The following is a 223,818-nucleotide window of genomic DNA, read 5'->3' on the forward strand; positions in this document are numbered from 1 at the left end:
CAGGAGGCGTCGGGTCCATCGCGGTCGACGCGGTGCATCGCCGGCCCGACCTCGACCTTGTCGGTGTGTGGGTGCATACGCCGGACAAGGTCGGGCGCGACGCGGGTGAACTCGCCGGTGGAGAACCGATCGGGATCACGGCCACCGACGATGCCGAGGCGTTGATCGGCCTGCGGCCGGACTGCGTGGTGTATGCGGCCAGCGGACCCGAGCGTGACGCCGGCGCGGTCCCGGATTATCTGCGGCTGCTCGAGGCGGGCATCAACGTGGTGACGACGAGCACGACGCGGCTGGTCAATCCGCACGCCTACGAACCGGCCGAGTGGCGCGAGCAACTGGTCGGGGCGGCCACGCAAGGCGGGGTGTCGCTGTACGCGTCGGGCATCGAGCCGGGGTTCGCCGCCGACTATCTGCCGCTGGTCCTGGCCACCCAGTCGTCACAGATCGAGAAGATCCACGCCTACGAGATCGGGCTGTACGACGACTACGGTGTGCCCGACATCATGAGCGACGCAATGGGTTTCGGACGTCCGCTCGACTATCAGCCGTGGATCGGGTTCCCCGGTGCGATTGCCGGCGAGTGGCAGGGCCAGATCCGGATGGTCGCCGAGGCGCTCGGCGTCGAGGTGACCGAGATCCGCGAGACGTTCGACCGAGCGGTCACCGAGCGGACGCTGGAGGTGGCGATGGGCACCGTGGAGGCCGGCACCTGCGGTGCCCTGCGGATGCAGGCGATCGGTGTGGTGGACGGTCGCGAGGCAATCGTCATCGAACATGTCACCCGGCTGGCGCCCGATGTCGGGCCGCACTGGCCGACACTGCCGAACGCCCTCGGCTACCGCGTGGTGATCACCGGTCAGCCCGATATTGATTGCGCTTTCGACGTCACCCTTCGCGATCGCCGCAAGGCCGGCATCGAAGGTATGACGTCCGGCGCGGGTGCGATGGTCGCGACGGCGATGCGCGTCGTGAATGCGGTGCCGTATGTCGTTGCGGCCGAGCCGGGTCTGCTGAGCTCGGTCGACCTGCCGCTGACGATCCCACGTGGAGCGTTCAACCCGGCCTAGCCGCAATGATTCGAGATCAACGGGCGATTCGCACCGGCAACCGCGCCCAGCCCCGCACACTCGACGTCCGCGCCCGGCTGGCATTGTCGTAGTCGACCTCCCAGTCGGTCCAACGCTTGAGCACCTCTTCCAACGCCACCCGCCCCTCGAGTCGCGCCAAGGCCGAGCCGAGACAGAAGTGCAGGCCCTGCCCGAAGCTCAGATGGCCGCCCGTGCGGTGAATGTCGTAATGGTCGGGGTCGTCGAATTTCGCCTCGTCGCGATTGGCCGAACCGTTCAGCAACAACATGTAGGAGCCCTCGGTCACCGTCTGCCCGTACAGCTCGACATCGGCGGCCACATAGCGCGCCTGCACCGGTGAGGGCGGCTCGTAACGCAGCGTCTCCTCGACCGCCGAGGGTATCAACGACGGATCCGCCGCGAGTTCGCGGCGCTGATCGGGATGGTCGCCGAGCAGCTGGCCCATGAAACCGACCAGCCGGGCCGTGGTCTCGTTGCCGGCCCCGGCGATCATTGCGGTGTAGGCGAGCACTTCGGTGCGTTCGAGCCGACGGCGAGTACCGCCGGGTTCTTCGATCTCGGCGTTGATCAGCTCCGTCATCAGGTCATCGGACGGATGCGTGGCCCGCCAATCGATGTAGTCGGCGAACAGCGCGATCGAATCCGCAATGATGGTCTCGCTGAGGTCTCCCTGCTCCGGATCCACCGTGATGCTCTGATCGTTGCGATCGCGGATCTGCTGTTGGCCTTCCTCGGGGATGCCCAACAGGTAACCGATCGTCCGCATCGGCATGAAGGCGCCGAGATCGGTGACGAAGTCGAAGCCGTCGGCGTCGCGAAGCGGATCCAGTGCGCTGACACAGAATTCGCGCACCAGGCCTTCCACCGCGAGCATGCGTCGCGGCGTGAACACACGCGACAGCAGCCGCCGGTGCAGATCGTGTAACGGCGGGTCTTCCCACAGCAGAATGCCCGGCGGCACCTCGACGCCGCTGAACAGAATGTCTGCGGTGGTTCCCTTCCCCGAACGGTAGGTCTGCCAATCGGGAAGCGCACGAGCGACATCGTCGTATCGGCTCAGCGCGTAGAAGTTGTACCTCTCGTTGAAATACAACGGCGCTTCGGCCCGCATCCGCTTCCACACCGGATACGGATCGTCATCGATTGCATGGTCGAAGGGGTCATAGTAGAGCTTGACCGTCACAGGTCCTCCCTTATCGAGGCTGGTTCGGCACGCCGGGGAACAGCTGCTCCCCCGTACCCGAGGTCACGTAGCCCAGTTGTTTGGTGACGAGGTGGGGCGCGAAAACCGCGGCGTAGAGCGCGTTCCCGATGACGATCACCGCGACGATGGACAGCACCGTCGACTGCACGCGCGTCCTGGACACCTTGTCGGCCCACATCTCGATGACGTTGCGCCCTTGCGCATCGGTGCGGCCGAGCAGGTAGGTGAAGACCATCATCTGCACGCCCATCGCGATCGCGTCGTAGATCGGGTACTGATGCAACGTTCCCTCGAACAGCCCCAGTCCCGGGATCACGTAGGCGTAGTAGAAGACACCCAAATGTGCTCCGAGGCCGGCGTTGAACAACAGCGCCCAGCAGAACCCGACCACGAGTCCTACCACGAGAAGCGTGATCGGCCTGCGCCATCCGAAGCGCGCGCTCAGCCGCCGGCCCAGCGTCGCGCCGATCACGGCGGGCAGGCAGAAGTAACCGATGTAGCCAAGTGGAACAGACGACGGCAACCCGCCCCACGTCATGTTCAACGGCCACCACGACGGCATGCGTGGGAGCGCGGGTGGGAACTGTGCGTACATCGCCCAGTCATACGGCGCCTCGATCCAGGAGAACGAAATCGCCGAAATGCAGAGCAACAGCAGCGGATGCACGCGGCGGCGACGGATACTCAGGTAGACACCGGCAGCGGTGAACAGGATGCCGCTGGCCCATCCGAAGATCACCGCGCCAGTTAGCAACGGGGTCAGCTCCGTATTCATCGGTCGCGCTCGCCGGTGGTCGTGCCGCGCGCTTCTGGGTCGAAGTACACAACCAGCACGAAGATCACGACGATCAGGCCGAACAACGTGCCCAGCATGATGAGTTGGCCCACGTCCCGCCCCCTTCCACTCTGGTAATAGTGGACACTATTAGAATCGCCTGGTCAAGGCCGACTATCGTGAGTGACCGTGTCGCAACGGCAGTCGCCAAGGACGCGGAAGGTCACCAAGAGTTCCGCGGCGCCGGTACGTAGGCCGCGCGGAGAACCGCGCAGGCTTCTACTGGACGCCGCCCGCGAATTGTTCGCGCGCAAGGACTATCGCAGCACCACGACCCGCGAGATCGCCGAGAGCGCCGGTGTCACCGAATACCTTCTCTTCCGGCACTTCGGCTCCAAAGCCGGATTGTTCCGCGAGGCGCTGGTGCTGCCCTTCACCAACATCGTCGACGACTTTGCGCGGACATGGCAGACGCTCGTACCCGAGGAGACCGACGAGGACGAGCTGGCCCGCCACTTCGTCGAGCAGGTCTATGACGTCGTGGTCGAGCATCGCGGTCTGCTCCTGACCCTGGTCGCGTCGGAGGCATTCAGTGACGAGGAGATGGGCGAGGCGGGCATCGCGGATATCCGGCGGGCGCTCGGTGTGCTCGGTCAGATCAGCGGGGAGGGCATGCAGTTGCGTGGCATGCACTCCAGCCAGCCGGACCTGCCTGCGCACTCGACGATGGCGATGATCGTCGGCATGGTGGCGTTGCGGTCGACTTTCTTCGGCACCAGGCCGCCGTCGCGCGACGCGATCGTCGACGAACTCGTGCAGGCGACGCTGCACGGCTTCCTGCACCGCGGCGACTAGACGACGCCGACCGACGTCCGCGCCCGAGCCATCGCCAACCGGACTCTGAATTCGGTGTGGCCCGGCCGCGACTCGACGCCAACAACCCCGCCGTGGGCCTCCACGATGGATTTCACGATGGCCAAGCCGAGCCCGGTGCTGTTCATGTCCCGGGAGCGCGACTTGTCCGCGCGAACGAATCGGCCGAATAGGTCTGGCAGCAGTCGTGATTCGATGCCCGGGCCGTCGTCGACGACCACGAGCTCGGCGGTGTCGGCGAGTGCGTCGGGAACTCTGCGCAACGTGGTGGTGACCGTCACGCCGGGCGGGGTGTGATTACGCGCATTGACGAGCAGGTTCGTCACCACCTGATGCAGGTGTGATCTGTCGCCGTCCAACCACATCGGCTCATCCGGCAATTCGGTCACGTATCGGTGATTCGGCGCGGTCACCGCCACGTCGTTGACAGCATCGGCGACCACCTCGACGAAGTCCATCCGCTCGATCTCCAACGCTCGTCCCTCATCCAGGTGCGCCAGCAGCAGCATGTCGTCGACGAGCGCCGCCATGCGGCGTGATTCGGATTCGATGCGCGCCAGAGCGTATTCGGTCGTCGCTGGCAGAGACGCGCTGTCTTGGCGGGTGAGTTCCGCATAGCCGTGAATCGCCGCCAACGGCGTTCGCAGTTCATGGCTGGCGTCGGTCAGGAAGCGCCGCATCCGGCGATCGGATTCCGCTCGGGCCGCCAATGCCGAATCAACATTTGCGAGAAGACGATTCAACGTCTCGCCAACGATACCCACCTCGTGGTCGGGATTCGAATCGGATCTCCTGACCCATGACGTGATCCGGTGGTCGTCGCCGGCCAACGGAATGTCGGCCGCGCTCGCCGCAGTGGCGGCAACCCGGCGCAGCGGCCGCAGTGCCTGACGCACCAGCAGTACCGTCCCGGCGGCCGCCAGGACCGCGGCGATTATGGTGATGGCCGCGACCAGCTTCACCTTCGTCGCGATTACTTCGTGCGCACTGCGTAGCGAGACCGCCGAGATGAGCCGCTCGCCGTTCCCACCGTCGACGCCGGCAATTCGGTATGCACCCATGTCGCCGAGAACGACGGTGGTGGGCTGAGTTCCGATCTGATGCAACGATTCGAGCGCGGTCACCGCTTCCTCAGGCGCCCGATGTGGTCCGTCGTCGTCGAACATCGCGGACTGCACGACACGGTCGCCGATCTTGACCGCGATGAGATTCCCTGCTGCCTGGCCCGTGTAGGCGGTCAGGCGCTCGTTGCCGTCTTTAGTCGCGACATGCTCGACGCCATAGGTGTGCTTGAAGGCGGCCAACGAGTGCATCACCTGGGAGTCGCTCATGGCGGTGACGTAGTCGCGCAACGTGGAGATGGCGAGCCCGCCGACGATCAGCACGACGATGCTCACGAGCGCCGACACCCCGAACATCAGCTGCCTGCTGAGCGTGCGCGGCCGCCACCACGGCGTGGTGCGCGCTCTCACGTGGTGGAGCGCAGGAGATAGCCCACGCCGCGGACGGTTTTGATCATGGGTTCCCGGCCCGCGTCGATCTTCTTGCGCAGATAGGAGATGTAGAGGTCGACGATGCTGGTCTTACCGCCGAAGCTGTAGTTCCATACCCGCTGGAGGATTTCTTCGCGACTGATGGCCCGGCGCGGGTTGCGCATGAGATACCGAAGCAGCTCGAACTCCGTCGCTGTGAGCTGGATGGCCTCGCCCGCCCGGCTGACCTGGCGGCTGGCACCCTCGAGGACCAGGTCGCCGACGCGCAGCGTCTCCTCGTCGACGGGTGTGGTTTCACCAACTCGCCGGAGCAGACCGCGCAGGCGGGCAACCAACTCCTCGAGACTGAATGGCTTCGTCAGATAGTCGTCGGCACCGGCCGTCAACCCGCTGACACGATCGCTGACCGAGTCACGAGCGGTCAAAAAGAGCACCGGTGTGTAGGAGTCGGCGGCGCGGATGCGCTGCAGGATCTGCAATCCGTCGAGGTCGGGCAGCATGATGTCGAGTACGACGACGTCGGGCTCGCACGATTCGAACTTGGCCAGCGCTTCGGCGCCGTCGTGCGCCACGTCGACAGCCCAGCTCTCGTAATGCAGCGCCATCTTGACCAGATTGGTCAACGCTCGTTCGTCGTCGACCAGCAGAACCCGGATCGGTGACCCGTCGACCCTGCGGATGGGCGGAAGTTGCCCGAGGACGGCGGTTCGTGGTTGGTGGGAGCGAGGGGCAACCGACAACGGCGTCATAACTCAATTTTGCGAACCCTTCAGAAAGTTGTCACGGAATTCATAGCCGATTCTCAGAAATGTCTCCCACATCCAAACCCGGCCCAGAGCGCGGTAAGCGGCGAGCATCGCTGATCTTGTTGTGGCGCAACGATATTTGCGGCCAGCATCGCTGTGCCAGACATCGTGGGCCGCACCGCCGCTGTGATCGGCACGACATTCATATGAGCCCGATATGGATTCGTTGACCAGCCCAACCGGTCACAAATACTCTGGCGCTTGACCATTGATCTTGACGGCACCGTAAGTAGCTGCCGTGCAATTGTTTTCGTCAGACCCAGTGTCAGGAGTCCGAGCTTGCTTGAATCGACCCACGCCGGCGAGGCCACCCGCCAACCCGCGTTCCAGACTCGCCTGAGGCCACTCCTCCGGTATGACGTGCCCGCTTCGCTGGTGGTCTTCCTCGTCGCTCTGCCACTGTCGCTGGGCATCGCGATCGCCTCCGACGCACCACCGCTTGCCGGCCTCATTGCAGCGGTCGTCGGCGGCATCGTCGCCGGCGCGCTCGGCGGCTCCGCACTGCAGGTCAGCGGACCTGCCGCCGGCCTGACCGTGATCGTCGCGGGCTTGGTCGCCGAGTTCGGGTGGAAGGTGACGTGCGCCATCACCGTCGCCGCCGGCGTGCTTCAGGTGCTGTTCGGTTTGTCGCGGGTCGCCAGGGCGGCCCTGGCCATCTCACCTGTCGTCGTCCACGCGATGCTGGCGGGCATCGGCCTCACCATCGCGTTGCAGCAGGTCCACGTGCTGCTCGGCGGCGAGTCGCACAGTTCGGCGTGGCAGAACCTGACACAACTGCCCGGCCAGATCATGGCCGCACACGGCCCCGACATGGCGCTCGGGTTGCTGGTGATCGCCATCCTCATCACCTGGCGCCGGGTGCCAGGACCGGTGGGCAAGGTGCCCGGCCCCCTCGTCGCGGTCCTCGCCGCAACGCTGATCGCGGCGGTCTTGGCGCTGAACGTGGACCGGGTTCAACTGGACGGCTCGCTGCTGGATGCGGTCGCGCTGCCCAGCCTGCCTGACGGCAAATGGGGAGCGTTCGCGGTCGGCGTCCTCACGGTCGCGTTGATCGCCAGCGTCGAGAGCCTGCTGTCGGCCGTCTCGGTCGACAAGATGCGGCCAGGACACCGCACCAACTTCGACCGAGAGCTCGTCGGGCAGGGAACCGCCAATATGGTGTCCGGGACGCTGGGCGGCCTGCCGGTGACCGGGGTGATCGTGCGGAGTTCGACGAACGTCAACGCCGGGGCGAAGACCCGTGCATCGGCGATCCTGCACGGGGTCTGGGTCTTGGCCTTCGCCCTGCCGTTCGCCGGCATGGCCGAGATGATTCCGATGGCCGCGCTGGCCGGCCTGCTTGTCATGATCGGTGTCCAGCTGGTCAAGCGCGCGCACATCGAGACAGCGCTGAAGACAGGAGACATCACGGTCTATGCCGTCACGGTGGCCGGCGTCGTGTTCCTCAACCTGCTCGAGGGTGTGCTGATCGGTTTGGTTCTTTCCGTCGCGCTGACGGTGTGGCGGGTCGTGCGTACGCAGATCCGCGCCGAAACAGATGACGACGGCACATGGCGTGTCGTCATCGAGGGGTCCTGCAGCTTTTTGTCGCTGCCTCAGCTCACCGGGGTTCTCGATTCGGTTCCCGCCGGAACGAATGCCACCGTGGAACTGTCGGTTGACTTCATCGACCACGCGACGCGTGAGGCCATCGACAACTGGCGTCAACAGCACTGCGCGTCCGGCGGCACCGTGCACATCCGCGAGCTCGGCGCGGTCGACATGGACAGCGCGTTGCATGGGCCGCCGGTGCGGGAGATCAAAGGCACCGACGTGCGGCCCGGCCTGATGCCGTGGAGTTCTTGGCAGAACGGACACTTGATCGGCAAGCGGCGCAATGGAACCGGGCATTCATCCGTGGTGAGCGGACTCGAGGTCTATCAGCGCCGGACGGCACCGGTGCTGCGCCCGCATATGGAAGGCCTCGCCCATGCGCAGCGCCCCGAAACGCTGTTCATCACGTGCACCGACTCGCGGATCGTGCCGAATGTGATCACCAGTTCCGGCCCGGGTGACCTGTTCACGGTGCGCAACGTCGGCAACCTGGTGCCCGCAGACCAGCAGGACGCATCGATCGAGGCGGCGATCGCGTTCGCCGTCGAAAAGCTACACGTCTCCTCGATCGTCGTCTGCGGCCACTCGAGCTGCGGCGCCATGCACACCCTGCTGTCGGGCGGCATCCCGCGCACGGCGGGTGAACAGCAACTGCACGCCTGGCTGGAACATGGTCTCAGGGCTGTGGCTGTCTACGACAACGGGCGCCATCCGTTGGCGCAGGATGCCGCCCGGGCAGGGTTCAGCGTCGTCGATCAGCTCAGCATGGTCAACGTTCTGACGCAGACCGAGGCCCTGGTGCGCCACCCTCTGGTCGCCGATGCTCATCGCTCGGGCGAGCTGGACGTGATCGGGGTGTTCTACGACATTGCCAGTGCCGCACCGTTGCGCATCCAGCCTACGTGCATCGACAGCTTCGACGCCTCGCCCAGTAATGCGGTGATGCACTGAATTCCTATGCGTGGCACATGAATTCGTGGCGATCTCCGGATCGGCGACGCTAATGTCGGAAGTGCAATGAACAGTCGCCATCCGATAAGGAGACGAAATCTTATGACAATCAAGACAATTGCGGGGGCTGCGCTCATCAGCGCAGTTGCAATCCCGCTCGGTTCCGGCGTCGCAACCGCTGCACCGAGTGGACCGTCGAACGCAAACGAAACCATTGCGCGGCTACATGCCAACGGCAACCGCGTCCTGGTCAACAAGGTCGGCACGGGGCCCCTGGAGCAGTGCACGGTGACGTCGGTGCGCACGATGCAGACCAGCCCGCCGCCGACCGGTAATCCGTTGACCGAAGTGCCCAACCTTGCCCGGCCAACCACCGTGCACCTCGGCCTCAAGTGTTGACTGGACTTTAAACCCCCCCGCGCCAAACCCGTGACAGAATCCGATGCGGTGTGTGACCTACTCGCATGGCGCAGGAGTTGAGGCCGCTAGAACCTTCCCGACCCGCACGCGTAGTCGTCGTGGGCGGAGGGTTCAGCGGCACGATGACCGCGGTGAACCTCGCACGTCTCGCCGAGGAACGCGTCGACATCACGATCGTCAACGAGCGGACGCCGCCGGGCCGAGGAGTCGCCTACCGAAGGCGCCGTCCCGAATACCTGCTGAATGTCGCCGTCCGCAATATGTCAGCTTTTCCCGACGAACCCGATCACTTCTTGGGTTGGGTACGCGAACGGCCGGAGTTCGAGGCGGTGCCGCTGATCGATCTGCGGGAGCGGTTCGTGCCCCGACAGACCTACGGTGACTACCTGAGCTGGACCGCGCAGAAGTATCTCGGTAAGAGCGCGAGCCCGTCGCCCGTCAGGTCGCGGTTCGTCGTCGGCGAGGCGGTTGACGTCGAGCCGCAGGAATTCGGCTGCGTCGTTCGCCTGGCTGACGGGACAGCGCTCGACGCCGACCGCCTCGTCCTCGCGACTGGCAACGAGACACCGGCGGCTCTTTCCGGTGCCGAAACGTTCGCCGACCATCCGGCGTGGGTCGGCGATCCCTGGCAGGCGTGGGAAGAGCTCTTGCCGCCAAGGGATTCCAGCGTCGTCATCCTCGGCACTGGTCTGACGGCAGTCGACGTGGTGATCACACTGCGGGCGATCGGGTGGCAGGGCCGCATCCACGCGGTGTCGCGGCACGGCTGGCTTCCGCATGCGCACTTCAAGGGCATCGAATACCCCGAATTTCCTCCGCAGGGAATCGATCTCGCCACGCTCGGGCTCGACGCGCTGGTGGCGCTGGTGAAGCGCCACTGCGCAACCCTGCATGAGCGCAACGCGAATCCGGCGATCATCGTGGACAAACTGCGGGCACACACCCAGCGGATCTGGGCCGGCTTCACGCCTGAGGAGCGGCTGGCTTTCGCCAAGCATCACGCGGCGCGGTGGAATGTGTTCCGCCACCGGATTTCTCCCGATATCCACGCTCAACTGACCCATCTGCAGCTCACCGGGCAGCTTCAGGTGCGGGCGGGAAACATCGAGAAGCTGGTGGAGGCAGCTGACCAGATCGCGGTGCATCTGGACGACGGCGAGACACTGACCGGCGATGTGGTGATCAACGCGACGGGCCCGTCAACCCGGTTCACAGCCACGCAGTCGGTGCTGCTGCAGAACTTGCTGCGGCGAGGCCTTGTCGCCCCCGACGTAACCGACCTCGGCATCAGCGTCGATCGGGACCACACGGTGCTGACCGGCGACGGAGACCGGTCGGCATGGCTGCTAGCACTGGGTCCGCTGTTGCGAGGCACCTACTGGGAGACAATCGCGGTGCCCGAACTGCGCGTGCAGGCGCGGCGGGTTGCCGAGACGGTGCTCGACCGCGCGTTCAGCGACGAGGAGGAAGGGCCGGCGCAGCTCGAGTACATGCTGTGAACTAGCGCCCTCCGAAAAGTGGAGCTAAGGGGAATCGAAAACCGTTTCCCTCGGTTTTCATATACCCCCTGAGCTGCGCAGATATAGGTCAAAACGTAATACGAGCCACGTGAAACGACGTCAACTTACCTGCGGAAACACTCGGGCGTGTTGACGATGTCAACAACAGGGTTGCTGCTCCCCCAGCTCCCTGATGTGCTTCAGGTCCGCCAGCAGACGGCGCAGGCCGTCAAGGTTCGTGGTGTCGAGCGACGCCCTGAACCGGACCATTTGGCCGGACGGTCGTGAGGCGTCGGCGGGCAATGTAGAGGCACCACCGTTATCGACTGTGTCGATGGCCTGGCGAAACCGAGCCAACACTCCCGGAGCGCGCCCTGTTCCACACTGCGCTCTTCGGATGGCACCATCTTGTGAACTGCGATAGCGAGTTTTGGAGCGCAACTAGTGTCACTAGTCATGACTCACTCTGACGACCCGATGGTCGCTGTACGGGCGTACGTCGATGCCTTCAACAACGGTGACGCGAAGGCGATGGCCACCGCGTGCGCCGACCCGATGCAGATTCTCGACGGGATGTCGCCGCACGTATGGCAGGGACCGACAGCCGCCGAAGACTGGTACGCAGACGCACTGGCGGAAGGCGAACACCTCGGCGTGACCGATTACCACATCGGCCTGGGCGAGCCGAAGCATGTTGATGTCAACGGCGACTACGCCTACGTGTTCGTTCCCGCGACCTTCGACTACAACCGCCAAGGCAAAGCGGTTAACCAAACCAACGCAGGCTTTACGGTGGCGCTCCGGAAAGTCGACGGAAACTGGCGACTCACTGCCTGGGCGTGGTCGAAGGGCGACATGTAAGGGCGAGGCCGCGCCAACGGAATGTTCAAGCCAATCGCTACCTCGGCGTCAGGGCCGTCAGGCTGCAGGGGATTCGTCCATGGCGAGATACCGGTACACGGTGGCGCGGGAGACGCCGAGCATCTTCGCGATATCGCTTGCGTTGATGCCCTTTTCGCGCATATTGCGCGCCTTCTTGGCGGCAGCATCATCGACCTTGCGGGGGCGACCACCCTTGCGTCCGTTGGCGGCTGCCGCAGCAAGACCGGCGCGGGTGCGCTCGATCATGGTGTCGCGTTCCAGTTGAGCGAAGGCCGCCATGATCGTGAGGATGGCTTTAATGCTTTCTGTGCGCACCGGGTCGGGCACGCCGATAACTGCGGCGAGGCGCACCGCAGGATGCCTCAGCAGCGCCTCCTCGATCTCGCCTGGACCGATGCGGTAACCAGCCGAGGTGATGACATCGTCAGCGCGGCCCCGATACCAGAAGTAGCCGTCCTCATCTAGCTGGCCCAGGTCGCCGGTCAGCAGCCAGTAACCAACGAACTTGTCTCGTGTCGCCTGCGGGTTGTTCCAGTACTCCAGCAGCATGACTGGATCGGGCCGTCGGAACGCGATATGGCCCACCTCGCCCGCAGGCAAAGGGTGGCCCTCGTCATCTACCACCGCACCGATATGACCGGGAATCGGCTGGCCGAGCGAGCCGGGCTTGGGCAGCATCAGGCTCGCGTTGTGACCGAGTACAAGATTGCACTCGGTCTGACCGAACGCCTCATTGATGCGAACGTGCAGCGTCTGTTGCGTCCACTCGATGATCTCCGCACCCACTGCCTCGCCGCCCGAAATCAGCGAGCGCAGATTGAGATTGAAGCGCCACAGATTTGGCACCTGCTTCATCAACCGGAGCATCGTCGGCACTAACAGCGCATTCGTCACTTGGTGTTTAGCCATCATGTGCAAGGCCTGCTCGGGGTCAAACCCGACGGAGCGGAACGCCAGCACCGGCACGCCGTGAAACCACGACGGCATCAACACGTCCATCAACCCCGCGATCCAGGCCCAGTCCGCTGCCGACCACACCAGGTCACCAGCTTGCGGGAAAAAGTCATGCTGCATCTCCACACAGGGCAGGTGGCCGAGGAGGGCGCGGTGAGCGTGCAGCGCTCCCTTCGCCGGGCCGGTCGTGCCTGAAGTGAAGCAGATGAAAGCTGGGTCCTCGGCGGCGGTATCGACGGTGGTAAAGGTGTCTGCGCCCTTGTGCAGCAACGTCCAGAAATCTTCGGAGTCAGGACCTGCACCGTCCACGCACAGCACTTGCGCTTCGCCAGCCGCTTGGATCGCCTTGGCCAAGTTTGGCTCATCGGTGACGATGAGCTTCGCGCCTGAAGTTTGCATCCGGTATTGGACCGCATCGGCTGCGAACAGCACCGAGCACAGCACGCTGATCATGCCCGCACGCCAGGCAGCCAAATGCAGGACCGCCGCTTCGGGTCGCTGCCCCAGGAGCAGCATGATTCGGTCGCCGCGCCCAAGACCCAGGCCGATAAGCATGTTGGCGCAGCGGTTAGATAGCCCTTGCAGCTCAGCGAAGGTGTAGCGGCGCACGTTCCCGTCAGGCTGCTCATGGATCAACGCGACGCGATCCCGGTCGGCGGCCCAGCGGTCGCAACACGCCACCGTCATGTTGAAGTGCGCCGGTATCTGCCAGCGGAAGGTGTCGTAGATCTCGCGGTAGGTGGAGGCCCGCCCGATGATCATCTATCTCCTCTGTTCCTACCGGGAAAATAGCGCAGATTTCTGTTTGAGTTTGCTCAACCGCCGGGAGAGCTTTTTGACGAAGAGCACGCCCTTCGCCGGACCCAACGATGTATTGGTGTCCAGCACGTTGCGGGACTTGGTGATCGGGTCGGGGCTGGAGTTCGAAGACCGGGGTGCTCACCAACTCAAGGGCGTGCCCGGTGCCTGGCGTCTCTTTGCCGTCGCGTCTGCGTAGCAGGCCGCTGCACCGGTGCGCATCGAGGGCGATTCGGCATCCGGAGGCAGGCAAGCATAAAACTGGTTCGCTTGACCCCTTTCTCGGTGTTGGCTTACTAGGCTTCCAAGATGTGGCACCGATGAGGCGGAAGCCGTGACGAGCGAACCACCACCCGCAACGCCTAGGGGGGATGATGGGGCGGGTGCGGCCACCGGACCACTCCCGCCGCCTGGCTGGTATCCCGATCCGGCTGGCTCCGGTGGCCGGGCTTACTGGAACGGGCAGGAGTGGGGCGAGCCGCCGGAGAAGTCGCACTCATTGAGGAAGGGCTTGCTCATCGCCCTTGGCGTGTTCGTCGTCCTGTTTGTGCTCTTGGGCATCATCGGCAGTCTGATGCCCAAGAAAGGTAAGGACGAGTCAACGGCCAACAGCGGGTCGACCACCACAGCGGTCACCACGACGACGTTAGCGACACCGCCCCCGGTTGCAGCACCAGCGCCGACGTCGGATCGCCCAGCGGGTTACGTCAGCCGTGAGACCTGGACGGACGGCCCGTGGCCCCTAACCGTTGATGAAGCTGTCCTGGAATGTCAGGGCGACAATCTTGTGACAATCACAGCGGGGGAATCGAAGTACGCGCTGAACGCTGCCGCGAATGCGCAGACGGACCTACCGGACTATGCCGACGCAATCGGGGTTCCCGACCCCGCCAAGCCGGACTTCCATCTTGATGCCAAGCCCTTGATTCAGCGGGGGCTTGCGCTCTGCGGCACCTCTGCCCCTTCCCCCGCACCCACCGGCGGCTCGAATCGGCCTGCGGGACTTGTGGAACGCGAGACGTGGACTGACGGGCGCTGGCCGTTCACCGTCGATTCCGCGACCCTCTTCTGCACCAAGGGGGCCGACGGTGAACGAGTGACTGTCGTCGCTAACCGGGAGATGTACGCCCTGAACGGGACGGCGAAATCGGCAAAGCTCTGGCCACCCTTCGACCCGATTTGGGCCGATGACCCCAAAGCTCCCGGTTTGAAAATCAATGTTGGCCCGATGATTGAGCGCGGATTAGCTTTATGCAAGGGCTGACGCCGCCGAGATTACCGAGAACCCGCACGGGTTCATGCCGCAAGGCCGGACGGGGCGGCGAGCTTTCCCTGACTCCGAAACCTTGACCCGCTCCTCGGCTTAGACTTCCGCCGTGTTCTCCGAGACGCGGTATGCACTGAACGGGGACTTGCGGGTTGCCTACCGCGCGTCGGCTGAGGGTGAGCGCGACATCGTGTTCGTCCCGCAGTGGTTCACCTGTTGCGAACTTTTCGTCGAGATGCCATTCATTCAGGGTTGGGTCGAGGCTATGACCTCGCTAGGCCGACTGATTTTCCTCGACCATCCAGGCACGGGCGCGTCCGACCCTGTCAGTTCGAGCGGGCTTCCGACCGTGGAGGATTGGGCCGACAGCATCACCGCGGTACTCGACGATCTAGGCAGCCGCGAGGCGGATCTCGTCACGTCCGGTGGCGCGCTGCCGATTGCGGCTCTGTTCGCCGCCACGCACCCCTCACGTACCTTAACGCTGGTCGTGTTAGAGGGTTACGCGCCTCCCGGAACCGTGCGCACCGACGAAATCGACTCCAAACAAGTCGTGGCTCACATGGCCGCTATATGGGGCACCGGGGAGATGCACCACATCATGAATCCGGACCAGCCGTGGAACGACGAAATTCGGGCCTCGTGGGCCCGACTAGAACGCCTAGCGGCTAGTCCAGCAACCGTCGCGCGCATGCTGCCTGTGGTGGCCGCGTTGGACGTGCGGGCGATTCTTCCGACGATTCGCGTACCGACCGTGGTCGTCCAGCAAGCCGACGACGTCTTGCTCCCGGCGGAGTGGGGTAAGGACGTCGCGGACCAGATCCCAGGTGCGAAATATGTCGAGATCCCTGGACGCAACATGGATCATTTCGTGGAGCCACACTGGCGCACGTCCTTCCAAGAGATCGCCAAGTTCCTCACTGGCGAGCAGCCCGATGTAGTTGACGACCGGGTTCTCGCCACGGTGTTGTTCACCGACATCGTGGACTCGACGCGGCGGGCCGCTGACATGGGCGACCGTGACTGGCATGCGATGCTTGACGCACACGACGCCATCGTCCGGTCGCAGCTCGCCCGGTTTCGTGGTCGGGAGGTGAACACCTCCGGCGACGGTTTCCTCGCTACGTTCGACGGTCCTCAGCGGGCGATCCGCTGCGCCATGGCGATTCGTGATGCGGTGCAGGCGCTCGGTATCGAGGTGCGTGCGGGCCTGCACACCGGTGAGTGCGAGGTTCGCGGCGACGACATCGGCGGGATCGCCGTACACATCGGTGCCCGCGTGAGCGCCCTCGCGGGGGCCAACGAGGTGTTGGTGTCCAGCACACTGCGCGACCTCGTGATCGGGTCGGGGCTTGAATTTGAGGAACGCGGCGCTCACGCGCTCAAGGGTGTGCCCGGCGAGTGGCGACTCTTCGCCGTCGAATCGTAGTGCGTGATTACCGCCGCTCAGGGATGTCTACGGATGGCCGCGTGGACCGCGAAATAGCAGTTTTCGGCGATCAGACTTGTGCGAGAACCTCGACCAACTCGTCGGGATGCGAAAGCTGCAACATGTGGTCGGCTGGCAATCGAATGACCAAATCGGCGTTCGCCGCCCACGCTTCCTGAGCAGCCACCGAGGCGTCGGATTCCCGGGTAGCAATCACGTAGGTGGTCGGGTGGGTGCGATCGGGCGCGGTGCTCATCGCCGCGAAGGACGAATCGGACTGCAGCACAAAGCGTGCGAGCACTTCGCGAGCGCGGCCCCGGTCCAAGTCTGGGCAGAACGACTGCCACGCGAACTCGAAATCATCGGTGATTTCAAATGCCCCATCATTCCGCTGGGCGAACACCGGCGGCAGCACATCCCCCAAATTCAACGCCGACTGACCGCGCTGCGGCCACATCGCTGTGAGGTAAACGGTGTGCCGCACCTGCGGGTGATCGGCAAACTCGGTGATAACCATTCCGCTGTAGGAGTGGCCCACCAGCACGACGGGCTTGTCGATCGCGTCGAGCGTCTGCCGCACGTAGCCTGCATCGGCGGTGAGGTCGCCGAGCGACGCTGGATCGGTCCCAACGCTCGGTAGGCGATCCACAACGTGCGCTTCGTGTCCGGCGGATTCCAACCGCATCACCACGTCATCCCACACCCAGCCGACGCCGAACCCGCCATGGACTAGCAAGTACTCGCTCATGGCGAAATTCTGCATTCACATGGGCTCCGCAATCCCGACTTTCACCAAAGCCACGCGACGCGGTGGACCCTCGTCGAAATGCATGAGCGAGATGGCCTGCGACTGACTTTCGAGATGTGCATATGCTGTCTATTTCGCGACACGTTTGTTCATCTCGACCCCGAAGACCTGCACCCCGGCTGACTTCCCTTTCAGCGCATGCGATCCCCGGTCGAGGAGTCCAGGTGGTCGTGCAGTCAGGGCGTCGACGCACTGCTGGGTGAGAAGGATCGTGTCTCCGGTGGTCTTGGTGAGCTGCTCGACGCGGGCGGCGACATTCACGGCGTCCCCGATCAAAGTGAACTCCAGCTTGGAGCCGCCGCCGATGGTGCCCGCGATCACCACGCCCGTGTTGATCCCGATACCAATGCGAAGGTCGCCGTTGAATCGCTCGGCGACCAGACGCTGAATCAGCACAGCTGCGTTCAGCGCCGCATCAGCGTGACCCGCAAGGTCGTTGGGTGCGCCGAAGACTGCCAGCGCGCCGTCACCGAGAAACTTGTTCACATGTCCACCGGCGTCAACGACGGCAGGCACCACTATCTCGAACAAGGCGTTGAGGCGAGCGACGGTGTCCTCAGCGGTGTTGGTCTCCGCGAACGGGGTGAAGTCGCGGATATCCACGAACATTACGGTCACCTCACGCCGTTCACCGGTGAACACGTCGTCACCCTGCTCAAGCAGCCTGGTTGCAAGTGTGGAGTCAACGTAGGAACCGAACGCTGCTTGAAGTCGTTGCCGCTCAGCCAAACCGTCTTGCATGCGGTTAAACGACGCCGCCAGCGCACCCAGGTCGTCGTCTTGAACTACCGGTAAGCGTTGCGAATAGTTGCCCGCAGCAACACGTTCGGTACCGGCGGCGAGGTCGCGGATAGGTTGCATGGAGGGTGAGAAAAGCGCACCTATCGTGAGCGGCACCGCTACGAGAAGTGTCATCCCGGAGCCGACGGCAAAGGCGACCAAGGGAGTTTCACTAATCCAGCTGAAAGCGCCTCCAAGCATCACGCCCGTAGCGGCGAAGCCGAACCCGACGGTGATCACGGTCACGTTTGCCCAAGCGGCAAATGTTGGACGAGAGCGCGGCATGTAATCACCAACGCCAGAGTCGCCGACGATAGCGCGTCTGGCTGGGCGCAGCGCAGCTTCTACCAAGCTGTGCGCACCGGTGAGGACGACGGCTATCCCGATACTGCCGCCGACAATCCCCCATTCCACGAGCCGCTGCACGCTCGCCCCGGCAACTGCCCCCGCAGCGACCAATACCAGGGCGGACGCAAAAGCGCCGATAGCCACCCATCGGGCAGCGAGCCGCCGACCCCACCTGTAGGTCGCAGTGAGCGCGGTTTGTTGACAAATGTCATTACCAGCTGCCCACTGCTCGACGATACGAATCGGGCCAACACCGGGGAGGATAAGCACGTACACCATCACCACAACCCCGACTGCGGTGACGACCGCCGCCTCGACGTAGTTATCGGACTTCTCAACCCCGACAACGGCAAACGACAAAATAAGCCAGACCCACAGCTGCAAAGGAAGCCCTACTGCAAACACCGCCCAGGAATACCTCGGCCCGTACCGATCCCACGCCCACTGCCAGATGCGATCCATGTCGGGAGAGTAGGCGTCCCGCCCGTTCAACCGATGGGAAAAGGACGCAGCATGTCGTGGGCTGAGACGAACCGCGACCTGTCGGCTTCATCAGCCCATCGATGCTGGACGACTACACGTATCGCCGACAGCGGTCAACGAGTATCTGTGCCAGCCGTTCCGGTTCGCTGACCATGACCATGTGGCAGGTGTCGATCTCGATGATTTTCTGCACCCCGCCGAGGGCAGCGATGCACTGGTGTTGAATCTTCATCGAGACGGCGCGATCGCGACGAGTGAGTATCCACATGCGTGGCACATCGTCGGGCATCCCGCTGCGGTCTACCGTTTCGATCATGATGGAGGGTGATTCCTGACAAGACCGAGCCAGCGTGAACCGGCGCTGTGCGGGGGTCATGCCGTTGCAAAATACGAACCTCGCCAAAGCAGTAGGCAAACCTCCCGGACGGACCGAACGGCCTTTCTGCACTTTACGTTTCGCGGCGCGACGTGCGTACCAGCTCTGTGCCCCGGGAAACGTATCCACGATGGCGCTGCCGTTGGCTGGTACCTGCGCCGTGGCCAGGATCATCTCCCGCACCTGCGCCGAGCCGAGCTTGGTGACAACAGCCGGTACGGTCAGCCCCGCCAGCGAATGGCCGACGATTACGAGGTCGTCCAGCGCAGCATTCTCGATGTCCGACACCACCGAGTCGACCCACTCGTCGATACAAGCCGTGATCAGGTCACCGGCCTTGTTTCGCCGACCTGGCAAATCAACGGCCAGCACTTTTAGCTTCGGCTCTCTCCGTTGGATCGCGTCTACGGTTGGCTCCCAACAATCGGCGGCAAAACCGCCTCCGTGTACCAGAACCAATGAAGGGAGTGTCAAGGCGACCTCCTTCGGCACCGTGGAGTGACCGCAGGACGATCCTGCAGACACTCAGAAAGGATGTCACACGAAGCCGCAGGTCAGGCGGCATCAGCGAGCCGGGTCCGGGTCTTTCAGCTCTCAACTACTTCAAGGCTCACTCTCCAGGTCTCCGATCGCAGGATTGGATCAAGACGCCTCATCGTCGCCGGGGATCGTTCATCATCTGCGGATGGCTCCCCGCGGTTACTGCAGCTGTCCAGGGCTTCATGAATATCTGCGTCGGTCATGAACCAGCTTCTGCCGATTTTCCTGCCGGGCAACTGGCCTGAACGAAGTTTCTCGATCAGCCAGCGTTCGGAGGGTGCGCCCATCCTCGCGGCGGATGTGGCGGTGTCAAACGTGAGAGATGACAAAGCGATCCCCTGTCCTTGTGGTGGACCCTGGGGATCGCTTCTTTCGGTGTTCGCGCCGGAGGCCGACGCGATGTTCGAACCTACCGTAGCACCAGTTTTAACAACGTCAAAGGGCTTGGTATTCCCAAAAACCGATGGGACACAGCGCTGAATGTTCCCGAAAACCAAAGGGCCACAACCGGACTAATAGCGGACTTAAACTAACTACTTACTCAGAGCTGCGCCAATGGCGTCGGCTGCGGCTTCCATCGACCGACGGTCCAGATGGCCGTACACACCGACGGTGGTCTGGATCGACTCATGGCCGAGGTGCTGCTGGATCACCGGGAGTGGAACACCGGCCTGGATCATCCAGCTCGCACACGTGTGTCTCAGGTCATGAACGCGCGGCTGAAGCTCGCGTGAGATCGGATCGCCGTTCTCGTCGACCGAGGGCCAGGCCTTCTCGACAGCTCGGGACCAGACGCGGTTGTAGAATCCCTGAGCACGCACGGGACCCCCAGCTCGATTCACAAAGAGCCAGGCGTTGGAGTAGTCGAGCTTGTCGAGCGTGGCCTTCGGTACGTTGATCGTCCGCAAACTCTTCCTGGTCTTGGTGGCACCCAGCCGATAACCACCGGTCCCCTGCTTCCAGGATCGCGAGATTCGGACCGTCCCTGCCTCGCGGTCGACATCCGCAGGACGCAGTGCCGTAGCTTCTCCCCATCGAGTGCCGGAGGCCACGAGGAATTCGACAAGTGGCTGCCAGTACTCGGTGACGTTCGAGTGGAGATGACGGAACTGATGCCGCGTGAGGAAAACAATCTCGGTGGGATCGTCGTCGCGAGGCATTCCCATTCCGGTGCATGGGTTGGCCGGGATGAACCCACCGCCGACGGCGGCATTGAGCGCTCCGGCAAGGAAGCCGTGCTTGTTCGTCACCGTCTTCGCGCTCGGCACCCATCCCTTTTCGTTCGGCAGGAGCATCTGCTTGAGCCAGAGGGCGACGTGCTCTCGGTTCAGGGCTGACAACGGAATTGAACCGATGTGCTCGGAGATGTCGTTGCGGATGTAGGCCCGGTACTTCTCGACGGTGTTGTCGTCGACGCCGGTGAGGTGATCGACGTGCCGGTTGAGCCACTGCCGACGGTCATGCCCGACTTCGGCGAGATGTCGGCACGGAGGGATTCCAGCGCGTTCTTTGGGCCGAATTTCGTTGCGAGATCGCAGAATCGGGAAGCCGACTTGAAGTCCGTGAAGGACGTCGAAGTCTGCTTCCCGTTGAAGCGGTAGACGACGGCGAAGGTTTCGGTACCGTCTTTACAGCGGCGCTTGCGGAGAGATGCCATGGCATGAAGGTAAACCCACGGCGTTGACGCGGGGTGTTGACACACAAAAGTGTGTTCCCATGTCGAAAACTCTGACCTGCGGTTATTGAGTGGAGCTAAGGGGAATCGAACCCCTGACCTACTCGATGCGAACGAGTCGCGCTACCAACTGCGCCATAGCCCCTGGTCGGTAGCACAGGCTACCAGTGAATCCGCCGGCGCAGAAACCGGCTGACGGGACGCCGGATTACTGCCCCGCCGCCCGCGGCAGGTGGTACTCGCGCGCCGCGGGAGCGTAATCCAGGTGCTCGAAGATCGGGTCTTCGTCGTCGATCTCCAACACCACCGAACCGGGTCGACGCAGGCGCGACGGGACGAGGTCGAGGTCGCGGTCCTCGGTGTTCTCCACCCCGAGCCGCGAGCGGGCCATCCGCTGCAGGCGACGCCGCCGCAACCGCTCCTCGATGCGCGTCTGCCTGCGCAGATAGCCCAGGTACAGCAGCGTCACCGCGGCCACGCTGCCGCAGACGTACCACACCCACGGCGCCGAGAAGTACGCCGCAACGGCCGACGCGACCGTCGCCAGCGTCAGCACCGCGAGCATCCGCTTGCGGAACTTGTACTTGCGGGCGCTGATCGCTGCGGCCTTCGACGGGTCGTACCGCCGTCGCCGGGCGGCCACCATCGAGTCGGCGATCCGCAGATCAGTTTCCTCCGGCGCCTCCAAACCTGAGGAGTCGTCGACGTACTCGTACTTGTCGTCGGCGTGGTCGGTGTCGTGGGTGTTGTTGGCGTCTTCCTCGAGTTCGTATTCGTCGGTCGCAACCTCGTAGATCGCGGTGTCGACGTCTTCCTCTTCGGCTTCGGATTCGTTGGGCTCGTCGAAATCCAGTGTCAGCTCTTGGGATTCGCCGACAGGCAATGCGGCGACGGGCTCCTCGACCACGTCGACGTCGAGGTAGTCGGGCTCGGTGTCTTCGACTGCGGACGCCGCCAGCACCACCGACTTCTGTGGCGCTTCCTCCTCGTCGTCCTCGTCGTCGTCGTCGTAGTCGTCATCGAGCTCGTCGAGCTCGTCCTCGGCCGGCTGCCAGTCCGGATCGCTGCGGTGGCCCGACGCCGGTCCGCCTCGCTTGAGCAGTCGCGAACTGCTCGTGCTGTTGAGGACCCGCGTCGACAGGGCCACGTCGCTCGTGCGCCGCACGGCCTCGCGCTTGCTGATCAACATCGGAACCAGCACGAAGAGCCACAGCACTACGAGCGAGATCCAGAGGAGTGATTGGGGGATGCTTGGCATGGCGCCTGCTCCTTTCCCCATCAGGCTAGGTCCGTGACCAGCGCATCCGTCGGTGGCGCGCCGAGACAATTACACACCTGTAATTCATCACAGACAAGCACCAACAGTCACACATGTCACATTTGCCACAGCACTCTTAGGTTTGGGCCCTCTACGCTCACGCCCAGCTGGCGAGGCCTTCGCGCACCAGCAACGAGCTCACCGAGCCGTGCACCTCCTCGACCGTGATGCCGACCAGCAGGTGGTCGCGCCATGCACCGTCGACCTCGAGATAGCGGCGCAGCAAGCCTTCCTCGCGGAAGCCGGCCTTCGCCAGCACCGCGCGGCTCGCGGCGTTCTCCGGGCGCACAGTCGCCTCAAGGCGATGCAGCCGCACCGGGCCGAAGGCGTGATCCATGCCGAGCGCCAGCGCCGCCGTCGCCACGCCGCCGCCGGTATGCGAACGGGCCACCCAATAGCCGATCCACGCCGACCGCAGCGCGCCGTGCGTCACGTTGCCGATGGTCAGCTGACCGCTGAACTGCCCGTCGACCTCGATCACATACGGCAGAATGCGACCCTTTCGCGCCTCCGACCGCAGACCCGAACAGACCGAGGGCCACTGCGAAACGGCATGTCGCGCTTGCCAATCCATGTCGGTCGTGGGCTCCCACGGCTCCAAATGCGCGCGGTCGGCCAGCCTGATGCGGCTCCACATCGCACCATCACGCAACCGCACCGGCCGCAACCCGACGATTCCCCCGGGCACCCGAAGCGGGCCCACCCGCATTGGCCAGCCCGGGTGGGCGGACGTCGCACGCCAAAGGTTCACGACTGATTGTCGCTCAGCCGCGCTGGGCCAGGAAGGCCACGTCGACGATCTCACCGGTGCGGATCTGTTCGGCCTCGCTGGGCACTACCACCAGACAGTTCGCCTCGGCGAGCGTCGCCAGCAGATGCGACGCGCCTGGCGCTCCGCCAAGCGCCTGCACCAGGTACTCACTGGTGTCCTGATCGCGCATCAACTGCCCACGCAGGAAACCCTTGCGGCCGGCCACCGACTCGATCGGCGACAGGGCGCGCGCCTGCACAACGCGGCGCATCGGCTGCCGCTTGCCCAACGACAGCCGGATCAATGGCCGCACCATCACTTCGAACACCACCAGCGCGCTGACCGGGTTGGCCGGCAGCAGGAACACCGGCACGCCGTCGACACCGAGCTGGCCGAAACCCTGCACCGAACCCGGGTGCATCGCGATCCGGGTGACCTCCATGTCGCCGAGCTCGGCGAGCACCGAACGCACGCGCTCGGCCGCTGCTCCGCCAACCGCGCCGGCGATCACGACGACCTCGGCGCGGTTCAGCTGACCCTCGACGACATCGCGCAGTTGCTTGGGATCGGTGTCGACGATGCCGACACGGTTCACCTCGGCGCCCGCGTCTCGGCCGGCCGCGGCAAGGGCATACGAATTGACGTCGTACACCTGGCCGTTGCCCGGTGTGCGGGAGATGTCGACGAGCTCACCGCCCACGGACATCACTGACAGCCGTGGGCGTGGATGCACCAGCACCCGTTCTCGGCCGACGGCCGCCAGCAGACCCACCTGCGCGGCGCCGATGATCGTGCCCGCCCGCACCGCCACGTCGCCGGGCTGCACGTCGTCGCCCGTGCGCCGGACATATGCGCCGGACCGCACCGGCCGCAGCACCCGCACCCGCGACTGTCCGCCGTCGGTCCACCGCAGCGGCAGCACCGCGTCGGCGAGCGTCGGCATCGGCGCACCGGTCTGCACGCGGGCCGCCTGCCTTGGCTGCAGTCGGCTCGGCGTCCGTGCGCCCGCCTCGATAGTGCCCATCACGGGCAGGCTGATCTGCTCATCATCGGCGTCGTCGGCCGCGTCACCGTCGATGGAGCCGTCGCGGCCGCCGGTGATCGGGCGCACCCCCAACACGTCGACGCTGCGCACGGCGTACCCGTCGATGGCGGCCTGGTCGAAGCCGGGCAGCGGCCGTTCCGTGACCACTTCCTCGGCGCACATGAGTCCCTGCGCCTCTGCGATCGCGACCCGCACGGGCCGAGGGGCTACCGCAGCGGCCGTGACCCGTGCCTGTTGCTCCTCCACCGAACGCACAAGACGCCTTTCTCCGTCAGGGGGCCGTCGCGATGCGTCAGCAGTCGATCAGCCCGAGCCGTTCCACCAACCACCGCCGTAGATCGGGGCCGTAGTCGTCGCGCTTCAACGCAAAGTCAACCGCAGCCTTCAGGTAGCCCCCGGGATTTCCCAAGTCGTGTCGATCCCCGCGATGCACCACGACGTGCACCGGATGACCCTCGTTGATCAGCAGCGCGACCGCGTCGGTCAGCTGGATCTCGCCGCCCGCTCCCCGCGGCACCCGCCGCAGCGCGTCGAAGATCGCCCGGTCGAGCACGTAGCGGCCCGCAGCCGCGAACAGCGACGGCGCCTTGTCGGGCTCCGGCTTCTCGAACATTCCCTTGACCCTCAACACGTTGGGGTTGTTGGTGTCGGGAACGGGGTCGACATCGAAGACGCCGTACGCGCTGATCTCGTCCTTGGGCACCTCGATCGCGCACAGCACCGAACCGCCGCGCTTGGCGCGCACCTTCGACATCGTCTCCAATACGCCGGTCGGCAGCACGAGGTCGTCGGGCAGGAGCACCGCTATCGCGTCCTCGTCGGCCGCCAGCGACGGCTCGACGCAGCTGACCGCGTGGCCGAGGCCCAGAGGTTCGGCCTGAACCACCGACTCCACCTTGATGAGCGCGGGCGCGCGCCGCACTTTCTCCAGCATCGACTGCTTGCCGCGCGCCTCCAGCGTGCCTTCGAGGACGAGGTCCTCGACGAAGTGGGCGACGACGCCGTCCTTGCCTTCGGAGGTGATGATGATGAGCCGTTCGGCTCCACCTTCTGCGGCTTCGGCGGCCACCAGCTCGATGCCCGGCGTGTCCACGACGGGCAGCAACTCCTTGGGCACCGTCTTGGTGGCGGGCAGGAAGCGGGTCCCCAGTCCAGCGGCTGGGACGACCGCCGTGCGGGGAATCGAGACCTGAGGGGGTGTCATCGTTCACACATTATCGCCATCGTCTTCGGCGTTCGCCGTGTCATCGTGGACGCGTGGTGTCTGCGAGCAAGTCCGAGCTGCGGGCGGCGATCTTGGCGGCCCGCCGCGCGCTGACCGCCGAGATGCACGAAGCCGAAGCCGCCGCTCTGTGCCATCATCTCGCCGAAGCGGTCGACGCAGCGCACACGGTCTGCGCCTACGTGCCCATCCGCTTCGAGCCCGCGTCGATCACGTTGCTGGACAAGCTGTTACAGCTCGGCAAAGAGGTGCTGGTGCCCGTTGCGCGCAGCAACGATGACGGTGTGCCGCAGCCGATGCAGTGGGGCCGGTACCGCCCCGGCGGCCTCGTGCCGGCCCGACTGGGACTGCAGGAACCGCGCGAGCCGTGGCTGCCGCCCGAGGCCATACGCGAAGCGGCGGTGGTGTTGGTGCCGGCGCTGGCCGTCGACCGGGCCGGGGTGCGGCTCGGTCGCGGAGCGGGGTTCTACGACCGCACCCTGCCGCTAGCGCGGCCGTCGACGCGGTTCGTCGCAGTGGTCCGCGACGAGGAGCTCCTCAACGCGCTGCCGGCTGAACCCCATGACGTCGTGATGACCCACGCGCTGACGCCGGCGCGCGGCCTCATCGCCCTGGATGGCGCCCTGAATCAGCCGGGAATGTCGAATCCCACATAGCGGTTCTAGCACTTGAGCCGGTAGAGTGCTAAGTAGTTAGACCACCACGGAGGATTTTCGTGCCTACCTATTCGTATGCGTGCACCGAGTGCGACAACAAGTTCGATGTGGCGCAGTCCTTCAGCGACGCTGCGCTGACCCAGTGCCCCAAGTGCGACGGTCGGCTGCGCAAGCTGTTCGGCAAGGTGGGCGTGGTCTTCAAAGGCAGCGGCTTCTACCGCACCGACAGCCGCGAAGCCGCGAAGTCCAACGGCTCATCGACCAGCTCCGAGCCGACAAGCTCCTCGAGCTCGTCGGATAAGAAGTCCGACAGCTCGGGTTCCAGTTCGTCGAGCAGCTCGAGCTCGGCGCCCGCGGCGGCCGCAGCCTCCAGCTGATCCGCGGCGCTCAGTCGCGAAGTTATCCACAACCAGCCTGACGGCCCCCTCGCCGCGGTTCCGTGCACCTAGCGTGGCTGCAATGGCGCCTCGCAGGGATTCCGCACTCAACCCGTCGGTGCTGAGCCGGCTCATCCACGAGTGGCGGCCGGACTGGACACGCACCGCGGCGGCCCGCCGGGTAGCGGCGGCAGCGCTGGTCCTGCTCGCCGCCGTTGCGGCGTTTCGGTCCGATCCGCAAGGCGAGAGGAGCGATATCGTCGTCGCCGCCCGTGACCTCGCCCCCGGTGTCGAACTGACGGCCGCCGATGTGCGGATCGAACAGCGCTTGGCCGCAACGATTCCCGATGGATCGAGAACCGCCGTCGCAGACGTCGTCGGCTCCACGTTGGCCGGTCCGGCCCGTCGCGGCGAGGTCCTCACCGACGTGCGACTGCTCGGCTCCCGGCTTGCTCAGTCGGCCGCGGGTCGCGACGCTCGCATCGTGCCCCTGCATCTCGCCGACACGGCGCTGTTGGACCTGGTGCGGCCGGGCGATGTGGTCGATGTGTTGGCCGCGGCCGACCAAGCTGGACCCGGCGACGCCGATCCGCGCGTGGTGGCGACAGACGCGGTCGTCGTGCTGGTGTCGGAGAAGCAGAAGGGTCCTGGCGCAGGTGACCGCGTCGTGCTGATCGCGCTGCCCGCTCAAGCGGCCAACGACGTGGCCGGTGCGACGTTGATGCAAGCGGTGACGTTGACGTTTCACTGAACTGGTTGCTCGCCGCGACTAACGTGGCAATTCTCTTGGCCAACAACGCACGTCGACCGCAGGGAGGATCCCACGCATGTTGAAGGGCTTCAAAGAATTTCTTTCACGCGGCAATGTCATCGACCTTGCCGTCGCCGTCGTCATCGGCGCGGCGTTCACCGGGCTCGTCACCGCGTTCACCACGAAGGTGATCCAGCCTCTGGTGGACCGCATCGGCGCCGGCGGGAAAAGAGACTACGGAATCCTGAAGATCTCGCTCGGCGGAAATCCCGAACAGTTCGTCGACTTCAACGCCGTGCTGGCCGCATTGATCAACTTTCTGATCGTGGCGGCGGTCATCTACTTCATCATCGTCCTGCCGTACAGGAAGCTGCGCGAGCGCGGCGAAGTCGAGCAGGCACAGGACACCGAGCTGAGCTTGCTCACCGAGATCCGCGATCTGCTCGCCGACCAGGCGGGCGCGCCGAAGCAGACGACCGGCCCGGGCACCGGCCCAACCCCCGACACCACCAAGACCACCAGCGCCGACTAGAAAAAGCGCACACATAGAAGTAGCCCCCGGCTGCCGGGCCGGGGGCTACTTCTATAGCTAGAGAGTTACTGCATATCCCAGGGCTCGCCGTAGGTGGTGACGCTGTCACCGGTCTTGGCGATCAGCCGGGCGAACGGACGCAGCAGCACCCCGCCCGCCGCGCCGGTCACGGTGCCGTGCGCGTTGGAGACCGCAACGCCGCCCTGCGGGCCGGCCACGTCGACCGAGAAGGTCGCGACCTCTTGAATGCCGGGGCCGTTACCGAGGTCAGCGCTGATGGACACGCCGGGGAACAGGTTCGGCGTAATGACCGAGCCCAGCGGGTTGAACACGGGGAACAGCGAGGCGTCGTCGAGCAGGATGTTCGGGGTGGTGTAGCTGAAGTTGATACCCACACCCAGCGACCACGGGAAACCGATCTGGTAGCCCAGTTCCAGCGTGCCCTCGAACTGGTCGGCGCCGGGGCCCGAGACGTGGTACTTGGCACGACCGGAATGGAACCACTCACGGGTCAGGCGGTTGCGGTCCAGCGGGAAAACGCCGTTGAGGAAGGTGTCCCACTGCTGAATCGTCAACGTGCGATCCTGGCCGTCAACCAGGCTCAGCTCGTTGTCCAGCCCTGCGTGAGAGGTACCGGTGCTCACGAAAAGAGCCGCGATGGCGGCGACCATCGCGATCAGCACCCGACTGATTGCCTTCATGTTCTCCCTAGCTCTGTCTGCGGTGGCCGTGGGGCGGCACCGATCCGTTATGTGCTTGGTGAGTACGCCTTCACCACACACAACGCAAGAGTCACATGCACGACAAATGAGAAGGTCCACACGTTCTTCTTACGTTTTGCTCATCGTTGACAGGAGGAACATAACGGCAGGCCATCGGAGCGGCAACGCGTAGGAGACCACGTCACAGCGCCGACACATACGGATCAAAAGTTTGCTAGAACTGTCGTCCCGTGATTAAAAGCGGCTGTGTCGGGGTTGGGTGGACCCCTGCGGCCATGACCCTTGTCCGTCGCACTCGCAGCGCTGTGACCGGCCCCGATAAACAACCCGGCACCAGCGGTTATCAGGAATCAGCGTCTACTGAATAGTCATTCGTGGTGCGGTGGAATATTGTTCCGCAACCAGTCGTCGTGCTCGTCGTCCGCGGCAGGAGAATTGATTTCACGCTCGTCGGGCGAAGCCTGCGGAATTTCCTCGCCAAAGATCTTGTTAACTGCACCCTTTGATGGTTTAGACGAAGCCGTCACAACGCGCCCCCGCTGTGACGAACATCACACTTTGTCGCACTTTGTAGTTCACACACACGTAACTTAGGGCGCAGTTCGTAGCGGCTTGCGGCGCGTATAAGCACGCGCGCAGTTACACCGTGAACCGGATTAATTAGATCTCCAAGCTGGATAGCTGACCGATGATCTGAGTGGCCAGCGGGCTCAACGTCGCCATCCCGTCACGGACGGCTGCTCGCGAACCGGCGAGGTTGACGACCAGCGTGCTGCCGGAGATGCCGGCAAGGCCCCGCGACAGTCCGGCTTCGACGATTCCCGCCGAAAGTCCGGACGCCCGCAACGCCTCGGCGATGCCGAGAACTTCGCGGTCCAGAATGTCGCGAGTCGCCTCTGGCGTCACGTCCCGCGGCGTCACCCCGGTGCCGCCCACCGAGACCACGAGGTCGACGCCGCCGATGACCGCGGTGTTAAGCGCGTTGCGGATCTCCACCTCGTCGGCTGACACCACGACAACACCGTCGACGACGAAGCCGGCTTCATGCAGCAGCTCTGTGACTACGGGACCGCTGTGGTCCTCCTCGCCATGGGCTGTGCGGTCGTCGACGACGACGATGAGGGCCCGACCAACCAATTCGCCTGGCTGTTCCATGAGTGCCACCGTATATCTGGTCGCGGACACCGGCGCAGCCACTCTCAACCTTGGCGTGCCGGGTGCGGTGGTCACTGCTGCGCCTTACCGAGAGTCACCTGCACGGTCCGCGGCTTGCCCGACGGGTCCAGGTACGTCAGCGTGACCTTCTCCCCGGGAGCCTTCGAGCGGACGGCTGCCACAAGCGCATCAGCGCTACCGATCACCCGGTCATCGACCTTGGTGACGGTCACGCCGCTGGGCAGGCCTGCCGCCGCGGCCGGGCCGCCGCCGGTGACCTCGACGATCTTGGCGCCGTGCGTCGCCGCGTCATTGCCGACCTGGACGCCCAGCGAGGCGTGTGACGCGCTTCCGTTTTGAATCAGTTCGTCGGCGATCCGCTTGGCCTGATCGATCGGGATGGCGAAGCCCAGGCCGATCGAGCCGCTCTGCGCATCGGCGGACTCGCCGCCGAGCGTGGCGATGGCCGAGTTGACGCCCACCAGTTCGCCGTTCATGTTGACCAGCGCGCCGCCCGAGTTGCCGGGGTTGATCGCGGCGTCGGTCTGGATCGCGTCGAGCACTGTGTTCTGGTTGCGGACATCTCCGCCCGCGGCCACCGGCCGGTTCAGCGCGCTGATGATGCCGGTGGTGACCGTGCCTTCCAGGCCGAGGGGCGACCCGATCGCGACCACGTCCTGGCCGACCTTGAGGTTGGCAGACGAGCCGATGGTGATCGGGGTGAGGTCGGAGACGCCGTCGGCCTTCACGACCGCGATGTCGCTGCTGGGGTCGGCGCCGATGAGGGTGAACTTTGTGGTCCGCCCGTCGGCGAACGTGACGGTGGTCTCGGCGCCCTTCGCGGTCGCCACCACGTGGTTGTTGGTGAGGATCAGACCGTCGGTTGACAAGATGATCCCGGAGCCCTCCTCGGAAGCCCGGCCCACGTCGGTCTCGAGCTTCACGACGCTGGGCACTACCTTCGCGGCGACCTGTTCGACGGAGCCGGCGGGCAGGCTTGCCGCGGGAACGCTCGGAGCCGCGGTGATCTGGGTGCCGCCGGGGTGGCTCCCGGGCTTGGCCATCAGCGCGACTCCGCCGCCGATACCCGCCGAGACCACGGCGATGGTCAGCGCACCGACAGTCAAAAGTCCTGCGCGGGAACGCTTTTGCGGTGGCACCTGATGCTGCGGATACCGCCCGCCTGCATGCTGCGGCTGGGGAGAGCCGCGATACGGGTCGTAGGGCTGACGGTAGGTGTGCTGCGGCTGTTGGGTGGCGTACCGCCAGTCGTAGGGCTGCTGCGGATAGCCGGTGTGCCCCAGTGGACCGGTGTATACCGCCGTGCGGTCATCGCCGGGCCGGCGGCCGTGGTGTGGCGGCGGCGGTGAGTACCTCGGGTGGTTCGTCATGTCGCTACGGGCTCTTTCTACGAGTTCGAGTTCTTCGAGGTAGGACGTTCCGACAGTTCTACAACGAATTTCCGCGCCTCCACGGTGCCCGGACGGGCTGAGAATCCACTTAGAGAATGTTCGGCGCATTCCCAGCTTTCCGGTCAGTCGCGTTCGACCGGTTACCCATTGTCGGCGCCTGCCACCGCTTCCGCTTCGACCTCTGGGGGCCGTGTTGCGGAGATGGGCCGACCGGGCAGCAACGCAAATATCGAGGTGCCCGGCGGTTGTCCGCCCGGCACGGTGTCCTCCACCCGCAGCGCACCCCCGTGTCTGAGCACGACCTGTTTGACGATGGCCAGACCCAGCCCCGAGCCGGGCATCGCGCGTGCGGCAGTGGAGCGGAAGAACCGCTCGAAGACCAGCTGACGTTCATGCGGCGGGATGCCGGGTCCATGGTCGGAGACGACGAGCTCGGCATGCCCGGGGTCGACCTGGGTGAGCCGGACGCCGACGCGCCCGTTGGGCGGGCTCCACTTCGCCGCGTTGTCGAGCAGGTTGAGCACAGCGCGCGACAATCCCGCCGGGTCGCCGTACACCTGCCAGGGGACAACGTCGACATCGAATTCAATGTCGTTGCGGCGCCGCCGGACTCGCTCCAGCGATCGGTCGACGACCTCGGTCATGTCGACGGGCTCATGGACCACACCGCCCGCGTCGTCGCGGGTGAGGTCCACCAGATCGCCGACGAGCGTGGACATTTCCTCGATCTGGGCGATCACGTCTGCCCGCAGACCGGCCATCTCATCCTCGGGCAGCCGCGGTGCGCCCGGTTCCTGAGCCGCCATCAGGAGTTCGACGTTGGTGCGCAACGACGTCAACGGGGTGCGCAATTCGTGGCCCGCGTCGGTGACCAGGCGGGCCTGGCGTTCACGGGACTCCGCCAGACCCCTCAGCATCATGTTGAAAGCCTGTGTGAGACGGGCCAGTTCGTCGCTGCCGACGACGGGTATTGGTCGCAGGTCGTCGGTGCGGGCCACCCGTTCTGCGGCTTCGGTGAGCCGGGCAACTGGTCTCAGCCCGGCACGGGCGACCATGCCGCCGGCGAATGCGGCAATCGCCACGCCAACCCCGCCCACGATGAGCAGCACCGTGCCCAGCCGTTTGAGCACCTTGCCGGTGGGCGCCAAGCTCTTTGAGATCAACAGCGAGCTGCCGTTGTTCAGGTGCACTGCCAGCACGCGCTGATGATCGGCGGTGCGCAGCGACAGCAGCAGCTGCCCGGACATGACGTCCTTCTCCTGCTTGCCGATCGGCAGCGTCTGGCCCTGTTGGTTGGCGGTGTAGATGAAGCGGCCCGGATTGACCAGCATCGCGTTGACGTCGGAATAGGCGGTTCCCTCGATGGCCTTGCCGGGATCGGCTGCCAGCGAACCGCTTTCGATGAGCAGACGCGCACGGCTGTGCAACTGGTTGTCGATGTCGTCGTAGAGCGCACGCGATACGACGACGTAGACGGCGAGCGCCATCAGCACGACCACCATCGCGACCATCGACATCGCAAGCAGCATCACCCGCCAGCGGAGGGACAGCGAGCTGGGTTCGGGTAGCGCACTGGGGCGCAACGGAGGTCGAAAAATAGCCATCAGCTTTGTCGGTTCTTCGGGCAAGCCCTCATCACGGAGGTGTCTCGCGCAGCACGTAACCCACCCCGCGCACGGTGTGGATCAGCCGCGGCTCGCCCTCTGCTTCGGTCTTGCGGCGCAGATAGCCGACATACACCTCGAGGGCGTTGCCCGAGGTCGGGAAGTCGAAACCCCACACCTCCTCGAGGATGCGGCTGCGGGTGAGCACGCGCCGCGGGTTGGCGATCAGCATCTCCAGAAGCGCGAATTCGGTACGCGTCAGGCTGATCTGGCGGTCCCCGCGGGTGACCTCGCGGGTCACGGGATCCAGGCTGAGATCGGCGAACGTCATCGCCGGCGACTCAGCGCCGTCGTCGGGCGTGGTGCGACGCAGCAGCGCGCGCATGCGCGCGAGCAGTTCTTCGAGGGCGAACGGCTTGGGCAGATAGTCGTCGGCGCCGGCGTCCAGGCCCGCGACGCGTTCGGATACCGAATCGCGCGCGGTGAGCACCAGGATGGGGAGATCGTCACCGGTGCTGCGGAGTTGGCGGCAGACCTCGAGGCCGTCGAGCTTCGGCATCATCACATCGAGCACCAGCGCGTCTGGCCGATCGCTGGCAATCACGTCGAGAGCTTCCAGACCGTCCTGGGCCAACGCGACCGAATAACCATTGAAGGAAAGGGAGCGACGAAGAGATTCGCGGACGGCGCGGTCGTCGTCAACGACAAGAATTCGCACGGCTACCAGTGTTAACCCATCGCCTGAGAGTGGGCTGAGAGGCTCGCCGGAGCCGGACAGCCGGCGACATCAAACCCAAAGCGCCGGGTCGGGACTAACGGCGGTCGAGATCGATCAGACCGAGGCGGGCGGCCTTGAGCAGACGGCGCGGCACCTTGTGCTGCTGGCCTGCGACAGTGACACCGACGAGCTCGGTGCGCTTGGCCTTCCACTGCGAGCGGCGGCTACGGGTGTTCGCGCGCGACATTCGGCGCTTGGGGACAGCCATCGGTTGAAGCTCCTCTTGGGGGGTGCTGCCGCGCGAAGTACGGCGTCGGCAATTGCCCATCAGGATACCGGTGACCTGCGTGGTCGCCAAAACCGGCGATTACCGGCGGCGGCGCAGACCGGCGAGCCGCCGCACCGGCGACGGGGGCTCGGGCTCGCGTCGCGGATTTTCCCGGTCGAAATCGCGGATCATGTCGTCGATCCGGCGGTTCTCTTTGCGGAACCGGCACACGAGCCACACGGCCGTCGCCAGCACCAGCGCGGCCAGGACGATCAATGCCAGCCAGTTCATCTACCCCGAGCGTAGCCTCCGAACTGTGGTTTTAAGCGCTGATCATCCGCGCTGAGCGCGCCGTATAAGGCCGTCGCTGACGCGGGCACGGCACCTTGACGGCGGACCGGTGGTACCGGCTAACCTACCGGTTGGTTGACGCGTTGATCGACGAGGAGGACGCGTGGTATCTACGGACAGGTCGTCGGTGGTCCGCGTCGGCAACTGCTCGGGTTTCTACGGTGACCGGCATTCGGCGATGCGTGAAATGCTGCTCGGCGGTGAACTGGATTACCTGACCGGCGACTATCTGGCCGAGTTGACCATGCTGATCCTGGCCCGCGACCGGGCCAAGTCCCCCGACCGTGGCTACGCGAAGACATTTTTGTCCCAGCTCGAGGAGTGTCTGGGCATCGCGCTGGACAGCGGCGTGCGCATTGTCGCCAACGCCGGCGGGCTGAATCCGGCGGGCTTGGCCGACGCCGTGCGGGCCCTCGCGACGCGACTCAGCCTCGACGCCAAGGTCGCCCACGTCGAGGGCGACGATCTGGTGGCCCGTGCCGACGAACTGGGATTCGCCGGCCCGCTGGCGGCCAACGCCTACCTGGGTGCATGGGGCATCGTCGACTGCCTGAACGGCGGCGCCGACGTCGTCGTCACCGGCCGGGTGACTGACGCGTCGGTCATCGTCGGTCCCGCTGCCGCGCACTTCGGTTGGGCCCGCGACGACTATGACCGCCTGGCCGGCGCGGTGGTGGCGGGTCACGTCATCGAATGCGGGGCGCAGGCCACGGGCGGCAACTACGCTTTCTTCACCGAAGTCCCCGACCTCACACACGCGGGTTTCCCGTTGGCCGAGATCTACGACAGCGGCGCGTCGGTGATCACCAAACACGCGGGCACCGGCGGCGTGGTCAGCGTCGACACCGTCACCGCACAACTGCTCTACGAGATCACCGGCGCCCGGTACGCCAACCCCGACGTGACGGCGCGGATGGACAGCATCGAGCTTTCCCCCGATGGCGCCGACCGGGTGCGCATCGACGGTGTCACCGGCGAACCGCCCCCGCCGACGTTGAAGGTGTCGCTGAACAGCATCGGCGGCTTTCGCAACTCGATGACATTCGTGCTCACCGGCCTCGAGATCGACGCAAAAGCCGAGTTGGCGCGTCGACAGCTCGAATCGGGCCTCGCGGTCAAACCCGCCGAGATGGAGTGGACGCTGGCCCGCACCGATCACCAGGACGCCGACACTGAAGAGGCGGCGAGCGCCCTGTTGCACTGCGTGGTGCGCGACCCGGACCCGGACAACGTCGGCCGTCAATTCTCTTCTGCCGCAGTCGAGTTGGCGCTCGCCAGCTATCCGGGCTTCACCACCACCGCTCCGCCGGGCGCCGGGCAGGTGTATGGCGTATTCACCGCAGGCTACGTCGATGCGACGGAAGTGCCACATGTCGCCGTGCATGCCGGCGGCACCCGCACAAGCATTCCCGCCGCTACCGAAACCAAGGCGCTCGAGCCCGTCGCATCATTCGACCTACCCGATCCCCTGCCGACCGGACCGACGCAACGCGTGCCGTTGGGACGCATCGCCGGCGCACGCAGCGGCGACAAGGGTGGCAGTGCCAACGTCGGCGTGTGGGTACGCACCACCGACCAATGGCGGTGGCTGTCACACGCTCTCACAGTCGACAAGCTGCGCGAATTGCTCCCGGAAACAGCCGATCTCGACATCGAACGGCATCTCCTACCCAACCTGCGTGCCGTGAACTTCGTCATCGAAGGCATCCTCGGTCAGGGTGTGGCCTATCAGGCCCGCTTCGATCCGCAGGCCAAAGGCCTCGGCGAATGGCTGCGCAGCCGCTATATCGATATTCCCGAAAGGCTTCTGGCATGAGCAGCATCTGGCACACCCCCGAACGCGACGAGCTGCGAAAGACGGTGCGCGCGTTCGCCGAACGCGAGGTCCTGCCTCACGTCGACGAATGGGAGCACTCGGGCATGCTGCCGCGTGAACTCCACCGCAAGGCTGCCGAGGCCGGCCTGCTGGGGGCGGGATTCCCCGAAGCAGTGGGCGGCGGCGGAGGTGACGGCGCCGACGCCGCGATCATCTGCGAAGAGATGCACTACGCCGGAGCGCCTGGCGGAGTGTTCGCGTCGCTGTTCACCTGCGGCATCGCCGTACCGCACATGATCGCGTCGGGTGATCAGCGGTTGATCGACACCTACGTGCGGCCGACGTTGAGCGGCCACAAGATCGGGTCGCTGGCGATCACCGAACCCGGCGGCGGCTCGGACGTCGGACATCTCACCACCAAGGCCACCCGGGACGGCGACCACTACATCCTCAACGGTGCCAAGACCTACATCACCTCCGGCGTTCGCGCCGACTATGTCGTCACCGCCGCGCGCACCGGCGGCCCGGGCGCGGCGGGAGTGTCGTTGATCGTCGTCGACAAGGACACACCGGGCTTCGAGGTCTCCCGCAAGCTCGACAAGATGGGTTGGCGCTCGTCCGATACCGCCGAGCTGTCCTATACCGACGTCCGCGTGCCGGTCGCCAACCTGGTCGGCGCCGAAAACACCGGCTTCCTTCAGATCGCCGGCGCATTCGTGTCCGAACGAATCGGCCTCGCCGCGCAGGCGTATTCGAGTGCCCAGCGGTGCCTTGACCTGACCGTCGAGTGGTGCCGTAACCGCGAGACGTTCGGCAAGCCGCTGATCGCCCGGCAGTCCGTGCAGAACACGTTGGCGGAAATGGCGCGGCGCATCGACGTCGCCCGCGTTTACACCCACAGCCTCGTCGAACGGCAACTCGCCGGTGAGTCAAACCTGATCACTGAGGTGTGCTTCGCCAAGAACACCGCCGTCGAGGCAGGCGAATGGGTCGCCAACCAGGCGGTGCAACTGTTCGGCGGCATGGGGTACATGGCCGAATCCGAGGTCGAACGGCAGTATCGCGATATGCGCATTCTCGGAATCGGCGGCGGCACAACCGAAATTCTCACCGCGCTGGCGGCAAAGTCGCTGGGATACCAGTCATGACGACACTGGCGTCGACCTTGGATTCGCGTTCCTCCGCCTACGCCGAAGCGGCCGAGGCAATGGCGGTCAAGCTCGCCGAGCTCGACGCCGAGCACGCCAAGGCCCTGGCCGGTGGCGGCGAGAAGTACGTCAAGCGTCATCACGACCGCGGCAAGATGACCCCGCGCGAACGCATCGAAATGCTGGTCGATCCGGATTCGCCGTTCCTCGAGCTGAGTCCGCTGGCCGCATGGGGCAGTCAGTACACCCTCGGGGCGAGCGTGGTGACCGGTATCGGCGTCGTCGAGGGCGTCGAGTGCGTTCTGGTGGCCAACGACCCGACGGTCAAGGGCGGCACCAGTAATCCGTGGACGCTCAAGAAGACGTTGCGAGCCAACCAGATCGCGTTCGAGAACCGGTTGCCGGTGATCTCGCTGGTGGAGTCCGGGGGTGCCGACCTGCCCACGCAGAAGGAGATCTTCATCCCCGGCGGCCAGTTGTTCCGCGACCTCACGCGGCTCTCGGCTGCCGGCATCCCGACCATCTCGCTGGTGTTCGGCAACTCCACCGCGGGCGGCGCCTACATCCCGGGCATGTCCGATCACGTCGTGATGATCAAGGAGCGCTCGAAGGTCTTCCTGGCCGGGCCTCCGCTGGTGAAGATGGCGACCGGCGAGGAGTCCGACGACGAATCGCTGGGCGGCGCCGAAATGCACGCCCGCACATCGGGTCTCGCCGACTACTACGCCGTCGACGAGCTCGACGCCATCCGGATCGGCCGTCGCGTCGTCGCCCGGCTCAACTGGCACAAGCAGGGTCCTGCCCCGACGGCGGTCAGCGAGCCCCGCTACGACGCCGAGGAACTCCTCGGCATTGTGCCGTCGGATCTGCGCATCCCCTTCGACCCACGCGACGTGATAGCACGCATCGTCGACGGCTCGGACTTCGACGAGTTCAAACCGCTCTACGGGTCTTCGCTGGTGACCGGGTGGGCGAACCTGTACGGCTATCCCATCGGCATCCTGGCTAACCACCGCGGCGTGCTGTTCAGCGAGGAGTCACAAAAGGCCACCCAGTTCATCCAGCTCGCCAACCGCGCCGACACACCGTTGCTGTTCCTGCACAACACAACCGGATACATGGTCGGCAAGAAGTACGAGGAAGGCGGGATGATCAAGCACGGCTCGATGATGATCAACGCCGTATCGAACTCGACCGTTCCGCATATTTCGCTGCTGATCGGCGCCTCTTACGGCGCCGGGCATTACGGCATGTGCGGACGCGCCTACAACCCGCGCTTCCTGTTCGCTTGGCCCAGCGCCAAATCCGCGGTGATGGGCGGCGCGCAGCTGGCCGGCGTTTTGTCGATTGTCAGCAGGGCAGCCGCCGAGGCCCGCGGGCAGCAGGTGGACGAGGAGGCCGACGCCGCCATGCGCGCCGCGGTGGAAGGCCAGATCGAGGCGGAGTCGCTGCCCATGGTGTTGTCGGGAATGCTCTACGACGACGGCGTCATCGATCCGCGGGACACCCGGACAGTGCTCGGAATGTGTTTGTCCGCCATCGCCACTGGCCCGATCAAGGGGACGTCGAATTTCGGCGTCTTCAGGATGTGACTCGCATGATCACTCGAGTTCTGGTCGCAAACCGGGGAGAGATCGCCCGCCGGGTGTTCGCCACCTGCCGTCGTCTCGGAATCGGCACGGTGGCCGTCTACACCGACCCCGACGCCGGCGCACCGCACGTCGCAGAGGCCGACGCAAGGGTGCGCCTCGACGGCCGCAACGGCTACTTGGACGCCCAGCAGCTGATCGCGGCGGCTCAGGCGGCAGGCGCCGACGCGATCCATCCCGGTTACGGATTCCTCTCCGAGAACGCTGATTTCACGTCTTCGGTGTTGGACGCGGGCTTGACGTGGATTGGGCCGCCGGTCGCGGCGGTGGCGGCCATGGGGTCCAAGATCGAGGCCAAGAAGATGATGGCTGCCGCGGGTGTTCCCGTGCTGGACGAGCTCGATCCGGACGCCGTCACGGCCGACCAGCTGCCCGTACTGATCAAGGCGTCAGCGGGTGGCGGCGGCCGGGGCATGCGCGTCGTACGCGAACTGTCGGAATTGCCTGCGCAAGTGGAGGCTGCTCGGCGCGAGGCGCAGTCGGCGTTCGGTGATCCGACGGTGTTCTGCGAGCGCTATCTGGCCAGCGGCCACCACGTGGAGGTTCAGGTGCTCGCCGATGAGCACGGCACCGTATGGGCGGTCGGCGAACGCGAATGCTCGATCCAGCGCCGCCACCAGAAGATCATCGAAGAGGCGCCGTCGCCGCTCGTCGAACGCGTTACCGGCATGCGGGACAAGTTGTTCGACGCGGCACGGTTGGCGGCGAACGCTATCGGCTACACCGGCGCAGGCACGGTCGAGTTCATGGCCTCCGGCTCGGACGACGGGGCTGGTGACTTCTTCTTCCTCGAAATGAACACCCGCCTTCAGGTCGAGCACCCCGTCACCGAGCTCACCACCGGGCTGGACCTCGTCGCGCTGCAGATACTCGTCGCCGACGGCGGCAGGCTGGAACCGGAGTCGCCGTTGTCACGCGGCTACTCAATCGAGGCGCGACTGTATGCCGAGGATCCCGCCAGGGGCTGGCAACCGCAGGCCGGACCGGTGCATCGTTTCGATGTACGTGATGCCACAACGTCTTTCGGGCTGATCGACGGCCTGGGCGTGCGGGTGGATACCGGCGTCGAGGACGGTTCTGAGGTGTCGGTGTTCTATGACCCGATGCTGGCCAAGATCATCTCTTACGCGCCCGGTCGACGACAGGCGGCTGCCCTATTGGCTGATTCGCTCGCGCGCACCGCTATTCACGGTGTGCGCACCAATCGCGACCTTTTGGTCAACGTGCTGCGCCATCCCGCCTTCCTCGACGGCGCCACCGATACGGGGTTCTTCGATACCCACGGCTTGGCTGAGTTGGCCATGCCGCTGGCCGGTGCGCGCGCGTTCGAGTTGTCGGCGCTGGCCGCGGCGCTGGCGGATGCCGCTGAGAACCGACGTACGGCGAAGGTTTCCGCGGCGGCGCCCAGCGGTTGGCGCAACGTGGCGTCGACATTTCAGACGAAGTCGTTCGGCACCATCGGTGGCGAGACCCATGAGGTCCGGTATCGCTTCACGCGCAACGGCATCGAGGTGCCAGGACTCGACGGGGTGCGGCTGGTGTCGTCGTCGCCCGGACACGTGGTGATTACCGTTGACGGCGTCGACCGGCCGTTTGCCGTCTCTCGCTACGGCCCAGATTCTCAGGATGTCTTCGTCGACTCCCCTTTGGGCCCAGTGCAACTCACGGCGCTGCCGCGGTTCCCCGACCCGGCCGCTGCGCTCGCGCATGGCTCACTGTTGGCCCCGATGCCGGGTTCGGTGTTGCGCGTCGGCGGCGCGGTGGGTGACACCGTCACCGCCGGCCAGCCATTGATCTGGATGGAAGCAATGAAGATGGAGCACACCGTGGCCGCGCCGGGCGATGGCGTGCTCGTCGAACTCAACGTTGAGCCCGGCCAACAAGTAGACGTCGGCATGCAACTAGCACGAGTACTCGACCGTGTAGACGATCCTCAAGGAGATTGACAGTGCAAGGGTTCATCGAGGGCGAGGAGCGCCAGGCGCTCCGAAAGGCCGTGGCCGCTATGGCCGCGGAGTACGGCCAGGACTATTACCTGGAGAAGGCGCGGTCCGGCCAGCATACCGACGAATTGTGGGAAGCCGCAGGCAAGCTCGGCTTCATCGGAGTGAACCTGCCGGAGGAGTACGGCGGTGGCGGAGCAGGCATGTACGAGCTGTCCATCGTCATGGAGGAGATGTCGGCTGCTGGCTGCCCCCTGCTGCTGATGGTGGTCTCCCCCGCGATCAACGGCACGATCATCAGCAAGTTCGGCACCGAGGAGCAGAAGCGTCGGTGGTTGCCCGGTATCGCAGACGGGTCGATCACGATGGCGTTCGCGATCACCGAGCCCGATGCGGGCTCGAACTCGCATCGCATCACAACGACCGCCCGCCGCGACGGCAGCGACTGGATCCTCAACGGCCAGAAGGTTTTCATCTCCGGGGTTGATCAGGCGCAGGCGGTGCTGGTGGTTGGCCGCACAGAAGACCATAAAACGGGCAATCTCAAACCGGCGCTGTTCATCGTGCCCGCCGACACCCCGGGCTTCACGTGGACGAAGATCGACATGGAGATCGTCAGCCCGGAAAGCCAGTTTCACGTATTCCTCGATGACGTCAGGCTGCCGTCGGACGCACTTGTCGGCTCGGAGGACGCCGCCATTGCCCAACTGTTCGCCGGGCTGAACCCCGAGCGAATCATGGGTGCGGCCAGTGCGGTCGGCATGGGCAGGTTCGCGATCAACAAGGCGGTCGATTACGTCAAGACGCGTCAGGTGTGGAAGACGCCGATCGGAGCACACCAAGGGTTGTCGCATCCGTTGGCGCAGAACCACATCGAGATCGAGCTCGCTAAGCTGATGATGCAAAAGGCCGCGACGCTGTACGACAGCGGCGACGACGTGGGCGCGGCCGAGGCTGCGAACATGGCCAAGTATGCGGCGGGCGAGGCGTCGGTGCGCGCGGTCGACCAGGCGGTGCAGTCGCTCGGTGGTAACGGGTTGACCAAGGAGTACGGCATCGCTGCCGCGGTGACCGCCTCGAAGCTGGCCCGCATCGCGCCGGTCAGCCGTGAAATGGTGCTCAACTTCGTAGCGCAGACCTCGTTGGGTCTGCCACGCTCGTATTGATGAGCACGCTGGTCCATTACGCCGTCGACGGTGCCGTCGCGCGGCTCACGCTGGATTCACCGCACAATCGCAACGCATTGAGTTCGACTCTGGTCGACCAGTTACGCCAGGGACTGTGCGACGCGTCGGACGATTCGTCGGTGCGGGCGGTAGTGCTGGGCCATACAGGGGGGACGTTCTGCGCGGGCGCCGACCTGTCAGAGTCTTCGGCGGCAAGCGGTGGCGACCCGGCCGAGACCCTCGCCGCCAATGCGCGACAGCTGGTGTCGGTACTCCGCGCGATCCTCGAGATGCCGCAACCCGTGATCGGCGCGATTGACGGGCATGTCCGAGCCGGCGGCCTGGGGCTCGTCGGGGCGTGCGACATCGTGGTGGCCGGACGCAACAGCACGTTCGCGCTCACCGAGGCCCGCATCGGGGTGGCGCCGTCGATCATCTCGCTGACGCTGCTGCCGAAGATGTCGGCGCGAGCCGCTGGGCGCTACTTCGTCACCGGGGAGAAATTCGGCGCCGAGGAAGCCGCTGAGATCGGCCTGGTGACGATTGCGGCCGACGACATCGACGTCGCGGTCTCGGAGTTGACGGAGCAGATCGCGAAGGGCTCGCCGCAGGGTCTCGCGGCATCGAAGGCATTGACAACGGCTTCGGTATTGAATGCATTTAATGACCGCGCCGAGGCCCTGACCAGGCAATCTGCTGAACTTTTTGTCTCCGACGAGGCCCGCGAGGGGATGCTCGCCTTTCTGCAGAAGCGGCCGCCGAGCTGGCTTTCTAGCAACTGACGAGCGGCCTTCTACGGCAAAGCAAGTTTGCCAGCGGTATCGCTAGGGGTCGTCGGCACGGGTGGCGCAGCGGCCTTCGCATGCCATCGACATCCGTTTAAGTACCAACACAACGGCCGGTATTGGACGGTTGTCGATTATTCAGCCCAGACCGTCGGCGATGCTCAATTTGAATGGGCGTTCACCTGCATGTTTTACGGGTTCGCGCGGATTTCAGGGGCCAGCAAACCAAGTTTGCTGGATCGTTTCAGACAGCTTCTGGGCGAGCGGAACGCGCTGACGTCGGAGATAATAAGGCAGCACTTGCGCAATGTCGTTGATCATGGGCTATATTGTGTTAACTGAGCGGCGAGCAACGGCAGACCGATCAAGACTTCAAACAGGGAGAAAGAATGAAGATCAAGTCCATCGCGGCCGTTGGCGCCATGGGACTCGGCTTGGGCGTCGCCAGCTTCATCGCCGGCACTGGCACCGCATCGGCCGACCAGTGCGGCACGCCACCCTTCGGGCTGCATCCGGCCAATATCGCGTGCGTGACCAACGCGGAAGTCGGGGACTTCTTGCGGACCACCAGCCCGCAGTACAACATCGATGTCTTCCTGCACGGTCAGAACGAAACAGCGGGCGACCCCTCGACGAACAACGGACTTGGCATCCTCGACCAGCCGAAGACGTTCGTAGATAGCGTCGGAGAATTCTTGGGCGGACCGAAGGCTCCGGACCCAGCACCTGAGTCCGGAAGCGGCTTCTAAGCTTCGTCAAGTCAACGGGCACTTGCGCACAGCGCAGGTGCCCGTTTGCTTTTGCGCGTAGGCTCGCTTTTCGATGGTTCGAGAAGTTCTCGTCACAGGCGCCACCGGCACGCTCGGCCACCGAGTGGTTTGCGAGGCAACGGAAGCCGGCCACAAGGTTCGTGCATTGAGCCGCAAGCCCCACGTCGGCTACACCGGCATCAACTGGGCGCAGGGCGATCTGCTCAGCGGCGACGGCATCGACACCGCGCTCGAGGGCATCGACACCGTCATTCACTGCGCCACCCAGCCCACCGGCGGCAAGGACGTCGTCGCCGCCACTCAGCTCATCTCGGCCGCGCGCCGTGCCGGAACCACGAACATCCTCTACGTGTCGATCGTCGGGATCGACCGCATTCCCCTCCCCTACTACAAGACCAAGCTCCGCGTCGAGGAAGCATTGGCCGGATCTGGGCTGGGGCACACGATCATTCGCGTCACCCAGTTTCACGACCTCATCGCGACGATGTTCTCGGCCCAACGGTTCTCGCCGGCGTTGCTCGCGTTCAAGGGCGCGCGCTTCCAACCCATCGACACTCGCGACGTCGCGACCCACCTCGTCTCTCTCATCGACAACGGGCCGGCGGGACGCGCCGATGACATCGGCGGCCCCTCGGTGTTCGCCCACACCGAGCTCGGGCGCATGTACTTGAAGGCACGCGGCAGCCGCCGGCCTGTCCTGCCGTTACCCGTGCCGGGAGGCATCGGCGCCGGGCTACGATCCGGCGCCAACCTCGTTCCCGCAAACCCGGTAGGGAGTATCGGTTTCGCCGAGTACCTCGCGCCAACTACATGATCTTCCTGTGCATACCTATTCCCGCGTCGTAGGCTCACTACCGATGAGCACACCAGCGTCGCGAAACCGATCGGAGCCCGCCGCGGACACCGATCGGATCCAGGCAGCCCACCTCCTCGCCGACGCCGCAGCCCAAGGCCGCCTCCCGATGACCGAATACGAGAACCGGCTGACCAAGGCGTACGCCGCGAAAACCTACGACGAGCTGGAACGTCTGAGCGCAGACCTGCCGGGCGCGGCCTCCACCACCCGCCGAGGGGCACCGCCTCACCCGGCTCCCTCGACCCTGCTGCTGGCGATCATGAGCGGATTCGAGCGCCGCGGCCGCTGGAACGTGCCCCGAAAACTCACGACCTTCACCCTCTGGGGCGGCGGGGTCATCGATCTGCGCTACGCCGACTTCACCTCTCCCGAGGTCGAGATTCACACCTACTCGATCATGGGCGGCCAGACGATACTGGTGCCGCCCGAAGTGAACGTCGAGCTCAGCGGCCGCGGGATCATGGGCTCATTCGACCAACTCCAGTTCGGCAAGGGTGTGGCCGGCGCCCCGCGCGTGAGGGTTCGCGGCTTCTCGCTCTGGGGCAAGGTGGCCGTCAAACGCAAGAAGCGCAAGACGAGCTAAAGACCGGATACTTCCGGCGGCGGTTTAGGTGCACTGCCGGAAACCGAACACCGGCGCTCCACTGCTCGGGTCACCTTTCAAGTTGCATTCGCGGACGGGAAGAACGTTGCCCAGTCGGTCGGCGGGCGACGTGTTCACAACACCCTTGAACGAACCGTTCGAGCCGGTGCCGACGGTGTATTCGTACTTGCCGGTCTTGTCGTTGTACTCGAGATCACCCCTCGTGCCGAATGTCTGGTGATATCCGGTGCCCAGCGGAGAGTCATCGAGAGTCTTGTTGATCTGCGTCGATTGGTTGAAGACCGAGTCACCGAACTGCTGAGCCGCGCGAAGACCCGGCGCAGGGTTCTTCAAATCGGGACGCCCTACTGAGTTGCCCGGCGTTTCGGGGTTGATCTGTGTGTCGGCCTTGTCCAGATTGACGTCAGTCAACGCTGCCGCCATACCGGCCGGCGCGAAAGCGGCAAATGTCCCGCCCGCGGCTAAGCCGCCGATAAGGGTCCTCGCACGGACGGATCGTTCAGACATGCGCCGATGCTTTGCCAACTGCCGAGTGCCCTTCATGAAAGCAGCCACCCCTCAGGCGGCTTGATCAGATGAACGTAACGCACCCGCCTTCAGTTGTCCTGCGCAAATGCGTGCCATCCGAACGCGATACTCGGCCGCGCCCAAACTCTTATCCACAGTTGCGCTTCTATCCACAACCTTCCCACGCACAGTGTTGTTGGAACACATGTTCGAATACCGTGGTGGTGTGAAGAGCACGCAGCAACACGAGATCCGCGCCGCACTCGATGCAGTCGACGCGGCTTACGCACGGCTGCGCGCCGCCACCAGCGACTCCGTCGGCAACGCGTTCCGGGTGGAAGTCGCCGAACGGCTGGAAACCCAGCACCGGGTCAACCGCGGGCAGATGTACCGGTTCTTCGGTGAGCTCATCGACCCGCCCGACGGAGCCGACGACCCCGACCTGCCTGCGGGCACCGTGATGTGCAAGCTGCTCTGGCAGCGGCTGCGCATCACTTCGGGCGACGTCAAACACCGGCTCGCGATCGCCGCCCGTATCCGGCCCCGCCGGTCGCTGACCGGTCCATCGCTGTCTCCTGAGCTGCCCCGGCTGGCCGAAGCCGTCGAGAGCGGGGGCATCGAGGAGAAACACATCGACGCGGTCTGCAGAGGCATAGACGAACTACCAGCGGCCCTACATCACAAGAAAGACATCACCGAGCGCATCCTGGTGGCGCACTCGCAAAAGCAAGACGCCAACTACGTCGCGAAACTGGCCCGCGACATCGCCGAGCACCTCAACCCCGACACGGAGTTCGACGAACAAGATCGCAGGCGCCGCAGCGGAATCAGGATGGGCCGCCAACGCGCGGACGGCATGAGTTACCTCAGCGGCTGGGTCGACCCCGAAACCCGCTCCTACATCGAAGCCGCAGATGCCGCTGTCCGCCCCGGCCGCCACCAAGCCGAGGCCGACGGGCATGTCGAGGTTCAGCCCGACGCCCGCAGCGCCCCACAACGCCTGCACGACGCGATCAAGCTCGGCCTGCGCGCTGCGATCTCCGCCGGTGCCTACGGCCAACATCGCGGGCTACCCCTCACCGTCATCGCCACCACCACCCTCGCGGAGTTGAACCGAGCCGCCCACGCCGTCAACAACCCATCGATCCCGATGCCGCCGGCGGCACGCACCGGCGGCGGGTCCACGATTCCGATGCGCGATCTGATCCGCATGGCCGCCAACGCGATCCACTACCTCGCAGTGTTCGACGACCATTCCAACCGGCCCCTGTATCTGGGCCGCACCAAACGCATCGCCACCGCCGACCAACGCATCATCTGCTACGCCTACTACTGTGCGACTGACATACTGGTTGTATGGGTACAGCACGCAGCACAAAGTCGCAGCTCAGAGCGGCGATCTATACGCGCATCTCCGCAGATCAGACGGGCGAACGCCTCGGCGTCACCCGTCAGCTAGAGGACTGTCTGGCGCTGGCCGACCAGCTCGGCTGGGAGGTTGTCGCCCGATTCGATGACAACGACATCAGCGCGTTCAACGGCAAAACCCGCCCAGGGTTCGAGTCACTGCTCGATGCCATGAAACGCGGCGAGATCAATGCGCTGATCTGCTGGCACACCGACAGGCTGTACCGGTCGATGAAAGATTTGGAACGGCTCATCGACATCGCCGATACCGCGCAGGTGGCGATCCGCACCGTCAACGGCGGTGACCTCGACCTGTCCAACAGTTCGGGCCGCATGATGGCCCGTATCCTCGGGTCGGTGAGTCGCGCCGAATCTGAGCACAAAGGCGAACGGCAGCGACGGGCCAACATCCAGCGGGCAGAGGCGGGAACGTGGCGCACCGTCAACCGCCCGTTCGGCTACACCACGACCGGTGAACCCTTGGAGCCGGAAGCGACAGCGTTTCGCGCCGCCGTGCACGACGTCCTGGCGGGCAAGAGCCTCCGCAAAGTGTCGATGGAATGGAACGCGGCCGGGCTGAAAACCACGCTGGCGGGTAAGCAACGAACCGAAAAAGGTCTAACGAAAATCAACAGCGGCCAGTGGAACTCTCAACGCGTCCGGCGGCTGTTGATGAATCCGCGCTATGCCGGTCTGATGGTGCACCGCGACAAAGAAATCGGGGCAGGCGATTGGACGCCGCTGATCGATGTTGACACCCATCGCGGGTTGGTCGCCTATCTGAGCGAACCGACACGCAGAAAATGCACATCGTTTGAGCGCAAATACATGGGTGCCGGTGTGTATGTCTGCGGGCGCTGCGGCGGGCCGATGAAGTCAGCGATGCCGGGTGGTCGCAAAAGCTCCGCGTACGTGTGCCGAGACCATGCACACGTGCTGAGAGGTGGCCAAGTGTTGGACGACTTTGTGAGCGAAATCGTGGTGCGCCGACTGTCGCAACCCGACGCACATTTGTTGCTGGACAGCACCGAGATTGATGTCGACGGCTTGCAGACCGAACGGGCTGGGTTGCAAGCCCGACTCGATGAGCTAGCCGACGCGTTCGCCGAAGGTGACATCAACGCCAGTCAGTTGCGCACCGGCACCGCCAAACTCCGCTCCAAACTTGCGGTCATCGACTCCCAGCTGTCCGACGCTGCCCGTCACGACCCGGTGGCTGGTTTGATCGCCGACCGCAAGCGTGTGCAGCAGCACTGGGATGACGCCTCTGCGTCGATTCGCGGGCAGGTGATTGATGCGTTGATGACGGTCACAATCCTGCCGCTGCCGAAAGGTCGGCGCACTGATCAGCTGACACCCGCCCGTATCGCCGAGCTTGAACGCGACGGGCAGTATGTGCGCATCGACTGGAAGCGTTGATTTCCGAGCCCCCAGCGCGCGCCAGCCGCCCGTCCGCCGCTCGCGAACGGGTTTGATCTTGCATGCTGCTGGCAACGTCGTTCAGTAGACGGTGGGTGGGCAGAGCTTTGTACGTTGTGAATCTGTCATGGTTGGGGGCCGCAACCTCTACCCGCCGTTCAAGGTGACCGCGCAGACCGGCCCACGGGTGTTGAGACAACAGCACCAACCTGGCGGTCGCCGTCCCCCTCAAACTGACCCACCCTGGCTCGCGGCACCCAGCGCGTCTGTAGCTAGCCAGCACAGACTGTGCACGTCACCGTCATTGGTGACACACCTAGCGCGCAGCCTTCATACGGCGCATCGAGTGGATTAGCGTTCGCCGTTATGGACGAACCGTCAGGTCCCGGCGCCCCGCGGAACACCCCGCCGGAGGGATTCGCAGTCCCCCCGTCGTTCCGCTTCGAAGCGTCGGTCACCGTACGCAACTACCTCACCAATCAACAGCTGTGGACGGCGAGGCGTGAAGCATGGCTGTGCGGCAAGCGTGAGGACACGCTAGTTGCCGCTGGCAACAACAACGTCGACAGGTTGCACCGGTCCCACGCGATCATGGCCATCTTCTCGGCCGTCGCTTTCTTGGAAGCGTTTGTTAATGCGATCTGGCAGGACGCCTCCGAAAAAGCACCGGGTCAGCACAGCTCGTACACCGAGGGTATCCCTGACGCCGGGATGGCGACGATGCGCGAGTTGTGGAATGGCAAAGACGGGGCCGAACGCATGATGAGCGTGCTTAGCAAGTTTCAACTGGCGCTGGTGTGCGCGGGTCATGATCGCATGGAGGACAACGCGGAGCCGTTTCAGAGTGTCGACATACTTGTCGACCTGCGAAATACCTTAGTGCACTTCAAACCACACACACAGGGCGATCCTGAGGAAGTTGGACGCCGTCTACGGAAACTGGTGGCTGGCCTCGAATCGAAGATCACGCCCGAGCGCCAGAATCGGCAGAACGTATCTGGCTGGTATCCGAACAAGGTACTCGGTGCGGGGTGCGCCGCTTGGGCGTGCGACTCGGCTATAGCGTTCGCGAGGGATTGGCATGCTCGCATGGGGTTGAACCACGACTTTGAGGAGCGTTACCTGTTGCCATCGGAACCATTCCAGGTAGACGACTGAGACTTCGGGGTCTATAGAACCCGAAGTTAAGTCATGCCGTCGTCCCGCGATCTTCTCGCGAAACACGCCCTCCATCCCGCTGAGCGGGACAGCATGGCGGACGGCGGCAAGGCGTATCGAATATAAATTTCGCTCTGTACGAACGAGTTTCGTTGGAGCTACCCTGCCAGCCATGACCACCTGGTATGACATCGCCGACCAGCTCACGCCCGCGCAGGTTGCCGAACTGCGAGACATCGAGCGGCAAGGGCGTTCGCCGGACAGAATGCTGATGTACGCGCGCTACTACGCCGCATTAAACCTTGAGTACATCACCGGCTGGCCAGAGCCGACCCCGCCGCCGCCGGGCTGGTGATGTTGAGCGCGGTTAGGTCCGTTTCGCGATGGCCAGCAGCGACGCCGCGATGGATTCCAGCAGCGAAGGAACGCAGTCGCGGGTGGCGTTGGTGCGGGCGTCATCCAACGAGTGCTGCGCGCGCTGGATCAATTCCCATGCGGTATCAATGTGGTCGAGGTTGTCGATGTCTATGTGTGTGCACATGATTCGTCGTTTTCCGGTGTGAACCCTGTGCGGGGCCGGGGTCAATAGGAGGGAAGCCCCCGACCCCGCAGAGGTGGCTCACTTATGCCTGCAACAACCTGAAGGCGTTATCGACAACGCTGTCCGAACCTGTTCTCGCCCATAAGAACATGCCACGCTGGCCGGTCGGCCTGCGGTTGGCACCAAACAGATTTGGGATCAACTCCAAGGTGCTCGGGAAGCGGTCGACAATTACGAAGTGCTCAAACGAGCCGTACACCAAGACGTAATTGGTTTGCCCAGCGTCGATCACCGAATCCATGTTGGACAGCTCGTTTGCTGTGCGGCCCAGCAGTGTTGCCGGGTTGTCGTGCAAACCGGGGAACCGTAACGCACCGTTGGCGGTCTCCATCTGACGCAACATGTTGTGAATCGGCAGTGCCGCACACCATTGCGCATTCGTGGAAAACCTTGGCGGCAAAGCATTTTGGAGTGCGTACACGTCGCCCGCCACCAGCGTATCGGGGGTTGCGGTGTTGACGACCACCGTTGGTGACGACGCCGCCAACGCTGTGATGATGCCGGTTGGTTGGCCAGTGCCGCTGCCCGTGGTGTACGCGGTCGCTGACAATTGGTCGAGTCCGTCGACCAGCAGCTTGCCTATCTCTTGTGTGAAATTGGTGGCGTCCTGCGCGATCTCGTAGGAGAACGGGATAAACGCCGACTGCTTGAAAACGGGAATGCTCGGCTGTGCAAAAGTCGGGCTAGCGTCGGACGCTTCCGCTGCCTCAGCCAGCCATTCGGCGGTGACACCAGCGCTAGTGACGCCGTTCCACGTGTCGCTGACCGTCTGCACCACCCTTGAGATTTGACGTAGCGGGTTCACGTTGCCCGCGCTGGTGATCAGCACAGCCGGATCAAGCTGTAACGGACTGAGATAGCCACCCGCACTATCGACGGTGGATAGGGCGCGGGTTTCGGCTCGCAGCTGTTCGACCCGCCGGAACGCCTCCTGCTCCTGCGGTGTCCACAACAGGTGACCACGGTTCGGGTCGGCGACCAACCTGGAAAACGCCTTCAGGTAGTCGCGGCTGCCCGTGGCCTGCACCACGCGCGCTGTCCAGTCCTGCTCGATTGGGCTGCCGGTGCGGGTAAGCGCCTCAACAGCTTCGGCGCTACGCGCGGGCAGCTGGTTGCCGTCGACCAGGCCATCCAACACACGCATCGCGGCGGTGCGCTGACCGCGCATGTGTGGACGTGGGCCGTCGTCGTCGTCGTTGCCCGTCGTTGAATCCCGCTCGGTGCCGGGGATCACCCGGTAGCCGCCGCTGTCACCGTTGCGCCCAACACTGGCGAGCTGGTGCCGTCGCTCCAAAGTCTCGCGGCGCCGATTGGTGGCGTCGAACTCGTCTCGGAGGCTTATAAATTCCTGCTCGTCCCGCTTGCTCAAGCGGTGCTTACCGCTCAGCTGTTCCAGCCGCTCGGCGATTGAATGAAGTCGGTCAACCGCCTCCGAGTGGGTGAGTCGGCGAATTTCGTCGGTGTCCATAAGTCATATCTCCTAAGAATCAAAACGCATTTCGGGGAAAGGCCGATTCCCCCGCCCGCGCGGCCAGAAAGGATTAAGACACCGCGCAGGCGGGGGTAGACCGGCCAATAAGGCCGTGAAAACGCTGGTCGCTGGCTCTTGAATCCCTTGGAGGGAACGCGGTCTCAGGAGACCGGGCGGCGCTACCTGCGTGTGGCGCGGCACCCCTCTCGGGCCACCGGGCCGGGGACGGGTGTGCGTCTCTAGAACACACACGCATCCTTAACTCTGAAGATTACCACCGTCTTCGGGGTAAAACTCATCCCACAGCTCGCCGTGCTCGTCGTAGTGCTCGGCTTCGCTCAGCGGCGTATTCTCAGTCATTTGCCCAACCACCTTCGCAGTGTTCGCGACCGCGCGATGCCCAGCTGCGCGGCTATCTGGACCTCTGACTGACCGGCAGCGGCGGCGTCGCGAGCGGCTGCCATCGCGTTCTGGGTCGCCACTGCTAGTGCTTGACGGGCAAGTGTTAGCTCCGCGCTCACAGCGCAAAGCCGCAGGTCAGTGTCGCTGACCGGATGTATCTCCCGCATCTTGGCCATGTTGCTCATGCTACACCCGATTCTAGTGGTCATTAAGGCATGGAATTCGTTGGCACACAACGTAACCCCCTCTTCCAGCGCCCATTGGCCCGTCAAGGGGGTTTTGCAATTTTGAGACGGCATATGCCGAGACGACGGGTCGTTCACTCCTGAGCTGCCTCCCTCGATTGACTCCTCCCCCCCTTCTCGGGTGGCTTTGGGCCGCAATGGATTCCGGGGCGGTCATCGTAGCCTCGTCTTGCCGCGCTGCGCCTCTGCGCGCGTCTTCCGGTCATGACATGGGTGGCAGAGCGACTGCAGATTTTCCCATGCCCACTCGTCGCCGCCTTCGGCGAGCGGCACGATGTGGTCGACGGTGACCGCTGGTCGCCTGCATCCCGGCCATTGACATCGTGGGTTGGCGTTGAGTTTGGCGGCGCGCAACCGCTGACCGCGTGCACCGCGCGATGCTCTGGGCTTGGTGCCTTCCCACGCCGGTCGGCACGGGCACCGCCTGCCGGTGAAAGCTTTTCGGCAACGGGCACAGATTCGGGGTGCTGCGCTGGGCATCAGCGCCTCCGCAACCGAAGCTCAAGCCGAACCATCGGGTCGATCACGGTTCGCACATACAGCTTGAACAGCCACGAGTGGCGATGCCCGTCGATGAGGCTGTTGCCGCACAGTTGGCAGGTCATTCGTTGTCACCTCCATTCGTGTTGTCTTCGTCCAGTAGCCGCTCAATGTCGGCGTCGATGTCGTCAGCCACGAACTCGGCGTCGGCGTCAAGTGGGCCGTCGCCGCACAGCAGGTCGCGGTGCACCAGGGCCAATGTCCGACCCCCGCGCACGAACTCGATGGCCTCACCCTGCGGATGCATGGTTACGCCTGGCACCCCGTGCTCGATGTCGTGTGCGAACCGCTCGGCCCGGTCTGCCGGGTCGAGGGCCGACCATGCGTTGGCGATGAGCTGGCGCACCTTCTCGGGGTTGAGGTCGTTTACATCGGTCATTGATCTTGTTTCCTTCCGTTGTTTCTGCGTTGGCCGCTGTCGCTTATCGCGACAGTGTGTGATCTTGAGTCCTGAGCGATCTGGGGGACAGCGCGGGCACTTCCGGCGGTGGGCGGCGGCGAGTTGCGCTCCGCATTGGGCAGCCCGCCATTGGTGGCAGGTCGCGCTCGTTGCTTGACGAGCTGAACCCGGTTTTGGCTGACGGGGTCACGAGCTGGTGTTCTGCCCGACCCCGTTAACCCGTCCAACGAGCTGTGACGAGCTGACGAGCTGGACGTGTCAGCGGCAGGATTTCATGGCGCGCTCCTCGACTGGTGACGGTCTCCTCGCGCCCGGCACAGGATCATCCTGTGCCAATGTTTCTATGTTAGAGCGACAATGGGGTTTACCCTGTGCCGCCTGTGCCACCACCGTTGATCTGCGACTTTGCAAGACCGGTGGCACAGGATGATCCTGTGCCACTACCGACCATCGCCATATGGCACAGGTGGCACAGGCAAAAGTCCAATGCCTGCGTAGAGGCGAAGTCGACCGCCGTCAACCCTCGGCTGAATCACCTTTACTTCGGGCACAACCGCGTGCAAGTCGCGACCGAACGTCGACTTAGCTCCGGTGGCGTGACCGTTGTCCCACGCCCATTTCTGATAAGCGCTGTACAGATCATCACGACTGACGCTCTCGTGCGGGCCACGAACGCAGCAGTCGCGAACGAACGCCGACATGGGCGAGGCGAGGTCCATCATCAGATTCGCGGCGTCCTGCGACGATTGCGGGACAGTAAATTTGCCGTTCCGGTAGAGCCGATCCAACCCCTCCAACGCCCACGCCAAGATGCCGGGCAGCTCGACGGCCAGGCGATCATCGAGCGTGCGGTCCTCGCGGCCCAGAAACGATTCGGTCGTTTGCAAGATCAGCATGCGGTTGGCGATGGCACCGGACATGTCGCGGAACTTGGGCAACTCGTTGGAAAGGATCACAAACCGCGTCGGCAGCCTCCCCGACCAGGGGTCGCGGAACTTTCGGTCGACAGTCAGCATGTCTTCGCCAGTGATCGACAGCAGGCGTTCCACCACCGTGTTCGCCGGTATATTGCCAAGGCGCGCATCGGATATGATGCCCAGCGGCTTACCCAGCAGCGGCGATAGACCGAAGTTGGTGCCGAGGCTCGCCAAAGTGGGACCAGCGACATGTCCGCGACCCAGTAGGGCGGTCAGCAGGCGGGCGATAGTGCCTTTACCTGATCTTGTTGGGCCGATAACGACAAGCATTTTTTGCATGTCAGTTCGACCCGATAGCACGTAACCGAAAAACTCTTGAAGCAAAGCAACAGATTCTGCGTCATCAGCCCACAACGACTTCAAGAACGCCAGCCACGTCGCTGGCTCGGGCGCGTCTCGGTGGTAATCGAACGGCACAGCAACAAGGTTGAAGAACGCCGGTGTGTGGTCGTAAAGCTGTCGATTCGACAGACTGAGTAAGCCGTTGTCGCATGAAATGATCTGGCCAGTTACGTCTTCCGCGCCCGCGCTATGTGCGACCCACGACGGAGGATCAATGTCGCGGCTCAGGTGACCGATTGCTTCCATCGCTTCGACAACGTCAGCGACTTTACGCCGAGACGGATTCCACGGAAGGCGTTCAACGGAAGTCTTTTTCGCGACCAGGTAATCAGCATTGTCAAGTACTTCGTAGATTGTGCTGCGAATCTCGGCAACGTCGACCTCCATCCAATGCGTGATGTCCCAACGCATCCAACCTCCGCGCCAAGCCAATAGGGTGCGCACACCGTCGCTGGTGAGGCTCTCGTAAAGCTGACTCGCCACTTCGTACGGAGCATCGGGCGGTGGAAACAGCACACGTGCATTGGTTCCCGTCGACGGCGGCTCATTATCACTGGCATACCTGCCGCTCTCGACGATGACCTTGCCACGCGCAGCGTCATCGCTCACGGTCATGACGCCCGCCTCGGAATGTAGTACCTCGCCCTGTTGTAGACAGATTGGATGACCGGCGTCCAATCCTGCGATGCGCGAATCTCTCTGGCGGCATCGACATACGCCTCCTGACAGGTTTCCATCCGCAAAGCCCAGTGCTGGGCGGCGTCGAGAATCGCGGCCAGCTTGCGCGGATCGTTCTCGGCGAGGCCGCACCATGCCGGGGTGCCGACCATTGGCCAGTCGTCGGTGAGTCGTGCGGCCACGTACTCGTGCACGCTCCACCACGAGACCTGTTGGTTTTCTGGTATTGTCATCGTTGCCTTTCAGATGGCTGTGCCCCGCTGGTGTTGGTGTTGCGCCAGCGGGGCAATTTTTTGAATCATGTTGCGCGGCAGTCAGATGCGTCATTTGTCGCACCTGTCCGCAGCAGTGCGGAGATGCGGCTTCGCTGCTCGTCAGTCAGCGGCGGCGCTGCTCCGACAATGCGGTCTATCCCGTCGCCGGTGGCTTGGTGCTGGTGGGACATACGTTCTCCCAGTTGTTTCGGGTATGAAAAAACCCCGCGCCGATTGCGGCCGGGGTTGTATCTAGGTGAACTGCTTATCTATTCATGCGTCACAGGCCTGAGAATCTGATCTCGAACTTCGCTGAGATCAAAACGCAGAAACCGACCACCAAGCCGGTAGCCGGTGATCTTCCCTTCGCGCAACCAGCGCTGCACCGTGCCGGGCGCGACACCTAAAGCGGCGGCAGTCTCGTTGAGGGTCGCCAGTGGGTCGCCGGTCTTCATCGTGTTTTCCTCTCGGCCAAATTGTGGGCATGAAAAAGCCCCCAGGAGCGAAAAGGCTCCGTGAGGGCAGCGTCAACTGAATTCTGTAGTTCCAACCCGTCAAGGCATTTCGGCCTGGTTTAGAACGACGGGCGCGTCTGATCACCAAGACTAGTTCCAACCCGGTAAGGGCATCTCGGCCTGTCGTCTATCCACCGGGCGCTGGTGATCGGCTATGTTGCGTTACGTCACGCATTCAACGCTACCCACGCGTTTCGCGTAGTCAAGCACCAGTATCTAGTCTGCACAGTTGCGCCCGCGACCGCGGCTGCACCCGACCGGGCTGCACCGAACCCGGCTATCACTGCGAGGTCAACCACGACCCAGCCTGGGCCACCGGCGGGCGCACCGACGCCGACTGCCTGTTCTTCGACTGCGGCCCCGACCACACCCTCGTCACCAAGGGACTGCTCCAGACCAAAGTCACCGACACCGGCCGACTCGCCTACACCGACGGCACCGGCCCACCCGAAATCAATTACGCACACCACCCCGAAGAACGATTGCGCGAGCTCTTCGACGACGACGATCCCTAGCGGACGCCACCGCGTCTCAACACGCAATGACGATTACCTGTTAATCCAGTGCGTAAACGGACCTGTTAGCGGCGACGTCGGGACCGCAGATAATCGCCGACGACCGCGGCGCCCAGACCGTCCAGATCGGGCACGACCACGCGGCCTTCGACACGCCGCGCCACTTGATCAATGAACCTCGCCAAACCCGGATCGTTACCCAGCCGGAAGATCGTGATCTGCGCGCCCAGCCGCGCCATCTCATCGAATCCCTTGACGGTGTGCGCGATCGTCCGCGGATGCGGCGGGTAATCAAAAAAAACCGCCGTACCCTCGCGGTCGCCGAAGTTCTCCAGATGAGCCGTCGGCTCACCGTCGGTCACGACCAGCACGACCGGCTGCGCGTTGGGATGACGGCGCAAGTGCCGACCCGCCAACGCCAACGCATGGTGCAGATTGGTGCCCTGCTCGTACACGCCTTCCAGTCCGGTCAGCTCGGCAGCGGATACCGTTCGCGCGTATCGGCCAAACGCGATGATCTGCAACGCATCCGACCGGAACCGCGTACTCACCAAGTGGTTGAGCGCCAGCGCCGTGCGCTTCATCGGCAACCACCGGTTCTCCATCACCATCGAGAACGAGGTATCCACCAGCAGCGCCACCACGGCCTGCTGACGCGTCTCGGTCTCCGACACCTCGACGTCCTCGACCGTGATGCGGATCGGCATCTCCGCTACGCCGGTACCGGCCTGCCGCAGCACGGCATTCGTCAACGTCCGCGTGACGTTCCATGGCTCGGTATCTCCGAACTGCCACGCCCGCGTCGCACCCGTCATCTCGCCGGCCGCACCGGCCCGCCTGGTCTCCCGTTCACCATGCCGGCCCGAAAGCTGTTGCGCCACATCACGCAAGGCAGTCTGGCCGAGCTGACGCATCGCCTTAGGCGACAACCGCCACTGCCCGTCGGAGCCACGGTCCAGGAAGCCCTGATCCATCAGCGCCTTCTCCAACTCCGCCAGCGTCCGCGCGTCGACAGCCGCCTCCTCGCCGAGTTGGCGGGTCAACGCCTCGAGGTCGACGTCCTCCATCGTCGCGCCCGCATAACTCTGCGACAGCGTTTCGGCGAGCTGCTCCAGCTCGGCGATGTCGGCCATCGCCTGCGCGCCCTCGCCCATGCCCAGCGGATTGTCTCCAGAGAACCGCGACGACCCCGTCCAATCCTCACCCGGTCGCGCCGCCTGCAGATGCGCGTCCAAACGGTTCAACGCGTTCATCAACGACGGCGACCCGAATGCCTGCTGCGCCAACGCATCCAGCTCGGCACGCTGATCAGCCGACAGGCTATTGCGGAACCTCTGAGCCGCCGCCGCCCGCTGCGCCAGCGAGTCCAGCAGCTCGTCGACGTTGCTCGGGTTCTCCGGGAAGAACTCGCCGTGCTTGCGCATGAAATCGTCGAAATCGGCTTGCGTGTCCTCGCCGCGAGCATGCTTGTCCAACAAATCATTCAGGTCGTCAAGCATCTCGTTGACGCGCTGACGGTCCTCATCGGTGGCGTTCTCGAGGGCCTGCTTCATGCCGGCGAACCGCTGGTCGAGCATCTCGCGGCCCAGCAGATCCTTGATCTGCTCGTACTTCTCGCGCGCCTCCTGGCTGCGCCACTCGTAGTCGGACAGCTCCTGCACGGCCTTGGCCGGCGACGGCGGCAGCGACTCGATGCGCATCTCCTGGAACCGGGCGTCGTCGTCGAGGGCGCGCGCCAACTCCTTGCGTTCGGCCAGCACCGCCTCGTCGAGCAGCTTCTTGATCTCCTGCAGCGTCCCGTCGAGGTTGTTGCGCTGCAGCAGTTCCCGACGACGACGGTTCGCCTCGGCGGCCAGCTTGTCGGCACCACGCATGTTTTGCGTACCGCGCCGCAGCAGCTCCTGCAACGCGCGTCGCGGCGACGAGCCCTCCATCACGTCCTGCCCGATCGCCTCCAGCGCCTCGCGCAGATCGACCGGCGGCGCCAGCGGATCCGGTCCGCCGGTGTAGCCGGAATAACGGGACGAGCGCCCGTGCCCGCGTCTAGCCATAGACCGTTTCGCCCTCGCCGGACACCTTGTCGATGCGCTTCGCCAAATACAGTGCCTCCAAAGCCAATTCGACGGCGGCGGCGCGCTGACCGTCCGACTTGGCCCCCAGCCGCTCCTGTATCTGGGCAATCGCGGGCACTTCCGGCACCACGGCCAGCACGTCACGCGCCGAGACCCGCTCTCCCGTCGTCACCGCCGTGCCGCCCTCGATGGCGACCACCAGCGGACCGACGTCGATACCGCCCAGCAGCCGCTGCGCGGTGTCAGCCGTCGCGCGCCGCAGCAGATGCTCGAGCACCGCCTGCTCGCGGCCCTCCTCACCAGACTCGAATTCCAGCTTTCCGCGCAGCACGTCGATCACCGTGCCGAGATCGACCACCCGGGCCACCGGGTCCGTCTCGCCCAGGATCGCCGAGCGGTGCCGCGCCGCCGCGGCCACCGTCTCCGCCGCCGCGATCGCGAACCGCGCCGACACACCTGACCTCTGGTCGACCGAGCTTGACTCGCGTAGCAGTCGCGCGAAGCGCGCAAGGATCTGCAGCAGATACTCCGGCACCTCCGCAGCCAGGTGCGCCTCCTGGCTGATGACGCCGACCTCGGCGGCCAGTTCGCGCGGATAATGCGTGCGGATCTCGGCGCCGAAGCGGTCCTTCAGCGGGGTGATGATGCGGCCGCGGTTGGTGTAGTCCTCGGGGTTGGCGCTGGCGACGACCACCACGTCCAGCGGCAGCCGCAGCGTATAGCCGCGTACCTGGATGTCCCGCTCCTCCATGACGTTGAGCATCGACACCTGGATACGCTCGGCGAGGTCGGGCAGCTCGTTGACTGCGACGATGCCGCGGTGCGCCCGAGGGATCAGGCCGTAGGCGATGGTCTCCGGGTCGCCGAGGCTGCGGCCCTCGGCCACCTTGATCGGGTCGATGTCGCCGACCAGATCCGCCACGCTGGTGTCCGGCGTGGCCAGCTTCTCGAAGTACCGCTCGCTGCGATGCCGCCACTCGATGGGCAGGTCTTCACCGGACTCTGCGGCCCGCCTGATGGACTCGGGGGTAATCGGCGTGAACGGGTGCTCTCCGAGCTCCGAGCCCGCGATCACCGGCGTCCACTCGTCGAGCAGACCGGACAGCGCGCGCAGCAGCCGCGTCTTGCCCTGACCGCGTTCACCCAGCAGCACCACGTCGTGGCCTGCGATCAGCGCCCGCTCCAGCTGCGGCAACACGGTGTCCTCGAAGCCCAGGATCCCCGGCCACACATCGCGACCCTCGGCGAGGGCGGCCAGCAGGTTCTCGCGGATCTCCTCCTTGACGCCCCGCTCGCGATGGCCGGAGGCGCGCAGCTCACCGAGGGTGCGGGGCCGGTCATTAGATGATGTCACCACTCCACGCTACGACGAGTGGCGACAACGGGCAGCGGTTGCCCTCTGCGCGAACGTTGGAATGCAGCTAGGCGTCCGACGGCGGCAGCATCTGGAAGCCGGTCATGATCGTCTCAGCGTCGCGCTTGTACGTGGGGTTGTCGGGGTCGGCGCTCTGCACCGTCATCGTCATCGCGAACGTCATGTCCTCGGTCTGCATCACCGCGGTCAGCACCCGCGCCGGGTGCGGCCGCAACATGCCCAGCTGCGGCGTGGTGTAGTCGATGGTCTCGGCGGGCAACTCGCACAGCGTGCCCTCCGAGACGCGGATATCCGTTGCCCCGATCGCGGACTTCAACGCTTTGTGCTGCGCGTCGAACACCTCTTCCGGCTCCGTGTGACCACGGTGGCTTTCGAGCGTGACGACGGCCGTGGGCGCAAACCCGTCCTTGGCCAGGCCTTCGTTGCGCATGGAGAACCGGATCAGCTCCGAATCCATCATCGTCACCCGGTCCCAGCCGTCGGGCTGCGGGATCTTCATGACGGGCTCTTGATCGTTGTGGTCGGGGATCGGCGTCATCGGCGCGTCGACCGCTGTGCAATCCGATGCTGTCGCACCCGCCTTGCCCATGTCGGGCGCCGCGACCACGCGGGCGTCGCTCACCACTCGCGTGCACGAGGCGCACAACACAACGGCGGTGGCCCCCAGGACCACTGCCGCCACCCGCCTCACCGTCACCATGGCCCGCAACCTATCAGTGCGCGAAGTGCCGCGCCCCGGTCACGTACAAGGTGACGCCCGCCTTTGCGGCCGCCTCGGTGACGAGTTCGTCGCGCACCGAACCGCCGGGATGCACGATCGCCTTCACCCCGGCGTTGGTCAAGGTCTCGAGGCCGTCCGGAAACGGGAAAAAGGCGTCGGAGGCGGCGACCGCGCCGCGCACACGGTCACCGCCGCGCTCCACCGCGAGGCGGGCCGCGTCGACCCGGTTCACCTGGCCCATGCCGACGCCGACGGTGGCGCCGTTGGCCGCGACGACGATCGCATTGGATTTCACCGCCCGGCACGCCCGCCACGCGAACCCCAGGTCGGCCAGCGTCGCCGGGTCGGCGGGCTCTCCGGTGGCCAGTGTCCAGTTGATCGGGTCGTCGCCGGGCGCGTCGAGGGCGTCGCGCTGCTGCAGCAGCAGACCGCCGCTGATCGGCCGCACGTCGATTCCTCCGACCAACGGCTCAGACGCGACGAGAACCCGGATATTCTTCTTGCGCGCAAGCACTTCCACCGCACCGTCTTCGTAAGCCGGCGCGATGATCACCTCGGTGAAGATGTCGGCGACGGTTTCGGCCATCTCCACGCTGACGGTGGTATTGGCCGCGATGACGCCGCCGAATGCGCTCAGCGGATCGCACTCGTGGGCTTTGCGATGCGCGTCGGCCACCGACTCCGAGGAGATCGCGATGCCGCAGGGGTTCGCGTGCTTGATGATCGCCACGCACGTCTGCTCGTGGTCGAACGCGGCGCGCCAAGCCGCGTCGGCGTCGGTGAAGTTGTTGTACGACATCTCTTTTCCGTGCAGCTGCTCGGCCTGCGCCAGACCGGGCCACGCGGTGTCATCGCTGTAGAGCGCCGCCTGCTGATGCGGGTTCTCCCCATAGCGCAGCACACCGGTACGCCGCCAGGTGCCGCCGAACCAGGCCGGCAGTTTCTGCGCGGGCTCCTCCGGAGCCAGCGTCTCCCCCATCCAGCTCGCGACGGCCACGTCGTACTCGGCGGTGTGACGAAAAGCCAATGACGCCAATATCTTTCGTTCAGCCAGCGTGAACCCGCCTGCCCGCACCGCCGCCAGCACTCCGTCGTAACCCAGCGGGTCGACGACAACGGCAACGCTGGGATGGTTCTTGGCCGCCGCCCGCACCATCGACGGACCACCGATGTCGATCTGCTCTACGCACTCGTCGACGTCGGCACCGGATGCCACCGTCTCGCTGAACGGGTACAGGTTCACCACGACCAGGTCGAACGCCTCAACACCGAGTTCTTCCAGAGCGGCGGCGTGCTCGGGCTTGCGTAGATCGGCGAGCAGGCCGGCGTGCACCCGCGGATGCAGCGTCTTGACGCGGCCGTCGAGCACCTCAGGGAAACCGGTCAGCTCCTCCACCGGGGTCACCGGAACACCGGCTGCGGCAATGGTTTTCGCTGTCGAACCGGTTGAGACGATCGCGACGCCCGCCTCATGCAGGCCGGTAGCGAGTTCAGGCAGGCCGGTCTTGTCGTAGACACTGACCAACGCCCGTCGAATCGGTTTGCGTCCGTCCGTCATCCTAGAAATGCCTTTCGTCCAGTCCATGTCACTCCGCGCGTTGCCACCGCGGCCAGGACATCCACCAACAGTCTGCGTTCGACGACCTTGATCCGCTCATGCAGGGTGGCTTCGTCGTCGTCGTCGAGCACCGGTATGGGCTGCTGGGCCAAGATCGGCCCGGTATCGGTGCCCGCGTCCACCAAATGCACGCTGCAACCGGTCACTTTGACCCCGTACGCGAGCGCGTCGGGCACGGCGTGCGCACCCGGAAACGACGGCAGCAGCGCCGGATGGGTGTTCAGGATGCGGCCGAGGAAGCGCGAAAGAAACTTGGTGCCAAGGATTTTCATGAAACCCGCCGACACGATAAGGTCCGGCTCGTGCGCGGCCGTGGCATCGGTGATGGCCACATCCCACGCGTCGCGGTCCGGGTAGTCACCCAGCCGCACCTGGTAGCTGGGCAGCGACGCCGCCTCGGCGACCTCGACGGCCCGACAGTCCCGGTCGACGCCGACGGCGACGATGCGGGCGGGATAGTCGCCGACGGCGGACTCGAGCAGGGACTCCAGCAGCGAACCGGTGCCGGAAGCCAACACCACCACCCGGGCCGGTGCGCTCGGGGGCACACGGAGGGGTTGCTGCACGCGTGCAGCCTAGTCGTCGGACGGACGCGGCCGGTCGCCAAGGGGGCCCGGCGTGGCAGCGTCGTCGTCGTCGATGAACTCGAGGTCTTCTGGATCGGGCAGGTCGTCGTCGACGTGGGGGCGGCCCACCTGCGCCGTCGACACCGGCCCTTCGTCAGGGGGCGTCGCGAAGGGCGGCTGGAATTCGGTGGGCCCGGCGTCGGGTTCCGGTGCGAACACCGGCTCGAGCTCCGGTTCGGGCTCGAAGGCGGGCTCGAACTCGTCGTCCTCCTCCCGGACACCGGCTTGGTCGACATCGACGTTGTGGCGCGATCTACTTTCACCTTTTCGCCCGAACTCACGTTTGGGCGCACCAGCCGCGGCGGGCGCGCGGCGGGCGATGCCGCCGGCCATCGCCACGGTCAGCCCCCCGATCGCCACGAACCACAGGAACACCGCCGGGCCGAAGGTGCCCTGGTCGACGCCGACATGTCCGAAGTTGCCGAGCTCGCCGCCGCCGGCACAGCCGAGCAGCGCCATCGCCGCCGCCGCGATCACCGACGCGAGGACCAGCTTGCCCAGCGCGGGCAACAGCGGCAGAGGCCGTCGTCCACACTGCTGGCCGACCACCACAGCCGAGGCCGCGCCGACGATCAGCAACGCAACCCACACCGGGCCCAGCGGTGGCGTCGGGAGCGCCGCGAGCACCGGCAGCGCAGGGATGTCGCCGCCGAACACGGTGAACGAGCTGAACGTCGCGATCCCGACGTGCGCGCTGGAGCCCACGGCGACGGCCGAGGTCCCGACGATGACGTTGGGCGCATACAGCGCCGACAGCAGCGTCAGGCTGAGCTGGCCGAAGAACGAGTCGGTGATGGCATACGCCTCGTGCATCGTCGACCAGTGCACGACCAGCGACAGCGACGTCACCGCACCCGACAGCCCGAACAGTGCGAGCACGCCCGCGACCGCGGGCCTGCCCGCGTCGGCCACCCACGGCGGCAGCCCGGCGGCGCTCACCAAGCGTCGGCCTGCGCGTGACCCCACGCCGATGGCCGCGCCGATCGCATGCACGGCCAGCACGCCGGCGAAAGCGCGCAGCGCGTTGGGTGTCTGCAGCTGGGTCAGCACCGACGAGGCGTCGTGGATAACCGCCAGCGAAATGGCCGCGATCAGCAGCGGGCCGCCCACGGCCGACGCCACGATCCAGCGGATGATGAACCAGGACCCGTTCGGCGAGGTGGCCCCCGCTGTGGTGCGCGCGGTCCCCCAGACCATCGCCAGCACCGGAAGAAGCGGCATCACGCCCAGCTCGCGGCCACCGATGGAGATCGGCACCTGGTGTACACCCAGCCACATGCTGGCGATCGCGCCGGCCGCGCCGGTCATGTCGCTGTTCGCGATGAGCAGCTGCAGCAGCACTACCGCGGCGATGATCACCAGCGCAACCGCCGAAGGGCCGAACGCGACCCGGAACAGATCGCGAGCCTGGCGACTGCCGACCGACCTGTTCTCCACCACTAGCGGTATAGCAGTTCTTTGCTCGCGTGCGCGGTATTCACGCACGCGAGGCTAAAGACTACGACGGCGTATTGCCGGACTGATTCGGCGAAGACGACGACTGCTGCCCCTGGCCAGGCCCCTGTCCCGACGGACCCGAGGAGGCCGGCGGCTGGCTGTAGGTGGGGAAACCGGTCGGCGGGGTTGCGGGGCCGCCGTGCTGGCCGATCGCCGCGAAGCCTCCGGTGGAGGGCTGGCCGCCGGAATAGCCGCCGCCGTACTGGCCGGGGTAGGGCGGACGCTGCTGCTGTTGCGGGCCGCCCTGTTGCGGTGCGTGCTGACCGTAGTACTGGTTCGGCTGGCCGTAGGGCCCGTAGTTGGGCTGCTGCTCGTACTTCGGCTTGGGCGTCGGCGCGGTGATGATGCCCGAGTCGAGCAGCAGCGCGCCGATGGCGACCGCGGCCTGCAGGAAACTCAGCAGGATCACGACGTAGAGGGCCCAGCCGATGCTGACGCCTTCGGGCTTGAGGATGAGCTCGGCGAGCACGAGGAGGAAGCCGAGCACCGCGATCGCCGCGATGATGCCGACGGGCGCCTTCTGCCGTGGCAGCAGGGCGGCCGCGGCGATCAGGCCCGATACCAGCGCGGCGACAACTGCCAGGTCGAGGCCGCCGGTGGAGGCGCTGGCGCTGCCGCCCTGCGGGAAGTCGCTGTTCTCGACCGTGAACTGGTCACCGAAGTGGAACAGGTACACGAGCAGACCGAGTACGGCGACGGCCGCGAGCAGGATGAACGGCAGCTTGCTCGGACCGGCGGCCGTGGAATCGGCAGCCGACGTCGACGGCTGCTGTTCGATCTTGCCGAATTGATGGGTGGGGGCGCTGAACTGAGTCGTCGGCTGCTGGCTGGGCGGGTAACCGGAGCTACTGGGCGGGTAGGTCATGACCTCTCCTGCTTTTGGTTGGACGTCGCTGCGCGCGACGCTGCGTCGGAACGCCGTTCACGGAACTCGCGAGTTGGAGATCGCAAAAAGCGATTCGACACCACGCTAGCGCACGCTGCGTCAAGCAGATACGAGCACCGGAGCCCCGGCGCCCTCCTCCTCGGCGTTCTCGATCTCGCGCACCAACGGAAGCACCCGCGAACCGAAGTAGGAGATCTCCTCCTGGAAGTGCAGGAAGCCGCCGAGGATCAAATCGACGCCCCTCTTGCGATAGGCCGCAATGCGTTCCGCGATCTGTTCGGGCGTTCCGATCAACTGTGTGCGGAAGCCGTCGTTGTATTGCACCAAGTCTTCGAAGGTCGAATCGGCCCACATGCCGCGCTTGTCGGCGGTCGAATTGCCAGCTTGTTGTACGGCGGCTTTGAAACCTTCCACAGCCGGACGGTTGGCCTTGGCCACGATTTCGCGCAGAGTCTCCTTCGCCTCGGCCTCGGTGTCGCGGGCGATGATGAACCCGTTGAGCCCGAACTTGACCTCGCGGCCTGCGTCGCGCGCATGGTCGCGGACGTCGACGACCTGTTCGGTCACGCCGTCGAAGTCCTTGCCGTTGGAGAAGTACCAATCGGCGTGGTAGCCGCCGTTGCGCCGTGCGGCGGTCGAGTTGCCGCCCTGAAAGAGCTCCGGGTTGGGCCGGTCGGGGGTGTTCGCCGGTTTGGGTTTGAGGGTGAAGTCGTGGATGCGGTAGAAGTCGCCGCGAAGATCGACGTTGTCTTCGGTCCAGATTTTGCGCAGCACCTGCAGGAACTCCGCGCTGCGGCGATAGCGCTCGTCGTGTTCGAGCCACGGCTCCCCGAGGTGGGTGAATTCGTCCTTGAACCAGCCGGAGACGACGTTGACGGCGAAGCGGCCGTTGCTGAGTTGGTCGGCGGTGGCGCCCAGCTTGGCCAGCACGGCTGGGTGCCACAGTCCCGGGTGGACGGCGGCGATCACCTTGAGGCGTTGGGTGGCCAGCAGCAGCGCCAGGCTGAAGCTGGTGGACTCGTGCTGGTACTCGGCGCCGTAGCTGGCCTCGTAGCGGACCTGCGACAGGGCGTAGTCGAAGCCGTTGTTCTCTGCGGTCTGCGCGAGCTTGACGTTGTAGTCGTACCCCCAGTCGGTGCGCTGCTCGATGTCGCTGGTGACCAGTCCCCCGCTGACATTGGGCACCCAGTACGCGAATTGGACATGATCTGCGATCCGTTCGGTCGTCATGGTGTGCCATGACAACAACTTCGCCACGGATCGTCGCGGGTAAGGCTCTCGTTGAAGGAAAGTCACACTTCGACGATCGGCGTGGCCGGGATGCCGTTGAAGCGTGATGACGTGACCGACGTATAGGCGCCCATCATCGGGCTGACGACAATGTCGCCGACGTCGAGGGCCGGCATCGGGTAGTCGCGGGCGATGACGTCGGCGCTGTCGCATGTCGGCCCGGCCAGAGTCACCGCTTCGCAGCCGCCGACACCGTCGACCAGCTCGCGCAGCGCCAGAATCGGCGGATGCACGTCCTCGGTCATGACGTTGGAGTAGCTGCCGTATATGCCGTCGTCGAGGTAATGCCATTGACGCCCGTCACGCACGGCGCTGCCGACAACGCCGGTCAGCAGCGTCATGGCATCGGCGGCGAGGAAGCGGCCGGGTTCGGCCAGCAGGGTGAACTGGTCACGGCGGCCGCCGAGGACCTCGTCGACGACGGCGGAGATGTCGTCGATTGCCGGCACCGGTTGACGGTAGCCGACCGGAAACCCACCGCCGATGTCGATGGTTCGCGTTGTCACTCCGAGGGTTTCGTCGATGTGGCCGATGAGCTCGAGCGTCCCGCGCAGGGCTTGCCGATACGCCTCGACGGACGTTCCCTGGCTGCCGACGTGAAAGCTGAAGCCGCCGAAACGAACTCCCGTCGCCAGCACCTGTTTGACCACCAGTTCCGCCTCGGCAGGCGCGACGCCGAACTTCGTCGAGAGGTCCGATTTCGCTGTCGGGTTGGGGAACGCGAGCCGCACGAGCACCTCGATGTCGCCGGGCAGACCCGTGAACTTCTGCGCCTCGAGGGGATTGTCGACGACGAAGGTACGCACGCCGGCGATGTAGGAATGGTCGATGTCGGTCAGCTTCTTGATCGGGTTGGTGTTGATGCAACGGTCGATGGGAAGGCCGAGCTCACCGATGGTGTCGACCTCGGCCTTCGTTGCGACGTCGAAGCCGCAACCGTTGGCGGCGACCGCGCGCAGCACGGCGGGGTGCGGCAACGTCTTCACCGCGTAGTGCAGCCGGAAGCCGGGTAGGCGCGAAGCCAGCAGCCGGCATTGCTCGACGACGCGGTAGCGGTCGAGCACCAGCAGCGGAGTGCCGTGCTGTGCGACGAGGGCACGCCAACCCTCGGTGTCGCAACGGGTTTGCAGCGTGTCACGCAGCTGCGACCGCAGTGACGGTTCCATCGTTGACCCCCCTTCGAGGCTGCGAGCGCGTTGCCAGCAGCGACTTGAACTGCTCGTAGCTGAAGATGGCCAGTACGTAGAACCCGATGTCGGAGAACAGCTTTCCGAAGATCCAGCCGGCGACCACGCTGTCGAACATGATCGGACCGAGGTAGTAAGCCAACGGCCGGATCGCGATGCCGTCGATCAGCTCGGCCGGGCCGAATTCGATTGCGACGCTGCGAAACGCGAACAGGTTCGCCAGCACCAGACGCGCCGGTATGGGCCGGCTCTGGTACTCGCGGTAGGCCCAACGGATCGCATTGGTGTAGGCGACAGCGTAATAACCGGCCGATGCGCCGACCGTCGCGGTGATCGCTGCGGCGGCCATCGATCCGGTCAGCAGATAGGCGACGGCTGCGCCGCCAAGCTCGCCGATGGTGCCTGCGATTTCACACGGCAGATAGCGACGGACCCACTCCCCCAATTTTCGACGACTGTTGCCCCCGACCTTCATGACTTCGAAGTGTCGGGGCGCGCGTCCCGCACGTCGCGAGTAAGGCACTACCCCAGTCATCCTGTGACGAGCGCCACAACGGGTGCGACCGCAATCTTCACGTGCGGTTCATCTGCGGCTGTGCACGTCAAACGCCACCCGGCCTTGCCGCCGTGACTGGAACACGTTCTAATTCTGGGTATGGACTATGGGCTCGTACTCTTCACCAGCGACCGCGGGATCACCCCGGCTGCGGCCGCCAAGCTGGCCGACGACCACGGCTTCACCACCTTCTACGTGCCCGAACACACCCACATCCCGATCAAGCGCGAGGCCGCTCACCCGACCACCGGCGACGAGTCGCTGCCCGACGACCGCTACATGCGCACCCTTGACCCGTGGGTGTCGCTGGGCACCGCCTGTGCGGTGACCTCCCGCGTGCGGCTGTCGACGGCCGTCGCGCTGCCCGTCGAACACGACCCCATCACGCTGGCCAAGTCCATCGCCACGCTGGACCACTTGTCGGGTGGCCGCGTCAGCCTCGGTGTCGGGTTCGGTTGGAACACAGACGAACTCGCCGACCACAATGTGCCGCCAGCCCGTCGACGCACCATGCTGCGCGAATACATCGAGGCCATGCGCGCGCTGTGGACCCAGGAAGAAGCCGAATTCGACGGCGAGTTCGTGAAGTTCGGACCGTCGTGGGCCTGGCCCAAGCCCATTCAGTCGCACATTCCGGTGCTGGTCGGCGCGGCGGGCACCGAGAAGAACTTCAAGTGGATCGCCCGGTCTGCCGACGGCTGGATCACCACCCCGCGCGACTTCAACATCGACGAGCCGGTCAAGCTGCTTCAGGACACCTGGGCCGCCACCGGCCGCGACGGCGCACCCCAGATCGTCGCGCTGGACTACAAGCCAGACCCCGAAAAGCTGAACCACTGGCGCGAACTCGGTGTGACCGAGGTCCTGTTCGGCCTGCCGGACAAGCCCGAAGAAGAGGTTGCCGACTACGTCGAGCGCCTGGCGGGCAAGCTCGCGGCGCTGGTCTGAGCCGACCGCAGCAGGACGACGAACGCCTGCGCCGCCGCGTCAACGCCTGGGTCGTCATCGGTGGCGACGAGGTCGAGCAGGAGCCCGCGGGTGACGGCCAGCCCCAGCCTCACCAATGCCGGGTCGGCTGCACCGCCGGTCTTCGCGTCCACTTCGGCGAGCCAGGAGTGGACGGCACCGGGCAGCATGCGCGCGAACGGCTTTTCGCCCTGCGCGCCGCGCGCGTAGCACTCGAAGAACAGCCGCTCGAACGGTCGCAGTTCGGGCCGCCGCAGATCGGCCCACATGGCGGCCATCGCGTCGGCAGGCTCGCTGTCCCCCTCTGGTAGGTCCGCCATCTGCCTGGCTTCGACCTCATCGACGATCGCGAGCATCAGTTCGTCACGGGAACCGAAGTGGTGCAACAGCATTCGGTGGCTGGTGCCGACCGCTTCAGCGATCTCACGCAGTGAGCGGTCACCGATGCCGCCCTCGGCGAAAGCGTCGATGAGGTCGTCGAGCAACTGTCGACGCCGCTCGATGTCAGGAGGTCGAGCCATTCAATTGCTCGCTGCGCGCCTTGAGGCCCTCCGCTTCGAGTTCGAGGTAACGCTTGGTGGTGCGCCGCATAAATCGGGCGACCAACGCGCCGATCGGGCCCTGCTGGTCGAGCCGTTGCCGCACCCGCGTGCGGTCACCATCAGGGCTGACCTCGTGCACGGCGACGGTGCGACCGCCGGGTGAGCGCAGCTCCCACGTCCACGAGACGCCTCCGTCGACCGCGGTCACGACCCAGACCAGCTTCGGCAGCCGGGGCTGCTTGATCTCGAACCGCTTCCCGACCGCGAGGCCGGGCCCGTCGAGCGCCTTCAGGCTGGTCACCGACGTCGTCCACTCCGGCCAGCGCTCGACGTCGGAGAACACGTCCCAAACCAGCTGCGCGGGAGCGTCGATGCCGATGGCGCTGTCGGTAATCATGTACCAGATGGTACAAGAACTGTCGACGGGTGGGAAGGCACTAGGCCAAGTGCGCGCGGTTGCCCTGTTCGGTGGTCGTCACGATGATGCGGGCGCCGAGCGGATCGCCATCGGACAGCAGACCGAGAAGGTCGTCGTCCTCGGTGAGCGCCATGAACCGGGAGTTGTCGGCCACGAGCCTGCCGACGATGACCCCGGTACGCACCGGCCAGTCGTAGCGCACCGAGTAGGTCTCGACCGTCGCCGGGCCGTCAGCCTTCTCCGTCACGGTCACGGTCGGCAGCGCGGCCACCTCATCGTTGAGCACCGCGCTGCGGTCGGCGCGCCAGTCGATCGGCAGCGTCGAATAGATGCCGACGGAGTACTTGCTCATCGTGCCGCCGTTGGCCCCGACCAGGCCGAATTGTCCTGGCCTGTCACGCATTTCGGCGACAGTCTCGGCGATGGCATGAAGCGAGTAGCTGTTGCCAGGGCCGCCGAAATACGGCAGGCCGCCGGTGAGTGTCAGCCCGCGAGGGTCGTCGCCGTCGATGCCGAGCGCTTCGCACATGACGAACACCGGAAACGGGAAGCAGCTGTACAGGTCGAAGGTGGCGATGTCGTCGACGCCGATTCCGGCAACCCGCAACGCTTCTCGGGCCGCGTGCACGGTCGCGGGACTGGCGCCGAGGTCGGCGCGTTCCAGCAGGCCCTGTTCGACCATGTCGGAATGGCCGTGCAGATACACCCACTTCTCTTCGGGCACACCGAGTCGACGCGCCGCCTCCACAGACATCATCACCGCGGCGGCACCCTGGTTGACCTGATCGCGGGCGACGAGCAACCGCGGATACGGGTCGCAGATCATCCGGTTGTCGTCGGTGACCGTGACGATCTCGTCGACCGAGCGTTCTACGGGTGACGACGAATACGCGTTCTTGGCAGCGACTTTCGACAACGGTGCGAACAGCTCGGCCATCGCGCGCCGGTAGTCGGCGACGCTGAGTCCGAGCCGGCCGCGGCGCGCGTTGTCCAGCAGGCCGTACTGCACGGGCGCACCCGTCAGTCCGTGTGTGATGGTGTATTCGCTGACATATTGGAAGATCTGGTGGCCGCGATCCTCGAGCTGGCCGTCGATGTGCTCGGTGAAATCGGGCTTGTCGTCGCGTTTGGCGTAGTAACGCAGCGTCGAGCCGTTCTCCGAGCCGATGATCATCACGACGTCGCGCTCGCCGTTGGCGATCGCCGTGCCGAATTCGGTGACCAGCTTCTGCGGCCCCTGGCCGCCGACGGGTTCGATGACCGACCGGGCGGGCTGCGCGCCGAGCCGCTGCATCACCGAGCGCGGGTAGTTGTTGGACTTGCCCAGCGGCGCGGGCATGCCCGCGGAGATCTCGAACTGCCGCAGCCCAACGACGGCATCGACCGCCTTGGCGACCTCGTCAGGGTTCGCCCCGGTGTCGGCCAGCGCCGATTTGGCCGCCTCGGTCGCCAGCTCCACCGCGGACATTCCGCGGTAGCCGGGGTCGTCGATGCTCTCGGTGAACTGACCGACGCCGACGATCACCGGTGTGCGCGGGTCGACACCCATGACAAACCTCCTGACGACTGTTAATTCGTCAGGCTAACCGAAATCTGGAACGTGTTCCTAATCCAGCGGCGTCTGTCACACCCCGGCGACGGGGCTACAGGCTCTGCAGGATTTCGCGGGCCAGCTTGGCGGTTTCCGAGGGCGTCTTGCCGACCTTGACGCCCGCGGCTTCCAGGGCTTCCTTCTTGGCGGCCGCGGTGCCCGACGAGCCGGACACGATAGCGCCGGCGTGGCCCATCGTCTTGCCCTCCGGCGCAGTGAATCCCGCGACGTAGCCGACGACGGGCTTGGAGACGTTGGCCTTGATGTAGTCGGCCGCGCGCTCCTCGGCGTCGCCGCCGATCTCGCCGATCATCACGATGATCTTGGTGTCGGGGTCCTTCTCGAACGCCTCGATGGCGTCGATGTGGGTAGTACCGATGACCGGATCACCGCCGATGCCGATCGCGGTCGAGAAGCCGAAATCGCGCAGCTCGTACATCATCTGGTAGGTCAGCGTGCCGGACTTCGACACCAGCCCGACGGGGCCGCTGCCGGTGATGTTGGCCGGCGTGATGCCCGCCAGCGCCTCACCCGGCGTGATGATGCCCGGGCAGTTGGGCCCGATGATTCGGGTCTTCTGACCTGCCTCGCCGTTTTTGGAAATGTTGTAGGCCCACGCAAAAGCGCTGTCCTGCACCGGAATTCCCTCGGTGATGACGACCAGCAGCGGGATCTCGGCGTCGATGGCCTCGATGATCGCGTCCTTTGCGAACTTCGGCGGCACGAAAACGACCGACACGTCGGCGCCGGTCTCCTTGATGGCCTCGGCGACGCTGCCGAACACCGGCAGCTCGACGTCCTTACCGACCTGATCGACATGCGACACGCTAGTGCCGGCCTTGCGCGCGTTGACGCCACCGACGACCTGAGTGCCGGCCTTGAGCATCAGCGCAGTGTGCTTGGTGCCCTCACCGCCGGTGATGCCCTGGACGATGACCTTGGAGTCCTTATTCAGAAAAATCGACATAGGTTGCGTCCCTTACTTGTTCGCCAGCTCGGCGGCTTTGTCCGCACCGGCGTCCATGGTGTCGGCCTGGATCACCAGCGGGTGGTTGGCATCGGCGAGGATCTTGCGGCCTTCGTCGACGTTGTTGCCGTCGAGCCGGACCACCAGTGGCTTGTTGGCCTCGTCGCCGAGCATTTTCAGCGCGGTCACGATGCCGTTGGCCACCGCGTCGCAAGACGTGATGCCGCCGAACACGTTGACGAACACGCTCTTGACCTGAGAGTCGCCCAGGATCACGTCGAGGCCTGCGGCCATCACCTCGGCCGAGGCGCCACCGCCGATGTCGAGGAAGTTCGCCGGCGTCACGCCGCCGTGCTTCTCACCGGCGTACGCGACGACGTCGAGCGTCGACATCACCAGACCCGCGCCGTTGCCGATGATGCCCACGGACCCGTCGAGCTTGACGTAGTTGAGGTCGTTTTCCTTGGCCTTGAGCTCCAGGGGATCGGTCGCGTCGCGGTCCTCGAACTCCGCGTGCTCGGGGTGGCGGAAGTCGGCGTTGGCGTCCAGGGTGACCTTGCCGTCCAGCGCGAGGATCTGATCGTCGGGCGTGCGCACCAGCGGGTTGACCTCCACCAGCGTCGCGTCCTCGGCGATGAACACCTCCCACAGCTTGGCGATGGTCACCGCGGCGGCGTCCAGCACCTCGGCGGGCAGGTGGCCCTTCTCGGCGATCTCGCGGGCGAAGGTCTCGTCGACGCCCTTGGTCGCGTCGACGGGCACCTTGGCCAGACGGTCGGGCTTGGTCGCGGCGACCTCTTCGATCTCCATGCCGCCCTCGACCGAGCACATCGCGAGATAGGTGCGGTTGGCGCGGTCGAGCAGGAAGGAGATGTAGTACTCCTCGGCGATGTCGCTGGCCTCGGACACGAGCAGCTTCTTCACGATGTGGCCCTTGATGTCCAGGCCGAGGATGTTCTGCGCGTGGGTGAACGCGTCGTCGGCGGTGGCCGCGTACTTCACGCCGCCGGCCTTACCGCGGCCGCCGGTCTTGACCTGCGCCTTGACCATGACCGGCTTGCCGATCTCCTCGGCGATGGTCTTGGCCTCTTCGGCGGTTGTCGTCACGCGGCCGGGTGTGGTGGGCACGTTGTGCTTGGCGAACAGCTCTTTCGCCTGGTACTCGAAAAGATCCATCAGCTCGCTGTCTGTTAGAGGTATTGATGACCGAGTCGGGCTCGGGGGAACTTTATCGACCCGAATCGTGAACCTCGGCACCGCCTACCGGTCATGTGGCAGAACTCACCCGTACGTCTCGGGTGATACAAGTCACAATCCCCGATGGAATAGCCTCTGCGGTTGCGACCAACATTGGCGTTTGGTTAACGTCTACCGGTCGAGATAACGTTCTGATCACGACTAGAAGGATATTTTAGGTTGGCGGCGCATCGTTCGTTCCATTCTCCAGCAGGAGGGGCGACGAACGCACACCGCAGAGGGACAGACCTCGCGCCCGCCGAGATCACCGACATCATTCCGTTCAACGAGTTCGGCAAGCTCGATGACCTGGACTTTCAGAGCAATTCGGCGTTCGACCGCGAGTGCCAAGTCATCAAGGCGCCGGAGCTGGACGACCTCCTCGACACCGACGATCTGATCCCGCTGCGGCTGGCCGTGCCGTCGGAGTTCCGACCCGAGCCGCCCGACGAGTCGACGCCGACGCGCACCGCGCGGACAGCGCGGACAGCGACACGCGCCTACCGCGACAGCAGGACCGACGTCAGCGACGGCGTCGCGGCCACCGACATCCTCGACCTGAGCGCCCGTCGCGCGGCCCAGCACCGCAAGGAGACCGCGAGCGCGGTCAAGGGCCGGCTGATGATCGCCGCGATGGCCGCAGGCGCCACCGCGGCCGCCGCACACTCGGTGATCAACAAGTCCGACACCTCCACCGCCGACACCGTGCTGGCCGCCGACCAGTCCGCCATTGCGGGCGCTGGGATCTCCGGGTCCAGCGGCGGGATGCAGGTGATCACCGTCGCCTCGGCCGCCAACTCCGCGGTGCACGCCGAGGAGATCACCAAGGCCGCGGCGTTCGCCCAGGAGCGGGCCGAGCGCGAGGCCCGATTGCAGCGCCCGTTGTTCGTGATGCCGACGAAGGGCGTCTTCACGTCCGGGTTCGGGTACCGGTGGGGCGTGCTGCACGGCGGCATCGACATCGCGAACTCGATCGGCACGCCGATCGTCGCCGCCGCCGACGGCGTGGTGATCGACGTGGGTCCGACCGCCGGCTACGGAGCGTGGGTCAAGCTGCGGCATGCCGACGGCACCGTCACGCTGTACGGCCACGTCAACACCTGGACGGTCAGCATCGGTCAGCGCGTCTGGGCCGGCGATCAAATCGCCACGATCGGCAACCGCGGCAACTCGACTGGCCCGCACTGCCATTTCGAGGTGCTGTTGAACGGCACCAACCGCATTGACCCGGTCGGCTGGCTCGCGCAACGCGGGCTGTCGCCGGGGACGTACTCTCCGTAAGTGTGAGTGATCCGGACCTTCCTGCTGAGTCCGATGTAGATCCGTCTCCTCCGTCCGATGGGGTGTCCGCGCCCAAGACCGGCATCATCCGGCGTGCGCCGACGGGATCCTTGCCCGCTCTCGACGATCCGAGCACCACGCACATCGGGCACATCGGCACCGGCGACCACCCCGAGCATCAGACCACCTACATTCCGCGGGCCAGGCCGCTGTCGATCCGCGGCCGCCACGCGGCCCGGCCGAAGACCGCCGCCGCCACCGCGGTGTTCGCGATCTTCAGCGGCTGGGCCACCGGTGTCATCGCCACCGATCTGATCACCGGGTGGTGGGCGTCGGACCGGCTGTTCTGCGTCGCGGTCGGATTCCTCACCTTGGTATCGGCGGCGGCGCTGATCAGCGGATTGATCGCGCTGCTGCTGCGGCGCCGGATGGCCCGGCTGCTGGTCGTGGTGGGCTCGGTGATCGGGCTGATGATCTTCGCGAGCCTGTTCATCGCGGGCGCGAAGCTGGCGCCCGTGGTCTACGCGATTCCCGCGCTGCCCGCGGTGACGATTGTGCTGACGCTGCTGCCCGCGACCGCCCGCTGGGCCCGCCCCTGAGCCCTACAGCTTGCTGATCGGCGCGTGGTTGTGCATCAGCTTGACGCGGCCCGCGCTGCCGAAGTCGATCAGCGACATCGCCGATTCGCCCATGCCGGATACCTCTTCGACGCGGCCCAGGCCGTACTTGTCGTGGGTGACCCGGTCGCCGGGCTCGAGCACGATCAGCGGACGCTTGCCCGCGGCGGTGCGGGTCGGCGACGGCCTTCTCATATGGTCGGGCGTCCCGTAACGGCCCGCGTTGCCAACGGGCGCCGAGAGGGATGACGGCGCGGTGTCGGTGCGCCGCCAGTCGATGAGCTCTTGGGGGATCTCGCGCAGAAACCGCGACTCGGGGTTGAGCATCGGCTGCCCCCACGACGAGCGGACCTTGGCCCGGCTGAGGTAAAGCCGTTGGCGCGCACGGGTTATGCCGACGTAGGCCAACCGCCGCTCCTCGGACAGTTCGCTTGGGTCACCCAGCGCCCGCATGTGCGGGAACATGCCGTCCTCCCAGCCGGTGACGAACACGACGGGGAACTCGAGGCCCTTTGCGGTGTGCAGCGTCATCATCGTCACCACGCCGGCGCCATGCTCGGGCAGCTCATCGGCGTCGGCGACCAGCGACACCCGCTCCAGGAACGCCGCCAGCACACCGGTGTCGGGAATGTCTTCGTCGTCCAGATCGGTGCCGAGCGCCTGCGCATTGGCTAGGTCGGTGCTGAATTCGTGTGCGACACTGACCAATTCGTTCAGGTTGTCCAATCGGGCCAGATCCTGCGGGTCACTGGAGGCCTCCAGCTCGGCGCGGTATCCGGTGCGGTCGAGCACCGCATCAACGACGCTGCCGAGCTCATCATCGAGCTTCCCGCGCAGGTCGTCGAGCAGCTCGACGAAGCCAGCGATGCACTTCTCCGCGCGGGTGTTGAGCATCGGCACCTTACCTTCGGCGGCGGCCTGCAGCGCGTCGTTGAAGCTCAACCCGGTGTTCTCGGCGTAGACGGCAACGCACGCCTCGGCTCGGTCGCCGATGCCGCGCCGCGGCGTGTTGAGGATGCGCCGCATGCTCACCGCGTCGCCGGGGTTGTCGAGCACCCGCAGGTAGGCGACGATGTCGCGGATCTCTCTGCGCTCGTAAAAGCGAACGCCGCCAACGACTTTGTACGGAATGCCCGCACGGATGAAAACCTCTTCCAGCGCGCGCGACGAGTTGTTGGTGCGGTAGAACACCGCGACGTCGTTGTAACTGAAGCCGTTATCGGCCAGCGCGTCGATCTCTTCTGCGACGAAGCGGGCCTCGTCGTGCTCGTTGTCGGCGACGTAGCCGACGATCAGCTCGCCTTCCCCCGCATCGGTCCACAGCCGCTTCTCGCGACGGCCGCTGTTGCGGGCGATCACGGAGTTCGCGGCGTTCAGAATGTTCTGCGTCGAGCGGTAGTTCTGTTCGAGCAAAATCGTTGTGGCATTGGGGAAGTCGCGCTCGAAGTCCTCGATGTTGCGTATGGTCGCGCCGCGGAACGCATAGATCGACTGGTCGGCGTCGCCCACCACGCAGAGCTCGGCGGGCGCGACGCCATCGACGGTTTCAGTCCCGACGAGCTCGCGCACCAGCACGTACTGCGCGTGGTTGGTGTCCTGATACTCGTCGACGAGGATGTGCCGGAAGCGCCGCCGGTAGTACTGCGCGATCTGCGGGAAGGCCTGCAGCACTGCGACCGTCTCGCCGATCAGGTCGTCGAAGTCCAGGGCGTTGGCTGCCCGCAGCCGTCGCTGGTATTCGGCGTACACCTCGGCGATGATGCGGGCCAGGTCTTCCTCGGCCTCGTGCGCCTCGGCGGCGGCCTGCTCGGGCCCGATGAGCTCGTTCTTCAAGTTCGAGATGCCGTTGGCCAGCAGCCGCGGCGAATACCGCTTGGTGTCCAGGCCCATGTCCTTGCCGATCATGAGCAGCAGGCGGCGGGAGTCGTCAGCGTCGTAGATGGAGAAGTTGGAGTTCAGGCCCGGCAGCAGCGAGGCCTGATTGCGCAGGATCCGCACGCAGGTGGAGTGGAACGTCGACACCCACATGGACCGAGCCCGCGGGCCCACCAACCCCACGACCCGCTCGCGCATCTCGGCGGCCGCCTTGTTGGTGAACGTGATGGCCAGCACCTGCCCGACCCCGACCTCACGGGCGGCCAGCAAATAGGCGATCCGGCGTGTAAGGACCGCCGTCTTGCCCGATCCGGCGCCTGCGACGATGAGCAGCGGCGACCCTTCATGCAGCACCGCCTGGCGCTGCTGCGGGTTCAGCCCTTCGAGAAGCTGGTCAGCGGTGTCGTTCGGCGAGGGATGGCTCAAGTGCACAGTCATGTCTGCCCCATAACTTACCGCTGCGTTGAGACATTCTTTGCCGTGACTGCGGCAAAGATGTCACACTTGTCCAAGTGCTCAGTCCACTCGAGTCCGGCGAACTCGCCTCTTGTGTCAGGCCCGCAACGGCATGAGACCACAACCCCCACACAATGAGGAACCAGAAATGTCTATCGAAACGGAAGCCGTGCCTGACATCGACGATCTGCGTCTGGAAATCGACCGCCTGGACGCCGAGATACTGGCCGCAGTGAAGCGTCGCACCGAGGTGTCGAAGCTGATCGGCAGGGCCAGGATGGCCTCCGGTGGGACCCGGCTGGTGCACAGCCGCGAGATGAAGGTCATCGAGCGCTACAGCGAGCTCGGCCCCGAGGGCAAAGACCTTGCGATGCTGCTGCTCCGCCTCGGCCGCGGCCGGCTCGGGCACTGACCTCTCCGCTCCCCGCGATTTCGGCGTGAAAACCCGCGGTGAGCGCGGGAAATCACGCCCGGATCGCTAGCGCAGCGCGTCCTCCAGCCACGGCGTCAACCATTTCACGGCTTCCGGGGTGGGATGAAGACCGTCCATCCGCATCCTGATCCCGTCGACCCTGTTCGTGTAAGTGCCGTTGGGGCACAGCTTCTCGTTGAGATCGAGCACGGTCGCGTTGCGGTACCCGCCGACGATGCGGCGCAACAACGTGTTCCACGCGTCGACGCGACCGGGCTTGTCCTCGGGGTACAGCGACCCGTCAAGACGCTCCCCGCGGCGGCTGTACGGGGCGGTCGTGACGACGATGCGGGCACCGGTCGAGCCGAGGATGTCCATGGCGCGGCGCAGTTCGCCGCTGAGGTATCCGTCGAAGGCGGAGTCGCCGACGTGTGTCCAGATGCCTTCGTTGACGCGATCGACGGTCTCCCAGCGGCCGATGGTCAGCAGCACGACGTCGGGTTTGGCGTGGCTGATCCGCTGGGCCCACCGTGCAGGCCACGTCTCGCATTCGGGCTTCTGCGTTAGGGTCTCGCCGGTCGACCGGTACGGCCCGCCGCGGGCAATGCCGCAGCCGATCGTGGTGAAGTCCAGGAACTTGAACCCCGGCGTCGGCGGCAGATACCGCATCATCGTCCACGCCATCGAGTCGCCGAACACTGCGACCGTGCGGGTGCCGGGAGCCATCCGCGCCGTGCCCCCGACTTCGACGGGCACCTCCGGTTGCACGGCGGCGGCCAGCACGTCGGGGCCTTGCGGGCCCGCGTCGCCCTGCCGGATGCCGACCGGTACGACGACCATGGTGGCGACGGCCGCGGTGGCCAGCGTCGCGGCGGCCAGCCGCAGTTGCGGCACATGCAGCGGCCGCCACCGCTTTACCGGCTGCTCGATCAGCCACCACGACATCGCGGCGACCGCCACGGTCGCGACGGCGCGAATGGCGAACAGCGGCAGGCCCGTCAGGCCCGTGCGTTCCCCGTTGAGCACACCGAACACCGGCCAGTGCCAGAGGTAGACGCCGTAGGAGATCATGCCCAGCCACACCAGCGGCGGCAGGGCGAGCGCGCGCGCGACGAGGCCGCGCTGTTCCAGCGCCACCGGCGCGACGACGAAGACGGCCGCGACGGCCACCACGACCAGCAGCCCGCGACGGAACTCGCCCGCGCTGCCCGTCGCGAAGTGCGCGACGACGCCGAGCATCATCAACCCGATCACCGGCAGGATCTGCGCGACCCGGCGTGCCGAGCGCGGCCTTATCTGCCTGCCGTAGCGCGCTAGCGCCGGCCAGTCCGTCACCAGCAGCGCCGCCGCGCCCGCCCCGACGAGCAGCGCCTGCACGCGGGTGTCGGTGCCGAAGTAGACGCGGTTCAGCGAGGCGTCGTCGGCCAGCAGGCACGCCTCGAGCGCCGACGCCACCGCGCCTGCGACGGCCAGCCCGCCGATGACCAACCGCACGGCGCGCAGCGTCGGAAGGGCGTCGCGGCGCCTGGCGAGCAGCGCGAGCCCGACAGCGACGGCCACCAGCACCAGCGGCCAGACCAGGTAATACTGCTCCTCCACCGCCAGCGACCAGGTGTGCTGCAGCGGTGACGGGGTGTCACCCTGGGTGAAGTAGTCGGTGTGGCGAAAAACGAAGAACCAGTTGGCAACCCAGAAAAACGCGGCGACGGCGTCGTCGCGCACGGCGGCGACCGCATCGGACGGGAACAGCTCGCGCAGCACGACGACGGCGAGCACCATGACGATCAACGCGGGCAGCAGCCGTCGCGCGCGTCGCACCCAGAACCCGCGCAGGTCGATGCCGCCGGTGCGGCCGAGCTCGTCGAGCAGCAGCGAGGTGATCAGGAAACCGCTGAGCACGAAGAACACGTCGACACCGATGAATCCCCCGGCGACGCCGGGGATTCCGCCGTGGTCGGCCAGCACCAGCGCGACGGCCAGCGCGCGAACGCCGTCCAGCGCGGGGATTCCGGCCGCGCCGCCACTGCCGCGGCGAGGCCGGTCAGATGCCCTCGGGGCACCCCGATCGATGGCGCGCTCGGGCGCCGCGACCCACCGCTGGCCACTCACTGGTGGAATCTTTCCTGCGCAAGCAGACGCAAAAGCGTCCGACACGCCGTGTGTGGCCGGTTACTTCGTGAGCGCGATGTACTTCGTCTCGAGGTACTCCTCGATGCCCTCGAATCCGCCTTCCCTGCCGAAGCCCGATTCCTTGACGCCGCCGAACGGCGCGGCGGGGTCGGAGATCACCCCGCGGTTCACCCCGACCATTCCGGACTCGATGGACTCTGCGACGCGCAGCGCACGGTCGAGGTCGCGGGTGTAGATGTAGGCGGCCAGGCCGTACTCGGTGTCGTTGGCGGCCGCGATGCCCTCTTCCTCGGTGTCGAAGCCGGCGATCGGCGCGACGGGGCCGAACACCTCCTCCTTGAGGATGCGGGCGTCGGCGGGCACGTCGGCCAGCACGGTCGCGGGATAGAAGTTGCCTGGACCGTCTGGTGCCACGCCGCCGACGGCGACGGTGGCGCCGCGCGACACCGCGTCGGACACCAGTTCAGACACCGTGGACACCTGCTTGGCGTTGATCAGCGGGCCGAGCGTCGCGGATTCGTCGATGCCCTTGCCCAGCTGGAACTCGCTCATCCGCTTGACCAGCTTTTCGGTGAACTCCTCACGAACCGCGTTGGCGACGTGGAAGCGGTTGGCGGCCGTGCATGCCTCGCCGCCGTTGCGCATCTTGGCCAGGATCGCGCCCTCAACCGCGGCATCGACGTCGGCATCGTCGAACACGATGAACGGCGCGTTGCCGCCGAGCTCCATCGACGTGCGCAGCAGCGCGTCCGAGGATTGCTTGACCAACATCTTGCCGACGCCGGTGGACCCGGTGAACGTCAGCTTGCGCAGCCGGCCGTCGTCGATCAGCGCCTTGGTCACGCCGCCGGAGTCCGTGGTCGGCAGCACCGACAGCACGCCCTTAGGCAGGCCGGCCTCATCCATCAGCTTGGCCAGCAGCAGCATCGTCAGCGGAGTCTCCTGCGCGGGCTTGACGATCATCGTGCAGCCCGCAGCCACTGCGGGCCCGATCTTGCGGGTGCCCATCGCCAGCGGGAAGTTCCACGGCGTGATCGCGTAGCAGGGGCCGACGGGCTCCTTGGTGACGATGATGCGGCCGCTGCCTGCGGGGCTGGGGCTGTAGCGGCCGTGGATGCGCACGGCTTCCTCGGCGAACCAGCGGAAGAACTCTGCGCCGTAGGTGACCTCACCCATGCTTTCGCGGAGCACCTTGCCCATTTCGAGGGTCATCAGCGTCGCGAGGTCCTCGGCGCGTTCGGTGATCTTCTCGAACACCGATCGCAGCACCTCGCCCCGTTCGCGCGGCGGGGTGGCCGCCCAGTCGGCCTGCGCCGCTGCGGCCGCATCGAGCGCGGCGATCGCGTCCTCGGCCGTGGCGTTGGCGACAGAGACCAGCACCGAGTCGTCGGACGGGTCGAGCACGTCGAACGTCGACGAGCTGTCCTTGATGGGCTGACGCTCCTCACCGCCGATCCAGATGCCGGTGGGAACAGACTTCAGCAGGGCTTCAACTTCCCGGGTATCCATAAGTCTCTCTTACACCTTTGTTCACACGCCCGCACTAACCTCTTGAGGCATGGGCGCCCAGACGCAGCAGATACCCGACATCACCGCCACTCAAGCGTGGCAAGCGCTTGCGCGTCATCATGATCAGATCCGTGACGCGCATCTGCGCGAGCTGTTCGACGAGGATCCGGATCGCGGCTCGGAGCTGACGTTGACGGTCGGAGATCTCTACATCGACTACAGCAAGCACCGAATCACGCGTGACACCGTGAAGCTGCTCATCGAGCTCGCCCGGGCCGCCGGCCTCGAACAGCACCGCGACGCGATGTTCGCCGGCGTGCACATCAACACCTCCGAGGACCGAGCGGTACTGCACACTGCACTGCGGCAGCCGCGAGGCGCCGAGCTGACCGTCGACGGCCAGGACGTTGTAAGCGACGTGCACGAGGTGCTGGACCGGATGGGCGAGTTCACCGATCGGCTGCGCAGCGGCGAGTGGACCGGCGCCACGGGCCAGCGGATCACGACCGTCATCAACATCGGCATCGGCGGCTCGGACCTCGGCCCGGTGATGGTCTACAACGCGCTGCGCCACTACGCCGACGCCGGCATCTCGTGCCGGTTCGTGTCGAACGTCGATCCCGCCGATCTGGTGGCCAAACTGGCCGGACTCGACCCCGCCACAACGCTTTTCGTCGTCGCGTCCAAGACGTTTTCGACACTGGAGACGCTCACCAACGCGACGGCCGCGCGACGCTGGCTCACCGACGCGCTGGGCGACGCGGCGGTCGCCAAGCACTTCGTCGCGGTGTCGACCAACAAGAAGCTGGTCGACGATTTCGGCATCAACACCGACAACATGTTCGGGTTCTGGGACTGGGTCGGCGGGCGCTACTCGGTGGACTCGGCGATCGGGTTGTCGGTGATGGCGGCCATTGGCAAGGAGCGATTCGCGGAGTTTCTGGCCGGATTCCACATCGTCGACGAACACTTCCGCACAGCACCGCTGGAGGCGAATGCGCCTGCGCTGCTTGGCCTCATCGGCCTGTGGTACAACAACTTCTTCGGCGCACAATCGCGCGCGGTGCTGCCGTACTCCAACGACATGGCGCGGTTTGCCGCCTATCTGCAGCAGCTGACCATGGAGTCGAACGGGAAATCCGTGCACGCCGACGGCACACCCGTCACCACCGACACCGGTGAAATCTTCTGGGGTGAGCCGGGAACCAACGGCCAGCATGCGTTCTATCAATTGCTGCACCAGGGCACGCGGCTGATCCCCGCCGACTTCATCGGGTTCAGCCAACCGACCGACGACCTGCCCACCGCTGACGGCAGCGGCAGCATGCACGACTTGCTGATGAGCAACTTCTTCGCCCAGACCCAGGTGCTGGCGTTCGGTAAGACCGCCGACGAGATCGCCGCCGAAGGCACGCCGCCAGAAGTGGTGCCGCACAAGGTGATGCCGGGCAATCGGCCCTCGACGTCGATCCTCGGCACGCAGCTGACCCCGTCGACCATCGGCCAGCTGATCGCGCTCTACGAGCACCAGGTGTTCACCGAAGGTGTCATCTGGGGCATCGACTCGTTCGACCAGTGGGGAGTCGAGTTGGGCAAGACGCAGGCCAAGGCGCTGCTGCCGGTGATCACGGCCGACGCGTCGCCGCCGAAGCAGTCGGACAGCTCAACCGATGCGTTGGTGCGGCGCTACCGCACCGAGCGCGGCCGCAGCGCCTGAGCCTGCTTTTCGTCGAAACGATATTCCAGCACGCAAAGTTCGAGAGAGGGCGTGCTGGAATTCCGTTTCGCGGAAAAGACGCCGCGCGAGCGTGTCTAGGCGAACGGCTTGGTGAGCCGCGGCGGCAGCAGCTTCATCACCTGCACCAACGGCGCCCACGGCCAGAACGGCACCGCGGCACGGCCGGATTCCCGCTCGATCGCGTTGACCATGGCCTTGGTGCCGGTTTCGTTGTCGACCATCAACATCGTCGACGCCGACTTGGCTGTCATCTCGGATTCGATGTAGCCGGGCTCGAGGACCGTTATCTTGATCGGCCCGTTCGGGTACTCGGCGCGCAGCGACTCGCCCAACGAGGACACCCCCGCCTTGCTGGCGGCGTAGGCGGCCTTGACGCCGGGGACACCCTTATTGCCCAGCACCGACGAGATCAGCACGAGGTGGCCGCCGCCGGCGTTGGTGAACATCTCGATGGCCGTCTCGATCTGCACCAGGGCGGCGATCAGGTTGGTCTCGATGGTCGCCTTGTTGGCCCACAGCTTGCCCGAGCCCAGCCGGGCGCCCTTGCCGATACCCGCGTTGACGATGATCCGGTCGATGCCGCCCAGCTGATCCTCCAGCTCGGCGAACACCTTGGGTACCTGGTCGTGGTCGTTGACGTCGAGCGCGGCGACCGCGACGTTGATGCCGGGGTGCCGCTGGGTGAGCTCAGCCTTGAGCTCCTCGAGGCGATCGACGCGACGGGCGCATAGCGCGACGTCGCGGCCCTTGGCGGCGAACGCCCTGGCCATGCCCGCACCCAGACCGCTGCTGGCACCGGTGATCAAGATCTTCTGCCGTGTCACCCGGATAGCCTAAGCATGATGGGCGCATGACCCGTAATCGAAGAGCTGTTCTGCTGCTGACCGGACTGCTGATCGGCCCGCTGCCCGGGGTCGCGTCTGCCGAGCCCGCCGGTCCGCTGTACCGGCTCGTCGACACGGCCGCACAGCGGCTGGCGACGGCCGACCCGGTAGCGGCCTCCAAGTGGATCGACGGCGGCCCGATCACCGATGCGCAACGCGCCGATCAGGTCCTCAACGCCGCCGCCGACGACGCCACCGCCCACGGCGTCGACCCCGGCTATGTGCGGGCCGTGTTCACCGACCAGATCCACGCGACCGAAGGCGTGGAGTACATCCGGTTCGCACAGTGGAAGTTCGATCCTGCCGCCGCACCGACGTCGGCCCCCGACTTGGCCCAATCCCGCGCCGCGATCGACGGCTTCAACACGGTGATGGTGGATGAGATTGCCTTGCAATGGAATTCGCTGCACAGCCCGTCTTGTCCCACCGACCTGCAACGAGCAGTAGAAGCGGTCGGCGCCAGCAGGCAACTGGACGCCCTCTACCGACAGGCCTTGTCGTCTGCTACACGCTCGTATTGCGGGCTCAGCTAAGCGAACGGGCAGCCTCAGCCCTACTTCACACCGGGAATGCGACGAAGCGCCTTCAGCCCCACGGTCATAACACGGGCATACCGGTCGGCGCGAATCCATGACGGCGCACCGACGGGCAGCACCCGCTCGGTCGCGATCGTCTGGGACTCGGTGTACTTCAGGATCCCATGCTCGCCATGGCGGCGCCCCACCCCGGAGTCCTTCATGCCGCCCATCGGCGCGTCGACCGATGCCCACGCCGCGGCATAGGCCTCGTTGACGTTGACGGTGCCCGCTTGCAGGCGCGCAGCGACCCGCCTACCGCGGTCCGGATCTGAGGTCCACACGCTGAAATTCAGTCCGAATCGGCTGTCATTCGCCTTCGCGATCGCCTCCTCCTCTGATTCCACCGGGTAGAGCGAGACCACCGGGCCGAAGGTCTCATCTTGATACGCGTCCATCCCGTCGCGCACACCGGCCAGGATCGTCGGCTCGTAGAAATACGGGCCGATGTCTGGCCTGGCCTGCCCGCCGGCGAGCACCGTCGCGCCTTTGGCAACCGCGTCGTCGACATGCTGCGTGACCGTCTCCAATTGTTTTTCGTTGATCAGCGACCCCATGTCAGCTGAATAGTCAAGGTTTGCAGTGAGTTTCATGGCCTTCGTAGCGGCGACGAAGCGATCGACGAAGTCGTTCCACATGGTTGTCGGCACGTAGATGCGTTCGATAGAGATGCACAGCTGGCCGGAGTTCGAGAACGCTGCCCGCACCGCACCACGCGCAGCCTTACCGACATCGGCGTCGTCGAGCACGAGGAGGGCGTTCTTTCCGCCCAGCTCCATCGAATAGTCGATCAACCGCTCGGCGGCTTGCTTGGCAACCGTCCGGCCGGTGCTCGTCGAGCCGGTGAACATCAAATAGTCGGCCTCCTCGATGATCGGGCTGCCAAGTTCCGAGCCTGGTCCGGTGACCGTTTGCACCAGGCCGGGCGGCATGCCTGCCCGCTCGAGCATCGCGACGGCCCATAGATGCGAGAACGGGGTTCTGTCATCCGGTTTGGCCAGTACCGCGTTGCCGGCGACAAGCGCTGGCAGTGCGTCGCTGATTCCGAGGGTGAGTGGATAGTTCCACGGTGAAATGACGCCGACCAGCCCCTTCGGATGATGGTGTTCCCACACCTCCGTGAGCATCAACTGCACACCTTGTCGACGCTTGGGCCGTAGGTAATCCTCGGCGGTGTTGGCGTAGTAGCGCGACGTGAGCGCGACATCGATGACCTCTTCGAAAGCGTGCCTGCGGGCCTTTCCGTTCTCCAGCTGGATCAGATCGAGCACCTCGTCCTGATGAGCCAGCACCAAGTCGTGCAGTCGCACCAGCACTTCGGCGCGTTCGGATATCGGTCTGGCGGCCCACCGCGCCTGCACTTCACGAGCGCGGCGTGCGGCCGCGGCGACGTCGGCGGCGGTGCAGTGTGGCACCTTGCCGAGCATCCTGCCCGTCATCGCGTCGGTGATCTCCCGGTGACGGGAGGCGTCGGCAGCGGATACCCGTTGCGCCAGGTCTTTCAGCAGCGGAGCGATGCGAGTGGCGCTGCCGGGAGTCTGCAGTGTCGTCATGGCGTTGCTCTCCAAACAGGGTCGGTTCGGCTTCGTCGCGGCGTCTGTGTGCCATGGACCGATTCGAATGGCGCGCCGATGATCGTGACGCCGACGCGGGTTTTCTGTGCTATGGCTGCGGGTTGCCCAATCGAGTCCGCGTTAAGCGCCTTTCTCAGAATTACACAAGCCACTACTTGAGCAGCCGCGACATCCGCCGGTCCGCGAGCACCTTGCCGCCGGTCTGGCAGGTCGGGCAGTACTGAAAGGACTTGTCGGCGAACGAGACTTCGCGCACCGTGTCGCCGCACACCGGGCACGGCAGCCCGGTGCGGGCATGCACGCGCAGCCCGGATCGCTTCTCCCCCTTCAGCGTCGCGGCCTGCTGGCCGACCGACCGCGACACCGCGTCGGTGAGCACCGAGATCATCGCGTCGTGCAGCGACGCGAGCTGTGCCTCGGTCAGCTTGCCCGCGGTCGCGAAGGGCGACAGCTTGGCGACGTGCAAAATCTCGTCGCTGTAGGCGTTGCCGATACCGGCGATCACCTTCTGGTCGGTGATGACGGTTTTGATGCGGCCGTTCTGCCCTGCCAGCGCGTCGGCCAGCCCTTCGAGGCTGAGCGACAGCGCGTCGGGGCCCAACGAGGCGATCTGCGGAATCGACATCGGATCGCGGACCAGCCACACCGCGAGGCGTTTCTGGGTGCCGGCCTCGGTGAGGTCGAACCCCGGAGCCGCAGCGGCGGCGACATCAGACCCCGGAGCCGCAGCGGCGGCGACATCAGACCCCGCGCCCTCCCCTGCCGTGCCCAGATGAACCCGCATCGCGATCGGCCCTTTGCCGGGCTTCAGCGGCGCCGCGGCGAGCTTGTCCGACCAGCGCAACCAGCCCGCCCGCGACAGATGGGTGATCAGATGCAGGCCGCCGGCCTCCAACCCCAGGTACTTGCCCCACCGGTTGGCGCCCTCCACTTGCTGACCATGCAGTGCCGTCGTCGGCGGATCGAACGTCTTGAGCACCGACAGCGCCGCGACGTCGACGCGGCCGACGGTCAGTCCGACGGCGTGCCGGCGCAGATGATCGGCGAGCGCTTCGACCTCGGGAAGTTCGGGCATGGTATTCAGTCTGCCCGCACGACGAGTGACAGCAGCCAGCTGACGACCGACAGGACGATCGCCGCCCAGATCGCCGTCCACCAGAAGTCCGCGATGTAGAGGCCCCAGTGCGTGGTGTGCTCGGTGATCCGCGAGGTGATCCACAGCATCAGCGCGTTGACCACGATGTGGAACAAGCCGAGCGTCAGGATGTAGAGCGGAATCGAGATGACCGCCACGATCGGCTTGATGATCGCGTTGACCAACCCGAAGATGACCGCGACGACAAGGATGATTCCCACCCGTTGCAGGGTGGTGTCGCCGCCGACGAACTCGACCCCCGACACGACGAGCGTGACGATCCACAACGCCAGCCCCGTCAGCGCCGCCCGCAGCAGAAAAGCCACCATGGCGCTCAGTCTGCCGCGCGCAGCAGATAGGTGTCCATGATCCAGCCGTGCCGAGCGCGCGCCTCGGCGCGCATCGTCTCGATTCGATCCCCGACATCGCCGACGGTGCCCGACGCCAGCATCTCGTCGGGAGTGCCGAGGTAGGCGCCCCACCAGATGCGAGTCTGCGGTGGGCAGTTCTGGAAAGCGCAGTCGCCGTCGAGCATGATCACCGCGCTGCCCGCCAAGCCGTCTGCCGTCAGCCGCCGACCGGTCGTGATCAGCACGGGTTCGCCAATGTCGTTGAGCGGTATGCGATGTCGGGCCGTCAATGCCTGGATCGCGGTGATCCCCGGGATGACGTCGTAGACGATCTCCACTCGCGATGCCACCGCATCGAGGATTCGCAACGTGCTGTCGTACAGCGACGGGTCGCCCCACGCCAGGAAGGCGCCGACGCCATCGGGCGGCAGTTCTCGTTCGATCGCATCGGCCCACACCGCTGCGCGCGCTGCATGCCAATCGGCGACGGCCTGTCGATATTCGGTGTCGGTGGCCCGCGGCGGGTCGGTCAGTTCGACGAACCGGTATCCGGGATCGGTGATGAACCGCTCGCAGATCAGCCGTCGCAGTGCGACCAGGTCGCTTTTGTGCGGCCCCTTGTCCATCGCGAAGAACACCTGGGTGTCGTTGAGCGCGCGGACGGCCTGCGCGGTCACGTAATCGGGATCGCCTGCACCGATACCGATGACGTGGATCCGACGAGTCACGCCCGTGAGTATGCGCTACTCGTCAGCCCCCCTGCTGAGGCGGAGTTCCTCGGCGCGCTTGATGTCCTTCTCCTCTGCTTCTTCGCTCTTGTCGAGGCCGCGGGTGTCACGCGGCGGCAGCTGAAGGTCCCGCTCGGCACGCAAACCGGCCTGCAGTTCGCGACCGCGTTCCAATTCTGCGTCCAACTCGGCGCCGAACAGCAACGCCAGGTTGGTCAGCCACAGCCAGAGCAGGAACACGATCACCCCGCCCAGAGCGCCGTAGGTCCTGTTGTAGCTGCTGAAGTTCGCGACGTAGAGGCCGAACAGCACCGACGCCACCAGCCAGACGACGATCGCGAAGCCGGCGCCGACACTGATCCATCGGAACCTCGGCTGCTGCACATTCGGCGTCGCGTAGTAGAGCACGGCCACGGCCAACACGACGAAACCCAGCATCACCGGCCACTTCACGATGCTCCACGTCGTCACGGCCATCGGCCCCGCGCCGATCGCGTCGCCGACCGCCTTGGCGACCGGACCGCTGACCGCCAACATCACCGCCGTCGCGGCGGCCAGCACGAGACCGCCCAATGTGAGCACCAGCTGCAACGGCCGCAGCTTCCACACCGGGCGGCCTTCCTCGATCTCGTAAATGCGGTTCATCGCGCGCCCGAACGCACCGATGTAGCCCGACGCCGACCAGAGCGCACCCAACAGGCCGGTCACCAAGGCGACACCGGCCGTCGGTGATTGCACCAACTGCTCGACGGGTTGCCGCAGAAGATCCATTGCGTCGCTGGGAACGATGCTGGATGCGGTATCGAGCACCGTGTCGATCGTTTGTCGTCCATTGCCGAAAACGCCGAGCAGCGAGACTAATACGAGCAGAGCGGGAAACAGGGACAGCACCGCGTAATAGGTGAGCGCTGCAGCCAGATCCGTGCACTGATCGTTTTGAAACTCGCGGAAGGTTTTCCGAAGCACGAAGCGCAGCGACGGCTTGGTGAGATCGGTCGGCGACTCGGGCTTGCGGGGGTCGTCGGGGTCGGGTGGCTGGCTCTGTTCGGTTTGGTCTCGGGTCTTGTCGAGGGCCATGCCGTCCGTTACCCGGCGACGACGAGGTCAAACCCGCCCACGAAGTATCCGGTACCGCGGGTATTGACATCTTTCCGCCGCCATCCTTACCGTTGAGGCACAGCACCTATAGAGGGAGACGCGGATGACCGCCTCGATGAGGCAGCAGCCAGCACGTCAGCAGTTCGCCGGCCGTCTACTCAACGGCTCGGTGAAGAAGTCCTATGCGCCCGTCGTCGACATCGACTGGGATACTCCGCTGGACCCGGACAAGTTCTTCCTGCCGCCGCGATGCGTCTCGTTGTACGGCACCCCGATGTGGGACGAGATGACCCGCGAACAGCAGATCGAGCTGTCGCGACAGGAACTCGTCAACACGCTGTCGGCGGGCATCTGGTTCGAGAACATTCTCAACCAGGCGCTGCTGCGCAAGATCATGCATCAAGACCCGACATCACGTGCGGTCCATTACGAACTGACCGAGATGGGCGACGAGACCCGTCACATGGTGATGTTCGGCAAGGCGATCGAGCGCGTCGGCGCCAAACCGGTATGGCCACGCTGGTGGCACCGGGTCATCATCAACGCGTTGCCGTTGGGGTTCAAGGGCTCGGTGCTCTGGGGTGCCGCGCTGATCGGTGAGGAGATCTTCGATTCGCTTCAACGCCAGATGATGGACGACGACGAGCTGCAGCCGATGGTGCAGCGGCTCATGCGGATTCACGTGACCGAAGAAGCGCGCCACATTCAGTTCGCCCGCGACGGCCTGCGCAAGCGGACGCCGACCATGGGTCGGTTCACCCGGCTATGGGTGTCCAACCTCAGCGGGATCGGCGGCTACTTGTTTCGGTATCTGTTCACCAGCAAGATTCCGTATCGTCGGGTCGGACTCGACGCCGACCGCGCGCAACACCTCGCGCGCACCAGCCCGCATCGCCATGAGGTCCACGTGAGCGGCTTCGCCCCGCTGGCCGCGTTCCTTGAAGAGGTTGGGCTGATGGGGCCGATCTCTCGCCGGATGTGGCGGCGTAGCGGCTTTCTGCCGCAATGACCGACGACATTGTCGACGTTGCAGTCGTCGGGCTCGACCGCGCCCGAACCCGGCTGCGCGAGGCGGGCATCGTCGGCATCGCGGACGTGGGCGGTTGCGACCTCAGCGCCTCGTCGTTCGATGAGGCGACGCACGCCTGGACACTGTCGTCCGGCCGCGCCCGAATCATCGTCACCGACCAAATACGTTCTGGCCGTGAGCAGCTCGCGCCCTACCTCGGCGTGGCGACCCACGGTGTGCCCAACTACTTCATGGTCACCGGTACCGGCGACCTCGCCGACGCACAGATCGATTACATCGCCGAGTGCCTTGAGGTGATGCAACGCACGGGCAGCACCCGCATCGAGGTGCTGTTCAGCACCCAACGCATGTTTGTACGCCGCGGAGCCGCCGAAGCCGACAGAGCCGACGCCGCGTACTGGCGCCGGATGGCAGAACTGGCGCCGAGCTCGTTCGACCTCAGCGCACACATCGGTGTGGTCGACGACATCTATGACGGCGCAGCCACGCTTCATGCCGGGGGCGCCGCACTGCAGGCACGGGTGCGACTGTCGGGACACGTCGACCCTATCGACGGCCGATACCACTGGCAGGGAACGGTTTTCGCCGAACTACCCGAAGCGGTGCAGTCCCCGGCGGGAACACTGACGGTCGAGGACCGAAGCGCCGAATGCCGAATCACCGAACGCACCCAGCAGGGCTGGATCTCGGTGGCCGGTGTCGGCACGCCGCCCTATGAGCTGGATGGCGTCGAGGCCGTCGTACCGCTTCGGTAGCGCAGCGCAGCACCCAGCAGCACGAAGGCGAAGGCCGCGCCGACAACCCCGGACACCAGCAACGGCAGTCGGCCGTCCACACCCCACAGCAGGCCGGCCCACAATCCCGCGATCAACACGGCGAAGCCGCTACCGCCCTGAAACACGCCCTGTGCGCTGCCCTGCAGGTCGGAGCCGACCAGCGACGAAATCCACGCCTTGCCAACACCATCCGTGCACCCTGTGAAGAGCCCGTAAACCCCGATCAATAGCCAGGCGGTCACGGTGTCGGTGGTCAGCCCCAAGCCGACATAGCCGACGGCGAAGAACACCAGCCCGATGCCGAAGACCGCCGGTCGCGGCAACCGGTCAGCCAGCAGTCCGGCCGGATAACTCGACACCGCATACACCAGGTTGTAGCCGACGTAAGCCAGGATCACCTCGACGATCGAGAAGCCAATCTCGTTGAGCCGCAACAGCAGCAGCGCATCCGGAAAGTTGACGACGCCGAAGGCGATCAGCAGCGCCGTCACCCGCCAGTAGCGCTGAGGCAGGTCTCGGATGTGGGCAAAGATCGCCTTCCGCTGCGCGGGCAGCACACGCCGCGTCTCGCGCGCCAGAAAGACCAAAGCCACGCTGAGCACCCCAGGGACGACGGCGACCCACAACAGCGGCGCGATCTGATGATCGAGCAGTTCATAACCCGCCAGGCCGAGCAGTGGACCGACCACGGCACCGAAAGTGTCCATGGCACGGTGGAATCCGAACACCTGCCCACGAGCGCCGGCGTCGATGCCGTCGACCAACAGCGCGTCGCGCGGCGCGCCGCGCAGCCCCTTGCCCAGACGGTCGACCACTCGCCCGGCCAGCACCCCCGGCCATGCGGTGGCCGCCGCGACGATCACCTTGCCCAGCGCGGCCATGCCGTAACCGGTGGCGATCAGCGGGCGCCGCGCATACCGGTCACCGCACGGGCCGGCCGCAAGCTTGGTCAGCGACGCGGCCCCTTCCGCGGCACCCTCGATGGCCCCGACGACCGCAGCAGGCGCGCCCAGCACCGAGGTCAGATAAATCGGCAGCAGCGGATAGAGCAGCTCGCTGGCGGTGTCCTGCAGGAACGAAACAGCCGACAACACCCGCACATTGCGGGTCAGCCAGGTGCGCACCTGCTACATCGTCCCCGACGCGCTAGCTGAGGTCTTCGTCGGTCAGTGCCGCAAAACCCTTCGCTTGGCCACGGGCTAACGCAGCCCGCACCAGCCCGACAATGACGCCCTGCACTGCGGCGGCGATGAACACCTCCCGCGTCGAGCGACTCAGGTCTTTCGGATCCGGTTCCTCGTCCTCCGGGTTCACTCGCTGCCAGATCTCGGTGAAGATCTTGCCCGCGACCAGGCCGCCCAGCACGCTCATGACGACCGAGAGGGGCTGGTACAACGATTTCGACGCGCTCATGGCCACCGTCGTTCCCGCCTGGCTCGCGGCCGAAACACGCTGGCGTCAATTAGAACACGTTCTAGTATTCACACCGTGCGGTTCACCTACGCCGAAGCGATGACCGATCCTTCGTTCTACGTGCCCCTGGCCAAGGCGGCCGAGGCCGCCGGGTACCACGCGATGGCGATCGCCGACAGCATCGCCTACCCCTTCGAGTCGGATTCGAAGTATCCCTACACGCCTGACGGCAACAGGGAATTCCTCGACGGCAAGGCGTTTGTCGAGGCGTTCGTGCTTGCCGGGGCGCTGTGCGCGGTGACCACCACGATGAGGTTCAACTTCTTCGTGCTGAAGCTACCGATCCGTCCGCCCGCGCTGGTGGCCAAACAGGCCGGGTCGCTGGCGGCGGTCTTCGGCAATCGCCTCGGCCTCGGTGTTGGCACCAGCCCATGGCCGGAGGACTACGAGCTGCTGGGCGTCCCGTTCTCCAAGCGCGGCAAGCGGATGGACGAATGCATCGAGATCATCAGAGGCCTGACCTCGGGTGACTATTTCGAGTTCCACGGCGAGTTCTACGATATCCCCAAAACCAGGATGACGCCCGCCCCGAACGAGCCGATCCCGATCCTCATCGGCGGGCACGCCGAAGCCGCGCTGCGCCGCGCGGCCCGCTGCGACGGCTGGATGCACGGCGGCAGCGGCCGCAAGGAACTCGACCGTCTGATCAACCGGCTCAACGAGATTCGCCAAGAAGAAGGCCGGACCGGACCGTTCGAAATCCACGTCATGTCCGCCGATGCCTACACGCCCGACGGCATCAAGCGGCTCGAAGACAAGGGCGTCACCGATGCCATTGTCGGCTTGCGCAACCCCTACATCATGGGCACCGACACCGAGCCGCTCGAGACCAAGATCCGCCATCTCGAGACCTTCGCGGAGAAGGTGATCGCGAGAGTGTGAAAGCCAGGGTGTGAAAGCCAGAGTGTGAAAACCGGGCGCAGTGAAGGTTGCGCTAGCGTGGCCTGGGTATTCACCTCGCAATGGCGACTACCGATGAAGACATCGACGGCGGCGCACTCAAGGGGGTAGTGGCGGTCGGCGCATCCGCAGGCGGCGTGGAGGCGTTGACGAACCTCGTCGGAAATCTACCGACGGATCTTCCATACGCCGCGCTCGTCGCCCTCCACATGCCTCCGGGGGCGCCGAGTGTGCTGGCCAAGATCATCGACCGCGCCGGCCCGCTCCCCGCAGTCGCAGCAGAAGACGGAATGACGCTGGAAGCCGGACACATCTACGTAGCCGTGCCCGATCGTCACCTCCTCGTTCACGACGACCGGGTGGCGCTGTCCGAGGGTCCGACAGAAAACGGCCACCGCCCCGCGATCAACGCGTTGTTTCGGTCGGTTGCGCTGAACTTTGGGCCACGCGGGCTCGGGGTCCTGTTATCGGGCGTGCTCGACGACGGGGTGCGGGGCGCCGCGGATATCAAGGCAAGGGGCGGCACCACGGTCGTGCAAACCCCCGACGACGCCCTGTTCCCCGCGATGCCCATCAACGCGTTGCGGGCGGGTGTTGTGGACCACCAGGCCCCTGCGGTCGACATCGGGCCGCTGCTCAAGGACTTATCCCAACGAGTTATCGAGGACCGGGATATGGAGCCCGACACCACAATGGAATTGGAGAACCGTATCGCTATGGCGCGCCGGTTCTCCCCGCAATTCACAGCCGATGAGCTGGGTCCGCCGTCGGGTTATACCTGCCCGGACTGCAACGGATCACTGACGATAATCAGCGATCAGAACTACCGCTGCCGGGTGGGGCATGCCTGGACGGCTGATGCGCTGTTGAGCGCCAGAGACGACGAGATCGACACTGCGCTGTGGACAGCGGTTCGCAGCCTGCGGGAAAAAGCCGATCTGTCCAGGAGGCTGGCTCACGACGTCGGCCCCGGTGAACTGGCCAGCCGCTACGTTGCCCTGGCAGAGGAAGCGGAGAACGCGGTAGCCCTGTTGGGTGAGCGGTTGGCGGAAAACTCGCCTGCTGAGGGAGAACGTGGTGCCAGCTGAGCAGGCCTGCTCGCTGATGGTCAGCACTCATTCATATCGGGGTGCGTCCGTCCTCGCGGCGTGCGGCACCCTGGACAGCGCCACCTATCGCACACTGCGTGACACGATCATCAAGGCAGCACTCGACGAACCGATGGCCGTCATTGTCGACGTCGACGATCTGGCTGTTCCTGCGGGATCCGCGTGGGCCGTTTTCACCAGCGCGCGCTGGCATGTCGACCGCTGGCCGGAAATCCCGATCATTGTCGTCTGTAGCCATGCCATGGGCCGCGCGGCGATCGCAAGGAACGGCATCACTCGGTACGTACCGGTCTACGCCTCGGTCGATGACGCGATGGCGGCCCTCGGCAGTTACTCGCGGCGGCATCGGCGGCGCGCCCGAGCCGCCCTGCCCCAGGGCCCCGAAAGCCTGCGCCGATCGCGGGAATTGGTGGAGTGCTGGCTGACGGCATGGTCCAAGGCTGAGCTCGTGGCCGTGTCGAAGATCATCGTGACCACGCTCGTCGAAAACGTGCTGCAGCATACGGACGGCCCCCCGAGCCTCCGGCTGGAATCAAAGGATGACACCGTGGTGATCGCGGTCGAAGACGGCTGTCGGACGCCGCCGGCGCTGCGAGAGACGCGGTTGGCGGCCGACATGCCGACGGGCCTGAGAATCGTCGGCTTACTGACCCGGCTCTGGGGAACCTTGCCCACCCCGTCCGGCAAAACGATATGGGCGGTCATAGGTCCGGAGAATCGGCTGTAAGCACGAGTATGTTTCGGTTGGGGCGCCTCACAGGAAGCGCCGGGACGGACCTAGATTGGACGGGCAAACGGACGAGGCGTTCGAGGCGTTACTGCGGTATATGCGCGACTCTCGTGGCTTCGACTTCACCGGATACAAGCGCACGTCGCTGATGCGCCGGGTTCGACACCGGATGGACGGCGCCGGCTATGACTCCTACGAGCGATACCTCGACGTGTTGCAGGTAAGTTCCGACGAGTTCTCGGCCTTGTTCAACACGATCCTGATCAACGTCACCGCCTTCTTCCGCGATCCGCCAGCCTGGGATTACGTCCGTGACGAAGTCGTTCCAGCGATGCTTGCCGAGCGCGGACCAGGCGACCCGATTCGAGTGTGGAGCGCCGGCTGCGCATCGGGTCAGGAGGCGTACACGCTGGCGATGATCCTGGCGGAGGCGATGGGAGTCGACGACTTCCGCCAGCGGGTGAAAATCTATGCCACCGATGTCGACGAAGACGCTCTGACCGAGGCGCGGGCGGCCGCATACGACGCCAAGGCCGTCGACTCCGTACCGCCGGGATTGCTCGAGCGCTATTTCGAACACGTCAACGGGCGCTACGTTTTTCGGAAGGATCTGCGCCGGGTGGTGATCTTCGGGCGCAACGACTTGGTGAAGGACGCGCCGATCTCGAGGGTGGACCTCGTGGTCTGCCGCAACACGTTGATGTACCTCAACGCCGAGACCCAGCGAAACGTCCTCGGGCGCTTACATTTTGCTCTTGCGCCCCAAGGGACGCTTTTCCTGGGGCATGCCGAGATGCTGCTGAGCCACGCCGACCGCTTCGCGCCGTTGAACCTCAAGCACAGGATCTTCCGCAAAGCAGCGGGTTCACACCGCGGCATCGATCGGTACGAAAACGGGACCGTCATGTACGAAAGACACGGGGATCTCCCGGGACTGTCCCCGATTCGCGAGCTCGCCTTCAGGGCGAGCCCGGTCGCGCAGATCGTCGTGACCGGCGAGGACACCGTCGCGATGATCAACCAGCAGGCCGAGGCGACCTTCGGGCTGTCGGCGCGCGACATCGGCCGGCTGCTGCGGGACCTGGAGCTGTCGTACCGACCGGTCGAGCTGCGCGCCTACCTGGAACAAGCGAAGGTCGAACGACGATCGGCAAGAATCCCGGATGTCCAATGGCAGCGACCCGGCTCCGAGACGGTCTGGTTCGAGATTCACATCAATCCGCTCATCGACGCCGAGAATGGCCTGCTGGGCACCTCGATCGTCTTTTTCGACGTGACAGCGACCAGGGCACTGCTGGACAAGGTTGTCCAGACGAACCGTCAGCTGGAGGCCGCTTACGAAGAACTGCAGTCGACCAACGAAGAGCTCGAAACGACCAACGAAGAACTGCAGTCGACGGTGGAGGAGCTGGAAACCACCAACGAAGAACTGCAGTCCACCAACGAAGAGCTCGAAACGATGAACGAGGAACTCCAGTCCACCAATGACGAGCTGCACACGATCAACGACACGCTTCGTGAGCGCAGCGGGGAGCTCGAGCACGCCAGATCGTTCGTCGATTCGCTGGTGAATTCGATTCGGCTGGGCATGACGGTGGTGGACCGCGAAATGCGCATCGTGGCGTGGAACCGCGGATGTGAGGAGCTCTGGGGCTTACGCAGTGACGAGATCACCGGCGCACCGCTGCAATCGCTGGACATCGGATTGCCGATCGAGGCCATCAAGCCGCTGATCGGCAAGGCATTCGTCGACCCCTACGGCACCGAGGAGGCGACGGTCGATGCCGTCAACAGGCGGGGAAAAGCCATCCGGGTATGTGTCACGTGCAGTGCGTTTCGTTCTCCGGAAGAATCCATCGACGGCGCGCTGCTGCTGATGGAGGTAGACGGCTAGGTTTTGCTCAGCCGTGCTCACGGTCCCAGTCCTGTTGGTGTTGCCGGTCTAGGTCCTCGGCTGCGTAATCGATTTGGGCTGCGTTCTCGTGCCGAAACGCCTCGTCCCTGTGATGTTCGGCGGCATCTTGATGGGCTTCCCCCGCGCCGTCTCCGGCGAGGATGGCCGCCTGCTCGTGTGCCGCCGCCGCTCGAAGGTGAGCGCGGCCGGCCGCCACGTGCTGCTGCGCGGCGGCGTGATGGGCGCGCCTGGCGCGTTGCAGCGACTCGCGAGCGCGTCTCTGCGCACGGGCGACAGCGTCGGTACTCGTAGGAACACCACGTTCCAGTTCTTCACGCCGCACCCGCAGCTCGTCGGCGCGTGCACGCGCCGCCTCGGCACGCGAAGCCGCGGAGTCGTCCTGCGAACTCGGTGGGGTGCTCATATCACCTCGCTCGTCGTCAGCTCCGCAGCGTTTCGTGGGGACTGCACCCGTAGGTTTCGCGGTACAACACGGCGAATCGACCTGTGTGCATGAACCCCCACCGCGCGGCGATGGCGGTGACAGTGGTGTGCAGCCTGTCGGACCGGATCAGGTCTTGGTGGGCGCGGTGCAGCCGCACGCCTCGCAGGTATTGCAACGGCGTGTTGGCTAGGTGTTTGCGGAACATGTACTGCACGGCCCGCGGAGTGAGGTGAACGGCGTCGGCGATATCCGCCAACCCAATGTCGTTCTCGACATTGGACTCCATGTACTCGATTGCGCGCCCCAGCAGCACCGGTCTGCTGTCCGAGTGGTTGTAGGGTGATTCCTCGGTCGCACGGGCCGGAAATGCCGCCAGAGTCACCGCTGCGAGCAACCGGCTGGCGTGGCCGATGACCAACGGCGTAGCCAGAGCGTCGTCTGCCAGCACATTGTTCTTCACGTAGTTGACTGTCGATATCCACAATTGAGCCGCAGCCGCGTTGACGGGCCGGAAGTCGTCGAACCGTACCGACGGCATGCCATGGCACGGCGGAACGCCGGTCATGGCGCTGGTGACCACCGCCGGATCCATCACAAGCGCGGTGGCGGACAGGTCCTCGGCATGCGCGTAGTGCGGCAGATCCGGTTGCGACACCATGGTGAGCTCGCCGCTCGACGCCTCGCCCTTGATGCCGTCGCAGTTCCCTTCGAGCCGACCGTCGTTGACCCACGTGGCAACGACGCTGCCCAGCGGATCCGGAGAGAACTCGGCATCTCCGGGCAAGCGGATGTCGTCGATCGCGAAGGTGCCGACGTCGACCCGTTCGTGGATCATCCGTTCCTCAGGCTCGCGCGCACGGTTCTCCTGCAGACGCAGAAGTGCGCCGTAGGTGCGTTCCAGAACCGCGCGGATCTCAGCCGCATCCGATTCTTCTGTCCGTGTTCGCTCTGGCGGGTGCATCGCGGTGCGTGCCGTCATTATGCGTAACTCACCTGCTTAAGGCGGTTATCGACGAGGCTTCCTGGTTGAGCCCCCCGGCACCTCTCAGAGTACCCAGCAGCGAGCACATTTATCAGATTGTCGGCGGACGGCGCGGCCGGCCCAAAGAGTAGCGTCCCCAATCGTGGGTTTCAGCGATGCGGTGCTTCTCCTCGCGTCGGACCCGCCAGCCCTGCTGCCGGCTCGGCAACAAATGGCGCTGTCGCTGGGCTTCCACATCGTCCTGGCCTGTTTCGGCGTGGCGTTCCCCGCGATGATCTACGTGGTGCACCGGCGTGGCATCGTCCGCGACGACCCGGCCGCGTTGGGGTTGGCGAAGCGTTGGGCCAAGGTGTCAGCGGTCCTGTTCGCCATCGGCGCGGTGTCCGGCACCGTGCTCAGCTTCGAGATGGGACTGTTGTGGCCGGGGCTGATGGGCAGGTTCGGCGACGTCCTCGGCCTGCCCTTTGCGTTTGAGGGGCTGTCGTTCTTCGTCGAGGCGATTTTTTTGGGCATCTACCTCTACGGCTGGGGCCGCATGCCGCCGCGGCGCCATCTCGCGATGCTGATTCCCATGGCGGTGTCCGGTGTGGTCGGCACCTTCTGCGTGGTGGCGGTGAATGCCTGGATGAACAATCCGGCGGGCTTTGCGATCCGCAGTGGCGAGGTCACCGACATCAACCCGTGGCGGGCGATGTTCAACGACGGCGTGTGGATGCAATTCCTGCACATGTGGCTGGCGGCGTTCATGATCGTCGGCTTCACGGTGTCGGGCGTGTATGCCGCCGGCCTGTTGCGCGGACGCGACGACGCCCATCACCGTCTCGGCTTCACCGCGCCGTTCGCCTTCGCTTCTGTCGCGGCGATCGTGCAGCCGATCGCCGGCCACATCCTCGGCATGCGCATCAACGACACCCAGCCGGCCAAGCTCGCCGCCTTCGAATTGGCCGAGACCACAGAAAGCCCGGCCCCTTTCCGGCTCGGAGGGGTGCTGGTCGACGGAGAGGTCCACGGTGCGCTGGAGATCCCGCGACTGGGCTCCGTCATCGCGCGCAACTCCCTGGATGCTCCCGTCCCCGGTCTGGACACCGTGCCGAGGCAAGACTGGCCGCCGGTGAACGTCACGCATCTGGCCTTCCAGTCGATGGTCGTGCTCGGCACTGTGTTGGCGGCGGCCGTTTTGTTGTACTGGCTGTTGCGGTGGCGCGGCCGTGATCTGATGAAGAACCGCTGGTTTCTCCGATTCGCAGTGATCGCCGGTCCGTTGGCGATGTTGGCGGTCGAATTTGGCTGGGTTGCAACGGAAGTAGGCCGGCAACCGTGGACGGTGTGGCAGATATTGCACACCGTCGACGCGGCGAGTCAGTCCGCCGGCCTGTGGTGGAGCTACACCGCGGTGCTGGTGATCTATGCGGGCATGGCCGTCGGCGCCTGGGTGGTGTTGCGATCCATGGCGCGACGCTGGCGCGCCGGCGAAACCGACCTACCCAGTCCTTACGGTCCGCCGAAGGAAGAGCCGGTGCGATGACCCTGGCGTCGGTCGTGGCGATGGCGATGTTCCTCGGTGTCGTGGTGTACGCCTTGTTCGCCGGGGCCGACTTCGGTTCGGGCTTCTACGATCTCACCGCGGGCTTCGATGAGCGGGGCAGCCAGTTACGCACACTCGTCGACACCAGCATCGGGCCGGTCTGGGAGGCCAACCACGTGTGGCTGATCTACATCCTGGTGATGTGGTGGACCGGTTTCCCCGCCACCTTCGCCGCCGCCACCACCACGTTGTTCATCCCGTTGAGCCTGGCGTTGACCGGAATCGTGTTGCGGGGCGCCAGCTTTGCGTTCCGCAAGTACTCCGAGACATTCGCCCAGGCCCGGCTGTTCGGGGCGATTTTCGCGTCGTCGTCGGTGATCACACCGTTCTTCTTCGGTACCGTCGCGGGCGCTGTCGCTTCAGGTCGGGTGCCCGCGGCCGGTTACGGCGACCGGATCGGTTCGTGGCTCAACCCGACGTCGCTCGTCGGCGGATGCCTGGCCGCGGTGACGTGCATCTTCCTGGCCGGGGTTTTCCTCACGGCCGACGCCGACCGCGCCGGTGACGACGAGCTCGCCGGTCGCTTGCGCATCCGTACTCTCGCAGTGGGGATCGCGACGGGCATCGTCGTGTTCGCCGGGCTCTATCCAGTCACCCACGACGCGCCGACGTTGAGTCACGGTCTGCGGACCGCGGCGTCGCCGTTGTTGGCGGTGGCTGCAGTGGCGGGGATCGCGACACTGGCTCTGCTGTACCGCAGACGCTTCTCGCTGGCGCGCATCCCGGCCGTCGCGGCCGTCGGTTCGGTTGTCATTGGATGGGGTGTGGCCCAATACCCGTGGCTGCTGGTCGATCAGGTCACCATCTACGACGGCGCGGGCGCGGACGCGACGCTGGTTGGCCTGTTGGTCGTCGTCGCGTTGGCCGGCGTGGTCGTGCTGCCGGCCCTGACCTACCTGCTTCGGCTGACGCAGCAATGGACCCGCGCCTGAGTCGGGCTCCCTTTCTTCGCGAGCGTGCGTGTCTGCTGCGCGACACGCCGCAATATACCTGCAGTCATGCACGCTCGACGCACGCCACGGTGCGCTAACCGCTCGCAGCGGCCGCCCTGGCGCGTTCGGTCATCGACGCGACGACGCCGCCGTCGTTGAGGATGTCGGTGCCGGTGAGGTAGCCGGCCTTATCGCTGGCGCAGAAAGCGAGAAGGTCGGCCATCTCCTCGGGCTTGCCCCACCGCGGCACCGCGGCGTCGGCGACCATCGCGCCGGCCCCGGCGTTCGCTTCAAGCTGGCCCATCTCGGTGTCGATGGACCCCGGCGAAACCGACAGGACGCGGAGGCCCTTGGCGTTGAACCGTTCACATTGCGCGACGCTGTACCACCGCACGAAGCCCTTGCTGATGGCGTAGGCGATGCCGGAGCGGGCTTGGGGGTCGTCTCCGGCGATGGCGCATGCCTCGAGCATGGCTTTCATGAAGGCGTCCCGATCCTGCAGGGCTAGCGGGAATTTCGTTGCGGGAATGAGGCTTTCGGGCAGCAGGTGAGCGGCCATCGACGCCACGTTGACGATTGCGGCGCCCTCGCCCGCTATTGCGTAGAAGCTCTCGTTGACGTTGAGCGTGCCGATGGCGTTGGTCCGCATGACGTATTCGGCGTTTCCCATGCTGGGACTCACACCCGCGGTGTGGATGACGGAGGCGACAGTGCCGAGGCCGGATGCGGTATCGAAGAGCTTGTCGACGGCCGCGCGGTCCGTGACGTCGCAGTTGACGGCCGTGGCGCTGATCCCCAGATCGTCCAACGCGGCGACCGCGCCGTCGAGCCGGTCCTGCCGCACGTCGGCGAGGACCACAGCGTGGTCGCGGCCCACGACCTTCGCCGTTGCGACGCCCATGCCGCCCGCGCCACCGGTGATCACCGACACTCTGCTCATGGCGGTCATGCTATGCGACCGCACAGCGCGTACTCTGCGCGCGTGGCCGTCACTGTCGAAGAGCTCGTCGTGGCCGATCCAGGCGATGCCTGGGTCCGGGCGGGCTTCAGCGTCGACTCCGAGGCCGTGTGCCGGGTCGGCGGTGTTCGGATCCGGCTGGCGGCGACATCAGGCACAGGCATCCTCGGGTGGTCGTTGGGCGGGCTGCCGCCGGACTTCTCGTTGGGTGACCTCGACGGGATACCGACGACTCGAGCCGGGACGGTTGCGGGTGCGCCGCATGAGCACGCCAACGGCGTGGTCGCGATCGACCACGTCGTGCTGATGTCTCCAGATCTGAATCGGACGGTCGAATCGCTGGCCGCGGTGGGCGTGGAACCTCGTCGGGAGCGCGACGGCGAACTCGGCGGCCAACCCATCCGCCAGATCTTCTTCCGATTGGGAGAGGTGATCATCGAGGTCGTCGGTTCGCCGGAGACGGCGGCCGAAGGTCCATCGACGCTGTGGGGAATCACCTACGTCGTTGCGGACATCGACGCAGCCGCCGCGTTCTTCGGTGAATCGACAACGCCGGTCAAGGACGCCGTGCAGCCGGGGCGACGCATCAGCACGCTTCGGCATCAGCAGTTCGGGATCTCGGTGCCGACGGCGTTGATCTCGGCGCGTCGCTGAGCCGGGCCAGCCGGCCCCGTGCCTATCCTCAGCGCATGATCGACCCCGCCGACATCGTCGTGATCCATACCGATGGCGGCTGCCGACCCAATCCCGGGCCCGGCGGGTGGGGCGCGGTGCTGCGCCAGCGTGAGCATGTCCGCGAGATGAGCGGCGGCGAGTTCGGCCCGACAAGCAACAACCGCATGGAACTGACGGCGCCGATCATGGCGCTCGAAGCCCTCACCAGACCCGTCGTGGTGCATCTCTATACCGACAGCACCTACGTTCGCAACGGCATCACCAAGTGGGTTCACGGCTGGGTGCGCAACGGATGGCTGACCGCCGCAAAGCAACCGGTGAAGAACGTCGATCTGTGGCAGCGACTTCAGGTCGCCTGCGCGCGGCACCAGGTCGAGTGGTTCTGGGTGAAGGGGCACTCGGGCGTCACCGACAACGAGTTGGCCGACGTGCTGGCGACGCGGGGTCTGCAAGAAGCGGTCAAGGCCTATCCGAGCCTCTAGTGCTCGGGCGGTAGAAGCTCGCGACCGACCGACGCGGTGGCGTTGACGTCGACCTGTTGAACGGGGAGCAGCCCGATCTCGGCTATTGCTCCGGTCAACTCGACTGTCACCTGATAGTTGAACCGGTGAAGCTTGCCGCCCTGCACTGCAACAACGACTTTCATCACCAGGACCGGAACCCGCGGACTATTCCTGAAATCCTGATCGACTACCTGGACGCTGGCTCGGTCGACGGCAACGGCATCGGTGCGATCTAGGTGTAGTTCCTTCACTCCCACACCACTTCGTCGGGCGTCTTGTCCGGGCGGAGGCCGCGCCAGCTCGGCTGACGCAGCCGATCGTCGCCGGTGCGCTCGCTATAGCGCACCTCGCCCACCAGCTCCGGCCGCACGAACGTCACCCCCTTCGCGTCTTGCGTGGAAAGCCGTGCGTTGAACGGTGACCCGTCGGTGTGCAGTGGTTTCAAGGCCTTCTTCAAATTGGCGAGGTCCTTCTCCGTGAAGCCGGTGCCCACCCGTCCGACGAACTGCAACCCACCGGCCGGATCAGCTGGGTCGGGAATGCCGAGCATGAGCGCGCCGATGCCGCTCGACCGGCCGCCTTCCCCCTGTCGCCAACCGCCGATGACGACTTCCTGAGTGTTCCAGATCTTGTCCTTGATCCACGAGGACGAGCGCCGGCCCGGTTGGTACGTCGAGTCCCGTTTCTTGGCAATCACTCCCTCCCAACGGTTTTCGCGGGCATACTTCAGCGCTTCGGGGCCGTCGCCAGGCAGCGGGGGCGGCACGATCAGGCCGTCGCCGTCGGCCAGCGCCTCCAGCAGCCGCCTACGGTCGGAGTACTTGGCCCGCAGAAGTGACCGCCCGTCGAGCTGCAGAATGTCGAAGGCCCAGAATTCGACGCGGGTGGAGCGCTTCCGGTTCTGCATCTCGTTGAAGCTGGGCACGCCGGACTCGTCAAGCGCCACCGCCTCACCGTCGAGGATCACGTGATGGTCGGCGAGATCGGCTGCCAGCGCCTCGAATTGGCGAAACTCGGCGGTGACATCGCGACCGCGGCGTGACCGGACGCACAGCTTGCCGTGGTCGGCGTCCACCAGGACGCGATAGCCGTCCCACTTGCCCTCGAACGCCCACTGAGTCTTCTTGAGCCGCTGCACGGAGCCCTCGGTGGCCAGCATCGGCGCGAGATCGCCTGCGGTGGGATGCTTCTGCTCCTTCATGCGGTGCGCCAGCCAGTTCTTGCCGTCGGTCTGGATGAGCGCGTATCGACCGTCGATCTTCTCGCCGTGCAAGGTGACGATCACCTCGCCGCCCTTCGCGGGGCCGTCAGGCGGATTGTCGTTGAACTTCTCGGCTTCGTACGTGCCGGTGTCCCAAACGAACATCTTGCCCGCGCCGTATTCACCCTTGGGGATCGTCGCCTCGAACGTCAGGTATTCCATCGGATGGTCTTCGGTGTGCACCGCGAGGTGGTTGACCGACGGCGTATCGGGCAGGTTCTTCGGCACCGCCCACGACACCAGCACGCCGTCGCGCTCGAGGCGCAGGTCGTAGTGCAGTCGCCGGGCGTGGTGCTCCTGGATGACGAAGCGGTCGTTGGCGCCGGATTTCGGCTTCGACTTCGGTACCGGCTCAGGGGTTTTCGACGGGTCGCGCATGCTGCGGTACTTCGTCAACCGGTCGGGTATCGGGACCGCCTCGTCGAGCCCGGCCAGCAGGTCGCCGTCTTTGGCGACGCGCTCGAGCACCTCGTCGAAGCGCAGGTGCCGCAGGTCGGGATCGGAGATCTCGTCCCATGTCCGCGGAGCGGCGACGGTCGGCTGCTCGCGACCGCGTAGCGAATAAGGCGCGATCGTCGTTTTCGACGCGTTGTTCTGGCTCCAGTCGACGAAGACCTTTCCGGTGCGCAGGCTCTTGGTCATCGTCGACGTCACCAGCTTGGGCATGGCCTTCTCCAGCTGTTGCGCAACGCGTTTGGCGAGCACGACCGCGCCCTGCGAGCTGACCGGCTTCTCCAGCGGGGCGTACAGGTGCAGGCCCTTGCTGCCGCTGGTGAGCGGATACGCCGTCAGCCCGATGTCGCTCATCAGGTCGCGTACTTCGGAAGCCACCATGCAGAGCTGCTTCATCGTCACGCCCTCGCCGGGGTCGAGGTCGAACACCAAGCGGGTGGCAGGGCCGGGTTTGCCCTCAACGAACTGCCACTGCGGCACGTGCACCTCCAGCGAGGCCTGCTGACCGATCCAGGCGAGCCCCTCGACGGTGTCGATGATCGGATACGTCGTCGTCCCCGATCGATGGGTGACGCTCTCGCGCGTCAGCCAATCCGGCGCGGAGCTGGCGAGTTGCTTCTCGAAGAACGACGGCTCGTCGACGCCGTTGGGCCAGCGCTTTCGGGTGACCGCGCGGCCTGCGATATGCGGGATCATCACCTCGGCGATGTTGACGTAGTAGTCGAACACGTCTCCTTTTGTGACGGCCCTACGCCGTCCGCCCGTCGCCGGATACAGCACCTTATCCGGGTTGGTCAGCTTCACCCGGCCGAATCGATCCACCACGCCAACGTAATACCCGTTGTACCGTGGAGTGATGAGGCGAATCATCGCTGCCTGCCTGCTGGTGGCCTCCAGCGCGGTGTTCGGGGCCGCGACCGCGGCCGCGGACCCCGAGGATCTCGTGCCGTTCTGTTCGGGCGATCAGACCCCGATGGACAACAACTGCAAGCCGGCTCCCTCGCAGGTGTTCACCCATGACGCCGGCGGTGCCAATCCGCAGGTCGGCTACGGCACCAACCCGGGCGTGGAACCCGTCGTCTAACCCCTTTTCGCCGACTTCTGCGCCAGGGTCGTAGATCGTCCGCTCAGTTCAAGCGGTCGCCGGTCTTCGGGTCGAACAGGTGCACGGCACCCTCCGGCGACTTGCGTAGCTTGATCGACTCCGCCAACTTCGGCGCCGTCCGCGGATTGCACCGCGCCACCAATTCGATGCCGGAGCCCGAGCCCACGTGGGTGTAGACGTAGGCTTCGCTGCCGAGGTCCTCGACCAGGTCGACGACGACGTCCACGCCGCCGTCGGAGGAGATCTCCAGCGATTCGGGCCTAATCCCGACGGTGACCTCCGATAGGCCGGCATCGGTCACCTTCGCCAGATCCGCCCGCTCCAATTCCATTGTGTTGTCGCCGATCTTGACGCCGTCCGCAGCGACGGGCAGCGTCACCAGGTTCATCGCCGGCGAGCCGATGAAGCCCGCGACGAACGCATTCGCCGGCCTGTCGTAGAGCTCGTTCGGCGCCGCGAATTGCTGCAGCTTGCCAAACCGCAGCACCGCGACGCGGTCGCCCATCGTCATCGCCTCGACTTGGTCGTGGGTGACGTAGACGGTGGTGGTGCCGAGACGCCGCTGCAGGGCGGCGATCTGGGTGCGGGTCTGCACGCGCAGCTTCGCGTCCAGGTTCGACAGTGGTTCGTCCATGCAGAACACCTGCGGCTCGCGCACGATCGCACGACCCATCGCCACGCGCTGACGCTGACCACCGGACAGCTTGGCCGGTTTGCGATCCAGGAACTCGATGAGGTCGAGGATCTTCGCGGCCTCCTCGACCTTCTTGCGACGCTCACTGGCGGGCACGCCGCGCAGCTTGAGCGCGAAGCCCATGTTCTCCGCGACCGTCTTGTTCGGGTAGAGCGCGTAATTCTGAAACACCATCGCGATGTCCCGGTCCTTCGACGGCACACCGGTCATGTCCCTGCCGCCGATCTCGATGCTGCCCTCGTCGATGTCCTCGAGCCCGGCGAGCATGCGTAGCGCTGTACTCTTACCCGAGCCCGACGGGCCGACCAGCACGATGAACTCGCCGTCGTCGATGTCGAGGTTCAGCGAATCGACGGCGAGCTTGTCAGAGCCCTCGTAGATACAGGTGGCGTTCTTGTAAGTGATTGCAGCCATTCGTCTTTCTCCTCTACTTGATCGCGCCGAACGACAGGCCGCGCACCAGCTTGTTCTGCGCGAACCAGCCGCACAGGATCACCGGGAGCGCGGACATGGTCGCCGCAGCCGACAGCACGGCCCAGTACTGGCCTTCGCCCGCGATGAATCCGACGAGGTACACCGGCATGGTCGCGGCGTTCACAGCGGTCAGATTCACCGCGAAGAAGAACTCGTTCCACGCGAAGATCACACAGATCAGCGCGGTCGCGGCGATACCGGGTGACACCAACGGCAGGATGACCTCGCGCACCGAACGAGAAAGGCTCGCGCCGTCCAGGCTGGCCGCTTCGAGCAGCTCACCGGGCACCTCCAAGAAGAACGACCGCATCATCCACACGGCGATCGGCAGGTTCATCGACGTGTAGAGGATGACCAGCGCCCAGATATTGTCCAGCAGACCGATATTGGACACGATCACATACAGCGGCAGGATGGCCGCAACGATCGGCAACATCTTGGTGCTCATGAAGAAGAACAGTGCATCCTGCGTCTTGCGCACCGGCCGCAATGACAGCGCGAACGCCGCAGGCACACCCAGCAGCAACACGATCAGCGTCGAAAGTCCAGTGGCGAAGACCGAATTCAGAAACGCCGGGCCGATGCCCTGATCGAACACCGCCGTGAACTGATCGAGGGTCGGGGTGAAGAACAGCTTCGGTGGGCTCGTCGCCGCGTCGGCCTCCTGCTTGAACGCCGTGAGCACCATCCAGAACACCGGGAAGAAGAATGCGAGGCCGGCGAGCCACGCCACCACTGTCCACGGGCTGAACTTGCGGCTCTTCTTCTTCGGCGCTGTCGCCGTCGTTGTGGTCATGTCAGACCGCCTCTTCCTTGCCGCTGAACGACTTGAATATCAAGCGCAGAGCGAAGCTCGCGATGATCATCGTGAAGATCACCACCACGACGCCCATGGCCGCCGCCTGCCCCATGTCGAAGCCGAGGAATGCCCGCTGATAGATGTAGAACGGCAGGTTCGCGCTGGCGATACCCGGTCCGCCCTGCGTCATCATGTAGATGGCGTCGAACGTGTTCACCAGATAGATGGCACCCAGCACGACACCCAATTCGATGAACCGCCGAAGGTGCGGCAGCGTCAGCTCGCGGAAGAGTTGGAACGCACCCGCACCGTCGACGCGCCCGGCCTCCAAGATGTCACGTGGCATGGACTGCAGACCGGCCAGGATCAGCAGCATCATGAAGGGGGTCCACTGCCAGATCAGCACGACCATCACCATCGTCAGCGGGAACTGACCGATCCAGTCGGCCTTGTCGATCCCCACCAGCGACAGCAACCAATTGAGAATGCCGTTCGTCGGGTCGAGGATGGTGGTCTTCCAAATCAGCGCCGCGGCAACGGGTGTGACGAGAAACGGGGTGATCAGCAGCGTGCGCACGACGCCGCGGCCGAGGAACGCCCGGTCGAGCAACAGGGCGAGCAACAACCCGAGCACCGCCGAGGCCACCACGACCACGACGATCAACACCACGGTGTTGATCGCGACCGTCCAGAACTGGCTGTCCTTGACCACCGCGATGTAGTTCTGCAGCCCGACGAACCTGCGCGACCCGGGTCGCACCAGGTTCCACGACAGCGTCGAGTAGTACAGCGTGAACAAGAACGGGATCTGGGTGACGACGATCATGAAAATCAACGCCGGAAGCAGCGGGCCGCGCCGTCGCCAGCCCTCGGCGCGACTCACTCCCGCGCCTTGGCGTTCTCGGATCTTGCGAACCCGTTCGGCCGCGGCCTGTTCGTTGGCGGTGGCCTCGGTATCAGCGGTAACGGTCATCACTTCTCCTGATAGCTTCGGCCGACGACCTCGGCGTATTCCTGTGCCTGAGATACCGCTTCGTCAACCGACTTCTGTCCGGCGATCGCGGCGCTGACCTGCTGGCTCACCCGCGTGCCCAAATCCTGGAACTCGGGTATGCCGACGAACTGCACGCCGGTGTAGGGAACGGGTTGCACCGTGGGCTTGTTCGGGGTCGCACTCTCGATCGACCGTAATGTCAGCGGTCCGTAGGACTTCGAGATCGCCTGGTATTCGGGCAGTTCGGTGTAGGTCGACGTTCGGCTGCCCGGCGGCACCCGCGCCCAGCCCAGCTTCTCGCCGACCAGCTTCATGTAGTTTTTGTCGGTCATCCAGGAGACGAATTTCCATGCGCCGTCGGGGTTTTTGGCGCTCTTCGGGATGCCGAGGGCCCAGGTGTAGAGCCATCCCGAGTTCTGCTTTTCGGCGATCGGCGCGGGCAGGTAGCCGATCTTGCCGACCAGGTCCGGGTACGTCTTGGGATCCTCGAGAACCGAAACCGCCGACGTGGCGTCGTACCACATCGCCGTCTGGCCCTGGCCGAACAGGTTGGCGCATTCCTGGAAACCCGTTGACGAGGCGCCCAGTTCGCCGGCCTGCTTGATCAGGTCGACGTAGAAGTTGACGGCCTTGCGCACCTCGGGGCTGTTGAGTTGGGCGTTCCAGCTATCGTCGAACCATCGGCCGCCGAACGTGTTGATCACAGTGTCCAGCGGCGCCAGCACCTCGCCCCAACCGGGCTTTCCGCGCAGGCAGATACCGGCCCGGTCGTCGGTCTTCACCGTGTTCGCCCACTGGGCGACCTCCTGCCATGAAGGCTGGTACTCGGGGTTCTGCGGCACCTTGATGCCGGCCTGCTCGAAGAGGTCCTTGCGATACATCAGAAATGACGACTCGCCGTAGAACGGGACGGCGTACATGTTGCCCTCGTACGACAACGATTCGCGCAGCGACAAGATGAAGTCGTTCTCGTCGTAGCCGGGCGTCTTGCGGGCGTAGTCGGACAGGTTGCGCAGCCAACCGTCGCGCGCCCACTGCGGTGTCTCGAAGTTGCTGATCATCACGACGTCGAACTCGCTGCCGCCCATGGCCGTTGACATGGTGATCTTGGCGCGCGCCTGGTTCTCCGAAAGCGTGATGAACTTCAGCTTGGTGCCGGGGTTCTTGGCCTCGAAATCCGTCGACAACTTCTGCGCATCCGTCATCTGCGAGTTCGACACCAAAGCGATGGTCACTTCGTCGGACGATGCGCCCAGGCTGCCCGCCCCTGCGCAGCCGGCGGTGAGCAGCAGAACGCACGCCGATGCACACGCCGTCACTCGTCGTATCCCTATCATCTTTCGGACCTCCCTCAGCGCTGTGCCAGCAGCCAACGGGCACAGTCGATGTCGCACACCAGGAGCCTCGCCAGCCGTCCGCGCAGCGCGGCGAGCGTGGCCTGATGCTTGGCCGCGCCGCTGGAGATCAAAATCGTCTTCTGGCATGCCTTGACGTCTTCGAGCGGAGCCGACACCGCACGCTGGGCGAGCTCGGAGTCGACGGGCTCGCCGTCGGCGTCGAAGAAGCGGCCCCCGATCTCGCCGACCGCGCCACGCGACACCAGTTCGTCGAGCATTCGGGTGTCGAGGTAGCTGCCTTCGAACAGCGTGCCCGCCGTCGATGGGGTGCCGACGCCGAAGATCATGACGTCGGCGTGCCTTCCGGCCTCCAGTGTCCGCGAAATGACGGAGTCGCTGCGCATCGATGCCACTGTCGAGGGGTCGGCGTACAGCGGCGCCGGAAGCCGAATCGTCTGCGCGCGAAGCACATCCGCGCATCGGCCGAGGATGAACTCGGTGCCGGTTTGATACGCGGCGGTCGACATGGCGCCGTCCAGCTGAACCACCGCGCGACAACTGGCCACCCCCGGCGTCAATGCCGTCGCTACCGCCACCGTCTCGGGACCCCAGGTGAAGCCCATGACGTCGGTCGGGGTCAGCCGTCGCATGAGCAGCGCCGCGGCCGCACGGCCGACGCTCGCATATGCCGCAGGCCGTCCCGGTGTACCGACATCGATGCCGCTTCCGGCGACGACGGCTTCGGTCAGGCCATACCGCAATTCGAGTTCGCGTTCCTCGTCGGCGTGCAGGTTGTCGCGCATATCGGGCGGGACGACGATCTCGATGCGGACCAGCCCCTTGGCCTTGGCCCGCCCGATCAACCGTCCCGCAGTCGGCCGGGACACACCGAGGCGGCTCGCGATCTCGGCCTGCGTGAGCCCGTCGAGGTAATAGAGCGTCGCCGCGCGCAGCGCCAACCGGAGGTCCTCGGGCGCAGGAGGGCTGCCTGCGGTAGCAGCCATGCGCTCGGTCGTCGTCGACACGGATTACCCGCCGTTCTTCTGCGGACTGTGAGCATATGCTCAGGGGCGCGAGTAGATGCTCATCACGTTAGCATGGTGATTGTGACGCACACAACACTCAACCGATCCGCGATGAGCCAGATCCCCATCGCGAAACCCGCGTACGACCGTGGAGACGTTGGCGTGGGCATCGTGCATTTCGGGGTGGGCGGCTTCCATCGCGCTCATCAGGCGATGTACATCGACCGGCTCCTGGAGAACGGCCCCGACTCCGTGCAGCAGTGGGGCATCTGCGGGGTGGGCGTCATGCCGGCCGATCGCAAGATGAAGGAGGTGCTCGACGCCCAGGACGACCTCTACACGCTTGTGCTGGAAAACCCGGACGGCACCCGTGACGCGCGGGTGATCGGCTCGATCGTCGACTACCGCTACGCCCCCGACGACCCGGTGGCGGTGGTCGAACTGCTGGCGGCGCCGTCGACGCGGATCATCTCTCTGACCATCACCGAGGGCGGCTACAACGTCGACACCATCAGCCCGGACGACGTCAGCGTGTTCGGTCTGGTCGCCGACGCGCTCGCCCGGCGCCGCGACCGCGGGATCGCCTCGCCGACGATCGTGTCGTGCGACAACATCGAGGGCAACGGCGACGTCGCGCGCGAGGCGTTCACCGCTTACGCAGAACGCGTCCACCCCGGGCTGGCGCAGTGGATCTTCACGCATACGCGCTTCCCCAATTCGATGGTCGACCGCATCACGCCGGTCACTACGCCCGAGGTGATCGACAACCTGAAAAGCGAGTTCGGGGTGGACGACCGATGGCCCGTGGTGGCCGAGCCGTTTACCTCGTGGGTGCTCGAGGACGACTTCTCCGACGGCAGACCGCCTTTGGAGGACGTCGGCGTCCTCATGGTCGACGAGGTGCGGCCGTATGAGTTGATGAAGCTGCGGCTTCTCAACGCCAGCCACCAAAGCCTGTGCTATTTCGCCTATCTCAGCGGATACCGATTCGTTCACGATGCCGCCGCCGACCCGCTGTTCGCGGAGTTCCTGATGCGCTACATGGATACCGAGGCGACGCCGACCCTGCTTCCGGTGCCCGGCATCGACCTGCCCGATTACAAGAAGACGCTGATCGAACGGTTCGCCAACCCCGGCGTGCGCGACACCATCGCACGGTTGTGTTTCGCATCGTCGGATCGCATCCCAAAGTGGCTGCTTCCCGTCATCCGCGCGAACCTGGCCTCCGATGGACCGATCCGGTTGTCGGCGGCGACGGTGGCCAGCTGGGCGCGCTACGCCGAAGGCGTCGACGAGCAGGGCGAGCCCATCGATGTTGAGGACCAGCTCGCCGACACCCTGGTGCCGCTGGCCCGCTCGCAGCGCGACAATCCCACCGCATTCATCGAAAACACGGATGTCTTCGGCGATCTCGCAACCTCCGGTCGATTCGTGGAGGCCTACACCTGGGCGCTGGAGTCCCTCCATCGCGACGGCGCGCGGGCCACGCTAGAAGCCTTGATGAAGGACGCCCCATGACCGACCGGGCGCTGGTCATCGGCGAAGCCCTGATCGACATCGTCGAGCGCGATGGCACCATCACCGGCGAACACGTCGGTGGCAGCCCGCTCAATGTCGCCGTCGGCTTGGCCCGGCTGGGCCGTGGCGTCGACTTCCTGACCCACATCGCCGACGACCACCGCGGGCGCCGCATTATCGCCTACCTTGAAGCCGCTGGCGCCCAACTGGTTTCGGGAAGCACAACGGCGGCGCGGACTCCGACCGCGGTAGCCACACTCGACGACGACGGCAAGGCGCAGTACGCCTTCGACATCGACTGGCAGCTCGCGGGCACACCAGAGGTGGCGCCGCCGCTGGTGGTGCACACCGGGTCGATCGCGACGGTGCTCGAGCCCGGCTGCCGGGCGACGGCTGCACTGCTCGACGCCTACCACGTCTCGGCCACGGTCAGCTTCGACCCGAACGTACGGCCGGCGCTGATCGCCGACGACGACCAGGCACGCGGCCGGATCGACCGCATCCTCGAACGGTGCGATGTGGTGAAAGCCAGCGACGAGGACCTGCACTGGATCGACCCGAACCGCGCGCCCGAGCAGGTGGCGCGGACATGGCTTGGGCTGGGTCCGGCGATCGTCGTGGTGACGATGGGCGAGCGGGGTGCTTTCGCGGCGTGTCAGGCCGGCGTCGCGCGGGTGCAGGCCTACCCGGTCGAGGTGGTCGACACGGTCGGTGCGGGCGATGCGTTCATGACGGGGCTGATCGACGCCCTGTGGTCACTGCAGCTGCTCGGTGCGCAGCGGCGGGCGGACCTGCGCCGGATCGGCGTCGACACGCTGACGGCCGTGCTGCAGACCGCCACGATCTCCTCGGCGCTGACGGTCGCACGCGCGGGGGCTGACCTGCCGGATCGAGCCACCCGGGACGCGGCATACGCTTCGCAGCTGACTGATTAGGGAATACTGGAGAAATGCGGTCCATTTGGAAGGGCTCGATCTCCTTCGGACTGGTGAATGTTCCCGTCAAGGTCTACAGCGCGACCGAAGACCACGATCTGAAGTTTCACCAGGTCCACGCCAAGGACAACGGTCGGATCCGCTACAAGCGGGTGTGCGAGGTGTGCGGCGAAGTCGTCGAGTACCGCGACATCGCGCGCGCGTTCGAATCCGACGACGGACACATGGTGGTGATCACCGACGAGGACATCTCGACATTGCCGGAGGAGCGCAGCCGCGAGATCGAGGTCGTCGAGTTCGTGCCGGCCAGCGACATCGACCCGCTGATGTACGACAAGAGTTACTACCTTGAGCCCGACGGCAAGTCGTCGAAGTCCTATGTGTTGCTTGCCAAGACCCTTGCCGAGACCGATCGCGTCGCGATCGTGCACTTCGCCTTGCGCAACAAAACCCGGCTTGCGGCGTTGCGCGTCAAGGACTTCAGCAAGCGCGACGTGATGGTCATCCATACATTGCTCTGGCCCGACGAGATCCGCGACCCGGATTTCCCGGTACTGGACAAGGAAGTCGACATCAAGCCGGCGGAGCTGAAGATGGCCGGACAGGTCGTCGAGTCGATGACCGACGACTTCCACCCCGAGCGCTTCGAGGACACCTACCAGGAGCAGCTCCGCGAGCTGGTAGAGGCGAAACTCGAAGGCGGAGAAGCATTTACCGCCGAAGAGGCTGAGCCCAAGGAACTCGACGAGACCGAGGACGTGTCGGATCTGCTCGCCAAGCTCGAGGCCAGTGTCAAGGCACGCCGCGGCGGCGGTTCATCCGGTGACGGGCAGGCGAAGAAGGCTCCGGCCAAAAAGGCGCCCGCGAAAAAGGCTGGAGCCGCGAAGAAAACACCGGCCAAGAAGGCCGCTAAGAAGGCGCCTGCGAAAAAGGCTGCCGCCAAGAAGTAGCGGTCAGCAGCCCAGGTGGTTGATGCTGGCGATGACGATTTCCCACGCGGCCGACGTTGAGATTCCGAGATTCTTGCTCACCCGGATGACGTTGTCAGAGGCGGGGATGCCGCTGCGCGCACCGGAGCAGGCCTGGTTGCCGGCCGACAGCAGTTGCGCCTCGCTCAAGAAGGTGTAGCGCGGCTGCAGGCTCTGCAAGAAGCTGCTGCTGTCGGCGGCTGCGGGCCCTGCCCATCCGATAGCCGCGGCGCTTGCCGCAACGGGAACAGCGAGCGCGCCGATCCTGCGGGCCCACTTGGCAGTGGCTCGGGTGTCGGCTTGGCGCAGCAAGGACCTACTCCTATCCAGGAAGAATCATGCGAATTCGTGGGGTTATCCCCGACAGTAGCACTGATTTCGTTGGTCAAATCCCCCTCACCTGCGGTTTTCCACCGTTTTTGTGACGGGATTAACTCTGAATCCGCAATGGCGCCTGGGTCACAACGGTCGGCGGCTGATATCAACTAGAACGTGTTTCAGAAACGCGGCATGTCGCCGCCGCAGCCTTGTTACGGTGTCGCCCGGCGAGAGAAGAGAGGCTGACGTGATACTCGACAAATTTCGGTTGGACGACCATGTCGCGGTCGTGACGGGAGCCGGGCGCGGGCTGGGCGCCGCGATGGCGGTCGCGTTCGCGGAAGCCGGTGCGGACGTGGTCATAGCGTCGCGCACGCAGTCGCAGCTCGAACAGGTCGCCGAGCAGGTCGAGCGCGCCGGGCGACGGGCTCACATCGTCGCGGCCGACCTTGCGCACCCCGAGGACACCGCCAAGCTGGCCGACACCGCGGTCGACGCGTTCGGCAAACTAGACATCGTCGTTAACAACGTCGGCGGCACGATGCCGAACACCCTGCTGACCACGTCCACCAAGGACCTCAGAGACGCGTTCACCTTCAACGTCGCGACCGCCCATGCCCTGACGACCGCAGCGGTGCCGCTCATGCTCGAACACTCGGGCGGCGGCAGCATCATCAACATCACCTCGACCATGGGCCGGCTGGCCGCCCGAGGTTTTGCGGCCTACGGCACGGCCAAGGCCGCGCTCGCGCACTACACGCGGCTGGCCGCTCTCGACCTGTGCCCCAAGATCAGGGTCAACGCGATCGCCCCGGGGTCGATCCTCACCTCGGCACTCGACGTCGTCGCGTCCAACGACGAACTCCGCAAGCCGATGGAGCAGGCGACACCACTGCGACGCCTCGGCGATCCGCTCGATATCGCCGCCGCCGCTGTGTATCTCGCGTCCCCGGCGGGTGCCTTTCTGACCGGCAAGACGCTCGAGGTCGACGGCGGCCTTACCTATCCGAACCTCGATATCCCCGTCCCGGATCTGTGAGGAGGCGAACGTGACATTTCGCGTCGCATTGATCGGCACCGGCAACGTCGGCAAGCCGGCATTGGTTCAGTTGATCAACGATCCCCGGTTCGAGTTGACCGGTGTGTGGGTGTCGTCGCAGGCCAAGGCCGGCAAGGACGCCGCCGAACTCGCCGGGCTGGACGGTTCGACGGGCATCACGGCGACCAACGATCTGGACGCCGTGCTGGCGACCGAGCCGGAATGCGCTGTCTACACCGCGCTCGCCGACAACCGGCTGCCCGAGGCGCTCGACGACTACCGGCGAATACTGTCGGCAGGCGTCAACGTCGTCGGCAGCAGCGCGGTATTTCTGCAGTACCCGTGGCACGTCCTGCCCGAGGAGTTGCTCAAGCCCATCTCCGACGCCGCCGAAACGGGCAAGGCGAGTCTGTTCGTCAACGGTATCGACCCCGGCTTCGCCAATGACCTTCTGCCCCTTGCCCTTGCGGGCACCTGCCAGCGCATCGAGCAGATCCGGTGCATGGAGATCATCAACTACGACACCTACGACAGCGCCGACGTGATGTTCGGCGTCATGGGCTTCGGCAAACCCCTCGACGAGATCCCGATGCTGCTGCAACCCGGCGTGCTGAGCCTCGCGTGGGGTTCGGTGGTGCGCCAGCTCGCGGCGGGCCTCGGCATCTCTCTCGACGAGGTGAACGAGACCCACGTCCGCGAACCCGCACCGGAGGACTTCGACATCGCGGCCGGGCACATAGAGAAAGGCAGCGCCGCGGCCCTGCGGTTCGAGGTGCGCGGGATGGTCGACGGCAACCCCGCCGTCGTCTTGGAACACGTCACCCGATTGCGCAACGACCTGTGCCCGGACTGGCCGCAGCCGGCCCAGGAAGGCGGTTCGTACCGCATCGAGATCACCGGCGAACCGACCTACGCCATGGACCTCAGCCTCAGCAGCGCCAACGGCGATCACAACCACGCGGGCCTGGTCGCCACAGCGGCCCGGGTCGTCAACGCCATCCCCGCCGTCGTGGCCGCTCCGCCAGGGATCAGGACCACTCTTGACTTGCCCCTGATCACTGGGAATGGGCTGTACGCTGGCGGTACGTCGGGCTGACATCGATAAAGGACCTGCCTATGCGGACTCCCCTGTTTTACGTGATTCCGGTGGTGGCAGCGTCCGTCGCAACGGCGATGTTTGCGGCCGCACCCATCGCGGCCGCCGAGCCGGATTCGACCCTCCCGCAGTGCACCAGCGTCGGTGGAGACCAGAGCGTCGGCACCGCCACCACCGAGTGTGAAACGCCGGGCAATGTGCAATTGAATGCCACGGCGCCGGATGTGCCCGTCTACCCGTATCCGTGGGACGACGAATTCTATGGACCCGCGCTGATCATCGGCGGCGGTAACTGGGGTCCGCACGGCGGCGGTGGCGGCGGCCACCGCTAGCCGAATTTTGTTTTCTTGGCCCGTAGAGGAGGCCAACCCATGCACAGCAAAACCCGCTATCTGGCAATGCTTTTGGTGGCGGCCGGGGCGTCGGCGGTAATCGCCGTCGCGCCCATGTCCGCTGCAGCACCCCAGTGCACGAACACAGGACCGAACACGACGCAGTGTGAGACGAACGGCAGCACCCAGATTGTGACGTCGCCGCCGGCGAACAACAACTACCCCTACTGGGGCTTCCCGATTATCGGCGTGGGAGGCATCGGCATCGGCTGGTAGCCCGCCGTAGCGGCAGGCACACTGTTTCGGTTAACCTAACTTTTCTGTTCGACAACCCGGATAGAAGGTGGTCTGTTGCTGCGCGAGCCCGGTACGAAGCTGCGTCCGAGCTGGCTGCTGCTCGGCCCGGCCTTCGTCGCCGCCATCGCCTACGTCGACCCGGGAAACGTCGCGGCCAACATCAGCGCCGGCGCCCAGTACGGCTTCCTGCTGGTGTGGGTGATCTTTCTGGCCAACGTCATGGCCGGGCTCGTGCAGTACCTTTCGGCCAAACTGGGGTTGGTCAGCGGACGCACACTGCCTGAGGCCGTCGCCGGACGCTGCCGCACCCCCACGCGCATCGCCTTCTGGTTGCAAGCCGAATTAGTCGCAATGGCAACGGATCTCGCCGAGGTCGTCGGCGGCGCGATCGCGTTGAACCTGCTGTTCGATCTGCCGTTGTTGGTCGGCGGTGTCATCACCGGGACCGTGTCGCTGTTTCTGCTCGCCGTACAGAACCGCCGCGGGCAGCGAATGTTCGAACGGGTGATCAGCGGGCTGCTGCTGATCATCGCGATCGGGTTTCTCACCAGCCTCTTCGTCGAACCGCCGGCGCTTGCCGACGCGGCCGCGGGGCTGGTCCCTCGGTTCCAGGGGGCCGAAAGTGTGCTCCTGGCCACCGCGATGCTGGGCGCGACGGTGATGCCGCACGCCGTCTATCTGCATTCCGGGCTGGCGCGCGACCGGCACGGCCACCCCGATGCGGGTCCGCAGCGCACATGGCTGCTGCGGGTGACGCGGATGGACGTCGGGCTGGCGATGTTGTTGGCGGGGGCGATCAACCTGTCGATGGTCCTCGTCGCCGCCACCAACCTGCAGGGCCGCGACAACACCGACTCCATCGAAGCGGCGCACTCGGCCGTGCGCGATGCGCTCGGGCCGACGGCCGCGCTGTTCTTCGCGATCGGGCTTCTGGCGTCGGGGCTCGCGTCGACCTCGGTCGGCGCCTACGCCGGCGCGATGATCATGCAGGGGCTGCTGCGTCGGTCCTACCCGCTGCTGGTGCGTCGCCTGGTCACGTTGATCCCGGCGCTGGCGATCCTGGCCGCCGGCCTCGACCCGAGCCGCGCGTTGGTGATCTCACAGGTCGTGCTGTCGTTCGGCATACCGTTCGCGCTGGTCCCGCTGGTGCGACTGACCAGCGATCGCGATGTGATGGGCGAGGACACGAACCGTCGGCTCACCACGGCGCTCGGCTGGGCCGTGGCGGCGACGATCACAGTGCTCAACGTGGTGCTGATCTACCTGACCGTCGCGGGTTGATTCGCCGCGGTCGATAAAATGCGATACCGATGCCACGCCACAGCTACTTCGCGTACGGGTCGAACCTGTGCGTGCAGCAGATGGCGCGCCGATGCCCCAACGCCGCCGATCCGCGACCGGCGACGCTGGCCGACCATGACTGGCTGATCAACGAGCGCGGAGTCGCTACCGTCGAGCCGTTCGACGGTGCACAGGTCCACGGCGTGGTGTGGCAACTCGACGACCATGACCTCACGACGCTGGACAGCGCCGAAGGCGTACCGGTGCGCTACCGCCGCGACTGGCTGACCGTGCACACCGACGAGGGACCATCGCAGGCCTGGGTGTACATCGACCACCGCGTCGATCCTGGGCCGCCGCGGCCGGGATATCTCGAGCGCATCATCGACGGCGCACTTCACCACGGCCTGCCGCACCGCTGGGTGGAGTTCCTTAGGCGGTGGGATCCGTCACAGTGGCCGACGCCCCGCGACCACTCGGGTGTCGATGCGCCGCAATCACTTTCGCAGTTGCTCGCCGACCCAGCCATCGTCGAGGAGAGCAGGCTGCGGTCACGGTTCGGCTTCATGGCCATCCATGGCGGCGGCCTGGAGCAGATGACCGACGTCATCGCCGAACGGGCTGCGGACGCTGCAGGCGCGTCGGTGTATGTGCTGCGGCACCCGGAGCACTATCCGCACCATCTGCCGTCTGCTCGCTACCGGTGCGAGGAGTCGCAGCGCCTTGCCGAGTTCCTCGAGCACGTCGAGGTCGCGATTTCCGTGCACGGGTACGGCCGGCTGGGTCGAAGCACCCAGCTACTCGCAGGCGGCAGCAACCGCGCGCTCGCCGCGCATGTCGCCAGACACGTCGACGTCCCGGGCTATCAGGTGGTCACCGAGCTCGCCGCCATCCCCCGCGAGCTGCGTGGGCTGCATCCCGACAACCCCGTCAACCGGGTGCGCGGCGGCGGCACCCAACTCGAGCTCTCGCCGCGGCTGCGTGGCCTGAGCCCGCGCAGCGCACCGCCGGAGGAGGACGGGCTCTCGCCATCGACGTCCGCCCTGATTCAGGGACTGGTCGCCGCCGCGCACAGCTGGAAGCTCACGACTGCGTGACGTCTTCCAGCGTCGCCGCGGCGGCCTCGGCGAGAACGTCACCGACGTCGCGGCGGCGCTGCCAGGCCCGCCGCTGGCGCATCGCGCCGTTGCCGTCGGCGACGATGCGGGTGAGTTCGCTGCGCACCAGGTCGTAGTCGCCGACCTCTTCCAGCGACGGCCGGATGTGTTCGACGAGTCGGCCGAGCAACTCGGCGGCCGGCGTCGAGGCGTGGCTTTCGGCGAGGTCGATCGCGTCGCCGGCGAGGCCGTCGCGCGCCGACTTCCAGTACGCGGCGCGCAGCGCATACGGCGACAGCGGTGCGAGGTTCTCGCCGCGCTGTTCGGCGTCGAGCGCGGCCATCACGCAACCCCTGATCAGTGCCGCCAGCAGCACGGACTCGGCCACGGTTGCGGGCACGTCGGCCACGCGGACCTCGATGGTCGGAAAGTTCGCCGACGGGCGCACGTCCCAATAGACCATGCCCGCGTCCAGCATCGCTCCGCTGTCTTGAAGCATCCGCACGACGGCGTCGTACTCGTCGGCGGACTGGAAGTGCGGCGGCGGCCCGGCGCTGGGCCAGCGCTGCCACAGGATGCTGCGCCAGCTGGCGTAGCCGGTGTCGGCGTTGCGGTAGATGGCCGAGTTGGCGGTCACCGCCAACAACAGCGGCAGCCAGGGCCGCAACCGGTTGCTCACCTGGATCGCGGCGTCGCGGTCGGGCACGGCGACGTGCACATGGCACCCGCAGATGCCCTGCTCGTGGGCGATCATGCCGAACCGCTCGCCGATCTTGCGGTAGCGCGGGTTGTCGGTGATCGGGAATTCGTGCGGCACCGTCGGCGGCAGTCCGACCGAGAGCAGCCGTGTGCCGTCGGCGTCGGCGGCCTGCGCGGCGATGCGCCGCAGCCGCGACAGCTCGGTGCGCAGTTCGTCGGTGGTGGTGGCGACGTCGGTCGTCGTCTCGAGCTGGCAGCTGGTCAGCTCGAGCTGCAGCTTGACGCCGCTGCGTTTGGCGTGCTGCGCGACGGACTCGTTGCGGCCCACGGGTTCGCCGGTGCCCGGATCGACGAGGAGGAACTCCTCCTCGACACCGAAGGTGGGATGACTGGCCACGAGTGCCTCCAAATATTGATCCGGCCCGTCGGAAAACTTTTCACGACGGGCCGGATCGCGCGGTGGCTCCATATGCGGTTCTATCCGCCGGGCCGACAAGTCTGGCGGCTCATTAGTTGCCCGCCGGCTCGGATTCCAAACATACGATCCGAGGGTGACTAGAGAGTTTCGGTTCGGTGTCGGATTGCGCGTCGCAACGTCGCTGTCGTCGGTGCAGGAGGAGGCACGCCGGGCCGAGGACCTCGGCTTCGACGTGCTGCACCTGCCCGACCACATCGGGGCTCCTGCGCCGTTTCCGACGTTGATGGCGGCCGCCGCAGCGACTGAGACCCTGCGGATGGGCACGTTCGTGCTCAATGCCAGCTTTTACAAACCTGCGCTTTTGGCGCGCGACGTGCAGGCGCTGCGTGACCTTTCCGGCGGCCGGTTCGAGCTGGGGTTGGGCGCGGGCTTCGCGCAGCACGAGTTCGAGGCCGCCGAGCTGCGCTACCCCAGCGCCCGCGAGCGCGTCGAGTATCTGGCGCACATGACCGAGTACATGGGCGGGCACCTGCCGGACGTGCCGGTGCTGATCGCAGGTAACGGTGACCGGTTGCTGACGGTGGCGGCCCAGCAAGCCGACATCATCGGGCTGACCGGCGGCCAACCCATCACCGCGACGATGGATCCGCTCGCCGAACGGATCGACTTCGTCCGGCGCGCGGCGGGCGACCGCTTCGACCAGCTCGAGCTGAACATCGCGGTCACGGCCCTACCCCGCGACGGGTCGGGGCGGCCTGACCTGTCGATCACCCGGCGGGCGTTGCCGCACCTGTCCGACGAGGAGCTGTTGGCGACGCCGGCGGTGCTGTCGGGTTCCACTCGCGAGATTGCCGACACCATTCGCCGATACCGCGACACCTATGGCGTGAGCTACGTAATAGTGCAGGACAAGCACGCCGAGGCATTCTCAAAAGTGATCGCTGAGCTGCGGTAACCGGCCGCGTTGCGGGTTTGAACCGCCGCCGTGCGGGAACAGCTATGTGTCATGGAAATCGAGCAGGCCGCCGGGGTGGTTGTCGCGCTGCGGCAATGCACTCTGGCGGAGGCATTCGACGAAATCCTGCAAGCCGCGCGGCGCCACCACGTGCCGCCGGTGCGGATGGCGCGCGGGCTGGTAGCGCTCGCCAATCACAGCGACCCGCACGACCACCACGGGCTCGCCGCGGCGCGCTACGAGTGGGGTGCGCTGATGGCAATGGCGGTGTCGTCGTGATGCGGCAGGCCCGTCGGGCTGCCGCCGCCGTGTGGCACTGTCCCAACACACTGGCCTGCTGGTGCCGACATGCCTACCCGCAGTGGGCGCCGCGATCGGGCCACGTGGCGCTGGTTGCCCTGTGCGGGCAGGAGGGCTCGATTTTGGAGAACAGGCTCTCATCGCCGCGTTCAGCGCATTAGTACCTGCGGCCGCGCAGCGCGTCCTTCACCCGTTCGCCGGTCTTGCGGACCCGGGCCCGGAGCTCGTCGACGATGCCATCGTCCTGCATCCGCGCGTCGCCCGTCGCCTGCCCGAGGCGTTGCTTCGCGCGGCCGGCAATCCGGTCGAATTCGATTCTGGCTTTACGTGTTGCACCCATGGCTGAGGGGTTGCCGCTGGGCAGCGGGAGGAAACACGCCTGCACGGTAAGCTCCCAGCGTCCCGCCCTCGTAGCTCAGGGGATAGAGCACGGCTCTCCTAAAGCCGGTGTCGCAGGTTCGAATCCTGCCGGGGGCACTTCTTCACGGCGGCGTATCGGGGTCCGACCACAACGTCAGCCTGAGAGCGTCGCCATGCATATATAGCCGCGACGGCGTTCTCAGCGTGACATTGTGTCGGCACGCGGATGGCGTCAAATGCTCAGCTCGCGCCGCGCGTATCGATGACGCGCTCGGCGATGTCCACCAGGCGGGTGTTGCTGTCCTGCGAGAGTTGGCGCAGCATCTCGAACGCACGCACGTCATCGACGCCGTAACGCTCCATGATGATGCCCTTCGCCTGGCCGATCCGGTCGCGCGTCGTGAGGGCCGACTGCAGCTCCTCCCCCTCACGGCTGGCCATGATCGCGGCGGCGGCATGAGCGGCGAGAACCGTGCCGATGGTCTCGTCTTCGCCGTCGAAGGCGTGCGGCTTGAACGCGAACAGGTTGAGCGCGCCGGCCGTCCGGTCCGCCGTGTACAGCTTGAACGACAAGCCGCTGAGCACACCCAGCTTGACCACGGCCGGTGAGTATTTCGGCCAGCGCTGTTCGGTTCTGAAGTCGTCGGTCCGCACGATCACTTCGTCTAAAGCGGCCTGCACGCACGGACCCTCGTTGAAGGTCATCTGGAGTTCGTCGAGCTGCTGCGGCAAGTCGGTGACCCCCGCGAGCGAGTCGAACCTGCCGCCCTTGCCGATCATCAGTATCCCGGCGGTATCGGTGCCGGGGATCAACTCCATCACCGCGGCGGTGACATCGGCGAGCACGTCATTGACACTGCGGGGCCCGGCAACCGTGCGCGCCAAATCGGCCATTCGCACAGCAAGATGATGGTTCGGGTGCTCCGTCATGACCCTTAGTGTTCCCCATGGCCAGTCAGCGCACGCGGAACCGCCCAATTGCGCTTCGTAGAGCGGATGATCAACGTTTGTCACCAAGCCAGCTTGGTAATGCTGCGGGGCAGGTGAGAGCTGCGGTCGACCGCTGCGCTCACTGAGGTCTCGTCGGTTCAGACCAAGAGCCGACGGGGCCGCCTTCACACCATCGGTATAGCGCCTGCGGTCACTCTGTTAGTTGTAGTAGCGTGTCGCGGATGGACGTCGAGGTTGTCGGCAAGTTTCTCTCGACTCTCGCCGAAGACGATGACCACCCGTACCGCACCGGACCGTGGCGCCCTCAAAGCACGGAGTGGGACGCCGACGATCTCACCGCTGTCGAGGGTGAGATCCCGCGCGACCTCGACGGTGTGTATCTGCGCAATACCGAGAATCCACTGCATCCCTCGCTGAGGTTCTACCACCCGTTCGACGGCGACGGTATGATCCACATCGTCGGCTTCCGCGATGGAAAAGCCTTCTACCGCAATCGTTTTGTGCGCACCGATGGGCTGCTGGCCGAGGGTGAGGCCGGCGGCGCGCTGTGGCCGGGCCTGGCCGAGCCAGTGCAAATCGCCAAGCGCGACTACGGCTGGGGCGCGCGGACACTGATGAAGGACGCGTCGAGCACAGACGTCATTGTGCACCGCGGCACGGCGTTGACCAGTTTCTACCAGTGCGGCGATCTGTACCGCGTCGACCCGATGACCGCCGAGACGATCGGCAAGGAAGATTTCAACGGCGGCTTCCCGGTCGACTGGGGTGTGTCGGCGCATCCGAAGGTCGACCACGCCACCGGCGAGTTACTGTTTTTCACCTACAGCAAGCAGGCTCCGTACATGCGGTACGGCGTCGTGGACGCCGACGATTACCTGGCTCACTTTGCCGACATTCCACTGCCCGGCCCGAGGCTGCCGCACGATATGGCGTTCACCCCGAATTTCGCCATTCTCAACGACTTTCCGCTGTTTTGGGATCCCAAGCTGCTCGAAGCCAACATCCATCTGCCGGGCTTCCACCCCGACATGCCGTCGCGGTTCGCGGTCATCCCGCGCCGCGGCGGGCCTGCCGACATCCGGTGGTTCGAGGCCGAACCGACCTTCGTGCTGCACTTCACCAACGCCTACGAGGACGGCGACGAGATCGTGCTGGACGGCTTCTATGAGGGTGATCCCGCGCCCGTGGACAGCCTGACAGGATCGAAGTGGCACAAGGCATTTCGTTTTCTGGCCCTCGATCGGCTGCAGACCCGGCTGCGGCGGTGGCGGTTCAATTTGGTTACTGGCGCCACCACCGAGGAGCAGCTGACCGACAGCATCACCGAGTTCGGCATGATCAACGCCGGCTATGGCGGCCGTAACTACCGCTACGCATACGCGGCGACCGGCAAGCCGGGCTGGTTCCTGTTCGACGGGCTGGTCAAACACGACCTGCGCACCGGCGCCGAGGAGCGCTACTCGTTCGCCGAGGGGGTCTACGGCAGCGAGACGGCGATGGCGCCGCGGATGGGCAGCACCGCCGAGGACGACGGCTACCTGGTGACGCTCACCACCGACATGAACGACGACGCCTCTTACTGTTTGGTGTTCGACGCCGCCCGGGTCGCCGACGGCCCGCTGTGCAAGTTACAGCTGCCGGAACGGATCTCCAGCGGTACTCATTGCACCTGGGCCGACGGCTCGACGTTGCGGCGGTGGCGCAGCACCGACACCGCGCCCACGGCGATCGGCCTGTAAGTGGAGCAGTCCGGTTCCCGGCCAACCGAACTGGCGGCCGGTGACACCAACGCGGTGGGTCGGATGCTCGCCCAGCTCGGAGACGAGTGGACGCTGCTGGTGATGCAGCAGGCGCTGACGGGCGCACGCCGCTACTCGGACTTTCAGGAACGCCTGTCGATTTCGAACGCGGTGCTGTCGAACCGCCTGCGGTCGTTGACCCGCGAGGGCCTGCTCGTCGCGCAGGCCTACCAGACCAAACCGCCGCGGTCGGAGTACCTGACCACCCCGCGCAGCCGGTCACTGTGGCCGGTTCTTGTGTCGATCTGGGACTGGGAACGGCGGTGGGTCCCCGATCACGCCAAGCGCCTGCCCGAGATGCGCCACATCGCCTGCGACACGGATTTCGCGCCACAGACGACGTGCCGGTCGTGCGGGGATGCTGTGACGGACAAGGACGTCGTCGCGCGATGGGGTCCCAGCGGATCATGGCCGCGGTCGATGCCTGCGGCGGCAACCAGGCGGCGGTCGTCGACCGAGGCGCGCCAGGCCGGCCAGTTCCCGCAGACCATGAGCGTGCTGGGCAACCGGTGGGGCTTCGCGCTTCTGGTCGCCGCGTTCGTCGGGACGAGCCGGTTCACCGATTTTCAGACCCAGCTGGCCGCGCCGCCGGGATCCATCGCCGACCGGCTCTTGATCTTCACAACGAACGGCGTGCTCGCGGCGACGGACAACCGGTATCGGCTGACCGAGAAGGGCCGGGCCCTGTTTCCGGTACTCGTCACCGCTCTGCAGTGGGCGCAGCGGTGGTTCCGCGCGCCTGAGGGCCCGGCGGTTGTGCTCACCCACACAACATGCGGACGGCGCTTCAGCGCCGTCCTGACCTGCGACCAATGCACCCTGCCGCTACGCGGAACACATGTCGTCGGGGGCTAGCACTCCCCTAGCGTGAGTGCTAATATCGCGGTGCACAGTGATTTGGCTGCCCGCCAGGGTGGCGGGCTCTGAGTCGATGTAGGAGGTGAATTGCTGTGCTCCGCTTTGATCCGTTCAGTGACCTTGATTCTTTGACCCGGGGCTTGCTGACCAGCCAGACCGGATCAAATCGCACTCCGCGCTTCATGCCGATGGACCTCTGCAAGATCGATGACCACTACGTGCTGACCGCCGACCTGCCCGGCGTCGACCCCGGTTCGGTCGACGTCAATGTCGATAACGGCACGCTGACCATCTCCGCACACCGCACCGCACGCAGCGATGACAGCGTTCAGTGGTTGACCAGTGAACGGTTCTTCGGCACCTATCGGCGTCAGCTATCGCTAGGCGAAGGTGTTGATACCGGCCAGATCTCGGCGACCTACGAGAACGGCGTCCTAACGGTGACGATCCCGATGGCCGAACGCGCGAAGCCACGCAAGATCGACGTCGCACACGGCGGCAGCCAGAAGAGCATCACCGTCGACGCCGAATAGTCAGCCACCGCGACGGTCGCGGCGCTAACCGTGGCGATTCAAGCGAAACTGCAAATGCCGACGCACGGTTGGCCATTCGATATCGAGTATCGAGTACACCACGGTGTCGCGCCGCGTCCCGTCGGGTAACAACTGGTGGCTTCGTAGCACACCGTCGAGCTTGGCGCCGAGCCGCTCGATGGCGGTGCGGCTGGTGAAGTTGAAGAAGTGGGTCCGGAATTCGACTGCGACACAGCCGACTACGTCGAACGCATGGCTCAGCATCAGCAGCTTGGTCTCGGAGTTGATACCGCTGCGCCGCGCCGACGCGCCGTACCAGGTGTTGCCGATCTCCAGCCGCCGGTTGGGCGCATCGACGTTCAGATAGCTCGACGAGCCCACCACGGTGCCGTCCAAGCGCCGCACCACAAACGTCAAACCCGCGTCGGGCCTCTGCAGCCCGAGCCGCATGTCTACCCACTGCGCGGCCGACTGCGGCGACGGTGCACCCGTGAACCACAGGCTGCCGACGTCGCCGTCGGCAGATGCAGCTGCAATCTCTGGAATATGGTCGTGGGTAAGGGGTTCCAGCGTCACCCAGCGCTGACCGGTCAACGTCACGGGTTCGACGAAACCGCTCACCGCCGAGGTCCGGCCGACGCCCACGCCACCACCATCGCCCACACCGACAGCACGATCGCCACCGCGGTCGCCGCCGCCGCGATGTAGAAGCCGTACCCCGCGGCGACCGGTGGATGAACGTGCAGGCGGTAGTACCACATGGTCAGCACCGCGATCAGCACCGAGATCGCCAGCGCCGCAGACGATGCCACCCGCTCCGACAGCCCGCGCGCTGCCATGGCACCTGCAACGATCAGCGTCGACGCCAGAAGCGCGATCAGTTGTCCCGCCCCGAAGCGCGGCGGCAAGGACAGGCTGCCGGCCACACCACCGACGGCGTTGGCGCGCCCACCGCCGGCCGCCCCGGTGGTCAGCCATGGCAGCCACACGGCGACCGCGAGGATCGCGGCACACAACGCGACCAGCCAGCCCGGGCTCAGTCGAACCATGCCGATGAGACTATCGGTTATGACGCGCCGTCCAATAGACGTCACGTTCGGTGCATCGTCTCTAGGGTGAGAGTTCGAGACGACGCGAGGGCGGTAGGGCGATGAGCGGACTTCCCGACTGGGCGCAGCAACTCGACCTGGCGCCCCATCCCGAGGGCGGCTGGTTTCGGGAGACGTGGCGAAGTGGGCTGACGATTCCGCAGTCCGCGCTGCCGCCCGACTACGCCGGGTCGCGTAACGCAGGCACCGCAATCCTTTTCCTGCTAATGCCCGGCCAGCAGTCGGCGTGGCACACGGTGCGCAGCGCCGAGCTGTGGCTCTACCACCGCGGCAGCCCCTTGCTGCTCGAGTCCGGCGCCGAACAGGACAGTGCTGCAACGTATCTGCTCGGCGGCGACATCGTCGCGGGCGAATACCCGCAGTTTCTCGTGCCGCCGGGACACTGGCAGCGGGCCCGGCCCCGCGATGACGAGCCGTCGTTGGTCAGCTGCGTCGTCGTGCCCGGATTCGACTACGGGGACTTCGCGCTGGCCGCGCCTACCGACTGAGCAGCTCCACGGCGGCGGCCACCAGCGCACCGTTGTCAGCGGCGGGCGACCCGTCGGGCAACAGCAGCGTGTCCTCCAAGCCGATCCGCGCCTGCACTCCCCGCTTACCGGCATGTTCCAGCAGCGGCCAACAGCTTTCGTCAAAACCGTGCAGCAGCGCCGGGGCCGTCGAGCCGGCAGCCAACACCTCGCCGAGCACATCGTCGGCAGTCGCGATGTCGCCGTCGGGACCGAGTTCCACCATCACCCGCATGCAGTGGGCGGCAAGCTCCGATTGCGCCCACGACGTCGCCGCTTCTGCGTGGAAAATGCCTGCCTCGATGCCGACGCCCATGGACAGCAGCAGGCGAGCCAATTCTTGCGACCCGGGTTCGTGCCAGTTCACAGACGCGAAGTCCGGCAATACCGGCCACGCCTGCACAGCGCGCAGCCGCTCGTCGGGGTTTGGCAGCGCCCAGAACCCGGTGGTCACCCCGAGCGGCAGACCGGGTGCCGCCTGCCGGACCGCCTCCACCGCCGCCGCGACGACGTCGGGCTGTATGGAGTCGACGCCGTCGGCAGTCTTGGGGTGCATGTGCACAGCCTGAGCGCCCGCCCGGTGCGCGGTCACAGCCGCGGCGGCCAGCTGCTCAGGTGTCACCGGCAGATCCGGATGCTGGTCGGGGGTGCGGGCGCCGTTGATGCATGCCTTGAGGTAGGTCTTGGGCGTGGGCATGCGTCCATCATCGCCCTTCGAGTGGCGCCGTTGCGCAGTAGCGTGCTCAGGATGGGCGGCCACACGATCGTCTGCGGCGGCGATGCCCTAGCCATGCGCATCGCCGAGGAGCTGACGGCCGCCGGTATGACGGTGGTGCCGCTGCAGGATCCCAAGGGGCTGGCGGCCGCGGGGATTCAACACGCCGATGCGGTGGTGTGCGTCGACGACGACGATGCGGTCAACCTCGAGATGGCGCTTCTGGCACGGCAAGCCAATTCAGGCGTGCGTGTCGTGGCCCGCCTCACCAACACTGTGCTTCGCGAGGCGATGGGGCAGGACAATGGCCCCGGCGCGATCCTCGATGTCGCCGATCTGGCCGCCCCGGCGGTGGTGGAGGCGTGCTTGGCGCGTACCACGCACACCATTTCGGCGGCGGGCATCGACTTCGTCGTCTCGGGCACCGACGCGCCCGGCGCCGCCACATTGCGTGAGATGTACGGCGATCTGGCGCCGGTGGCGGTGATCTACGGCGAGAGCTCGGACGACCCCGGCGGCGTGGTCGTCTGCCCGGGCCGGGATTTCGCCGTCAACGAAGGCGACTGGACGGCGATGATCGGCACCGCAGAGGAGTTGGCGGCACAGGGCATCGCCGTGCCGAAACCATTGCCCCGCGCCAGGACTCGGAGAAGTCCTGCACGCCGCCTGGTCGACGCCGTTCGGATGCTCCGCGACGATATCAACCCGATGTTCTACCGGGCGTTGGCCGTTTCGGCCACGCTGCTGATCTGCTCGACAGTGCTGCTGCGGCTCGCCTACCGCAATCCACGGGGCATGACGTGGATCGACGCCCTGTACTTCAGCACCGAAACCATCGCAACCGTCGGCTACGGCGACTTCAGCTTCGTCGAACAGCCGACGTGGCTGCGGGTCTGGGGCATCGCGCTGATGTTCGCGGGCGTCACCACCACCGCGATCCTGGTCGCCTTCATCGCCGACGTGCTGCTGTCGCGCCGGTTGGCGCAATCGGCGGGACGCCGACAGGTGCGGCACCTGCGCCACCACGTCGTCGTGGTCGGCCTCGGCTCGTTCGGCATCCGGGTGGCCGGTGACCTCACCGCGGAGGGGTATGACGTCGTGGCGATCGAACGCAACGAGGACAACCGGTATCTGGCGGCCGCACGTGAACTCGGCGTCCCAGTGATCTTCGGGGACGCGACGCTGCGGCAGACGCTCGAGGCGGCGCGTGTGCAGGAGGCACGAGCGGTGGCGGTGCTGACCCAGGACGACATGGTCAACATCGAAGCCGGAATCATGTTGCACGAGATGCTCGCCGCGAAGGAAGAGCACGTGCCGATCGTGTTGCGGGTCTATGACCGCGTGCTCGGCGCGGCGGTGGCGCAGCGGTTCAAGTTCGACGATGTGCGTTCGACGGTCGAATTGGCCGCGCCGTATTTCATCGGCGCCGCACTGGGTTTGCAGGTGTTCGGCACGTTCTCGGTGGGCCAGCGCTCGTTCATGGTGGGCGGCGTCGACGTCACCCTCGGCAGCGACCTCGACGGCATGCGGATGGCCGACATCCCGATGCGAACCCGCGTCATCGCCATCACCCGCCCCGGCACCGCGCCGCAACTGCATCCGCGGCGCGGTGCGCGGCTTTCCGCAGGCGATACGGCGTACCTGGTGGGCCCCTATCGCGAGCTGCTGGATGCCCTCCGCAAGGGCCAACGCGCCACTAGGGGGTGACACCCAGGACGCGCAGGGCGTTGCGCTTGAAGATCAGCGGCAGCACGTCGGGCTTCATTTCCAGCGTCTCGAAGTCACGCCGCCACCGGTCCACCTCGATGTAGGGGTAATCGGTGCCGAACAGCACCTTGGTGCTCAGCGCCCGGTTCGCGGCGCGCACGAGTTGGGGCGGGAAGTACTTCGGCGACCAGCCCGACAGGTCGATGTAGACGTTGGCCTTGTGCTGGGCGATCGCGATCTGCGCGTCCACCCACGGCACAGCGGGATGCGCCATCACGATGGTCAGCTCGGGAAAGTCGGCGGCGACGTCGTCGAGCAGCATCGGGTCGGAGTACCGCAGCTTGACGCCGTGGCCGCCCGGCAGTCCCGACCCGATGCCGGTTTGGCCGGTGTGGAACAGCGCGGGCAGGCCGGCCTCGGCGATCGCGGCGTACAGCGGGTAGTAGGCGCGGTCGTTGGGTTGAAAGCCCTGCAGGCTCGGATGGAACTTGAAACCCTTGACGCCCAAGCCGATTTGGGTGTGCAGCTTGCGCAGGGCCTCGTCGCCGGTCAGCGGGTCAACACTGCCGAACGGGATCAGGATGTCGTTGTTGCGGGCGGCACCGTCGATCAGGTTCTCGATGTCGTTGGGCGCATGCCCAGACACCGTCTGCGCGTCGATGGTGAACACCACCGCAGCGGTGTTGCGCTGGCGGTAGTAATCGGCGAGGGAGTCGACGGTCGTCGGCTCCGAGGCCAGCTTGAAGTACTGCTTGGTCGCCTCGAGCAGCCCGTCGTCGTAGGCGCAGTGGCCGTGGTCGTCGGCTTCGACGTGAGCGTGGATATCGATGGCGTCGATGCCGTCGAAATCGATGCCGTAGGTGTAGATCTCGTCGGCCATAGCTGCTCTCCCTCGTGATTTCGGCGTGAAAACCCGCGCTGAGCGCGGCTAATCACGCCGAAATCGCGGACTAGGCCGGCGCGAAGACGGCCTTGAACTTGTTCAGCGACTCGCGGATATCGCCTTTGAGCGCGGCCGCGACCACCATGCCGATCGGACCGAACAGCGCCGGGCCGCCAAGATGGACGTCGAAGGTGACCGTCGACCCGTCACCGGCGGGCTTCACCTTGCCGAGCAGCTTGACCTTGACGCCGCCGACACCGTCGCCGTTGAGCGTCATCGCCTCTGGCGGCTTGAAGTGGACGATGGTCCACTTGATCCGGTTGGGCATGCCCTTCACCTCGACGATCGACTCCACGACCGTCCCCTTCTCCAGGGTCTCGGGCAGCTTGCTACGCCACACCCGGTGAATGCTCAGCCACTCCTTGTAACGCGAGAGGTCTGAGGCACACTCCCACGCCTTGTCCGGTGGCAACGGCACGTCAACGGAGACAGATAGCTTGGCCATGCGTCAGGGGGTCTGCGGATCCGTCTTGTCGACGGCCTTCTTGGCCGCCTCCTGCACCTTGTCGACCTGGCTGGCGTACTTGCCCTCGGTCTTCTTGTCGACGAGGTCACCGGCCTTGTCGATGGCCGTCTCGACCTTGTCGGCGTTTTTCGATACCAGGTTTTTGACCTTGTCCAGAAATGCCATGGGCTCAACCCTACAAACTACTTCCACAGCCGTCGACGGTCCCCGATGACGGCGCCCTGCACCCACCATGCCGCTTCGATGAGCGCCGCGCCGGCGACCCCGATGGCCAGCGCCGTTGACGTCACGGTCAGGTTCGACGGGTCCAGCATGAACGCCTCTTGCGCAAGGGGAATGGAGAAGATCACCACGTACGCCAGACCAGACACCGACACCAACCCCACCCGCCACCACTGATAAGGGCGCGCGACGACGGCCAGCACCCACAGCGAGGTCACTAACAACGTGATGAGCGCCGCCGTCGAGGCCTGCGTCTGTTCTGCCTCGGTGGCGTCGCGGCCCTGGTATGCCGCCAGATACGACGCGAATGTGGCCGCGCCGACTAACAGACCCGACGGCAGCGCCGACGACAAAACCCGTCGCACGAAACCCGAATGAGCGCGTTCGTTGTTGGGCGCCAGCGACAGGATGAACGCCGGAATGCCGATGGTGAACCAGGCGGCGATCGTGACGTGGATCGGCTGGAAGGGATACAGCAGCGGGTCGGACCCGAACACCTTCGAGGCCAACCCCGTCACGCCGACCAGAACCGCCAGCAGCACCGAGTACACCGTCTTGGTGAGGAACAGATTCGACACCCGTTCGATGTTCCCGATGACGCGACGGCCTTCACCGACGACATACGGCAACGTCGCGAACCTGTTGTCCAGCAACACGATCTGAGCGACGGCCCGCGACGCGGAGCTTCCCGCGCCCATCGCGACGCCGATGTCGGCGTCCTTCAGAGCCAGCACGTCGTTGACGCCGTCGCCGGTCATCGCCACGGTGTGACCGCGCGACTGCAGCGCGTGCACCATGGCCCGCTTCTGGTCGGGCCGGACCCGCCCGAAGGTCGTGCACTCCTCGATGGTGTCGGCCAACTTGTCAGGGTCGTCGGGAAGTTCGCGGGCGTCCATGGTCTCACCCGCGAGGCCGAGTGAACCCGCCACGGCACCGACCGACACGGCGTTGTCGCCGGAAATGACCTTGATCGAAACGCTCTGCGAAGCAAAGTAATCCAGGGTGTCGCGGGCGTCGGGACGGATGCGCTGTTCGAGGACGACCAACGCGACGGGTGTGACGGCACCGGGCGCGTCGGCGTCGTCGACCGGCAGATCGCTTGCCCCCACCAGGAGCACCCGCAGTCCCCGGCTGCCGATCTGCTCAGCCCGCTCGGCGGTGGGCGACCCCGGGTCCAGCAGCACATCCGGTGCACCGATCACCCAGTTGCCGTGCTCGCCGTAGGACGTCCCACTCCATTTGGTGGCCGACTTGAACGGCGCGGCCGCGGTCGCCGTCCAGCCCGGCGGCATCTTGTAGGCCTCCGCGATGGCCTGCATGCTGGCGTTGGGCCGAGGATCGTCGGCGGCCAACTGTGCCAACACGTTTCCCACATCGACCTCGTGGAGCCGCTGCAGGTCGGCCACCCGCATGCCGTTTTCGGTCAGCGTGCCGGTCTTGTCGGCGCACACGACGTCGACGCGGGCCAGGCCCTCGATCGCGGGCAGTTCATTGACCAGGCACTGCCGCCTGCCCAGCCGGATGACGCCGACGGCGAAGGCGATCGAGGTCATCAGCACCAGACCCTCGGGCACCATCGGCACCAGCGCGCCGACCATGCGCAGCACCGAGTCCCGCCAGCCGGCCTCGGTGGTGAACAGCTGCGTGTAGATGATCAACACGCCCGCCGGAATCAGCAGATACGTGATGAACTGCAAAATCCTGTTGATGCCGCTGCGCAATTCGGATTTGACGAGCGTGAACTTGCTGGCTTCCTCGGCGAGCTTGGCGGCGTACGCTTCTCGGCCGACCCTGGTCGCACGGTATGCGCCGCTGCCCGCGACGACGAAGCTGCCCGACTTGACCTCGTCGCCGGCGTCCTTGGCGATCGGGTCGGCTTCGCCGCTGAGCAGCGACTCGTCGACTTCGAGGTTGGCTTCTTCGACGATGTCGCCGTCCACCACGATCTGGTCGCCGGGGCCGAGCTCGATGATGTCGTCGAGCACGACCTCGCCGGGCAGCATGGCGCTGGCCCCAGACTGCCTGCGCACCAACGGCTTTGCCTGTCCGACGATCGCGAGCTTGTCCAGCGTCTGCTTGGCGCGCAGCTCCTGGATGATGCCGACTGCGCTGTTGGCGATGATCAGCAAGCCGAACGCGCCGTTGATCACCGAGCCCGTCGACAACACGATGATCAGCAACACGCCGAGGATCGCGTTGATCCGCGTGAAGACGTTGGCCCGAACGATTTCCGATACGCTGCGCGCGGCGCTGGTCGGGACGTCGTTGGTCTTGCCTTCGGCGATCCGTTGGGCTACCTCGGTATCTGAGAGTCCTGCGGCGGCAGCGGTGGCGGCCGGGTTCATCGCGTAAAGGTTCCCTTGCCGTCGTCGTCGTAGTACTCCAGCGTCAGCTTGTTCCCATCGAACGTCGCCTTGCCGACCGAGCCGGGCGGGGAGTTCTCGCTCACCCACTCGTAGGTGAAGGAGTTTCCATTCCAATTCATCAGCGGCACAGAGAGCTTCGACCCCAGCTCGAGGTGCAGATTGCCGTCCTTCTCGCTGACGCGGGCGGGACCCCAGTAGTCGTTGTGGTAGGTGCCGACGTAGGACGACCGCGGCGCCGACGGTGCGGGGTTGGCCGGGGGTTTCTGGCCGACGAGCGAGCCGACGGGCTTCTCCATCGGCGCCAGCAGGCGGTTGTAGAGCCCGAACCAATCCTCACGCACCTCGCCGAACTGCACGAGATCGGCGAACTGGGCGGTGAGCGCTTCCGGTACACCCGACGGGGTGGCGTTGGTCAGCGCGATGATCGCGACGTCCGCCGACGGCAGGACGACGAAGTTGGTGCCGGCGCCGAGCTCGAATGCGCCGGAGTGGCTGAGCTCGGTGCGCGCCGCCGAGGTGGTGCCGACGTTGAACCCGAAACCGTAGAAGCCGCTGCGCATCGCTGGCTCGCTGGCGGGGCTCGACACGATCTGCGGGGTCACCGCCGGCAGCAGGGCCTTCGGGTCGACGATCGGCTTACCGGCATAGGAACCGTTGGCGAGCACCATTGCCAGCCAATGCGTCATGTCGTTGACCGACGAGCTGGCACCGCCGGCGGGCGCTTCGGGGTCCGCGTTGCGGGTGTCGAGCGGTTCGTATTTCCCGTCGACGTGAAGGTGGCCGATGGCGCGGTTGGTGCGGGCGGCGTAGTCGCCGAACCGGAAGCTGGTCGACGGCATGCCGAGAGGCTTGAGCAGTGCCTCGTCGGCGAGCACGTCCCACGGCTTGCCCGCACCGGCCGCAACCGCCTCGGCGGCCGACGTCAAACCGAAGTTTGTGTAAGCGTATGAAATTCGAAACGGCGCCAACGGTTGGTTGCGCAGTCGGTCGAGGACATAGCGGCGGTCGTATCCGAGGTCCTCGAGCTTGTCGCCGGCGTGGTCGGGCAGCCCGGACCGGTGCGAGAACATGTCGCCGATGGTCACCATCTTGGTGACCACGGCGTCAGACAGCCCGAACCACGGCAACTTGTCCACGATTGGCGTGTCCCATCCGATTGCGTTCACACCGACCTGATGGGCGACCACCGTCGACGAGATCGATTTGGACACCGAGGCCAACTGAAACACGGTGTCTGCGTCGACCCTGTCCCCCGTCTTGACATCCCTGACTCCGAATCCCTTGGCGTACACGGTCTTTCCACCGTGCACGACGGCGACCGCCAGGCCGGGGATGCCGGAGCGCTTCATCAGGTCGTCGGCGATGCCGTCCAGCTTTGCCACGGCGTTGTCGACGGCGTTGTCCGGCAACGGCATCGCGGGCACGAGCGGCGGCGGCACATCGGAGAGCGTCGGCTTGGCGTCCTCGGCCGCGGGCTTCGCGTCGTCGCCGGAGTCACCGCCGCACGCCGCCAGTAGGGACATCGCCGCTGCGAATACGATCACTCGGCCAACCGCCAGACGCGCTGCCATCACAGGCAGCACGCTAGCGGGTTTCGCGCACGTGAGGAGCGCTATGACTTTCGCGCACGTGAGGAGCGCTATGACTCCAGCTGCCACCACGGGTGGAAGGGCTCCGAGTCCTCCGAGTCCGATTGCGGCCACCCTGGTATCAGCCGCTCACCCGGCCGGGGCACCGTCACCTCGACGCCTGCGGGATCGGCGGCGTTGAGCAGTCGTTCGATGGGCTCGGCCCACGGGTGGGGAGCCAGCCGGAAGGTGGCCCAGTGGATCGGCAGCAGCAGGCCCTTACCGGGTTCGGCGATGTCGAGATGGGCCCGCACAGCATCCTCGGGGTTCATGTGAATGTCCGGCCACGCCGGATGGTAGGCGCCCACGGGTAGCAGCGATACGTCGAACGGGCCGTGATCGTTGCCGATCTCGGCGAAGCTCTTCGTGTATCCGGTGTCGCCGCCGAAGAATGCCCGGTGGCGCGGACCGCTGATCACCCATGACGCCCACAGGGTGGTGTTGCGGGTGAACAAGCGCCCCGAGAAGTGCCGCGCCGGCGTGCACACCAGCGTCAACTCACCGATCGTGTGGCTCTCATACCAGTCCAGCTCGACGATGCGGCTGTCGGGGATTCGCCACTTGCGCAAATGGGCTCCGACTCCCAGCGGAACGACGAACGGCGCCCGTTGGCTGCGGGCCAGGGCGACGACGGTGTCGAGGTCCAGGTGGTCGTAGTGGTCGTGGCTGATGAGCACCGCATCCAGCGCGGGCAGCGCCTCCAGCGGCAGCGGCACATCGTGCATCCGCTCCGGGCCCACGGTTCGCGACGGCGAGCACCGCTTGCTCCACACGGGGTCGGTGAGGACGCGATAGCCGTCGACTTCGACGAGGGCCGAGGAGTGGCCGTACCAGCTGATGGCGAGGTCGACCGGTGTGGTGTCCGCCTTCGCGGGCACCGCCAGTGGGATGGGCTTGCGCGGTCGCGTCCGGTCGCGGGAGCCGAGCAGCTCGCGCAGCAGCAGTCGCTGCTGCTCGCGGTTCAGGCTCAACGTCGATGCCGGTTCGAGGTTGACGAACACCCCGTCTTGGAGGTGGGGCGATCGGCGGGCAACGGGCCAGATCTCGTCGGGACGCGCGCCGACGGCGGTCGGCGAGCCCTGCAGCGCCCGCAGCGCCCAGCCGCTGGCTGCGACGGTTATAGTCCCGACCGCGAATCGCAGGGCGGCGCCGATCATCGACCCTCAGGCCCCCTTGAAGTTGGGCCGCCGCTTCTCGATGCGAGCGACCTGCGCCTCGATGACGTCCTGACTCTTCCAGGCCCGATCGAACAGCTCCTGGTGCTCGGGCCACGGCTCCTCGTAGGCGCCGTCGTCGTTGAGGACACGTTTGGCGTGCTGCAGCGCCAGCGGCGCGAACCCCGCGATCTCCCGTGCCCAGGCCTGCGCATCGGCCAGCGTGCCGATGCGGTTGGCCATACCGGTCTGCAATGCGACGTCGGCGGTGAGCCGCTCGGCACCGAACAACATGCCGCGGGCCCGGCCCGCCCCGACCAACGAGGTGAGCCGACGGATGCTCCAGTTATCAAGCGCCAAACCGTATTTCGCGACGGGAAACTGGAAGTACGCGTTCGGCGCGACGACCCGCAGGTCGCAGATCAGCGACAGGATGACCCCGGCCCCGATCGCGGGCCCGTTGATCGCACCGATGACCGGTACCGGCGCCGCGTCGATCGCGAGGTTCAAGGCCTTGGCCTTGTCGGGCAGTTTCTCGGCCATGCCCGCGGCATCGGTCAGGTCGGCGCCCGAACTGAACACGTCACCCTGGCCGGTGAGCACGATCACGCGAATGTCCTCGGTCGAGGCCTTCTCCACCGCTTCGCGCAGGCTGTCGACGAGCTCGACGTTCAGCGCGTTGCGGCGCTCGGCGCGCTGCATCTCCAGGGTCAGCACGTCACCGTCGCGGGTCACACCAATCATGAGTCCAGCCTATATAGGGTCGTCATGTGAGCCGGATCGGCGCCCTTGCGCTACGGGATGCCGTGCTGGACGACGGGTCCTTTCACAGCTGGAATGCCCCGCCGGTGCCCGTCGCGAAAAGCTCCGATTACCGCCGCGCGCTGGCCGACGCCGAGGCCGCAACGGGGTTGGACGAATCGGTCATCACCGGCGAGGGCCGCGTGCACGGGCGCCGCGTGGCTGTGGTGGTGTCCGAGTTCGATTTCCTGGCGGGCTCGATCGGGGTAGCCGCCGCCGAGCGGGTCACTGCGGCTGTGCAACGGGCCACCGCCGAGCGGCTGCCGCTGCTGGCGTCGCCGAGCTCGGGCGGCACGCGGATGCAGGAGGGCACCGTCGCGTTCCTGCAAATGGTCAAGATCGCCGCGGCCGTCGAGCTGCACAAGCGGGCGAACCTGCCGTTCCTGGTCTACCTGCGGCACCCCACCACCGGCGGTGTGTTCGCGTCGTGGGGGTCGCTGGGCCACATCACGGCCGCCGAACCGGGCGCGCTGATCGGGTTTCTCGGCCCGCGCGTCTACCAGCACCTCTACGGCGAGCCGTTCCCCGAAGGCGTGCAGACCGCCGAGAACCTGCAACGCCACGGCGTCCTGGACGCCGTCATCCCGCTGGAGCGCCTGCGCAGCGCGCTGGACCGGGCGCTGCGAGTGGTCGCCGACCCGCCCGGGCCACCACCGCCGGCGCCGCCGGCCGAGCCGTTGCCCGACCTGCCCGCCTGGCAGTCGGTGCTGGCCTCGCGGCGGCCCGACCGCCCCGGCGTCGCGCAGCTGCTGCGGCACGGAGCGACGGAATGGACGTTGTTGTCCGGCACGGGCTTCGGTGAGGCGGCGACGATGTTGCTGGCACTGGCCCGGTTCGGGGGCCAGCCCGCGGTGGTGTTGGGTCAGCAGCGGGGAGGCGAGCTCCTCGGCCCGGCCGCGCTGCGCGAAGCCCGGCGCGGCATGAGCCTGGCCGCGGGGTTGAAGCTGCCGCTGGTGTCGGTGATCGACACCGCGGGACCGGCCCTGTCGACGGAGGCCGAGCAGGGTGGGTTGGCCGGTGAGATCGCGCGCTGTCTGGCCGAACTCGTCACGCTCGATACGCCGACGGTGTCGGTGCTGCTCGGGCAGGGCAGCGGCGGCCCCGCGCTGGCGATGGTGCCTGCGGACCGGGTGTTGGCGGCGCTGCACGGGTGGCTGGCACCGCTGCCACCCGAGGGCGCCAGCGCGATCGTCTACCGCGATATCGAGCACGCACCGGAACTGGCTGCGGCACAAGGCATCCGGTCAGCGGACCTGCTGCGCGACGGCATCGTCGACGCCGTCGTACCCGAGCTTCCCGACGCCGCCGATGAACCAATTGGGTTCAGCGAGCGCCTGTCGGCCGCCATTGCCGGCGAACTGTATCGGCTACGCACGGTTCCCGGCGACGTCCGGCTCGACGCGCGGCTGACGCGCTACCGCCGCATCGGCCTGCCCGATGACTAGCCGCCGAGCTCGGAGATCGTCGAGTCCAGCAGGGCCGCCTGCTCGGCGAGGTCGTGATCGGACGCCTCCGCGCCGCCGGTGCGCTTGATCAGGTCGTCGCGCGAAATCACCTGCAGCGCACCGCGATACTTCTCGGAACCGGCTTCGCGCGGCGTGATGATCTCGGTGCGGCCTTCGATCAATACCAGCCGAGCCTCGGGGTCGTCGTGCTGCAGCAGTTGTTTCACGTCGTCGACGGAGATCGCCATCAGTTTCCCCGTCCGGTTTGTTGTTGCAGCCGGTCGATCAGCTCCGAGGCCTGGGCCTTGGTGAGGTTGTCGGGCACTTCTTCGCCGGCCTCCTGGGCCAGGGTGTTGAGGTAGCTGCGCTGCGGACCCGTCATGGGCTCGTCTCCGGTCACCCAGTCGGACCGGTCTTTCTGCGGGTTCTCCTGCGGCGCGGTGCCGGCATCGTCAGTCATGGAGCTAGCTATGCCCGCTGACGGTCCGCTTTAAGCCGCCTGGAGATAGCGCTGCACAGTCGGTCCGAGCCACGTCACGATCTCCTCGTGCGACATCTCCACGATCGGAGGTAACCGCAGGACGTAGCGGCACAGTGCCAGGCCGAGCATCTGCGTGGCCACCAGGCTCGCGCGGCGTTCCGGCTGCTCGGGGTTGATGCGCGCCACCACGGGCACCAGTTGCCCGGTGAAGATCTCCCGCATCCGTTCGGCGGCGTCGGCGTTGGAGGTACTTGATCGAAGCAGCACGACGAGCGCCTCGTCGCGTTCCCAACGGTCCACGAAGTAGTCGACGAGTCGCGCGCCGACGTCGTCGCGGTCGACGTCGGCCAGGTTGGGGATCTGCAGGTCGAAGTCCGCTGCCGCGGCGAACAGCTGGTCCTTGCTGCCGAAGTACCGCATCACCATCGACGGGTCGATGTTGGCCTCGGCGGCGATGGCCCGGATCGTCGCGCGTTCGAAGCCGGATCGGGCGAAGCGCTCCTTGGCCGCGGCTAGGATCACCGCCTTGGTTTCCGCAGCTGATCTTCGCATGCCAACAAGTGTATGCCAACAGTTGTTGACATCGCGCGATTGCAAGTGCATAGTTATGCCAACAAGTGTTGGCATTGCAAAGGAGGCCATGATGAGCAGCGCTTATGACACCGATGTCCTGGTGGTCGGAGCAGGGCCGAGCGGGCTGACGCTGGCCGCCTCGCTGATCCAGCGGGGAATCTCGACCATCGTCGTCGACCGGCAGCCGGCGGGTGTGAATACCTCGCGCGCCGCGGTCGTCAACGCCCGCAGCCTCGAGGTGCTGGAGAGCCTCGACGTCGCCCGCCGTTTGGTCAAGGAAGGCATCGAGGCGCCGCGGTTCAGCATCCGCGACGGTGCGCGCGTACTGATTCCGATCGACTTCGGGTCGTTGCCGACCGCCTATCCGTACTCGTTGATGGTTCCACAGTCGACGACCGAACGGCTGCTGCTGGAACGGCTGGTGGAGTTGGGCGGCTCGGTCGTCCGGCCCAAGACGCTCACGGCCGTCTCGCAGAACGCCGACGGCGTGACGGCGACGTTTGACGACGGTGCCGTCATTCGCGCGCGCTACGCCGTCGGCGCCGACGGCCTCCACAGCACGATCCGCGAGCACTCGGGCATCGGCTTCAGGGGCGGCGCGTACGACGAGTCATTCATCCTCGCCGATGTGCGACTGGCCGGTGAGACACCCGACGGCGAGGTGCGGCTGTACTGGGCGGCGGCCGGGCTAACGGTCGTCGCGCCGCTGCCCGGCGATGTCTTCCGCATCGTCGCCCCCGTCGCCGAGGCACCCGAAAACCCTTCCGCCGCTTTCGTTCAGGAGATCCTGGACAGTCGCGGAACGGGCCGGGGCCGGATGGTTGTCACCGACGTCGTCTGGGGTTCGCGCTTCCGGATCCAGCATCGCGTCGCCGACACCTTTCGCGCCGGCCGGCTGCTGCTGGTCGGCGACGCGGCGCACGTTCACAGTCCGGCGGGCGGGCAAGGCATGAACCTCGGTATCCAGGACGCCGTCGCCCTGAGCGAGGCCCTGGCAGCAGTTCTCGGCGGCGGCCCGGAGTCGTTGCTCGACGACTACAGCACGCAACGGCGACCGATAGCGCAAGCCGTCGTCACCATGACCGACCGGCTGACCCGACTCGCGACGCTGCCTCGCACCGTCCGCCCGCTGCGCAACGCCATCTTCCGGGTCGTCGGCCGGATTCCCGCAGCCAATCGGGCGCTGGCCTGGCGGCTGAGCGGGCTGGTCTACCGCTGAGCGCGTTGAGAGTGCCCGCACCCGGCGTATCAGGCCAGCGACTGGAGCCAGGCCCGGTGCAGCGCCGCGTAGCGGCCTTCGCTGCGGTGGATCAGCTCGCCGGGTGGGCCGTCTTCGACGATGCGGCCGTGCTCGAGAACCAGCACCCGGTCGGCCACCTCGACCGTCGAGAGCCGGTGTGCGATCACCAGAGCCGTTCGATCGGCCAGCACCGTCTCCAACGCCCGCTGCACCATCCGCTCGCTGGGGATGTCCAACGACGACGTCGCCTCGTCGAGGATCAACACCGCCGGATCGGCGAGGAACGCCCGCGCGAACGCGACCAACTGACGCTGGCCCGCCGAGAGCCGGCCGCCGCGCTTGGCGACGTCGGTGTCGTAGCCGTCGGGCAGCACATCGATGAAGCGATCCGCGCCGACGGCAGCCGCCGCCGCCCGCACCTGCGCGTCGGTGGCGTCGGGTCGGCCGAACCGGATGTTGTCGGCGACGGTGCCGTCGAACATGAAGTTCTCCTGGGTCACCATCACGACGTGGCGGCGCAACTCACTCTGGGCGATGTCGCGAAGGTCGACGCCGTCGAGGGTCACCGCGCCTGACGTCGGGTCGTAGAACCGCGCGATCAGTTTGGCGATGGTCGTCTTACCCGCACCCGTGGTGCCGACCAGCGCGACGGTCTGGCCCGCCGGCACGATCAGGTTCAGCCCGGGCAGCACCTCGCGGCCGGTCACGTAGGAGAAGTGCGCATCGCGGAACTCGACGTCACCGCGGACCGACGACAGCGGCACCGGATGCGCGGGATCGGAGATGCCGGGCCGTTCGGCGAGCACACCCGCGAGCTTTTCCAGCGCCGACGCTGCCGACTGAAAGGTGTTGAAGAACTGCGAGATCTCCTGCATCGGTTCGAAGAACATCCGCAGGTACAGCAGGAACGCGGCCAGCGTGCCGATCGTCATCTGACCGTGCAGCACCCGATAGCCGCCGTACAGCAGCACCACGCCGGTGGTGACATTGCCGACCAGCTTGACACCCGGCATGAAGATCGCCAGCAGCCTGAAGGTCCGTTCATTGTCGACGCGGTACCGGTCGGCGATGTCTTCGAAGATCTGCTGGTTGCGCGGCTCGCGGCGGTAGGCCTGCACGGCTTTGATGCCGGTCATCGTTTCGACGAACTGGACGATCACCAGCGCCGCGCTCTCGCGGACCCGGCGATAGGTCTTGGCCGACTCGGCGCGGAACCACCACACCAGCACAACCAGGATCGGGAACGCCGCCAGACACATCAACCCGAGCCGCGCGTCGAGGGTGACTAGCAAAATCGCGGTGCCTACCAGCGTGAGCACCGCCGTGATCAGGCTGTCGAAACCGGTTTCGAGCATGTCCTGAATGGCCTCGACATCGTTGGTCGACCGGCTCACCACCCGCCCGGAGGTGTAGCGGTCGTGGAAGGCGATATCCAACCGCTGGAAATGCCGGAACACCCGCCTGCGCAATTCGAGCAGCACCTTCTGGCCGATGCGGCCCGACCGGTGCAGGAAGAACATGCGGCTGACGGCCTGCACCACCACGACCGCGCACAGGGCACCGACGATCGCCATCAGCGTGCGGGCGGATCCGCCGTCGATGATCGGCGGGATGCCGTGGTCGATTCCGCGCTGCACGAGCAGCGGAACAGAGAGGCGCGCGGCGTTTTCCACCACGACGATGACGGCCAGGAATGCGACCGCCCAGCGATACGGCTTGAGCAGCGAGCCGAGCAACGCGCGGGCTTCACGTCGACGCGGCAGCGCTTCGTCGATCGGCAGGTCGTCGTCGCGTTGTTCGTCGAAGCGACCGCGCCACGTTTCGACAGTCAGCTCGGAATCGTCGGGCGTGTCGATCGGGGTGGTGTCGGTGGCGGTCATCGGCGCTCGGCCTCGCTCGTCACGTACTCACGGTCGCGTGGCTTGCACGCACGGTCAGCGGCCTCGTGTTCCCGATAGGCCTTGCCTAGCCTGCTGCGGTTCTCGTCGTCCTCCCACGCGCAGGCGCGTTCGGCACGGTCGTCGAGCTCGTCGTCGGCGGCCAGCAGGTAGCGGTACTGCGGCACCGTCGCGAGAAGTTCGGAGTGGGTGCCGACGTGGGTGATGGTGCCGCCCTCCAGCAGCGCGACCTTGTCCGCCAGCAACACCGTCGAAGCCCGGTGCGCCACCACGATCCCCGTCACCGAATGCAGCACGCGGCGCAGCGCCTCCTCGACGACGGCCTCGGTGTGCACGTCGAGAGCGGACAGGGTGTCGTCGAGCACCAGGATCTTCGGCGCGGCGAGGATGGCCCGGGCCAGCGACAACCGCTGACGCTGCCCGCCGGACAAACTCATGCCCTGCTCGCCGATGCGGGTGTCCAGCCCGAACGGCAGGTCGTAGACGAACTGCGCCGCGGCCACCTCGATGGCCTGCGCCAGCTCCTCGTCGGTCGCGTGCGGCCGCCCCAACCGCAAATTCTCGGCGACCGACATCGAAAACAGCGTCGGGTCCTCGAACGCGGTCGCCACGGCTTGCCGCAGCGCGGGCAACGACAGCTCGCGGATGTCCCGGCCGTCGATGCGGATGGCACCCTCGGTCACGTCGTAGAGCCGCGAAAGCAGGCTGGCGAGAACCGATTTGCCCGATCCGGTCGAGCCGACGAGGGCCAGCGTCTCGCCGGGTTCGACGGTGACGCTGACGTGGCGCAGTGCCCAGTCATCACTATCCGGAAATTTGAAGCCGACGTCGACGAGTTCGAGCCGGCCGCCACGCGGCGTCCGCGCATCGGCGCCGTCGGTGATCTCCAATGGCGCGTCGAAGATCTCGGCGATGCGGTTCGCCGCGGTAAACGACTCCTGGGTCATCGACAACAGAAAGCCGAGCGACGCGATGGGCCACACCAGCGACAGCATCATCGTGATGAACGCGACCAGCGTGCCCATGGTGACGTAGTGGTGACCGGCGGCGTATGCGCCGACGCCCAGCACGACGATCAGGGTCAGGTTCGGGATGATCTCCAGCAGCGTCCAGAACTTCGCCGACACCGACACTCGGCTGACCTGGGTGTCGTAGAGGTTGGTGAGCTGTTCGTCGAATCGGTCGTAGACGTAGTCCTCGCGGCCGAACGACTTGACCACCCGCAGACCGAGCGCGGACTCCTCAACATGCGTTGCGACGTGTCCGGATTGATCCTGCGCCAGCCGCGACAACCGCGTGTACTCCCGCTGGAAGTGCAGCACCGTTGCCGCGATCGGCACGATCGAGCACAGCACGACCACGCCCAGCGGCCAGTACATGGTCAGCAGGATCGCGGTCACGACGGTGATCTGGATGACATTCAGCAGTAAGAAGAGCATGCCGAACGACATGAAACGGCGAATCGTGCTGAGGTCGTTCATGATTCGCGACAGCAGCTGCCCTGACTGCCAGCGGCCGTGGAACGACATCGGCAGGATCTGCAGCCGAGCGTAGAGGTCCTTGCGGATGTCGGCCTCCACACCCATCGTGCTGCGGGCGGCGAGCCACCGCCGGATGAACCACAGCACCGCCTCGGAGATGCCGACGCCCATCGCGGCGGCGCCGAGCAGCCAGAGGCCGTGCTGATCCTGCCGGCGCACCGGCCCGTCTATGACGGCCTTGGTCATCAGTGGAATCGCAACGGTGGCACCGAGGCTCAGCAGGGCGACGGTGATCATCGCGATCCAGCGCACGCGGTAGGGCATGAGATACGGCAGCAGCCGCCAGAGATCCGAGCTGGCGCGCCGCCGCGCCGGGGGCGGCGCCACGGAGTGCGACGCGCGCAACGTATCCAGTCTCGGTTCAGTCAAGGTAGGTCTCATTATCCGCTGGGCGGCAAATCAATATCGGGTTCCAGGCTCTCACGCGGCTACGACATCTTCGCGGTCTGCTTGCTTGCCGAACTGGGTTTCGTACAGCTCGGCATAGCGACCGCCGCGTGCGAGCAACTGCTCATGGTTGCCGCGCTCGACGATGCGGCCGTCCTCGACGACGAGGATGGTGTCTGCCGCGCGGACGGTGGACAGCCGGTGGGCGATGACAACGGAGGTGCGGCCGGCCAGCGCTTCACCGAGCGCCTGCTGGACCGCGGCTTCCGACGCGGAGTCCAGCGAGGCGGTGGCCTCGTCGAGCACCACGACCCGCGACCGGCCCAGCAGCAGCCGGGCGATGGTCAGCCGCTGGCGTTGGCCGCCGGAGAGCCGGTAGCCGCGCTCCCCCACGACGGTGTCGAGGCCGTCGGGCATCGCCCGGACGACGTCGGCCAGCCGGGCGCGTTCCAGCGCCTGCCACAGCTGCTCGTCGGTCGCGTCCGGCGCGGCCAGCCGCAGGTTCGACGCGATCGATTCGTGGAACAGGTGCCCGTCCTGGGTCACCATTCCGACGGTCTCTTTGAGCGACTCGAACGTCACGTCGAGCACGTCGACCCCGTTGAGTTTCACGGCGCCACTGTCGACGTCGTAGAGGCGGGCGATCAGTGACGCGATCGTCGACTTGCCCGCACCCGACGAACCGACCAGGGCCACCATTTCGCCCGGCTGTGCGGTGAACGAAATACCGTGCAGCACTTCGTCTCCGCCGCGAACGTCGGTTTCGCTGAGCACTGCGACCTCTTCGAGCGAGGCCAGCGAAACCTTGTCAGCCGACGGGTATGAGAACCGCACGTTGTCGAACTCGACCGACACCGGGCCGTCGGGTACTGCGACGGCTCCCGGCTTCTCCTGGATCAGCGGTTCGAGGTCGAGGACCTCGAAGACACGCTCGAAACTGACCAGCGCGCTGGCGATTTCGACGTGGGCGTTGGCCAGCGCGGTCAGCGGCGAGTACAGCCGGGTGAGCAGCAGAGCGAGCGCCACAATGGAGCCCGTCGGCAAGTGCCCTCCGATGGCGAGCACACCGCCCAGCCCGTAAACCAGGGCCAGCGCGAGCGCCGACATCAACGTCAGCGAATTCATGAACACCGACTGCAGCATCGCGGTGCGCACGCCGATATCGCGGACACGGCCGGCCCGCACGGCGAACTCGCGCGACTCGGTGACGGGACTGCCGAACAATTTTACCAACGTGGCGCCAGGCGCCGAAAAGCGTTCGGTCATCTGGGTATTCATCGTCGCGTTGTGGATGGCGGCTTCGCGCGAAAGCTGCGCCATGGTCCGTCCGATCCAGCGTGCGGGCACCAGGAACAGCGGCATCAACAGCAGCGACAGCAAGGTGACCTGCCAGGAGATCCTCAGCATGACGGCCAGCGTCAGGGTGAGCGTGACGACGTTGGTGATGACGCCGGAGAACGTGTCGGAGAACGCGCGTTGCGCGCCCATGACGTCGTTACCGAGCCTGCTCACCAGCGCGCCCGTGCGGGTGCGGGTGAAGAACGCGACCGGCATCCGCTGCACATGGTCGAACACGGCGGTGCGCAGATCGAGGATGAGTCCCTCACCGATGGTCGCCGACAGCCAGCGCGTCACCAGCGCCACGCCGGACTCCGCGACGGCGATTGCAGCAATCACTGCGGCGAGCATCACGACGACACCCCCGGCACCCCTGCCGATCTCGTCGACGACCCGGCCCGCTAGCAGCGGCGTGGCCAGACCGAGCAGCGCGCTGACGACGCTGACCGCGACGAACACGCCCAACCTGCGATGGTGACGCCCGGCGAAGCGCCAGATCCGCCGCAGCAGCGTGCGGTCGGCCAGCAACCGCAGATCGCCGCCCTTGGCGTGCGTCTGCCGGTACAGCGTTTGCCGGGCTACCGTTTCAAAGCTCATCGATTCACCGTAAAACCTCAACAATGGATGAGGTCAACGACTTCCCAGGCGGTCGTGCGGCTAAACCCGGTGGGTGATGCGAGCGAGGTCCGTCTCGATGTCCGTGACCGTGGACGCATCGATCCCCCACGGTTGCTCCACGCCCACATGCGTGTCGAGATCCCAGAGCACACACCGCTCACCGGGCGCAGCGACCATCGACCACGCGATGACCGTGCGACGCAGTTGTTCGCCCATTGGGTCGGCGGGAGCGTTGTCGGGTGCGCCGCCTTCGGGATGGTGGTGCAGGAAACGGCCGTAGGCCTGCTTGCAGAATGCGGAATACCGTGCGGTGCAGAGGATGAAGCCGTGCCACGCCTCGTCCACGGCGTGCGATGGCATCCCGATGATCTGGTTGTCGCGCAACGCCGCCGCGCAGCAGCGCAGCCATTGCCGCAAACCTTCGTCGATGAGCTCCCGGGGTTGCCATGGGCACGTCTTGAATACCGCAGGGGGCAGATCGAGCGCCGCAACCACGGCATTGGCTCGATCGATTAGATTCATGCGCCGGTGACGTATGCCGATACTCTACGTCGTTCTGGCAAACCGTCGTAGCATTCGCCCATGAGCGGCAACACGGTCGCGGAGATCATCGGCGGAGCACTCGTCGGGATGCTGTTGGTCTTGTTGGTCGTCAAGGCCAGGCGCGCTCGACACTGCACTGAACCCGCGCCGATGCGCGAGTCGCCCCCGCGTCCCGCACCGCGGCCGCAAGGCCGCCCACCCGTCCCCCTTTACCGGGGCCGTCCGATCACGGATCGCCGCTCGCTGTGGGCTCTGCGATACAGCGCCGGCGGTGCGGCGACCGCCGCCACGTGGTCGGCGGGCTCTGGTCTTTCTCTGCCGAAGAAGGACGGCGTCGGTGATCCAGTCGCAGGGTGCAGCGGCAGTCCGGGAATGACCGGCGGCTGCGGCGGCGGAATCGGCTGCGGCGGCGGAGTCGGCTGTGGCGGCGGAGTCGGCTGCAGCGCAGGTGGCTGTGGCGGCGGTGGCGGCGGATGCGGGGGCAGCTGATGGGTGATGCAATTCTTGCGCTGGTGGTCATGGCAGCCGTAGCCGGGGGCTTCGTCTGGCTGATGATCGTGATCAACAATCGGCACAACCGGACTCGCGCAGAACGCCGCGCCCGCTGGGCCGCGCTGGGTCTGGGTGAGGGCGCCGCCGGTGGAGCCGCAGCCGGCACCGTGAGCTACGGCGCGGGAGCTTGCGGAGGAGGCGCCGCAGGGGGATGCACTGGTGGCGGCGGTTGTGGAGGCGGTGGCTGCGCAGGAGGCGGCGGCTGTGGCGGCGGCGGATGCGGGGGCAGCTGACCGACGGTCAGATCACCCCGAGGTATCCGATCACGCCTGCGCCGAGTACGACGATCAAAGGGTTGACGTTGGTGAACACGAAGATCCCCGTACAGACGGCGGTCAGCAGATAGGCCCGCCAGTCGTGGTCGGCGGCGCGGCTCATCACCATCGCCGTTGCCAGGATCAGGCCGACCGTCAGCGGCGCGAAGCCCTTCTCGACCGCGGCGCGCAGCTTCGAGCGCTGCGCCTTCTGCCAGAACAGCGTGAGCACATACACCAACGTCGCCGCGGGCATCACCATGGCGACCGTGGCGACAACGCCCCCGATGATCGCGCCGGGAATGCCGCCGACTTCCAGCCCTGCCCCATAGCCGACGAGCGCGACGATCAGAATGCTCGGCCCCGGCGCGGCCTGCGAAATCGAAAACACGTCGGCGAACTGTGAGTCGGTCAGCCAGTGATGGCCCTTCACCGCCTGCATGTGCATCTCGGGCAGCACCGCATTGCCGCCACCGATCGACAGCAGCGACAGCGACGCGAACAGGCCGGCGATCTGCAGGTAGGTGCTCACGCGGCGGCACGCTTTCTCGGCCACGCCCAAACCAGCGCGACCGGCGCGACGATCGCGAGCGTGACCGGAAGTGGCCAGCGCACAAGGCCATTCAGGATGAAGCAGGCAAGCGCCAGCAGCAGCGGCATCAGCGAGGTCAGGCATTTGCGGCCGGTCTGGATCACCATCGCGATGGTCAGCGCCACCGCGGCGGCCGACGCCCCGTGCAGAACGCTCTTGACCGCGGGCACCTCCTTGAAGCGGAAGTAGATGAAGCCCATCAGCAGGACGAACGCCAGCGGCAGCAGGGTCAGCCCGATCAGCGCCGCCACGGCACCGGAGACGCCTTTCATCTTGGTGCCGACGAACACCGCCATGTTCACCTGGTTGGCGCCGGGCAGGATGCGGCACATCGTCATGGCGCTGAGGAACTCTTCCTCACCCATCCAGTGCTTCTCGACGACGAGGACCTCCCGCGACCAGGCCGACAGGCCGCCGCCGAAAGACGCGAGCGCGATGTGGTTGAACGTCGTTGCCAATTCGAACAGGGAGACCGAGACCGCGGTGGGCTCGTCTTCTCCTCGCGTGGGGGTCACTCGTGGAGGAGATCGTGGTCGTGCGGGAAGTCGTCCTCCTCGTGGTGGGCGGAGTCCAGCGGGTCCGGCGCGTCGTAGTGATGTGAGGCGTCCCAGTCGGAGTCGAACACCTCCTTCAGCCGGCCGACGGTCTCCGGGTCGTCGGTGAGGATGCCCAGCTCGCGACGAAGATCGAAGGCGCTTCTGTCGATGTTCATCGACCCGACCAGGGCTCTGGTGTTGTCGACGATGATCAGCTTGGCGTGCACGCGCAGGTTCTTCTGCTTGTGCACCTTGACCCCGAACCGCTTGAGCGTGCGCAGCGACGCGAAGGTGTCGAGGATGTCCCATTCGCTGATGCCGTGCTTACCGCCGCACAGCACGTGCACTTTGACGCCGCGGTGGGCCGCCGCGGCCAGCCGCTCGAGGATCACCGCGTCGACGAATTTGGGATGCTGCACATCGAGCCGGTGTTCGGCCATGTCGATGAACTGGGCCATGTGGTAGCGGGAGTTGGCGTTGCTCCACAACAGCCCTTCATAAATTCCGGGTCTCCAGTCGAGGTGGTCCCAGTCGGCGTTGAAGACCTCGACGATCTGCGCCACGTGGCACGGGTTGTAGGTGATCACGCCGTAGTCGCGGGTCAGCGTGAAGTACTTCTCCATCAGGTTGAAGGTGGCGACGAGGGCCGCCTTCCCGTCGACGACGATGGACTTCTCGTGCGTCACGTAGAACTTGGAGCTGGCCCACTGGACGGCGATTCCGGCTTTCTGGAATTGCTCGTACGTTTCGTCGTTGGCCCGATCACCGCCCGACCGTTGCGCGTTGAGCATGACTCGAACGTCGACCCCGGCCCGCTTTTTGGCAATGACGGCGGCGATCAACGTGGGTTCGGTGAACGTGAATTGTTTGATCAGCAGTGACGATTCGGCCGAGTCGATGAACCCGAGAACCGGTTCCACGCCGTCGTCGGGTTCGACGATCAAGCGGGGAGGGGGCGTCAGCATGGTTTCGGGATGCTAGCACCGCCGAATAGGCGGCGCTTTGCTATCGATGAACGTTCACCTTCGCCGTGACACGGCGGTGACATGACCGAAGCGAAGGTGATAGCGGCCCGGTCTTGTGCCTATCCCAATCGGCGTGGCGGATCAGGCAAGATGGCGTGCATGGACAGTAGTTCGGTATCTCCACGGGTACTGGTTGTCGATGACGACGACGACGTGCTCGCGTCCCTGGAGCGCGGGCTGCGGCTGTCCGGATTCGATGTCGCGACAGCCAAAGACGGCGCCGAAGCGCTGCGCAGTGCCACCGAGACCAGGCCCGATGCGATCGTGCTCGACATCAACATGCCGGTGCTGGACGGCGTAAGCGTCGTCACCGCCTTGCGGGCGATGGACAACGACGTCCCGGTCTGTGTGCTGTCGGCCCGCAGCTCGGTCGACGACCGGGTCGCTGGGCTCGAGGCCGGCGCTGACGATTATCTGGTCAAGCCGTTCGTGCTGGCTGAGCTGGTGGCCCGGGTGAAGGCGCTGCTGCGACGCCGCGGCGCGACGGCGACGTTCTCGTCGGAGACCATCTCCGTGGGCCCGCTCGAGGTCGACATTCCCGGCCGCCGCGCCCGCGTCAACGGCGTCGATGTCGACTTGACCAAGCGCGAGTTCGACTTGCTGGCGGTGCTGGCCGAGCACAAGACCGCGGTGCTGTCGCGGGCCCAATTGCTAGAGCTGGTATGGGGTTACGACTTCGCCGCCGACACCAACGTGGTTGACGTCTTCATCGGTTACCTGCGCCGCAAGCTGGAGGCCGGCGGCGCACCGCGGCTGTTGCACACCGTGCGCGGGGTGGGGTTCGTGCTGAGGCAGCAGTGATGAGCGCTTGCGCGAAGAACAGGCAGCAGTGATGAGCGCTTGCGCGAAGAACAGGCAGCAGTGATGAGCGCTTGCGCGAAGAACAGCCAGCAGTAGTGCGATGGCCCCGCTGTCGCGGTTCCTGCGCCGCACGCCCTCGTTACGCACCAGGGTGGCGTTCGCGACAGCCATCGCCGCCGCGATCGTGGTCGGCATCGTCGGCACCGTCGTGTGGATCGGCATCACCAACGACCGCAAGGAACGACTAGACCGTCGTCTCGACGAAGCGGCCGGGTTCGCGATCCCCTTCCTGCCGCGCGGGCTCGACGAGATCCCGAAGTCGCCCAACGACCAGGACGCCGTCATCACCGTCCGCAAGGGCGACCAGGTGACCTCCAACTCCAATGTGGTGCTGCCGCAGCTGCCCGCGGGGTACGCCGACACCTACGTCAACGGGGTGCGGTACCGGGTGCGAACGGTCGAGATCCGCGCGCCCGAACCGATGTCGGTGGCCGTCGGCGCCACCTACGACGCGACGATCGCCGACACCAACAACCTGCATCGCCGCGTGCTGATCATCTGCACGTTCGCGATCGGGGCGGCGACGTTCGCCGGATGGCTGCTCGCCGCGTTCGCGGTGCGTCCGCTGAAGCGGCTCGCCCAGCAGACCCGCCAGATCGACGCCGGTGACGAGGCGCCCGACGTCGAAGTCCGCGGGGCCACCGAGGCCGTCGAGATCGCCGAGGCGGTCAAGGGCATGCTGCAACGCATCTGGACCGAGCAGGACCGCACGAAGGCGGCCTTGGCATCGGCGCGTGACTTCTCGGCGGTGTCGGCACACGAACTTCGCACGCCTTTGACGGCGATGCGCACCAACCTCGAGGTGTTGTCGACGCTGGACCTGGGCGACGAACAACGCAAGGAGGTCATCAACGACGTCATCCGCACGCAGTCCCGCGTCGAGGAAACACTGAGCGCGCTGGAGCGTCTGGCCCAAGGCGAACTGTCGACCTCCGATGACCATGTTCCGGTCGACATCACCGAACTGCTCGACCGCGCCGCCCATGACGCCATGCGCGTCTACCCGGATCTCGACGTGTCACTGGTGCCGGCGCCGACCGTGATCATCGTCGGGCTGCCCGCGGGCTTGCGGCTCGCGGTGGACAACGCGATCGCCAACGCGGTCAAGCACGGCGGCGCCACCCGGGTGCAGCTTTCGGCGGTGAGTTCGCGGGCGGGCGTGGAGATCGCGATCGACGACGACGGCGTCGGCATTCCCGAAGAGGAACGCGACATCGTGTTCGAACGCTTCTCCCGGGGCTCTACGGCCTCGGCGTCGGGGTCGGGCCTCGGTCTGGCGCTGGTGGCACAGCAGGCCGAATTGCACAGCGGCACAGCGTCATTGCAGGCCAGTCCGTTGGGCGGAGCGCGGTTGTTGTTGCGGCTGCCGGGCCCACGCTAATTGTCGTCGCCGACCCTGCCGATCACCAGGAACAGCGTCAGCACCAGGCCGAGGACGAACGCCACGGCCACCAGCCACCAGTTGACGTCGTGCATCAGCGTGTCTCCACGCTTGGCTCCTCGCTTGTCGCCGTGACCACCACACCGGCGATCAGCCAGGCGACCAGCGAGCCTGCAACGAATGCCATCAGGTACCACAGCCACTGGATGACGAAGTCCATCTATCCCACCTGAATGTTGTTTACAACGCGCATGTTCGGCCACGCCGCCTTGACCGCCGACTGGACTTCGTTCCTCGAGTCCTCGGCCGGCGCGTGACCGCTGAGAGTGACGGTGTCGCCCTTGAGCTCGAAGCGGAAACCCGTGATGTCGACGGCCGAGCCCAGAATCGAGCCAAGGGCCGCGAAATCAGGTGCGTTGCCGCCCGGCTTGACGGTGATGTTGTCGACCAAGGTGATGCCGGAACCGAACGCCAGCTTGAGGCTCTGGGACAGCGACGTTTTCGCCTCGACGCTGGGAAGCTCACCGCCGAGCGTGAAGCCGTTGCCGGTCTGCGCAATCGACAACGGCGCGAAATTCGTCTGCGGTGGCGTCTGGGCTTCGGTGCTCGTGGGTGCCGTCAGCGTCGCCGATGGGTTCACGCTGGCCGCGCCGGCATCGACCTCGACGTCCGGTGTTCTCATCGCCGCCCACCCGATCACGGCCAGCAGCAGCGGTATTGACACCAAGGCAACGAACCAGGCCGCGCCCAACCGGTGTCGGACATAGCGGTGCGCCATGTCGATCAGCGAACGTCCAGCAGGTCGATGATGAAAATCAGCGTCTTGCCCGACAACCGGTGGCCGCCGCCCGCCGGTCCGTAGGCCTGGGCAGGTGGGATGGTGAGCCGGCGCCGACCGCCGACGCGCATGCCCGGGATACCGTCCTGCCAGCCCTGGATCAGGCCCCGCAGGGGTAACTCGATCGACTCGCCGCGGTTCCACGAGCTGTCGAACTCTTCGCCGGTGTCGTACTCGACGCCGACATAGTGCACGGTCACCGTGCCGCCCGGCACCGCTTCCGCACCGTCGCCGACCGTGATGTCTTCGATGACCAGCGAGGTCGGTGCCGGTCCGTTCGGAAATTCCACCTCGGGTTTAGTCGCCACGGTGGGCTAGGTTACGCGTCAATCGCGTTAAGCCCGACCGTAGGAGCGGGCACACTGGATTCGTGGCAGCTGAAAATAACCCCCTGGCCCGTATCCGCGAACTCGTCGACGAGGAGCGCGAGTTGCGGGAGCGCTTGCAGCGGCATGAGATAAGTGCAGATGAGGAGCATTCCCGTCTGCGTGCGCTGGAGGTGGAGCTCGACCAGTGCTGGGACCTGTTGCGGCAACGCCGCGCGCTGCGGGAGACCGGCGGCGATCCCCGCGAAGCCCAGGTGCGACCTCCGGATGAGGTCGAGGGCTATCTCAATTGATCACCGATCCGCGCTGCGACGTGGTCGTGGTCGGTGGTGGGCACAATGCCCTGGTTGCGGCCGCTTACCTGGCCCGAGCCGGTCGGCGGGTGCGGATCCTCGAACGGCTTGACCACGTCGGCGGCGCGGCCATATCGGCGCATGCGTTCGAAGGCGTCGATGCCCGGCTGTCGCGGTATTCGTACCTGGTCAGCCTGCTGCCGCGACGCATCATCGACAACCTCGGGCTGCGGGTGCGGCTGGCGCGGCGTCGTTATTCGTCGTACACGCCCGATCCGGCGAACGGAGGGCGGACCGGGCTGCTCGTCGGCCCGTCAACCACGTTCGCCGCGGTTGCCGCCGCTGCCGACGCCGAGCCGTTCGCCTCGTTCTACCGGCGCGCGCGAACCGTCACCACTCGGCTGTGGCCCACGTTGACGGCACCGCTCATGTCGCGGTCGGATGCGTTCAGCCATGTGGTGGCCGGCGGGGACGTAGACGCGGAGTCGGCGTGGGAGACGTTGGTCTGCGAGCCGATCGGGCATGGCATCTGCGAAGCCGTGGACAGCGATCTGGTCCGGGGTGTGATGGCCACCGACGCGTTGATCGGCACCTTCGTCCGTCTCGACGATCCTTCGCTGCGGCAGAATATCTGCTTCCTGTATCACCTCATCGGCAACGGCTCCGGGGAATGGAACGTGCCGATCGGCGGGATGGGCGCAGTGAGCGGCGCGCTGGCCGCTGCGGCCGCCGGCTACGGCGCCGAAATCACCACCAGCGCAGAGGTTTACGCGATCGACCCGGATGGTGAGGTGTGTTATGTGCGCGACGGCCGCGAACACCGGGTGCACGCCGACTACATCCTGGCGGGCGTGACGCCGGCGGTATTGGCGCAGTTGGTCGGTGCTGCGCCGCCGGCCATGGCGCCGGGAGCACAGGTCAAGGTGAACCTGCTGCTCCGGCGCCTACCGCGGCTGCGCGACGAAACCGTCTCCCCCGAACAGGCTTTCGGCGGCACATTTCACATCAACGAGAACTACAGCCAGCTCGATGCCGCGTACTCCCGTGCAGCCGGCGGGTCGGTCCCCGACCCGTTGCCGTGCGAAATCTACTGCCATTCGCTGACCGACCCGTCGATCCTGTCGGAGGAGCTTGCGGGGTCGGGCGCGCAGACCCTGACGGTGTTCGGCCTGCACACGCCGCATCATCTGGCGGCAGGGGCGGATCCCGATCGGCTGCGCGAAGATCTGACGTCGGCGGCGCTTCACTCGCTCAATTCCGTGCTCGCCGAACCGATTCAGGATGTGCTGATGGAGGACGCGTCCGGCCGGCTCTGCATCGAGGCAAAGACCACCCAAGACCTGGAGCGCACGCTGGGGATGACGGCGGGCAACATCTTCCACGGTGCGTTGGCGTGGCCGTTCGTCGAGGATGATGAGCCTCTGGATACCCCTGCCCGGCGCTGGGGTGTGGCGACCGATCACGAGCGAATCCTGTTGTGCGGATCTGGTTCTCGCCGAGGTGGCGCAGTGTCAGGACTCGGCGGCCACAGTGCGGCGATGGCGGTGCTCGACCAGTAACCGCCCGAACGCTATTTCTCGGTCACCTTGCTCAGGATCGCTTCCAGCTTCGACAGCTCGGCTTCGTCGAGATTTAGCAGGACTTCGGGCGCGGGGTCGTCGGTCGCGTCGATCGTCGCCACCATGTCGCGACCGGCGTCAGTCAGCGACACCACCTTGCACCGCCGATTGGTCGGGTCGGTCTCCCGCACGACGAGGCCGCGCTCCTCCAGATCGTTGACGGCCACGGTGGCCGCAGGCGCGTCGATTGTCGCCGCCTGTGCGATCTGCTTGACCGTCATGGGTTGGCGGGCCAGCCGGCTGAGAATGCGAATCCGGCTGAACGGCAAACCCGTCCGCTCTATCACCGCACGTTTCCAGCTGTCGCGGTTGTCGATCACCAGCGCGGCCATTGCGCGCCAAACGGTGTCGGCCAACGGGTTAGCGGACATGGACACCCTCCCACTGCGACGGGTCGATCAGCGGCGCCAGGCGCTCGGCCGAGCGGGTGGCGCGCGCGGAGGTGGAAAAGACACCCAACAGAAAGATCGTCACACCCAGAGCCGCGCAGATGTACCACAGCGGCCGGGCGGCGATCGCGAAGTCCGCACCCGTCGCGGCCAATGCGGCCCCGGCGATCGAACCGCACAGTGCCACACCGAGACTGACACCTACCTGTCGGCTCGTCGACGCCACAGCCGAGGCGGCGCCCGCACGATCGGTCGGCATGCCGCTGACCGCCGCCGTGGTGATCGGCGCGTTAACCATCGAGAAGCCGATGCCAAAGACGGCGAAGATCACCAGCAGCTGCCAGACGGCGGTGGTGGCGGTCAGCCGCGTGAGCATCAACGTCGCGGCGGTGATCAGGGTGCCAGCGACAAACAGCGACGGTCTGCTGCCGAAGCGGCCCACCAGGCGGCCCGACAGCGGTGAAAAGATCAGCGCGCCAACAGCAACCGGCAGATAGATCAGCCCAGTGTGCATGGCCGAGAAGCCGCGCAGACCCTGCAGGTACAGCGACATCATGAACAGGAACGCCCCCCAGGACGCAAACGCGCACACCGCGATCATCGTCGCCGACGCGAACGGAATGCTACGGAAGAACCGGAGATCGATGAACGGGTCGTGACGCCGGGACTCATAACGCAGGAAGGCGATGAACGCGATCACCGCGATGACGGCAACACCGACGATGCGCACGTTGGTCCAGCCCATCCCCGGCCCTTCGATGAGGACGAATACGACGCCGAACAGAAACGCCATACCCAGTGCTTGTCCGATCGGGTCGACGTCGCGCATGGTGGTCGACTTGGATTCTGGCACGAAGATCGCGGTCAGCAGGATCGCCGTCGCGCAGATCGGCAGGTTGATCCAGAACACTGCGCGCCAGTCGACGTACTGGATGAGCGCCCCGCCCACTATCGGGCCCAGCGCCATCGAGATGCCGACGACGCCGCCCCAGACGCCGATTGCCCGCGCGCGTTCAACCCGTCCGCGGAACACCTGCGTGATGATCGACATCGCGACGGGGTTCATCATCGAGCCGCCGATGGCCTGTAGCAGGCGGGCGCCGATCAGCGTCTGGATGTTCGGTGCCAGGCTGCACAGCAAGGATGCGACCGCGAAGACCGTCAGCCCGATCTGGAACGTGCGCCTGCGGCCGAAGCGGTCGCCCATCGCGCCGGACAGCAGCAGCAGCGAGGCCAGCACCAGGGTGTAGACGTCGATGACCCACTGGATCTCCGAGGCCGACGCGCCGAAGTCGGCGCGGATGCTCGGAATCGCGACGTTGACGATCGTCGCATCCATCGACACGATCAGCAGGCTCAGGCAGCAGGACACCAGGATGATGGCCTTGCGCCGAGTGGTGACCTCGGTTTCATTCACACAACTATTGTGGAACTACAACTATCTACAGGGCAACCAGGACCGGCAGTGAAATGTCTCTCAGCTGACGCAATGTCACGCTGACAGCGCCTTCGCGGCCATATATGCACGGCGACGCTCTCAGGCCGACGTTGTAGTCGGAAAACGCCTAGCGGGCGTCGAGGGGCTGGTAGTCGCGCTCGGTGTAGCCGGTGTAGATCTGGCGCGGACGGCCGATCTTGCCACTGCCCTCGTCGTGCATCTCACGCCAGTGCGCGATCCAGCCCGGCAGCCGGCCGAGCGCGAACAGCACGGTGAACATCCGTGTCGGGAAGCCCATCGCCCGGTAGATCACGCCGGTGTAGAAGTCGACGTTCGGGTACAGCTTGCGTTCGATGAAGAAGTCGTCGGTGAGCGCGGCTTCTTCGAGCGTCTTGGCGATGTCGAGCATCTCGTCGTCGCCGCCGAGCTTGCCGAGGATCTTGTCGGCCTGCTCTTTGACGATGCGGGCCCGCGGATCGTAGTTCTTATAGACGCGGTGGCCGAAGCCCATGAGCTTCACGCCCTCTTCGCGGTTCTTCACCTTCTTGATGAACTCGTGGACGTCGAAGTCGGCCTGGCGGATCTTCTCCAGCATCTCGAGCACGGCCTGGTTGGCGCCGCCGTGCAGCGGGCCCCACAGCGCGTTGATGCCGCCAGAGATCGAGGTGAACAGGTTGGCCTGCGACGAGCCGACCAGCCGCACCGTCGACGTCGAGCAGTTCTGTTCGTGGTCGGCGTGCAGGATGAACAGCATGTCGAGCGCCCGCACGATCTCGGGGTCGACCTCGTAGGGCTCGGCGGGGAAGCCGAACGTCATCCGCAGGAAGTTCTCGACCAGGGTCAGCGAGTTGTCCGGGTACAGGAACGGCTGGCCGGCCGACTTCTTGTACGCGTACGCCGCGATGGTCGGCAGCTTGGCCAGCAGCCGGATGGTCGACAACTCGACCTGCTCGTCGTCGAACGGATCGAGCGAGTCCTCGTAGTACGTCGACAGCGCGTTGACCGCGCTGGACAGCACCGGCATCGGGTGCGCGTTGGCCGGGAAGCCGTCGAAGAACCGCTTGAGGTCCTCGTGCAGCAGGGTGTGCCGCTGGATCCTGGTGGTGAACTCGGCCAGCTGCTCCTGGCTGGGCAGCTCTCCATAGATCAGCAGGTAGCTGACCTCGATGAAGTTGGACTTCTCGGCGAGCTGTTCGATGGGATATCCGCGATAGCGCAGGATGCCCGCATCGCCGTCGATGTAGGTGATGGCGCTCTTCGTCGAAGCGGTGTTGACGAAGCCCTCGTCGAAGGTGGTGTAGCCGGTCTTCGCCAGCAGCGACCCCAGAGCGATTCCGTCGGCGCCCTCGCTGGCCCCGACGATGTCCAGCTCAAGCTCGCCACCGGGATAGTGGAGGGTGGCGTGCTCGTCTTTTTCTGCCACAGGAATCCCTTCTTCGCTCAGCGAACCGACTCTGCCCCTCAAAAGGTAGTCCCATTCTGGCAATCGCGCCCACGCGGGGTCAGCCGGGGTCGGACTAGCTGCGCCTGGCTACCGAGATGTCGTCGATCAGGCCTACGAACTGGGCGAACGTTTCCTCGATCCGGTCCACGGCGTCGTCGATGTCGACGCCCCGCCAATTCGTTGCCATCCCGAGGTCGGCCAGCGCGGTCATGATGATCGCCGCCCACGACGCCGCGACCAGCCGCAGTGCGCGGTCCTCGAGCCCGACACCCATCCGCTTTGCCAGCTCGACGTTGACCGCGTGCGGACGGAACTCCATCGTCGCCTGCCGCAAAGTCGGCGACGACATGATGATGCGCAGCGTGCACATCAACCGCGGGGCGGTGAGCCCGCCGATGCCCGCAGTCTTGGTGTTGCGGTACATGGTCACCGAGGCGCGACACAGCGCCTCCAGGTGATTCATGTCCTCCGGTAGCTGCGCCAGCTCGGCGGCCGCGACGTCGATGGCATCGTCGACCAACGCCATGCACACCGCTTCTTTGGTGGAGAAGTAGCGGCTGAAGGTGCGGGGCGACACGTCGGCCATCGCGGCGATCTGCTCGACGGTGGTCTGCTCGAACCCTTGCCGTTCACATAGCTGGATGGCGGCGTCGATCAGGGTTGCACGGGTGCGCCGTTTCTTACGTTCGCGCAAACCGAGCGCAGCTGACTCCCCCGAATCATCAGGCACGCCAGGATGTTAACTCGTCGCCGAGGTGACGACCAACGCAAGGGTGCGGCGCGCCGCTGTTAGGCAACGTCACCGTCGGTGATCTGTTCGCTGGCCGCCGACTGTTCATCAACGCCGGCTCGACTGACCCGGTATCGCACGAATGCCGGCGCGATCAGCACGGCGATCACGACGCCGACGACGACCAGCACGCCACCGCCCGCGGCGGCCGCAACGGTGCCGACCGCCGCAGCGGCGCCACCATGGGCGGCGTCGGCGAGCCGTGGGCCGCCCGCGACCACGACGGTGAACACGCCCTGCAGCCGACCGCGCACCTCGTCGGAGGCGGCCTGCAGCAGGATCGTGTTGCGGAACGCCGCCGACACCAGATCTGCGGCGCCACCAATCACCAGGCACAGCAACGCAATCCACAGCATGGCACCGGTGTGCCCGCTGGCGAACCCGACCGCGACGCCGAAGCCGATCATCGCTGCTCCCCACACCACGACGGCCCAGACCACGGCGAGTCCCTGGCGTCGCACGCGGGGCAGCCAACCGGAGAACACCCCGCCGAGGACGGCGCCAACGGAGATGGCCGCGGCCAGCAGCGCCATCGTCGAACCGCCTTTGACCGGGCCGCCGAAGCTCTCATGGGCCATCTGAGGAAACAGCGCCCTTGGCATGCCGAAGATCATCGCGATCAGGTCGACGACGAACGACATCAACACCACGGTGTTTCCGGCCAGATACCGGAACCCGTCGAGCACTGCGGCGAATCCCCAACCCGCCGAACTCTGCCCGGCGCCGCTCGGCGGGATCGGCGTCAGCCGCACCGTCGCCCAGATCGGTGCGGCACATGTGATCGCGTCGATGAGATAGAGCGTGGACAGGTCCACCCAGCGCAACATCACCCCGGCCAGCAGCGGCCCGACGATGGCGCCGAACTGGAATACGGTGAAGTTCAGCGAGCTTGCCGCGGGCAGTTGATCACCGGGCACGATCCGCGAGATCGCCGCCGAACGGGTCGGCGAGTTCACCGCGAAGAACGCCTGCTGCACCGACAGCAGACCCAACACCACCCACACGTTGTCCATCGACGCCGCGGCCTGCAACCACAGCAGAAGAGAAGCCACAGCCAGACCGGACGACGTGATGATCAGCAGCACGCGGCGGTCCATCGCGTCGGCCCATGCACCGCCCCACAGCCCGAACACCACCAGCGGGACGAGCGCGAAGATCCCCGAAAGCCCGACATAAGCCGAGTTTTCAGTGATCGCGTAGATCTGCACGGGCACCGCAAAGATGGTCAGGTTGGCGCCGATTACGGTCGGTATGCCGGCCACGAAAAGCCGGCGGAAGTCCGGCGTCTGCAGCGGAGAGAGATCGGCGAAGAAACGTCTCACTAGGGCTGCAGCCGCTCGACGCCATTGCCGGTGACCCGGATTCTGTTGTGCAGGCGGCTTTCCCGGCCCTGCCAGAACTCGACGACCTCAGGGGCGATCAGGTATCCGCCCCAGTTCGGCGGCACCGGAACCTCGTCGACGTTGGCGAAACGTTGTGTCACGTCGGCCAATTGGCCGAGCAAAGCGGCACGCGAGGCGATCGGCCGCGATTGGTGCGACGCCCAGGCGCCCAGCTGCGACCCGCGTGGCCGGTGACGCCAATAGTCCAGGGTCATCTCTTCGGGCACCTTCGTGACGGGGCCGCGAACGTGCACCTGGCGGCCGAGCAGATACCACGGAAACGTCGCCGACGCGTACGGCGTGGCAGCCAGTTGCGTGCCCTTGTCTGAGTCGTAGTTGGTGAAGAACGTGATGCCGGCATCGTCCACGCTCTTGCACAACACCGTCCGGGTGACCGGCCTTTGGTGATCATCGACGGTGCCGACGACCATGGCGTTGGGTTCGGCGACACCGGCGCTCTCGGCGTCGGCTAACCACTTGCGCAACAAAGCAACCCAACCCTCGGCGACCCAGTCGGTGTCCAGGTCGGGGCTGCCGTCCTTCTCGACCGAGCCGTACTCCACGCGCATGGCGGCCAGTCGCTCGTTTTCCGGGGTAGCCACCGGGCCAACGCTACGCCCCGACAGTTCGGCGGCTTGTTACCGACCGGTAGCGAGCAGTGACGGTCCGGGTGCGAGAATCGCTCCCATGACAGCAGTACCGGACGATTTCGTTCCCGGCCTCGAAGGCGTCGTCGCCTTCACCACCGAGATCGCCGAGCCGGACAAGGACGGCGGCGCACTGCGCTATCGCGGCGTCGACATCGAAGACCTGGTCGAGCGGCAGGTCACGTTCGGCGATGTGTGGGGCCTGCTGGTGGACGGCAAATTCGGTCAGGGGCTGCCGCCGGCCGAACCGTTCCCGTTGCCGATCCACAGCGGCGACGTCCGCGTCGACGTGCAGGCCGGTTTGGCGATGCTGGCGCCGATCTGGGGTTATCCCCCGCTCTTGGACATCGACGACGCCACCGCCCGCGATCACCTTGCCCGCGCGTCGGTGATGGCGCTGTCCTATGTGGCGCAGTCCGCCCGCGGCATCTATCAGCCTGCCGTCCCGCAACGCATGATCGACGAATGCACAACCGTCACAGCGCGTTTCATGACGCGCTGGCAGGGTGAGCCGGATCCCAGGCATGTCGAGGCGATCGATGCGTACTGGGTATCGGCCGCCGAACACGGCATGAACGCCTCGACGTTCACCGCCAGGGTGATCGCCTCGACCGGCGCCGACGTGGCGGCCTCGCTCTCAGGTGCCGTCGGCGCGATGAGCGGACCGCTGCACGGCGGCGCGCCCGCACGCGTTATCCCGATGCTCGAGGAGGCCGAGTGCACCGGCGATGCGCAGGCCGTCGTCCGCGGTGTGCTGGACCGCAAGGAAAAGCTGATGGGCTTCGGCCATCGGGTGTACCGGGCGGAGGACCCGCGCGCCCGGGTGCTTCGGGCCACCGCCAAGCGCCTGGATGCGCCCCGCTACGAGGTCGCCGCCGCGCTGGAACAGGCCGCGCTGGCCGAACTGCGCGAGCGTCGACCCGACCGGGCCATCGAAACCAACGTGGAGTTCTGGGCGGCGGTCATCCTCGACTTCGCGGAGGTGCCCGCCACGATGATGCCCGCGATGTTCACCTGCGGCCGCACCGCCGGATGGTGTGCGCACATCCTCGAGCAGAAGAAGCTGGGCAAGCTGGTCCGACCGTCGGCGGTGTACGTCGGGCCTGCTCCGCGCGGCCCGGAATCGGTCGAGGGCTGGAACGAGATCGCGAAGGGCTGACCCGGTGGCGGCGACGGTCTCGACGTTTGCCTCGGCGGCGCGCAGCTTCGCCGGCCTCGTGCCGCGCATCCCCGGCGAGGCGTGGGACGGGCCCGGGCTGGGCGAGTGGGACCTGCGGGCCCTGGTCGGGCATGCGTCGCGCTCGCTGATCACTGTCAGCTCGTATCTGCAGACCACGGCCGAACGCGAGGACGTGGCGACGCCGCAGGACTACTACGTCCACATCGCCGACTACGTCGCGACCGCGGGCGCCGAGGCCATCATCGAACGCGGCAGGCAGGCGGGCCGCGACCTGGGCGACGACCCGCTGCGCACCATCGACGGCCTGGTCGAGCGCGTGCTGGGCGAGCTTGCCGGCGCCGGAGACCCGCTGATCGAGGTGATCGGCGGGCTGGGCGTGCGATTGCACACCTACCTGCCGACTCGGACGTTCGAGCTCGCTGTGCACAGCCTGGATATCGCACGAGCAGTGGGTCTTTCGCTCGAGCTACCCGCCGAGGTGCTCGACGAGGCGGGCGTGCTGGCGACGCGTATCGCGCTGGCGACGGGCCGGGGCGACGAACTGCTGCTGGCGCTGACGGGCCGCACGGCTCTTCCGCCAGAATTCTCCGTCGTCTAACCGCGATGAGTTTTCCGCGCGCGGATAGTCGGTAGTAGCGACCACCCACGAGAGGAGACATCATGGCCATCGAAGTACAGCCTGCAGTGTTGCCGCACCTGGTCGTCGACGACGCCGCCGGTGCGATCGACTTCTACGTCAAGGCATTCGGCGCCGTCGAACAGGGCCGCGTGCCCGGGCCCGACGGCAAGCTGATCCACGCCGCCGTCAACATCAACGGCTCGATGGTGATGCTCAACGACGACTTCCCGGAGATGAGCGGCGGCAAGTCGATGACGCCGAAGGCGCTCGGCGGCTCGCCGGTCACCATCCATCTTGTCGTCACCGATGTCGACAAGAAGTTCCAGCAGGCGGTCGACGCCGGGGCCACCGTCGTCATGCCGCTCGACGACATGTTCTGGGGTGACCGGTACGGCGTGCTGCAGGATCCGTTCGGGCACCAGTGGTCGTTGGGTCAGCCGGTGCGTGAGGTCAGCATGGAGGAGATCGAAGCGGCGGTGAAATCGCAGTAGCCGAGGGCGTCTCAGCGACGCAGTCCGGCCAGCACCCGCTGTGGAAGAGACGGCGCCGGGGCGGTGGCCGCGGCGGCCAGCATGTCGGTGACCGAGGTGAACTTGATGCGCGGCCGCTGTCCACCGCCGCGGGCGATTTCCGCTTCGTCGATGGCGTGCCACCCCGCCGCGTCGACGACGTCCGGGCGCCGGCTGCGTACCAGCTTGTCCAGGGCTGCCGGCTTGGCGACCGGGTCGACCAACCGTCCCGCGTTGTAGTCGTCGACCAGGCGCTGCACCGTCTGCTGCGCACACGACTTGTTGGTGCCGATGAACCCGGTCGGTCCGCGCTTGATCCAGCCCGCGACATAGCTGCCCGCCACCGGGTGGCCGGTCTGGGGGTCGACGACGCGACCGCCGTCGTTCGGCACCACCGCGGCGCCCTCGTCGAACGGCAGAGCGCGAATCGGCTTGCCGCGGTAGCCGATCGAGGTCAGGATCAGGCCCGCATCGATGCTGCAGCTGTCGTCTGTCCCCGTGTGTGCGAACTCGATCCCGGTGGCGCGATCCGCGCCAAGGACACGCCGGGGTGTCAGGTTGTAGGCCAGCCGGATCCTCGGCCGGGTGACCGGTGCCGAGGCGTCGGGAAGCTTGGACAGGATCTCGAGTTTGTTGCGGGTCAGGGGATCTGCGGCGCCGGCCAGGTCCCGCAACACCAGCTCGTGGTCGGCCGAGTCGAGCACCACGTCGCACGTCGACGTCAGCCCGATGAGTTCGGGCAGGGTGAACGCGGACTGCGCCGGGCCGCGGCGGGCCGCGATCACCACCTCGGTGACCTGTGACCGTCGGAGCGCTGCCAGCGCATGGTCGGCAATGTCGGTGCCCGCCAACGCATCCGGATCGGACGTCAGGATACGCGCGACATCGAGCGCCACGTTGCCGTTGCCGACAATCACCACCCGCTCATGACCCAGCTCGACCGGTAGATCGCGGTATTCGGGATGGCCGTTGATCCATGCCACCAGTTCGGTGGCCGTGGCGGTGCCGGGCAGGCCGATGCCGTCGACTTCGAGCCTGCGGTCGTCGGGCGCCCCGACCGCATACAGCACGGCGTGATGGTGGGCCAGCAGGTCGGCGTGCGACAGATCCGATCCCACCTCGACGTTGAGAAAGAACGTGAACCCGGGCAGCCTGGTCATCTTGTCAAACAGACGGGTGACGCGCTTGGTGCTCTGGTGGTCGGGCGCCACACCCGCGCGCACCAGACCGTAAGGGGTCGGCAGCTTCTCGAACACGTTGACGCGGACACCCTTTTGCGTGAGCAGCTCGTCGGCGGCGTACATCGCCGCCGGACCCGAGCCGACGATCGCCACGGTCAGCGGAACCGCCCCGCGCGCAGATACTTTCGGCGCGTCGATCACCGGCGCCAGCTTCGACGTCGGCGGCAGCTTCTGGCCCGCAGGCCGCGGCGGATAATACGCCGCGTTGAGCGCGATGAACGGCAGCTGCGGAGGCTCGAGTTTGGTGTCGGGGGCGATTGCGCCGACAGGACACGCGCTCACGCACGCGCCGCAGTCGACGCAGGCGACCGGGTCGATGTAGAGCATCTCGGCGGTCGCGAAGCCCGGCTCGTCCGGCGACGGGTGTATGCAGTTCACCGGGCAGGCATAGACACAGGACCCGTCGCTGCAGCACGACTGGGTGATCACATGCGGCATGAGGACGCTACCTAGGCGGCGGCGACGTGCTGGCGCTGCGGCTCGCTGCGATAGCGGCTCGGCCTGCCGTCGATCTTGCAGAACCGCCACATCAGCTTGGCGACGGGATTGATCAAACCCGTTTCGCGGCAGAGCATCCGGACATCACCGAACATGTCACGCAGCATCTGCCGAGACTCTGGCGATTTGAAGAACACTTCCTTGCGCACCGAGCGCGGAATGTCGAATGTCTTCCAAAACGCCCGCGGGGGAACGATGATCGCCGAGCACAGGATCCGCATGGTCAGCGGGACGTAGAGCGACAACCAGAACCGCTTGCGCCGCGGCAGGTGCGGCACTCGCTTGCGCAGGTATTCGTGCGCGAACGAGATGTGCCGGGCTTCCTCGGCGACATGGATCGCCATCACGCGTTCCATGATCGGATGCAGTGTCTTCCCTTCGCGCAGAACGTTCTTCTGCGTGTGGTCGATCGGCTCCTCGCCGGCGAGGATGCCGAACCAGAACGGGATCGGCAGCGGACCGGCGACCAGCGGGATCAACGGCTGAATCCACTTGAGCAGCCTGGGCATCCCGGGCACGTCGGCGCCGATGCGGTTCACCATCTCCTGGAACATCAGGGTGTGGTTGCACTCTTCGACCGCCTCGTGCAGGCAGTACCGGTATTCCGGGGAGCCGTTCGGCGTCCAGAACGCATATTCCATCAGCCCGCGGATCAGGATCGACTCGAAGTGCAGGCCGACCTTGGCGACGTTGGCCTGTCGCCACATGCCGATTTCGATCTGCCGCTGCTTCGGCAGCGCCTGGTACCACGGGTGACGGCCGAACGGGTCGGTGGCGGGCAGGATCCAGCGCTCGTCGTTGTCGACCACCGCGAATTCCGGCGAATCCCAGTCGATGTCGGTGTAGGGGTTGAAATTGCGCCGCACCGAGCCCTCGGACAGGGTGTTGAGCAAGTCGGTGTACTCGGTGTCATCAAGGACGTCCATGTTGCGACGCCAACGCCTGACCGTGCGAGTTCGAGCCATCACTGCCTCCCGCGAGCTTTACATTTCTCGGCTTGTTGTCCAACAACGGTACCGGAGGTATCGCCTATTGAACAGGACTCGTATACCCGGTGTGGCCAGGGAGCTCGCAGCAGGATTTTGTGATGCAGCTCACAAAAAAGCGGCCCGACGGGGGGCTATCGCTTGGTGCCGAAGTCGCCCGCGGCGGTCGTGCGGTCGCCGCTGGATACCTCGGAGAACCCTGCCTCGGTGAGGCTGCAGTTGGTGATGATGGCGCGGTGACCTGGGCTGTTCATCCACCAGTTGACCGCGTTGGCCGGATCGTTGCCGTAGCCGGTGCTCCAGAAGACGACCTCGCCGATCGCCGCGTAGGGCGTGTAGCCGGCGTCGGTGGCGCGCTGGACGACGGTCGATCCATCCGAGCCGACGTGCTCGCGCACCCCGTTGTGCAGCATGTCTGTGGCATGTCGCGTAGCCGACGCCGTCAGCTCAGGATTGGGCGCCACCGGCCCGCAGCCATTGGCCGCGCGGGTGGCGTTGATCTGGTTGAGCAGGTCAGAACCGTTGTCGATATCGGCGTGGGCCAACACCGGCGCGAACGCCGATCCAAGAACCGTCGCGACCGCCAAGTAGGCGCGAACGAACGCCGAACTCTTCCCATGACTGTTCACGTGCCCCCCAATGGGCTCGAGCTGCAGTCCCCCGACATCACAGTATGGACACGGCAACATTTCTTTTTAGGCCGTTTACCCACTTTCTCAGAATTTCGCGTCCACCCTCCCCGCCGGATGCGCACACCCCGGGTCACTACTCTTGACCGCATGGCCGACCTGACGATCCCCGCCGACCTCAAACCCAGCGACGGACGGTTCGGTTCCGGACCGTCGAAGGTGCGGCCCGAGCAGCTTCAAGCGCTCGCTGCCGCCGGTGATCTCTTCGGCACCTCACACCGGCAGGCACCGGTGAAGAACCTGGTGGGCCGGGTCCGCGACGGTGTGCGCCAGCTGTTCTCGGCACCCGACGGCTACGAGGTCATCCTCGGTAACGGCGGGTCGACGGCGTTTTGGGACGCGGCGGCGTTCGGGCTCATCGACCGGCGCTCGCTGCACCTGACCTACGGCGAGTTCAGCTCGAAGTTCGCCTCGGCGGTGGCCAAGAATCCGTTCATCGGTGACCCGGTGATCGTCAAGGCCGACCCGGGCAGTGCGCCCGAGCCGCAATCGGACCCCGGCGTCGACGTCATCGCCTGGGCCCACAACGAGACCTCGACCGGCGTCGCTGTCCCGGTGCAGCGCCCGCAGGGAAGCGACGGCTCGCTCATCGTCATCGACGCCACCTCGGCGGCGGGCGGCCTTCCGGTGGATATCACCGACGCCGACGCGTACTACTTTGCGCCGCAGAAGAATTTCGCGGGTGACGGCGGCCTGTGGATTGCGGTCGTCTCCCCCGCCGCGCTGGCGCGCATCGACTCGATCGCCGCCTCCGGTCGCTGGGTGCCCGACTTCCTCTCGCTGCCAATCGCCGTGGAGAACAGCCTGAAGAACCAGACCTACAACACCCCGGCGATCGGCACACTGATCCTGCTTGCCGAGCAGCTGGACTGGATTTTGGGCAACGGCGGGCTGGACTGGGCGGTCAAGCGCACAACCGACTCGTCGCAGCGGTTGTACGCCTGGGCCGAGGCGTCGCAGTTCGCGACGCCGTTCGTCGCCGATCCCCGGCATCGTTCACAGGTGGTGGGCACCATCGACTTCTCCGACGACGTCGATGCTGCCGCGGTCGCCAAGGTGCTGCGGGCTAACGGCATCGTCGACACCGAGCCCTACCGAAAGCTCGGCCGCAACCAGTTGCGCGTCGCGATGTTCACCGCCGTCGAACCCGATGACGTGAGCGCGCTGACGCAGTGTGTCGACTGGGTCGTCGAACGACTCTGAACCACACTGCGCGACTCTGACCTCGGGCGTGTCGACCAGGTAACGAGCCGATAACGCAGTAGGGTGAGCTGCTAATCGGGCACGGCGCCCCGGCGCCACTAAGCCCGGGAGGAGGTCGGCATGCGAGAACTCAAGGTCGTCGGGCTCGACGTCGACGGCAGACGCATCATCTGCGAGTGCGCCGACAACGGCGAGAAGTTCATCCTGCGTCCAGACGACCGGCTGCGAGCCGCCGTGCGCGGCGACAAGTCCGCCGCAGCCTCAACTCACCAAGCCGATACTGAGGTGCAGAACGTGCTGCGTCCCAAGGAGATTCAGGCGAAAATTCGTGCGGGCGCATCCGTCGAGCAGGTCGCGGCGGCCGCCGGTGTCGACATCTCTCGGGTCGAGCGGTTCGCCCACCCGGTGCTGCTGGAGCGCTCGCGTGCCGCCGAGCTGGCGACTGCCGCACACCCGGTGCTGGCCGACGGGCCCTCGGTGCTCACTCTGTTGGAGACCATCACCTCGGCGCTGATCGCCCGCGGGCTCGATCCCGACTCCGCCAACTGGGACGCCTGGCGCAACGAGGACGGCCGCTGGACCGTGCAGCTGTCGTGGCAGGCCGGACATTCACAGAACGCCGCGCATTTCCGGTTCACCCCGGGTTCTCACGGCGGCACGGTCACCGCGTTCGACGACGCGGCAAGCGAGCTCATCGACCCCGACTTCGCCAGGCCGCTGCGGCCGGTGGCCCCGCTGCCCCAGCTCGAATTCGACGAGCCAGAACCCCAACCGCACGTCGAGGTCGACGAGCCCGAACCGGCGAAACCCGCGCGCACACCCCGCTCCCGCAAGGGCAAGCCGCCCGTCCCGGCATGGGAGGACGTGCTGCTCGGGGTCCGCTCCAGCGGCCAGCGCTAACCGAGGGCCATCGCCAGCAGGGCAAGCCAGGCGCCGGCAACGCCGACGCCGAGCCCGAGCACAAACCAGCGCAATACCGGTGTGCTGCGCCACCCCCACACCGTCGGCGCGAGACCACCGACCGCCATGACGTTGAGCCCCACAGCCAGCAGCGGATGCACGCGGATCAGCCCCGTGCTCAACACCACCACTGCCGCCGCGGTCACCAGCGCGACGAAGGCCGCGACCGTCAGGCCCGTCCCCCACGGCGTCGCATCGTCGGTCATGGACAGAATCTAACCCGCTCATAGAAGGCCAGCGCTGCGGCCGTCGCCACATTCAGCGAGTCGGTGCCGCGCGACATCGGGATCCGGACGCGCATGTCGGCGGCCCCCATGGCGGTGACCGTTAGGCCCGGCCCCTCGGCGCCGACGAGGATCGCCACGCGGTGCTCGGCAACCGAGGCCATGGCTTCGGCCAGCGTGACCGCCTCCGCGTCGGGCGTCAGTGCCAACACGCGAAATCCGTTGTCGCGCAGGGCGAACAGCTGGGCAGGCCAAGCGGGGGCCCACGCATAAGGAACCAGAAGCGCGTGACCCATCGACACCCGCACAGCGCGGCGGTACAACGGATCGGCGCAGCCGGCGCCGAACACCACCGCGTCGACTCCGAGGCCCGCCGCATTGCGAAAGATCGAGCCAAGGTTCTCGTGGTCGTTGACGCCTTCGAGCACTGCCACCGTGCGTGCTCCGTCGAGGACCTCCTCGACGCTCAGCTCGCCGGGCCGCGGCGCCGCCGCGAGCACTCCACGATTGAGGTGGAACCCGACGACCTCGGCCATCACCTCCGCCGTCGCCCGGTAGTACGGCGCGTCGGTTGCGTCGAGGTCGCAACCGAGCTCACGCAGTCGACGGTCCGTGCCCAGCAGCGCGCGGGGGCGGAACCGGGACGCCAGCATCCGCTGCACCACGAGCACGCCCTCGGCGATCACCAAACCCTTGCCGGACGGCAGATCGGGCCTGCGATCGACGCTGTTGAGGTCGCGGAAGTCGTCGAGCCGCGGATCGGCGGCGTCGTCGACGTCGACCACGGTGGCTATACAGTCTCCTCGACCAGCGCCGTCATCAATTCCGCGGCGACCAGCAACGCCTTGCGCTGTTCGTCATCCAACTTAGAAAGCCGGTTCTTCAACCATTCCTGGCTGGCTTTCCGTTCGGCTTCGATCAATTGGGTCCCGGACGCTGAAACCGACACCAACACTTGTCGACCGTCGGCCGGATGTGCACTTCTCGCCACGAATCCCAGTTCGGCGAGCGAAGCGATTACCCGCGTCATGGAAGGCGGCCGAACCCGTTCTCTTATGGCCAGCGCGCCCGGTGTCATTGCCCCCTCCTTGGCAAGCGTCGATAGTGCCGACAACTGCGATAAGGAGACCGACGAATCTGGGCGGCGGAACCGCAATTGACGTGCCAATCTCATAACCGCAAGCGACAAATCGCTCGCCAACCGTGAATCCCCGTCTTTCACAGTCAAAGAATAGCGAGCCGTAGTTAGGACGCGTAGCAAAACACTAGAGGCTTTTGATCAGACCTCGGTGCGCTAGGTTGGGAACCGATGAGCGCAGAGATGCCCCGCGCGCAGCAGCCCAGCCCACCTGGCCTGCCGGCAATCCTGCTCGACCCGTGGCCGGTCATCGTCGTGATCGCAACCGGATGGTTGATCGCCGTGATCTTGGCCTTCACCGTCGCCGGCCTACACCAGTGGCGGCCCATCTGTGTCGCAGGACTCGGCGTCGGTGCCCTCGGCACGTCGATTTTTCTGTGGCAACGCAGCGCCGTGCGTCGCGGTTCGAGAGGCGCACAGAGCGGCTTGACCTGAAATTTGTGGAAATCTAGCACGGAAGGAGAACACGGTGGCCGAGCCACTATTGCAGGCCGAGATCAATGTCGACGCCCCGGTAGCGAAGGTCTGGGCGCTCGTCTCCGATTTGAATCGAATGCCGCAATGGAGCCCGCAATGCCGATTGATGAAAGCGCTGGGCCCGCTGCGGCAAGGCACCCGAACACTTAACCTCAACCGTCGCAAATTCCTCTTCTGGCCCACCACCAGCACCATTACCGAAGTCATTCCGGAAAGAAAGCTGGCATTCCGGGTGAACACGAATAACACCGTGTGGTCCTACGAGCTGGAGCCCACCGAGAACGGAACCCGGTTGGTGGAAAGCCGCCACGCAGAAAACGGGGTGAAGCCTGCGGCGAATTTCACCGTAAACGCACTGTTCGGCGGGGTGCCGAGCTTCGAACAGGAGCTCATCGAGGGCATGAACGCATCGCTGGCGCGCATCAAGGCGGCCGCCGAAAGTTGATCGACAGCCCGCTTGACCCTCAACGGCTGCGCGACCTGGCACTGCTGCGCCGTGTGCGCGACCGGATGGATCGCGAGTACGCACAGCCTCTCGACGTCGAGGCGCTCGCCCGCGGCGTGGGCATGTCGGCCGGTCATCTGTCCCGGCAGTTCAAGTTGGCCTACGGCGAGTCGCCGTACTCCTATCTGATGACCCGGCGCATCGAGCGGGCGATGGCGCTGTTGCGTCGCGGCGACCTGTCCGTCACCGAAGTCTGCTTCGCCGTGGGATGTTCGTCGTTGGGCACCTTCAGTACCCGGTTCACCGAATTGGTCGGCATTGCGCCGAGTGCGTATCGAGAACAGACCGCGGGGTTGACCGAGGGCATCCCGTCGTGTGTGGAAAAACAGGTGACAAGACCGATCAGGAATCGAGAAGCGCCCGGCGCCAGGCTTTATCTAGCGTGAGCGACATGGACATCACCATTCACTCGAGCTTTCTGCCCCACGTCGACCCCGAGGAGTCACTGGCGTTCTATCGCGACACGCTCGGCTTCGAGGTCCGGCTCGACGTCGGCCAAAACACGATGCGGTGGATAACCGTCGGACCACCCAACCAACCCGACACCTCGATCGTGCTGTACCCGCCGTCCGCCACCCCAGGCCTCACCGACGATGAGCGCCGCGTCATCTCGGAGATGATGGCCAAGGGCACATTCGGCACGCTGCTACTGGCCACCAAGGATCTCGACGCCACCTTCGCGCAGGTGCAGGCCAGTGCCGGCGAGGTCGTTCAGGAGCCGACCCAGCAACCCTACGGAGTTCGCGACTGCGCGCTACGTGATCCCGCGGGCAACATGGTCCGCATTCAACAGGTGAACCGGTAACGGCGGCAGCGGTTTTAAGTGGTGTCCTGATCGGGCTGCGCGTCCGGCTCCTCGGTGCTGGGTGGCGCTTCGACGACGTCGAGGACACCGTCGTCGTACGGGTCGTAGAGCGGTGAGCCGGTGCCGGCTGGCGCCGGAGTGTCGGAGTGTGCGCCGCAACCGTATTCGGAATCGACCACGTGTCCGTCGGCGGAGAGCTCGTTGGCGCAGACGCCGAACATCACGCCGAGCGCTCCGGCCAGCGGCAGGTAGAAACCGCAGTCCCGGCAAACCCTTCGGGTGGACCTGGCCATCGCGGAGCCGGGGCCGTAGTCGCCGTCGTGCCAGCGCTGCGCGGCGTCGGCGCGGCCGAGCTCGCTGAGCAGCCGCCGCCGGCCGAGCCCGAGCTCATAGGCGACGTCGTCGATCGCCGGGTCGCCGGTCGCGGAGAAACCCGGCACCAAGCGGGGGTCTTCGACCGGGGCGGCCAACAGGTCACCCGGTCCGAGGTCACCCGGCCGCAACCGCTCCTGCCAGGGCACCCACTTCGGCGCCAGCAGCGCCGTCGGCCCCGGCACCAAAACCACTTCGCTGATGGTCGCGTGGTCGGCGCCGGGATGGGCGGCCACCACCACAGCCCACTGCCAGCCTTGATAGCCGGGCAGGTTGGCGAGGAATCGGTGGGTGGCGGCAGTGGCATCGTCGAACGTCGCGCCCAGATAGTCGCCGACGGTGTCGCCGCTGTGCTCGACGATCGCCGCGCGCGCCTGCTCGACGGCGCCGACCAGCACCGCTTCCAGCTCCGGCGTGCGCTCGACAGGTTGCGTCGCCCAGCCGTCCTCGGCGAATTCCGTCACGCTGTCCACGTGACCAATAGTGCCTGACCGGCGCAGCGACAGCCACACCCGGTCGGCTGCGCGCCGCAGTCATGTCGATAGGGGAGAATCTCTTTTGTGAGCGGATCGCGTCGGGACCCCCGGGACCAGGCGGGCGGGCGCGATCACCGCTACTACCCGCCGCGGCCACCGTCAGCGCGCGCAGATGAGCACCCGGGAATGGCCAATTACCCCAGCGACTATTCCGGCGGCGCAGACAATTTCCGGCGTCAGCGTCGCCCGTCGACGCCTAGCGCGAACCGCTATCTGCCGCCGCTGGGCGAACGAGCGTCCGAGCGCACGGATCCCCGCATCGGTGAAGGCGCGGGGCGGGGCCTCGACGGCGGAGCGCGTTCGGCGGCTCAGCGCAGCCGTGAGATGGGCTCGAAGATGTACGGCCTGTTCCACCGCGCCGCCACCGCCGACGGCGCCGACAAATCCGGGTTGACCGCGCTGACCTATCCCGTCATGGCCAACTTCGCCGTCGACTCCGCCATGGCGGTCGCGCTCGCCAACACCTTGTTCTTTGCGGCCGCGACAGGTGAGAGCAAGAGTAGGGTCGCGCTGTACCTGCTGATCACCATCGCGCCGTTCGCGGTGATCGCGCCGCTGATCGGCCCGGCGCTGGACCGTCTCCAGCACGGCCGCCGCGTTGCTCTTGCCATGTCATTCGCTCTGCGCACCGCGCTCGTGCTGGTGTTGATCGCAAACTACGACGGTGCCACCGGAAGCTTCCCGTCGTGGGTGCTGTATCCGTGCGCGCTGGGAATGATGGTGCTGTCCAAGTCATTCAGCGTGCTCCGCAGCGCGGTGACGCCGCGCGTGCTGCCGCCCACCATCGACCTGGTGCGGGTCAATTCGCGGCTGACGGTGTTCGGCCTGCTCGGTGGAACCATCGTCGGCGGTGCGGTGGCCGCCGGCGCGGAGTATCTGTTCAACCTGTTCCACATGCCCGGCGCGCTGTACGTCGTCGTTGCGCTGACCGTTGCTGGCGCGGTGCTGTCGATGCGCATCCCGAAGTGGGTGGAGGTCACCGAAGGTGAGGTGCCCACCACGCTGAGTTATCACGGCGGGGACGACGAACTGCGTCGCCATCCCCAGCCGTTCGCCGAGGCGGGAAACGCGCGACAACCGCTGGGCCGCAACATCATCACCTCGCTGTGGGGTAACTGCACCATCAAAATGATGGTGGGCTTCCTGTTCCTCTACCCCGCGTTCGTAGCGAAATCGCACGACAAGAGCGGCTGGGAGCAGCTGCTGATCCTCGGGGTGATCGGCGCGGCAGCCGCGATCGGAAACTTCGGCGGCAACTTCGCCAGCGCCCGGCTGCAGCTCGGACGTCCAGCGCAGCTGGTGGTGCGCAGCACGGTCGCGGTCACCGTGGTGGCGCTGGCCACCGCGCTGACAGGGAAATTGATGGTCGCCGCGCTGGCGGCGCTGGTGACGTCGGCGGCCAGCGCGATCGCCAAGGCATCGCTGGACGCCTCCCTGCAGGACGACCTTCCCGAGGAGTCGCGGGCGTCGGCGTTCGGGCGGTCGGAGTCGCTGCTTCAGCTGGCGTGGGTGACCGGTGGCGCCGCGGGTGTGCTCGTGTATACCCAACTGCACGTTGGCTTTACGCTCATCTCCGCGATGCTGATCCTCGGCCTGGCGCAGACACTGGTCAGCTATCGGGGCGATTCGCTGATCCCCGGGCTCGGCGGCAACCGGCCCGTCCTCGCCAAGCAGGAAGGCTGGGCGGCGGTGCCACGCGAGTGAAGAAAGGCTTGGCGGTCCTGGTGACCGTGGCGGTGCTGGCGGCCGCGGCGACCGGCGTGCTGATCTGGCGGCTGACCCGCAACCCGGGTCCCCGCCATCCGGAGATCAGCGCCTACACCCGCGGCCAACTGGTGCGCCTCGGCCCGTACCAGTACTGTGCGGTGCTCAATCCGACCGACTGCGAAACACCGCGCACCGACGGCGAATTGACCGTCGACCGAACTCATCCGGTGCAGTTGTCGGTGCCGACCGCGATCGCGAATGCACCCTGGATCCTGGTGCGCTCGTACGAAGGCTCAGATGTCGTCAACGAGTTTCGGCCCGGCAGCACACACGCGGTGACGATCCCGACGACGGACCCGAACCGCGGCAGGCTCTTCGGCTTCGCGGTCCAGCTGCCGACCATCGTCCGCGACGAGGAGGGCAACGAGTTGCCGTGGACGCACGCCGAATGGTCGGTCCGGACCATCTGGCCCTAGCCTGCGGAGTGGCCCGCGGGCACACGCTCGCCCTCGCGCGTCGGCCCCGGCGGTGTCCCATCGCCAAATGGTCTGCCACCCAACGCTTCTCGGCCGTGCGGGGTGAGCCAGTTCGACAGGTCGGGGCCCTTCGGGACGATGCGGGTCGGGTTGATGTCGGCGTGCACGATGTAGTAATGCTGCTTGATCTGGACGAAGTCGATGGTGTCACCGAACCCGGGCGTCTGGAACAGGTCACGGGCATAGGCCCACAGGACGGGCATCTCGGCGAGCTTGCAGCGGTTGCATTTGAAGTGGCCGTGATAGACGGGGTCGAAGCGGGCCAGCGTGGTGAACAGGCGCACGTCGGCCTCCGTGATCGTGTCGCCGACCAGATACCGTTGACTCTCCAGCCGCTCGGTGAGCCAACCCAGCGCGGTGAACAACCGGTAGTAGGCCTTGTCGTAGGCCTCTTGTGAGCCGGCGAAGCCGCACCGGTACACGCCGTTGTTGACCTCGGTGTAGATGCGTTGGGCCACTTCGTCGATCTCGTCGCGCAGCTTTTCGGGATACAACTGCGGCGCGCCGTCGCGCTGATACTGCGTCCACTCGGTCGACAGGTCGAGCGTCATCTGCGCGAAGTCGTTGGTGACGACCTGTCCGGTCGGCACGTCGACGATCGCCGGCACCGTGATGCCCTTCGGGTAGTCCGGGATACGGGCGAAGTAGGCATCCTGCAACCGCGGGATCTTCAACACCGGATCAACGCCGCCGGGGTCGAGGTCGAACGTCCAGCTGCGCTCGTCGTGCGTAGGGCCGCAGAAACCGATGGACAACACATCTTCCAGCCCGAGCAGCCTGCGCACGATGATCGCCCGGTTGGCCCACGGGCACGCCCGCGCGACGATCAGCCGGTAGCGCCCCGGCTCGACGGGGTAGCCGTCGCGCCCGTCCTCATCCTTTTCTGCTCCTCGCGTGCGCGCCGTGATACGCGTGGTGATGTAGTCGGTGTCGCGGTTGAAGTCGCCGCCGCTGGAGACATAGGCCATGTCACCAGCATGCCCCTCGTTCGCGTCCGGCCTAGCCGTCGAGTTCGCGGGCGACGGCGCGCACCACTTCGGAGACCCGCCGCGCGACCTTACGGTCGGGGTAGCGACCCTTGCGCAGTTCGGGCTGCACCGCGCTCTCCAGCAGCGTGATCATGTCCTCGACCATGCCGTGCAACTCGTCGGGCGTGTGCTTGTGTTCGGCGGCGGCGGCCTCGCGGCGCGTGCGGGTCACGCTGGGCGGCGGCTCGAGCACCTTCACGCTCAACGCCTGCGGCCCACGGCGTCCGGCGGCCATGCCGAATTCGACACGCTGGCCGGCTTTCAGCCCTTCAACGCCGGCAGGCAACGCCGAAGACCGGACGTAGACGTCCTCGCCTTCCTCCTGCGACAGAAAGCCGAAACCCTTCTCGGCGTCGTACCACTTCACCCGGCCGGTCGGCACTGCACTCACCTGCTCATAGTCTCGAAAGAACTTCACCAACAAACGAAAGCGTCCCGCCTTTTCCGCAGGGACGCGCTGTGCTGATCCTACTCGGAGCCTGCACCGACCAGCACCCCCATTACTAGGTAGTCTTGATGCACCGCTGGAGGAAGAGATGCGCCTGATCCTGAACATCATTTGGTTGGTCTTCGGCGGCCTCTGGCTGGCGCTGGGCTACCTGCTGGCGGCGCTCATCTGCTTCGTCCTGATCATCACCATCCCGTTCGGTTTCGCGTCGCTGCGCATCGCCTCCTACGCGCTGTGGCCGTTCGGCCGCACGGTCATCGACAAACCGGGGACCCGGCCCGGCGCGCTGATCGGCAACATCATCTGGGTGCTGCTGTTCGGCATCTGGCTGGCCATCGGGCACATCGTCTCGGCCGTGGCGATGGCGGTGACCATCATCGGCATCCCGCTGGCGCTGGCCAACCTCAAGCTGATCCCCGTCTCCCTGGTGCCGCTGGGCAAGGAGATCGTGCCCAGTGATCAGACACGTGCTGTGTCCTCAGACTCTTCGCGAGCCGCCGCATGACCGTCACCGCACTCGGCGTCCCGTCGGTGCTGCGGTCCGTCGGACCGGCGCCGGCGGACGGGCCGCTGATCGACACCTACGGCCGCGTCGCCACCGATCTGCGGGTGTCGCTGACCGACCGCTGCAACCTGCGCTGCACCTACTGCATGCCCGCCGAGGGCCTCGACTGGATGCCCGGTGGCGAGCTGCTGACCGTCGACGAGCTCACCCGGTTGATGCGCATCGCGGTGACCCGCCTCGGCGTCACCCGCGTGCGCTTCACGGGCGGCGAGCCGCTGCTGGTCAAACGCCTCGACGACGTCATCGCGGCCACCGCCTCGTTGCGACCGCGTCCCGAAATCACATTGACCACCAACGGAATTGGCCTGGACCGACGGGCGGCGGCCCTGAAGCGGGCAGGGCTGAACCGGATCAACGTCTCGCTGGACACCGTCGATGCCGAGCACTTCACCCGCATCACGCGCCGCGACCGACTGGCCGACGTCCTTGCTGGCCTCGCCGCGGCACATCGGGCCGGTTTGCGCCCGGTGAAGGTCAACGCCGTGCTCGACCCGGCGACGGGCCTCGACGATGCGGTGTCGCTGCTGCGGTTCTGCCTCGACCACGACTACCAGCTCCGGATCATCGAGCAGATGCCGTTGGACGCCGGGCATCAGTGGTCGCGGCGCACGACCCTCGGCGCCGACGATGTGCTGGCCGGCCTGCGACGGCACTTCACCTTGACACCGGATCCCGCTCCGCGCGGTTCGGCGCCCGCACAACTGTGGCTCGTCGACGGCGGACCGGCGACGGTGGGCATCATCGCTTCCGTCTCGCACGCGTTCTGCGCGGACTGCGACCGCACCCGGCTGACCGCTGACGGCCAGGTGCGCAGCTGCCTGTTCTCGCGTGAGGAGACCGACCTGCGCGGCCTGATGCGCGCGGGCGCCGACGACGACGCCGTCGAGGCCGCCTGGCGCGCCGCCATGTGGGCCAAGCCGGCCGGCCACGGCATCAACGATCCCGGCTTCGTGCAGCCCGACCGACCGATGAGCGCGATCGGCGGGTGACGACGATGGAGACGACGACGGCGATCCAGCTGAGCGTCCGTTATTTCGCTGGCGCCCGGGCGGCAGCGGGTGTCGAGACAGAAGCGCTGCGCGTGCCACCGGGCACCAGCGTCGCGGCGCTCGTCGAAACCCTTGCGGCGCGCGGTCCCGAGTTCGCCCGCGTGCTGCGCCGGTGTTCGTTTCTGTGCGACGGGATTGCGGTGCGCGACGAGACGAAGCCGCTGACCGACGGCCAGACAATCGATGTGCTGCCGCCTTTCGCCGGCGGCTAACCGTGATTTGCATCACATAACGAAATGATCACGACCGGCCTGCTGCGCGCTGTGAGGACGGTATCCGCCTCGGAATCCCCGCGAATCCAGCGGTTTTAGAACGCTATTAGGATTTGCCGACCCTCGAAACGCCCGACTCGCCAGAAAATGACGACAACGCGGCGAACCGTTATGTTCTTCCGCAAGCCAGTCGACCCTAATCGACTAGCCCTTCCTGTCCGATCGCGCCGAGCTCCATCCATCGGGCAGGGATCGCCGAACAACTTGGATGGAGGCGGGGGACCCACCGGTCCACCGATATATATGGACCTGGAACCGTAAGCGGTTCCTAGGGGTGAAGCCAACACCGTCGTCACCGACGGCAAGGCCGGGCAACCTCTCCAGCCCGAACCCGACAGCTGACCTCGTGGGCGCATCAGAGAGGACACATCGCACCCATGAGTGGACGGCACCGTAAGCCCACTACATCGGCAAAATCAGTCGCGAAAGTCGCCTTCACTGGCGCAGTCATCGGTAGCGGAGGCCTCGCGCTGGCCGGGCAGGCCGGCGCCGCCTCCGACGGCGAATGGGACAAGGTCGCCCGCTGCGAGTCCGGCGGCAACTGGGCGATCAACACCGGCAACGGCTACCAGGGCGGGCTGCAGTTCTCGCCCGGCACCTGGCGCTCACACGGCGGCGGTGAGTTCGCCCCCGCCGCCAACATGGCCACCAAGGAAGAGCAGATCGCGGTCGCCGAGCGCGTGCTGGCCTCCCAGGGCCGCGGCGCCTGGCCGGTCTGCGGCACCGGACTTTCCGGCGCCACCCCCCGCAACGTCGTCGACGACGCCAAGCAGGCCGTCGACAACGCGGTCAACAACGCTATCGACGCAGTCGGCCTGAACGGCGAGGTACCGCAGCCTGAGGCCGCCCCGGCCGACGCGCTGGCGGTGCCGCTGCCCGAGGCCCCGGCACCCGAGGTCCCGCCTGCGCCGGAGCCCGTCGCGGTCGACGTGCCGCTTCCGCCCGCCGAGGCCCCCATCGTCGACGCCGCGCTGGAGCAGCCGGCCCCGGTCGAGGCGCCCATCGTCGAAGCGCTCGAAGCACCCGCACCCGTCGAGGCACCGCCGATCGACGTGCCGCCGCCCGCACCTCTCGACGACGTGAACCTGGCAGCGCCTGCCCCGGACTGGGACGCCGCGCCCGAGGCACCGGCCGACGGTCCGCAGGAATGGGCGCTGCACATGGCTCCCGCGCCGCTCGAGCCCGCGCCGCCGGTCCCGCCGGGTCCGGCCGCTCCGGCAGCCGATCCGCTGGCGGCGCTCAACGCGGTCGACATCCCGCAGCCGGCCATCGACGCCGCCAACCAGGCGATGACGGGTGACCTGCCGGTCACGCCCGCCGAGATCCCGCACCTGGCGAGCCCGGAGAACCTGGCCCCCGGCTACACGATGGACGGATCGGCGCTGCCGGCGCAGAGCCCCAACGTCGGGTACCTCAAGGAGCTGTGGCACGCGATCCAGACGCAGGACATCACGGGTAAGGACGCGCTGCTCGCGCTGACCCAGCGCCCGCTGACCACGCCTGCACCGGAGAACGTCAACGGTCCCGGCCCCGTCGCACCTGTCGCGGACGCCGGCGTGCCCGCGGCGCCGACCGCCTGATCGGTCCGCTTAAGCCGAACCGACCCATTCGTCGGCGCCGTCGGCGAAGAACTGGTGTTTCCACACCGGCAAGCGCGCCTTGACGGTGTCTACCAACCGTGCGCAGGTGTCGAACGCCGCCTGCCGGTGATCGGCGGCGACGGCGGCCACCAATGCGGCGTCACCGATTTCCAGCGCGCCGATGCGGTGGCTGACGGCGATGGCGCGCACACCCGCGCAGTCGGCGGCGATCTCGGCGGCCACCTCGGAGAGGGTCTGCGCAGCCGTCGGGTGAGCCGAATACTCCAGCCGGGTGACGGCGCGCCCGCCGTCGTGATCGCGGACGACACCGGCGAAGCCGACGACGGCGCCGGCGGCCTGATGCGCGACCATGACCTCGTGCTCGGCGAGCTCAATGGTGTGCTCGGTGAGATCGGCGCGCAGCACGATCGCGGTCATTGCGAATGATCCTTGCCCGCGAGCTGATCCAGCGCGTGGTCGAGGACATCGTCGAGGACACCGAGGCCGTCTTTCACGCCGCCGGTCGAGCCCGGCAGATTGACGATCAACGTGCCCGCCCGTACCCCGCACACGCCGCGTGACAGCACGGATGTCGGCACGTCCGGCAGCCCCGACCGCCGGATCGCGTCGGCCAGACCCTGGATCTGGTAGTCAACGACGCTGGCGGTGGCATCCGCAGTGCCGTCGGTCGGTGAAATGCCGGTGCCGCCGGAGGTGATGATGACGGCGGGGCGCTGCTCCAATGCGGCGTGCAGTGCCTGGGGCACCGAGCTGCCGTCGGGCACCACCGTCTGCGGCGGCACATCGAAACCGCGCTGGGTCAACCAGTCGACGATGAGCGGGCCGGTGCGGTCGGCGTACACGCCCGCGGCTGCCCGCGTCGAGGTGATGATCACGCGCGCCGTCCGCGATGTCCGCGATGTCCGCGATGTCATCGTGTCCACGTTCCCGTCTTGCCGCCCTCTTTGCGCATCACCTGAATGTCGTCGATGCTTGCCGCGGGGTCGACGGCCTTGAGCATGTCGTAGAGCGTCAGCGCCGCCACGCTGACGGCCGTCAGCGCCTCCATCTCCACGCCGGTACGGTCGGTGCTGCGCACGGTCGCGGTGATGCCCACTTCGGCCTCACCGATCTCGAAGTCCACGTCCACCCCGGTCAACGCCAGCTGATGACACAGCGGAATCAGGTCGCTGGTGCGCTTGGCCGCCAGGATGCCTGCGATGCGGGCGGTGGCCAGCGCGTCCCCTTTGGGCAGTCCGCCGGCGGCGATGAGGGCGACGACGTCAGGCCGCGTGCGCAGCACGCCCGCCGCGACCGCGGTGCGTGAAGTGGCGTCCTTGGCCGTGACGTCGACCATGTGGGCCGCACCCGATTCGTCGAGGTGCGACAGCCGGCCGCGATCGGCGTCGGCCACCGTTACCTGTTGACGACGGTGACTGGGTGGCAGTACGGCAGATCCTCGGAAGGCAGCGGGAAGGTCAGGTCGCCGTAGGGCGACAGCGCCCCGGTCCGGTCTGCGGCCAACTCACTCACCGCGTGATCATGTTCGCCGTCGGTGGCCGGCCATCCGTTGTCGACATAGCGGTTTTTCTTCTTATCTGCCACGCCCACATTGTGGCAGGCGACGCGACCCGGTGCGACACCGGCGCGGACGCGACGAGCGGCAGGCACAGAAGCCTGCTTTACGCTGGTCAGTAATGTCCGAACACACCCCGGGCGCCCCGTTGGGCGCCTGGCTTGCCGATTTGCCTGACGAGCGGCTGATCCGGCTGCTGGAGCTGCGGCCGGACCTGACCCAGCCGCCACCGGGCAGCATCGCGGCGCTGGCCGCCCGGGCGCAGGCCCGGCAGTCGGTCAAGGCCGCCACCGACGAACTGGACTTCCTGCACCTGGCCGTGCTCGACGCGCTGCTGACGCTGCACGCGGAGACGACGCCGGTGCCGCTGACAAAACTGACCGCGCTGATCGGTGACCGGGTCGACGAGGAGGCGATCGCCGCCGCCGTGGACAACCTGCGCGAGCGGGCGCTGGTGTGGGGCGACCCCGAGGTCAGGGTCGCCGCGGAGGCGTCGGCCGGGCTGCCCTGGTATCCGGGCCAGGCGGTGCTCGAGGGCGCCGAATACGTCGGCGAGCAGATCGCCGACCGGCTCGCCGACGTCGATGAGGCCCAGCGCGATCTGCTGCGTCGGCTGACGGAGGGCTCGCCGATGGGCCGCACCAGGGACGCGGCGCCTGGCACACCGCCCGACCGCCCCGTGCAGCGGCTGCTGTCGGCGGGCTTGCTGCGGCAGGTCGACGAGGAAACCGTGATCCTGCCCCGGCTCGTCGGCCAGGCGCTGCGCGGTGAGGTGCCCGGCCCGGTCGAGCTGACCCCACCCGACCCGGTCGTGTCGACGACCACCGCCGCCGACGTCGACGCGGTTGCCGCTGGTGCGGTCATCGACCTGCTGCGTGAAGTGGACGTGATGATCGAAACCCTCGGCGCCACACCGGTTCCCGAACTCCGCAGCGGCGGCCTCGGTGTACGTGACGTCAAGCGGCTGACGAAGATTACCGGCGTCGACGAGCGCCGACTGGGCCTGATCCTCGAGTTATCGGCGGCCGCGGGGCTGATCGCGGCGGGCTTGCCCGACCCCGAACCCGACGACGCCGGAGGCGGCCCGTATTGGGCGCCGACCGTGGCGGCGGACCGGTTCGTCGAGGCCCCGGTGGCAACGAGATGGCACCTGCTCGCCGCCACATGGCTGGACCTGGCCGCCCGGCCTGCCCTGATCGGGGGTCGCGGTCCGGACGGCAAACCCTATGCGGCACTGTCTGATTCGTTGTACTCGACGGCCGCCCCGCTGGACCGCCGGCTGCTGCTGAGTGTGCTCGCCGACCTGCCGGCCGGCGCGGGTGTCGACGCCGCCGAGGCATCCAAGGCGATGATCTGGCGGCGCCCCCGGTGGGCGGTGCGGCTCCAGCCGCAGCCGGTCGGCGACTTGCTGACCGAGGCCCACACCCTCGGTATCGCCGGCCGCGGCGCGATCACCAGTCCCGGCCGCAAGCTGCTGTCCGGCGACGCCGACGCGGTCGACGCGATGGCGCGCGCGTTGCCGGATCCCATCGACCATTTCCTGCTTCAGGCCGACCTCACCGTGATCGTGCCCGGCCCGCTCGAACGCAACCTCGCCGAACAACTGGCGTCGGTCGCGACGGTCGAATCGGCGGGCGCGGCGATGGTGTACCGAATCAGCGAGCCGTCGATCCGGCGGGCACTGGACACCGGCCGCACCGCCAGCGAGTTGCATGCGCTGTTCGAGCGCCACTCGAAAACCCCTGTGCCGCAGGGACTGACCTACCTGATCGACGATGTGGCGCGCAGGCACGGACAGCTGCGCGTCGGGATGGCCGCCTCGTTCGTCCGCTGTGAGGATCCTGCGCTGTTGACCCAAGCGGTCGCATCGTCGGCCGCCGTACCGCTCGAGCTGCGCCTGCTCGCTCCCACCGTCGCGGTATCCCAGGCGCCGATCTCGGAGGTGCTTGCCGCACTGCGCACCGCGGGTTTCGCGCCCGCAGCCGAAGACTCGACCGGCGCGATCGTCGACATCCGCGCCCGAGGGATGCGGGTGCCGGTCCCCACCCATCGCCGGGTGCCGCGGCAACCGGCGCCGCCGACGGGCCAGACGCTCGGCGCCATCGTCGCGGTACTGCGCAAGGTGGCCGCCCAGCCCTTCGCCAACATGCGGATCGACCCGGCGGTGGCCATCTCCGAGCTGCAGGAGGCGGCCCGGCTGCAGAGCTCGGTGGTGATCGGCTACGTCGACGCCGCCGGCGTGGCCACCCAGCGGGTGGTGGCGCCTATCAGCATCCGCGGCGGGCAGCTGACGGCGTGGGATCCGGCCACCGGCCGCGTGCGCGACTTCGCCATTCATCGGGTCACGTCGGTGGTCTCCGCCGACCCGGGATAACGGCAAGCCTGACCGTAAAACCGCAGTTCACACCCGCTCGGGACAGCCGACGTCGGCGGCATCGGGATAATGGACGAGTTATGACAGACGGCCCCTTGATCGTGCAGTCCGATAAGACGGTGCTGCTCGAAGTCGACCACCAACAAGCCGCTGCAGCGCGCGCGGCCATCGCCCCCTTCGCGGAGCTGGAACGCGCGCCCGAGCACGTGCACACCTACCGCATCACGCCGCTGGCGTTGTGGAATGCGCGCGCCGCAGGACACGACGCCGAGCAGGTCGTCGACGCGCTGGTAACCTTCTCCCGCTACGCGGTCCCCCAACCGCTGCTCGTCGACATCGTCGACACCATGGCCCGCTACGGGCGCCTGCAGCTGGTCAAACATCCCGCCCATGGCCTGACGTTGGTCAGCCTCGACCGCGCCGTGCTCGAAGAGGTGCTGCGCAACAAGAAGATCGCACCGATGCTGGGCGCCCGCATCGACGACGACACCGTCGTGGTGCACAACAGCGAGCGTGGCCGGGTCAAACAGATGTTGCTCAAGATCGGCTGGCCCGCAGAGGATCTCGCCGGCTATGTCGACGGCGAAAAGCACCCCATCAGCCTGGCACAGGACGGCTGGCACCTACGCGACTACCAGGAGATGGCCGCCGAGTCGTTCTGGGAGGGCGGCTCGGGCGTCGTGGTCCTGCCATGCGGGGCGGGCAAGACGCTCGTCGGCGCTGCGGCGATGGCCAAGGCGGGGGCGACGACGCTGATCCTGGTCACCAACACTGTCGCGGGCAGGCAGTGGAAACGTGAACTGATCAACAGAACGTCGTTGACCGAGGAGGAGATCGGCGAGTATTCCGGCGAGAAGAAGGAGATTCGCCCCGTCACCATCGCCACCTATCAGGTGATCACGCGCCGCACCAAGGGTGAATACCGCCACCTCGAGCTGTTCGACAGCCGCGACTGGGGCCTCATCATCTACGACGAGGTCCATCTGCTGCCCGCCCCCGTCTTCCGGATGACTGCCGATCTGCAATCGCGGCGCCGACTCGGGTTGACCGCCACCCTGATCCGCGAGGACGGCCGCGAGGGCGACGTGTTCAGCCTGATCGGCCCGAAGCGGTACGACGCCCCGTGGAAGGACATCGAGGCACAGGGCTGGATCGCGCCCGCGGAATGCATCGAGGTGCGGGTGACGATGACCGACAACGAGCGGATGCTGTATGCCACGGCAGAGCCGGACGAACGCTACAAGCTCTGCTCGACGGTGCACACCAAAATCGCGGTGGTGAAGTCGATCCTCGACAAACACAAAGGCGAGCAGACGTTGGTGATCGGCGCGTATCTCGACCAGCTCGACGAGCTGGGTCGAGAGCTCGACGCCCCTGTGATCCAGGGCTCAACCAAGACCGCCGAGCGCGAGGCGCTGTTCGACTCGTTCCGCCGCGGCGAAATCTCGACGCTGGTCGTGTCGAAAGTTGCCAACTTCTCCATCGATCTCCCGGAAGCCTCTGTGGCCGTTCAGGTTTCGGGAACCTTTGGTTCCCGGCAAGAGGAGGCGCAGCGGCTGGGCCGGCTGCTTCGACCCAAGCACGACGGCGGCGGCGCGATCTTCTACTCCGTGGTGTCGCGCGACAGCCTGGATGCCGAGTACGCCGCACACCGTCAACGCTTCCTCGCCGAACAGGGCTACGGCTACGTCATCAAGGACGCCGACGACCTGCTGGGGCCTGCGATCTAGACGTGCGGGCTTTCCGCGCGTTTGCCAGCGCGTACCTTCGCCGATGAATACCGTTGACCCATGGCTGGAGACAGTCGAGGGGGAACGCGCGACGATCTGCTACCGGCCGCCCGTGAGGCGTTTCGTCGCCGTGACTGGCAGGCCAGTTATGACTTGTTTGCCCGCGCGCAGCGGTCAGCGCCGCTCGACGTCGGGGATCTGGACGGTCTGGCGATCTCGGCATGGCGGATCGGCCGCTGCAAGGAGTCCGTCAGGCACGCCGAACAAGTCTTTTCCGAACTGGTTCGCACCGATCGCATCGCTGCGGCAGCCAAAGCCGTCGATGTCGCGCTGGCCTGGCTCACCCGCGGCGATCTCAACATCGGCCAGGGCTGGATGAGCCGGGCACGCCGGCTCGTCGAGGACGCACCCGACGGCCCAACGCGGGCCTACCTCGTTTATCTGGAAGCGTGGATTGCTGACCTCGTCGGCGACGTCGACTGTCTGCAGCAGCGCGCCGAAACATTGCGCGCGATGTCGGAGCGGCTCGGGAGTCCCGTCGTCACCGCGATGGGCTTGATCGTCGACGCGCTTGCCGCGATCAAGCACGTCAGGATGCGCGAGGCGTTCGGACTCTTCGACGAGGCGATGTTGCCGGTATTGGCCGACGACGTGCCGCTGGAGTGGGCCGGCGACATCTACTGCCTGGTCTTGCACCATTGCCACCGGGTGGCCGACGCGCCGCGCATGCGGGCGTGGACCGAGTCCATGCGGCGGTGGTGTGACGACGTTGCCTCTTCGCCGACGTACGGCAGCTTGTGCGAGGTGTACCGGTTGCAGCTGCACGCCGCGACCGACGACTGCCGGACGCTCGAAGACAAGCTGTCGGCGACCAGCAGCATCCTGGAAGAAATCAACACCTTCGCCGCTGCGGAGGCCTACTACCAGCTCGGCGAGGCGCGTCGCATGCGCGGTGACGTCACCGGCGCGCTCACGGCGTTCGGCCGAGCTCGGGAAATGGGTTGCGACCCGCAGCCCGGTGAGGCGCTGGTGCGGCTACAGCAGGGTGACACGGAGTCGGCCTGGACGTCGCTGCAGATGGCGTTGGGATGGCAGGACCGCATCGGTCGGATACGACTACTACTCGCCGCGGTGGAGGTGGCCCTCGCACGGAATGACGTCGAGGAAGCCGAGACCCTATGCCGCGAGCTTGAAGAAGGTGCAACCGATTACGGCACACGAGGTTTCAGGGCGTGGGCGGCGCATGCGCGGGGAGCCGTCCTCACTACTCGTGGCCAGTACGAGCAGGCGCTCGACGCGATGTGCGCGGCATTGCGTGAGTATCGGGCGCAACAATGCCGGTACGAAACCGCCGAGGTCTACCAATGGATGGCCCGCGCACACGCGGGGCTTGGCCAACAGCAGGTCGCCGCTGCTGACCAGGCCACCGCGCAGAGCATCTACCGCCAGCTCGGTACGGAGAAGGTGCGCCACGGTGCCCGTGTGAATCCTGGCGGGCTCACGAACCGAGAACGCGAGATTCTGTGCCGTATCGCCAGCGGCGGAACGAACAAGCAAGTGGCGCAACAGTTTGTCATCAGCGAGAAGACCGTGGCGCGTCATTTGGCCAACATCTACACCAAGCTGGGGGTCTCGTCGCGTACCGGCGCCGTCTCGTGGGCGTACGCCAACGATGTCGTCGGTGGCGACGGGCTACATCGATTGACCCATACGACACCCACCCAAATACACGATTCGACCGATGAATCGGGCGGTCCGCGCTTCTAGCCTGATCACACGCCACTAGTAACGGAGACATCATGGGCACCTTTCCAGCCCCGCAGCGCGGGCTCAACTACCTGACCGAAGGCGGCCAGGAGACCGAGATCATGTACAAGTACGGATTCGATTTGCCGCACTTCGCAATGTTTCCTCTGCTCGACAACCCCCGGGCGCTATCTGCGCTTCGCGCGATGTACGAGAAGTATCTGGATACCGCCGCTCGGCACGATTTCGGCGTCCTTATGGGCGGATTCGACTATCGGGCCAGCCCGGATTGGGCTTCGCTGCTCGGTTACGGCCCCGACGCCCTTGCCGAAATGCAATTGCGCTCAATCGAATTCCTTCGGGATCTGGCTAAACCCTACGTGGAGCAGGTACCCACGGTGATGTATGCCGGCATCATCGGACCGCGCGGGGACGCCTATCAACTCAACCGCACGATCACCGCCGAGGAGGCCGAGGATTACCACAGCGTGCAACTAGCCACACTCGCCCAAGCCGGTGTCGACCTGGTCGAGGCAATGACGTTCAACGACGTTGGTGAAGTCATCGGACTCTGTCGTGCGGCGGCACGCGCCGGCTTACCCCTGTCGGTCTCGTTCACCCTGGACAACAGCACCCGGCGACTGGCCTCCGGATTGACACTGACGGAGGCCATCGAACGGATTGACTCGCAGGCTGGCGAGGATCAGCCAGCCTTCTACGGCATCAACTGCTCCCATCCACTCGAATTCATGCCTGCGCTCGAACCCGGAACCTGGTTCGAGCGAGTCCGGTGCCTGCGGCCGAACGCCGTGATGATGGACAAGATCTCGCTCTGCAGGCTGGGCCATCTGGAATCCGGCGACCCGGCCGAACTCGGTCAGCTGATGGGCGGCTTGGCGGATCAGTATCCGCACATCGACATCTGGGGTGGTTGCTGCGGCACCTGGGACGAGCACCTCGACAACATCGCACGCAATGTGCGCGCTCAGCGGCAGGCCAAGACCGGTTAGACGTGCGGGCCGACGGCCTTGGCGACTGTCAGAAGCACCGCAGAGTCTTCGAGCGCCTGCAACCCGTGGCGGGACAATGGAATGACGATGTGGTCGCCGGGAGTGCCGTCCCAATGCACGTCGGCGTTACTGATGCGGACCCGGCCGACGAGCACGTGCAAGGTCGCCTCCCCGGGGCTTTCGTGGTCATCCAGAGCAGACCCCGCCTTCAGCGCGATGAGCGTCTGGCGCAGCGAGTGCTCATGGCCGCCGTACACCGTCTGCGAGCTGCGGCCGCTGCTGGCTGCCCGAGCGATTTCGAGCTGTTCACGGGCCAACGCGGTGAGCGAAACCTTCTTCATACCTGCCACCCCTTCGACACGATCAACTTAGCGCGGCGGCGGTGCACCATTCGATTCACGTCGAGCAGAAGTCACCCGTCGAGGAATCGCGTTCGCAGATTCTCCATGAGCTTCTGCACCTCGGCGAGGCGGTCGCGAAAACGCTGCAAAGAGTCCGGCGGCCGGTGAAATTCCCCGTCGCGTCGCGCGCAACGCTGTAGCCAGCGGGTTTCGGCGACCTCGATGAGCTGCTCCAACTCGTCGAGCTCGGACTGCAGCAGCTGCATCAGGAGCCGGGCCTGTGCCACATCGGCGGCGTGTGCGGGCCGCGACAGTGGGCTTATCCGAAAAGTGGAGGCTGTCACGTCGGGATCATGGCCGAAGGCGCGGCTTTACGCGACTCCACAGGTTCACCGGGAGTTGGCAATTTCGACCGCGGGAGGCCACCGCGGATTCATATAGGTCGACACGCGCGCATCATGGCGAGCGGCTAGCCTCGTCACTCATGACACGACGGAGAACCGTGGCAGCGGCCATGGCGGGCGCGGCGATCGGGTTGGGCGCGCTGAGTATGGCGGTCACGGCGACCGCCGAGCCGTTGCCGACGCCTGGCGAGCCGCCCGCGCCCGGCCAGCCGGTGTTCGAAGCTCCGGGCAGCGAGCCGATTGCCGCTCCGGCCCCGCCGCCGATCGGTCCTCCGCCGGTGCCGGAGATACCGAATCCTCAGTACGGGTCGGGCCATTCGAGCGGACCCCTCGGCTTCCTGCGGGACGCATGGAACCAAGCGAAGGATCCTTACAACTTCGCCCAGACGCCGCCTGGCGAGATGCCCGGTGGCCATCCTCCGCCACCTGGCGCGGGTCCCGCGCCGCAGTTGCCGCCCGGCTTCAAGTCGCTGAACGCCCCGGGCTCCGAAGCGCCCGTGTCGGCGCCTCCGACGGGAGGCGGACCGCCGCTGCCTCCCGGCTACTACCCGCTGACCGGCCCGCCGCCGCCCGGCTACTTCGACACTCCGCCGGCCGCCGACGCCCCTGCGACGCCGTAGCGCCGTCAGCTCAACGCAGGAATGACCTCACGCTCGAACAACTCGATCCCCGAGCGGTCGTAGGCGGCGTCGGGGAAGTAGAGGATCGCGTACTCGCAGCCGAGATCACGCATCCGCGTGAACTTTTCGATGACCTGCTCGGGCGTCCCGCTGGCCGAATCGGGCGACGTGAGCATGCCGAGCATGGCGTCGACCGCCTGCTCGTTGGCAACGGCGACCTGCTTGGCCCTGATCCGGGCGATTCGGTCGTGGACCTCGGCCTCGGTTTCGCCGATGACGACGTTGAAGTTCGCCGAGCGGACGATGGCGCCGTAATCGGTGCCGACGTCGCGGCAATGGCCTGCCAGCACTTCGGACTTGTGGCGAAACCCGTCGGGCTCCGAGGTGAAGTTGGTGTAGCGGGCGTACTTCGCAGCGATCTTCAGCGTCACCTTTTCGCCGCCGCCTGCGATCCACAACGGCGGGCCTCCGTCCTGCAACGGCTTGGGAGCGACGATGGCGTCGTTGACCTGATAGCGCTTGCCGTTCAACGTGACTCGCCCGTCGCGCCACGCGTCGCGCATGATCTGTACGCCCTCGTCGAGGCGGCCGAGCCGCTCACCCGCTGAGGGGAACCCGTAACCGTAAGCGCGCCACTCGTGCTCGTACCAGCCGCCTCCGATACCCATCTGGACTCGGCCGCCGGAGATGATGTCGGCGGTGGCGGCCACCTTCGCGAGGTAGACGGGATTGCGGTAGCTCATCGCCGTGCACATCTGGCCGAGCTTGATGCGCGAAGTGGTCGCGGCGTATGCGGACATCAGAGACCACGCCTCGTGCGTCGCCTCGTCGGTGGGCACAGGCACGGTGTGGAAGTGGTCGTACACCCACAGCGAATCCCAGGCGCCGTTGTCGGCGTAGCGGGCCAGCTCGCTCATGACCGGCCAATGCCTTTCGGTGGGAACGTCGACGAGGTCCAGACGCCAGCCCTGAGGAATGAAGAACCCGAAGTCCATGAGCGCACTCTACGACCGTGACTAGCGTGGCGATCATGGCCCTCTCGAAGGAAGAACGCGAACAGTTTCTGGCCCAACCTCACGTCGCGGCGTTGTCAGTGGCGGCCGGTGATAAACGCGGGCCGTTGACCGTGCCGATCTGGTATCAGTACACGCCGGGCGGCGAGCCGTGGATTCACACCGGCGCGGGCTCACGCAAGCACCGGCTGATCGAAGCCCAGGGCGAGTTCACGCTGATGGTGCAGCGCGTCGAGCCCTCAGTTCGCTATGTCGCAGTCGACGGCACGGTAAGCCGCATCGAGCCGGCCACCGACGAACAGCTGGTAGAGATGGTGAAGCGTTATATGCCGCCCGACAAGGTCGAGCCCTACCTGGAATTCGCACGCCGCGAGCACGGCGAGGGCGTGACCATCTTCATGAAGCCGCAGCATTGGTTGTCGGCCGATCTGGGCTCGATCTGACGTGGGCGGTCGGCGCCTGCTGTTCACGTCGCTCTACCGGTTCGGCTTCACTCCCTGGGACGGCCACCCGATCGCGACGAGCCTGCGCGACCTCGTCGAAGGGGACGCCGCTCTGCCTGCAGGCACCGCGCTCGACGTCGGATGCGGCACCGGCGACAACTCCATCTACCTGGCCAAGCACGGCTGGCGAGTCACCGGGGTCGACTATGTGGCCAAGGCGTTGAACCGGGCGCGGACCAAGGCGGCCGACGCCGGCGTCGACATCCGGTTTCGGCAGGCCGATGTCACCGATCTGTCCTCGGCGGACATCGGCGCGACCTTCGCGTTAGTCATCGACAGCGGTTGCCTGCACGGCATGAGCGACGACGACCGCAGCGCCTACGCGCGGGAGGTGACGGCCGTCGCCGCGCCCGATGCGCGGCTGCACATCGTCGCGTTCACCCCCGGTGCGCTATACGGTGTGCCGGGCATCGAGCCCGACGAGGTCGAGCGTCGGTTCGACGCCGGTTGGACGCTAGTGAGTTCGGGCAGTGAGTCCGCGATGGGTCGCAACGGTGCAGACACCGTGCGCTACTACCTCTTTCAGCGCGCCTCGTAGAGGGCCGCCACGGCAGGCAGGCTCACCTTCAGGGCCGGGTTGCGCGGCAGCTCTTCGACGACGGCGAAGGCGACGGGCACGTTGTACACCGGAAGAGACTGGCGAACAAGCTCTTTGAGCTCCTCCTCGGAGGGTGCCGGCGCACCGGATACGACTTCGATTGCGGCAAAGGGAACCTGGCCCAACCGCGCATCCGGTACGCCGACGACGCAGGCGTCGCGCACTCCGGGATGCGAAATGAGCACGCTGCGAACCGTTTCGGGGAGGATCTTGAATCCACCGCGGTTGATGGCGCCGTCCGCGCGACCGTGCAAGAAGACGAACCCGTCGTCGTCGATCGACGCGATGTCGGTGGTGCGAATCCAGTCGTCGTCGATCGCGGCGATCCTGGCTTCCAGCAGCCCGCGCTCACCGGCGGGCAGCGGCGCGCCGGTATCCGCGTCGACGATGCGCAGCTCGGTGTCGGGCAGCGGCCTGCCCACACTGTCGCGCTTTGACACACCGAATTGGCGGTCCATCTCCGGCGTCCACGCACACAGCGACCCGGCGAATTCCGTTGCGCCGTATGCCAACTTGACGGGTATTCCGTAGCGGGCCTCGAACTCGTCGCGGGTCTGCGGGTCCAGCGGCCCCGACGCGCTGATGAGGAAGTCCAGCGACGCCAAATCCTGCGCGGGCACGTCGGCGTCGAGAAGCATGCGGATCACGGCGGGCTGCACACCCGAGCGCTTGATGCCGTGCCTCTTCACCGCGTCCACCCAGCCCCGCACCGAGAACCGCTCCAGAATCACGATCCGTCTGCCGTTGTAGGCGCCCGCGATCAACTGACACACCCCGATGCCGCCGAACTGCCAGTACGAGAATTCCGGCGGCGCGCCCGGCGGCGCGGCTTCGCCGCTGGTGACGCTGAAAACGGTTCGTTCCAGCACCCGTGTCTTGATCGACTGCCGCTTCGGCGGACCGGTGGTGCCGCTTGTCAGGATCTGCAGCGCCACGTCGGGTTCGGCCGCGGCGTGGCGGCGGCCTGGATCGCGTTTCTGCACACCCGGCACGGACACGACGATCGGCGGCCGCATCGACAGCGCGACCCCGGCGCTGCCGGCCCGCTTGGCGGCGGTGATCACCTCGTCTGTCCAGTCCTGCTCGTCGGCGACGATCGCCGATAGGTTCAGCGCCTCGATATCGCGGCCGATCGACTCCGGCGACTGAAAGCTGTAGATCATCGAAACCGCGCGCCCAGCGGCCAGGAATCCCACTATCGCGGCGGCATGCGGCAGCCGGTTACGGACCACCAGCCCGACCGGTGCGTCGTCGGGCACGCCCGCAGACCGCAGCACCGACGCCAGCGCGTCGGCATAGGCCGTCACCTCGGTGCCGGAGTACCAGCGGCCCTCGAACTCGATGCACTGCCCGTCGCCGTAGCCGGCGAGGCCTGCGGCGAACCGTTCGGTGAAGCCTTCGGTCACGGCTTGACGATACGAGAGACGCCTCAGCTCATCGCTTCAGCCTTGGCGATGTGCGCCTCGTAGCCGTACTCGATCGCCAGTGCTCGATACCGCTCGGCGGATTCGTGACAACGCTGACGGTCTCCGCGCGCCCCGGCCAGCAGGGCGTCGAGCCGCAGCAGCAGAAGCCTGTTTAGGACGATCTGGGGCTCGACGGTGCGCCTCGACAATTTCGTCATCGCCGCCTGCGCGGCAGCCACATCGTCCCGTCCGCCTCGACTTAGCAGCATCTCCACCATCGCTTCGACGACCACCCCGTAGATCCCGATCATCGGCCGTCACCGCCTAAGCGTAGGACGCCGGCGGGAGTTTCAGGGGCCCAAAGCGGCCATGGCGCCGTCGACGGCGGCTTTGCGTAGCTGCGCGTACGGGGCGTCGGGGAAATGCAGGCAACAGTCCTGCAAGCCGCCGAAGGCGATCACCGCCCGGGTGGATTGGCGCAAGGTCGGCCTGCTGCCGAACACCAACTTCGACAGCCGGTTGCGCCACGCGAGCATCGTGTCGATCAACCCGAGGTCGGCCAGGGTCGTCAACTCCTCGACGATCAGCACCAGGTCCGCGCGGTGCTTGAAGTGGAAGTCGAAGTAGCCCTCGAGCAGCTCACGCCGGCGCGCCCGCGCCGAACCCCGCTGCCGTTCGTGCCCGGCGACGAACGCCTCCCCTTCGTCGATCAGCGGCTGAAGAATGCTTCGCACCAGTTCTTCGCGCGAGCTGAAATGGTAGTAGAGCGCGGGTTTGGTGATCCCGAGCCGGTTGGCGATGTCCTGCAGGCTGGTGCGCTGCACCCCTTTTTGCGTGAACAGTTCGCGGGCGACGTCCTGAATGCGCTGGCGGGTGTCCGACGCGGGCCTCGTCACGTAGCCACCATATCTTACTTAACGATAGGTAAGCTCGTCGGCATGCGAATTCTGATACAGGGTGCCAGCATCGCCGGACCCGTGCTCGCCTACTGGTTGTTAGGGCGGGGATTCGACGTCACCGTCGTGGAACGCGCACCGGCGCTGCGGAAGACCGGCGGCCATGCCGTCGACCTGTTTCGGCCTGCGATGGAGATCTCCGAACGGATGGGCGTATTGCCCCGCATCGAAGCACGCGCGACGGGCACCGCAACACTGACCGCGCACCGTAAGGGGGCGTCCCGGCCCACCCGCATCGACTACCTCAAGCTCGAAAAGACCATCTCCGACCGGCACGTGGAGATCATGCGCGACGACCTCAGCGAGATCTACTACGACGCCACCCGCGACGACGTCTCCTACATCTTCGACGACGAGATCACCGCGATCTCCGATGACGGCGAGGTGAGCTTCAGGCGCAGTGCGCTAAGGCGTTTCGATGTCGTCATCGGCGCCGACGGTCTGCACTCCGGGGTCCGACAGCTGATTTTCGGCCAGGTGCCGGAGCGGTTCCTCGGCGGTTACCTGTCGGTGGTGTCGGTGCCCAAGGCGTTGGCGCGCGACGGTGAGATGACGGGGTACTTCGAACCCGGCCGGGTCGCGATGATCTACACCGCCGACCATCTCGACGACGCACGGGCGGTGTTCATCTTCCGGCCGCGCACACCGCTGGACTACGACCATCGCGACGTGGCGAGTCAGCAGATTCAGTTGCGCTCGGCTTTGAGCGGCATGTCCACCGAGGCGGACCGATGGCTCGAGGAGGTCGATCGCACGCCCACGTTCTACTTCGACGCCATCACTCAACTGGAAATGACCAGCTGGTCGCGGGGCCGGGTGACGCTGGTGGGCGATGCCGGCTACTGCCCCGGCCCTGCGGTGGGCGGCAGCACCAGCCTCGCGGTGTACGGCGCCTACGTGCTTGCCGGTGAGATCGCCAGCGCGGGAGGCGATCACGTGGCCGCATTTGCCAACTACGAGCGGATCATGCTGCCGACAGTTTCCGGCAGCAGGTCCTTGGCGCGGGTCAACGCGAAGACGATCGTCCCGGCAAGCCGCATGGGCGTGTGGGCTCTCTTCGGCGTCGCGCGAGCGGTGACTGCCCTGCCCCTCGGCGTGACGCAGGCGGTGGCTCGGCTGAACCGCAAGGGCCTGCGGCTCTACGACTCGATGCCGCTGCCCGAATACGCAGAATCCCCCGAAGCCTCTGCGGCTGCGGGGGATTCGGCGTAGCGACTACTTCGTCAACGACTCCGGCGGGGTGAACCGGTCACCGTAGCGGGCGGCCAGCTCCTTGGCGCGGGCGACGAAGGCGTCCTTGCCGGTGCCGAGGGCACCTTCGTAGCCGACGATGAACTGCGCGCTGCCGCCGGTGTAGGGCGGGAAGCCGATGCCCATGATCGAACCGATGTTGGCGTCCGCGGTGGACGTCAGCACGCCCTCGTCGAGGCACTTCTGCGTCTCCAGCGCCTCGGCGAACAGCATCCGATCGATCATGTCCTGCAATGGAATGCTGGTGTTGGAGGCACCGAACGTGTCCGCCAGCCCCGACCACAGGCCGACGCGCTTGCCGTCGACGTACTCGTAGAACCCGGCGCCCTTCAAGCGGCTGGGCCGGCCGATCTCGATCATCTTCTCGACGACGGCCTCCGCCGGGTGCGGCTCGTAAGTGCCCCCCGCATCCTCGACGCCCTTGCGGGTCGCGACCGCGATCTTGTGCATCAGCTCGAGGTTGAGCTCGTCGGACAGCTGCAGCGGCGGCGCCGGGTAACCGGCCTGCGAACCGGCGTGCTCGATGGAAGCCGCCGGCACGCCTTCGCCGAGCATCGCCAGCGCTTCGTTGACGAACGTGCCGATCACGCGGCTGGTGAAGAAGCCGCGGCTGTCGTTGACCACGATCGGGGTCTTGCCGATGGCCAGCGTGTAGTCGAACACCCGAGCCAGCGCCTCGTCAGATGTCTTCTCGCCCCTGATGATTTCCACCAACGGCATCTTGTCGACGGGTGAGAAGAAGTGGATGCCGATGAAGTCCTCTTGGCGCTTCACCCCGGTCGCCAGGCCCGTGATCGGCAGCGTCGAAGTGTTCGACCCGAGCAGCGCGTTGGGCTCGACGATGTCCTCGATCTCACCGAACACCTTGTGCTTGAGGTCCTGGTCCTCGAACACCGCCTCGACGACGAAGTCGACACCCTTGAGGTCGGCGGCGTCACCGGTCGGGGTGATGCGCGCCAGCAACGCGTCAGAGCGCTCCTGCGTCGTCTTGCCCCGCTTGAGCGCCTTGGCCTCCAGCTTCTCGGAGTACGCCTTGCCCTTCTGCGCGGCCTCCAGACTGACATCCTTGAGCACCACCTCGAAGCCGGCCTTGGCCGACACATAGGCGATGCCGGCGCCCATCATGCCCGCTCCCAGCACACCGATCTTGTTGATCTTGACCGGCTCGATGCCCTCGGGCCTGCTGCCGCCGCCGTTGATGTACTGCAGATCCAGGAAGAACGCCTGGATCATGTTCTTCGCAGTTTGGCCGGTGACCAGCTGCGTGAAGTAGCGGCTCTCGATGCGGCTGGCGGTGTCGAAGTCCACCTGCGCGCCCTCGACGGCCGCGTCGAGGATCGCCCGCGGCGCCGGCATCGGCGCACCCTTGAGCTGCTTCTTCAGCAGCGCCGGGAACGACGGCAGGATGGCAGCGAGCGCCGGATGCGATGGCGTGCCGCCGGGCATCTTGTAGCCCTTGGCGTCCCACGGTTGGGTGTGGTTGTCGGGATTGGCCTTGATCCACGCCTTGGCGGCGGGGATCAACTCCTCGATGCTGCCGACCAATTCGTCGACCAGACCGGTCTCCTTGGCCTTGGCCGGCTTGAACCGGGTGCCCTGCGACAGCACCTCCATGAACGCCTTCTGGATGCCGAACATCCGGACGGTTCGGGTGACACCACCGCCGCCGGGCAACAGGCCGAGAGTCACCTCGGGCAGGCCGATGACCGAACCCTTGACGTCGGCGGCGATGCGGTGGTGGCAGGCCAGCGCGATCTCAAGGCCGCCGCCGAGCGCGGCGCCGTTGATGGCGGCGACGACCGGCTTGCCCAGCGTCTCGAGCTTGCGCAGGTCGGCCTTGATGGTCTCGACCTCGTTGAACGCTTCGGCGGCATCGTCGGGTCCGACGTTCATCATGCCCTTGAGGTCACCGCCGGCGAAGAAGGTCTTCTTCGCGCTGGTGATGACGACACCGGTGATCGAATCCTTCTCCTGCTCAAGACGATTCACGGCGTTGTGCATCGACTCCTTGTAGTGCTCGTTCATCACGTTGGCCGACCCGGTCGGGTCGTCCAGCGTCAAGGTGACGATGCCGTCGGCATCCTTGTCCCACTTGATCGTGTTCTCTGCCATGGCTTTTCGTTTCTCCTAAACCCGCTCGATGATGGTCGCGACGCCCATGCCGCCGCCGATGCACAGCGTGATCAACGCGCGGCGCGCGCCCCGGCGCTCGAGCTCGTCGACCATGGTGCCGGTGATCATGGCGCCGGTCGCGCCGAGCGGGTGACCCATCGCGATGGCGCCACCGTTGACGTTGAGCTTCTCGTCGGGGATGTTCAGGTCCTTCTGGAACTTCAGCACCACCGAGGCGAAAGCCTCATTCAGCTCGAACAGGTCGATGTCGTCGACCGTCAGCCCGGCGCGGTCGAGCACCTTGCGGGTGGCAGGCGTCGGGCCGGTGAGCATGATGACGGGGTCGGCACCGCTGGTGGCGGTCGCAACGATGCGCGCCCGCGGCGTCAAACCCTGTGACGTACCTGCTTTTTCGGAGCCCACCAGCACCAGCGCGGCGCCGTCGACGATGCCGGAGCTGTTGCCGCCGGTATGGACGTGGTTGATCTTTTCGATCCAGTGGTACTTCTGCAGCGCCACGTCGTCGAAGCCGCCCATCGCGCCGACGCCGTCGAATGCGGTCTTCAGCTTGCCCAGGCCCTCCAGGGTCGTGTCGGGCCGCATGTGCTCGTCGTGGTCGAGGATGACCAGGCCATTCTGATCCTTCACCGGCACGACTGACTTCGTGAAGTAGCCACCGGACCACGCTGCGGCGGCTTTCTCCTGCGACCGCAGCGCGTAGCGGTCGACATCGTCGCGGCTGAAGCCCTCGATCGTCGCGATCAGGTCGGCGCCGATGCCCTGCGGCACGAAGCCGATGCGGTAGTTGGTCTCTGGGTCGGACGCCCATGCGCCGCCGTCGGAGCCCATCGGCACGCGGCTCATCGACTCGACGCCGCCGGCCAGCACCAGGTCGTCCCAACCGGAGCGCACTTTCTGTGCGGCGGTGTTGACGGCTTCCAGGCCCGAGGCGCAGAACCGGTTGAGCTGGAAGCCGCCGGTGGTCTCGGGCAGCTTGGCTACCAGCGCCGCGGTGCGGGCGATGTCGCCGCCCTGATCGCCGACCGGCGACACGCAGCCGAGGATGACGTCGCTGATCAAGGTCTCGTCGAGGTCGGGGAAGCGGCTGCGGAGCTCTTCGATGAGGCCGACGACCAGGTTGACCGGCTTGACCTCGTTAAGTGCGCCGCCCTTGTTCTTGCCGCGAGGCGTACGAATGGCCTCGTAGATGAAGGCTTCTTCAGACATGAAGATTTTTCCTGTTCAGGTGGGGTGGTGGGAGACCTGCCCGCATCGGGCGGTAGTCCTCTGAGCGCCAGCCTAACAGTGCCAGCCAACCTGTTGGTTGGGAGCCCAGCCAGGTGCGGTGGCGCCGACACAATGTCGCGCTGAGGGCGCCGTCACGGCTATATATGCATGGCGAGGCTGTCAGGCTGACATTGTGACGGGGCGACCCTAGGCTCGGCGATCATGACGGTGGAGCGGCTGCGGCCGTATGCGGTGACGATCTTCGCCGAGATGTCGGCGCTGGCCGCCAGCATCGGCGCGGTGAACCTGGGGCAGGGATTCCCCGACGAGGACGGGCCGCCGGCCATGCTCAAGGCCGCCGAGAACGCGATCGCCGAAGGCGTCAACCAGTACCCGCCGGGGCTGGGCATCGCGCCGCTGCGCGAGGCTATCGCCGCCCAGCGCCAGCGGCACTTCGGCACCGAATACGACGCCGACACCGAAGTGCTCGTCACCGTCGGCGCCACCGAGGCCATCGCAGGCGCCGTCCTCGGGCTCGTTGAGCCGGGCTCGGAAGTGCTGCTGATCGAGCCGTTCTATGACTCCTACTCCCCCGTGATTGCGATGGCGGGCTGCCAGCGTCGTGCGGTGCCGATGGTGCCCGACGGCCGCGGCTTCGCGATCGACGTCGAGGGTCTGCGCAAAGCCGTCACGCCGCGCACGAAGGCGTTGATCCTCAACTCGCCGCACAACCCGACCGGGATGGTCGCCACCGATGCCGAGCTGGCCGCGATCGCCGACCTCGCCGTGAGTGCGGACCTGCTGGTCATCACCGACGAGGTGTACGAGCACCTGGTGTTTGACGGCCGCCGCCACCTGCCGCTGGCCAACTATCCCGGCATGGCGGAGCGGACCGTCACCATCTCGAGCGCGGCGAAGATGTTCAACGTGACCGGTTGGAAGATTGGATGGGCCTGCGGCCCAGCCGTTCTCATCAACGGGCTACGGGCGGCCAAGCAGTATCTGAGCTATGTCGGCGGCGCTCCCTTCCAGCCTGCGGTGGCTCACGCGCTGAACACCGAAGAGGCCTGGGTGGCCGCCCTGCGGGAGTCGTTGCAGGCCAAACGCGACCGGCTCGCGTCAGCCCTGGACGAGTTGGGTTTCGACGTGCACGACAGCTTCGGCACGTATTTCCTGTGCGCAGACCCGCGACCGCTGGGCTTCGACGACAGCACGACGTTCTGCGCCGAGCTGCCGGAGAAAGCCGGTGTGGCCGCGATCCCGATGTCGGCGTTCTGCACGTCAACCGACAATGAGTGGAATCACTTGGTGCGCTTCGCCTTTTGCAAGCGCGACGACACGCTCGACGAGGCGATCCGTCGCCTGGCGGTACTACGCCGCTAACGGCTACAGCGAAGCGGCGATCTCCCAGAGCGATTCGCGTCCGGCCGGCTGCGACTGATCTACCGCGCTGAGCACGACATCGGTCGCGCCGGCGTCCAGATAGCGCTTGAGGTGCGCAGCAACTGTGTCGGACGACCCGACGGCTGCAATGTCCACCACCGTCTCGACGCCCTCCCGCGCGATCACTTTCTGGTACGACGGCACCGTCTCGTAGAAGCTCAAAGCCTCGGCGGCCACGGCACGGCCCGCGTCGACGTCATCGGTCACCAGCGCCGGCACCGCGGCGATGATCTTCGGACGCGGCCTGCTGGCATCGGCTGCCGCGCGCGTGATCGTCGGCTCGATGAACTCCGCGATGGTGTGGGGGCCGGCGAGGTACGGCAGAGTGCCGTCGGCCAGTTCTCCGGTGACCTGCAAGGCTTTTGGCCCCATTGCGGCGACATACACCGGAACCGGTGTGCCGCCCAATACGTTCACCGGCCACTCGGGGTTCGCGGTGAATTCGTCGCCGTGAAAGTCGACGGTGCCGGTGTCGAATATCGACCGCAGTACGGTCAGGTGCTCACGCAGCCGCGCGATGGTGTTGGGCCACGCCTTCCCGAACGCCTGCTGTTCGGGGGCGTGCGCACCCAGGCCGAGGCCGAGGCTGAAGTTGCCGTGCGACGCCGCCTGCGCGGTCTGCGCCTGCGAGGCGACAATCAACGGATGCCGTGGGTTGATCGGCACTACAAACGTGCCGACACCGAGACCGGGGACCGCGGCCGCGACCAGCCCAGCCGCACCGATGGCGTCATAGTCGAACCGCTGGGGCAGCCACACCTGTCGGACGCCGAGTTCGTAAGCCCGGCGCGCCTGAGATGTCAGGTCGTCGAATACATTGTCTGCGTTGGGTGTTCCGTAGAGCACGACTCCGGTAGCCATGCACCGACCAACGGGTCGCCCGCGACGGCTATTCCGATATACTCCGGCTGATCGAAAGGGTTCCTACGTCACCCGTGCCATTACTCGCCGGCGCAGGTTTTCGGTCGCGACGTCGAGCACCTGCTTCTTGGCCCGCTTGATCAGGAATGCGGGTACCGGCGCGGCCAGCTCCAAGATGAGGTCGAAGCGCACCCGTGTCCGATCCAAACCCTCGGGCGTCAGGTTGTACTCGCCGTGCAGACCGCGCTGCGCGGCGGTTGCCGAGGAGTCCCACACCATCCACCGGTCGCCCCAGTTGTATTCGAGCATCTCCTTGTCGGTGATGCCCATGATCTTCAATGTGGCCTTGACGTGATGCGGCCGCCCGTCGGGATGCCGGTCGATCACCTCGGCCGTCTTGTGCAGCGGCGACCACGACGGCACCGCGTCGATGTCGGCGAGCACGTCGAGGATCGCCTCGGGCGGGGCGTCGAAGACGACCTCCCGCGACGCGCGAACGGCCATGGTGGCAAATGTAATCCTTGAGCCGCGGGCCCCGCAGTCGACTCTTCAGTTACCACCCGATCTCCTCGAGCCGGGTGGTGGCCTTCGGCGGAGGCCCAACGGGCGCGGCCGGCGTACGGGAGAAGCGCGGTGCCGGTGCCGCCTGCTCGACGCCGCCGCTCTCGATCACTGTCGACCGCGCTTTGAGGTGCTCGTTTTGGGCGGCCTCGGTCCACGTCAGCACCGGCGTCACACACGCGTCGGTGCCCGCGAAAACCTGCGCCCACTGGTCGCGGGTCCTGCTGGCGAACCTGTTGGTGAAAATCTCCTGCATCCGCGGATACGCCGCGAGATCGAATTGGTTGGGCACCTCGTCGGCTGTCAGCCCCAGGCCGGTCAGCAATTGAGCGAAGAACTGCGGTTCGATGGCGCCGACGGCCATGTATTTGCCGTCCGACGTCTCGTAGGTGCGATAGAACGGCGCGCCGCCGTCGAGTAGGAACGACTCGCGCTCGTCGCGCAGCGAACCGGTCGCCTTCATCGTCCACATCATCTGCGACAGGATGCTGACGCCGTCGACCATCGCGGCGTCGATCACCTGTCCCGTCCCGGACTTCTCGCGTTCGTACAGCGCAGCGACGATCCCGAGGAGCACAAGCATCGATCCGCCGCCGAAGTCGGCGACCAGGTTCAGCGGTGCGACGGGCGGCCGGTCGCGATACCCGATCGCCGACAGCGCACCCGTCTGCGACAAATAGTTGATGTCGTGGCCCGCGGTCATGGCCAGCGGCCCGTCCTGCCCCCAACCGGTGATGCGCGCGAAGATCAGCCGCGGGTTCACCGCGGCGCATTCGTCGGGCCCGATGCCGAGCCGCTCGCAGGTGCCCGGCCGGAAACAGTCGAGCAGCACGTCGGCCTTCGCGGCCAGGTCGAGCAGCAGCTGCGGCTGATTCTTGACGTCGAGGTCGACGATGCGCTTTCCGCGGTGCAGCAGGTCGACGTCCTCCGCTGGCATGGTCAACCCACCGGGCCGACGGACGCGCACCACGTCGGCGCCGAGGTCGGCGAGCATCATCGCGGCATGCGGGCCAGGGCCGATACCGCCGAGCTCGATCACTTTCACCCCTGCCAGGGGACCGGTATGTGCCATGCCCGCAGACTAGTGGGGTGGCCGAAAGAGAAAGCACGCTCACGGTGCTCGTCGCGTTCGGCGCCAACCTCGCCGTCGCCGTCGCCAAGACCGTCGCGGCGGTGATATCCGGGTCGGCATCGATGACTGCCGAGGCAGCGCACTCCTGGGCGGACACCGGCAATCAAGGGTTCCTCATCGTCGCCGACCGGCGAAGCAGCAGGCCCCCCGACGCCGAGCGGCCGCTGGGTTACGGCGGCGAGGCGTACGTGTGGTCGCTGCTCGCGGCCGTCGGGCTGTTTGTCGTCGGCGGGTCGCTGTCGGTGTGGCGCGGCGTCACCGAACTCATCCACGGCGAATCGAGCGCAGAGAACTATCTGGTCGCCTACATCGTGCTTGGCGTTGCGTTTGTGCTCGAGTCGACGTCACTGCTGCAGGCTGTGCGCCAATTGCGCGGTGAGGCAGGCCAATTCAACAGAGACCTGTTGGCCCATGTGTTGCAGACGTCGGATCCGACTACGCGCGCGGTGTTCGCCGAAGACACCGCGGCGTTGCTCGGCATCGTGATCGCCCTCGGGGGGATCGGACTGCACCAGCTCACCGGCAACGCGGCCTGGGACGGGGTGGGTTCGATTCTCGTAGGCGTGCTGTTGGGCGCGGTCGCGGTAGTGCTCATCGACCGTAACCGCCGGTTCCTGGTCGGCCAGCCGGCCAGCCCACAGCTGCGCGACGCCGCCATCGCGCGCCTGCAGGAACTTCCCGAGGTCGCCTCGGTCCGGTTCATCCGGCTGGTGTTTGTCGGCCCCAAGCAACTGTTCCTGGTGGCCAGCGTCGATTTGGTCGGCGATGCCGTCGAGTCGAGCGTGGCGACGACGCTGCGCGAGCTGGAAACCAAATTGCAGGCCGAGCCCTACATCATCGACGCGGTGCTGACCATCGCCGAACCTGACGACCTCGACCGGCAGCTCTAGCCCTTCTTGGTTTTCAGAACTCGCTTGCGCAGGCCGTCGGTGGCCGTCTCCATCAAGCCTTTGGCGCCGCGCTTGATCAGGAAACCAGGCAGCGGCACCGTCGGCTCTACGGTCAGCTCGAAGCGCACATGCGTGGAGCCGCCGTCGGGGGTCAGCGTGTAGCGGCCCTCCTGCGCGCGTTGCTGTTTGGCGCTGACCAACGTCCAGCTCACCCCGTCATCGTGGATGGTGTAGTCAACGACCTGCTCGTCGCTGATTCCGACGACCTTGACCACTTGCCGGGACTTGGCCGGGCGGCCTTCCTCGTCGCGTTCGAGCACCTCGACCTTCTGGTGCGTCGACGACCACTCCGGCAGTGACTCCAGGTCGGTAAGGACCGCCATGATCTCGTCAGGCGTCGCCTCGATGGTGATGTCGCGGGATTCGGTGATGGCCATGGTGCAACGATGCCCACCGCGGCGAACCGCGAAACCAGCTCTAGCCCTTCTTGAGCTTCAGCACCCGCTTGCGCAGGCCGTCGGTCGCGGACTCAAGGCCGCCCTTCATCGCCCGTTTGAGGACGAAGCCTGGGATCGGCACCGCCGGGTCGACGGTGATTTCGAACTTGACCCGGGTCTTGTCGCCGTCGGGCGTCAGCGTGTACTTCGCTTCCTGCGTCTTGAGCTGGGTCGAGCTGATCAGGGTCCAGCCTGCGCTGGTGTCGGTCCACTCGTACTGCACGACCTGCTCGTCGGCGATGCCCATCGTCTTCAACTTGAGCTTGACCCGGCCCGGCCTGCCGTTGTCGTCGGTGTCGAGGATCTCGGCGCCCTGATGCTGTGACGACCACTCCGGCGCCGTGGTGACGTCGGCGAGGACGTCGAGGATCTCCTGCGGTGTTGCTTCGATGACCACTTCGCGTGAATCGCTGACTGCCATGGCCGCACCCTATGCCAGCGGGCTACTGGCCGGGCGGGATCAGCATCGACTGCCATGTCTTGTTTTGCGGGTGCGCAAGATCGGCCTGCGTGTAGCGGTTGCCGTCCGGTCCGATGTAGTCGCCGGTCGCCGGATCGTAGGGCGCGAACGCGACCGGGGGCGGCGGCGCGCCGGGCGGCGGCACCCGCGGATCCTGGCCCGGCGCATACTGCGGCACCCCCTGGCCGGACAGCGTCGCGTTCGGGTCGCCCTTCCAGTTGAAGCCGTCGTTGAGCGGGACGTACTCCTCGTTGCTCTCGCAGATCTCGACGGTGGGCGCGCGCTTGGCCGGATTGTTCTCGCACGGAATATTGCGTACGCCACGGACATTGAGCGGCGAATCCTGCGGCACCCGGCAGTACAGCTCACCGGCGGGGCGCTCGGGATAGTCCACGTCCGACGGCGCACGCTGTTGCCGCACCGGCAGGAACCCGGTGTTGCATGGCGGCGGCAGGTTGAGGTTCAAATTGAAGTCGAGATAGACGCCCTTGTAGTCCTGCTTGGTGTTCGCGTTCGCCGCGACGATCGCCGACATGACGGCGGTGCCCTGCGGGAACAACACCAGCAACTGCTCGATGTCCTTGCGATAGGTCACCGCGATCTCACCCAGGCTCACCAGGTTGGCCAAGAGCACGGGCAGCGCAGGGGCGACGCGGTCGAACAGCGCCGTGCCCTCGTCCAGGGTCGGACCGGCCATCTCGAGCAGGTCGGCGAAAGCGGTGTCCTGCGCCTTGAGCTGACCTGTGACAGACGCCATCCGGTCAGCCCAGGTGGCGACCGAATCCGCGGTTTGCACTTGAGAATTCAGTACGGGTGGTGACTGGTCGATCAGAGAAGTGATCGAGTCCTGGTTCTTGGCGGCCTCGCGCGCCAGCGAGGTGGACCCGTCGACGATGCGCGACAGCTCGGGGCCGAGCCCCGCGACGGCCTTGTCGGCTTCGTCGACGACGGTCTTCAGGTTGTCCTGCGGGATAGCCTGCAGCGCCCGGTTTGTCGCGTCCAGCAGACCACCGACGTCGGGCGGAATCTGTGTCCTGCCAACGGGTATGACGTCACCGTCTGCGAGGGGCCGCGTCGCAGCGTCCTGGCCTTTCTGCGGCGTCAGTTCGACGAACTGTTCACCGACGGCCGAACGGCTGTGTACGGCTGCTGACACGTCTGCGGGGATCTTCGTCGACGACTGCAGCTTGAGGATGGCACGGACACCGGTGGGAGTGACGTCGATGGACGTGACCCGGCCGATCTCTGAGCCGCGGTAAGTCACCACGGATGTCGGATACAGACCACCGGAGGACGGCAGTTCCAGCGTCACGTTGTAGCGGCCGACTCCCAACAATGCCGGCACGTTGACGAAGCCGAATGCCATAATGCTGCAGGAGATCACGGTGACGACAGCGAGGATCGCCAGCTGCAGCCATACTCTGCGAGGCAACCGCACCATGTCAGTACGCTCCCCACCGGTAGGGGGCGATGAGTGGGTTGCCCGCGGTGTACGGGCTCGGCATCTGACCGATCGTGCGGCCCCACTGCATCTCGAGCTCGGTGAGATTGCCCTCCCACCGGGTGCCGGTGAACAGCCCCGCGTCCAACCTGCTCAACGTGAGGTCGACGACAAGCGTGATGTTGGCGAAGTCGCCGCGGAACCAGTTGGGAATGGTGCTCTTCACCCACGGGTAGGTGGACAGGAAGTCCAGGCCTTTGGTGAGAGCGGGGCCGGCATCGGCGAGCGCGCGCAGCGTCGGCGCCAGGTTACGCAGGTTCGCCACAAACGATTCCTTGGTCTGGTTGACGGTGTCAGTGGCGATCGCACTGAACTTGCCCAGCGCGTCGACGGCGTCGGCGATCTTCTGGCGCGAGTCGGCCAGCACGGCGAGCGCCTGGGGGATGGTGGTGAGCGCCTTGTCGACGGCCGGGTCGTTGGCAGCAACCTGACCGACGAGCGAGTTGAGATTCTCTGTGGCGGTGATGATGTCGTCGGTCTGAATGTTCAGCGCTGCGATGAACGTGTCCAGCTGCGCGAGCAGGCTGCGCAGGTCGCCCTCACGGCCGGCCATGGCCTTGGCGAACGCCTGGTTGATCTCCTGTAGCTGTCCAAGACCACCGCCGTTGAGCAGGATCGACACCGAGGCCAGCGTCTGCTCCGTCGTCGGATACGTGCTGGCCGAGGACAACGGGATCACCGAACCGTTTTTCAGCTCGCCTTGCGGCGGTTCGTTGGTCGGCGGCGCCAGCTCGATGTGCATCCCGCCGAGCAGGCTGGTCGTGCCGACCTTGGCGGTGCTGTTCGCCGGCAGATGGACATCGCCGTCGATGCGCATGGTCACCAGGGCGTGCCAGTCCTGTACCTCGATCTTGGTGACGTTGCCGACGTTGACGTCGGCGACGCGCACACGGGTGTTCTGCTGGATGACCACCACGTCGGGCAACTGCGCCTGGATGACGTAGGAGCCGTCACCGCTGCCTTCGGTTCCGGGCAGCGTCAATGAATTCAGCCCTCGCCATTCGCATCCCGGCACCGCGGATAGGCACGCGGCCGCCAGGACAGCGGCGATCAGCCGCCTCACGGCCTGCCACCCGGCGGTGGCGGTTCGGCAGGTTGGCTTGCCGGCGCCACCATCAGGCCTTCCAGGCCTTGGCCGGGATCGGTGGGGGTGCCCTGCGGCGGCGGACCGCTCGGCAGCTGCGCCTCGGCGGGCAGGGCAGCGGGTCCAGACGGCGGCAGGTGCGGGTTGAGCCGGTCTTCGCTATAGGTGATCTCGTTCGGGCGCGCCGCCGCTCCGACGAACGGGTTGACCCCCAGGGGAGGGAAGTTGTACTGACGGTTCTTGATGATCGGCGCCAGGTACTGCACGCACAGCTTGGCCGACTGCTCGAATCCTCGACGCGACGCGGCTTGGATTGCGCTGCAGATGAATTGGACGGTGTTGGCGAAGTTGACCGGCGCGAGTATGCCCGTCACTGCGCTTTGCGCGGGCTGGTAGATGTTCATGAAGTTCTGGAACACCGTGGGCGTGATGTGCAGCACCTGCTTGACGTCGCCGCGACTGTCGTTCAGGGCGGTGGTGATCGCGTTGAGATGGTCGACGGTGAGGCCGAGACCTTCACGGTTCTCGGCGACGAAACCGCGCAGATCGTTCACCGCGCCGTCGAGACCCTTGGTGGCAGCAGCGATTTCGTCGGGCGAGTTGGACAGCACGGTCGTCACGTCCGCCAGGTTCATGTTGAACTCGGCAAGCAGATCACTGCTCGAGGACAGCGCCGACACCAGCAACTGAAGGTTCCGCACCGTGCTGAAGATGTCGGTGCTGTGGTCGCCGAGTGCCGACACCGCCTGCGACAGCTTGATCACCGTGTCGCGGGCGGTAGCACCGTTGCCCCGCAGATTGTCAGCGGCGGTATTGATGAACTCACCGACGGCGCTTGGTCCCCCGGGTGTGGTCGGCTGCAGCGATTCGGTCAACTTTTCCAGTTGCTGACGGAAGTCGTCCCATTCGATTGGCACGGCGGTGCGGTCCTGTGGAATCGTGGCTCCCGCAGCGAGTTTCGGCCCGCCCGAGTACGCAGGCACCAGCTGAATCGCCCTGGCGGTGACCAGCGACGGCGACAGGATCGCGGCCTTGGCGTCGGCGGGTACGGGGTACTGCCTGTCGACGGAGAAGGTCACCTTCGTGCGGTCGGGCTGTGGGTCAATCGCCTCCACCGTTCCGACGGCGACACCGAGGATGCGGACCTCGTCGCCGGTGTATAGACCGTTGGCGTTCGCGAAGTATGCCGAGTAGAAGACGTTGGCGGCCTTCTTCCACCACGGTGTCGCCACCACCGTCACGGCCACGGACAGGACGACGGCAAGGGTTGCCGCCGTGGCGATGCGGAGGACTCGCCTGCTCAATGCTGTCCCCCTCTGATGTCGGCAGGGTTGGCAGGCGGGCCCGCCGGGACCGGCTCGGGGTTGGGCGGTGCGATGGTCGGCGCAGGCAGCTCACCCGGCGCGGGACCAAGCGCGGGCGGACCCGGTGGTGGGCCGCCGGGTGGCGGCGCGGGAAGCGGCTCGCGGTACGGGTACCGGCCGGGGAACTGCTCGGGGAGGTTGGGGTCCTGGTTGCCGGTGATCGCGTCCGGCAGCGTCAAGTGCGGTTCGCCGCCCTGACCGGTCCGGGGGAACGGCGTTGGCAGCGCCGGTGTTCCGGGTTGACCGACACCGGGATCGACCAGCTGCGACGGCAGCAGCACGCTGGGATCGAGGCCGAGATCCGAGAACGCGGCGTCGATGAAGGGCTGGGAGAACTGTCCCGGTAGCAGGTTCACCAGCGAGGCCTTGAAGAACGGGCCCGCGCCCAGTACCTCGCCGAACGACATCGCATAGCGCCGCAGCAGATACAGCGTGCGTTGCAGTTCCTTCTTGCGGTTGTCCAGGATCCCCAGGACGCCGTTGAGCTTGTCCAGCGCGGGTTTGAGTTGGGTGCGGTTGTCGTTCACCAGACCCGAGATCTGATGCGACACCGCGGTGAGGTTGTTCATCAATGCGTCGACCGAGTCACGCTGCGCGAGAACCTCGCTCAGCAGCGCATCGGCGTTGACGACCAGCTTGGCGATCTGGTCGCTGCGCTTGCCCAGCACCGCGGTCACCTTGTTCGCGTCGGCCAGCAGATTGCGAAGCTGCGCGTCGCGATTGTTGAGGGTGTCGGAGAACTTCGCCACCCCTTTCAGCGCGATCCGCAATTCTGGTGGGGTGTCTTCGAAGGTGTCGGCCAACGTGGTGAGCGATGCCGAGAGTTGGGTGGTGTCCAGCGCGCTGATGGTCGTGGTCAGGTCACCCAGGGCGGTCGGCAGGTCGTAGGGCGACTTGGTGCGCTCGAGCGGAATGGTGCCGGTGAGACTGCCATCCCCGCGCGGGGTCAGCTCGAGCATCTTCGTGCCGAGGACGGTCTCGGCCTTGATCGCGGCCTCGGTCCGGTCTCCGAGCTCCACGTTATCGCGAACGGTGAAGTCCACCAACACCTTCGTGCCGTCGAGCTTGACGTCGGACACCCTTCCCACCGACAGCCCCGACACGCGCACGTCGCTGCCCGGTTTGATCCCGCCGGCCTCGGCGAAGTAGGCGGAGTAGTCGCTGGTGCCCTTGACGAACGGGATCTTGTCATAGGAGAAGGCAGCCACCACCGCCACGATCACCAGGGTGAATCCGACAAGACCGACGACGAGCCTGTTGCGCTCGGCGAGCGGTTTGATGGTGGGCCTTCTCAGTCTGAGTCGCGTCATTTCGGTGTGCACCGTCCCGTGTCCTGGCCGGCGAGCTTGACGTACATCGGCTGGCCGCCCTTCCCGTTGACCTTCAGCACCGCATCGCAGAGGTAAAAGCCGAAGTAGTCGCCGTAGAGGCCGTTTCGCGCCAGCACCTGATAGGTGTCGCGCAGCGTCTTCAGCAGATCGTCGACGTAGTCGTGGTCGGCCATGATCTGACCGGACACCCGATCTGTCTGGTTGACGAATTCCTTGATGGGTGCCCGCGCTTCGGTCAGCAGATCGGTAACCGAAGCCGCCGCGGCGTTGATGTAGGCGGTGCCCGTTGCGATGTCGCTGCGGCGCTCCGATAGGCCCGCGACGAGTTCGGAGAGCTTATCCAGACCTTGGGCGAACTGGTCATCGCGTTTGGCGAAGGTGCTCAGCACCGTGTTCAGGTTCTTGATGACCTCTCCGATGAGCTCGTCTCGGCCCGCCAAAGTCGTTGTCAGCGCCGATGTCTGGGCCAGTACCGACGAAATGGTGCCGCCCTGGCCCTGGAACACCCGGAGCAGTTCACCCGACAGGGCGTTGACCTGGTCTGGATCAAGGGCGCGGAACAGCGGCCGGAAGCCGCCGACCAGGGCGTCGATGTCGAGGGCGGGTGAGGTGCGGGCGAGTGGAATAGTCTGTCCCGGTTGCAGTTTCCGTACCGAGCCGGGGCCGGCCTCCAGCGCCAGATAGCGGTCGCCGATCAAATTCTCGTAGCGCACCGCCGCCTTGGTGCCCTCGGTCAATGTGATGCTCCGGTCGACGGCGAATTCGACGCTGACGGTGCCGTCCTTGTGCAGCATCATGGTGCGCACCTTGCCGACCTCCACCCCGGCGATACGGACGAAATTGCCGCCTTTGAGGCCCGACACGTTGGTGAAAACCGCGTTGTAGGTGTTGGTGGCGTCGAAGCGGAACTGCCCGAAGACGGTCACGAGGATGAACGTGAACACCAGGCACGCCGCTGTGAACAATCCGACCCGAACGAGCGCGCGGACGCTGACGCCTCTCATGGCTGACCCCCGCCGCCCGGCGGAGGCGGATAGAGCGGGCTGCCGTCCGGGCCGAATTCCGCAGCACCATAAGGCGGTTCACCGGGGTAGGCGGGCAGCGGACCGGGCGCGGGCCCACCGGGGTAGCGGATCCGCGGCGGTTCGGGGTTGCCCTTGGTGACCGGGAAGTAGTTGGCGATGCCGGGGAATCCGATGCCCGGATTGGGCCTGAGGTCCAGGCCCGTGCCGAACCCGGTGTCGGTGACGAGGTACTTGACGGGGAAATTCTTCAGCGGGTCGGGCAGCGAGCCGCAGCTTGGCTTGCCGCCCGGGCCGCCGCTGGCGTTGACGATCGGCAGGTTGTCCGGGTAGCGGTAGGGATCGTCGCCCATCAGCAGCGCGGCGTCCATGATGACGGATTTTCCGTTGCCGCCGATGGCATCTCGGCCGCCGTTCTCGAGGAACCACTGGGCGCCCTGGAACAGGCAGGTGTAGGTCGGTGAGTATTTCATCAGCAACGCGGTCGTCGGGTCGGTGATGTTCATGGCGCGAACTAGGGCCGGTTGGTTGCCGCCAATGGTGTTGATGCCCGCATGTGAGAAACCGACCGCCGACAACAACATGGTGTCCAGCGCCTGTGCGTGGTCGGAGATCGTGGTGCTGGTGGTGGAGAACGAATCGAGGATCGACACGATGTTGTGCGCCGCATCCGAATACGCCTTGGCCGTCTGACCGAACAACTGCCAGTCCTGGCGCACGGTTTCCATCCGCGGATTCACCGCGGTCAGCACGTTGTTGGCGTCGGTGATGGCCGCACCCATCACATCGCCCTTGCCGCGCACCGATTCGGCCACCGCCGACAGCACCGCGTTGAGCTTCGCCGGGTCGATGGCTTGCACGACCCCCTGCAGACTCTGGAACACGGTGTTGACCTCGACGGTCACGTTGCGCGAGCGCACCACCGACCCCGGCTTGAGTCGTTGGGGACTCGGGTTGGGCGGCACGATCAGATCGACGTACTTGGCGCCGAAGGCCGTGCTCGACTTGATCTCCGCCTCCAGATTGCTCGGCAGGAATTTGAACGGCTCGGGGTCGATCTTCAGGGCGAGCTTCGACACGGCGCCCGCCGCGCCGGTTTCGGCGCCGATCGAGGTGACCTCGCCCACCTGGACGCCGCGCAACTTGACCTTCGCGCCGTCCTCCATGACCAGACCCGCCCTGTCGGAGACCAGAGTCAGCGGTTCGTAGCTGCGCAGCGTGCCGGAGAACAGCATGGCGGTGAGCGCGCTGACGGCGGCCACGACGACGAACAGCACCGGCGCCCACCAGATCGGATCGATATTGCCTCGTCGAGATGAGTTGGTCATCGGCCGCTCATCCCGACAGGTGGAAGTTGCCAGACTGCCCGTACACGGACAGCGTGATCGTCAAGAGGATGAATACCCCTGCGGTGATGGACATCCGCACCGCGCGGCCGACGGCCTCACCCACCCCGGCCGGTCCGCCGGTGACGGTGTAGCCGTAGTAAGTGTGCACCGCCATCACCGCGGCCGCCATCGCCACCGCCTCGGTAAAAGACCACAACAGATCTGTCGGCTGGAGAAACGTGTCGAAGTAGTGGTCGTACACACCGCGCGACTGCCCGTAGATGACCGTCGTGCCGAAGCGGGTTGCCAGGAACGACATCAGCACCGCGACGGTGTAGATCGGGATGACCGCGACGACCCCGGCGACGATGCGGGTGGAGGCCAGGTAGGTGATCGGGCTTATTCCCATCACCTCCAGCGCGTCGATCTCCTCGTTGATGCGCATGGCGCCGATCTGCGCGGTGGCACCGGCGCCGATGGTCGCGGCCAGCGCCACCCCCGCGGTCGCCGGCGCGATGAACCGGACGTTGAGGAATGCACCCAGAAAACCGGTCAGGGCTTCGATGCCCACGTTCGACAAAGTGTTGTAGCCCTGCACGGCGATCAGGGCACCGGTGGACAGCGTCAGGAACCCGATGATGACGACCGTGCCACCGATCACGGCCAGCGCGCCGGTGCCCATGCCCATTCCGGCGATCTGGCGCAACACCATGGTCGGATGCCGGCGGAGGGCCTCCGGGGTGCTGCCCAGCGCCTGGCCGTAAAAGGCCGTCTGCTCCCCCAGTTTGCGCGTACGCTCGACCGCCTTGTCGACAACGGTCACGGTGCCACCTTGACGCCGAACGCGGTGGCCAGAATGTTGATGAGAAACAGTGCCATGAAGGCGAATACGACGGTTTCGTTGACAGCGGTACCCACCGCCGTCGGTCCGCCGCCGACATGCAGGCCCTTGTAGCACGCGATCAGCCCCGCCGAGAGCCCGAATAACAGCGCCTTGACCAGTGAGACGATCACCTGCGGCAGACCGGTCAGCAAGGTCATGCCTGCGACGAACGCGCCTGGCGTGACGTGCTGGACGAAGACGACGAAGAAGTAGCTGCCGAACAGGCCCACGACCGCGACCACCGAATACAACATCAGCGCAACGAAAGTCGCGGCGAACACCCGCGGTACCACGAGCGCCTGGATGGGGTTGACCCCGATGACTTTCATGGCGTCGATTTCTTCGCGGATGGTTCTGGCCCCGAGATCGGCGCACATCGCGGTGGCACCGGCGCCGGATACCACGATCGCGGTGACCACCGGCCCGACCTGGGTGACGGAGGCCAGCGCAGCACCGGCCCCGGAGAGGTCACCCGCGCCGACCTCGATCAGCACGATGTTGAGGGTGAAGACGATCAGCACGGTGTAGGGAATCGACAGCACGAGCGTCGGCACGATCGACACCCGCGCCACGAACCAGATCTGGTCGAGCAGCTCGCGCCAGGCGAACGGAGCCCGGAATGTGGCGGCGGCGGTTTCGCCCGCGAGCACGACGAAATCGCCCATCGCGAAGGCGGGTTTGGACCACGCTATGCCCGTCACCGCGCGGACATTAGGGCGACACCCATTAGCCGTCAAAGGCAGCCCGGCGCGAAACACGCACGTCAATAATCAAATAAGCAGGTGACCAGAATGGGTGACCTTTAGCTCAGTCTGAGCGAATCTCGGCGATTCTTACTGTTGTCAGATGCCGGATGCTTCGGCAGTAGGCTCACAGCCCATGAGCGCTGACATCGACCCGGCCGCGCCGCCGAGCGGCACCGGCTGCGCCGAGTGCGAGGCCGTGGGCGGGTGGTGGGTGCATCTGCGGCGCTGCGCGGCGTGCGGGCACATCGGCTGCTGCGATGACTCGCTGGCGCGCCATGCGTCGGCGCACTGGCGTGAGACCGGGCACCCGATCATCCGCTCGTTCGAACCCGGTGAAGACTGGTTCTGGAACTACCGCACGAACGAGTACTACGACGGCCCGGAGCTGGCGGCGCCCGAGTGCCGACCCACTGAAGAGACCGCGCCGGGTCCGCGCGGCCGCGTTCCGAGCGACTGGGCCGACCAGTTGCGCCGTCGCAGCATTTGAATGAAAGCGACACCCACCGGGTAGTCCCGTTCGGTGAGCAAAGACAAGCCTGCATCTACCGAAGCCGATAGCCCGAAGGGCGCCGACGACGACGTGGTGAGTGATCCCGCGAGGAGCTCCGGCGGTAGCGGCGACTGGTCCGACGAGGGCGGCGCCACACCGAGCGGTCCGGCCGACACCGGCGACGAGACGCAGTAACTCTAAAGCGCCGACGCCAGACCCGACAACGTCTCGGCCGCTGTGTAGTTCGGTGTCCAGCCGAGTTGAGTTTTCGCCTTGGAAGTGTCCATCAGCACCGAGGTTCGCCCTGCGTGCAGCCACTCCAGCGCGGACGGGACGAACGGCAGCCGGGCAACGACTTCGGAGGTCGCCTTCACCGCGACGTGCGGCACGCGAACGGGCCACGCGCCAAGCGCCCTACCCACATCCGACATCGACAACACCCCGTCGCCGGCAAGATTGTAGGCGCCCGGTGGCGCGGAAGTCGTTGCGGCCAAGGCGATTGCGGCGGCGACATCGTCGTGGTGCACGAGTTGCACCGGGGTTCCCGGATCGGGGAAGGGCGGCTTGAGGACTCCCGTCACCTTGCGGACGACGTCGGGTAGCTGGTTCCACGGCATGGCTTCGGCGAGCGCGGTCGCCTTGGGTCCGGCGACGATGCACGGCCGCAGAACGTATACCTCGAGCCCCGAGCCGTCGGTGATCTCGGCCAGCGCCGCCTCGCATGCCGCCTTCTGCTCGGAGTAGTAGTGCTCGGGCGAGCCACGCGGCGGCACGTTCTCGGTGATGGGTATCGGGTTGTCGGAGTGGTAGCCGTAGGCGGCGACCGACGATGTATAGACAAGGCGCCGTGTGGGCGTAGACGCCACCGCCGCCTCGAACACATTGCGCGTACCCGCAAGGTTGACCCGGGCGCTCTCCTCGCGCGAGCCCATGATGATGAAGGCGAGATGGACCGCGACGTCGGCATCGGCGACCAGCGCGTCGACGGCGTCGCGGTCGAGGATGTCGCCCTGGCGGTACTCGGTTTTGGTCCATCCGTGGTCGGCAGGATCGAAGGGTCGCCGCGCCATGCCGATGATGCGGTCGACATCGGGATGCTGCTCGAGTGCGTGCACCGCCGAGATGCCGATGTCTCCCGTGGGCCCCGTAACTGCGACCGTCAACCCCATGGTCGGCGGGTTTCCCGATCTGCGGGTGGTGAAACGTGCGGGTTCAACCGTCGGTCAGCGCTTGCTTGGCGGCGTTGTAGCCGGGGATGAACGTGATACCGGGACCGCCGTGGCAGCCGGCACTGCCGAGGTATAGTCCCCCGATCGGAATGGGTTGGTCCACATAGCCTTTCGGCCCTGGACGGTTCGGCCCGATCTGGTCGGGGTGGATAAGGCCGTGGCAATAATCGCCGCCCGGCGCGCCGAACATGGTGCCCATGTGCTTGGGCGTGAACGTGGTATGCCTGATGATCAGATCTTCGAAGTCGGGCGCCAGCCTGGTGATCTTGTCGATCACCCGCTGACCCATCTCGACCTTCATCTCGCCGTAGCTGGATTCGCCGTCAGTGATCGGAAACCACAGCGAAAACGCCGACGCTGCATGCTTGCCGTCCGGGGCGAGCCCTGGATCGTTGACCGAGGGGATCTGCAGGGCGATCGACGGGTCGGCCGGCACGATGCCGTGGGTGCAATCCTGCCACTGCTGCTGCAGCTCCTCCGGTGTGCTGAAAATGCCGATGTTGGACTGCATCTCGGGATTGTTGAGCACCTCGTAAGGTGCGACAAACTCCGGAACGCCGTCCAGCGCGAAGTGCATCTGAAGATAGCTGCCCCGGTGGTCGGACCGGGAAAAGCGCTCGCGGATGTCGGCGGGGACCGCGGCGGAGTCGATGAGGCCGTTGACGGTCAGGTCGGGCGCGATGGCGGAGACGACGATCGGTGCGGTGATCGTAGGGCCGTCCTCCACGCGCACCCCGGTGACCCGGCCGTCGGCGACCAGGATCTCGGCGACCTTGCTGCGCAGGCGCAGCTCGCCGCCGTGCGAGGCGAACAGCTCCTGGAGATGCTTGGTGAGCGCACCGATGCCGCCTCGTAGTTTCTTGACCAGCAGGGCATTCTCGTCGGGGACGGCGAAGCCATAGGCTAGCGCCGCGGCCGTGCCGGGAGTCGCGGGCCCCCGGTAGGTGGTGTTGCACGCCAACAACGACAGCATGCCGCGCAGCGCGCCGTTCTTCTCGCGGTCGGGCAGATACCGGTCGAGCACGTCGGTGACCGATCCGAAAAGCATGTCGGTGATCGTCGAGCGCTCGAATTCGTTTGTTGCACAGGCATACATCTCGTCGAGTGTCTTGGGTGGCCGACCGGCGTCGAACCGGCCCAGCGCCCGCGTCGGGGCCTGCACCCAGGCCATCAGCCCGGCCATGCCGTTGACGGCCTCGGCGCCGTGCACCTCGTTGAGGTGGGTGAGCAGCCGCATCGGGTCGGTGTAGTAGATCAATGGTTCGTCGCCGACGCCGCGCAGCGACACCGACATGACGTCCAAATCGACCGTCGGCAGCGCGTCGAGCCCGAGTTCACGGCTGACGACCGCCGACGTGGGGATCTGCACCGACCCGGCGATCTCGAAGTGGAACCCGTCGAAAAGCTCGACGGTGGAAGCCATTCCGCCGGCGTAGAGCTTGAAGTCCAGGCACAAGGTGCGCAGCCCCGCCTTTTGCAGCAGTGCGGCCGCAGTCAGGCCGTTGTGGCCCGCGCCGACGACGATCGCGTCAAAGTCCGCCATTGCCCGAGGCTGGCACGACGGCGGGAGTTTTGTCAATATTGACGAAACTGGGTCTGCAATGTCTGCAGCGCCTCGCCCGTCAGCCGGGACAGCTCGGGCAGCGAGCGGTCCTCCCCCAGCATCCAAACCTCCATCGCACCGAACACCGCGGCGGCGATGCAGCGGGCGATGACGGTGATTCGCATGCGGTCGTCGGTTCCCGGCTTCGGCGGGTGTTCACCGCCGAGGTGCTCCTCGATGGCGTCGGCGAAGTCGGTCTCGACCTGGCGAATGTGCCGGACGATGCGGCCGGGATCAAGTTCCTGGGCCCGCAACTTCGGGATCTTGGCCACCGCCCAGTCCTCGTACGGCCGAGCGAGAATCGCCGACTGCACCGACTCGATGATCGACTCGTCGGGCGAGCGCTGCGCCAGCGCCGTCCGGAACCAATGCAGGCCTGCGTCGTAGTCGGCGAAAAGCAGATCGTGCTTCGACGAGAAGTGGCGGTAGAAGGTTCGCAGCGACACCCCGGCGTCGGCGGCGATCTGTTCGGCCGAGGTGCCCTCGACGCCCTGGGCCAGGAAGCGGACCACCGCCGCCTGCCGCAGCGCCTCCCGGGTGCGCTCGCTGCGCGCAGTCTGAGCCGGTCGAACCATGGCCGTAAGGTACCCCACAGCCGTTATGTCAATATTGACAAAACTCATGACGGTCGCGAGACTCCGCCTATGGTCGCCCTCGTCATTCACCTGGTCCTCGGGTTCGCCACGTTCGCCGCGATCGTCAAACTGAATCCGGCGATCTTCTCCCGCTTCTCCTCCGGCCCGCAGATGTCCAAGCTGGAGGTCTTCTACTACGTCGTGGGCGTCGCCTCGATCGTCCTCGGCTACTACTTCAACAACCAGTACATCGCGGAGTACGCGCCCGCAGGCGGCATGCACAACTTCCTCTGGGGGCCCGGCAGCTGGTCAGAGTTCATTGCCCTTGGCTACGACAATCCGGCCGCCAGTTCGGCCAGCCAGGACTACACCTTTATGAGCGTGCTGATCTTTCCCGTGTGGGTGATCGTCGACGGCCGCCGCCGCGGCATCAAGAACGCATGGCTCTACATCGGGTTCATCCTGTTCGGCAGTTCGGCCTCGGCATGGGCGTTCTACCTGGCCGCCGTCGAGCGGCAGCGGCGGCACAAGCGCGTGCCCGCAGAATCGGTGTCCTGACCTAGCCGCCGGTCGGCTTAGAGTTGGATCCCGTGAGGGTCCATCACATCAATTGTGGAACCATGCACCCTCCACGTGCGCCGGCATGTGTGTGCCACGTGCTCGTGGTCGAGACCGATAACGGTGTGGTCCTCATCGATGCCGGCTTCGGCCTCGCCGACTGCGACGATCCGGCCGGGCGCGTGGGGCCGGTCCGGCACTTCACCCGACCGGTGTTCGCACCCGAGGAAGCGGCCGTGCACCAGATCGAGCGTCTCGGTTTCCGTCGGGACGACGTCCGACACATCGTGCTCACCCACCTCGACTCCGACCATGTCGGTGGCGCATCGGATTTCCCGGACGCGCAAGTTCACGTCACGGCCGCGGAGGCATTTGCGGCGTTCAGGCCGCCGACCCGCGGCGAAGCGGTGCGCTACGGCCGCCAACGATGGGCTTCGGACCGCATCGTCGAGCACAGCCCGGACGGTGAGGCGTGGCGCGGCTTCCCGTCAGCCAAGGAGCTTTCGCAGATCGCCCCAGGAATCGTGCTCATCCCGCTGCCCGGACATTCCCGGGGCCACGTCTGCATCGCCGTCGACGCCGGCCACAGATGGGTGCTGCACTGCGGGGACGCCTTCTATCACCACGGCTACCTCGACGGCTCGCGGGTGCCGCGCAGCCTCTGGGCGATGGAGACCCTTGTCGCGTTCGACCGAAAAAGGATGCACGACAACCATGATCGGCTCGCCGAGCTGTATCGCAGCTGCGACGACGACCTGATCATGGTCTCGGCCCACGACCTGGCGCTGTACGAACGCGCGAGGCAAACCGCGCAGGTGTCCTAGTTCAGCTGCTGACGTGCCCGCCGCCGCAGCAGTTCTTCGACACGGCCGATCACTTCGAGGTAGTGCGTGGGCGTCACCCGCGTCATGATGTCGAAGAGGTAGGCATCGGGTCCGATGAGGATGCGCGCCTTGCTTTTCTCCACCCCGCGGTGAATGATCTCGGCCGCCTTGTCGGGCTCGGTCATGGTGACCGCCGCGAACTCCCGCACCATGTCCTCATGGCTGCGGCCGCGGCCGTCGGGGTCCTCGCGGAACCGGGCGTTGCGCACGATGTTGGTGTTGATGCCGCCCGGATGCACGCTGATTGCCGTCACGCCGGTACCCCGCAGTTCCTGACGCAGCGAGTCGGTGAACCCACGGACGGCGAACTTCGCTGAGCAGTAAGCACTTTGCTTGGGCATACCCGCAAGCCCGAACACGCTCGAGGTGTTCACGATGGCACCGGAATCCTGTGCCACCAGAATCGGCAGAAACGCCCGCGTGCCGTTGACGACACCGTGAAAGTTGATGTCCCACAGCCAGTTGTCGTCGTCAGGCACCGCGTCCAGCACCGTGGATGCCAACGCGACGCCGGCGTTGTTGAACACCGCACCCAGCGGGGCCGGCGCCCAGTCGCGCACCTCGCCGGCGAAATCGAGCTGTGCATCGGCGTCACGGACGTCGAGCACCCGCGTCAAAGCGGGACCGGCGAGGCTGGCCTCGGTCTCCTTCAAGCCGCGCTCGTCGATGTCGGTGAGGGCAACCGGGCAGCCGTGCTCCGAAAGTCGTTGCGCCAGAGCACGACCGATCCCCGAAGCCGCTCCCGAGATGACGACCGTGCGGCCGCTGATCCTGCGGCGGGTGCTCATTGTTGCTCCTTCAGAGACGCACCGACGTGCTCGGTGATGAGGTCCAGGACGCGGTCCCATGCGCCCACCGGCAGGTCGTGACCCATGCCAACGATGGTCTCCAACCGCGCGCCGGGAATGGCACGCGCCGTCGCGGCGCCCCCGCTCGGGTTCACCATCCGGTCGCGGTCACCGTGGATGACCAGCGCGGGCACATCGATCTGGGCGAGTTCGGCCGTGCGGTCCCCCGACTTGAAGATCGCGGCGAGCTGGCGCGGCGTGCCCGCGCTGCTTCGGTCACGATCCCATCCGATGGACGCCCGCTCGCGGACGCGCTGTTCGTCGAACGGATAACCGTGCGAACCGATGTGGCGGAAAATGGCCAGATCTCGTTCGATCGCCTGCTCGCGGGTCCGTGGCGGTTTGGACGTGGCCAACCGCCACCAGGTCGACCATGCCGGGCGGCCGATGCGCGGTGCACCGGTTGTGGACATGATCGACGTGAGCGTCTTGACACGGCCCGGATAGTGCGCGGCCACCGTCTGGGCGATCATGCCGCCCATCGAGATACCGGCCAGATGGGCGTCCTGGTAACCCAGCGCGTCGAGCAGCCCCACGGTGTCTTTGGCCATGTCGCCGAGGTCATACTGCCGCGGATGGCTGCCTCCGCGCAGAAT

At 66.1% G+C, this 223,818-nt stretch carries 233 protein-coding genes, 2 tRNA genes, 3 pseudogenes and 1 riboswitch (1 of these 239 only partly in view); of the genes and pseudogenes, 100 read left to right on the top strand and 138 right to left on the bottom strand.

Annotation, left to right across the window (positions count from 1 at the left end; translation table 11 throughout):
- Positions 1-1,067, top strand: a 1,067-nt coding sequence (locus A5651_RS08780; protein WP_066978375.1) for a dihydrodipicolinate reductase, incomplete at its 5' end; no start/stop codon positions are given.
- 16 nt (positions 1,068-1,083) lie between these two features.
- Here the strand turns inward: A5651_RS08780 and A5651_RS08785 are convergent.
- On the bottom strand, positions 1,084-2,271 hold the full coding sequence (locus A5651_RS08785) for a cytochrome P450 (protein WP_066978378.1): 1,188 nt from the start codon (positions 2,269-2,271) through the stop codon (positions 1,084-1,086).
- 10 nt (positions 2,272-2,281) lie between these two features.
- Positions 2,282-3,067, bottom strand: coding sequence for a spirocyclase AveC family protein (locus A5651_RS08790; RefSeq protein WP_066978381.1), 786 nt, complete (start codon positions 3,065-3,067; stop codon positions 2,282-2,284).
- 189 nt (positions 3,068-3,256) lie between these two features.
- Here A5651_RS08790 and A5651_RS08795 point away from each other — a divergent pair, with 189 nt between their 5' ends.
- Positions 3,257-3,922, top strand: coding sequence for a TetR/AcrR family transcriptional regulator (locus A5651_RS08795; protein ID WP_066978970.1), 666 nt, complete (start codon positions 3,257-3,259; stop codon positions 3,920-3,922).
- Here the strand turns inward: A5651_RS08795 and A5651_RS08800 are convergent.
- Both A5651_RS08800 and A5651_RS08805 read right to left on the bottom strand, forming a co-directional pair.
- Complete coding sequence (locus A5651_RS08800) at positions 3,919-5,358, bottom strand: cell wall metabolism sensor histidine kinase WalK (RefSeq protein WP_082943676.1); 1,440 nt, start codon at positions 5,356-5,358, stop codon at positions 3,919-3,921. The genes A5651_RS08795 and A5651_RS08800 overlap by 4 nt on opposite strands.
- Positions 5,359-5,408: 50 nt before the next feature.
- Entirely contained in the window at positions 5,409-6,182 is a 774-nt protein-coding gene (locus tag A5651_RS08805) for a response regulator transcription factor (RefSeq protein ID WP_066978386.1), read from the bottom strand.
- A gap of 336 nt (positions 6,183-6,518) precedes the next feature.
- Here A5651_RS08805 and A5651_RS08810 point away from each other — a divergent pair, with 336 nt between their 5' ends.
- From A5651_RS08810 to A5651_RS08825, 4 genes are all read left to right on the top strand, one after another.
- Positions 6,519-8,783: a bifunctional SulP family inorganic anion transporter/carbonic anhydrase gene (locus A5651_RS08810; RefSeq protein WP_082943656.1), complete on the top strand. Its 2,265-nt coding sequence runs from the start codon at positions 6,519-6,521 to the stop codon at positions 8,781-8,783.
- Between the two features lie 102 nt (positions 8,784-8,885).
- Positions 8,886-9,182, top strand: a complete 297-nt coding sequence (locus A5651_RS08815; protein WP_082943657.1) for a hypothetical protein — start codon at positions 8,886-8,888, stop codon at positions 9,180-9,182.
- Positions 9,183-9,247: 65 nt separating this feature from the next.
- The gene (locus A5651_RS08820; RefSeq protein ID WP_066978392.1) at positions 9,248-10,702 is read left to right on the top strand and encodes an FAD/NAD(P)-binding protein; all 1,455 of its coding nucleotides are present in this window, start codon (positions 9,248-9,250) and stop codon (positions 10,700-10,702) included.
- A 456-nt stretch (positions 10,703-11,158) separates the two neighbouring features.
- On the top strand, positions 11,159-11,563 hold the full coding sequence (locus A5651_RS08825) for a nuclear transport factor 2 family protein (protein WP_066978395.1): 405 nt from the start codon (positions 11,159-11,161) through the stop codon (positions 11,561-11,563).
- Positions 11,564-11,620: 57 nt separating this feature from the next.
- Here the strand turns inward: A5651_RS08825 and A5651_RS08830 are convergent, their stop codons facing one another.
- Entirely contained in the window at positions 11,621-13,300 is a 1,680-nt protein-coding gene (locus A5651_RS08830; RefSeq protein ID WP_066978398.1) for an AMP-binding protein, read from the bottom strand.
- Between the two features lie 94 nt (positions 13,301-13,394).
- On the opposite strand from A5651_RS08830, the pseudogene A5651_RS08835 reads away from it, so the two are divergent.
- The 3 genes and pseudogenes from A5651_RS08835 to A5651_RS08845 form a co-directional block, all read left to right on the top strand.
- Positions 13,395-13,535, top strand: a pseudogene (locus tag A5651_RS08835) (hydrolase); the annotation flags it as partial.
- Positions 13,536-13,847: 312 nt separating this feature from the next.
- Positions 13,848-14,600 carry a DUF2511 domain-containing protein gene (locus A5651_RS08840; RefSeq protein ID WP_231988623.1) on the top strand — a complete coding sequence of 251 codons (753 nt, stop codon included), beginning with the start codon at positions 13,848-13,850 and terminating at the stop codon, positions 14,598-14,600.
- A gap of 112 nt (positions 14,601-14,712) precedes the next feature.
- Entirely contained in the window at positions 14,713-16,032 is a 1,320-nt protein-coding gene (locus tag A5651_RS08845; RefSeq protein WP_066978406.1) for an adenylate/guanylate cyclase domain-containing protein, read from the top strand.
- 70 nt (positions 16,033-16,102) lie between these two features.
- On the opposite strand, the gene A5651_RS08850 is transcribed toward A5651_RS08845, so the two are convergent.
- The 4 genes from A5651_RS08850 to A5651_RS08865 form a co-directional block, all read right to left on the bottom strand.
- Positions 16,103-16,780 carry an alpha/beta hydrolase gene (locus A5651_RS08850; RefSeq protein WP_066978975.1) on the bottom strand — a complete coding sequence of 226 codons (678 nt, stop codon included), beginning with the start codon at positions 16,778-16,780 and terminating at the stop codon, positions 16,103-16,105.
- 129 nt (positions 16,781-16,909) lie between these two features.
- The gene (locus A5651_RS08855) at positions 16,910-18,430 is read right to left on the bottom strand and encodes an adenylate/guanylate cyclase domain-containing protein (protein WP_066978409.1); all 1,521 of its coding nucleotides are present in this window, start codon (positions 18,428-18,430) and stop codon (positions 16,910-16,912) included.
- A gap of 112 nt (positions 18,431-18,542) precedes the next feature.
- Positions 18,543-19,301: an alpha/beta fold hydrolase gene (locus A5651_RS08860; protein WP_066978978.1), complete on the bottom strand. Its 759-nt coding sequence runs from the start codon at positions 19,299-19,301 to the stop codon at positions 18,543-18,545.
- A gap of 599 nt (positions 19,302-19,900) precedes the next feature.
- Positions 19,901-20,662 (bottom strand): site-specific integrase, encoded by a 762-nt coding sequence (locus tag A5651_RS08865; RefSeq protein ID WP_231988624.1) that lies wholly within the window; start codon positions 20,660-20,662, stop codon positions 19,901-19,903.
- A gap of 60 nt (positions 20,663-20,722) precedes the next feature.
- Between A5651_RS08865 and A5651_RS25935 the strand changes: the two genes are divergently transcribed.
- Positions 20,723-20,968 carry a hypothetical protein gene (locus tag A5651_RS25935; RefSeq protein ID WP_231988625.1) on the top strand — a complete coding sequence of 82 codons (246 nt, stop codon included), beginning with the start codon at positions 20,723-20,725 and terminating at the stop codon, positions 20,966-20,968.
- 146 nt (positions 20,969-21,114) lie between these two features.
- Here the strand turns inward: A5651_RS25935 and A5651_RS08870 are convergent.
- The 5 genes from A5651_RS08870 to A5651_RS08890 form a co-directional block, all read right to left on the bottom strand.
- Positions 21,115-21,187, bottom strand: a tRNA-Ala gene (locus A5651_RS08870).
- A 63-nt stretch (positions 21,188-21,250) separates the two neighbouring features.
- Complete coding sequence (glpR, locus tag A5651_RS08875; protein ID WP_066978411.1) at positions 21,251-22,300, bottom strand: gephyrin-like molybdotransferase receptor GlpR; 1,050 nt, start codon at positions 22,298-22,300, stop codon at positions 21,251-21,253.
- Positions 22,301-22,457: 157 nt separating this feature from the next.
- Positions 22,458-23,111: a GNAT family N-acetyltransferase gene (locus A5651_RS08880; RefSeq protein ID WP_082943658.1), complete on the bottom strand. Its 654-nt coding sequence runs from the start codon at positions 23,109-23,111 to the stop codon at positions 22,458-22,460.
- A gap of 13 nt (positions 23,112-23,124) precedes the next feature.
- Positions 23,125-24,411: a gephyrin-like molybdotransferase Glp gene (glp, locus tag A5651_RS08885; protein ID WP_066978416.1), complete on the bottom strand. Its 1,287-nt coding sequence runs from the start codon at positions 24,409-24,411 to the stop codon at positions 23,125-23,127.
- 37 nt (positions 24,412-24,448) lie between these two features.
- Positions 24,449-25,360: a UTP--glucose-1-phosphate uridylyltransferase gene (locus tag A5651_RS08890; protein WP_066978419.1), complete on the bottom strand. Its 912-nt coding sequence runs from the start codon at positions 25,358-25,360 to the stop codon at positions 24,449-24,451.
- A 53-nt stretch (positions 25,361-25,413) separates the two neighbouring features.
- Between A5651_RS08890 and A5651_RS08895 the strand changes: the two genes are divergently transcribed.
- The 4 genes from A5651_RS08895 (at position 25,414) to mscL (ending at position 27,694) form a co-directional block, all read left to right on the top strand.
- Positions 25,414-26,034 carry a 5-formyltetrahydrofolate cyclo-ligase gene (locus tag A5651_RS08895; RefSeq protein WP_066978422.1) on the top strand — a complete coding sequence of 207 codons (621 nt, stop codon included), beginning with the start codon at positions 25,414-25,416 and terminating at the stop codon, positions 26,032-26,034.
- A gap of 59 nt (positions 26,035-26,093) precedes the next feature.
- Positions 26,094-26,411: an FmdB family zinc ribbon protein gene (locus A5651_RS24875; protein ID WP_082943659.1), complete on the top strand. Its 318-nt coding sequence runs from the start codon at positions 26,094-26,096 to the stop codon at positions 26,409-26,411.
- 82 nt (positions 26,412-26,493) lie between these two features.
- Positions 26,494-27,162 (top strand): SAF domain-containing protein, encoded by a 669-nt coding sequence (locus A5651_RS08905; RefSeq protein ID WP_066978430.1) that lies wholly within the window; start codon positions 26,494-26,496, stop codon positions 27,160-27,162.
- A 76-nt stretch (positions 27,163-27,238) separates the two neighbouring features.
- On the top strand, positions 27,239-27,694 hold the full coding sequence (gene mscL / locus A5651_RS08910; RefSeq protein ID WP_066978433.1) for a large-conductance mechanosensitive channel protein MscL: 456 nt from the start codon (positions 27,239-27,241) through the stop codon (positions 27,692-27,694).
- A 65-nt stretch (positions 27,695-27,759) separates the two neighbouring features.
- Here the strand turns inward: mscL and A5651_RS08915 are convergent, their stop codons facing one another.
- From A5651_RS08915 to A5651_RS08945, 7 genes are all read right to left on the bottom strand, one after another.
- On the bottom strand, positions 27,760-28,395 hold the full coding sequence (locus A5651_RS08915; protein ID WP_066978436.1) for an MspA family porin: 636 nt from the start codon (positions 28,393-28,395) through the stop codon (positions 27,760-27,762).
- Between the two features lie 681 nt (positions 28,396-29,076).
- Positions 29,077-29,619, bottom strand: coding sequence for a molybdenum cofactor biosynthesis protein B (locus A5651_RS08920; protein ID WP_066978980.1), 543 nt, complete (start codon positions 29,617-29,619; stop codon positions 29,077-29,079).
- A gap of 23 nt (positions 29,620-29,642) precedes the next feature.
- The gene (locus A5651_RS08925) at positions 29,643-30,962 is read right to left on the bottom strand and encodes a S1C family serine protease (protein WP_066978440.1); all 1,320 of its coding nucleotides are present in this window, start codon (positions 30,960-30,962) and stop codon (positions 29,643-29,645) included.
- A gap of 161 nt (positions 30,963-31,123) precedes the next feature.
- Entirely contained in the window at positions 31,124-32,587 is a 1,464-nt protein-coding gene (locus A5651_RS08930) for a HAMP domain-containing sensor histidine kinase (protein ID WP_066978443.1), read from the bottom strand.
- Positions 32,588-32,618: 31 nt separating this feature from the next.
- The gene (locus A5651_RS08935; RefSeq protein ID WP_066978446.1) at positions 32,619-33,305 is read right to left on the bottom strand and encodes a response regulator transcription factor; all 687 of its coding nucleotides are present in this window, start codon (positions 33,303-33,305) and stop codon (positions 32,619-32,621) included.
- Positions 33,306-33,399: 94 nt separating this feature from the next.
- Positions 33,400-33,573 (bottom strand): 50S ribosomal protein L32, encoded by a 174-nt coding sequence (gene rpmF / locus A5651_RS08940; protein ID WP_066978450.1) that lies wholly within the window; start codon positions 33,571-33,573, stop codon positions 33,400-33,402.
- A gap of 99 nt (positions 33,574-33,672) precedes the next feature.
- Positions 33,673-33,864: a hypothetical protein gene (locus A5651_RS08945; RefSeq protein ID WP_066978454.1), complete on the bottom strand. Its 192-nt coding sequence runs from the start codon at positions 33,862-33,864 to the stop codon at positions 33,673-33,675.
- A gap of 187 nt (positions 33,865-34,051) precedes the next feature.
- Between A5651_RS08945 and A5651_RS08950 the strand changes: the two genes are divergently transcribed.
- The 9 genes from A5651_RS08950 (at position 34,052) to A5651_RS08990 (ending at position 44,640) form a co-directional block, all read left to right on the top strand.
- Complete coding sequence (locus A5651_RS08950; protein ID WP_255361800.1) at positions 34,052-35,740, top strand: acyclic terpene utilization AtuA family protein; 1,689 nt, start codon at positions 34,052-34,054, stop codon at positions 35,738-35,740.
- Positions 35,737-36,888 carry an acyl-CoA dehydrogenase family protein gene (locus A5651_RS08955; RefSeq protein WP_066978460.1) on the top strand — a complete coding sequence of 384 codons (1,152 nt, stop codon included), beginning with the start codon at positions 35,737-35,739 and terminating at the stop codon, positions 36,886-36,888. Before A5651_RS08950 ends, A5651_RS08955 begins: the two co-directional genes overlap by 4 nt.
- A complete protein-coding gene (locus tag A5651_RS08960; RefSeq protein WP_066978463.1) occupies positions 36,885-38,480 on the top strand; it encodes an acyl-CoA carboxylase subunit beta in 1,596 nt (531 codons plus the stop codon). Before A5651_RS08955 ends, A5651_RS08960 begins: the two co-directional genes overlap by 4 nt.
- Positions 38,481-38,485: 5 nt before the next feature.
- Positions 38,486-40,483: a biotin carboxylase N-terminal domain-containing protein gene (locus A5651_RS08965; protein WP_066978466.1), complete on the top strand. Its 1,998-nt coding sequence runs from the start codon at positions 38,486-38,488 to the stop codon at positions 40,481-40,483.
- Complete coding sequence (locus tag A5651_RS08970; RefSeq protein WP_197496586.1) at positions 40,480-41,646, top strand: acyl-CoA dehydrogenase family protein; 1,167 nt, start codon at positions 40,480-40,482, stop codon at positions 41,644-41,646. The genes A5651_RS08965 and A5651_RS08970 overlap by 4 nt, the downstream gene beginning before the upstream one ends.
- Positions 41,646-42,428 (top strand): enoyl-CoA hydratase family protein, encoded by a 783-nt coding sequence (locus A5651_RS08975; RefSeq protein WP_066978472.1) that lies wholly within the window; start codon positions 41,646-41,648, stop codon positions 42,426-42,428. Before A5651_RS08970 ends, A5651_RS08975 begins: the two co-directional genes overlap by 1 nt.
- Positions 42,429-42,820: 392 nt before the next feature.
- A complete protein-coding gene (locus A5651_RS08980) occupies positions 42,821-43,180 on the top strand; it encodes a hypothetical protein (RefSeq protein WP_066978475.1) in 360 nt (119 codons plus the stop codon).
- Positions 43,181-43,253: 73 nt separating this feature from the next.
- Entirely contained in the window at positions 43,254-44,015 is a 762-nt protein-coding gene (locus A5651_RS08985) for an SDR family oxidoreductase (RefSeq protein WP_066978478.1), read from the top strand.
- 43 nt (positions 44,016-44,058) lie between these two features.
- Positions 44,059-44,640 (top strand): DUF1707 domain-containing protein, encoded by a 582-nt coding sequence (locus A5651_RS08990; protein WP_066978480.1) that lies wholly within the window; start codon positions 44,059-44,061, stop codon positions 44,638-44,640.
- Positions 44,641-44,664: 24 nt separating this feature from the next.
- Here the strand turns inward: A5651_RS08990 and A5651_RS08995 are convergent, their stop codons facing one another.
- Positions 44,665-45,168, bottom strand: a complete 504-nt coding sequence (locus A5651_RS08995) for a hypothetical protein (RefSeq protein WP_156662748.1) — start codon at positions 45,166-45,168, stop codon at positions 44,665-44,667.
- A gap of 226 nt (positions 45,169-45,394) precedes the next feature.
- Here A5651_RS08995 and A5651_RS09000 point away from each other — a divergent pair, with 226 nt between their 5' ends.
- From A5651_RS09000 to A5651_RS09015, 4 genes are all read left to right on the top strand, one after another.
- Positions 45,395-46,627 (top strand): DUF222 domain-containing protein, encoded by a 1,233-nt coding sequence (locus tag A5651_RS09000; RefSeq protein WP_231988626.1) that lies wholly within the window; start codon positions 45,395-45,397, stop codon positions 46,625-46,627.
- A complete protein-coding gene (locus A5651_RS09005) occupies positions 46,525-47,994 on the top strand; it encodes a recombinase family protein (RefSeq protein ID WP_066978489.1) in 1,470 nt (489 codons plus the stop codon). Before A5651_RS09000 ends, A5651_RS09005 begins: the two co-directional genes overlap by 103 nt.
- 366 nt (positions 47,995-48,360) lie before the next feature.
- Entirely contained in the window at positions 48,361-49,152 is a 792-nt protein-coding gene (locus tag A5651_RS09010; RefSeq protein ID WP_066978492.1) for a hypothetical protein, read from the top strand.
- Between the two features lie 172 nt (positions 49,153-49,324).
- The gene (locus A5651_RS09015) at positions 49,325-49,507 is read left to right on the top strand and encodes a hypothetical protein (protein ID WP_066978495.1); all 183 of its coding nucleotides are present in this window, start codon (positions 49,325-49,327) and stop codon (positions 49,505-49,507) included.
- Positions 49,508-49,519: 12 nt separating this feature from the next.
- Here A5651_RS09015 and A5651_RS25270 read toward each other — a convergent pair whose 3' ends face one another.
- The 8 genes from A5651_RS25270 to A5651_RS09045 form a co-directional block, all read right to left on the bottom strand.
- Positions 49,520-49,693, bottom strand: a complete 174-nt coding sequence (locus A5651_RS25270; RefSeq protein ID WP_156662750.1) for a hypothetical protein — start codon at positions 49,691-49,693, stop codon at positions 49,520-49,522.
- Positions 49,694-49,775: 82 nt separating this feature from the next.
- A complete protein-coding gene (locus A5651_RS09020) occupies positions 49,776-50,987 on the bottom strand; it encodes a phage major capsid protein (protein ID WP_231988627.1) in 1,212 nt (403 codons plus the stop codon).
- A 1,037-nt stretch (positions 50,988-52,024) separates the two neighbouring features.
- A complete protein-coding gene (locus A5651_RS25275) occupies positions 52,025-52,351 on the bottom strand; it encodes an HNH endonuclease signature motif containing protein (protein WP_156662752.1) in 327 nt (108 codons plus the stop codon).
- Positions 52,351-52,476: a hypothetical protein gene (locus A5651_RS26205; RefSeq protein WP_255361794.1), complete on the bottom strand. Its 126-nt coding sequence runs from the start codon at positions 52,474-52,476 to the stop codon at positions 52,351-52,353. The genes A5651_RS25275 and A5651_RS26205 overlap by 1 nt, the downstream gene beginning before the upstream one ends.
- Entirely contained in the window at positions 52,473-52,790 is a 318-nt protein-coding gene (locus A5651_RS09030; protein ID WP_066978503.1) for a hypothetical protein, read from the bottom strand. Before A5651_RS09030 ends, A5651_RS26205 begins: the two co-directional genes overlap by 4 nt.
- Positions 52,791-53,251: 461 nt before the next feature.
- Positions 53,252-54,745, bottom strand: a complete 1,494-nt coding sequence (locus A5651_RS09035) for a phage/plasmid primase, P4 family (protein ID WP_082943662.1) — start codon at positions 54,743-54,745, stop codon at positions 53,252-53,254.
- A complete protein-coding gene (locus tag A5651_RS09040; protein WP_066978507.1) occupies positions 54,742-55,041 on the bottom strand; it encodes a DUF2742 domain-containing protein in 300 nt (99 codons plus the stop codon). Before A5651_RS09040 ends, A5651_RS09035 begins: the two co-directional genes overlap by 4 nt.
- Positions 55,042-55,331: 290 nt before the next feature.
- Positions 55,332-55,517: a helix-turn-helix domain-containing protein gene (locus tag A5651_RS09045; protein WP_066978510.1), complete on the bottom strand. Its 186-nt coding sequence runs from the start codon at positions 55,515-55,517 to the stop codon at positions 55,332-55,334.
- 293 nt (positions 55,518-55,810) lie between these two features.
- On the opposite strand from A5651_RS09045, the pseudogene A5651_RS25940 reads away from it, so the two are divergent.
- Positions 55,811-56,092, top strand: a pseudogene (locus A5651_RS25940) (HNH endonuclease signature motif containing protein); the annotation flags it as partial.
- A gap of 65 nt (positions 56,093-56,157) precedes the next feature.
- Here A5651_RS25940 and A5651_RS09055 read toward each other — a convergent pair.
- The 10 genes from A5651_RS09055 to A5651_RS09100 all read right to left on the bottom strand — a co-directional run bounded on the left by A5651_RS09055 (position 56,158) and on the right by A5651_RS09100 (position 67,839).
- Entirely contained in the window at positions 56,158-58,143 is a 1,986-nt protein-coding gene (locus A5651_RS09055) for a VWA domain-containing protein (protein WP_066978517.1), read from the bottom strand.
- The gene (locus tag A5651_RS09060; protein WP_156662754.1) at positions 58,136-59,521 is read right to left on the bottom strand and encodes a sigma 54-interacting transcriptional regulator; all 1,386 of its coding nucleotides are present in this window, start codon (positions 59,519-59,521) and stop codon (positions 58,136-58,138) included. The genes A5651_RS09055 and A5651_RS09060 overlap by 8 nt, the downstream gene beginning before the upstream one ends.
- A gap of 64 nt (positions 59,522-59,585) precedes the next feature.
- Positions 59,586-60,221: an LpqN/LpqT family lipoprotein gene (locus tag A5651_RS09065; protein ID WP_231988628.1), complete on the bottom strand. Its 636-nt coding sequence runs from the start codon at positions 60,219-60,221 to the stop codon at positions 59,586-59,588.
- A 31-nt stretch (positions 60,222-60,252) separates the two neighbouring features.
- Positions 60,253-61,818, bottom strand: a complete 1,566-nt coding sequence (gene purH, locus A5651_RS09070; protein ID WP_066978522.1) for a bifunctional phosphoribosylaminoimidazolecarboxamide formyltransferase/IMP cyclohydrolase — start codon at positions 61,816-61,818, stop codon at positions 60,253-60,255.
- Positions 61,815-62,444, bottom strand: coding sequence for a phosphoribosylglycinamide formyltransferase (gene purN, locus A5651_RS09075; RefSeq protein WP_082943663.1), 630 nt, complete (start codon positions 62,442-62,444; stop codon positions 61,815-61,817). The genes purH and purN overlap by 4 nt, the downstream gene beginning before the upstream one ends.
- Before the next feature lie 9 nt (positions 62,445-62,453).
- On the bottom strand, positions 62,454-63,941 hold the full coding sequence (locus tag A5651_RS09080; RefSeq protein ID WP_066978989.1) for a DUF6350 family protein: 1,488 nt from the start codon (positions 63,939-63,941) through the stop codon (positions 62,454-62,456).
- 61 nt (positions 63,942-64,002) lie between these two features.
- Entirely contained in the window at positions 64,003-64,866 is an 864-nt protein-coding gene (locus A5651_RS09085; protein WP_066978529.1) for a DUF5336 domain-containing protein, read from the bottom strand.
- 120 nt (positions 64,867-64,986) lie between these two features.
- A complete protein-coding gene (sfnG, locus tag A5651_RS09090) occupies positions 64,987-66,117 on the bottom strand; it encodes a dimethylsulfone monooxygenase SfnG (protein ID WP_066978992.1) in 1,131 nt (376 codons plus the stop codon).
- A gap of 62 nt (positions 66,118-66,179) precedes the next feature.
- Positions 66,180-67,343, bottom strand: a complete 1,164-nt coding sequence (locus A5651_RS09095; protein ID WP_066978533.1) for a type III PLP-dependent enzyme — start codon at positions 67,341-67,343, stop codon at positions 66,180-66,182.
- Positions 67,312-67,839, bottom strand: coding sequence for a hypothetical protein (locus A5651_RS09100; RefSeq protein ID WP_066978534.1), 528 nt, complete (start codon positions 67,837-67,839; stop codon positions 67,312-67,314). The genes A5651_RS09095 and A5651_RS09100 overlap by 32 nt, the downstream gene beginning before the upstream one ends.
- A gap of 180 nt (positions 67,840-68,019) precedes the next feature.
- Between A5651_RS09100 and A5651_RS09105 the strand changes: the two genes are divergently transcribed.
- Positions 68,020-68,868, top strand: coding sequence for an LLM class F420-dependent oxidoreductase (locus A5651_RS09105; protein WP_066978538.1), 849 nt, complete (start codon positions 68,020-68,022; stop codon positions 68,866-68,868).
- Here the strand turns inward: A5651_RS09105 and A5651_RS09110 are convergent.
- The 5 genes from A5651_RS09110 to sucC form a co-directional block, all read right to left on the bottom strand.
- On the bottom strand, positions 68,826-69,407 hold the full coding sequence (locus A5651_RS09110) for a TetR/AcrR family transcriptional regulator (RefSeq protein ID WP_066978541.1): 582 nt from the start codon (positions 69,405-69,407) through the stop codon (positions 68,826-68,828). The two genes, A5651_RS09105 and A5651_RS09110, sit on opposite strands and share 43 nt — an antisense overlap.
- On the bottom strand, positions 69,391-69,825 hold the full coding sequence (locus tag A5651_RS09115) for an SRPBCC family protein (RefSeq protein ID WP_066978544.1): 435 nt from the start codon (positions 69,823-69,825) through the stop codon (positions 69,391-69,393). The genes A5651_RS09110 and A5651_RS09115 overlap by 17 nt, the downstream gene beginning before the upstream one ends.
- A gap of 40 nt (positions 69,826-69,865) precedes the next feature.
- Positions 69,866-71,395, bottom strand: a complete 1,530-nt coding sequence (locus tag A5651_RS09120; RefSeq protein ID WP_066978547.1) for an acetyl-CoA acetyltransferase — start codon at positions 71,393-71,395, stop codon at positions 69,866-69,868.
- Between the two features lie 94 nt (positions 71,396-71,489).
- Positions 71,490-72,404: a succinate--CoA ligase subunit alpha gene (gene sucD / locus A5651_RS09125; protein ID WP_066978550.1), complete on the bottom strand. Its 915-nt coding sequence runs from the start codon at positions 72,402-72,404 to the stop codon at positions 71,490-71,492.
- A gap of 12 nt (positions 72,405-72,416) precedes the next feature.
- Positions 72,417-73,580, bottom strand: coding sequence for an ADP-forming succinate--CoA ligase subunit beta (gene sucC / locus A5651_RS09130; protein ID WP_066978551.1), 1,164 nt, complete (start codon positions 73,578-73,580; stop codon positions 72,417-72,419).
- Between the two features lie 240 nt (positions 73,581-73,820).
- Here sucC and A5651_RS25945 point away from each other — a divergent pair, with 240 nt between their 5' ends.
- Together A5651_RS25945 and A5651_RS09140 are read left to right on the top strand one after the other, a co-directional pair.
- Positions 73,821-74,921, top strand: coding sequence for a M23 family metallopeptidase (locus A5651_RS25945; protein WP_066978554.1), 1,101 nt, complete (start codon positions 73,821-73,823; stop codon positions 74,919-74,921).
- A gap of 2 nt (positions 74,922-74,923) precedes the next feature.
- The gene (locus A5651_RS09140) at positions 74,924-75,520 is read left to right on the top strand and encodes a hypothetical protein (protein WP_369803931.1); all 597 of its coding nucleotides are present in this window, start codon (positions 74,924-74,926) and stop codon (positions 75,518-75,520) included.
- Positions 75,521-75,523: 3 nt separating this feature from the next.
- Here A5651_RS09140 and pcrA read toward each other — a convergent pair whose 3' ends face one another.
- Positions 75,524-77,851, bottom strand: a complete 2,328-nt coding sequence (pcrA, locus tag A5651_RS09145; protein WP_066978560.1) for a DNA helicase PcrA — start codon at positions 77,849-77,851, stop codon at positions 75,524-75,526.
- 130 nt (positions 77,852-77,981) lie between these two features.
- On the opposite strand from pcrA, the gene A5651_RS09150 reads away from it, so the two are divergent.
- A complete protein-coding gene (locus A5651_RS09150) occupies positions 77,982-78,281 on the top strand; it encodes a chorismate mutase (protein ID WP_082943664.1) in 300 nt (99 codons plus the stop codon).
- A 66-nt stretch (positions 78,282-78,347) separates the two neighbouring features.
- Here the strand turns inward: A5651_RS09150 and A5651_RS09155 are convergent, their stop codons facing one another.
- Positions 78,348-80,390 carry an acyltransferase family protein gene (locus A5651_RS09155; RefSeq protein WP_082943665.1) on the bottom strand — a complete coding sequence of 681 codons (2,043 nt, stop codon included), beginning with the start codon at positions 80,388-80,390 and terminating at the stop codon, positions 78,348-78,350.
- 60 nt (positions 80,391-80,450) lie between these two features.
- Positions 80,451-81,920 carry an NAD-dependent succinate-semialdehyde dehydrogenase gene (locus A5651_RS09160; RefSeq protein ID WP_066978566.1) on the bottom strand — a complete coding sequence of 490 codons (1,470 nt, stop codon included), beginning with the start codon at positions 81,918-81,920 and terminating at the stop codon, positions 80,451-80,453.
- 49 nt (positions 81,921-81,969) lie between these two features.
- Here A5651_RS09160 and pgi point away from each other — a divergent pair, with 49 nt between their 5' ends.
- A complete protein-coding gene (gene pgi, locus A5651_RS09165) occupies positions 81,970-83,637 on the top strand; it encodes a glucose-6-phosphate isomerase (protein ID WP_066978569.1) in 1,668 nt (555 codons plus the stop codon).
- A gap of 95 nt (positions 83,638-83,732) precedes the next feature.
- Here the strand turns inward: pgi and A5651_RS09170 are convergent, their stop codons facing one another.
- Positions 83,733-84,482, bottom strand: a complete 750-nt coding sequence (locus tag A5651_RS09170) for an SDR family oxidoreductase (RefSeq protein ID WP_066978571.1) — start codon at positions 84,480-84,482, stop codon at positions 83,733-83,735.
- A 26-nt stretch (positions 84,483-84,508) separates the two neighbouring features.
- Between A5651_RS09170 and A5651_RS09175 the strand changes: the two genes are divergently transcribed.
- Positions 84,509-85,075, top strand: coding sequence for a chorismate mutase (locus tag A5651_RS09175; protein ID WP_066978574.1), 567 nt, complete (start codon positions 84,509-84,511; stop codon positions 85,073-85,075).
- A gap of 20 nt (positions 85,076-85,095) precedes the next feature.
- Here the strand turns inward: A5651_RS09175 and A5651_RS09180 are convergent, their stop codons facing one another.
- The 6 genes and pseudogenes from A5651_RS09180 to A5651_RS09200 all read right to left on the bottom strand — a co-directional run bounded on the left by A5651_RS09180 (position 85,096) and on the right by A5651_RS09200 (position 89,981).
- Positions 85,096-86,670, bottom strand: coding sequence for a succinic semialdehyde dehydrogenase (locus A5651_RS09180; protein ID WP_066978577.1), 1,575 nt, complete (start codon positions 86,668-86,670; stop codon positions 85,096-85,098).
- Between the two features lie 172 nt (positions 86,671-86,842).
- Complete coding sequence (locus A5651_RS25950) at positions 86,843-87,316, bottom strand: zinc finger domain-containing protein (protein WP_231988638.1); 474 nt, start codon at positions 87,314-87,316, stop codon at positions 86,843-86,845.
- A gap of 207 nt (positions 87,317-87,523) precedes the next feature.
- A pseudogene (locus A5651_RS25955) lies at positions 87,524-87,766 on the bottom strand (DNA-formamidopyrimidine glycosylase family protein); the annotation flags it as partial.
- Positions 87,767-87,771: 5 nt separating this feature from the next.
- Positions 87,772-88,155 carry a phage holin family protein gene (locus A5651_RS09190; RefSeq protein WP_066978583.1) on the bottom strand — a complete coding sequence of 128 codons (384 nt, stop codon included), beginning with the start codon at positions 88,153-88,155 and terminating at the stop codon, positions 87,772-87,774.
- 5 nt (positions 88,156-88,160) lie between these two features.
- Positions 88,161-88,904: a precorrin-6A synthase (deacetylating) gene (gene cobF, locus A5651_RS09195; protein WP_066978586.1), complete on the bottom strand. Its 744-nt coding sequence runs from the start codon at positions 88,902-88,904 to the stop codon at positions 88,161-88,163.
- Positions 88,905-88,919: 15 nt separating this feature from the next.
- Positions 88,920-89,981 (bottom strand): YihY/virulence factor BrkB family protein, encoded by a 1,062-nt coding sequence (locus A5651_RS09200; RefSeq protein WP_066978589.1) that lies wholly within the window; start codon positions 89,979-89,981, stop codon positions 88,920-88,922.
- Between the two features lie 124 nt (positions 89,982-90,105).
- Between A5651_RS09200 and A5651_RS09205 the strand changes: the two genes are divergently transcribed.
- Both A5651_RS09205 and A5651_RS09210 read left to right on the top strand, forming a co-directional pair.
- Positions 90,106-91,011, top strand: a complete 906-nt coding sequence (locus A5651_RS09205) for a diiron oxygenase (protein ID WP_066978592.1) — start codon at positions 90,106-90,108, stop codon at positions 91,009-91,011.
- The gene (locus tag A5651_RS09210) at positions 91,008-91,787 is read left to right on the top strand and encodes a DUF4873 domain-containing protein (protein WP_066978596.1); all 780 of its coding nucleotides are present in this window, start codon (positions 91,008-91,010) and stop codon (positions 91,785-91,787) included. Before A5651_RS09205 ends, A5651_RS09210 begins: the two co-directional genes overlap by 4 nt.
- On the opposite strand, the gene A5651_RS09215 is transcribed toward A5651_RS09210, so the two are convergent.
- Both A5651_RS09215 and A5651_RS09220 read right to left on the bottom strand, forming a co-directional pair.
- Entirely contained in the window at positions 91,745-92,932 is a 1,188-nt protein-coding gene (locus A5651_RS09215) for an MFS transporter (RefSeq protein ID WP_066978600.1), read from the bottom strand. The genes A5651_RS09210 and A5651_RS09215 overlap by 43 nt on opposite strands.
- Positions 92,933-92,954: 22 nt before the next feature.
- Positions 92,955-93,221 (bottom strand): DUF4235 domain-containing protein, encoded by a 267-nt coding sequence (locus A5651_RS09220; RefSeq protein WP_066978603.1) that lies wholly within the window; start codon positions 93,219-93,221, stop codon positions 92,955-92,957.
- A 75-nt stretch (positions 93,222-93,296) separates the two neighbouring features.
- Between A5651_RS09220 and A5651_RS09225 the strand changes: the two genes are divergently transcribed.
- From A5651_RS09225 to A5651_RS09240, 4 genes are all read left to right on the top strand, one after another.
- Positions 93,297-94,163 (top strand): TIGR03619 family F420-dependent LLM class oxidoreductase, encoded by an 867-nt coding sequence (locus A5651_RS09225; protein ID WP_066978606.1) that lies wholly within the window; start codon positions 93,297-93,299, stop codon positions 94,161-94,163.
- An 80-nt stretch (positions 94,164-94,243) separates the two neighbouring features.
- Positions 94,244-95,269, top strand: a complete 1,026-nt coding sequence (locus A5651_RS09230) for a chemotaxis protein CheB (protein ID WP_066978609.1) — start codon at positions 94,244-94,246, stop codon at positions 95,267-95,269.
- The gene (locus A5651_RS09235) at positions 95,259-96,017 is read left to right on the top strand and encodes an STAS domain-containing protein (protein ID WP_231988629.1); all 759 of its coding nucleotides are present in this window, start codon (positions 95,259-95,261) and stop codon (positions 96,015-96,017) included. Before A5651_RS09230 ends, A5651_RS09235 begins: the two co-directional genes overlap by 11 nt.
- 100 nt (positions 96,018-96,117) lie before the next feature.
- On the top strand, positions 96,118-97,914 hold the full coding sequence (locus A5651_RS09240; protein ID WP_066978612.1) for a CheR family methyltransferase: 1,797 nt from the start codon (positions 96,118-96,120) through the stop codon (positions 97,912-97,914).
- A 7-nt stretch (positions 97,915-97,921) separates the two neighbouring features.
- On the opposite strand, the gene A5651_RS25960 is transcribed toward A5651_RS09240, so the two are convergent.
- Both A5651_RS25960 and A5651_RS09250 read right to left on the bottom strand, forming a co-directional pair.
- Positions 97,922-98,338 carry a hypothetical protein gene (locus A5651_RS25960; protein WP_066978615.1) on the bottom strand — a complete coding sequence of 139 codons (417 nt, stop codon included), beginning with the start codon at positions 98,336-98,338 and terminating at the stop codon, positions 97,922-97,924.
- 16 nt (positions 98,339-98,354) lie between these two features.
- On the bottom strand, positions 98,355-99,338 hold the full coding sequence (locus A5651_RS09250; protein WP_066978619.1) for an AraC family transcriptional regulator: 984 nt from the start codon (positions 99,336-99,338) through the stop codon (positions 98,355-98,357).
- 145 nt (positions 99,339-99,483) lie between these two features.
- Between A5651_RS09250 and A5651_RS09255 the strand changes: the two genes are divergently transcribed.
- Both A5651_RS09255 and A5651_RS09260 read left to right on the top strand, forming a co-directional pair.
- The gene (locus A5651_RS09255; protein ID WP_066978622.1) at positions 99,484-100,866 is read left to right on the top strand and encodes a cytochrome ubiquinol oxidase subunit I; all 1,383 of its coding nucleotides are present in this window, start codon (positions 99,484-99,486) and stop codon (positions 100,864-100,866) included.
- Positions 100,863-101,858, top strand: coding sequence for a cytochrome d ubiquinol oxidase subunit II (locus A5651_RS09260; protein ID WP_066978624.1), 996 nt, complete (start codon positions 100,863-100,865; stop codon positions 101,856-101,858). Before A5651_RS09255 ends, A5651_RS09260 begins: the two co-directional genes overlap by 4 nt.
- Before the next feature lie 94 nt (positions 101,859-101,952).
- On the opposite strand, the gene A5651_RS09265 is transcribed toward A5651_RS09260, so the two are convergent.
- On the bottom strand, positions 101,953-102,798 hold the full coding sequence (locus tag A5651_RS09265; RefSeq protein WP_066979000.1) for an SDR family oxidoreductase: 846 nt from the start codon (positions 102,796-102,798) through the stop codon (positions 101,953-101,955).
- A gap of 42 nt (positions 102,799-102,840) precedes the next feature.
- Here A5651_RS09265 and A5651_RS09270 point away from each other — a divergent pair, with 42 nt between their 5' ends.
- Genes A5651_RS09270 through A5651_RS25290 form a run of 3 tightly spaced genes read left to right on the top strand, consistent with a single transcriptional unit; the run spans position 102,841 to position 104,230 of the window.
- The gene (locus A5651_RS09270) at positions 102,841-103,470 is read left to right on the top strand and encodes a VOC family protein (RefSeq protein ID WP_066979003.1); all 630 of its coding nucleotides are present in this window, start codon (positions 102,841-102,843) and stop codon (positions 103,468-103,470) included.
- A 35-nt stretch (positions 103,471-103,505) separates the two neighbouring features.
- A complete protein-coding gene (gene rnhA, locus A5651_RS09275; protein WP_066978628.1) occupies positions 103,506-103,973 on the top strand; it encodes a ribonuclease HI in 468 nt (155 codons plus the stop codon).
- 56 nt (positions 103,974-104,029) lie between these two features.
- Positions 104,030-104,230 carry a hypothetical protein gene (locus tag A5651_RS25290; protein ID WP_156662758.1) on the top strand — a complete coding sequence of 67 codons (201 nt, stop codon included), beginning with the start codon at positions 104,030-104,032 and terminating at the stop codon, positions 104,228-104,230.
- A gap of 11 nt (positions 104,231-104,241) precedes the next feature.
- On the opposite strand, the gene A5651_RS09280 is transcribed toward A5651_RS25290, so the two are convergent.
- Complete coding sequence (locus A5651_RS09280; RefSeq protein WP_066978631.1) at positions 104,242-106,533, bottom strand: ATP-dependent DNA ligase; 2,292 nt, start codon at positions 106,531-106,533, stop codon at positions 104,242-104,244.
- A 31-nt stretch (positions 106,534-106,564) separates the two neighbouring features.
- Between A5651_RS09280 and A5651_RS09285 the strand changes: the two genes are divergently transcribed.
- The gene (locus A5651_RS09285; RefSeq protein WP_197496587.1) at positions 106,565-106,792 is read left to right on the top strand and encodes a hypothetical protein; all 228 of its coding nucleotides are present in this window, start codon (positions 106,565-106,567) and stop codon (positions 106,790-106,792) included.
- Positions 106,793-106,835: 43 nt separating this feature from the next.
- Here A5651_RS09285 and A5651_RS09290 read toward each other — a convergent pair whose 3' ends face one another.
- From A5651_RS09290 to A5651_RS09310, 5 genes are read right to left on the bottom strand one after another with little or no spacing between them, the layout of a single operon-like run.
- Positions 106,836-107,921, bottom strand: a complete 1,086-nt coding sequence (locus A5651_RS09290; RefSeq protein ID WP_066978634.1) for an ABC transporter ATP-binding protein — start codon at positions 107,919-107,921, stop codon at positions 106,836-106,838.
- Positions 107,922-107,934: 13 nt separating this feature from the next.
- On the bottom strand, positions 107,935-108,777 hold the full coding sequence (locus A5651_RS09295) for a carbohydrate ABC transporter permease (RefSeq protein ID WP_066978637.1): 843 nt from the start codon (positions 108,775-108,777) through the stop codon (positions 107,935-107,937).
- Position 108,778: 1 nt separating this feature from the next.
- Positions 108,779-109,753 (bottom strand): carbohydrate ABC transporter permease, encoded by a 975-nt coding sequence (locus tag A5651_RS09300; RefSeq protein WP_066978640.1) that lies wholly within the window; start codon positions 109,751-109,753, stop codon positions 108,779-108,781.
- Positions 109,753-111,111, bottom strand: coding sequence for an ABC transporter substrate-binding protein (locus A5651_RS09305; protein ID WP_066978643.1), 1,359 nt, complete (start codon positions 111,109-111,111; stop codon positions 109,753-109,755). Before A5651_RS09305 ends, A5651_RS09300 begins: the two co-directional genes overlap by 1 nt.
- Positions 111,112-111,125: 14 nt before the next feature.
- The gene (locus A5651_RS09310; RefSeq protein WP_066978646.1) at positions 111,126-112,115 is read right to left on the bottom strand and encodes a sugar-binding transcriptional regulator; all 990 of its coding nucleotides are present in this window, start codon (positions 112,113-112,115) and stop codon (positions 111,126-111,128) included.
- Positions 112,116-112,208: 93 nt separating this feature from the next.
- On the opposite strand from A5651_RS09310, the gene A5651_RS09315 reads away from it, so the two are divergent.
- The 3 genes from A5651_RS09315 to A5651_RS09325 are packed head-to-tail and all read left to right on the top strand — an operon-like array spanning position 112,209 to position 115,539.
- A complete protein-coding gene (locus A5651_RS09315) occupies positions 112,209-113,654 on the top strand; it encodes a mannitol dehydrogenase family protein (RefSeq protein WP_066978649.1) in 1,446 nt (481 codons plus the stop codon).
- Positions 113,651-114,589: a carbohydrate kinase gene (locus tag A5651_RS09320; RefSeq protein WP_066978652.1), complete on the top strand. Its 939-nt coding sequence runs from the start codon at positions 113,651-113,653 to the stop codon at positions 114,587-114,589. The genes A5651_RS09315 and A5651_RS09320 overlap by 4 nt, the downstream gene beginning before the upstream one ends.
- Positions 114,590-114,603: 14 nt before the next feature.
- Positions 114,604-115,539 (top strand): Ku protein, encoded by a 936-nt coding sequence (locus A5651_RS09325; protein WP_066978655.1) that lies wholly within the window; start codon positions 114,604-114,606, stop codon positions 115,537-115,539.
- Between the two features lie 3 nt (positions 115,540-115,542).
- Here the strand turns inward: A5651_RS09325 and A5651_RS09330 are convergent, their stop codons facing one another.
- Positions 115,543-115,869, bottom strand: coding sequence for a DUF732 domain-containing protein (locus A5651_RS09330; RefSeq protein ID WP_197496588.1), 327 nt, complete (start codon positions 115,867-115,869; stop codon positions 115,543-115,545).
- A 253-nt stretch (positions 115,870-116,122) separates the two neighbouring features.
- Between A5651_RS09330 and A5651_RS09335 the strand changes: the two genes are divergently transcribed.
- The 6 genes from A5651_RS09335 (at position 116,123) to A5651_RS09360 (ending at position 121,017) form a co-directional block, all read left to right on the top strand.
- A complete protein-coding gene (locus A5651_RS09335) occupies positions 116,123-116,914 on the top strand; it encodes an SDR family oxidoreductase (protein WP_066978658.1) in 792 nt (263 codons plus the stop codon).
- 10 nt (positions 116,915-116,924) lie between these two features.
- The gene (locus tag A5651_RS09340) at positions 116,925-118,010 is read left to right on the top strand and encodes a diacylglycerol kinase (RefSeq protein ID WP_066978661.1); all 1,086 of its coding nucleotides are present in this window, start codon (positions 116,925-116,927) and stop codon (positions 118,008-118,010) included.
- A gap of 20 nt (positions 118,011-118,030) precedes the next feature.
- Positions 118,031-118,342 carry a hypothetical protein gene (locus A5651_RS09345; RefSeq protein WP_066978664.1) on the top strand — a complete coding sequence of 104 codons (312 nt, stop codon included), beginning with the start codon at positions 118,031-118,033 and terminating at the stop codon, positions 118,340-118,342.
- Positions 118,343-118,381: 39 nt separating this feature from the next.
- On the top strand, positions 118,382-118,618 hold the full coding sequence (locus A5651_RS09350; RefSeq protein ID WP_066978667.1) for a hypothetical protein: 237 nt from the start codon (positions 118,382-118,384) through the stop codon (positions 118,616-118,618).
- A gap of 75 nt (positions 118,619-118,693) precedes the next feature.
- Positions 118,694-119,920 (top strand): Nramp family divalent metal transporter, encoded by a 1,227-nt coding sequence (locus A5651_RS09355; protein ID WP_066978670.1) that lies wholly within the window; start codon positions 118,694-118,696, stop codon positions 119,918-119,920.
- A 29-nt stretch (positions 119,921-119,949) separates the two neighbouring features.
- Positions 119,950-121,017 (top strand): poly-gamma-glutamate hydrolase family protein, encoded by a 1,068-nt coding sequence (locus A5651_RS09360; protein ID WP_066978672.1) that lies wholly within the window; start codon positions 119,950-119,952, stop codon positions 121,015-121,017.
- Here A5651_RS09360 and A5651_RS09365 read toward each other — a convergent pair.
- The gene (locus A5651_RS09365) at positions 121,004-122,113 is read right to left on the bottom strand and encodes a glutamate--cysteine ligase (protein WP_066979014.1); all 1,110 of its coding nucleotides are present in this window, start codon (positions 122,111-122,113) and stop codon (positions 121,004-121,006) included. The genes A5651_RS09360 and A5651_RS09365 overlap by 14 nt on opposite strands.
- Positions 122,114-122,267: 154 nt before the next feature.
- On the opposite strand from A5651_RS09365, the gene A5651_RS09370 reads away from it, so the two are divergent.
- Together A5651_RS09370 and A5651_RS09375 are read left to right on the top strand one after the other, a co-directional pair.
- Positions 122,268-123,089 (top strand): LLM class F420-dependent oxidoreductase, encoded by an 822-nt coding sequence (locus A5651_RS09370; protein ID WP_066978674.1) that lies wholly within the window; start codon positions 122,268-122,270, stop codon positions 123,087-123,089.
- Positions 123,090-123,140: 51 nt separating this feature from the next.
- Positions 123,141-123,368 (top strand): ANTAR domain-containing protein, encoded by a 228-nt coding sequence (locus tag A5651_RS09375; protein WP_066978677.1) that lies wholly within the window; start codon positions 123,141-123,143, stop codon positions 123,366-123,368.
- Between the two features lie 178 nt (positions 123,369-123,546).
- Here the strand turns inward: A5651_RS09375 and A5651_RS09380 are convergent, their stop codons facing one another.
- Complete coding sequence (locus A5651_RS09380) at positions 123,547-123,729, bottom strand: CsbD family protein (protein ID WP_066978680.1); 183 nt, start codon at positions 123,727-123,729, stop codon at positions 123,547-123,549.
- 64 nt (positions 123,730-123,793) lie between these two features.
- Here A5651_RS09380 and A5651_RS09385 point away from each other — a divergent pair.
- A tRNA-Arg gene (locus A5651_RS09385) sits at positions 123,794-123,866 on the top strand.
- 123 nt (positions 123,867-123,989) lie between these two features.
- Here the strand turns inward: A5651_RS09385 and A5651_RS09390 are convergent.
- Positions 123,990-124,679, bottom strand: coding sequence for a GAF and ANTAR domain-containing protein (locus A5651_RS09390; protein WP_066978683.1), 690 nt, complete (start codon positions 124,677-124,679; stop codon positions 123,990-123,992).
- A gap of 242 nt (positions 124,680-124,921) precedes the next feature.
- Here A5651_RS09390 and A5651_RS09395 point away from each other — a divergent pair, with 242 nt between their 5' ends.
- From A5651_RS09395 to A5651_RS09405, 3 genes are all read left to right on the top strand, one after another.
- Complete coding sequence (locus tag A5651_RS09395; RefSeq protein ID WP_066978686.1) at positions 124,922-126,439, top strand: carotenoid oxygenase family protein; 1,518 nt, start codon at positions 124,922-124,924, stop codon at positions 126,437-126,439.
- A gap of 63 nt (positions 126,440-126,502) precedes the next feature.
- On the top strand, positions 126,503-127,354 hold the full coding sequence (locus A5651_RS09400; RefSeq protein WP_066979017.1) for a helix-turn-helix domain-containing protein: 852 nt from the start codon (positions 126,503-126,505) through the stop codon (positions 127,352-127,354).
- Positions 127,355-127,449: 95 nt separating this feature from the next.
- Positions 127,450-127,890, top strand: coding sequence for an Hsp20/alpha crystallin family protein (locus tag A5651_RS09405; protein ID WP_066978689.1), 441 nt, complete (start codon positions 127,450-127,452; stop codon positions 127,888-127,890).
- Positions 127,891-127,914: 24 nt separating this feature from the next.
- Here A5651_RS09405 and A5651_RS09410 read toward each other — a convergent pair whose 3' ends face one another.
- The gene (locus A5651_RS09410; protein ID WP_066979021.1) at positions 127,915-128,511 is read right to left on the bottom strand and encodes a GNAT family N-acetyltransferase; all 597 of its coding nucleotides are present in this window, start codon (positions 128,509-128,511) and stop codon (positions 127,915-127,917) included.
- Positions 128,508-128,939, bottom strand: a complete 432-nt coding sequence (locus tag A5651_RS09415) for a hypothetical protein (protein ID WP_066978692.1) — start codon at positions 128,937-128,939, stop codon at positions 128,508-128,510. The genes A5651_RS09410 and A5651_RS09415 overlap by 4 nt, the downstream gene beginning before the upstream one ends.
- Positions 128,940-129,040: 101 nt before the next feature.
- On the opposite strand from A5651_RS09415, the gene A5651_RS09420 reads away from it, so the two are divergent.
- The gene (locus A5651_RS09420) at positions 129,041-129,487 is read left to right on the top strand and encodes a cupin domain-containing protein (protein WP_066978694.1); all 447 of its coding nucleotides are present in this window, start codon (positions 129,041-129,043) and stop codon (positions 129,485-129,487) included.
- Here the strand turns inward: A5651_RS09420 and A5651_RS09425 are convergent.
- On the bottom strand, positions 129,477-130,202 hold the full coding sequence (locus tag A5651_RS09425) for a 3-keto-5-aminohexanoate cleavage protein (RefSeq protein WP_066978695.1): 726 nt from the start codon (positions 130,200-130,202) through the stop codon (positions 129,477-129,479). The two genes, A5651_RS09420 and A5651_RS09425, sit on opposite strands and share 11 nt — an antisense overlap.
- A gap of 51 nt (positions 130,203-130,253) precedes the next feature.
- On the opposite strand from A5651_RS09425, the gene A5651_RS09430 reads away from it, so the two are divergent.
- Positions 130,254-131,927 carry a TrkA family potassium uptake protein gene (locus A5651_RS09430; RefSeq protein WP_066978699.1) on the top strand — a complete coding sequence of 558 codons (1,674 nt, stop codon included), beginning with the start codon at positions 130,254-130,256 and terminating at the stop codon, positions 131,925-131,927.
- On the opposite strand, the gene A5651_RS09435 is transcribed toward A5651_RS09430, so the two are convergent.
- The 7 genes from A5651_RS09435 to A5651_RS09465 all read right to left on the bottom strand — a co-directional run bounded on the left by A5651_RS09435 (position 131,917) and on the right by A5651_RS09465 (position 139,450).
- Positions 131,917-132,807, bottom strand: coding sequence for an amidohydrolase family protein (locus tag A5651_RS09435; RefSeq protein ID WP_066978702.1), 891 nt, complete (start codon positions 132,805-132,807; stop codon positions 131,917-131,919). The two genes, A5651_RS09430 and A5651_RS09435, sit on opposite strands and share 11 nt — an antisense overlap.
- Before the next feature lie 70 nt (positions 132,808-132,877).
- A complete protein-coding gene (locus tag A5651_RS09440; RefSeq protein ID WP_066978704.1) occupies positions 132,878-133,315 on the bottom strand; it encodes an SRPBCC family protein in 438 nt (145 codons plus the stop codon).
- Positions 133,316-133,318: 3 nt separating this feature from the next.
- Positions 133,319-133,501: an antitoxin gene (locus tag A5651_RS09445; RefSeq protein ID WP_066978707.1), complete on the bottom strand. Its 183-nt coding sequence runs from the start codon at positions 133,499-133,501 to the stop codon at positions 133,319-133,321.
- A gap of 17 nt (positions 133,502-133,518) precedes the next feature.
- On the bottom strand, positions 133,519-135,903 hold the full coding sequence (locus tag A5651_RS09450; protein WP_066978710.1) for a cation-translocating P-type ATPase: 2,385 nt from the start codon (positions 135,901-135,903) through the stop codon (positions 133,519-133,521).
- Entirely contained in the window at positions 135,900-137,495 is a 1,596-nt protein-coding gene (locus A5651_RS09455; RefSeq protein ID WP_156662783.1) for a serine hydrolase, read from the bottom strand. Before A5651_RS09455 ends, A5651_RS09450 begins: the two co-directional genes overlap by 4 nt.
- 68 nt (positions 137,496-137,563) lie before the next feature.
- Positions 137,564-138,709 (bottom strand): MBL fold metallo-hydrolase, encoded by a 1,146-nt coding sequence (locus tag A5651_RS09460; RefSeq protein ID WP_066978712.1) that lies wholly within the window; start codon positions 138,707-138,709, stop codon positions 137,564-137,566.
- Between the two features lie 6 nt (positions 138,710-138,715).
- Positions 138,716-139,450, bottom strand: a complete 735-nt coding sequence (locus A5651_RS09465; RefSeq protein ID WP_066978715.1) for an enoyl-CoA hydratase — start codon at positions 139,448-139,450, stop codon at positions 138,716-138,718.
- Between the two features lie 26 nt (positions 139,451-139,476).
- Between A5651_RS09465 and A5651_RS09470 the strand changes: the two genes are divergently transcribed.
- The gene (locus tag A5651_RS09470; RefSeq protein WP_066978718.1) at positions 139,477-140,952 is read left to right on the top strand and encodes a carboxyl transferase domain-containing protein; all 1,476 of its coding nucleotides are present in this window, start codon (positions 139,477-139,479) and stop codon (positions 140,950-140,952) included.
- On the opposite strand, the gene A5651_RS09475 is transcribed toward A5651_RS09470, so the two are convergent.
- Genes A5651_RS09475 through A5651_RS09485 form a run of 3 tightly spaced genes read right to left on the bottom strand, consistent with a single transcriptional unit; the run spans position 140,949 to position 141,985 of the window.
- On the bottom strand, positions 140,949-141,200 hold the full coding sequence (locus tag A5651_RS09475; RefSeq protein WP_066978720.1) for a hypothetical protein: 252 nt from the start codon (positions 141,198-141,200) through the stop codon (positions 140,949-140,951). The genes A5651_RS09470 and A5651_RS09475 overlap by 4 nt on opposite strands.
- A complete protein-coding gene (locus tag A5651_RS09480; protein ID WP_066978722.1) occupies positions 141,200-141,412 on the bottom strand; it encodes a DUF3072 domain-containing protein in 213 nt (70 codons plus the stop codon). Before A5651_RS09480 ends, A5651_RS09475 begins: the two co-directional genes overlap by 1 nt.
- 30 nt (positions 141,413-141,442) lie before the next feature.
- The gene (locus A5651_RS09485; protein WP_066978724.1) at positions 141,443-141,985 is read right to left on the bottom strand and encodes a TetR family transcriptional regulator; all 543 of its coding nucleotides are present in this window, start codon (positions 141,983-141,985) and stop codon (positions 141,443-141,445) included.
- A 91-nt stretch (positions 141,986-142,076) separates the two neighbouring features.
- Between A5651_RS09485 and A5651_RS09490 the strand changes: the two genes are divergently transcribed.
- Entirely contained in the window at positions 142,077-143,225 is a 1,149-nt protein-coding gene (locus A5651_RS09490; RefSeq protein WP_066979027.1) for an FAD-dependent oxidoreductase, read from the top strand.
- Positions 143,226-143,254: 29 nt separating this feature from the next.
- On the opposite strand, the gene A5651_RS09495 is transcribed toward A5651_RS09490, so the two are convergent.
- Genes A5651_RS09495 through A5651_RS09510 form a run of 4 tightly spaced genes read right to left on the bottom strand, consistent with a single transcriptional unit; the run spans position 143,255 to position 149,550 of the window.
- Complete coding sequence (locus tag A5651_RS09495) at positions 143,255-145,078, bottom strand: ABC transporter ATP-binding protein (protein ID WP_066979030.1); 1,824 nt, start codon at positions 145,076-145,078, stop codon at positions 143,255-143,257.
- A gap of 44 nt (positions 145,079-145,122) precedes the next feature.
- Positions 145,123-147,066, bottom strand: coding sequence for an ABC transporter ATP-binding protein (locus tag A5651_RS09500; RefSeq protein ID WP_066978727.1), 1,944 nt, complete (start codon positions 147,064-147,066; stop codon positions 145,123-145,125).
- 39 nt (positions 147,067-147,105) lie between these two features.
- The gene (locus A5651_RS09505; protein WP_066978730.1) at positions 147,106-149,007 is read right to left on the bottom strand and encodes an ABC transporter ATP-binding protein; all 1,902 of its coding nucleotides are present in this window, start codon (positions 149,005-149,007) and stop codon (positions 147,106-147,108) included.
- 60 nt (positions 149,008-149,067) lie between these two features.
- Positions 149,068-149,550, bottom strand: coding sequence for a hypothetical protein (locus tag A5651_RS09510; protein WP_066978732.1), 483 nt, complete (start codon positions 149,548-149,550; stop codon positions 149,068-149,070).
- 60 nt (positions 149,551-149,610) lie between these two features.
- Here A5651_RS09510 and A5651_RS25680 point away from each other — a divergent pair, with 60 nt between their 5' ends.
- Entirely contained in the window at positions 149,611-150,060 is a 450-nt protein-coding gene (locus A5651_RS25680; protein WP_066978734.1) for a hypothetical protein, read from the top strand.
- The gene (locus tag A5651_RS25685) at positions 150,045-150,356 is read left to right on the top strand and encodes a hypothetical protein (protein ID WP_197496589.1); all 312 of its coding nucleotides are present in this window, start codon (positions 150,045-150,047) and stop codon (positions 150,354-150,356) included. The genes A5651_RS25680 and A5651_RS25685 overlap by 16 nt, the downstream gene beginning before the upstream one ends.
- Before the next feature lie 7 nt (positions 150,357-150,363).
- Here A5651_RS25685 and A5651_RS09520 read toward each other — a convergent pair whose 3' ends face one another.
- The 3 genes from A5651_RS09520 to A5651_RS09530 are packed head-to-tail and all read right to left on the bottom strand — an operon-like array spanning position 150,364 to position 152,470.
- A complete protein-coding gene (locus A5651_RS09520; RefSeq protein WP_066979031.1) occupies positions 150,364-150,909 on the bottom strand; it encodes a chromate transporter in 546 nt (181 codons plus the stop codon).
- A complete protein-coding gene (locus A5651_RS09525; RefSeq protein ID WP_066978739.1) occupies positions 150,906-151,484 on the bottom strand; it encodes a chromate transporter in 579 nt (192 codons plus the stop codon). Before A5651_RS09525 ends, A5651_RS09520 begins: the two co-directional genes overlap by 4 nt.
- Complete coding sequence (locus A5651_RS09530) at positions 151,481-152,470, bottom strand: phosphatidylserine/phosphatidylglycerophosphate/cardiolipin synthase family protein (protein ID WP_066978742.1); 990 nt, start codon at positions 152,468-152,470, stop codon at positions 151,481-151,483. Before A5651_RS09530 ends, A5651_RS09525 begins: the two co-directional genes overlap by 4 nt.
- A 159-nt stretch (positions 152,471-152,629) precedes the next feature.
- On the opposite strand from A5651_RS09530, the gene prrA reads away from it, so the two are divergent.
- Together prrA and A5651_RS09540 are read left to right on the top strand one after the other, a co-directional pair.
- Positions 152,630-153,331: a two-component system response regulator PrrA gene (gene prrA / locus A5651_RS09535; RefSeq protein WP_066979035.1), complete on the top strand. Its 702-nt coding sequence runs from the start codon at positions 152,630-152,632 to the stop codon at positions 153,329-153,331.
- A 100-nt stretch (positions 153,332-153,431) separates the two neighbouring features.
- On the top strand, positions 153,432-154,772 hold the full coding sequence (locus tag A5651_RS09540; protein ID WP_066978745.1) for a cell wall metabolism sensor histidine kinase WalK: 1,341 nt from the start codon (positions 153,432-153,434) through the stop codon (positions 154,770-154,772).
- Between the two features lie 94 nt (positions 154,773-154,866).
- Here the strand turns inward: A5651_RS09540 and A5651_RS26210 are convergent, their stop codons facing one another.
- From A5651_RS26210 to A5651_RS09550, 3 genes are read right to left on the bottom strand one after another with little or no spacing between them, the layout of a single operon-like run.
- The gene (locus A5651_RS26210) at positions 154,867-154,992 is read right to left on the bottom strand and encodes a hypothetical protein (protein WP_255361796.1); all 126 of its coding nucleotides are present in this window, start codon (positions 154,990-154,992) and stop codon (positions 154,867-154,869) included.
- Entirely contained in the window at positions 154,993-155,550 is a 558-nt protein-coding gene (locus tag A5651_RS09545; protein WP_066978748.1) for a hypothetical protein, read from the bottom strand.
- Positions 155,551-155,555: 5 nt separating this feature from the next.
- Positions 155,556-155,918, bottom strand: a complete 363-nt coding sequence (locus tag A5651_RS09550; RefSeq protein WP_066978751.1) for an FKBP-type peptidyl-prolyl cis-trans isomerase — start codon at positions 155,916-155,918, stop codon at positions 155,556-155,558.
- Between the two features lie 62 nt (positions 155,919-155,980).
- Here A5651_RS09550 and A5651_RS24895 point away from each other — a divergent pair, with 62 nt between their 5' ends.
- Together A5651_RS24895 and A5651_RS09560 are read left to right on the top strand one after the other, a co-directional pair.
- On the top strand, positions 155,981-156,229 hold the full coding sequence (locus A5651_RS24895; RefSeq protein WP_082943668.1) for a DUF2630 family protein: 249 nt from the start codon (positions 155,981-155,983) through the stop codon (positions 156,227-156,229).
- The gene (locus tag A5651_RS09560) at positions 156,229-157,788 is read left to right on the top strand and encodes an NAD(P)/FAD-dependent oxidoreductase (protein WP_066979040.1); all 1,560 of its coding nucleotides are present in this window, start codon (positions 156,229-156,231) and stop codon (positions 157,786-157,788) included. Before A5651_RS24895 ends, A5651_RS09560 begins: the two co-directional genes overlap by 1 nt.
- An 11-nt stretch (positions 157,789-157,799) precedes the next feature.
- Here the strand turns inward: A5651_RS09560 and A5651_RS09565 are convergent, their stop codons facing one another.
- From A5651_RS09565 to pdxH, 6 genes are all read right to left on the bottom strand, one after another.
- Positions 157,800-158,219 carry a MarR family winged helix-turn-helix transcriptional regulator gene (locus tag A5651_RS09565; RefSeq protein ID WP_066978758.1) on the bottom strand — a complete coding sequence of 140 codons (420 nt, stop codon included), beginning with the start codon at positions 158,217-158,219 and terminating at the stop codon, positions 157,800-157,802.
- A complete protein-coding gene (locus tag A5651_RS09570; RefSeq protein ID WP_066978761.1) occupies positions 158,209-159,654 on the bottom strand; it encodes an MFS transporter in 1,446 nt (481 codons plus the stop codon). The genes A5651_RS09565 and A5651_RS09570 overlap by 11 nt, the downstream gene beginning before the upstream one ends.
- 148 nt (positions 159,655-159,802) lie before the next feature.
- Positions 159,803-161,098 (bottom strand): citrate synthase, encoded by a 1,296-nt coding sequence (locus tag A5651_RS09575; RefSeq protein ID WP_082943669.1) that lies wholly within the window; start codon positions 161,096-161,098, stop codon positions 159,803-159,805.
- 94 nt (positions 161,099-161,192) lie between these two features.
- Positions 161,193-161,849, bottom strand: a complete 657-nt coding sequence (locus tag A5651_RS09580) for a TetR family transcriptional regulator (protein ID WP_066978764.1) — start codon at positions 161,847-161,849, stop codon at positions 161,193-161,195.
- A gap of 59 nt (positions 161,850-161,908) precedes the next feature.
- On the bottom strand, positions 161,909-163,231 hold the full coding sequence (locus A5651_RS09585) for an MFS transporter (RefSeq protein ID WP_066978767.1): 1,323 nt from the start codon (positions 163,229-163,231) through the stop codon (positions 161,909-161,911).
- Positions 163,231-163,893 carry a pyridoxamine 5'-phosphate oxidase gene (gene pdxH / locus A5651_RS09590; RefSeq protein ID WP_156662762.1) on the bottom strand — a complete coding sequence of 221 codons (663 nt, stop codon included), beginning with the start codon at positions 163,891-163,893 and terminating at the stop codon, positions 163,231-163,233. Before pdxH ends, A5651_RS09585 begins: the two co-directional genes overlap by 1 nt.
- Before the next feature lie 85 nt (positions 163,894-163,978).
- Here pdxH and A5651_RS09595 point away from each other — a divergent pair, with 85 nt between their 5' ends.
- The 3 genes from A5651_RS09595 (at position 163,979) to A5651_RS09605 (ending at position 166,228) form a co-directional block, all read left to right on the top strand.
- Complete coding sequence (locus A5651_RS09595; protein ID WP_066978770.1) at positions 163,979-165,097, top strand: citrate synthase 2; 1,119 nt, start codon at positions 163,979-163,981, stop codon at positions 165,095-165,097.
- Between the two features lie 4 nt (positions 165,098-165,101).
- Positions 165,102-165,716 (top strand): maleylpyruvate isomerase N-terminal domain-containing protein, encoded by a 615-nt coding sequence (locus tag A5651_RS09600; RefSeq protein WP_066978773.1) that lies wholly within the window; start codon positions 165,102-165,104, stop codon positions 165,714-165,716.
- A gap of 62 nt (positions 165,717-165,778) precedes the next feature.
- Positions 165,779-166,228, top strand: a complete 450-nt coding sequence (locus A5651_RS09605; RefSeq protein ID WP_066978776.1) for a VOC family protein — start codon at positions 165,779-165,781, stop codon at positions 166,226-166,228.
- 11 nt (positions 166,229-166,239) lie between these two features.
- On the opposite strand, the gene A5651_RS09610 is transcribed toward A5651_RS09605, so the two are convergent.
- The 3 genes from A5651_RS09610 to A5651_RS09620 form a co-directional block, all read right to left on the bottom strand.
- Positions 166,240-167,925 carry an FAD-dependent oxidoreductase gene (locus A5651_RS09610; protein WP_066978779.1) on the bottom strand — a complete coding sequence of 562 codons (1,686 nt, stop codon included), beginning with the start codon at positions 167,923-167,925 and terminating at the stop codon, positions 166,240-166,242.
- Between the two features lie 11 nt (positions 167,926-167,936).
- The gene (locus A5651_RS09615; protein ID WP_066978782.1) at positions 167,937-168,950 is read right to left on the bottom strand and encodes a diiron oxygenase; all 1,014 of its coding nucleotides are present in this window, start codon (positions 168,948-168,950) and stop codon (positions 167,937-167,939) included.
- 155 nt (positions 168,951-169,105) lie between these two features.
- Complete coding sequence (locus A5651_RS09620; RefSeq protein WP_231988630.1) at positions 169,106-169,600, bottom strand: CAP domain-containing protein; 495 nt, start codon at positions 169,598-169,600, stop codon at positions 169,106-169,108.
- 150 nt (positions 169,601-169,750) lie between these two features.
- On the opposite strand from A5651_RS09620, the gene serC reads away from it, so the two are divergent.
- On the top strand, positions 169,751-170,863 hold the full coding sequence (serC, locus tag A5651_RS09625; protein ID WP_066978785.1) for a phosphoserine transaminase: 1,113 nt from the start codon (positions 169,751-169,753) through the stop codon (positions 170,861-170,863).
- A 120-nt stretch (positions 170,864-170,983) separates the two neighbouring features.
- Positions 170,984-171,763 (top strand): septation protein SepH, encoded by a 780-nt coding sequence (gene sepH / locus A5651_RS09630; RefSeq protein WP_066978787.1) that lies wholly within the window; start codon positions 170,984-170,986, stop codon positions 171,761-171,763.
- Here the strand turns inward: sepH and A5651_RS09635 are convergent.
- From A5651_RS09635 to A5651_RS09645, 3 genes are read right to left on the bottom strand one after another with little or no spacing between them, the layout of a single operon-like run.
- Positions 171,760-172,029: a DUF2537 domain-containing protein gene (locus tag A5651_RS09635; RefSeq protein ID WP_066978790.1), complete on the bottom strand. Its 270-nt coding sequence runs from the start codon at positions 172,027-172,029 to the stop codon at positions 171,760-171,762. The genes sepH and A5651_RS09635 overlap by 4 nt on opposite strands.
- Positions 172,026-172,871 carry an RNA methyltransferase gene (locus tag A5651_RS09640; protein ID WP_197496594.1) on the bottom strand — a complete coding sequence of 282 codons (846 nt, stop codon included), beginning with the start codon at positions 172,869-172,871 and terminating at the stop codon, positions 172,026-172,028. Before A5651_RS09640 ends, A5651_RS09635 begins: the two co-directional genes overlap by 4 nt.
- Positions 172,838-173,269 (bottom strand): MarR family winged helix-turn-helix transcriptional regulator, encoded by a 432-nt coding sequence (locus A5651_RS09645; protein ID WP_066978795.1) that lies wholly within the window; start codon positions 173,267-173,269, stop codon positions 172,838-172,840. Before A5651_RS09645 ends, A5651_RS09640 begins: the two co-directional genes overlap by 34 nt.
- Positions 173,270-173,356: 87 nt before the next feature.
- On the opposite strand from A5651_RS09645, the gene A5651_RS09650 reads away from it, so the two are divergent.
- From A5651_RS09650 to A5651_RS09665, 4 genes are all read left to right on the top strand, one after another.
- Positions 173,357-173,620 carry a DUF2530 domain-containing protein gene (locus A5651_RS09650; protein WP_156662764.1) on the top strand — a complete coding sequence of 88 codons (264 nt, stop codon included), beginning with the start codon at positions 173,357-173,359 and terminating at the stop codon, positions 173,618-173,620.
- 34 nt (positions 173,621-173,654) lie between these two features.
- Positions 173,655-174,107, top strand: coding sequence for an SRPBCC family protein (locus tag A5651_RS09655; protein WP_066978798.1), 453 nt, complete (start codon positions 173,655-173,657; stop codon positions 174,105-174,107).
- A gap of 65 nt (positions 174,108-174,172) precedes the next feature.
- Entirely contained in the window at positions 174,173-174,553 is a 381-nt protein-coding gene (locus A5651_RS09660; RefSeq protein WP_082943679.1) for a helix-turn-helix transcriptional regulator, read from the top strand.
- Positions 174,554-174,558: 5 nt separating this feature from the next.
- Positions 174,559-174,972 (top strand): VOC family protein, encoded by a 414-nt coding sequence (locus tag A5651_RS09665; RefSeq protein ID WP_066979055.1) that lies wholly within the window; start codon positions 174,559-174,561, stop codon positions 174,970-174,972.
- A 14-nt stretch (positions 174,973-174,986) separates the two neighbouring features.
- Here A5651_RS09665 and A5651_RS09670 read toward each other — a convergent pair whose 3' ends face one another.
- Positions 174,987-175,817, bottom strand: coding sequence for a DUF3027 domain-containing protein (locus A5651_RS09670; RefSeq protein WP_066979057.1), 831 nt, complete (start codon positions 175,815-175,817; stop codon positions 174,987-174,989).
- 189 nt (positions 175,818-176,006) lie between these two features.
- On the opposite strand from A5651_RS09670, the gene A5651_RS09675 reads away from it, so the two are divergent.
- Complete coding sequence (locus tag A5651_RS09675; protein ID WP_066978804.1) at positions 176,007-177,584, top strand: MFS transporter; 1,578 nt, start codon at positions 176,007-176,009, stop codon at positions 177,582-177,584.
- On the top strand, positions 177,581-178,063 hold the full coding sequence (locus tag A5651_RS09680) for a DUF2771 domain-containing protein (RefSeq protein ID WP_066978807.1): 483 nt from the start codon (positions 177,581-177,583) through the stop codon (positions 178,061-178,063). Before A5651_RS09675 ends, A5651_RS09680 begins: the two co-directional genes overlap by 4 nt.
- Here A5651_RS09680 and A5651_RS09685 read toward each other — a convergent pair.
- Both A5651_RS09685 and A5651_RS09690 read right to left on the bottom strand, forming a co-directional pair.
- The gene (locus A5651_RS09685) at positions 178,060-179,091 is read right to left on the bottom strand and encodes a glutathione S-transferase family protein (protein WP_066978810.1); all 1,032 of its coding nucleotides are present in this window, start codon (positions 179,089-179,091) and stop codon (positions 178,060-178,062) included. The genes A5651_RS09680 and A5651_RS09685 overlap by 4 nt on opposite strands.
- Before the next feature lie 31 nt (positions 179,092-179,122).
- Complete coding sequence (locus A5651_RS09690; RefSeq protein WP_066979060.1) at positions 179,123-179,533, bottom strand: cold-shock protein; 411 nt, start codon at positions 179,531-179,533, stop codon at positions 179,123-179,125.
- 154 nt (positions 179,534-179,687) lie between these two features.
- Here A5651_RS09690 and A5651_RS09695 point away from each other — a divergent pair, with 154 nt between their 5' ends.
- The 4 genes from A5651_RS09695 (at position 179,688) to A5651_RS09710 (ending at position 183,065) form a co-directional block, all read left to right on the top strand.
- Positions 179,688-180,104, top strand: coding sequence for a YccF domain-containing protein (locus tag A5651_RS09695; RefSeq protein WP_066978812.1), 417 nt, complete (start codon positions 179,688-179,690; stop codon positions 180,102-180,104).
- Positions 180,101-181,153 carry a GTP 3',8-cyclase MoaA gene (gene moaA, locus A5651_RS09700; RefSeq protein ID WP_066978815.1) on the top strand — a complete coding sequence of 351 codons (1,053 nt, stop codon included), beginning with the start codon at positions 180,101-180,103 and terminating at the stop codon, positions 181,151-181,153. Before A5651_RS09695 ends, moaA begins: the two co-directional genes overlap by 4 nt.
- Before the next feature lie 5 nt (positions 181,154-181,158).
- Positions 181,159-181,425 carry a MoaD/ThiS family protein gene (locus A5651_RS09705; protein WP_066979063.1) on the top strand — a complete coding sequence of 89 codons (267 nt, stop codon included), beginning with the start codon at positions 181,159-181,161 and terminating at the stop codon, positions 181,423-181,425.
- A gap of 243 nt (positions 181,426-181,668) precedes the next feature.
- A riboswitch (cyclic di-AMP (ydaO/yuaA leader) is annotated at positions 181,669-181,853 on the top strand.
- A gap of 9 nt (positions 181,854-181,862) precedes the next feature.
- Positions 181,863-183,065 (top strand): transglycosylase family protein, encoded by a 1,203-nt coding sequence (locus tag A5651_RS09710; protein ID WP_066978817.1) that lies wholly within the window; start codon positions 181,863-181,865, stop codon positions 183,063-183,065.
- Positions 183,066-183,074: 9 nt separating this feature from the next.
- Here A5651_RS09710 and A5651_RS09715 read toward each other — a convergent pair whose 3' ends face one another.
- The 4 genes from A5651_RS09715 to A5651_RS09730 are packed head-to-tail and all read right to left on the bottom strand — an operon-like array spanning position 183,075 to position 184,676.
- On the bottom strand, positions 183,075-183,503 hold the full coding sequence (locus A5651_RS09715) for a molybdenum cofactor biosynthesis protein MoaE (protein WP_066978819.1): 429 nt from the start codon (positions 183,501-183,503) through the stop codon (positions 183,075-183,077).
- Positions 183,500-184,000, bottom strand: a complete 501-nt coding sequence (locus tag A5651_RS09720; RefSeq protein WP_066979066.1) for a molybdenum cofactor biosynthesis protein B — start codon at positions 183,998-184,000, stop codon at positions 183,500-183,502. The genes A5651_RS09715 and A5651_RS09720 overlap by 4 nt, the downstream gene beginning before the upstream one ends.
- Entirely contained in the window at positions 183,997-184,479 is a 483-nt protein-coding gene (gene moaC, locus A5651_RS09725) for a cyclic pyranopterin monophosphate synthase MoaC (protein ID WP_066978822.1), read from the bottom strand. Before moaC ends, A5651_RS09720 begins: the two co-directional genes overlap by 4 nt.
- A gap of 2 nt (positions 184,480-184,481) precedes the next feature.
- A complete protein-coding gene (locus tag A5651_RS09730) occupies positions 184,482-184,676 on the bottom strand; it encodes a hypothetical protein (RefSeq protein ID WP_066978823.1) in 195 nt (64 codons plus the stop codon).
- Between the two features lie 86 nt (positions 184,677-184,762).
- On the opposite strand from A5651_RS09730, the gene A5651_RS09735 reads away from it, so the two are divergent.
- The 4 genes from A5651_RS09735 (at position 184,763) to A5651_RS09750 (ending at position 191,501) form a co-directional block, all read left to right on the top strand.
- Complete coding sequence (locus A5651_RS09735; RefSeq protein WP_066978826.1) at positions 184,763-187,015, top strand: helicase-associated domain-containing protein; 2,253 nt, start codon at positions 184,763-184,765, stop codon at positions 187,013-187,015.
- An 80-nt stretch (positions 187,016-187,095) separates the two neighbouring features.
- Complete coding sequence (locus A5651_RS09740) at positions 187,096-188,745, top strand: DNA repair helicase XPB (protein WP_066978831.1); 1,650 nt, start codon at positions 187,096-187,098, stop codon at positions 188,743-188,745.
- Positions 188,746-188,805: 60 nt separating this feature from the next.
- Positions 188,806-190,512, top strand: a complete 1,707-nt coding sequence (locus tag A5651_RS09745) for a LuxR family transcriptional regulator (protein ID WP_066978833.1) — start codon at positions 188,806-188,808, stop codon at positions 190,510-190,512.
- 32 nt (positions 190,513-190,544) lie between these two features.
- On the top strand, positions 190,545-191,501 hold the full coding sequence (locus A5651_RS09750) for a homocysteine S-methyltransferase family protein (RefSeq protein WP_066978836.1): 957 nt from the start codon (positions 190,545-190,547) through the stop codon (positions 191,499-191,501).
- Here the strand turns inward: A5651_RS09750 and A5651_RS09755 are convergent.
- Both A5651_RS09755 and A5651_RS09760 read right to left on the bottom strand, forming a co-directional pair.
- Positions 191,498-191,842 (bottom strand): cupin domain-containing protein, encoded by a 345-nt coding sequence (locus A5651_RS09755; protein WP_066978838.1) that lies wholly within the window; start codon positions 191,840-191,842, stop codon positions 191,498-191,500. The two genes, A5651_RS09750 and A5651_RS09755, sit on opposite strands and share 4 nt — an antisense overlap.
- Before the next feature lie 71 nt (positions 191,843-191,913).
- Positions 191,914-192,186 carry a hypothetical protein gene (locus A5651_RS09760; RefSeq protein WP_156662769.1) on the bottom strand — a complete coding sequence of 91 codons (273 nt, stop codon included), beginning with the start codon at positions 192,184-192,186 and terminating at the stop codon, positions 191,914-191,916.
- 140 nt (positions 192,187-192,326) lie between these two features.
- On the opposite strand from A5651_RS09760, the gene A5651_RS09765 reads away from it, so the two are divergent.
- Entirely contained in the window at positions 192,327-192,866 is a 540-nt protein-coding gene (locus tag A5651_RS09765; RefSeq protein WP_066978844.1) for a hypothetical protein, read from the top strand.
- A gap of 5 nt (positions 192,867-192,871) precedes the next feature.
- On the opposite strand, the gene A5651_RS09770 is transcribed toward A5651_RS09765, so the two are convergent.
- Positions 192,872-193,861, bottom strand: a complete 990-nt coding sequence (locus tag A5651_RS09770) for an LLM class F420-dependent oxidoreductase (protein WP_066978846.1) — start codon at positions 193,859-193,861, stop codon at positions 192,872-192,874.
- Between the two features lie 35 nt (positions 193,862-193,896).
- Here A5651_RS09770 and A5651_RS09775 point away from each other — a divergent pair, with 35 nt between their 5' ends.
- Together A5651_RS09775 and A5651_RS09780 are read left to right on the top strand one after the other, a co-directional pair.
- Entirely contained in the window at positions 193,897-194,322 is a 426-nt protein-coding gene (locus tag A5651_RS09775) for a pyridoxamine 5'-phosphate oxidase family protein (protein ID WP_066979069.1), read from the top strand.
- A 1-nt stretch (position 194,323) separates the two neighbouring features.
- Complete coding sequence (locus A5651_RS09780; protein WP_066978848.1) at positions 194,324-194,920, top strand: class I SAM-dependent methyltransferase; 597 nt, start codon at positions 194,324-194,326, stop codon at positions 194,918-194,920.
- On the opposite strand, the gene A5651_RS09785 is transcribed toward A5651_RS09780, so the two are convergent.
- Genes A5651_RS09785 through A5651_RS09795 form a run of 3 tightly spaced genes read right to left on the bottom strand, consistent with a single transcriptional unit; the run spans position 194,905 to position 197,282 of the window.
- Positions 194,905-196,386: a class I adenylate-forming enzyme family protein gene (locus A5651_RS09785; protein ID WP_082943671.1), complete on the bottom strand. Its 1,482-nt coding sequence runs from the start codon at positions 196,384-196,386 to the stop codon at positions 194,905-194,907. The two genes, A5651_RS09780 and A5651_RS09785, sit on opposite strands and share 16 nt — an antisense overlap.
- A 23-nt stretch (positions 196,387-196,409) precedes the next feature.
- Positions 196,410-196,697, bottom strand: coding sequence for a hypothetical protein (locus A5651_RS09790; protein ID WP_066978854.1), 288 nt, complete (start codon positions 196,695-196,697; stop codon positions 196,410-196,412).
- 39 nt (positions 196,698-196,736) lie between these two features.
- Positions 196,737-197,282 (bottom strand): TetR/AcrR family transcriptional regulator, encoded by a 546-nt coding sequence (locus tag A5651_RS09795; protein WP_066978857.1) that lies wholly within the window; start codon positions 197,280-197,282, stop codon positions 196,737-196,739.
- Positions 197,283-197,324: 42 nt separating this feature from the next.
- Here A5651_RS09795 and A5651_RS09800 point away from each other — a divergent pair, with 42 nt between their 5' ends.
- Entirely contained in the window at positions 197,325-198,554 is a 1,230-nt protein-coding gene (locus A5651_RS09800; RefSeq protein ID WP_066978860.1) for an FAD-dependent monooxygenase, read from the top strand.
- Between the two features lie 3 nt (positions 198,555-198,557).
- On the opposite strand, the gene A5651_RS09805 is transcribed toward A5651_RS09800, so the two are convergent.
- Entirely contained in the window at positions 198,558-200,705 is a 2,148-nt protein-coding gene (locus tag A5651_RS09805; RefSeq protein WP_066978863.1) for a 3-hydroxyacyl-CoA dehydrogenase NAD-binding domain-containing protein, read from the bottom strand.
- Positions 200,706-200,720: 15 nt separating this feature from the next.
- The gene (locus tag A5651_RS09810) at positions 200,721-201,932 is read right to left on the bottom strand and encodes an acetyl-CoA C-acetyltransferase (RefSeq protein ID WP_066978866.1); all 1,212 of its coding nucleotides are present in this window, start codon (positions 201,930-201,932) and stop codon (positions 200,721-200,723) included.
- A 222-nt stretch (positions 201,933-202,154) separates the two neighbouring features.
- On the opposite strand from A5651_RS09810, the gene A5651_RS09815 reads away from it, so the two are divergent.
- Complete coding sequence (locus tag A5651_RS09815) at positions 202,155-203,315, top strand: pyridoxal phosphate-dependent aminotransferase (RefSeq protein WP_066978869.1); 1,161 nt, start codon at positions 202,155-202,157, stop codon at positions 203,313-203,315.
- 3 nt (positions 203,316-203,318) lie between these two features.
- On the opposite strand, the gene A5651_RS09820 is transcribed toward A5651_RS09815, so the two are convergent.
- The 3 genes from A5651_RS09820 to A5651_RS09830 form a co-directional block, all read right to left on the bottom strand.
- Entirely contained in the window at positions 203,319-204,236 is a 918-nt protein-coding gene (locus tag A5651_RS09820) for a TIGR03564 family F420-dependent LLM class oxidoreductase (RefSeq protein ID WP_066978872.1), read from the bottom strand.
- A gap of 63 nt (positions 204,237-204,299) precedes the next feature.
- Complete coding sequence (locus A5651_RS09825) at positions 204,300-204,740, bottom strand: SRPBCC family protein (protein WP_066978876.1); 441 nt, start codon at positions 204,738-204,740, stop codon at positions 204,300-204,302.
- A gap of 49 nt (positions 204,741-204,789) precedes the next feature.
- Positions 204,790-205,869 (bottom strand): CaiB/BaiF CoA-transferase family protein, encoded by a 1,080-nt coding sequence (locus tag A5651_RS09830; RefSeq protein ID WP_066978880.1) that lies wholly within the window; start codon positions 205,867-205,869, stop codon positions 204,790-204,792.
- A 17-nt stretch (positions 205,870-205,886) separates the two neighbouring features.
- Between A5651_RS09830 and A5651_RS09835 the strand changes: the two genes are divergently transcribed.
- Complete coding sequence (locus A5651_RS09835) at positions 205,887-206,819, top strand: cation diffusion facilitator family transporter (RefSeq protein ID WP_231988631.1); 933 nt, start codon at positions 205,887-205,889, stop codon at positions 206,817-206,819.
- Here A5651_RS09835 and A5651_RS09840 read toward each other — a convergent pair.
- Genes A5651_RS09840 through A5651_RS09885 form a run of 10 tightly spaced genes read right to left on the bottom strand, consistent with a single transcriptional unit; the run spans position 206,816 to position 216,954 of the window.
- The gene (locus A5651_RS09840; RefSeq protein ID WP_066978886.1) at positions 206,816-207,256 is read right to left on the bottom strand and encodes an SRPBCC family protein; all 441 of its coding nucleotides are present in this window, start codon (positions 207,254-207,256) and stop codon (positions 206,816-206,818) included. The two genes, A5651_RS09835 and A5651_RS09840, sit on opposite strands and share 4 nt — an antisense overlap.
- 40 nt (positions 207,257-207,296) lie before the next feature.
- Positions 207,297-207,737 carry an SRPBCC family protein gene (locus tag A5651_RS09845; RefSeq protein WP_066978889.1) on the bottom strand — a complete coding sequence of 147 codons (441 nt, stop codon included), beginning with the start codon at positions 207,735-207,737 and terminating at the stop codon, positions 207,297-207,299.
- Between the two features lie 22 nt (positions 207,738-207,759).
- Entirely contained in the window at positions 207,760-209,217 is a 1,458-nt protein-coding gene (locus A5651_RS09850; protein WP_066978892.1) for an MCE family protein, read from the bottom strand.
- 1 nt (position 209,218) lies between these two features.
- Positions 209,219-210,340 carry an MCE family protein gene (locus A5651_RS09855; protein WP_066978894.1) on the bottom strand — a complete coding sequence of 374 codons (1,122 nt, stop codon included), beginning with the start codon at positions 210,338-210,340 and terminating at the stop codon, positions 209,219-209,221.
- Complete coding sequence (locus A5651_RS09860) at positions 210,337-211,665, bottom strand: MCE family protein (RefSeq protein ID WP_156662771.1); 1,329 nt, start codon at positions 211,663-211,665, stop codon at positions 210,337-210,339. Before A5651_RS09860 ends, A5651_RS09855 begins: the two co-directional genes overlap by 4 nt.
- A complete protein-coding gene (locus tag A5651_RS09865) occupies positions 211,662-213,035 on the bottom strand; it encodes an MCE family protein (RefSeq protein WP_066979075.1) in 1,374 nt (457 codons plus the stop codon). Before A5651_RS09865 ends, A5651_RS09860 begins: the two co-directional genes overlap by 4 nt.
- On the bottom strand, positions 213,032-214,060 hold the full coding sequence (locus A5651_RS09870) for an MCE family protein (protein WP_066978897.1): 1,029 nt from the start codon (positions 214,058-214,060) through the stop codon (positions 213,032-213,034). Before A5651_RS09870 ends, A5651_RS09865 begins: the two co-directional genes overlap by 4 nt.
- Positions 214,057-215,406: an MCE family protein gene (locus tag A5651_RS09875; protein ID WP_066978900.1), complete on the bottom strand. Its 1,350-nt coding sequence runs from the start codon at positions 215,404-215,406 to the stop codon at positions 214,057-214,059. Before A5651_RS09875 ends, A5651_RS09870 begins: the two co-directional genes overlap by 4 nt.
- Positions 215,407-215,413: 7 nt before the next feature.
- Entirely contained in the window at positions 215,414-216,229 is an 816-nt protein-coding gene (locus tag A5651_RS09880; protein WP_066978904.1) for an ABC transporter permease, read from the bottom strand.
- Positions 216,226-216,954, bottom strand: a complete 729-nt coding sequence (locus tag A5651_RS09885; protein ID WP_066979078.1) for an ABC transporter permease — start codon at positions 216,952-216,954, stop codon at positions 216,226-216,228. The genes A5651_RS09880 and A5651_RS09885 overlap by 4 nt, the downstream gene beginning before the upstream one ends.
- 214 nt (positions 216,955-217,168) lie before the next feature.
- Here A5651_RS09885 and A5651_RS09890 point away from each other — a divergent pair, with 214 nt between their 5' ends.
- Both A5651_RS09890 and A5651_RS25690 read left to right on the top strand, forming a co-directional pair.
- Entirely contained in the window at positions 217,169-217,522 is a 354-nt protein-coding gene (locus tag A5651_RS09890) for a UBP-type zinc finger domain-containing protein (RefSeq protein WP_066978907.1), read from the top strand.
- Positions 217,523-217,555: 33 nt separating this feature from the next.
- Positions 217,556-217,720, top strand: coding sequence for a hypothetical protein (locus tag A5651_RS25690; protein ID WP_197496590.1), 165 nt, complete (start codon positions 217,556-217,558; stop codon positions 217,718-217,720).
- 2 nt (positions 217,721-217,722) lie between these two features.
- Here the strand turns inward: A5651_RS25690 and A5651_RS09895 are convergent, their stop codons facing one another.
- The 3 genes from A5651_RS09895 to A5651_RS09905 are packed head-to-tail and all read right to left on the bottom strand — an operon-like array spanning position 217,723 to position 220,932.
- Positions 217,723-218,694, bottom strand: a complete 972-nt coding sequence (locus A5651_RS09895) for an NAD-dependent epimerase/dehydratase family protein (RefSeq protein WP_066978910.1) — start codon at positions 218,692-218,694, stop codon at positions 217,723-217,725.
- Between the two features lie 43 nt (positions 218,695-218,737).
- Positions 218,738-220,297 (bottom strand): NAD(P)/FAD-dependent oxidoreductase, encoded by a 1,560-nt coding sequence (locus A5651_RS09900; RefSeq protein ID WP_066978913.1) that lies wholly within the window; start codon positions 220,295-220,297, stop codon positions 218,738-218,740.
- A gap of 32 nt (positions 220,298-220,329) precedes the next feature.
- The gene (locus tag A5651_RS09905; RefSeq protein ID WP_066978916.1) at positions 220,330-220,932 is read right to left on the bottom strand and encodes a TetR/AcrR family transcriptional regulator; all 603 of its coding nucleotides are present in this window, start codon (positions 220,930-220,932) and stop codon (positions 220,330-220,332) included.
- Positions 220,933-221,001: 69 nt separating this feature from the next.
- Between A5651_RS09905 and A5651_RS09910 the strand changes: the two genes are divergently transcribed.
- Positions 221,002-221,490 (top strand): DUF2834 domain-containing protein, encoded by a 489-nt coding sequence (locus A5651_RS09910; protein ID WP_066978918.1) that lies wholly within the window; start codon positions 221,002-221,004, stop codon positions 221,488-221,490.
- A gap of 32 nt (positions 221,491-221,522) precedes the next feature.
- Positions 221,523-222,314 carry an MBL fold metallo-hydrolase gene (locus A5651_RS09915; protein WP_066978921.1) on the top strand — a complete coding sequence of 264 codons (792 nt, stop codon included), beginning with the start codon at positions 221,523-221,525 and terminating at the stop codon, positions 222,312-222,314.
- Here the strand turns inward: A5651_RS09915 and A5651_RS09920 are convergent.
- Both A5651_RS09920 and A5651_RS09925 read right to left on the bottom strand, forming a co-directional pair.
- The gene (locus A5651_RS09920) at positions 222,311-223,162 is read right to left on the bottom strand and encodes an SDR family oxidoreductase (protein WP_066978924.1); all 852 of its coding nucleotides are present in this window, start codon (positions 223,160-223,162) and stop codon (positions 222,311-222,313) included. The genes A5651_RS09915 and A5651_RS09920 overlap by 4 nt on opposite strands.
- Positions 223,159-223,818 carry the 3' portion of an alpha/beta fold hydrolase gene (locus tag A5651_RS09925; protein ID WP_066978927.1) on the bottom strand. It continues 243 nt past the right edge of the window, so the window shows 660 of its 903 coding nt (coding positions 244-903); its start codon lies beyond the right edge, outside the window; it ends in the stop codon at positions 223,159-223,161. The genes A5651_RS09920 and A5651_RS09925 overlap by 4 nt, the downstream gene beginning before the upstream one ends.

Origin of the sequence: Mycobacterium sp. 1274761.0 (genome assembly GCF_001668615.1) — a bacterium.
Taxonomy (GTDB): domain Bacteria; phylum Actinomycetota; class Actinomycetes; order Mycobacteriales; family Mycobacteriaceae; genus Mycobacterium.

Bases quoted from the DNA above. Each gene is read 5' to 3' on its own strand.
- A5651_RS09750 (WP_066978836.1), top strand. From the start codon at position 190,545: ATGGGCACCTTTCCAGCCCCGCAGCGCGGGCTCAACTACCTGACCGAA.
- A5651_RS08925 (WP_066978440.1), bottom strand. From the start codon at position 30,962: ATGACGAACCACCCGAGGTACTCACCGCCGCCGCCACACCACGGCCGC.
- A5651_RS09175 (WP_066978574.1), top strand. From the start codon at position 84,509: ATGACCCGTAATCGAAGAGCTGTTCTGCTGCTGACCGGACTGCTGATC.
- A5651_RS09200 (WP_066978589.1), bottom strand. From the start codon at position 89,981: ATGGCCCTCGACAAGACCCGAGACCAAACCGAACAGAGCCAGCCACCC.
- pgi (WP_066978569.1), top strand. From the start codon at position 81,970: ATGGGCGCCCAGACGCAGCAGATACCCGACATCACCGCCACTCAAGCG.
- A5651_RS09400 (WP_066979017.1), top strand. From the start codon at position 126,503: ATGCTCGCCCAGCTCGGAGACGAGTGGACGCTGCTGGTGATGCAGCAG.
- A5651_RS09435 (WP_066978702.1), bottom strand. From the start codon at position 132,807: ATGGCCGACGAGATCTACACCTACGGCATCGATTTCGACGGCATCGAC.
- A5651_RS09095 (WP_066978533.1), bottom strand. From the start codon at position 67,343: ATGGAACCGTCACTGCGGTCGCAGCTGCGTGACACGCTGCAAACCCGT.
- A5651_RS09485 (WP_066978724.1), bottom strand. From the start codon at position 141,985: ATGCGAAGATCAGCTGCGGAAACCAAGGCGGTGATCCTAGCCGCGGCC.
- serC (WP_066978785.1), top strand. From the start codon at position 169,751: ATGGCCGACCTGACGATCCCCGCCGACCTCAAACCCAGCGACGGACGG.
- A5651_RS09380 (WP_066978680.1), bottom strand. From the start codon at position 123,729: ATGGGTGCAACACGTAAAGCCAGAATCGAATTCGACCGGATTGCCGGC.
- A5651_RS09285 (WP_197496587.1), top strand. From the start codon at position 106,565: ATGAGGCGAATCATCGCTGCCTGCCTGCTGGTGGCCTCCAGCGCGGTG.
- A5651_RS09460 (WP_066978712.1), bottom strand. From the start codon at position 138,709: ATGATCGGCGCCGCCCTGCGATTCGCGGTCGGGACTATAACCGTCGCA.
- prrA (WP_066979035.1), top strand. From the start codon at position 152,630: ATGGACAGTAGTTCGGTATCTCCACGGGTACTGGTTGTCGATGACGAC.
- A5651_RS09675 (WP_066978804.1), top strand. From the start codon at position 176,007: ATGGCCAATTACCCCAGCGACTATTCCGGCGGCGCAGACAATTTCCGG.
- mscL (WP_066978433.1), top strand. From the start codon at position 27,239: ATGTTGAAGGGCTTCAAAGAATTTCTTTCACGCGGCAATGTCATCGAC.
- moaA (WP_066978815.1), top strand. From the start codon at position 180,101: ATGACCGTCACCGCACTCGGCGTCCCGTCGGTGCTGCGGTCCGTCGGA.
- A5651_RS08825 (WP_066978395.1), top strand. From the start codon at position 11,159: ATGACTCACTCTGACGACCCGATGGTCGCTGTACGGGCGTACGTCGAT.
- A5651_RS09015 (WP_066978495.1), top strand. From the start codon at position 49,325: ATGACCACCTGGTATGACATCGCCGACCAGCTCACGCCCGCGCAGGTT.
- rpmF (WP_066978450.1), bottom strand. From the start codon at position 33,573: ATGGCTGTCCCCAAGCGCCGAATGTCGCGCGCGAACACCCGTAGCCGC.
- A5651_RS26205 (WP_255361794.1), bottom strand. From the start codon at position 52,476: ATGACCTGCCAACTGTGCGGCAACAGCCTCATCGACGGGCATCGCCAC.
- A5651_RS09920 (WP_066978924.1), bottom strand. From the start codon at position 223,162: ATGAGCACCCGCCGCAGGATCAGCGGCCGCACGGTCGTCATCTCGGGA.
- A5651_RS09735 (WP_066978826.1), top strand. From the start codon at position 184,763: ATGTCCGAACACACCCCGGGCGCCCCGTTGGGCGCCTGGCTTGCCGAT.
- A5651_RS09300 (WP_066978640.1), bottom strand. From the start codon at position 109,753: ATGACCGTTACCGCTGATACCGAGGCCACCGCCAACGAACAGGCCGCG.
- A5651_RS09260 (WP_066978624.1), top strand. From the start codon at position 100,863: ATGACCCTGGCGTCGGTCGTGGCGATGGCGATGTTCCTCGGTGTCGTG.
- A5651_RS08815 (WP_082943657.1), top strand. From the start codon at position 8,886: ATGACAATCAAGACAATTGCGGGGGCTGCGCTCATCAGCGCAGTTGCA.
- A5651_RS09465 (WP_066978715.1), bottom strand. From the start codon at position 139,450: ATGATTGGTGTGACCCGCGACGGTGACGTGCTGACCCTGGAGATGCAG.
- A5651_RS09890 (WP_066978907.1), top strand. From the start codon at position 217,169: ATGAGCGCTGACATCGACCCGGCCGCGCCGCCGAGCGGCACCGGCTGC.
- sucC (WP_066978551.1), bottom strand. From the start codon at position 73,580: ATGGATCTTTTCGAGTACCAGGCGAAAGAGCTGTTCGCCAAGCACAAC.
- A5651_RS09660 (WP_082943679.1), top strand. From the start codon at position 174,173: ATGGATCGCGAGTACGCACAGCCTCTCGACGTCGAGGCGCTCGCCCGC.
- A5651_RS09820 (WP_066978872.1), bottom strand. From the start codon at position 204,236: ATGGCTACCGGAGTCGTGCTCTACGGAACACCCAACGCAGACAATGTA.
- A5651_RS09605 (WP_066978776.1), top strand. From the start codon at position 165,779: ATGGCCATCGAAGTACAGCCTGCAGTGTTGCCGCACCTGGTCGTCGAC.
- glpR (WP_066978411.1), bottom strand. From the start codon at position 22,300: ATGCCAAGCATCCCCCAATCACTCCTCTGGATCTCGCTCGTAGTGCTG.
- A5651_RS08820 (WP_066978392.1), top strand. From the start codon at position 9,248: ATGGCGCAGGAGTTGAGGCCGCTAGAACCTTCCCGACCCGCACGCGTA.
- A5651_RS09805 (WP_066978863.1), bottom strand. From the start codon at position 200,705: ATGGCAGAGAACACGATCAAGTGGGACAAGGATGCCGACGGCATCGTC.
- A5651_RS09850 (WP_066978892.1), bottom strand. From the start codon at position 209,217: ATGGTGCGGTTGCCTCGCAGAGTATGGCTGCAGCTGGCGATCCTCGCT.
- A5651_RS09110 (WP_066978541.1), bottom strand. From the start codon at position 69,407: ATGGCTCGACCTCCTGACATCGAGCGGCGTCGACAGTTGCTCGACGAC.
- A5651_RS09775 (WP_066979069.1), top strand. From the start codon at position 193,897: ATGGCCCTCTCGAAGGAAGAACGCGAACAGTTTCTGGCCCAACCTCAC.
- A5651_RS09440 (WP_066978704.1), bottom strand. From the start codon at position 133,315: ATGGCCAAGCTATCTGTCTCCGTTGACGTGCCGTTGCCACCGGACAAG.
- A5651_RS08830 (WP_066978398.1), bottom strand. From the start codon at position 13,300: ATGATCATCGGGCGGGCCTCCACCTACCGCGAGATCTACGACACCTTC.
- A5651_RS09040 (WP_066978507.1), bottom strand. From the start codon at position 55,041: ATGACAATACCAGAAAACCAACAGGTCTCGTGGTGGAGCGTGCACGAG.
- A5651_RS09870 (WP_066978897.1), bottom strand. From the start codon at position 214,060: ATGAGAGGCGTCAGCGTCCGCGCGCTCGTTCGGGTCGGATTGTTCACA.
- A5651_RS09500 (WP_066978727.1), bottom strand. From the start codon at position 147,066: ATGAGACCTACCTTGACTGAACCGAGACTGGATACGTTGCGCGCGTCG.
- A5651_RS08975 (WP_066978472.1), top strand. From the start codon at position 41,646: ATGAGCACGCTGGTCCATTACGCCGTCGACGGTGCCGTCGCGCGGCTC.
- A5651_RS09790 (WP_066978854.1), bottom strand. From the start codon at position 196,697: ATGATCGGGATCTACGGGGTGGTCGTCGAAGCGATGGTGGAGATGCTG.
- A5651_RS09650 (WP_156662764.1), top strand. From the start codon at position 173,357: ATGAGCGCAGAGATGCCCCGCGCGCAGCAGCCCAGCCCACCTGGCCTG.
- A5651_RS09305 (WP_066978643.1), bottom strand. From the start codon at position 111,111: ATGATAGGGATACGACGAGTGACGGCGTGTGCATCGGCGTGCGTTCTG.
- A5651_RS09220 (WP_066978603.1), bottom strand. From the start codon at position 93,221: ATGAGCGCGTCGAAATCGTTGTACCAGCCCCTCTCGGTCGTCATGAGC.
- A5651_RS09830 (WP_066978880.1), bottom strand. From the start codon at position 205,869: ATGGCACATACCGGTCCCCTGGCAGGGGTGAAAGTGATCGAGCTCGGC.
- A5651_RS09010 (WP_066978492.1), top strand. From the start codon at position 48,361: ATGGACGAACCGTCAGGTCCCGGCGCCCCGCGGAACACCCCGCCGGAG.
- A5651_RS09770 (WP_066978846.1), bottom strand. From the start codon at position 193,861: ATGGACTTCGGGTTCTTCATTCCTCAGGGCTGGCGTCTGGACCTCGTC.
- A5651_RS09545 (WP_066978748.1), bottom strand. From the start codon at position 155,550: ATGGCGCACCGCTATGTCCGACACCGGTTGGGCGCGGCCTGGTTCGTT.
- A5651_RS09210 (WP_066978596.1), top strand. From the start codon at position 91,008: ATGACCGACGACATTGTCGACGTTGCAGTCGTCGGGCTCGACCGCGCC.
- A5651_RS09595 (WP_066978770.1), top strand. From the start codon at position 163,979: ATGACAGCAGTACCGGACGATTTCGTTCCCGGCCTCGAAGGCGTCGTC.
- A5651_RS09635 (WP_066978790.1), bottom strand. From the start codon at position 172,029: ATGACCGACGATGCGACGCCGTGGGGGACGGGCCTGACGGTCGCGGCC.
- A5651_RS09840 (WP_066978886.1), bottom strand. From the start codon at position 207,256: ATGGCCATCACCGAATCCCGCGACATCACCATCGAGGCGACGCCTGAC.
- A5651_RS09035 (WP_082943662.1), bottom strand. From the start codon at position 54,745: ATGACCGTGAGCGATGACGCTGCGCGTGGCAAGGTCATCGTCGAGAGC.
- A5651_RS08955 (WP_066978460.1), top strand. From the start codon at position 35,737: ATGAGCAGCATCTGGCACACCCCCGAACGCGACGAGCTGCGAAAGACG.
- A5651_RS08995 (WP_156662748.1), bottom strand. From the start codon at position 45,168: ATGTCTGAACGATCCGTCCGTGCGAGGACCCTTATCGGCGGCTTAGCC.
- A5651_RS09055 (WP_066978517.1), bottom strand. From the start codon at position 58,143: ATGGCTAGACGCGGGCACGGGCGCTCGTCCCGTTATTCCGGCTACACC.
- A5651_RS09160 (WP_066978566.1), bottom strand. From the start codon at position 81,920: ATGGATACCCGGGAAGTTGAAGCCCTGCTGAAGTCTGTTCCCACCGGC.
- A5651_RS09885 (WP_066979078.1), bottom strand. From the start codon at position 216,954: ATGGGCGATTTCGTCGTGCTCGCGGGCGAAACCGCCGCCGCCACATTC.
- A5651_RS09905 (WP_066978916.1), bottom strand. From the start codon at position 220,932: ATGGTTCGACCGGCTCAGACTGCGCGCAGCGAGCGCACCCGGGAGGCG.
- A5651_RS09720 (WP_066979066.1), bottom strand. From the start codon at position 184,000: ATGACATCGCGGACATCGCGGACATCGCGGACGGCGCGCGTGATCATC.
- A5651_RS09420 (WP_066978694.1), top strand. From the start codon at position 129,041: ATGAGCGGACTTCCCGACTGGGCGCAGCAACTCGACCTGGCGCCCCAT.
- A5651_RS09240 (WP_066978612.1), top strand. From the start codon at position 96,118: ATGCGCGACTCTCGTGGCTTCGACTTCACCGGATACAAGCGCACGTCG.
- A5651_RS09290 (WP_066978634.1), bottom strand. From the start codon at position 107,921: ATGGCTGCAATCACTTACAAGAACGCCACCTGTATCTACGAGGGCTCT.
- A5651_RS09710 (WP_066978817.1), top strand. From the start codon at position 181,863: ATGAGTGGACGGCACCGTAAGCCCACTACATCGGCAAAATCAGTCGCG.
- A5651_RS08805 (WP_066978386.1), bottom strand. From the start codon at position 6,182: ATGACGCCGTTGTCGGTTGCCCCTCGCTCCCACCAACCACGAACCGCC.
- A5651_RS09120 (WP_066978547.1), bottom strand. From the start codon at position 71,395: ATGGGTGTCGACCCGCGCACACCGGTGATCGTCGGCGTCGGTCAGTTC.
- A5651_RS09315 (WP_066978649.1), top strand. From the start codon at position 112,209: ATGGTGATTGTGACGCACACAACACTCAACCGATCCGCGATGAGCCAG.
- A5651_RS09105 (WP_066978538.1), top strand. From the start codon at position 68,020: ATGGACTATGGGCTCGTACTCTTCACCAGCGACCGCGGGATCACCCCG.
- A5651_RS09740 (WP_066978831.1), top strand. From the start codon at position 187,096: ATGACAGACGGCCCCTTGATCGTGCAGTCCGATAAGACGGTGCTGCTC.
- A5651_RS09685 (WP_066978810.1), bottom strand. From the start codon at position 179,091: ATGGCCTATGTCTCCAGCGGCGGCGACTTCAACCGCGACACCGACTAC.
- sepH (WP_066978787.1), top strand. From the start codon at position 170,984: ATGCGAGAACTCAAGGTCGTCGGGCTCGACGTCGACGGCAGACGCATC.
- A5651_RS09445 (WP_066978707.1), bottom strand. From the start codon at position 133,501: ATGGCATTTCTGGACAAGGTCAAAAACCTGGTATCGAAAAACGCCGAC.
- A5651_RS09900 (WP_066978913.1), bottom strand. From the start codon at position 220,297: ATGGCGGACTTTGACGCGATCGTCGTCGGCGCGGGCCACAACGGCCTG.
- A5651_RS08945 (WP_066978454.1), bottom strand. From the start codon at position 33,864: ATGAACTGGCTGGCATTGATCGTCCTGGCCGCGCTGGTGCTGGCGACG.
- A5651_RS09360 (WP_066978672.1), top strand. From the start codon at position 119,950: ATGCCACGCCACAGCTACTTCGCGTACGGGTCGAACCTGTGCGTGCAG.
- A5651_RS09910 (WP_066978918.1), top strand. From the start codon at position 221,002: ATGGTCGCCCTCGTCATTCACCTGGTCCTCGGGTTCGCCACGTTCGCC.
- A5651_RS09150 (WP_082943664.1), top strand. From the start codon at position 77,982: ATGAGACCACAACCCCCACACAATGAGGAACCAGAAATGTCTATCGAA.
- A5651_RS09510 (WP_066978732.1), bottom strand. From the start codon at position 149,550: ATGAATCTAATCGATCGAGCCAATGCCGTGGTTGCGGCGCTCGATCTG.
- A5651_RS09845 (WP_066978889.1), bottom strand. From the start codon at position 207,737: ATGGCAGTCAGCGATTCACGCGAAGTGGTCATCGAAGCAACACCGCAG.
- A5651_RS09705 (WP_066979063.1), top strand. From the start codon at position 181,159: ATGGAGACGACGACGGCGATCCAGCTGAGCGTCCGTTATTTCGCTGGC.
- A5651_RS08865 (WP_231988624.1), bottom strand. From the start codon at position 20,662: ATGCTCCTGCCGAACGAAAAGGGATGGGTGCCGAGCGCGAAGACGGTG.
- A5651_RS09250 (WP_066978619.1), bottom strand. From the start codon at position 99,338: ATGACGGCACGCACCGCGATGCACCCGCCAGAGCGAACACGGACAGAA.
- A5651_RS09715 (WP_066978819.1), bottom strand. From the start codon at position 183,503: ATGACCGCGATCGTGCTGCGCGCCGATCTCACCGAGCACACCATTGAG.
- A5651_RS09430 (WP_066978699.1), top strand. From the start codon at position 130,254: ATGGGCGGCCACACGATCGTCTGCGGCGGCGATGCCCTAGCCATGCGC.
- A5651_RS26210 (WP_255361796.1), bottom strand. From the start codon at position 154,992: ATGGACTTCGTCATCCAGTGGCTGTGGTACCTGATGGCATTCGTTGCA.
- A5651_RS08905 (WP_066978430.1), top strand. From the start codon at position 26,494: ATGGCGCCTCGCAGGGATTCCGCACTCAACCCGTCGGTGCTGAGCCGG.
- A5651_RS08965 (WP_066978466.1), top strand. From the start codon at position 38,486: ATGATCACTCGAGTTCTGGTCGCAAACCGGGGAGAGATCGCCCGCCGG.
- rnhA (WP_066978628.1), top strand. From the start codon at position 103,506: ATGATCGACCCCGCCGACATCGTCGTGATCCATACCGATGGCGGCTGC.
- A5651_RS25960 (WP_066978615.1), bottom strand. From the start codon at position 98,338: ATGAGCACCCCACCGAGTTCGCAGGACGACTCCGCGGCTTCGCGTGCC.
- A5651_RS09395 (WP_066978686.1), top strand. From the start codon at position 124,922: ATGGACGTCGAGGTTGTCGGCAAGTTTCTCTCGACTCTCGCCGAAGAC.
- A5651_RS25275 (WP_156662752.1), bottom strand. From the start codon at position 52,351: ATGCCCAGCGCAGCACCCCGAATCTGTGCCCGTTGCCGAAAAGCTTTC.
- A5651_RS09415 (WP_066978692.1), bottom strand. From the start codon at position 128,939: ATGGTTCGACTGAGCCCGGGCTGGCTGGTCGCGTTGTGTGCCGCGATC.
- A5651_RS08890 (WP_066978419.1), bottom strand. From the start codon at position 25,360: ATGACACCCCCTCAGGTCTCGATTCCCCGCACGGCGGTCGTCCCAGCC.
- A5651_RS08855 (WP_066978409.1), bottom strand. From the start codon at position 18,430: ATGGATCGCATCTGGCAGTGGGCGTGGGATCGGTACGGGCCGAGGTAT.
- A5651_RS09190 (WP_066978583.1), bottom strand. From the start codon at position 88,155: ATGGTGGCTTTTCTGCTGCGGGCGGCGCTGACGGGGCTGGCGTTGTGG.
- A5651_RS25270 (WP_156662750.1), bottom strand. From the start codon at position 49,693: ATGTGCACACACATAGACATCGACAACCTCGACCACATTGATACCGCA.
- A5651_RS09085 (WP_066978529.1), bottom strand. From the start codon at position 64,866: ATGACCTACCCGCCCAGTAGCTCCGGTTACCCGCCCAGCCAGCAGCCG.
- A5651_RS09425 (WP_066978695.1), bottom strand. From the start codon at position 130,202: ATGCCCACGCCCAAGACCTACCTCAAGGCATGCATCAACGGCGCCCGC.
- sucD (WP_066978550.1), bottom strand. From the start codon at position 72,404: ATGTCGATTTTTCTGAATAAGGACTCCAAGGTCATCGTCCAGGGCATC.
- sfnG (WP_066978992.1), bottom strand. From the start codon at position 66,117: ATGACGACCGAACGGATCGCAGATCATGTCCAATTCGCGTACTGGGTG.
- A5651_RS09295 (WP_066978637.1), bottom strand. From the start codon at position 108,777: ATGACCACAACGACGGCGACAGCGCCGAAGAAGAAGAGCCGCAAGTTC.
- A5651_RS09205 (WP_066978592.1), top strand. From the start codon at position 90,106: ATGACCGCCTCGATGAGGCAGCAGCCAGCACGTCAGCAGTTCGCCGGC.
- A5651_RS09490 (WP_066979027.1), top strand. From the start codon at position 142,077: ATGAGCAGCGCTTATGACACCGATGTCCTGGTGGTCGGAGCAGGGCCG.
- A5651_RS09320 (WP_066978652.1), top strand. From the start codon at position 113,651: ATGACCGACCGGGCGCTGGTCATCGGCGAAGCCCTGATCGACATCGTC.
- A5651_RS09745 (WP_066978833.1), top strand. From the start codon at position 188,806: ATGGCTGGAGACAGTCGAGGGGGAACGCGCGACGATCTGCTACCGGCC.
- A5651_RS09695 (WP_066978812.1), top strand. From the start codon at position 179,688: ATGCGCCTGATCCTGAACATCATTTGGTTGGTCTTCGGCGGCCTCTGG.
- A5651_RS09045 (WP_066978510.1), bottom strand. From the start codon at position 55,517: ATGAAGACCGGCGACCCACTGGCGACCCTCAACGAGACTGCCGCCGCT.
- A5651_RS09895 (WP_066978910.1), bottom strand. From the start codon at position 218,694: ATGGGGTTGACGGTCGCAGTTACGGGGCCCACGGGAGACATCGGCATC.
- A5651_RS08800 (WP_082943676.1), bottom strand. From the start codon at position 5,358: ATGTTCGGGGTGTCGGCGCTCGTGAGCATCGTCGTGCTGATCGTCGGC.
- A5651_RS09800 (WP_066978860.1), top strand. From the start codon at position 197,325: ATGCGAATTCTGATACAGGGTGCCAGCATCGCCGGACCCGTGCTCGCC.
- A5651_RS09565 (WP_066978758.1), bottom strand. From the start codon at position 158,219: ATGTCCGCTAACCCGTTGGCCGACACCGTTTGGCGCGCAATGGCCGCG.
- A5651_RS09345 (WP_066978664.1), top strand. From the start codon at position 118,031: ATGCGGACTCCCCTGTTTTACGTGATTCCGGTGGTGGCAGCGTCCGTC.
- A5651_RS08850 (WP_066978975.1), bottom strand. From the start codon at position 16,780: ATGAGCGAGTACTTGCTAGTCCATGGCGGGTTCGGCGTCGGCTGGGTG.
- A5651_RS09115 (WP_066978544.1), bottom strand. From the start codon at position 69,825: ATGATTACCGACAGCGCCATCGGCATCGACGCTCCCGCGCAGCTGGTT.
- A5651_RS08990 (WP_066978480.1), top strand. From the start codon at position 44,059: ATGAGCACACCAGCGTCGCGAAACCGATCGGAGCCCGCCGCGGACACC.
- A5651_RS09180 (WP_066978577.1), bottom strand. From the start codon at position 86,670: ATGACGACACTGCAGACTCCCGGCAGCGCCACTCGCATCGCTCCGCTG.
- A5651_RS09350 (WP_066978667.1), top strand. From the start codon at position 118,382: ATGCACAGCAAAACCCGCTATCTGGCAATGCTTTTGGTGGCGGCCGGG.
- A5651_RS09815 (WP_066978869.1), top strand. From the start codon at position 202,155: ATGACGGTGGAGCGGCTGCGGCCGTATGCGGTGACGATCTTCGCCGAG.
- A5651_RS25680 (WP_066978734.1), top strand. From the start codon at position 149,611: ATGAGCGGCAACACGGTCGCGGAGATCATCGGCGGAGCACTCGTCGGG.
- A5651_RS09390 (WP_066978683.1), bottom strand. From the start codon at position 124,679: ATGACGGAGCACCCGAACCATCATCTTGCTGTGCGAATGGCCGATTTG.
- A5651_RS09005 (WP_066978489.1), top strand. From the start codon at position 46,525: ATGGGTACAGCACGCAGCACAAAGTCGCAGCTCAGAGCGGCGATCTAT.
- A5651_RS09450 (WP_066978710.1), bottom strand. From the start codon at position 135,903: ATGAACCCGGCCGCCACCGCTGCCGCCGCAGGACTCTCAGATACCGAG.
- A5651_RS08960 (WP_066978463.1), top strand. From the start codon at position 36,885: ATGACGACACTGGCGTCGACCTTGGATTCGCGTTCCTCCGCCTACGCC.
- A5651_RS09765 (WP_066978844.1), top strand. From the start codon at position 192,327: ATGACACGACGGAGAACCGTGGCAGCGGCCATGGCGGGCGCGGCGATC.
- A5651_RS09530 (WP_066978742.1), bottom strand. From the start codon at position 152,470: ATGCTGACGCCCCCTCCCCGCTTGATCGTCGAACCCGACGACGGCGTG.
- A5651_RS09375 (WP_066978677.1), top strand. From the start codon at position 123,141: ATGGAAATCGAGCAGGCCGCCGGGGTGGTTGTCGCGCTGCGGCAATGC.
- purH (WP_066978522.1), bottom strand. From the start codon at position 61,818: ATGACGGACGGACGCAAACCGATTCGACGGGCGTTGGTCAGTGTCTAC.
- A5651_RS09100 (WP_066978534.1), bottom strand. From the start codon at position 67,839: ATGAAGGTCGGGGGCAACAGTCGTCGAAAATTGGGGGAGTGGGTCCGT.
- A5651_RS25950 (WP_231988638.1), bottom strand. From the start codon at position 87,316: ATGTCGATTCCGCAGATCGCCTCGTTGGGCCCCGACGCGCTGTCGCTC.
- A5651_RS09325 (WP_066978655.1), top strand. From the start codon at position 114,604: ATGCGGTCCATTTGGAAGGGCTCGATCTCCTTCGGACTGGTGAATGTT.
- A5651_RS08930 (WP_066978443.1), bottom strand. From the start codon at position 32,587: ATGGCTATTTTTCGACCTCCGTTGCGCCCCAGTGCGCTACCCGAACCC.
- A5651_RS09030 (WP_066978503.1), bottom strand. From the start codon at position 52,790: ATGACCGATGTAAACGACCTCAACCCCGAGAAGGTGCGCCAGCTCATC.
- A5651_RS09540 (WP_066978745.1), top strand. From the start codon at position 153,432: ATGGCCCCGCTGTCGCGGTTCCTGCGCCGCACGCCCTCGTTACGCACC.
- A5651_RS08985 (WP_066978478.1), top strand. From the start codon at position 43,254: ATGGTTCGAGAAGTTCTCGTCACAGGCGCCACCGGCACGCTCGGCCAC.
- A5651_RS09310 (WP_066978646.1), bottom strand. From the start codon at position 112,115: ATGGCTGCTACCGCAGGCAGCCCTCCTGCGCCCGAGGACCTCCGGTTG.
- A5651_RS09610 (WP_066978779.1), bottom strand. From the start codon at position 167,925: ATGCCGCATGTGATCACCCAGTCGTGCTGCAGCGACGGGTCCTGTGTC.
- A5651_RS08980 (WP_066978475.1), top strand. From the start codon at position 42,821: ATGAAGATCAAGTCCATCGCGGCCGTTGGCGCCATGGGACTCGGCTTG.
- A5651_RS09665 (WP_066979055.1), top strand. From the start codon at position 174,559: ATGGACATCACCATTCACTCGAGCTTTCTGCCCCACGTCGACCCCGAG.
- A5651_RS09230 (WP_066978609.1), top strand. From the start codon at position 94,244: ATGGCGACTACCGATGAAGACATCGACGGCGGCGCACTCAAGGGGGTA.
- A5651_RS09475 (WP_066978720.1), bottom strand. From the start codon at position 141,200: ATGGCGATCTCCGTCGACGACGTGAAACAACTGCTGCAGCACGACGAC.
- A5651_RS08790 (WP_066978381.1), bottom strand. From the start codon at position 3,067: ATGAATACGGAGCTGACCCCGTTGCTAACTGGCGCGGTGATCTTCGGA.
- A5651_RS09865 (WP_066979075.1), bottom strand. From the start codon at position 213,035: ATGACGCGACTCAGACTGAGAAGGCCCACCATCAAACCGCTCGCCGAG.
- A5651_RS08915 (WP_066978436.1), bottom strand. From the start codon at position 28,395: ATGAAGGCAATCAGTCGGGTGCTGATCGCGATGGTCGCCGCCATCGCG.
- A5651_RS09810 (WP_066978866.1), bottom strand. From the start codon at position 201,932: ATGTCTGAAGAAGCCTTCATCTACGAGGCCATTCGTACGCCTCGCGGC.
- A5651_RS09265 (WP_066979000.1), bottom strand. From the start codon at position 102,798: ATGAGCAGAGTGTCGGTGATCACCGGTGGCGCGGGCGGCATGGGCGTC.
- A5651_RS09755 (WP_066978838.1), bottom strand. From the start codon at position 191,842: ATGAAGAAGGTTTCGCTCACCGCGTTGGCCCGTGAACAGCTCGAAATC.
- A5651_RS25685 (WP_197496589.1), top strand. From the start codon at position 150,045: ATGCGGGGGCAGCTGATGGGTGATGCAATTCTTGCGCTGGTGGTCATG.
- A5651_RS09875 (WP_066978900.1), bottom strand. From the start codon at position 215,406: ATGACCAACTCATCTCGACGAGGCAATATCGATCCGATCTGGTGGGCG.
- pcrA (WP_066978560.1), bottom strand. From the start codon at position 77,851: ATGACTGTGCACTTGAGCCATCCCTCGCCGAACGACACCGCTGACCAG.
- A5651_RS09455 (WP_156662783.1), bottom strand. From the start codon at position 137,495: ATGGCAGCGCGTCTGGCGGTTGGCCGAGTGATCGTATTCGCAGCGGCG.
- A5651_RS09825 (WP_066978876.1), bottom strand. From the start codon at position 204,740: ATGGCCGTTCGCGCGTCGCGGGAGGTCGTCTTCGACGCCCCGCCCGAG.
- A5651_RS09505 (WP_066978730.1), bottom strand. From the start codon at position 149,007: ATGAGCTTTGAAACGGTAGCCCGGCAAACGCTGTACCGGCAGACGCAC.
- A5651_RS09480 (WP_066978722.1), bottom strand. From the start codon at position 141,412: ATGACTGACGATGCCGGCACCGCGCCGCAGGAGAACCCGCAGAAAGAC.
- A5651_RS09615 (WP_066978782.1), bottom strand. From the start codon at position 168,950: ATGGCTCGAACTCGCACGGTCAGGCGTTGGCGTCGCAACATGGACGTC.